At 48.5% G+C, this 230686-nt stretch carries 221 protein-coding genes, 1 tRNA gene, 2 pseudogenes and 1 riboswitch (1 of these 225 running past the window's edge); of the genes and pseudogenes, 88 read left to right on the top strand and 136 right to left on the bottom strand.

Annotation, left to right across the window (positions count from 1 at the left end; all coding sequences use genetic code 11):
• Positions 1-136 precede the first annotated feature (136 nt).
• The 3 genes from RBH92_RS06535 (at position 137) to RBH92_RS06525 (ending at position 1993) form a co-directional block, all read left to right on the top strand.
• Positions 137-212, top strand: a tRNA-Thr gene (locus RBH92_RS06535).
• A gap of 645 nt (positions 213-857) precedes the next feature.
• Entirely contained in the window at positions 858-1289 is a 432-nt protein-coding gene (gene tnpA / locus RBH92_RS06530; protein ID WP_307931618.1) for an IS200/IS605 family transposase, read from the top strand.
• 71 nt (positions 1290-1360) lie between these two features.
• Complete coding sequence (locus tag RBH92_RS06525) at positions 1361-1993, top strand: PEP-CTERM sorting domain-containing protein (protein WP_307933790.1); 633 nt, start codon at positions 1361-1363, stop codon at positions 1991-1993.
• Positions 1994-2135: 142 nt separating this feature from the next.
• Here RBH92_RS06525 and RBH92_RS06520 read toward each other — a convergent pair whose 3' ends face one another.
• The 11 genes from RBH92_RS06520 to RBH92_RS06470 form a co-directional block, all read right to left on the bottom strand.
• Positions 2136-5246, bottom strand: a complete 3111-nt coding sequence (locus RBH92_RS06520) for a type III restriction-modification system endonuclease (RefSeq protein ID WP_307933789.1) — start codon at positions 5244-5246, stop codon at positions 2136-2138.
• Positions 5247-5371: 125 nt separating this feature from the next.
• A complete protein-coding gene (locus RBH92_RS06515) occupies positions 5372-7018 on the bottom strand; it encodes an RNA-binding domain-containing protein (protein ID WP_307933788.1) in 1647 nt (548 codons plus the stop codon).
• A 10-nt stretch (positions 7019-7028) separates the two neighbouring features.
• Positions 7029-8912, bottom strand: coding sequence for a site-specific DNA-methyltransferase (locus RBH92_RS06510; RefSeq protein WP_307933787.1), 1884 nt, complete (start codon positions 8910-8912; stop codon positions 7029-7031).
• A gap of 17 nt (positions 8913-8929) precedes the next feature.
• A complete protein-coding gene (locus RBH92_RS06505) occupies positions 8930-9619 on the bottom strand; it encodes a DUF4391 domain-containing protein (protein WP_307933786.1) in 690 nt (229 codons plus the stop codon).
• Between the two features lies 1 nt (position 9620).
• Positions 9621-12890 carry a helicase-related protein gene (locus RBH92_RS06500; RefSeq protein WP_307933785.1) on the bottom strand — a complete coding sequence of 1090 codons (3270 nt, stop codon included), beginning with the start codon at positions 12888-12890 and terminating at the stop codon, positions 9621-9623.
• 400 nt (positions 12891-13290) lie between these two features.
• Positions 13291-13944 (bottom strand): hypothetical protein, encoded by a 654-nt coding sequence (locus tag RBH92_RS06495; protein WP_307933784.1) that lies wholly within the window; start codon positions 13942-13944, stop codon positions 13291-13293.
• 35 nt (positions 13945-13979) lie between these two features.
• Positions 13980-14351 carry a hypothetical protein gene (locus RBH92_RS06490; protein ID WP_307933783.1) on the bottom strand — a complete coding sequence of 124 codons (372 nt, stop codon included), beginning with the start codon at positions 14349-14351 and terminating at the stop codon, positions 13980-13982.
• Positions 14348-16774 (bottom strand): DUF3987 domain-containing protein, encoded by a 2427-nt coding sequence (locus tag RBH92_RS06485; RefSeq protein ID WP_307933782.1) that lies wholly within the window; start codon positions 16772-16774, stop codon positions 14348-14350. Before RBH92_RS06485 ends, RBH92_RS06490 begins: the two co-directional genes overlap by 4 nt.
• A gap of 4 nt (positions 16775-16778) precedes the next feature.
• The gene (locus RBH92_RS06480) at positions 16779-17009 is read right to left on the bottom strand and encodes a helix-turn-helix domain-containing protein (RefSeq protein ID WP_307933781.1); all 231 of its coding nucleotides are present in this window, start codon (positions 17007-17009) and stop codon (positions 16779-16781) included.
• Positions 17010-17139: 130 nt separating this feature from the next.
• On the bottom strand, positions 17140-17778 hold the full coding sequence (locus RBH92_RS06475) for a hypothetical protein (protein WP_307933780.1): 639 nt from the start codon (positions 17776-17778) through the stop codon (positions 17140-17142).
• Positions 17779-17800: 22 nt separating this feature from the next.
• Positions 17801-18994 (bottom strand): tyrosine-type recombinase/integrase, encoded by a 1194-nt coding sequence (locus RBH92_RS06470; RefSeq protein WP_307933779.1) that lies wholly within the window; start codon positions 18992-18994, stop codon positions 17801-17803.
• Positions 18995-19217: 223 nt separating this feature from the next.
• Here RBH92_RS06470 and RBH92_RS06465 point away from each other — a divergent pair, with 223 nt between their 5' ends.
• Positions 19218-19598 carry a rhodanese-like domain-containing protein gene (locus tag RBH92_RS06465; protein ID WP_307933778.1) on the top strand — a complete coding sequence of 127 codons (381 nt, stop codon included), beginning with the start codon at positions 19218-19220 and terminating at the stop codon, positions 19596-19598.
• 74 nt (positions 19599-19672) lie between these two features.
• Here the strand turns inward: RBH92_RS06465 and RBH92_RS06460 are convergent, their stop codons facing one another.
• The 6 genes from RBH92_RS06460 to RBH92_RS06435 form a co-directional block, all read right to left on the bottom strand.
• Positions 19673-21196, bottom strand: coding sequence for an APC family permease (locus RBH92_RS06460; protein ID WP_307933777.1), 1524 nt, complete (start codon positions 21194-21196; stop codon positions 19673-19675).
• A 241-nt stretch (positions 21197-21437) separates the two neighbouring features.
• Positions 21438-22700 carry a methane monooxygenase/ammonia monooxygenase subunit B gene (locus RBH92_RS06455; protein ID WP_307932431.1) on the bottom strand — a complete coding sequence of 421 codons (1263 nt, stop codon included), beginning with the start codon at positions 22698-22700 and terminating at the stop codon, positions 21438-21440.
• Complete coding sequence (locus tag RBH92_RS06450) at positions 22700-23524, bottom strand: methane monooxygenase/ammonia monooxygenase subunit A (protein ID WP_307932432.1); 825 nt, start codon at positions 23522-23524, stop codon at positions 22700-22702. Before RBH92_RS06450 ends, RBH92_RS06455 begins: the two co-directional genes overlap by 1 nt.
• Positions 23525-23688: 164 nt before the next feature.
• Positions 23689-24498: a methane monooxygenase/ammonia monooxygenase subunit C gene (locus RBH92_RS06445; protein ID WP_307932433.1), complete on the bottom strand. Its 810-nt coding sequence runs from the start codon at positions 24496-24498 to the stop codon at positions 23689-23691.
• 338 nt (positions 24499-24836) lie between these two features.
• The gene (locus RBH92_RS06440) at positions 24837-26063 is read right to left on the bottom strand and encodes a BaiN/RdsA family NAD(P)/FAD-dependent oxidoreductase (protein ID WP_307933776.1); all 1227 of its coding nucleotides are present in this window, start codon (positions 26061-26063) and stop codon (positions 24837-24839) included.
• 47 nt (positions 26064-26110) lie between these two features.
• Positions 26111-26299, bottom strand: a complete 189-nt coding sequence (locus RBH92_RS06435; RefSeq protein WP_292923402.1) for a twin transmembrane helix small protein — start codon at positions 26297-26299, stop codon at positions 26111-26113.
• Between the two features lie 156 nt (positions 26300-26455).
• Here RBH92_RS06435 and miaA point away from each other — a divergent pair, with 156 nt between their 5' ends.
• Together miaA and RBH92_RS06425 are read left to right on the top strand one after the other, a co-directional pair.
• Positions 26456-27430 (top strand): tRNA (adenosine(37)-N6)-dimethylallyltransferase MiaA, encoded by a 975-nt coding sequence (gene miaA, locus RBH92_RS06430; RefSeq protein WP_307933936.1) that lies wholly within the window; start codon positions 26456-26458, stop codon positions 27428-27430.
• 166 nt (positions 27431-27596) lie between these two features.
• Entirely contained in the window at positions 27597-27932 is a 336-nt protein-coding gene (locus RBH92_RS06425; protein ID WP_292923401.1) for a BON domain-containing protein, read from the top strand.
• A 53-nt stretch (positions 27933-27985) separates the two neighbouring features.
• Here the strand turns inward: RBH92_RS06425 and dapD are convergent, their stop codons facing one another.
• The 3 genes from dapD to ppx all read right to left on the bottom strand — a co-directional run bounded on the left by dapD (position 27986) and on the right by ppx (position 31642).
• Positions 27986-28807, bottom strand: coding sequence for a 2,3,4,5-tetrahydropyridine-2,6-dicarboxylate N-succinyltransferase (gene dapD, locus RBH92_RS06420; RefSeq protein WP_292923400.1), 822 nt, complete (start codon positions 28805-28807; stop codon positions 27986-27988).
• A 31-nt stretch (positions 28808-28838) separates the two neighbouring features.
• The gene (dapC, locus tag RBH92_RS06415; RefSeq protein WP_307933775.1) at positions 28839-30035 is read right to left on the bottom strand and encodes a succinyldiaminopimelate transaminase; all 1197 of its coding nucleotides are present in this window, start codon (positions 30033-30035) and stop codon (positions 28839-28841) included.
• Between the two features lie 122 nt (positions 30036-30157).
• On the bottom strand, positions 30158-31642 hold the full coding sequence (gene ppx, locus RBH92_RS06410; protein WP_307933774.1) for an exopolyphosphatase: 1485 nt from the start codon (positions 31640-31642) through the stop codon (positions 30158-30160).
• 59 nt (positions 31643-31701) lie between these two features.
• On the opposite strand from ppx, the gene sixA reads away from it, so the two are divergent.
• On the top strand, positions 31702-32229 hold the full coding sequence (gene sixA, locus RBH92_RS06405) for a phosphohistidine phosphatase SixA (RefSeq protein ID WP_307933773.1): 528 nt from the start codon (positions 31702-31704) through the stop codon (positions 32227-32229).
• 31 nt (positions 32230-32260) lie between these two features.
• Here sixA and RBH92_RS06400 read toward each other — a convergent pair whose 3' ends face one another.
• From RBH92_RS06400 to RBH92_RS06390, 3 genes are all read right to left on the bottom strand, one after another.
• Positions 32261-32698, bottom strand: coding sequence for a helix-hairpin-helix domain-containing protein (locus tag RBH92_RS06400; protein WP_307933772.1), 438 nt, complete (start codon positions 32696-32698; stop codon positions 32261-32263).
• A gap of 173 nt (positions 32699-32871) precedes the next feature.
• Complete coding sequence (locus RBH92_RS06395; RefSeq protein ID WP_307933771.1) at positions 32872-34710, bottom strand: AMP-dependent synthetase/ligase; 1839 nt, start codon at positions 34708-34710, stop codon at positions 32872-32874.
• 132 nt (positions 34711-34842) lie between these two features.
• Complete coding sequence (locus RBH92_RS06390) at positions 34843-37266, bottom strand: acyl-CoA dehydrogenase (protein ID WP_307933770.1); 2424 nt, start codon at positions 37264-37266, stop codon at positions 34843-34845.
• Between the two features lie 35 nt (positions 37267-37301).
• Here RBH92_RS06390 and RBH92_RS06385 point away from each other — a divergent pair, with 35 nt between their 5' ends.
• Complete coding sequence (locus RBH92_RS06385) at positions 37302-37610, top strand: hypothetical protein (protein WP_307933769.1); 309 nt, start codon at positions 37302-37304, stop codon at positions 37608-37610.
• Here RBH92_RS06385 and RBH92_RS06380 read toward each other — a convergent pair.
• The 3 genes from RBH92_RS06380 to tnpA (RBH92_RS06370) form a co-directional block, all read right to left on the bottom strand.
• Entirely contained in the window at positions 37598-38797 is a 1200-nt protein-coding gene (locus tag RBH92_RS06380; RefSeq protein ID WP_307933768.1) for a porin, read from the bottom strand. The genes RBH92_RS06385 and RBH92_RS06380 overlap by 13 nt on opposite strands.
• A gap of 552 nt (positions 38798-39349) precedes the next feature.
• The gene (locus tag RBH92_RS06375; protein ID WP_307933767.1) at positions 39350-40144 is read right to left on the bottom strand and encodes an FxDxF family PEP-CTERM protein; all 795 of its coding nucleotides are present in this window, start codon (positions 40142-40144) and stop codon (positions 39350-39352) included.
• 272 nt (positions 40145-40416) lie between these two features.
• Positions 40417-40848 carry an IS200/IS605 family transposase gene (tnpA, locus tag RBH92_RS06370; RefSeq protein WP_307931618.1) on the bottom strand — a complete coding sequence of 144 codons (432 nt, stop codon included), beginning with the start codon at positions 40846-40848 and terminating at the stop codon, positions 40417-40419.
• Positions 40849-41046: 198 nt separating this feature from the next.
• Positions 41047-41126: riboswitch (cyclic di-GMP riboswitch) on the top strand.
• A gap of 163 nt (positions 41127-41289) precedes the next feature.
• Between tnpA (RBH92_RS06370) and RBH92_RS06365 the strand changes: the two genes are divergently transcribed.
• Both RBH92_RS06365 and RBH92_RS06360 read left to right on the top strand, forming a co-directional pair.
• Positions 41290-42117: an FxDxF family PEP-CTERM protein gene (locus tag RBH92_RS06365; RefSeq protein WP_307933766.1), complete on the top strand. Its 828-nt coding sequence runs from the start codon at positions 41290-41292 to the stop codon at positions 42115-42117.
• Positions 42118-42449: 332 nt separating this feature from the next.
• Positions 42450-44636, top strand: coding sequence for a cytochrome-c peroxidase (locus RBH92_RS06360; RefSeq protein ID WP_307933765.1), 2187 nt, complete (start codon positions 42450-42452; stop codon positions 44634-44636).
• A 104-nt stretch (positions 44637-44740) separates the two neighbouring features.
• On the opposite strand, the gene RBH92_RS06355 is transcribed toward RBH92_RS06360, so the two are convergent.
• The 6 genes from RBH92_RS06355 to queD form a co-directional block, all read right to left on the bottom strand.
• Positions 44741-46075: a DUF3422 family protein gene (locus RBH92_RS06355; RefSeq protein ID WP_307933764.1), complete on the bottom strand. Its 1335-nt coding sequence runs from the start codon at positions 46073-46075 to the stop codon at positions 44741-44743.
• 165 nt (positions 46076-46240) lie between these two features.
• Positions 46241-47362: an alanine dehydrogenase gene (ald, locus tag RBH92_RS06350; RefSeq protein ID WP_307933763.1), complete on the bottom strand. Its 1122-nt coding sequence runs from the start codon at positions 47360-47362 to the stop codon at positions 46241-46243.
• A 20-nt stretch (positions 47363-47382) separates the two neighbouring features.
• A complete protein-coding gene (locus tag RBH92_RS06345; protein ID WP_307933762.1) occupies positions 47383-48123 on the bottom strand; it encodes an SDR family oxidoreductase in 741 nt (246 codons plus the stop codon).
• A gap of 29 nt (positions 48124-48152) precedes the next feature.
• Positions 48153-48806: an ankyrin repeat domain-containing protein gene (locus RBH92_RS06340; protein ID WP_307933761.1), complete on the bottom strand. Its 654-nt coding sequence runs from the start codon at positions 48804-48806 to the stop codon at positions 48153-48155.
• Positions 48790-49572, bottom strand: a complete 783-nt coding sequence (locus tag RBH92_RS06335) for a TatD family hydrolase (RefSeq protein ID WP_307933760.1) — start codon at positions 49570-49572, stop codon at positions 48790-48792. Before RBH92_RS06335 ends, RBH92_RS06340 begins: the two co-directional genes overlap by 17 nt.
• 29 nt (positions 49573-49601) lie before the next feature.
• Positions 49602-50051, bottom strand: coding sequence for a 6-carboxytetrahydropterin synthase QueD (gene queD / locus RBH92_RS06330; RefSeq protein WP_292923383.1), 450 nt, complete (start codon positions 50049-50051; stop codon positions 49602-49604).
• Positions 50052-50093: 42 nt separating this feature from the next.
• Between queD and RBH92_RS06325 the strand changes: the two genes are divergently transcribed.
• Positions 50094-50954, top strand: a complete 861-nt coding sequence (locus tag RBH92_RS06325; RefSeq protein ID WP_307933759.1) for a radical SAM protein — start codon at positions 50094-50096, stop codon at positions 50952-50954.
• A gap of 455 nt (positions 50955-51409) precedes the next feature.
• Positions 51410-53131 carry an alginate export family protein gene (locus RBH92_RS06320; protein WP_307933758.1) on the top strand — a complete coding sequence of 574 codons (1722 nt, stop codon included), beginning with the start codon at positions 51410-51412 and terminating at the stop codon, positions 53129-53131.
• A 103-nt stretch (positions 53132-53234) separates the two neighbouring features.
• Here the strand turns inward: RBH92_RS06320 and RBH92_RS06315 are convergent, their stop codons facing one another.
• The 5 genes from RBH92_RS06315 to RBH92_RS06295 form a co-directional block, all read right to left on the bottom strand.
• Positions 53235-54044 carry a PEP-CTERM sorting domain-containing protein gene (locus RBH92_RS06315; RefSeq protein ID WP_307933757.1) on the bottom strand — a complete coding sequence of 270 codons (810 nt, stop codon included), beginning with the start codon at positions 54042-54044 and terminating at the stop codon, positions 53235-53237.
• Between the two features lie 184 nt (positions 54045-54228).
• Positions 54229-55713, bottom strand: coding sequence for an amidohydrolase family protein (locus tag RBH92_RS06310; protein WP_307933756.1), 1485 nt, complete (start codon positions 55711-55713; stop codon positions 54229-54231).
• A gap of 306 nt (positions 55714-56019) precedes the next feature.
• On the bottom strand, positions 56020-57306 hold the full coding sequence (locus tag RBH92_RS06305; RefSeq protein WP_307933755.1) for an amidohydrolase family protein: 1287 nt from the start codon (positions 57304-57306) through the stop codon (positions 56020-56022).
• Between the two features lie 68 nt (positions 57307-57374).
• Positions 57375-58508, bottom strand: coding sequence for a glucuronyl hydrolase (locus tag RBH92_RS06300; protein ID WP_307933754.1), 1134 nt, complete (start codon positions 58506-58508; stop codon positions 57375-57377).
• A 10-nt stretch (positions 58509-58518) separates the two neighbouring features.
• On the bottom strand, positions 58519-60099 hold the full coding sequence (locus tag RBH92_RS06295) for an alginate export family protein (RefSeq protein ID WP_307933753.1): 1581 nt from the start codon (positions 60097-60099) through the stop codon (positions 58519-58521).
• Between the two features lie 164 nt (positions 60100-60263).
• Between RBH92_RS06295 and RBH92_RS06290 the strand changes: the two genes are divergently transcribed.
• Entirely contained in the window at positions 60264-61049 is a 786-nt protein-coding gene (locus RBH92_RS06290) for an alpha/beta fold hydrolase (RefSeq protein WP_307933752.1), read from the top strand.
• A 24-nt stretch (positions 61050-61073) separates the two neighbouring features.
• Here RBH92_RS06290 and RBH92_RS06285 read toward each other — a convergent pair whose 3' ends face one another.
• The 7 genes from RBH92_RS06285 to moeB all read right to left on the bottom strand — a co-directional run bounded on the left by RBH92_RS06285 (position 61074) and on the right by moeB (position 69392).
• Positions 61074-62243, bottom strand: a complete 1170-nt coding sequence (locus RBH92_RS06285; protein WP_307933751.1) for an MFS transporter — start codon at positions 62241-62243, stop codon at positions 61074-61076.
• A gap of 90 nt (positions 62244-62333) precedes the next feature.
• Entirely contained in the window at positions 62334-63536 is a 1203-nt protein-coding gene (locus RBH92_RS06280) for an acyl-CoA dehydrogenase family protein (RefSeq protein WP_307933750.1), read from the bottom strand.
• On the bottom strand, positions 63536-65221 hold the full coding sequence (locus RBH92_RS06275; RefSeq protein WP_307933749.1) for a class I adenylate-forming enzyme family protein: 1686 nt from the start codon (positions 65219-65221) through the stop codon (positions 63536-63538). The genes RBH92_RS06280 and RBH92_RS06275 overlap by 1 nt, the downstream gene beginning before the upstream one ends.
• Positions 65218-67107, bottom strand: coding sequence for a CoA transferase (locus RBH92_RS06270; protein WP_307933748.1), 1890 nt, complete (start codon positions 67105-67107; stop codon positions 65218-65220). The genes RBH92_RS06275 and RBH92_RS06270 overlap by 4 nt, the downstream gene beginning before the upstream one ends.
• A 41-nt stretch (positions 67108-67148) precedes the next feature.
• Positions 67149-67421 carry a MoaD family protein gene (locus RBH92_RS06265; protein WP_307933747.1) on the bottom strand — a complete coding sequence of 91 codons (273 nt, stop codon included), beginning with the start codon at positions 67419-67421 and terminating at the stop codon, positions 67149-67151.
• Positions 67422-67673: 252 nt separating this feature from the next.
• Positions 67674-68117: a M67 family metallopeptidase gene (locus RBH92_RS06260; protein ID WP_307933746.1), complete on the bottom strand. Its 444-nt coding sequence runs from the start codon at positions 68115-68117 to the stop codon at positions 67674-67676.
• A 102-nt stretch (positions 68118-68219) separates the two neighbouring features.
• Entirely contained in the window at positions 68220-69392 is a 1173-nt protein-coding gene (gene moeB, locus RBH92_RS06255) for a molybdopterin-synthase adenylyltransferase MoeB (protein WP_307933745.1), read from the bottom strand.
• Positions 69393-69444: 52 nt separating this feature from the next.
• Between moeB and RBH92_RS06250 the strand changes: the two genes are divergently transcribed.
• From RBH92_RS06250 to RBH92_RS06240, 3 genes are all read left to right on the top strand, one after another.
• Positions 69445-69660: a hypothetical protein gene (locus tag RBH92_RS06250; RefSeq protein WP_307933744.1), complete on the top strand. Its 216-nt coding sequence runs from the start codon at positions 69445-69447 to the stop codon at positions 69658-69660.
• Between the two features lie 139 nt (positions 69661-69799).
• On the top strand, positions 69800-70765 hold the full coding sequence (locus tag RBH92_RS06245; protein WP_307933743.1) for a DmsE family decaheme c-type cytochrome: 966 nt from the start codon (positions 69800-69802) through the stop codon (positions 70763-70765).
• A 68-nt stretch (positions 70766-70833) separates the two neighbouring features.
• Positions 70834-72873: an MtrB/PioB family decaheme-associated outer membrane protein gene (locus tag RBH92_RS06240; RefSeq protein ID WP_307933742.1), complete on the top strand. Its 2040-nt coding sequence runs from the start codon at positions 70834-70836 to the stop codon at positions 72871-72873.
• A gap of 71 nt (positions 72874-72944) precedes the next feature.
• On the opposite strand, the gene RBH92_RS06235 is transcribed toward RBH92_RS06240, so the two are convergent.
• Positions 72945-73838: an alpha/beta fold hydrolase gene (locus RBH92_RS06235; RefSeq protein ID WP_307933741.1), complete on the bottom strand. Its 894-nt coding sequence runs from the start codon at positions 73836-73838 to the stop codon at positions 72945-72947.
• Positions 73839-74065: 227 nt separating this feature from the next.
• Between RBH92_RS06235 and lpxK the strand changes: the two genes are divergently transcribed.
• Positions 74066-75085, top strand: coding sequence for a tetraacyldisaccharide 4'-kinase (lpxK, locus tag RBH92_RS06230; RefSeq protein ID WP_307933740.1), 1020 nt, complete (start codon positions 74066-74068; stop codon positions 75083-75085).
• A 65-nt stretch (positions 75086-75150) separates the two neighbouring features.
• Here lpxK and RBH92_RS06225 read toward each other — a convergent pair whose 3' ends face one another.
• The 5 genes from RBH92_RS06225 to RBH92_RS06205 all read right to left on the bottom strand — a co-directional run bounded on the left by RBH92_RS06225 (position 75151) and on the right by RBH92_RS06205 (position 81534).
• Complete coding sequence (locus tag RBH92_RS06225) at positions 75151-76389, bottom strand: EAL and HDOD domain-containing protein (protein WP_307933739.1); 1239 nt, start codon at positions 76387-76389, stop codon at positions 75151-75153.
• A gap of 151 nt (positions 76390-76540) precedes the next feature.
• Positions 76541-77341 carry a GGDEF domain-containing protein gene (locus tag RBH92_RS06220; protein WP_307933738.1) on the bottom strand — a complete coding sequence of 267 codons (801 nt, stop codon included), beginning with the start codon at positions 77339-77341 and terminating at the stop codon, positions 76541-76543.
• A gap of 215 nt (positions 77342-77556) precedes the next feature.
• Positions 77557-79260: a GGDEF domain-containing protein gene (locus RBH92_RS06215; RefSeq protein ID WP_307933737.1), complete on the bottom strand. Its 1704-nt coding sequence runs from the start codon at positions 79258-79260 to the stop codon at positions 77557-77559.
• Between the two features lie 86 nt (positions 79261-79346).
• On the bottom strand, positions 79347-79979 hold the full coding sequence (locus tag RBH92_RS06210; protein ID WP_292923352.1) for a response regulator: 633 nt from the start codon (positions 79977-79979) through the stop codon (positions 79347-79349).
• A 16-nt stretch (positions 79980-79995) separates the two neighbouring features.
• Positions 79996-81534, bottom strand: coding sequence for a hybrid sensor histidine kinase/response regulator (locus tag RBH92_RS06205; RefSeq protein WP_307933736.1), 1539 nt, complete (start codon positions 81532-81534; stop codon positions 79996-79998).
• Positions 81535-81860: 326 nt separating this feature from the next.
• On the opposite strand from RBH92_RS06205, the gene RBH92_RS06200 reads away from it, so the two are divergent.
• The 8 genes from RBH92_RS06200 to RBH92_RS06165 all read left to right on the top strand — a co-directional run bounded on the left by RBH92_RS06200 (position 81861) and on the right by RBH92_RS06165 (position 88786).
• The gene (locus RBH92_RS06200) at positions 81861-83312 is read left to right on the top strand and encodes a flagellin N-terminal helical domain-containing protein (protein WP_292923349.1); all 1452 of its coding nucleotides are present in this window, start codon (positions 81861-81863) and stop codon (positions 83310-83312) included.
• A gap of 87 nt (positions 83313-83399) precedes the next feature.
• A complete protein-coding gene (locus RBH92_RS06195; RefSeq protein WP_307933735.1) occupies positions 83400-83771 on the top strand; it encodes a flagellar protein FlaG in 372 nt (123 codons plus the stop codon).
• Positions 83772-83795: 24 nt separating this feature from the next.
• Positions 83796-85772 carry a flagellar filament capping protein FliD gene (gene fliD / locus RBH92_RS06190; RefSeq protein WP_307933734.1) on the top strand — a complete coding sequence of 659 codons (1977 nt, stop codon included), beginning with the start codon at positions 83796-83798 and terminating at the stop codon, positions 85770-85772.
• Positions 85773-85814: 42 nt separating this feature from the next.
• Positions 85815-86240, top strand: a complete 426-nt coding sequence (gene fliS, locus RBH92_RS06185; protein ID WP_307933733.1) for a flagellar export chaperone FliS — start codon at positions 85815-85817, stop codon at positions 86238-86240.
• Between the two features lie 27 nt (positions 86241-86267).
• The gene (locus tag RBH92_RS06180; protein ID WP_307933732.1) at positions 86268-86597 is read left to right on the top strand and encodes a flagellar protein FliT; all 330 of its coding nucleotides are present in this window, start codon (positions 86268-86270) and stop codon (positions 86595-86597) included.
• A gap of 62 nt (positions 86598-86659) precedes the next feature.
• Complete coding sequence (gene fliK / locus RBH92_RS06175) at positions 86660-87697, top strand: flagellar hook-length control protein FliK (protein ID WP_307933731.1); 1038 nt, start codon at positions 86660-86662, stop codon at positions 87695-87697.
• Positions 87684-88004 carry an EscU/YscU/HrcU family type III secretion system export apparatus switch protein gene (locus RBH92_RS06170; protein ID WP_307933730.1) on the top strand — a complete coding sequence of 107 codons (321 nt, stop codon included), beginning with the start codon at positions 87684-87686 and terminating at the stop codon, positions 88002-88004. The genes fliK and RBH92_RS06170 overlap by 14 nt, the downstream gene beginning before the upstream one ends.
• 5 nt (positions 88005-88009) lie before the next feature.
• On the top strand, positions 88010-88786 hold the full coding sequence (locus tag RBH92_RS06165; RefSeq protein ID WP_307933729.1) for a flagellar brake protein: 777 nt from the start codon (positions 88010-88012) through the stop codon (positions 88784-88786).
• Between the two features lie 7 nt (positions 88787-88793).
• Here the strand turns inward: RBH92_RS06165 and rsmA are convergent, their stop codons facing one another.
• The 8 genes from rsmA to RBH92_RS06125 form a co-directional block, all read right to left on the bottom strand.
• Positions 88794-89570 carry a 16S rRNA (adenine(1518)-N(6)/adenine(1519)-N(6))-dimethyltransferase RsmA gene (gene rsmA, locus RBH92_RS06160; RefSeq protein WP_307933935.1) on the bottom strand — a complete coding sequence of 259 codons (777 nt, stop codon included), beginning with the start codon at positions 89568-89570 and terminating at the stop codon, positions 88794-88796.
• On the bottom strand, positions 89557-90567 hold the full coding sequence (gene pdxA, locus RBH92_RS06155; RefSeq protein ID WP_307933728.1) for a 4-hydroxythreonine-4-phosphate dehydrogenase PdxA: 1011 nt from the start codon (positions 90565-90567) through the stop codon (positions 89557-89559). Before pdxA ends, rsmA begins: the two co-directional genes overlap by 14 nt.
• Positions 90564-91886: a peptidylprolyl isomerase gene (locus RBH92_RS06150; RefSeq protein WP_307933727.1), complete on the bottom strand. Its 1323-nt coding sequence runs from the start codon at positions 91884-91886 to the stop codon at positions 90564-90566. The genes pdxA and RBH92_RS06150 overlap by 4 nt, the downstream gene beginning before the upstream one ends.
• A 39-nt stretch (positions 91887-91925) precedes the next feature.
• Complete coding sequence (locus RBH92_RS06145) at positions 91926-94121, bottom strand: LPS-assembly protein LptD (protein ID WP_307933726.1); 2196 nt, start codon at positions 94119-94121, stop codon at positions 91926-91928.
• A gap of 196 nt (positions 94122-94317) precedes the next feature.
• Positions 94318-94662, bottom strand: coding sequence for a DMT family protein (locus tag RBH92_RS06140; RefSeq protein ID WP_292923329.1), 345 nt, complete (start codon positions 94660-94662; stop codon positions 94318-94320).
• Positions 94663-96126 (bottom strand): 4-hydroxy-3-polyprenylbenzoate decarboxylase, encoded by a 1464-nt coding sequence (gene ubiD / locus RBH92_RS06135; RefSeq protein WP_307933725.1) that lies wholly within the window; start codon positions 96124-96126, stop codon positions 94663-94665.
• Positions 96127-96135: 9 nt separating this feature from the next.
• Positions 96136-97005, bottom strand: a complete 870-nt coding sequence (gene ubiA, locus RBH92_RS06130) for a 4-hydroxybenzoate octaprenyltransferase (RefSeq protein ID WP_307933724.1) — start codon at positions 97003-97005, stop codon at positions 96136-96138.
• The gene (locus tag RBH92_RS06125) at positions 97002-97544 is read right to left on the bottom strand and encodes a chorismate--pyruvate lyase family protein (RefSeq protein ID WP_307933723.1); all 543 of its coding nucleotides are present in this window, start codon (positions 97542-97544) and stop codon (positions 97002-97004) included. The genes ubiA and RBH92_RS06125 overlap by 4 nt, the downstream gene beginning before the upstream one ends.
• Positions 97545-97887: 343 nt before the next feature.
• Between RBH92_RS06125 and RBH92_RS06120 the strand changes: the two genes are divergently transcribed.
• The gene (locus RBH92_RS06120) at positions 97888-99033 is read left to right on the top strand and encodes a GGDEF domain-containing protein (RefSeq protein ID WP_307933722.1); all 1146 of its coding nucleotides are present in this window, start codon (positions 97888-97890) and stop codon (positions 99031-99033) included.
• 28 nt (positions 99034-99061) lie between these two features.
• On the opposite strand, the gene RBH92_RS06115 is transcribed toward RBH92_RS06120, so the two are convergent.
• The 3 genes from RBH92_RS06115 to RBH92_RS06105 are packed head-to-tail and all read right to left on the bottom strand — an operon-like array spanning position 99062 to position 102489.
• On the bottom strand, positions 99062-99994 hold the full coding sequence (locus RBH92_RS06115; protein ID WP_307933721.1) for a bestrophin family protein: 933 nt from the start codon (positions 99992-99994) through the stop codon (positions 99062-99064).
• 23 nt (positions 99995-100017) lie between these two features.
• Positions 100018-102057, bottom strand: coding sequence for an ATP-dependent DNA helicase RecG (gene recG, locus RBH92_RS06110; RefSeq protein WP_307933934.1), 2040 nt, complete (start codon positions 102055-102057; stop codon positions 100018-100020).
• Between the two features lie 42 nt (positions 102058-102099).
• Positions 102100-102489 carry a RidA family protein gene (locus RBH92_RS06105; protein ID WP_292923320.1) on the bottom strand — a complete coding sequence of 130 codons (390 nt, stop codon included), beginning with the start codon at positions 102487-102489 and terminating at the stop codon, positions 102100-102102.
• Positions 102490-102646: 157 nt separating this feature from the next.
• Between RBH92_RS06105 and murA the strand changes: the two genes are divergently transcribed.
• Positions 102647-103900 carry a UDP-N-acetylglucosamine 1-carboxyvinyltransferase gene (murA, locus tag RBH92_RS06100; protein ID WP_307933720.1) on the top strand — a complete coding sequence of 418 codons (1254 nt, stop codon included), beginning with the start codon at positions 102647-102649 and terminating at the stop codon, positions 103898-103900.
• Between the two features lie 70 nt (positions 103901-103970).
• Here the strand turns inward: murA and RBH92_RS06095 are convergent, their stop codons facing one another.
• A complete protein-coding gene (locus tag RBH92_RS06095) occupies positions 103971-104585 on the bottom strand; it encodes a hypothetical protein (protein ID WP_292923316.1) in 615 nt (204 codons plus the stop codon).
• 261 nt (positions 104586-104846) lie between these two features.
• Here RBH92_RS06095 and argH point away from each other — a divergent pair, with 261 nt between their 5' ends.
• The 6 genes from argH (at position 104847) to htpX (ending at position 111647) form a co-directional block, all read left to right on the top strand.
• Positions 104847-106253, top strand: coding sequence for an argininosuccinate lyase (gene argH, locus RBH92_RS06090; RefSeq protein ID WP_307933933.1), 1407 nt, complete (start codon positions 104847-104849; stop codon positions 106251-106253).
• Positions 106246-107130, top strand: coding sequence for a fructosamine kinase family protein (locus tag RBH92_RS06085; protein ID WP_307933719.1), 885 nt, complete (start codon positions 106246-106248; stop codon positions 107128-107130). The genes argH and RBH92_RS06085 overlap by 8 nt, the downstream gene beginning before the upstream one ends.
• A gap of 85 nt (positions 107131-107215) precedes the next feature.
• Complete coding sequence (pyrG, locus tag RBH92_RS06080) at positions 107216-108892, top strand: CTP synthase (protein ID WP_307933718.1); 1677 nt, start codon at positions 107216-107218, stop codon at positions 108890-108892.
• A gap of 104 nt (positions 108893-108996) precedes the next feature.
• Positions 108997-110280, top strand: coding sequence for a phosphopyruvate hydratase (gene eno / locus RBH92_RS06075; protein ID WP_307933717.1), 1284 nt, complete (start codon positions 108997-108999; stop codon positions 110278-110280).
• Positions 110277-110609, top strand: coding sequence for a cell division protein FtsB (ftsB, locus tag RBH92_RS06070; RefSeq protein ID WP_292923308.1), 333 nt, complete (start codon positions 110277-110279; stop codon positions 110607-110609). Before eno ends, ftsB begins: the two co-directional genes overlap by 4 nt.
• 156 nt (positions 110610-110765) lie before the next feature.
• Positions 110766-111647 carry a protease HtpX gene (gene htpX, locus RBH92_RS06065; RefSeq protein WP_307933716.1) on the top strand — a complete coding sequence of 294 codons (882 nt, stop codon included), beginning with the start codon at positions 110766-110768 and terminating at the stop codon, positions 111645-111647.
• A gap of 121 nt (positions 111648-111768) precedes the next feature.
• Here htpX and RBH92_RS06060 read toward each other — a convergent pair whose 3' ends face one another.
• Together RBH92_RS06060 and RBH92_RS14965 are read right to left on the bottom strand one after the other, a co-directional pair.
• Positions 111769-112113, bottom strand: coding sequence for an exosortase system-associated protein, TIGR04073 family (locus RBH92_RS06060; RefSeq protein WP_307933715.1), 345 nt, complete (start codon positions 112111-112113; stop codon positions 111769-111771).
• A gap of 194 nt (positions 112114-112307) precedes the next feature.
• Complete coding sequence (locus RBH92_RS14965; protein WP_374049966.1) at positions 112308-112469, bottom strand: hypothetical protein; 162 nt, start codon at positions 112467-112469, stop codon at positions 112308-112310.
• Positions 112470-112623: 154 nt separating this feature from the next.
• On the opposite strand from RBH92_RS14965, the gene phoB reads away from it, so the two are divergent.
• The 4 genes from phoB to msrB all read left to right on the top strand — a co-directional run bounded on the left by phoB (position 112624) and on the right by msrB (position 116666).
• On the top strand, positions 112624-113346 hold the full coding sequence (gene phoB / locus RBH92_RS06055) for a phosphate regulon transcriptional regulator PhoB (RefSeq protein ID WP_307933714.1): 723 nt from the start codon (positions 112624-112626) through the stop codon (positions 113344-113346).
• Between the two features lie 240 nt (positions 113347-113586).
• Positions 113587-114909 (top strand): phosphate regulon sensor histidine kinase PhoR, encoded by a 1323-nt coding sequence (gene phoR / locus RBH92_RS06050; RefSeq protein WP_307933713.1) that lies wholly within the window; start codon positions 113587-113589, stop codon positions 114907-114909.
• 114 nt (positions 114910-115023) lie between these two features.
• Positions 115024-115911, top strand: coding sequence for a DUF6279 family lipoprotein (locus RBH92_RS06045; protein WP_307933712.1), 888 nt, complete (start codon positions 115024-115026; stop codon positions 115909-115911).
• A 236-nt stretch (positions 115912-116147) separates the two neighbouring features.
• A complete protein-coding gene (gene msrB / locus RBH92_RS06040; RefSeq protein WP_307933711.1) occupies positions 116148-116666 on the top strand; it encodes a peptide-methionine (R)-S-oxide reductase MsrB in 519 nt (172 codons plus the stop codon).
• A gap of 223 nt (positions 116667-116889) precedes the next feature.
• Here the strand turns inward: msrB and RBH92_RS06035 are convergent, their stop codons facing one another.
• Positions 116890-117858 (bottom strand): class I SAM-dependent methyltransferase, encoded by a 969-nt coding sequence (locus tag RBH92_RS06035; RefSeq protein ID WP_307933710.1) that lies wholly within the window; start codon positions 117856-117858, stop codon positions 116890-116892.
• A gap of 390 nt (positions 117859-118248) precedes the next feature.
• On the opposite strand from RBH92_RS06035, the gene RBH92_RS06030 reads away from it, so the two are divergent.
• On the top strand, positions 118249-118851 hold the full coding sequence (locus RBH92_RS06030; RefSeq protein WP_307933709.1) for a PEP-CTERM sorting domain-containing protein: 603 nt from the start codon (positions 118249-118251) through the stop codon (positions 118849-118851).
• An 83-nt stretch (positions 118852-118934) separates the two neighbouring features.
• Here the strand turns inward: RBH92_RS06030 and RBH92_RS06025 are convergent, their stop codons facing one another.
• From RBH92_RS06025 to RBH92_RS06010, 4 genes are all read right to left on the bottom strand, one after another.
• Positions 118935-120209: a M10 family metallopeptidase C-terminal domain-containing protein gene (locus RBH92_RS06025; protein ID WP_307933708.1), complete on the bottom strand. Its 1275-nt coding sequence runs from the start codon at positions 120207-120209 to the stop codon at positions 118935-118937.
• Between the two features lie 182 nt (positions 120210-120391).
• Entirely contained in the window at positions 120392-120826 is a 435-nt protein-coding gene (locus tag RBH92_RS06020; RefSeq protein ID WP_307933707.1) for a hemerythrin domain-containing protein, read from the bottom strand.
• An 11-nt stretch (positions 120827-120837) separates the two neighbouring features.
• Positions 120838-122544: an amidohydrolase family protein gene (locus RBH92_RS06015; protein WP_307933706.1), complete on the bottom strand. Its 1707-nt coding sequence runs from the start codon at positions 122542-122544 to the stop codon at positions 120838-120840.
• Positions 122541-123356: a uracil-DNA glycosylase family protein gene (locus tag RBH92_RS06010; RefSeq protein WP_307933705.1), complete on the bottom strand. Its 816-nt coding sequence runs from the start codon at positions 123354-123356 to the stop codon at positions 122541-122543. Before RBH92_RS06010 ends, RBH92_RS06015 begins: the two co-directional genes overlap by 4 nt.
• Before the next feature lie 381 nt (positions 123357-123737).
• Between RBH92_RS06010 and RBH92_RS06005 the strand changes: the two genes are divergently transcribed.
• Positions 123738-124406 (top strand): FxDxF family PEP-CTERM protein, encoded by a 669-nt coding sequence (locus RBH92_RS06005; RefSeq protein WP_307933704.1) that lies wholly within the window; start codon positions 123738-123740, stop codon positions 124404-124406.
• Between the two features lie 69 nt (positions 124407-124475).
• Here the strand turns inward: RBH92_RS06005 and RBH92_RS06000 are convergent, their stop codons facing one another.
• From RBH92_RS06000 to fabF, 13 genes are all read right to left on the bottom strand, one after another.
• Entirely contained in the window at positions 124476-125675 is a 1200-nt protein-coding gene (locus tag RBH92_RS06000; protein WP_307933703.1) for an alpha/beta fold hydrolase, read from the bottom strand.
• Between the two features lie 57 nt (positions 125676-125732).
• Complete coding sequence (locus RBH92_RS05995) at positions 125733-126188, bottom strand: SRPBCC family protein (RefSeq protein ID WP_307933702.1); 456 nt, start codon at positions 126186-126188, stop codon at positions 125733-125735.
• 39 nt (positions 126189-126227) lie between these two features.
• Positions 126228-126551, bottom strand: a complete 324-nt coding sequence (locus RBH92_RS05990) for a type II toxin-antitoxin system PemK/MazF family toxin (RefSeq protein ID WP_307933701.1) — start codon at positions 126549-126551, stop codon at positions 126228-126230.
• Positions 126551-126805: an AbrB/MazE/SpoVT family DNA-binding domain-containing protein gene (locus tag RBH92_RS05985; protein WP_307933700.1), complete on the bottom strand. Its 255-nt coding sequence runs from the start codon at positions 126803-126805 to the stop codon at positions 126551-126553. Before RBH92_RS05985 ends, RBH92_RS05990 begins: the two co-directional genes overlap by 1 nt.
• Positions 126806-126923: 118 nt before the next feature.
• Positions 126924-127010: a hypothetical protein gene (locus tag RBH92_RS14960; protein ID WP_374049965.1), complete on the bottom strand. Its 87-nt coding sequence runs from the start codon at positions 127008-127010 to the stop codon at positions 126924-126926.
• A gap of 186 nt (positions 127011-127196) precedes the next feature.
• Positions 127197-127523: an addiction module protein gene (locus RBH92_RS05975; RefSeq protein ID WP_307933698.1), complete on the bottom strand. Its 327-nt coding sequence runs from the start codon at positions 127521-127523 to the stop codon at positions 127197-127199.
• Positions 127520-127915 carry a hypothetical protein gene (locus tag RBH92_RS05970; protein ID WP_307933697.1) on the bottom strand — a complete coding sequence of 132 codons (396 nt, stop codon included), beginning with the start codon at positions 127913-127915 and terminating at the stop codon, positions 127520-127522. Before RBH92_RS05970 ends, RBH92_RS05975 begins: the two co-directional genes overlap by 4 nt.
• A gap of 74 nt (positions 127916-127989) precedes the next feature.
• Positions 127990-128199: a type II toxin-antitoxin system HicA family toxin gene (locus tag RBH92_RS05965; RefSeq protein ID WP_307933696.1), complete on the bottom strand. Its 210-nt coding sequence runs from the start codon at positions 128197-128199 to the stop codon at positions 127990-127992.
• Positions 128192-128413: a type II toxin-antitoxin system HicB family antitoxin gene (locus RBH92_RS05960; protein WP_307933695.1), complete on the bottom strand. Its 222-nt coding sequence runs from the start codon at positions 128411-128413 to the stop codon at positions 128192-128194. Before RBH92_RS05960 ends, RBH92_RS05965 begins: the two co-directional genes overlap by 8 nt.
• Positions 128414-128600: 187 nt before the next feature.
• The gene (locus RBH92_RS05955) at positions 128601-129260 is read right to left on the bottom strand and encodes a PEP-CTERM sorting domain-containing protein (protein WP_307933694.1); all 660 of its coding nucleotides are present in this window, start codon (positions 129258-129260) and stop codon (positions 128601-128603) included.
• Positions 129261-129432: 172 nt separating this feature from the next.
• Positions 129433-130179 carry a hypothetical protein gene (locus RBH92_RS05950; protein WP_307933693.1) on the bottom strand — a complete coding sequence of 249 codons (747 nt, stop codon included), beginning with the start codon at positions 130177-130179 and terminating at the stop codon, positions 129433-129435.
• 119 nt (positions 130180-130298) lie between these two features.
• Positions 130299-130553 carry an acyl carrier protein gene (locus RBH92_RS05945; RefSeq protein ID WP_307933692.1) on the bottom strand — a complete coding sequence of 85 codons (255 nt, stop codon included), beginning with the start codon at positions 130551-130553 and terminating at the stop codon, positions 130299-130301.
• A 22-nt stretch (positions 130554-130575) separates the two neighbouring features.
• Positions 130576-131793 carry a beta-ketoacyl-ACP synthase II gene (gene fabF, locus RBH92_RS05940; RefSeq protein WP_307933691.1) on the bottom strand — a complete coding sequence of 406 codons (1218 nt, stop codon included), beginning with the start codon at positions 131791-131793 and terminating at the stop codon, positions 130576-130578.
• A 61-nt stretch (positions 131794-131854) separates the two neighbouring features.
• On the opposite strand from fabF, the gene RBH92_RS05935 reads away from it, so the two are divergent.
• Positions 131855-132013, top strand: a complete 159-nt coding sequence (locus RBH92_RS05935; RefSeq protein WP_307933690.1) for a hypothetical protein — start codon at positions 131855-131857, stop codon at positions 132011-132013.
• Between the two features lie 130 nt (positions 132014-132143).
• Here RBH92_RS05935 and RBH92_RS05930 read toward each other — a convergent pair whose 3' ends face one another.
• From RBH92_RS05930 to RBH92_RS05915, 4 genes are all read right to left on the bottom strand, one after another.
• Complete coding sequence (locus tag RBH92_RS05930) at positions 132144-132431, bottom strand: hypothetical protein (RefSeq protein WP_307933689.1); 288 nt, start codon at positions 132429-132431, stop codon at positions 132144-132146.
• Between the two features lie 68 nt (positions 132432-132499).
• Positions 132500-133336 carry a diaminopimelate epimerase gene (gene dapF, locus RBH92_RS05925; protein ID WP_307933688.1) on the bottom strand — a complete coding sequence of 279 codons (837 nt, stop codon included), beginning with the start codon at positions 133334-133336 and terminating at the stop codon, positions 132500-132502.
• Positions 133337-133394: 58 nt separating this feature from the next.
• Positions 133395-133841 (bottom strand): GNAT family N-acetyltransferase, encoded by a 447-nt coding sequence (locus RBH92_RS05920; protein ID WP_307933687.1) that lies wholly within the window; start codon positions 133839-133841, stop codon positions 133395-133397.
• 16 nt (positions 133842-133857) lie between these two features.
• On the bottom strand, positions 133858-134943 hold the full coding sequence (locus RBH92_RS05915) for a D-alanine--D-alanine ligase family protein (RefSeq protein WP_307933686.1): 1086 nt from the start codon (positions 134941-134943) through the stop codon (positions 133858-133860).
• Between the two features lie 364 nt (positions 134944-135307).
• Here RBH92_RS05915 and RBH92_RS05910 point away from each other — a divergent pair, with 364 nt between their 5' ends.
• Positions 135308-136213, top strand: a complete 906-nt coding sequence (locus tag RBH92_RS05910; protein WP_307933685.1) for a hypothetical protein — start codon at positions 135308-135310, stop codon at positions 136211-136213.
• 24 nt (positions 136214-136237) lie between these two features.
• Here RBH92_RS05910 and RBH92_RS05905 read toward each other — a convergent pair whose 3' ends face one another.
• The 4 genes from RBH92_RS05905 to surE form a co-directional block, all read right to left on the bottom strand.
• Entirely contained in the window at positions 136238-137275 is a 1038-nt protein-coding gene (locus RBH92_RS05905; protein ID WP_307931811.1) for an IS630 family transposase, read from the bottom strand.
• Between the two features lie 415 nt (positions 137276-137690).
• Positions 137691-138767 carry a peptidoglycan DD-metalloendopeptidase family protein gene (locus RBH92_RS05900; RefSeq protein WP_307933684.1) on the bottom strand — a complete coding sequence of 359 codons (1077 nt, stop codon included), beginning with the start codon at positions 138765-138767 and terminating at the stop codon, positions 137691-137693.
• Positions 138768-138798: 31 nt separating this feature from the next.
• Positions 138799-139461, bottom strand: coding sequence for a protein-L-isoaspartate(D-aspartate) O-methyltransferase (locus RBH92_RS05895; RefSeq protein ID WP_307933683.1), 663 nt, complete (start codon positions 139459-139461; stop codon positions 138799-138801).
• Positions 139462-139504: 43 nt separating this feature from the next.
• Positions 139505-140248 (bottom strand): 5'/3'-nucleotidase SurE, encoded by a 744-nt coding sequence (gene surE, locus RBH92_RS05890; protein WP_307933682.1) that lies wholly within the window; start codon positions 140246-140248, stop codon positions 139505-139507.
• Between the two features lie 377 nt (positions 140249-140625).
• Between surE and RBH92_RS05885 the strand changes: the two genes are divergently transcribed.
• From RBH92_RS05885 to RBH92_RS05845, 9 genes are all read left to right on the top strand, one after another.
• Positions 140626-140874, top strand: coding sequence for a hypothetical protein (locus RBH92_RS05885; protein ID WP_307933681.1), 249 nt, complete (start codon positions 140626-140628; stop codon positions 140872-140874).
• A gap of 566 nt (positions 140875-141440) precedes the next feature.
• Positions 141441-141902, top strand: a complete 462-nt coding sequence (gene iscR, locus RBH92_RS05880; RefSeq protein WP_292923255.1) for a Fe-S cluster assembly transcriptional regulator IscR — start codon at positions 141441-141443, stop codon at positions 141900-141902.
• Between the two features lie 188 nt (positions 141903-142090).
• Positions 142091-142438 carry a HesB/IscA family protein gene (locus RBH92_RS05875; protein WP_307933680.1) on the top strand — a complete coding sequence of 116 codons (348 nt, stop codon included), beginning with the start codon at positions 142091-142093 and terminating at the stop codon, positions 142436-142438.
• Positions 142439-142540: 102 nt separating this feature from the next.
• The gene (gene sufB, locus RBH92_RS05870; protein WP_292916281.1) at positions 142541-143977 is read left to right on the top strand and encodes a Fe-S cluster assembly protein SufB; all 1437 of its coding nucleotides are present in this window, start codon (positions 142541-142543) and stop codon (positions 143975-143977) included.
• Positions 143974-144768 carry a Fe-S cluster assembly ATPase SufC gene (gene sufC / locus RBH92_RS05865; RefSeq protein ID WP_292916280.1) on the top strand — a complete coding sequence of 265 codons (795 nt, stop codon included), beginning with the start codon at positions 143974-143976 and terminating at the stop codon, positions 144766-144768. Before sufB ends, sufC begins: the two co-directional genes overlap by 4 nt.
• Before the next feature lie 2 nt (positions 144769-144770).
• Positions 144771-146063 carry a Fe-S cluster assembly protein SufD gene (sufD, locus tag RBH92_RS05860; RefSeq protein ID WP_307933679.1) on the top strand — a complete coding sequence of 431 codons (1293 nt, stop codon included), beginning with the start codon at positions 144771-144773 and terminating at the stop codon, positions 146061-146063.
• Between the two features lie 2 nt (positions 146064-146065).
• The gene (locus RBH92_RS05855) at positions 146066-147325 is read left to right on the top strand and encodes a cysteine desulfurase (RefSeq protein ID WP_307933932.1); all 1260 of its coding nucleotides are present in this window, start codon (positions 146066-146068) and stop codon (positions 147323-147325) included.
• On the top strand, positions 147325-147807 hold the full coding sequence (gene sufU / locus RBH92_RS05850) for a Fe-S cluster assembly sulfur transfer protein SufU (protein WP_292916277.1): 483 nt from the start codon (positions 147325-147327) through the stop codon (positions 147805-147807). Before RBH92_RS05855 ends, sufU begins: the two co-directional genes overlap by 1 nt.
• A 76-nt stretch (positions 147808-147883) precedes the next feature.
• Positions 147884-148444: a NifU family protein gene (locus tag RBH92_RS05845; RefSeq protein WP_292923248.1), complete on the top strand. Its 561-nt coding sequence runs from the start codon at positions 147884-147886 to the stop codon at positions 148442-148444.
• Positions 148445-148503: 59 nt separating this feature from the next.
• Here the strand turns inward: RBH92_RS05845 and RBH92_RS05840 are convergent, their stop codons facing one another.
• From RBH92_RS05840 to RBH92_RS05825, 4 genes are all read right to left on the bottom strand, one after another.
• Positions 148504-149067 (bottom strand): elongation factor P, encoded by a 564-nt coding sequence (locus RBH92_RS05840; RefSeq protein WP_307933678.1) that lies wholly within the window; start codon positions 149065-149067, stop codon positions 148504-148506.
• 82 nt (positions 149068-149149) lie between these two features.
• Entirely contained in the window at positions 149150-150286 is a 1137-nt protein-coding gene (gene earP, locus RBH92_RS05835; RefSeq protein WP_307933677.1) for an elongation factor P maturation arginine rhamnosyltransferase EarP, read from the bottom strand.
• 82 nt (positions 150287-150368) lie between these two features.
• Complete coding sequence (locus tag RBH92_RS05830) at positions 150369-151163, bottom strand: DUF4126 family protein (RefSeq protein ID WP_307933676.1); 795 nt, start codon at positions 151161-151163, stop codon at positions 150369-150371.
• Positions 151164-151216: 53 nt separating this feature from the next.
• Positions 151217-151660: a universal stress protein gene (locus RBH92_RS05825; RefSeq protein ID WP_307933675.1), complete on the bottom strand. Its 444-nt coding sequence runs from the start codon at positions 151658-151660 to the stop codon at positions 151217-151219.
• Positions 151661-152016: 356 nt separating this feature from the next.
• Here RBH92_RS05825 and RBH92_RS05820 point away from each other — a divergent pair, with 356 nt between their 5' ends.
• Positions 152017-152805: an SH3 domain-containing protein gene (locus tag RBH92_RS05820; RefSeq protein WP_307933674.1), complete on the top strand. Its 789-nt coding sequence runs from the start codon at positions 152017-152019 to the stop codon at positions 152803-152805.
• 12 nt (positions 152806-152817) lie between these two features.
• On the opposite strand, the gene RBH92_RS05815 is transcribed toward RBH92_RS05820, so the two are convergent.
• Together RBH92_RS05815 and RBH92_RS05810 are read right to left on the bottom strand one after the other, a co-directional pair.
• Positions 152818-154485, bottom strand: coding sequence for a diguanylate cyclase (locus tag RBH92_RS05815; protein ID WP_307933673.1), 1668 nt, complete (start codon positions 154483-154485; stop codon positions 152818-152820).
• A gap of 29 nt (positions 154486-154514) precedes the next feature.
• Complete coding sequence (locus RBH92_RS05810) at positions 154515-154943, bottom strand: group III truncated hemoglobin (RefSeq protein ID WP_292923237.1); 429 nt, start codon at positions 154941-154943, stop codon at positions 154515-154517.
• 232 nt (positions 154944-155175) lie between these two features.
• On the opposite strand from RBH92_RS05810, the gene RBH92_RS05805 reads away from it, so the two are divergent.
• Together RBH92_RS05805 and RBH92_RS05800 are read left to right on the top strand one after the other, a co-directional pair.
• Positions 155176-156786, top strand: coding sequence for an NAD-dependent malic enzyme (locus tag RBH92_RS05805; RefSeq protein ID WP_307933672.1), 1611 nt, complete (start codon positions 155176-155178; stop codon positions 156784-156786).
• A 225-nt stretch (positions 156787-157011) separates the two neighbouring features.
• The gene (locus tag RBH92_RS05800; RefSeq protein WP_307931662.1) at positions 157012-157902 is read left to right on the top strand and encodes an IS110 family RNA-guided transposase; all 891 of its coding nucleotides are present in this window, start codon (positions 157012-157014) and stop codon (positions 157900-157902) included.
• Positions 157903-158220: 318 nt separating this feature from the next.
• Here RBH92_RS05800 and RBH92_RS05795 read toward each other — a convergent pair whose 3' ends face one another.
• From RBH92_RS05795 to RBH92_RS05785, 3 genes are all read right to left on the bottom strand, one after another.
• Positions 158221-158808 (bottom strand): YiiX/YebB-like N1pC/P60 family cysteine hydrolase, encoded by a 588-nt coding sequence (locus tag RBH92_RS05795; protein ID WP_307933671.1) that lies wholly within the window; start codon positions 158806-158808, stop codon positions 158221-158223.
• A 7-nt stretch (positions 158809-158815) separates the two neighbouring features.
• Positions 158816-159811: an IS30 family transposase gene (locus RBH92_RS05790; RefSeq protein ID WP_307931472.1), complete on the bottom strand. Its 996-nt coding sequence runs from the start codon at positions 159809-159811 to the stop codon at positions 158816-158818.
• Positions 159812-160029: 218 nt separating this feature from the next.
• Positions 160030-160770, bottom strand: coding sequence for a response regulator (locus tag RBH92_RS05785; RefSeq protein WP_307933670.1), 741 nt, complete (start codon positions 160768-160770; stop codon positions 160030-160032).
• 380 nt (positions 160771-161150) lie between these two features.
• Between RBH92_RS05785 and RBH92_RS05780 the strand changes: the two genes are divergently transcribed.
• From RBH92_RS05780 to RBH92_RS05770, 3 genes are all read left to right on the top strand, one after another.
• Complete coding sequence (locus RBH92_RS05780) at positions 161151-162545, top strand: OmpP1/FadL family transporter (protein WP_307933669.1); 1395 nt, start codon at positions 161151-161153, stop codon at positions 162543-162545.
• 78 nt (positions 162546-162623) lie between these two features.
• Positions 162624-163517, top strand: coding sequence for an ROK family protein (locus RBH92_RS05775; protein ID WP_307933668.1), 894 nt, complete (start codon positions 162624-162626; stop codon positions 163515-163517).
• A gap of 292 nt (positions 163518-163809) precedes the next feature.
• Entirely contained in the window at positions 163810-164796 is a 987-nt protein-coding gene (locus RBH92_RS05770) for an IS110 family RNA-guided transposase (RefSeq protein ID WP_307933667.1), read from the top strand.
• 326 nt (positions 164797-165122) lie between these two features.
• Here RBH92_RS05770 and RBH92_RS05765 read toward each other — a convergent pair whose 3' ends face one another.
• Complete coding sequence (locus RBH92_RS05765; protein WP_307933666.1) at positions 165123-165521, bottom strand: hypothetical protein; 399 nt, start codon at positions 165519-165521, stop codon at positions 165123-165125.
• Positions 165522-165534: 13 nt separating this feature from the next.
• Between RBH92_RS05765 and RBH92_RS05760 the strand changes: the two genes are divergently transcribed.
• Entirely contained in the window at positions 165535-165696 is a 162-nt protein-coding gene (locus RBH92_RS05760) for a hypothetical protein (RefSeq protein ID WP_307933665.1), read from the top strand.
• On the opposite strand, the gene RBH92_RS05755 is transcribed toward RBH92_RS05760, so the two are convergent.
• Both RBH92_RS05755 and RBH92_RS05750 read right to left on the bottom strand, forming a co-directional pair.
• The gene (locus RBH92_RS05755) at positions 165693-166469 is read right to left on the bottom strand and encodes a hypothetical protein (RefSeq protein ID WP_307933664.1); all 777 of its coding nucleotides are present in this window, start codon (positions 166467-166469) and stop codon (positions 165693-165695) included. The two genes, RBH92_RS05760 and RBH92_RS05755, sit on opposite strands and share 4 nt — an antisense overlap.
• A 183-nt stretch (positions 166470-166652) precedes the next feature.
• Entirely contained in the window at positions 166653-167888 is a 1236-nt protein-coding gene (locus RBH92_RS05750; RefSeq protein WP_307933663.1) for a vanadium-dependent haloperoxidase, read from the bottom strand.
• A 255-nt stretch (positions 167889-168143) separates the two neighbouring features.
• On the opposite strand from RBH92_RS05750, the gene RBH92_RS05745 reads away from it, so the two are divergent.
• A complete protein-coding gene (locus RBH92_RS05745; protein WP_307933662.1) occupies positions 168144-168443 on the top strand; it encodes a SemiSWEET family sugar transporter in 300 nt (99 codons plus the stop codon).
• Here RBH92_RS05745 and RBH92_RS05740 read toward each other — a convergent pair.
• Together RBH92_RS05740 and RBH92_RS05735 are read right to left on the bottom strand one after the other, a co-directional pair.
• Positions 168419-168736 carry an RnfH family protein gene (locus RBH92_RS05740; protein ID WP_307933661.1) on the bottom strand — a complete coding sequence of 106 codons (318 nt, stop codon included), beginning with the start codon at positions 168734-168736 and terminating at the stop codon, positions 168419-168421. The genes RBH92_RS05745 and RBH92_RS05740 overlap by 25 nt on opposite strands.
• Complete coding sequence (locus RBH92_RS05735; RefSeq protein WP_307933660.1) at positions 168723-169160, bottom strand: type II toxin-antitoxin system RatA family toxin; 438 nt, start codon at positions 169158-169160, stop codon at positions 168723-168725. Before RBH92_RS05735 ends, RBH92_RS05740 begins: the two co-directional genes overlap by 14 nt.
• An 86-nt stretch (positions 169161-169246) precedes the next feature.
• Between RBH92_RS05735 and smpB the strand changes: the two genes are divergently transcribed.
• Together smpB and RBH92_RS05725 are read left to right on the top strand one after the other, a co-directional pair.
• Positions 169247-169690: an SsrA-binding protein SmpB gene (smpB, locus tag RBH92_RS05730; RefSeq protein ID WP_292923728.1), complete on the top strand. Its 444-nt coding sequence runs from the start codon at positions 169247-169249 to the stop codon at positions 169688-169690.
• Positions 169691-169742: 52 nt separating this feature from the next.
• A complete protein-coding gene (locus RBH92_RS05725; protein ID WP_307933659.1) occupies positions 169743-170762 on the top strand; it encodes a COX15/CtaA family protein in 1020 nt (339 codons plus the stop codon).
• Between the two features lie 112 nt (positions 170763-170874).
• On the opposite strand, the gene RBH92_RS05720 is transcribed toward RBH92_RS05725, so the two are convergent.
• The 4 genes from RBH92_RS05720 to ispB form a co-directional block, all read right to left on the bottom strand.
• Positions 170875-172305 carry a sigma-54-dependent transcriptional regulator gene (locus RBH92_RS05720; RefSeq protein ID WP_307933658.1) on the bottom strand — a complete coding sequence of 477 codons (1431 nt, stop codon included), beginning with the start codon at positions 172303-172305 and terminating at the stop codon, positions 170875-170877.
• Positions 172292-173947, bottom strand: coding sequence for a two-component system sensor histidine kinase NtrB (locus RBH92_RS05715; RefSeq protein ID WP_307933657.1), 1656 nt, complete (start codon positions 173945-173947; stop codon positions 172292-172294). Before RBH92_RS05715 ends, RBH92_RS05720 begins: the two co-directional genes overlap by 14 nt.
• Positions 173948-173957: 10 nt before the next feature.
• The gene (locus tag RBH92_RS05710) at positions 173958-174185 is read right to left on the bottom strand and encodes a PP0621 family protein (RefSeq protein ID WP_307933656.1); all 228 of its coding nucleotides are present in this window, start codon (positions 174183-174185) and stop codon (positions 173958-173960) included.
• A 363-nt stretch (positions 174186-174548) separates the two neighbouring features.
• Positions 174549-175517: an octaprenyl diphosphate synthase gene (gene ispB / locus RBH92_RS05705; protein ID WP_307933655.1), complete on the bottom strand. Its 969-nt coding sequence runs from the start codon at positions 175515-175517 to the stop codon at positions 174549-174551.
• A gap of 144 nt (positions 175518-175661) precedes the next feature.
• On the opposite strand from ispB, the gene rplU reads away from it, so the two are divergent.
• The 5 genes from rplU (at position 175662) to RBH92_RS05680 (ending at position 179661) form a co-directional block, all read left to right on the top strand.
• A complete protein-coding gene (gene rplU / locus RBH92_RS05700; RefSeq protein ID WP_292923721.1) occupies positions 175662-175973 on the top strand; it encodes a 50S ribosomal protein L21 in 312 nt (103 codons plus the stop codon).
• An 11-nt stretch (positions 175974-175984) separates the two neighbouring features.
• A complete protein-coding gene (gene rpmA, locus RBH92_RS05695; protein ID WP_307933654.1) occupies positions 175985-176242 on the top strand; it encodes a 50S ribosomal protein L27 in 258 nt (85 codons plus the stop codon).
• Between the two features lie 99 nt (positions 176243-176341).
• The gene (gene cgtA / locus RBH92_RS05690) at positions 176342-177427 is read left to right on the top strand and encodes an Obg family GTPase CgtA (RefSeq protein ID WP_307933653.1); all 1086 of its coding nucleotides are present in this window, start codon (positions 176342-176344) and stop codon (positions 177425-177427) included.
• Positions 177421-178530, top strand: coding sequence for a glutamate 5-kinase (proB, locus tag RBH92_RS05685; protein WP_307933652.1), 1110 nt, complete (start codon positions 177421-177423; stop codon positions 178528-178530). Before cgtA ends, proB begins: the two co-directional genes overlap by 7 nt.
• 21 nt (positions 178531-178551) lie before the next feature.
• Entirely contained in the window at positions 178552-179661 is a 1110-nt protein-coding gene (locus RBH92_RS05680) for an acetyltransferase domain-containing protein (RefSeq protein WP_307933651.1), read from the top strand.
• Between the two features lie 17 nt (positions 179662-179678).
• Here the strand turns inward: RBH92_RS05680 and mcrC are convergent, their stop codons facing one another.
• Both mcrC and RBH92_RS05670 read right to left on the bottom strand, forming a co-directional pair.
• Positions 179679-180821, bottom strand: coding sequence for a 5-methylcytosine-specific restriction endonuclease system specificity protein McrC (gene mcrC, locus RBH92_RS05675; RefSeq protein WP_307933650.1), 1143 nt, complete (start codon positions 180819-180821; stop codon positions 179679-179681).
• 2 nt (positions 180822-180823) lie between these two features.
• Positions 180824-183046 (bottom strand): McrB family protein, encoded by a 2223-nt coding sequence (locus RBH92_RS05670; RefSeq protein WP_307933649.1) that lies wholly within the window; start codon positions 183044-183046, stop codon positions 180824-180826.
• A 332-nt stretch (positions 183047-183378) separates the two neighbouring features.
• Here RBH92_RS05670 and RBH92_RS05665 point away from each other — a divergent pair, with 332 nt between their 5' ends.
• From RBH92_RS05665 to RBH92_RS05650, 4 genes are all read left to right on the top strand, one after another.
• On the top strand, positions 183379-183696 hold the full coding sequence (locus tag RBH92_RS05665; protein ID WP_307933648.1) for a hypothetical protein: 318 nt from the start codon (positions 183379-183381) through the stop codon (positions 183694-183696).
• Between the two features lie 82 nt (positions 183697-183778).
• Complete coding sequence (locus tag RBH92_RS05660) at positions 183779-184063, top strand: PepSY domain-containing protein (RefSeq protein ID WP_307933647.1); 285 nt, start codon at positions 183779-183781, stop codon at positions 184061-184063.
• Between the two features lie 71 nt (positions 184064-184134).
• Positions 184135-184818 (top strand): response regulator transcription factor, encoded by a 684-nt coding sequence (locus RBH92_RS05655; protein WP_307933646.1) that lies wholly within the window; start codon positions 184135-184137, stop codon positions 184816-184818.
• Positions 184818-186158, top strand: a complete 1341-nt coding sequence (locus RBH92_RS05650) for an ATP-binding protein (protein WP_307933931.1) — start codon at positions 184818-184820, stop codon at positions 186156-186158. The genes RBH92_RS05655 and RBH92_RS05650 overlap by 1 nt, the downstream gene beginning before the upstream one ends.
• A 108-nt stretch (positions 186159-186266) precedes the next feature.
• On the opposite strand, the gene tnpA (RBH92_RS05645) is transcribed toward RBH92_RS05650, so the two are convergent.
• Positions 186267-186698: an IS200/IS605 family transposase gene (gene tnpA / locus RBH92_RS05645; RefSeq protein ID WP_307931469.1), complete on the bottom strand. Its 432-nt coding sequence runs from the start codon at positions 186696-186698 to the stop codon at positions 186267-186269.
• An 87-nt stretch (positions 186699-186785) separates the two neighbouring features.
• Positions 186786-187058 (bottom strand): TMEM165/GDT1 family protein, encoded by a 273-nt coding sequence (locus RBH92_RS05640; RefSeq protein WP_292923706.1) that lies wholly within the window; start codon positions 187056-187058, stop codon positions 186786-186788.
• A 164-nt stretch (positions 187059-187222) separates the two neighbouring features.
• On the opposite strand from RBH92_RS05640, the gene ahr reads away from it, so the two are divergent.
• Complete coding sequence (ahr, locus tag RBH92_RS05635) at positions 187223-188227, top strand: NADPH-dependent aldehyde reductase Ahr (RefSeq protein ID WP_307933645.1); 1005 nt, start codon at positions 187223-187225, stop codon at positions 188225-188227.
• Between the two features lie 32 nt (positions 188228-188259).
• Here the strand turns inward: ahr and RBH92_RS05630 are convergent, their stop codons facing one another.
• Positions 188260-189591, bottom strand: coding sequence for a hypothetical protein (locus tag RBH92_RS05630; RefSeq protein ID WP_307933644.1), 1332 nt, complete (start codon positions 189589-189591; stop codon positions 188260-188262).
• A 187-nt stretch (positions 189592-189778) separates the two neighbouring features.
• On the opposite strand from RBH92_RS05630, the gene RBH92_RS05625 reads away from it, so the two are divergent.
• Positions 189779-190774: an IS30 family transposase gene (locus RBH92_RS05625; protein ID WP_307931565.1), complete on the top strand. Its 996-nt coding sequence runs from the start codon at positions 189779-189781 to the stop codon at positions 190772-190774.
• 433 nt (positions 190775-191207) lie between these two features.
• On the opposite strand, the gene RBH92_RS05620 is transcribed toward RBH92_RS05625, so the two are convergent.
• From RBH92_RS05620 to RBH92_RS05610, 3 genes are all read right to left on the bottom strand, one after another.
• The gene (locus RBH92_RS05620; RefSeq protein ID WP_307933643.1) at positions 191208-191534 is read right to left on the bottom strand and encodes a hypothetical protein; all 327 of its coding nucleotides are present in this window, start codon (positions 191532-191534) and stop codon (positions 191208-191210) included.
• Between the two features lie 114 nt (positions 191535-191648).
• Positions 191649-192011, bottom strand: coding sequence for a hypothetical protein (locus RBH92_RS05615; protein ID WP_307933642.1), 363 nt, complete (start codon positions 192009-192011; stop codon positions 191649-191651).
• Positions 192012-192028: 17 nt separating this feature from the next.
• Complete coding sequence (locus RBH92_RS05610) at positions 192029-192250, bottom strand: DUF6471 domain-containing protein (protein WP_307933641.1); 222 nt, start codon at positions 192248-192250, stop codon at positions 192029-192031.
• Between the two features lie 196 nt (positions 192251-192446).
• Between RBH92_RS05610 and RBH92_RS05605 the strand changes: the two genes are divergently transcribed.
• Positions 192447-193412, top strand: a complete 966-nt coding sequence (locus tag RBH92_RS05605; RefSeq protein WP_307933640.1) for an IS1595 family transposase — start codon at positions 192447-192449, stop codon at positions 193410-193412.
• Between the two features lie 37 nt (positions 193413-193449).
• On the opposite strand, the gene RBH92_RS05600 is transcribed toward RBH92_RS05605, so the two are convergent.
• The 3 genes from RBH92_RS05600 to tnpA (RBH92_RS05590) all read right to left on the bottom strand — a co-directional run bounded on the left by RBH92_RS05600 (position 193450) and on the right by tnpA (RBH92_RS05590) (position 195490).
• Positions 193450-194319, bottom strand: coding sequence for a KilA-N domain-containing protein (locus RBH92_RS05600; RefSeq protein WP_307933639.1), 870 nt, complete (start codon positions 194317-194319; stop codon positions 193450-193452).
• A gap of 242 nt (positions 194320-194561) precedes the next feature.
• Complete coding sequence (locus RBH92_RS05595; RefSeq protein WP_307933638.1) at positions 194562-194993, bottom strand: hypothetical protein; 432 nt, start codon at positions 194991-194993, stop codon at positions 194562-194564.
• A gap of 41 nt (positions 194994-195034) precedes the next feature.
• On the bottom strand, positions 195035-195490 hold the full coding sequence (gene tnpA / locus RBH92_RS05590; RefSeq protein WP_307933637.1) for an IS200/IS605 family transposase: 456 nt from the start codon (positions 195488-195490) through the stop codon (positions 195035-195037).
• 410 nt (positions 195491-195900) lie between these two features.
• Between tnpA (RBH92_RS05590) and RBH92_RS05585 the strand changes: the two are divergent.
• The 5 genes and pseudogenes from RBH92_RS05585 to RBH92_RS05565 all read left to right on the top strand — a co-directional run bounded on the left by RBH92_RS05585 (position 195901) and on the right by RBH92_RS05565 (position 202129).
• Positions 195901-196792 (top strand): annotated as a pseudogene (locus tag RBH92_RS05585) (IS110 family RNA-guided transposase).
• 480 nt (positions 196793-197272) lie between these two features.
• Entirely contained in the window at positions 197273-197692 is a 420-nt protein-coding gene (locus tag RBH92_RS05580; protein ID WP_292923753.1) for a rubrerythrin family protein, read from the top strand.
• A 95-nt stretch (positions 197693-197787) separates the two neighbouring features.
• Entirely contained in the window at positions 197788-199776 is a 1989-nt protein-coding gene (locus RBH92_RS05575) for a DUF3501 family protein (protein ID WP_307933636.1), read from the top strand.
• The gene (locus tag RBH92_RS05570; protein ID WP_307933635.1) at positions 199773-200288 is read left to right on the top strand and encodes a CNP1-like family protein; all 516 of its coding nucleotides are present in this window, start codon (positions 199773-199775) and stop codon (positions 200286-200288) included. Before RBH92_RS05575 ends, RBH92_RS05570 begins: the two co-directional genes overlap by 4 nt.
• A 461-nt stretch (positions 200289-200749) precedes the next feature.
• The gene (locus RBH92_RS05565) at positions 200750-202129 is read left to right on the top strand and encodes an ammonium transporter family protein (RefSeq protein ID WP_307933634.1); all 1380 of its coding nucleotides are present in this window, start codon (positions 200750-200752) and stop codon (positions 202127-202129) included.
• A gap of 43 nt (positions 202130-202172) precedes the next feature.
• On the opposite strand, the gene RBH92_RS05560 is transcribed toward RBH92_RS05565, so the two are convergent.
• Positions 202173-202550, bottom strand: a complete 378-nt coding sequence (locus RBH92_RS05560) for a winged helix-turn-helix transcriptional regulator (protein WP_307933633.1) — start codon at positions 202548-202550, stop codon at positions 202173-202175.
• 117 nt (positions 202551-202667) lie between these two features.
• Between RBH92_RS05560 and RBH92_RS05555 the strand changes: the two genes are divergently transcribed.
• The 3 genes from RBH92_RS05555 (at position 202668) to RBH92_RS05545 (ending at position 204209) form a co-directional block, all read left to right on the top strand.
• A complete protein-coding gene (locus RBH92_RS05555) occupies positions 202668-203405 on the top strand; it encodes a glutathione S-transferase family protein (RefSeq protein ID WP_307933632.1) in 738 nt (245 codons plus the stop codon).
• Positions 203406-203562: 157 nt separating this feature from the next.
• On the top strand, positions 203563-203814 hold the full coding sequence (locus RBH92_RS05550) for an AbrB/MazE/SpoVT family DNA-binding domain-containing protein (RefSeq protein WP_307933631.1): 252 nt from the start codon (positions 203563-203565) through the stop codon (positions 203812-203814).
• Entirely contained in the window at positions 203811-204209 is a 399-nt protein-coding gene (locus RBH92_RS05545) for a type II toxin-antitoxin system VapC family toxin (protein WP_307933630.1), read from the top strand. Before RBH92_RS05550 ends, RBH92_RS05545 begins: the two co-directional genes overlap by 4 nt.
• 73 nt (positions 204210-204282) lie before the next feature.
• Here RBH92_RS05545 and RBH92_RS05540 read toward each other — a convergent pair whose 3' ends face one another.
• The 8 genes from RBH92_RS05540 to RBH92_RS05505 form a co-directional block, all read right to left on the bottom strand.
• Entirely contained in the window at positions 204283-205080 is a 798-nt protein-coding gene (locus RBH92_RS05540) for a formylglycine-generating enzyme family protein (protein ID WP_307933629.1), read from the bottom strand.
• Positions 205071-207326, bottom strand: a complete 2256-nt coding sequence (locus RBH92_RS05535; protein ID WP_307933628.1) for a hypothetical protein — start codon at positions 207324-207326, stop codon at positions 205071-205073. The genes RBH92_RS05540 and RBH92_RS05535 overlap by 10 nt, the downstream gene beginning before the upstream one ends.
• A gap of 104 nt (positions 207327-207430) precedes the next feature.
• Positions 207431-207694, bottom strand: a complete 264-nt coding sequence (locus RBH92_RS05530) for a hypothetical protein (protein ID WP_307933627.1) — start codon at positions 207692-207694, stop codon at positions 207431-207433.
• Positions 207695-207720: 26 nt separating this feature from the next.
• On the bottom strand, positions 207721-207945 hold the full coding sequence (locus RBH92_RS05525; RefSeq protein WP_307933626.1) for a hypothetical protein: 225 nt from the start codon (positions 207943-207945) through the stop codon (positions 207721-207723).
• A complete protein-coding gene (locus RBH92_RS05520) occupies positions 207917-208312 on the bottom strand; it encodes an AAA family ATPase (RefSeq protein ID WP_307933625.1) in 396 nt (131 codons plus the stop codon). The genes RBH92_RS05525 and RBH92_RS05520 overlap by 29 nt, the downstream gene beginning before the upstream one ends.
• On the bottom strand, positions 208291-208443 hold the full coding sequence (locus tag RBH92_RS05515) for a hypothetical protein (protein ID WP_307933624.1): 153 nt from the start codon (positions 208441-208443) through the stop codon (positions 208291-208293). The genes RBH92_RS05520 and RBH92_RS05515 overlap by 22 nt, the downstream gene beginning before the upstream one ends.
• Positions 208444-208455: 12 nt before the next feature.
• Positions 208456-209718, bottom strand: a complete 1263-nt coding sequence (locus tag RBH92_RS05510; protein WP_307933623.1) for a toll/interleukin-1 receptor domain-containing protein — start codon at positions 209716-209718, stop codon at positions 208456-208458.
• Positions 209719-210054: 336 nt separating this feature from the next.
• The gene (locus RBH92_RS05505) at positions 210055-210672 is read right to left on the bottom strand and encodes a PEP-CTERM sorting domain-containing protein (protein ID WP_307933622.1); all 618 of its coding nucleotides are present in this window, start codon (positions 210670-210672) and stop codon (positions 210055-210057) included.
• A gap of 547 nt (positions 210673-211219) precedes the next feature.
• On the opposite strand from RBH92_RS05505, the gene RBH92_RS05500 reads away from it, so the two are divergent.
• Together RBH92_RS05500 and RBH92_RS05495 are read left to right on the top strand one after the other, a co-directional pair.
• On the top strand, positions 211220-212206 hold the full coding sequence (locus tag RBH92_RS05500; RefSeq protein ID WP_307933621.1) for an IS110 family RNA-guided transposase: 987 nt from the start codon (positions 211220-211222) through the stop codon (positions 212204-212206).
• 203 nt (positions 212207-212409) lie between these two features.
• Positions 212410-213639: an ATP-binding protein gene (locus tag RBH92_RS05495; RefSeq protein ID WP_307933620.1), complete on the top strand. Its 1230-nt coding sequence runs from the start codon at positions 212410-212412 to the stop codon at positions 213637-213639.
• 152 nt (positions 213640-213791) lie between these two features.
• On the opposite strand, the gene RBH92_RS05490 is transcribed toward RBH92_RS05495, so the two are convergent.
• The 4 genes from RBH92_RS05490 to glgB form a co-directional block, all read right to left on the bottom strand.
• Positions 213792-214256: a hypothetical protein gene (locus RBH92_RS05490; RefSeq protein WP_307933619.1), complete on the bottom strand. Its 465-nt coding sequence runs from the start codon at positions 214254-214256 to the stop codon at positions 213792-213794.
• Positions 214257-214365: 109 nt separating this feature from the next.
• Positions 214366-214797 carry an IS200/IS605 family transposase gene (tnpA, locus tag RBH92_RS05485; RefSeq protein ID WP_307931469.1) on the bottom strand — a complete coding sequence of 144 codons (432 nt, stop codon included), beginning with the start codon at positions 214795-214797 and terminating at the stop codon, positions 214366-214368.
• An 84-nt stretch (positions 214798-214881) separates the two neighbouring features.
• Positions 214882-215082, bottom strand: a complete 201-nt coding sequence (locus RBH92_RS05480) for a hypothetical protein (protein ID WP_307933618.1) — start codon at positions 215080-215082, stop codon at positions 214882-214884.
• Between the two features lie 73 nt (positions 215083-215155).
• On the bottom strand, positions 215156-217384 hold the full coding sequence (gene glgB, locus RBH92_RS05475; RefSeq protein ID WP_307933617.1) for a 1,4-alpha-glucan branching protein GlgB: 2229 nt from the start codon (positions 217382-217384) through the stop codon (positions 215156-215158).
• A 139-nt stretch (positions 217385-217523) separates the two neighbouring features.
• Between glgB and glgC the strand changes: the two genes are divergently transcribed.
• From glgC to RBH92_RS05445, 6 genes are all read left to right on the top strand, one after another.
• Positions 217524-218837 (top strand): glucose-1-phosphate adenylyltransferase, encoded by a 1314-nt coding sequence (gene glgC, locus RBH92_RS05470; protein ID WP_307933616.1) that lies wholly within the window; start codon positions 217524-217526, stop codon positions 218835-218837.
• Positions 218838-218971: 134 nt separating this feature from the next.
• Positions 218972-220675 carry a glycoside hydrolase family 57 protein gene (locus RBH92_RS05465; protein ID WP_307933615.1) on the top strand — a complete coding sequence of 568 codons (1704 nt, stop codon included), beginning with the start codon at positions 218972-218974 and terminating at the stop codon, positions 220673-220675.
• 133 nt (positions 220676-220808) lie between these two features.
• Positions 220809-222824, top strand: coding sequence for an alpha-amylase/4-alpha-glucanotransferase domain-containing protein (locus RBH92_RS05460; RefSeq protein ID WP_307933614.1), 2016 nt, complete (start codon positions 220809-220811; stop codon positions 222822-222824).
• A 57-nt stretch (positions 222825-222881) separates the two neighbouring features.
• A complete protein-coding gene (gene pgi, locus RBH92_RS05455; RefSeq protein WP_307933613.1) occupies positions 222882-224516 on the top strand; it encodes a glucose-6-phosphate isomerase in 1635 nt (544 codons plus the stop codon).
• Positions 224517-224524: 8 nt separating this feature from the next.
• Positions 224525-226000, top strand: a complete 1476-nt coding sequence (gene glgA, locus RBH92_RS05450; RefSeq protein WP_307933612.1) for a glycogen synthase GlgA — start codon at positions 224525-224527, stop codon at positions 225998-226000.
• Between the two features lie 4 nt (positions 226001-226004).
• Complete coding sequence (locus RBH92_RS05445; RefSeq protein WP_307933611.1) at positions 226005-227060, top strand: hypothetical protein; 1056 nt, start codon at positions 226005-226007, stop codon at positions 227058-227060.
• Positions 227061-227119: 59 nt separating this feature from the next.
• Here RBH92_RS05445 and RBH92_RS14955 read toward each other — a convergent pair whose 3' ends face one another.
• The 4 genes and pseudogenes from RBH92_RS14955 to metH all read right to left on the bottom strand — a co-directional run.
• The gene (locus RBH92_RS14955) at positions 227120-227305 is read right to left on the bottom strand and encodes an FxDxF family PEP-CTERM protein (protein WP_374049964.1); all 186 of its coding nucleotides are present in this window, start codon (positions 227303-227305) and stop codon (positions 227120-227122) included.
• A pseudogene (locus RBH92_RS05440) lies at positions 227279-227911 on the bottom strand (PEP-CTERM sorting domain-containing protein); the annotation flags it as partial. The pseudogene RBH92_RS05440 and the gene RBH92_RS14955, both read right to left, overlap by 27 nt.
• A gap of 264 nt (positions 227912-228175) precedes the next feature.
• Positions 228176-228376 (bottom strand): hypothetical protein, encoded by a 201-nt coding sequence (locus tag RBH92_RS05435; RefSeq protein ID WP_307933610.1) that lies wholly within the window; start codon positions 228374-228376, stop codon positions 228176-228178.
• On the bottom strand, positions 228377-230686 hold the 3' portion of the coding sequence (metH, locus tag RBH92_RS05430; RefSeq protein WP_307933609.1) for a methionine synthase. 1401 nt of this gene lie beyond the right edge of the window; only the last 2310 of its 3711 coding nucleotides appear in the window; its start codon lies beyond the right edge, outside the window; the stop codon is at positions 228377-228379. It abuts the gene before it with no gap.

Here is a 230686-nt window from a genome sequence, read left to right as displayed (position 1 = left end):
AAAAACAGTAAATCTGAAAAACTTCATAACGATTAAGAAATAATTTGGTTTACAGCGTTTGATTCAGAACAGCCGCTCTTAACTATTTGCCCGTAATTCCCCAACCATCTATAATAGCCAGCTTCGTTTTTCCAAAGCTGTTGTAGCTCAGTTGGTAGAGCAACTGATTCGTAATCAGTAGGTCGGAGGTTCGACTCCTCTCAACAGCACCAAATAATCAATAAGTTATACAATACAAACAATCGAAAATCTTCTACGGGGTTACACAGGGGTTACGTTACAAAAAAAAAACGACAAGCAATAAAATTACTCATAAAAGCAGATCATTAGATAAATATTTATTTTTTCTAAAGTTTTTCCTGAGTATTCCGATATAGCAAATGCGTTTACCAGAACGCCATTAAAAACAATGCTTCATAATACTCCATCAGTCAGCCAAGGTTCGCGGATGGCCTTGGTTGACTACTCCAAACAAGTCGCAGCTAATTGATTTAATGTAATACATTCTCACTGCTGCAACACAATCTGTACTTTTCCTTGATACCCTTCTCATATCCACGGCAGTAATGTTTCATGGGTGGGCCTATCATAAGCCATTGAAATACAATGCACTGAGGGCTATATACCCCGAAAAATAAATGATATTTGGCCTATATACAGCATAGATATTTAAGCCTAGCATAAGAATTTTAAGAGAATTTGAGAGCAATGAGGCTGTTTGGTTAGGCGATTTGACGTAATGAAAATCACTGCAAGGGGAATAGCATGAGAGCATTTATTGTCCATCATAAGGTTAAAACCACCGGCTTCAGCCGGTCAGCTTTAGCTGCGAGAATATGCCACACAGGAGGTGTGGCATGGATTATAGATATGGAAGTCATACGGTTTATCAGATTGAATATCATTTTGTATGGGTAACGAAGTATAGATATAAGATTCTGAAGGGAGAAGTAGCAGAACGAGTACGAGAGTTGGTTCGTCAGACGTGTGAAGCATTTGAAATGAGAATTGTACAGGGTGTAGTAAGTAAGGATCATGTGCATATTCTGGTGAGTTGTCCGCCGGAGATGGCTCCGAGTGAGATCATGAGGCGGCTAAAAGGACGAACATCGAGCTATCTGTTTGAAGAATTTCCTCACTTGAAGAAGCGGTACTGGGGAAGGCATTTTTGGGCGCGAGGGTATTTCTGCGTGACAGTAGGTCAGATGACAGAAGAGATGATCAAACAATACTTGGAGCATCATTTTGAGCCAAATCCAAACGACAATTTTAAAATGGAGCCGGAATAAGACGCGTCGTTTAGTCGACGCGTATCCGGACTTTCAGTCCGTAACTCAAACCCACCGGCTTTAGCCGGTGGTTGTTTAGTACAAAAACATTTTTTGCTGGAGCTGTAGTCATTGGAACAGTGTCCACAGCTAATGCAACACTTGAATCAAGACTTGACGGCAAAGCTTATTATGATACTGAGTTGAATATAACCTGGGCCGCTAACGCTAACATGCATGGCGCGGGGAATTGGAATTATCAGAATGCATGGGCAAGCAATTTAATTATTGATGGAGTAAGTGGCTGGAGATTGCCAAGCGTAGATGTGAATGGGGACAATATTATTGTAAATTGCTCCGGAGGAGGAGTTGCTGGATGCTCAGATAATGAGATGGGCTATCTGTATTGGGAAGAAGGCATATCAGGCTCTACACCGGGGCCATTCAGCAATATACCGCCAATTAACGCATATTGGTCTGGTACAGAGTATTCGACTATTCCGTATTTTGCTTGGTACTTTCACTTCAATGTAGGTGCTACACTTTTTGATGGAAAAATAGATTTATTGTTAGCATGGCCGGTTCATGATGGCGATGTTAATGTATCAGCTATACCCGAACCTTCCACCTACGCGATGCTGCTGGCTGGTTTAGGCGTGCTGGGTTTGATGGGGTACGTCGCAGAAAAAAGATTACATAGCTTAGATCCCGCTTGCATCCTCTAATGACTGATATCTGTTTATCAGAAAAGTAGGCAATTTATCTTGATCAAGCTTCTCTATGTCTGCTTCAATATATTTGCTCAATACAAATTCTATAAACTCTTGTTGCTTGCTATTGAGCAATAGCAAAATGGTGGCTCACACATCAGAAATTATCCAGGAGAGATTCAGCAACCACATCCATCAAGCGCCCGTAGCTATCAATCACTTCGTATTTGACCTTATCGGTTGAGATACGCTGGTTTATCTTGTCAAAAAACTTCCGGGCGCACTCAATCTTTGTTTTCTCTATCTCGCGCAACTCCATTGAGGACATGCCACCCTTGGTTTCTGCCACGAAATAAATGTATTTCATGCTACCTTCCTTAAAGGAAATAGCCCAGTCAGGGTTATAATCGCCTACAGGAGTAGGTATCAGGAAACCTCTGGGCAACTTGGCATAGACGGTAACTTCTGCGCTGGTATCCAACTCTTTCACAAAGTCGCGTTCGATTGTTGAATCTGTAATCACATAATCGTAAATATGATTTTTGAGCTTATCCGTTGCTTTAGTGAAATCCTGTTTACTCTGGCCAGTAGTAAAAATGCTCGTATCATAGCTTCCGACCACTTCATCATAGCTCAGGCGCTCAATGATAATCGTGGCCTTTTGCTCGTTAATCAGGCGTGAAGCCTCAGCGAGGAAATGCTCAGGATTTTGCCTGAACTGGCCAAAAACGGCAGACTCTATGCCTTTGAAAATTTCGGCGAGCGTTTTGCGCGTTAGCTGTACATTTTCTGCAATTTTGCCCAGCAGGTCATATTTGACCGAAGAATGAATGGAGGCGTTATGCGCTTCCGTAACCGTGTTTTGTATTTGAAATCCTTCGCCTGCTTTAAGTTGGCTATCGGTAATTTGATCCCCCTGAATACCTGTCTGGATGGTGTATTGCAGGGGAGAAACGCGCAATTCTTTGTTCAAGGTATTGATGCAATTTTCAATCAGCTCTGCTGAATCAAATTCCACGCGATAAACGGCTTTTCGGTTGATCCGACTCCAGAGCTCCTGAAACTCTTTCTTTTCGAAATTGGCATTCAGGGGATTGGTTTTCGGTTTACGATCATCCCCAATTTGCGGCAATTGACTTGTGCTAAAAACGCTATCAATCAGCAGGAAGACCTGTTCAGCGTGAGGGGCAAGCTCTTCCGGTAGTGCAGCCAACTTTCCTTCTGCTTTTGCCGCATGGTATGCGGCAACAATCTGGTCTGCCTCATCGGTATAGTCATTTTTCAGCAGATATTTGTATATCTGCCTCGCCATTGCTGGTGTTACTTGCAACGTGCCTGTTTCGGTTTTGATGATTTTGCCTGAGAAGAAAGCTTCATCCGCCTTGCGGGGGCGGGCCGATAGGGCATCGCTGATTTCAGCTTGAAGGTTTGCCACAAAGTTCTTGTAGCTTTCGCTGGCAACCACGGTCAGGACATTGATTTCATGTACGGTGGCAGGATGATCCATTCGGTCACCATTCTGGTTCACGGACAGGCGTAAGCCACGACCAACCTCCTGGCGGCGGGAAATAGTGTTGTCGCTATGCTTCAGCATGCACATGACAAAGACGTTCGGGTTATCCCAGCCTTCCCGCAAAGCCGAGTGCGAGAAGATGAAACGCACTGGTTGAGAAAACCTTAGTAGCTCTTCTTTTCTTTTCAAAATCAGGTCATAAGCATCCACATCATCGGAATCCACGGCTTTGGAGCCCATTTCCGGGTCTTTCAGGCGCCTGGTTTTCTTATCAATCGAGAAATAACCTTCATGGGTTTTCTTCGTATCAATATCCGCCAGATGCTTGCGATAGACTTCATTATCCAGTGCTAATTCACCCAGATACTCAGCTTTCAGCGCTTCATACTCTTCTTCAAAGATACGGGCGTATTCGCCTTGTTCATCAGGCTGGCTGTAATCGCGGTATTTCACCACTTCATCAATGAAGAACAGGGATAGAACCTTGATCCCTTGAGAGAAAAGCTTTTGCTCCTTCTCTAAATGCGCCTTGATAGTTTCCCTGATCTGAATACGGCGTATGGTGGCCTCGGTAACATCGCCTGTGGCTTCACCAGCCGTCAGAACATGGCCATTAGTGAATTCCACGGTGTCCTGGTTGTAATCAATCTGGGAGATAACGAAACCCTGATATTGATCTAGCTTGTTGGAAAGATCATATAGGTTCTGGCCTTTGCTCAGGTGCATAACCTTGCGTTTGATTTCCCCGCCAGTCTGCTTGATTTCCATCTCAATCCGCGCCCCGGGCGCTTGCTTGGAAATTTCGATGGATTCCAGATAAAGATAAGCACTGCTACCTGCCAGCCCCTTCATGGAAATGCCACGCACAGCGATTTTCTTCACCAGTTTCTGGTTATAGGCATCCAGCGCATCAAGGCGATGGATTTTATTATGCTGGGTCTTGTGCGTCGCGGAATAGCGAAAAATAGCCAAAGGCTTGAATTTCGGCAAGGCTTCCAGCGTGGCCTTGCCCTCCATTTTCTGTGGTTCATCTAAAATCAGGATAGGACGATTGCTGCTAATCACATCAATTGGGCGGCGGGATTGAAAATCATCCAGTTCATCATAGATACGACGGTTATCGGCACCTTTGGCGGCAAAGGCCTGAATGTTAATCACCATGACGTTAATGCCAGCATCCGATGAAAAGCTTTCCAGATGGTGAAGCTGCTTGGAATTATAGATAAAAAATCGCGCTTTCTTGCCATAGGTTTCAGTGAAGTGGTCGGCGGTAATTTCCAGCGATTTATAAACACCTTCCCGGATAGCAATGCTAGGAACCATAATAATGAATTTATTCCAGCCATAGCGCTTGTTCAGCTCAAAGATAGTTTTGATATAACAATAGGTTTTTCCCGTGCCTGTTTCCATCTCAATATCGAGATGAACGCGCGAAGCCGCCAAGGCATCGCGCTTATAAGTGACGGGAGCAAGAACGCTTTCCTTTTTGCCATTCAAAACAGTAAAATCCGTAAGTCCTGATGAAAAAGGCAGGTTTTGCCGTTTTTGGACTTCATGAATATTTGTCAGAATTTGACTATCAGTTAGCATCAAATCAGCATTCTTGAAGCCCATTTCATCCAGATTGAGCAGCAGTTTCTTGCCGGGATCAATACGGTATGTCGTACCAGTGCTATAGGGCTGACCTGCAAAGCAATCCACCACAGATTCCACGGCATTGGTCTGGTAAGGCTGGATTTTGAATTTGAGCTTCATGCGCCAGCCAATCCTTCCTGGTTACATTTATTTTGCAATTTATTTTGCAGAACAAATGGCAAGGCTTTGATCTGAATTGCATTATTTATTTTGCAATAAGATAAATAACTGGATTTATTTTGCATTTATTCTGCAAGCCTCCATTCAGGGATTTTGTTTGAGCCATGATTCTTGATTTTTCCAGACCTTCTTAGGTTACTGAGCAAGTTACTAATTTTGTAATTTTTCTGAGAATCGTCGAGCGCTTCGCTCAAAATCTTCCAAAGGAGAGTCTCTATGTCCTTACGTGAGGCTGAGCCATGTTTCTCAAGATAATCTAAAATCAGTTTTTGATAATGCGCGTCGTGCTGGGCACGTGTACGAATATATTCGGCTTTATGATCCGTTGCAGCGGCTACAATTGCAGAGACATGAAAGTTTGGTTTTCGTCCTTCAATCAATTTTGCACGGCGCAACCGATTGATGGCTTCATCTGGAATTGGGCGGTTTTTCTGGACGCGGTCTAAAGCCAGAACATCTTCAAACGGCAAATCGGCTTTCTGCATCAACATCTGACTGTAGGCTGGATCAACCTCCCCGCCATAAATCATCATGCGGACAGTATTAGCTTCTAATGGGTCGTAATCGGGAAGAGGAAAATAGCGTTTTGCTTGCCCTTTGTGCATACGGTGAATGCCATAGCCCATTGTATCAATCATGCCCAGTTCGACCATTGCCTGAACAAGGAAGGGATTGCGGTAGCGGTGTGGTGTTTTCTCTCCCAGAACATAATCGTCAGGCTTGCCTTCGTAGAAAGAGCCTTCGTTCTCAAAAATCAGCTTGTCAGACTTTTCAATGACAACAATACGCCCGCAGCGCGTATAGTCCTGATGCGCTATGCAATTATGAAGAGCTTCAAGCACAATGCTTTGGTCATATTTTGATACTTCATGCGGTACAAGCTGCCCGGCAGGAAGTAACCTGATCTGGATATTGCGGATTTTTTGGTAAAGCTGTGTGGTGGTCAGCAGGAACGGCGTACTGAAATGTTCATACGCTTGTTCTTCTCCTTCCAGCTTCCATGTCATCTGTGCTGGATGTGGGGATAAAAGATAGGCTGATTCAGCTTTTCCTAAAAGAAGAAGCGTGGTGCGAGTGATTTGTCCATTTTGCGTCAGTTTTGCACGGTCGAGAAAAGTTTGCAGTGTCCATTCAGCCATTTCTTCAGCAGCAAAACGATTTGCGTGTTTCTGCGCAAACAGCCTACGGGCTTTCTGGATAGCCGTTTCATCCAAATCGGCAAATGTGGCATTCGGCACAATTTGCGCCGACCAGTCGCTGGCTAGGGTTTGTTGACGAATTTCATCGAGTTTATCCAGACCAAGCGCATCAATGCTTTCTCCAGCGCGTCCGTAATAATGTCCGTTCCAGGCAATTGGAATGCCACGAGGGGCGGCGGGAATTTCAAGCATCAAAACGCGCTTGCCATCAACGAATATTTCATGGATGTTTCTGAATGTAACACTTGGCTCTAAAGCTTTAAGTTCACTCTTTAGCTTTTGAAGCTCTAGCGGGTCAAGGCGATAGTGCGTCCCTTCAATAGTTTTTGTTTTGTTGTTAACGCCAAAAATTAGCCATGCTTTTTCACGACTGCGAAGGTTTGCCTCATTGGCGAGTGCGGAGAAATATTTCCCGATCTCACTGATTGAGGTTAAGCCCTTAAACTCCACCACTTCGTTTTCCCAAGTGGCGATCAAAGTATTAAGCAAATTTTCCAGTGCAGCTTGATCCATACGTTACCCCTTAAATGGATTTCACATCAGTACCGGGGGAAATTTGCTTGAAGATTTGTTCTGCATTGATTTTAACGTCATCATTAGTGAAACCGTTATCGCGGAAAACCACACGCAGAGGGTGAAAGACTGCCAGTTCTTTGATCAGCTCTTCGGTAATATCGTCATCAAAACAGGCCACTAAATCATAAGGTTCTTCATTGACAAAAAAGACGGCTTTGCCCTGGATGGTTTGCTTGGTAATCGGTAGAGTCAAATCAACGCCCCAATCCAGCAGCACCTGGAACAGCAAATCTTCAGGAGTGCGATCCGGCTTGATATTATCTACAGCGAACGGAAGGTCATTTTGCTTCACACCATCCGGCGTGTAATAGACCTCGGCCATATTGGACGTGTCGATTTTCAGGACACGAAAGCCAATATCCATTGGTTTGATTGCTTCGTTTTTGCTGCGGATTTTAATCGCAGCTCTTCGTAGCCTTTCTTTTGTAAGTTCAGCTATATTGCGAGGCTTTCCTAGCTTGTCGCAGAAATCAGCCGCTGTCTTTTGTTCTCTATTTTCTGGTGCTAATACTTCAGGTATCTGTACCAAAATGAACTGTCTATTCCCGCTGTCCTCTGCGTTCTGGGACATGACCGCGTGAGCAGTAGAACCTGAGCCTGCGAAGAAATCGAGAACAATATCGTCATGTTTTGTTGTCTGCTCTACAAGTATTTTCATCAGTGAAACAGGCTTTGGGAAGCTAAATACCCGCTCACTAAAAAGATCCTCCATGTCAGATGTGCCGTCGCGGGTGAATATCCCTTCACCGATGATCGTAGAGAAACCTGTAAAATCTGACTCTAGTTCACTCAAAAATGCCTTTCTGCGTGGGCGGCCTTCGGGATTAGTTGGCCATAAAATGCGATTCTCTTCAATAAGATGAGCCATTGTACTGCGCTCATAGCGCCAACCCATACGGGGACAACCATAATTAATCCCTGTTGCTGGATTGATTAAATCGTAATGTAAGTTTGGGCGGCGGTCGGCTGTAGCAATTCCTACCATGTTTGCGCTCGCCCAATCACCGCGCGTATCATTATCAGAGTTTGAGTACTGATCTTTGTTTCTTTCTTTGCCTCTAATTATTTTGCCGTAGCACAATATGTATTCGTGATCTACAGACGCTCCTGTGACAGTTCGATTGTCGATATTCTGTCGACTCTTCCAAACAAAACATGCAATAAACTTATCGAGACCAAAAATCTCATCGCACATTTTTTTAAGGTTACTAACCTCCTCATCATCTATGCTAATAAAAATAGTGCCCTCATCAGAGAGAAGATTGCGAGCCAGGCGTAATCTTGGATAGATCATGCTCAACCAATCGGAGTGGAAACGGCCATTCGATTCTGTGTTCGCCACAAGACGGTTTCCTTGTTCATCTTTCTGATTGGAGCGCTTCAAAAACTCATCAGAATTTTCGGCAAAGTCATCCTCATAAACAAAATCATTCCCTGTGTTGTATGGCGGATCAATGTAGATCATCTTAACCTTACCCAGATAGGTTTCCTGAAGCAGCTTCAAAGCGTCAAGATTGTCGCCTTCGATAAACAGGTTTTTAGTTGTATCAAAATCCACGCTTTCTTCGCGGCAGGGACGCAGGGTTTTGGCGATCGGTGCATTGGCTGTCAGCAAGGCTTCGCGTTTGCCGGGCCAATTTAGGTGATAACGCTCCTGCGGCCCTTCCACGATGGAATCACTCAATTCCTGCTTGAGCTGATCAAAATCTACAGTCAGTTTCAGCTTGCCGCTTTCATCCCGCGCTTCGGTTACGCAATTCGGGAAAATTTCACGGATACGGGCGATATTATCTTGCGTCAAATCGAGGGTGTGCATTTTTAGTTTTTCCATCGTATTTTTCTCGTCACTTATCCCGTTGCGGTTACGGTAGTCAAGGTTGCAATCTCATGCTTGATATTACGGATTTCTGCATTGATTTCCACCTTGCGATTAAATTGCTTTTCCTTGTTTAAACGAGCTTCTGATTTTTCCAATTCACGCTGCTTGGCACGAATTTTTTCCATTCTCGCAACTCTGTCTTGCAGATGTTCTTTCCCGATTGCCGGATAAGGCATTAGAGGGGAAAGCAATCTTTCGTACAATGCTCCCAAGTCGAGTGCAACTGGCAGCGGTTCACGCATCGTATCTTCAGCTATCCATTCCGTGCTGAAATATTCGCTGACTACCCATTTGGTGCTATCCGCCTCACTCGGGCGTTTATAGCAGGCAATATTCTTGCATTTGCCGTCAAAATACAGCTCAAAGATAATCGGGAACGGGATAGCCTTATCAATGCAGCGCAGAACATCTTCCTTCAGCTCACCATTTTTTAATGTGACATGGAAAATTTGAATTTCTGGTACAGCGCGGATAGCGGTCAAGTTGATGGTTTCTGGAGCCAGTTTGTATTTCCAGACAATCTGATCGACTTGCTTAACGAATAGCTCTTTTAGTCCTGTTGTGGGACTGGCATATTCATAAATCTTGTTTTTGGGCAGAACACGCCCGAAAGCAGCTTTGGCTGGGTAATCAAACAGAGTAGTTACGCAATCATCCATTTTATCCAGCCTCTTGCACTACAAGGAAGGCTATCAGTTCAAAATCATCCAACCCTGATATGGTATTCAATAGGGCTGTGGTTCTGCCGCCAGAGAACAGGCTATCGAGATCTTTTTCTTCCTTCACGTCGATCATTGAGCGGATAGCTTTGCTCAATAGATCGGAATGTACAGCCATATTGCGCCCATCGGCTGTTTCTTCGTTGAACAAGCGGCATAGAGCGGCAATCGGCTCATGGTAGCTTTTGCAACTTGTGCGTACCAGATCGAGCAATTTTTTGGCTTCAGTGTGGTTTGCAATCACTTCACCGTCTTTGGCAAGATAAATCAGGTAATAAGGATGCAGGCGGTTTTGTTGATTGATATTCACGCCATCATTGCGATTTTTCAGCGCAAAAATGACACCCGGTTTAAGGCCAAGCTCTGATTGAGCTGGAACAATCGCGTGCATTCCCTTGGGTGCATCGGCTATATCGCCATGTTCTTTGACGTAATTCAGTAAATCCATGCGAAAATCGTTCAAGCCTAGGTCTGTGATGGACACGCCAGTTTTTACATCTTCCAGCTCAATTACTTCATCCTGAAGGCGGCGGAGCTGTTCTTTGCGGTAGGAAATATCGCTGCTTTTTGCAGTCAGAACATTATCATCCCCTGTAGCCGTGACATCCGCAATCACCATACGGTTTTCCACGCGCTCTTTCAGATTGATATATTCATCCAGTGTTATATCCGGCCAGTAGTTGACAAGTTGGATCGTGGAATTGGGGGAGCCAATACGATCCACGCGCCCGAAACGCTGGATAATCCGCACGGGGTTCCAGTGGATATCATAGTTTATCAAGTAGTCACAATCTTGAAGGTTCTGGCCTTCGGAAATGCAGTCTGTGCCAATCAAAATATCGATCTCACCCACTTCTTCCGGCATAACCATAGCCTTTTCTTTTGAACGCGGAGAAAACAGTGTAAGAATAGATTGAAAATCATATCCCTTGCCAAAAGTGGATTTAGGAGCATCCTTTCCAGTTACTTTGGCGGTATGCAGGCCACGGTGCTCAAGAATGGTTTTTGAAATATTTTCATACAGATAATTAGCGGTATCCGCGAAAGCTGTAAAAATCAGAACTTTCTTATTATTGCAGTTAATCGGGTTATCAATCTTCCCGAATACATGCTCCCGCAGATGCTGCAACTTGGCATCATCTTCAGGTGTAATTTTTATCATTGAGGCCAGAAGAGCTTCTATCAAGGCCATGTCTGCGGCTAGATCATGTCTCCATGAATCTACGTCCATATCGCTGAGGCTGATTTGGACTTTTCCTCCTACTGCTTCACTGAAATCGGAGAAATCATCTTCTTCTGCCTCAAGGTTTTCAAGGCCAGCCGTGAAATCCGTTACTTGCATAGCTTGATCATTCTCTTGGAAACGATCAATCGTCTCAAGCGTATCGGTAATGTTGGATTGCAGAGCGCCAAGGGTTAATCTGAAAGCCTCAACGGAACTTTCTAGGCGTTTAAGTAAGTTTGTAGTCATCAATGCCTGCAAGCTGCGTTCGCGGTCAGCTTGACGGAACCGATTTTTTCCGCCTTCCAGTTCTGTATCATAAAGATCTTCATATTTGCGAAGACGGCTGGGCAGGATATAGCTGATTGGCGCATAGACAGCCAGCTTCAGAAGCGAAAGCTGGCCAAAAATCTCATTAAAACCCATGACATCGGTTCGATGTGTCAGTGGGCAATGGAAGGATAACGGTTTTCTACGTTCAGGAAATTTACCAATATCCTTAGTATCGTAGAAAGTTTCGATATGCTTGCGCGAGCGGGCAATTGTTACACTATCTAGTAATTCGAAGAAATCGAAATCCAGTGCATCCAAGATAGTACGCGCTGTTCTTTCATCCGGAGGGAGTTTTGACCAGACATTGAATGCAGCTTGCGCTCGGCGGAATATCTCTTCGATACTCCGTTTTGTTTTGAGTTTTTTATTCAGGCTTTCGGAATCGCCTTCATAGGCAAGCGCCAACTGGTTTCTTAAATCGCTGAAACGGTTGTTGACAGGGGTTGCCGAGAGCATCAGAACTTTGGTTTTTACGCCATCACGTATAACCTTGTTCATCAGTTTCTGATAGCGGGTCTCTTTTTCCTTATAGGCTTCATTGTTTCGGAAGTTATGAGATTCATCGATAACAACCATATCATAATTGCCCCAATTGATTCTGTTCATCGCTATGCCATAGGACTCACCGGATGTGCGAGATAGATCAGTATGGCAAAGTACATCATAGCCAAAACGATCCTTGGCAAAGATATTGGTCTTCAGGTTTTTGTTATAATTCAGCCAATTATCCGCGAGTTTCTTTGGGCAGAGAATCAGCACTGATTTATTGCGTAATTCATAGTATTTAATCACAGCCAATGCTGTGAAAGTTTTCCCGAGGCCGACGCTATCGGCGAGAATACAGCCGTTATAAGTTTCAAGTTTGTTAATAATGCCAACAGCGGCATCCCGCTGGAAATTGAAAAGCTTTTGCCAAATCAGGCTGTCCTGATAACCGGTGCGATCATTCGGCAGAACATCTTCGTCAATTTCTTCCAGAAATTCATTGAAGATATTGTAGAGGATCAAGAAGTAAATTCTTTCAGGCGAATTTTCCTGATAAACAGATTCGATATGGTCGCAGATGGCTTCTGTAACATCTTCCAGTTTTGTCGGGTCATTCCAGATTTGCTCAAAGAGCTGTAAATATCTACCCGTATGCGCGGGATCGTCCAGGCGATTGACAAAGTTTGATATGGCATCGCCTTGTTGGTAGCCAAGGTCAACTGCTGTAAAGCCGTGCAGCGGGGCATACGCAATGTTATTTTCTAGCCCTTGGATGCAGATAAACTGTTGCATCTGGGCTTTGGATTTATTGGATTTGAATTTCGCTTTTTTCCTGACCCAGGCGGCACATTCACGGGCGATTGCTCTTTGCGTTAACTTGTTTCTCAAGTGAATCTCAAAATCAGAGCCATAAAGTGCATTTTCACGGCTGGCTTTAGGGATAAAAAATTCCCGTCTTTCCTTGCGGATTTTGTCTGTGACTTCATTGGGGATGAAGGTCGGGGCAGTGAAGATAAATTCCAAGGAATCAATCTTGGAAAATTCAGACTTTAGAGCTTCATACGCATATATGGAGAAACATGACGCCGCAATTTTTAATCTTGCATTCGAGCGAATGGAAGACTTGATATCATCGCCTAGCAACGAAGTAATGTTATCGATGATTTTCATTCTTTTGAATTCTTCTTACGTTCAAATGCACCGCCAGCTTTTATCCACTCAATCTGCTTCATTTTTTTGGAATTTCCAAAGATGAAGATTTAGCGTGAAACTTTGATAAGCTCGCTGGAAATATATATCAACCGTTCTTTACTGATATTATCCTATTATTTACTCCCTCAATAAATTTTATGGCATTAGGTGTCAGCATTTCACAAAGCAATCCACCGATCTATGGATAATGAACAGAACCTTATGTGAAACAATTAGATAATCTGATTCTAAATTAACAAAATTTGAAAAAACTTAAATAATCAAACCAATAGCATTCTTTTGTTCTCTTAACATTTGTCTGATCTCTTTTTGAAGTTTGCACATTCCATGCTTATAAGCATTCTGGCTTGATCTGGCTTTACCGGTTGGTGTCTTTGCTCCGGTCGATTGTTTCCACGGCCGCCAATTCCTGATTAGCTCCGCTTGCCTCAATCGTTCCTCTGGTGTCCAGTGTCGCATTGTTGTCCTCGCTTAATAGTTCGTTTGATGGATTTTTTGTTTTCCCCGCGTGCATAGGGAATTGGTTGCCGTTATTGATCTGCTGGTGTCCCTGCGAAATATTGGCTTGTTTGGCAAAAACTATCGGCGGGTTCTTGATCGTTGCCAGTATTTCTGCGGTGCGCGCGCATTGGGCTTGTGCTTTCAGCGCCAGCCGCATGTAGGTTTCTGCGGATTTGAGAGAATTACCCATAGCATGGGCAGATCGCAATGTAAGAGTATTAAAAACTGTATTTAGTGTTACGACTTGTGCGGTTAGCGTGGCTTCCAGTTCGCTTAAATCACCTGCAATGATCTTCTGTGATTTCTCTTTCATCACTTCAACAGCTTCAGTAATATCAATCTTATCTAAATTGGTTGCGGCCACGACTTGCAATGTAAGAGCATTGTTTATGAGCGGGGATAGCTGTATTTCTGTTAGCTGACGTATTTCACTCTTGCCTTCTTCCTTCATGATTGTGAGTTTTTGTGCATTTTGCTTTGAAGATGCCTTGGCTTTATTTCTTTCAGTCATATTTAATCCCTATGAATTGATTCTGACTTATTACCTTATTGAATCTGTGCTTTCTGAATTAATTCCAATAGCAAGAATGCATCATATTTTTCTCGCGGTATGATCATTTCAAAGGTTGCCACGTTGCGAATTGCCATGCTCAAAATCGCATTATCAGGATCACTTTCTAAATCGGTAATAAATGCCCGCTGTGAATCTGGTTGCTCTGCCAGCATCGTTAATACCTTTTGCCGTCTGTATTCAGGCTTCAAATCTGTGATTGCACAAATATTTTTTTCAATATTCCCCTTATTCGCACTGCCAAAACTGACAGAAGGGGCTTTTGGCGGTTTTGGCAGTTCATTCGATGGGGTATTATTAAAATTTTCATCTCTTTCGAGTTGTTTCAGCTTTGATAAATAATTCATTCCTTCACCTCATTCAAGGTGTAAATTTTAGTAGGTCTGCCACCTGTTATTATTTCCGATTCAAACAAGTGGCAATAATCAACTAGCAGATCAATTGCACCCTGTGCTTTGGCGGGCGTTTCTAATCCTGTCCAGCCTTTTCGGTATATTTCCCGCGCTGTAAAAGGCTTATCAGGCTTGTTTGCTGATAACCGTTTCAAAAGGTTTTTGGCTGCATCAATATTCGGTCTGGCTGCAAAGCTATACACGCGCCGTGCATGACTTTCTAAATATTCAGCATAAGCAATAGCACGAAGCAACGATTTTTCATCAACTGCTCCATAGCCTTGATCACACAAGTGATTGATTAATGCGAGTGAGGGTACTAACTTTCTATATTTGGAAAGGTGCGATACAAACGACTCATGTTCTTCACCTGAACGCAATCGACTTTCAAGATTCCTACGCCATTCATAAAATAATGCCTGTGCTTGATTGTCAAAATGCAAGAATGGCATTTTGCAGTATTCATCCGATTCTGCACCAATCTCAAACAGATTTAGATTGTCTAGCTTATCAATCAACTGGTGCATAGTGTCTTTAACACCAACATCTGGATAACGATCTACTTCTTTCCAGTTTTTGGAAATATCAGGATAAACCATTAAGCTGAAACGCTGTAATAAGCCATCTGCACCAGCGCCGCCGCCTACTGCATCACGTACATATTGATTTAACACGCCCGGCTGTATACCGCCAATGATTGATATGCAAAGTGCTGGCACATGCAACGCTTTGCCGCGCCCTATGCGGTCAAATGTATAACCCTTATCACCATCAGCAGCCGTTAGATAAAACGCTCTAGCAGCTTCCTGTCCATTGCTATCAAGCTGCTTTAGTAAGCCTATGAGCTCATCTGATTCGATTAATAAGCCATTAGGGTTTTCTATGAGCAAGTCACCCAGTGCTTCATAGGTGCTGTTGTTTGTTATGTATCGCTTTAAAAATGGCGTGCCCTCGATTTCGACGGGCTTAATTAATTCTGATACATCGGCATTAGGGTCTTGTTTTAATTTTTGTCTAGCTGCTGACTTATTAGCTGATTCTTTAATATCAGCAAGTGAAGCAGCGGCATTAAAGTCAGCTTGATCTTTCGCATATCTCTCATATGCATCAGCAGCCAATTTCTTAATAGGTGCTAATGCAGCAGCCTGTGCAGGGCTTTTAAGAGTGCCTGAATTTCCAATACTCGCAGCCCATAAATTTGGGGTAACCGTCCAGTCATCATATTTCATAGGTCGGATACCTAATTTGCGTCCAATGACAGCAGCTAACATTACATAAACTGTGACAGCTAAATAATCAGGCGGGCACTGCATTCGTTGAGCGATATCATTGGTATATCCCCGTGCCATGCCGGGCAAATATTGAAAGTCAAAAGGCATTACATTGGGCATGTCGGGTAGCGGCTCAGGTAATATTCGAGGCTTTGTGATTTTATCTAGGCAGTGCTTTACAGCGTCAATGCCATGAGATTGGTATAAATCATTAAAGTCTTTAAAACCGTTCGGCCTGTTATCTCCAAAGTCTGGAATAGCTACATAACCATTTACTGATTTAGCGGCTTCTTTGGCTTTTGTAAGTCCTGGATTTCCTTCAGTTTGATAGTCATCATCTGCACAGATAATTATTTTTATATCTGGAAATTTATTGTGAGCAAATTTCGCAGCATCAACTAACTTACCGGCATTGAATGCCACAATGACAGCATAACCAGTCGCTTCATGAATACTTGCGGCAGTGGCGAATCCTTCAGCAATGCACGCAAAGTCTCTTGGTTTCCCAATACGGAAGTAGCAATCTTTCACCTGCCCATCGGGCATGAATTTCTTATGACCATCAGCATCAATATATTGCAGCGAGCAAATTTCACCGGTTTCGTTATAAAGCGGTATTATTAAACTCCCCTTATACACCTTAATGCCATTTGCCTTTATGTCCTTATGCGTCAAATATGGGTGTTCCGTTACTGGTGTTGCTTCACCCCATATTTTGTTGGCTTTAATCTTGGCTTCTTGGTGGATTCTGGCTTTTTCAGCATCGCGTTTACGATGCATTTCTGCCATTCTTTCATGGTTTTCAATCTTTTCGGTTTGTGTTAGCTCCCGTCCAATGTTCATGCACCATGTATATGTTTCGCCTGTTCTCCAATCGCCAAAAGCACCCGCTGGAATGCCATCACCATGAAACACGTACCAGCAGGATTTGTTTTTACCAAACCTATGAATTTTATCATCCACAACCAACTGATCCGGTGGCGTTATTCCTTTGGATTGCATGTCGCTTTGGGCTTGTTCAACTATTTCAAGAGCGCTATATGCGTTACTCAAGGCAAATGTTGTATTAGCATCTGTCTGCAAGCGGGCATTTTCATTTGTATGCATGAGACTACACCTCCCCGCCGTGCGTGCGTCGATCAATAAAAGCATCAAGCGCAGATTTGCGATATTTAACAAGCCGCCCAACTTTCACAAATGGGATGTTATAGCGCCCAACACACCGCCAAACGCTGAGTGTATTTTCGGTTACGCCGATATACGCGGCTGCCTCTGGTGGGGTTAGTAGTGGATCGGTAGATTGATTTTTAAGAATTGCTGTTACAGCAGAATGCGTTTGCATAATAAAACTTCCTCATGTTTGATTAATGCTGAAAAAATCTCAGCACACATGAGAAAGTCTAGATTATGGTTTTAATGCTTTGTCCTAACTCGGATTTCAGCAATCCGATTTCGGATAATCAGATTTGATTTTATTCGGATTCTTCAACTAAAATTTTTTTAGCCTCTTTGAGTTTTTTGGCTATGGTGTCATCACTTATTTTGATACCTTGCAGTTCGGCGGCTTCCTGAATTTTCTTGGCTAATTGATATGGTTGGCTTAGATCATCCCCATAGCCATTTTTCGCCATAAGGCCGATGATAGTTAACAAAGTATTACGTTCGGTGGTAGCGAGTGGTTTTTCTAACTCTACTTTCTTTGATCTAAGATTCAATAAATCTTGTGCAGGTATATCGGCATTGTCGCAATTAGTTTCAACCCACCAACTAAAACCATATGGATACACAACTTCTGCCAATGGAGGGCCATCGTATGTTATTATTTCAATAGAATTTTTTGGTGAAAATGTAATCTCGCCACCATTTGGCGCAATCTTGTCTCTAGGTATTTGGACATATCCTTTGAACGAAAAAGTGTCCTCCCAGTCAACTGTTGGATGCTCGGGATGGTCATAGCAAATACATAAATCAACTCGCCCATCAAACCATGTACATAAGCGAATATCGCCATGCCTTGCAAGTGTCAGCACATCCTTGTGAGTTATTCTCTGTCCATGTTCTGAAGTTAGAAACTCCGCCGCTTCTTCAATACTGTAATATCTCTTAAGCATTATGCTCCTTATGAGGTATTTATTAACCTTTCTTTAGCTTCACTACCTCTGCATTATCCTTTAATCCCGCAGCTGTTAACATCGCGCTAGTTGCCTTATTGACTGAATCTCTTACCGGGTCAAGATCGAGTCGGGCATAAATAGCGGTTGTGTTCTGGCTCTTATGATTGAGTGATTTTCCGATAATCGCTAATGATGCGCCGGTTTTGGCTTGCCAGCTTCCCAGCGTTCGCCTTAGATCATGAATGCGTAGGTTGTCTATTCCTGCACGCTCTAGGATTCGTTTCCAGCCCTTTTTTGGCTCCATTAGATGCCCAGTCATGCCACTTCCAGGAAAAACAAATACAGCATCATCCGATGGTTTTCTGTTCTGTAATATCTCTATGGCTTCGGGTGACAGTGCTACTGTTTGCGGTGTTCCGTTTTTTGTCATGGGAATACGCCATTCCGCCCGCTCTAAGCTGATGTCCTGCCAGCGCATAGATAAAACATTACTACGCCTTGCACCGGTTAACAGGCTAATCAGTATGTAATCCCTAATCGTTGAATTGGGTTCTTTTGCGAGTGATTCAAAGAATCTTGGCAGTTCATCGGATTGCAGGAAACGGTCACGCTGATTTTCCTTGTTTGATTTAATCCCGATAACTGGATTCGATTCACATAATCCTACTGTGATTGCCCATCCAAAAACGCTGGAAAGCAATGCTTTTACTCGATTTGCAGTGGGCGCATATCCCGCTTTTGTGATGCTGCTATGTATCTGTGCAATACTTTTACGGTCAATGGTTGATAGCTTTTTTTTGCCTAATGGCTTTTCAAGGTACAGCCTGAATTGTGCCTGATCTTCTGCCCATGTTTTTTTCTTTGGCTTGGAGTGACGTTCCATATAATCGCCAAATAAATCAGAGAAAGTTAATTCTGCTTTATGACCGCGTTTGACCTCGGCGGGGTTTTTGCCTTCTGCAATATCGGAGGCTATTCTTACGGCTTCCCGTCTTGCCTGTTCTACGGTCATGTCAGGATAACGGCCAAGCGTTATACGCTCAGGATCACCACGTTTGATACGCCTGTATACGCTAAAGGTTTTTACGCCAGTGGAAGTGATGCGAAGCTGCAAGCCGGAAGTTTTTATATCGTGATAGGTGCTGCGCTTGCCAGATTCAGGTATAGGCAATGCGTCAATAGCTGCCTTGGTGAAATTGATTCTATTTTCCATATTAACCTCACTGGGGTTACACCGGGGTTACAGTGTAAGTGAAATACGGTTAATTTCTATGTAACCCCGTTAATGTGACATTAATCATAACATATTGTTATATATATTTACATTAATATTAATTAATCAGTAGGTATATATGGGCTTTAGTATTCGTAATCAGTAGGTCGGAGGTTCGACTCCTCTCAACAGCACCAATCATTTAATACTACCAAGATCATAAATGCATCACAATCCAGGATTCTTAAAGCTAGTAGAGCAAGTAAAGGAGCGGATTAAAGAATGCACAGCGGAAGAAGTGCAAGTCCGCATCGCTCAGGGAGAAAAATTTTATTTCATTGACGTCCGCGAAGATCATGAATATTGGATTGACCATGCGGCCGGTGCACGTCACCTCGGGAAAGGAATACTTGAACGAGACATCGAATCGGTTGTTCCCGATAGAAATGTATCGATAGTTTTGTATTGCGGTGGTGGTTATCGTTCCGTATTAGCGGCGGATGCATTACAGCAAATGGGTTATCGAAATGTTGCATCGATGAAAGGCGGCATTAAAGCATGGCGTGATGCTGCTTTTCCACTTGAAAAAGACAAAGCAATCTAACCAGCGATTAGGCTCTCTTCACTTTCACACGTTGGTTAATAGTTCAAGCGTCACAGCAGCTTCGTCATTCCTGACTACTGCTGAACTCTGTTATCCTCGGCATCTGGGACCATGTGGGCTCTTTCCAATGGCAATGTTTCCCCCCGGAAGAAACGAGGCTCAAAAAGATTCCATAAAATCATTAATGGGACGCCGCATAGCAGCGTCGCGACCCCTATCAAAAATACAGCCCCAACTCCACCAATCGATCCACTTGAACCATAGGTTGGATCCATCATATTCCATGCTTGCAACACACTGACCACAAACAATATAACAACTGCAGTTGCAGGAAGAATAATTTGCGATAAAGCAGTACTCCAATGATTAAATGCAGTACGATGAAAATACAACACACAAGATAGCGCAGCGACAATATAGTAGGTGCACACAGCAATACTAACACTCTGGATTGTGTCTTTAACAACCGATTCACTGATTGCAGTTAAAACGATATATATAACAAGTGTCATTGCGCCGATCGTCCATGTTGCAAACTTTGGTGTCCTGGTAGTCGCATTAATTGAAGAAAACCGTTGAGGAAGCGCGCGATAAGTGGCCATTGCCAGCGCCGCCCGCGCTGCCGGCATTATGGTCGATATTGTTGCAGAGAAAGCCGATAGTGCAATGATAATCGCGGCAATGAGAGCGCCATGAGAGCCGATTATCTGCATCGCAAGCATTGTCAGTATTGAATCTATATTGTCTTTGAAAGTCAGACTGGAAGCATCGCCACTATCAACCCCCGCATAAGCCAGTGCAGCAATAGAGAAAATTACATAAGTCATTACTGTAATTGCCATAGCAATGATACCGCTTCTGCCGGCTTGTTCCGCGCTGCCTTGGGTTTCTTCAGACATTGCCAATGCAGCATCGAATCCCCAAAAAATGAATAACGCGACTAGAAATCCATTCAAAAAAGTATCAAATGAAGGAATTGCAAATGGATTAAACCAATCGAGAGAAAGTGGTTCGGCAGTAACGGCAGCATTACCCTGGGATATCTGTAAAAAAAGAACAGCTGCCAATGCAATCAGTCCGCCATATTGCGTAATGGTCAATATCATGGTAGTTCGTGCAGATTCTTCGACACCCAATGCAGTCAAGTAAGTTGAGCTCACGATAAATAATATTGCGACACCGGAGCGAAGCCATAGCGATGGCTCTGTCATATCTAAAATAATCACTATGGAATTGACAATTATTTGAGTTGCAGCAACCCCAGCCAAAATACTTGCAAGTAGTAGAGACCAACCGCCAAACCAGCCAAAACGCGGCCCAATCGCCTTGGAGCCCCAAGTAAATACTGTACCTGAATCTGGTGCGGAAGAAGTGAGATGTTTATAGGATAGCGCAACAAAGAACATGGGTATTACTGACAATATGAATATGATCGGCAATTGATAGCCAATTTCAGAAGCACCGTGTCCCAGCGCTCCCGTGAGCGAATAGGCAGGAGCTGTAGCCGCCAAACCGATTGTCACGGCTGCCGAATTAGAAACGGCTCCCTTTCTCAAACCTTTGGTCTTTAAGCCGTGCATTTTTGTATCTTCGTGCATTATTGCGATTTTTTGATTGCGGATTACGGTTAGACAAGAAAATTTGACGAATCAGAAGAAAATTAGAGATATAAAACTTGCATTCACAAGCACTATAACCATGTTAATTTTGAAATAATCCAGTAAGTTATCATATGGACGACATGACGTAAACTCGGTTGATTGCATTGCGATATAAAAAAAAACCGGTACACCGGCTGTCTTGCGACAGTGGTGTACCGGTGTTCAGACTCGCTCTATCTTATAGCTTGGTAAAGACTGGAATTACTGCGCCAGCAATACTGTTAATATAACGATTGCCTTCGTCATCCCATGTCATCAACAAACCACCAAAGCGGCTTTCCGGGTCACCCAACAGCGCCATCAAACGTTGTACTTCCCACAACGCGTCTTTGGCTTCCATCTTAACTTCCCGGGTTTCTCCTGGTTCAATCCCTCTTTCATCTTCCATCGTCAAACCAGTCGCTACCAGTTCGCGTGGATAGTCAGGATCCAGATATTTGCGTCCCAAGTCGTTTACAAAACGGACACCCGCTGTCGTGAACTCGCCAATGTTAACTGCCGAGTCACCGTTGTTGGTGATTTCCATCGTTACACGCAGAGCACGTCCAGGTACGTCGTAGTTAGCATGCGTTACCTTGATCGCAACCGGATTCGGTGCAATCGGCATCGGTTCTACTTTCGATTCACCCGCTTGAATCGGTACTGTGTATGGATGGACGCTTTCGGTATAACGATAGCCGCCCCATACTAGTGCACAGGTCAGGATCGCTACTGCCATGCCTACTTTGCGATCCATTGGATCCAGCAGCAGTTCATCACCGTATGCTAATAGTACACGGCTACGCGGCAGGAACATCGGACGTGCTACATAGTAGCCAATCCAGAAGCAGCCTAAGCCTAACCATACCAAGTGCCAGAACACGCCATTACTGAAGTTAAATGTCTCCAGATCAATGGTTTTGCCTGTCAAAGTGGTTACCGGGTTGGTGAAGTCATCCCAGTTGCCTGAGATGTTCATCCACGATGCCGGTCCTGCGATCGGGCCCGCTTCTTTGACGTTTACCATCGCATGCATGTGATGGCGTCCTGGAATCCTTGCTTTCAGTCTGACTTCAAATTCATAGTCACGGCCAATTTGCAACGGTCCAGAAATAAACGTCGGTTCGCCATTCAATTTGGTGCTTAAACGTACAAACACCGGGCTCGGGCTACCTACGTTGAAGAATGCGCGTTCCGGCTTGCCTACCGCACGTGGCCAGTCTTCCGCCAAGTGAAATTTACCGGTAATCGTTGCAATGTCGTTCACTTTGGTGACTTTCGGTTGCCATTTCAGGTCGTACCATTGAATCGTACGCATACGAAGGAACGGTTCTTGCGAACGTTCACCGTGCGCCGCCGCTGTCTGAACATCTACTGTCAGTGTCAGTGCCAGTGAGGCCGCTCCTATTGCCGCTCCATACAGGCCTAATACGCCCAGCTTAAATATGCTTCTTATATTCATTATCTAATCCCCTGTGCAAAGCCTTTTTCACCAAATGCGGTTACGTCGTTCTTCATAGAGATGCGTCCTCTTTCTCCTTTAACATAGAAGAATGCGGTGCAGTAGATCTTGCCAAAGTACCACCATACGCAGTACATCAACATCGATACAAACGCTGAGAAGAATGCCGCAATAACCGTGGTGTGACCACCAAAGGTACGCAGTGAGCCTTGTTCAATCAGGCGTACATATTCCGGTGTACCGGTACGTACATATAAGAAGCCTGTGTAGTCAGCTACTGATAACAGTACGCCTTCTACTACCAGCGGTAAGTGGGTCGGTCCAAAAATCGGCCAGTTGCCAGGATAGAAGAATAATCCCCAGAATCCACCACCCAACAGTGCCGTGATCAGCCAGTTACCGGTCAGCAGCAATATGGTATCCAGCATCAATGCGCCAGGTATCATCGTTGATGGCAGTACAAAATTCAACGGGTAGTGTGACCACCAGTAGAATCCCCAGTAACGGGTCAGCCATTCTCCGACTAACAGGCATACGATACACAGTGTCGCACCGTAGGATAAACGGTAGTTTACCCACAGGTAATATTGCAGTGCCGCGCAATACATAACGCCTACGATCGGTGTTACTACCGGCCACCATTGACGGTCTTTCCAGTCAAGCCAGAAATCCCAGTCACCTGCCAACAGCATGAAGTGCATGTGGAATGTTCCTACCAACAAGATGCACAGGATCGGAAAATATACCGCGTCGATATATCTGGACATCCTGATCGCTTCTGGCGGCATCTTTGCCGCTGCTAAAATTTCGTCTGTTCTACTCACTAGACCCTCCCTTCTTCATTTCGTGTGATATTAAATATGAAAACTCGACGATTCCCTTTACTTCCTTTTACATCGCCTGCCTTAGCCCGTTTTCATCTTTTCTCTTCGTTACTTAATTTCTTCTGTCACACCTGGCTTGCAGGTGTGACATTCTTACTCAGAAATTAAGGAACAATTCTGTTGTTCAGAATTTCGCGGCTTGCACCGTTCCAGGTTACGTCAGTCAGGTTTGAGTAACGGGTGACGATTTGTGCTGCAATACCGCCCGAGAACAAGCCTGCCCAGCCCAGAATTACAAAGCCCCAGTGCAATGGCGCGCTAAACAGTTCTTCCATGAACCAGAATGCATGACCCCATTCGTTCAAACCAACGTTCGGCAGAATCATCAATGGGCCTGCAATCGCCATTACCAGCGGGAATGATGTGCCGCGGCTGTACAGTGGCAGACGGGTCATCGCGTACAGGTAGGATGCTACACCACATACGATGTACATCGGGAATGAGCCGTAGAACACTACCACGTGACTTGGCGTGAAGCTGGTGTCACGAATAATTACTTGGTGCCAGCTTGCATCTTGTTCGGTGAAGAAGCTGCCGCCCCAGTAAACACCAAACAAGTAAACACCCAGCCACATCATCCAGTAGAAATAACGTTTGATTTCCAATTTGGTGTCCAGGTTGTCCAATTGCTCTTTGGTGTCACGGGTCTTCAGTATCCAGCCCCAGGTTACCAATGCAAACAAAGGCATCAGGGTCATGTGTACCCGCCACAGTCCCATCCATACTTTGTCAAATTCCGGTTCCATCGAGTCCATTCCGTGTGAATACGCAAATGTCCTTTGGTACCAGATCCAGAATATCGCTACCAGCAGCATGGTGCCCATGCCCAGTTTGTAGTACTTCGAGTCGTACCACAGCGACATGTCATAGCTCGCGCTCGACGCGCTACTCGTTGTGCCATACGTTGTTGCCATCTTTCTACCTCCTATCTGTTAATCAAAACTACTTCTCTTTTCTTCTACTGCTTCTAATACTAATTAATTAGTACTGCTTAAAATTTCGGCAGCTAAATTAAACTCTACTTCCCCTCTAATTTAGCTACGCCTCTCAGGCTAGTCGACCTTGGGGTCCAAAGTCAAGTCATTTGTCATAAAATTACCCCCTCATCATCAAGGATTTCCCACAAATATATCCATTTTCCCCTTTCTACACAATAGAATATCTAATGCCATAAGCGATCTGATCTCAGCGTGTACTGCTACCGCTCAACCACAAAATAGCACTCACTAAACCTTAAAACCAGCAGGAAAACTCAGACAAATTGACCCGCCGCATAACCGGATGACCAAGCCCAGTGAAAATTATATCCCCCTAAGTGTCCCGTAACATCAACCACTTCACCAATAAAGTACAATCCAGGCACACGTTTGCATTCCATTGTTTTTGAAGATAACTCACAAGTATCAATACCGCCAGCCGTAACTTCTGCTTTTTTGTAACCAACTGTTCCAATTGGTATAATCGACCATTTGTGAAGCTTTTCGATGATGCACTGCAATTCTCTGTCTCGATATTCACTCAACGAACGTGAAGAAATTAACATGTCAGGAAAAAATTTTGAACACCAAATTTTGACAAAACGTTTGGGGAGATAACACGCTAAAAAATTAGGTAAAGTGGTAGAGAGTTTGCGAAATTCGGAAAATGATTGTTGCAAATCCTGATCAGGCAATAGATTCACGTGAAGTGTCCGACCTGGGCGCCAATAGGAAGATATCTGTAGAATAGCCGGACCACTTAAACCACGATGCGTGAATAAAATATTTTCACGAAAAGACGCACAATCGCAACTGACTTCAGCATCAATGCTCATGCCTGATATATTTTTAAATTCTGCAAAATCCCCATCTGCAAAAATTAATCCTACCAATGCGGGTCGTAAAGAAATAACAGGAATACCAAATTGTTCAGCAATTTTGTAACCAAAGGCACTTGCACCAATCTGCGGTATTGACAAACCACCTGTCGCAACAACAAGCGAATCGGTCTCAATGCAGCTCGTTTCCGTTGTAATACTGAACTTACGATCGACATGATCCTGCTCATTTTGGGTAGCAAGATACGCTATCTTCTGTACTTTTGACGGCATTTGCCAATCAACACCGGCAGAATCGCACTCAATTTTCAATAAATCGATAATTTGTTGCGAGCTGCCATCACAAAACAACTGCCCTAATTTTTTTTCATGATAACGGATCCCGTGTTTCTTGATCAGGGCAATGAAATCTTGCGGTGTATAGCGTGCCAGTGCTGAGCGGCAAAAATCCGGATTGCTGGAAATATAGTTTTCCGGTTTAACATAACGGTTTGTGAAGTTGCAGTGCCCGCCGCCCGATATGCGGATTTTTTCGCCAATTTTGCGGGCATGATCCATCAACAATACACGGCGCCCGCGCTTGCCAGCTTCGATCGCGCACATCATTCCGGCGGCACCCGCTCCAATGATCACGACATCTTTGAAAAGCTTCTGTAACCCCATTCAGTTGCGGAATGCGCTGGATTGAATTGAAAAAGTAAAACTGCTTTTTACTCGTCCAGCATTTCCAACCGGGTTGATATCATCATTACAATAAAAAGAAAAAGTGACAATCCGATACGGATACTTAGCGACCGGACCATGCGAGTCGAATGCCCCTGATCCTTAAACATGTAATATAGCGCTGAACCCAGATTATAAATTATGATTACAAATAAAGTAATGGCGAAGATTTTCAATGGTAATTCCCATAACAGTTAATTTAATTTGAAGTTTAGCCGAGTTTCGCTGATTGTCCAATGGCTATTTCATTATACAATTCGTATTATCTTTAGCGCTTCGGCAAATGATTGGACAACACTAACTCTAAATTTATTCCTAAGCGAATATCAACAATGCTCCCATCAGAAAATTTCCCACCGGTGATTTTTTTGCTAGGCCCTACTGCAAGCGGGAAAAGTCAAATAGCCTTGGATATTGCTGAAAATTTTCCGGTCGAAATTATCAGTGTTGATTCCGCGCAAGTATATCGATACATGGATATCGGAACGGCAAAACCTGAACCAGAAACGTTAGTCAGAACTCCCCATCATCTCATCAATCTCATCGATCCGGATCAAAGTTATTCTGCTGCGAAATTTCGACAAGATGCTTTGAAGATCATGAATGAGATCTGTCAACGCAATAAGATTCCTTTACTCGTCGGTGGAACCATGCTTTATTTCCGTGCACTGCAAGATGGTCTTTCAGTTTTGCCGCCGGCAAATAAAGAACTTCGTCAAGGCTTGGAAGAAATGGCCAAAAAAGTTGGCTGGCCTGTCATGCATCACAAACTCTCTGAAATCGACAAAGAAACTGCAATACGAATCAAACCAACGGACAGCCAGCGAATTCAACGCGCACTTGAAGTTTGTTATCTGACTAAACAGCCCATGTCGAGCATTTTACAATCCCGCCATCAAGCAGATTTCCCGTTTCAAGTGATCCGCATTGCTCTCCTTCCTAGTGATCGTAGCGAATTGCACCAAAGAATAGCCAAGCGTTTTGAAACAATGCTGAATCGCGGATTGATTGATGAAGTTCAACTGATCCGGCAACAATTTCCGGATTTGAATATCGAGTCCCCGTCAATGCGCTGCGTCGGTTATCGCCAAGCTTGTCTTTATTTGGATAATGTTATTGACAACAAAGCGTTATTGGATATGGGAATCGCTGCTACTCGCCAGTTGGCTAAGCGTCAACTGACTTGGTTAAGAAACATGAGAACCACGGACAAGCTATTTGAATTCGATTGTTTGGAAACTAATCTAACAATTAAAATCAACAATTTATTGAATTCCACCATTCCGGCTCATCTGAGCCTGACTTAAAAGTTGTGTTGGAGGAAAAATAAATATGTCTGCTTGTCGGTTAATGAGCGGAAGAGTTATGATTTGGCACAAGCTGCACAAAACTCAATCAATAAACAATAGAAATTGTAAATTTATCTTTAAACTACTAATCACAAACATTAAAATTACAAAGGGAAGAATTATCATGTATAACAAACATCAACTATTGATATTCACTCTTATACTCTTCAGTACGATGGTACTGAGCGGTTGTGAGAATTATGCGGAAAAAACCCACCCATCATGGGTTGCGCCACCGGCAGGCGCTGTTTTTGATGACTCGACCATTTATGCGCGCATCTCGCAAGCGGTGCAAACAGACCCTGATTTACGCGGAATCAATATCGATATCAAAGTTAAAGACGGTAACGTGATTTTATCTGGAACCGCTGCCAATGAGAATCAAGTCACCCGCATCAACATGCACGCGTGGATCGCGGATGGTGTGAAGAAAGTCGACAATCAAATTTCAATTCGATAACTGCTACTAAGAATCCCCTTCCGGGGATTCTTAGTCTCTCGCGCGAAATTCGATTATATCCCGCGCAATAATTCATTAATTCCTGTTTTTGAACGAGTTTTAGCATCAACCTGCTTGACGATCACCGCACAATATAAACTATACTTGCCGTTTTCTGCGGGCAAGTTGCCCGACACGACAACCGAACCCGGCGGTATGCGTCCGTATAAAACTTCTCCGGTCTCGCGGTTATAAATTTTAGTGCTTTGACCAATATACACGCCCATTGAAATCACCGAGTTTTCGCCGACAATGACACCTTCCACAATCTCAGAACGCGCACCGATAAAGCAGTTATCTTCGATAATCGTCGGATTGGCCTGAACCGGTTCGAGCACACCACCGATGCCAACACCGCCGGATAAGTGCACATTCTTGCCGATTTGCGCGCACGAACCGACCGTTGCCCAAGTATCGACCATGGTGCCTTCATCGACATATGCGCCAATATTGACGTAAGATGGCATCAGTACAACATTGCTAGCGATGAAAGCGCCTTTTCTTACCGCAGCGGGCGGCACAACGCGAAAACCGCCATCACGGAAATCTCTGGAACTATAATCTGCAAACTTGGAAGGCACTTTATCGTAATAATTCGAAAAACCGCCTTTAATAAAACTATTATCCTCAATCCGGAATGACAACAAGACCGCTTTCTTGATCCACTGATGTGTCACCCAGTTATCTGCGATTTTTTCCGCCACGCGAAGTTTTCCGTTATCCAGCATCGACAACACTTGCGCAATCGCCTCCTTTAAACTGGCATCGACATTGCGCGGCGTAATCTCAGCCCGGCGATCAAAAGCTTCTTCAATGATGGTTTGCAATTCACTCATATCATTCCTTAGTTGTTTAAATTCAGGCCATTTAAGCCAAACGTGTCAATAAATCCTTGATCCGGCCCATTGCTTCCGCGCATTCCTGCGGTGAAGCGACCAGTGCAATCCGCACATAATTTTTACCCGGGTTCGTGTCATGCGCATCGCGTGCAAGATAGCTACCGGGTAACACCGTCACATTATAATCGCGATAAAGCCGCTTGGTGAATTCGGTATCGCTGACCGGCGTTTTAAGCCACAAATAAAAACCGGCATCCGGTTTCTGCACATTCGCCGCAGCCGATAATAACGAAATTGCGGTTGAAAATTTTTCAGCATATAAACGCCGATTCTCCATCACATGCGTTTCATCACGCCAAGCCGCTGCACTAGCGGCTTGCACAGCCGGGTTCATTGCGCTGCCGTGGTAAGTTCGATACAACAAAAATTTCGCCAACAGTCCGGCATCACCCGCGGCAAAACCGGATCGCAGGCCCGGTACATTAGAACGCTTCGACAAGCTGTTAAACACGACAAGCCGCGGAAAACCCTTGCGTCCCAATCGATTGGCGGCGTCCAATGCACCCAGTGGCGGGTTCGTTTCGTCAAAATATATTTCCGAATAACATTCATCTGCGGCCACCACAAATCCATATTGATCCGACAGCGCAAAAACTTTTTGCCATTCATCCAGCGTCATCACACTTCCGGTCGGATTATTGGGAGAACACACGTACATGAGCTGAGTTCTCGACCATACATCAGCACTCAATTGTGAAAAATCGAGTTGATAGTGATTCTCCGGCAGAGTATTAAGAAAATGTGGCGTAGCGCCTGCAAGATATGCAGCGCCTTCGTAGATTTGATAAAACGGATTCGGACAGACCACGACCGGGCGAACATCATCGGTGTTGATGACTGCTTGCGCAAAGGAAAATAACGCTTCGCGGCTGCCATTGACAGGAATGATCTCAGTATCCGGATTGATTTCCGTCAAGTTGAAGCGCCGCTTTATCCATTCCGCTATGGTATTTCGAAGCGCGAATACCCCCAATGTGGATGGATAGACCGACAATCCATCCATACTATCGGCCAAAGCACGGCATATGAAATCCGGTGTTGGGTGCTTGGGTTCGCCAATTTGCAATTCAACCGGGGTGAGTTTGGTATTCCGGGTTACTCCATCCAGCAGCTGGCGCAATTTCTGGAAAGGATACGGTTGCAATAAATTTAGTTTTGGATTCATTCCGCAGGAAAGGGTAATAGTTTGGGAAAAACTGCTATCGATCGGCTTGGGTAAATGGATTCGGGAGTGAATTATAAACGGTTATCGCGTGATGACCAATCGATTGCAGTGCTGATCGATTCTTAGTCAAATACTAATTTGAAATCCGCAATCTGCAAGAAAACTTGTTCAGTTGACAAATCAACCAAGGTGAGCGGATGCTGATCAAGCCACCTGGATGGAAAACGCAATATGACGTTGTTACCATCCACGTTAATATGAATATCCGGCAAACTGACATTGGACCGGCTCCGGTGCAAGACCACCGCGAGACGCAACAAGATACAGAGCCTTACCAAAGCGACACGCATTGCAGGAGGAATCGGCTCAAATTCCTCCTGCGGAAATTTGCGCCGATGGCTGCGAACCAGCATAGCCAACTTCATTTGCTCTTGATGGGAAAAACCGGCCAGATCGGAATTGGCTGTTAGATATGCGCCATGCCGGTGGTATTGATTGTGCGCGACAGAAAGCCCGATCTCGTGAATCAACGCGCCCCACGACAACAATTTTAAATCTGCTTTTTTATCCAGTTTCCAATCATCGCTGACTTGAATAAAAAAATTCTCAGCAGTTTCTTTTATCCGCTGAGCTTGCTCCATATCGACACCGTAACGCTGAGCGACTGCTAAAACGGTTTTATCCCGGATATCTTCGTCATGCACACGGCCAATCAAATCGTATAGCAAACCTTCACGTAAGGCGCCTTCCGAGATGTCCATCTTGTCCAGTTTCAAGGCTTCAAAAATACCGGCCAATATTGCTATACCACTTGCAAATACCGGTTTTCTGCGATCCGACAAACCGGTGAAATCGATCGCCGCACTGTCGCCAATCGCAATCAAACTTTCCATCAAGTGCGTCAATCCAGCCGCTGTAATACCTGTGTTACACCAGCCTTGCGCTCGCAATACTTCACCGATGGAAATGATCGTGCCGGATGAACCCAATGCATAATCCCAGCCCATCTTCTTGTAGGCGGATTCCAGCGATTCCAGTTCCTGCATCGCAAACAATATGGCCTTGCGCATCCGTTTTGCCTTGATCTTACCGTCCGCAAAAAAGCGCTGACCCACGTTCACGCAGCCCATATACAGACTTTCGGTATAGAATGTATCGAACCCCCGGCCGATGATCAATTCCGTACTGCCGCCGCCAATATCGATTACTAATCGTTTATGTGTTTCATCATACAAGCTGTGCGCGACCCCCGAGTAAATCAGTCGCGCTTCTTCACGTCCCGCGATGATCTCAATCGGATGACCCAACGCCGCATGGGCTTTTGTCAAAAATTCGGCGCCGTTCCTTGCTTGACGCAGGGTATTGGTCCCCACGGCACGGACATTCAAATGCGGGACTTGGCGGATGCGTTGACCGAAACGTTGCAAACACTCCAGCGCCTGCTGCATGGATTCCTTCGACAATTCCTGCCGGTCGTTTAACCCCGCTGCCAATCTGACCATTTCCTTCATTCGATCAATAACCTGCAACTGACCGTCGATAAGATTAGCAACGATCATATGAAAACTGTTGGAACCTAAATCAATAGCTGCGTAGGATTCATCCATGACAAGTGTTTTCTCAATACCGATAAAAAGATTGATTAAAGCTTAACATCTGCAAACAAATGAAAAGTAGATTGATTTTGATGCGCCACGCCAAATCGGATTGGACTGGTGAACATTGTACGGATTTTGACCGTCCTTTAACCGCGCGCGGGCAAAAAGCCGCCAATAAAATGGGAATATGGTTAAAACAGCAATCCTATGACTTCGACCGGATCGTTTGCTCACCCGCGGTGCGAGCCCGGCAAACCTGTCAGCATGTTCTGAAAAAATTACACTTCTCTCATTCCCGGGTAATTTGGGAGCCTGCTATCTACGAAGCTTCTCTGAAAACCTTGATTACCTTGATTGACCGTCATAGCCAGAATGTCCGGACGCTGCTTATGATAGGACACAACCCCGGGCTTGACCAATTGCTTTGCCATCTTTCGATCGACCCGCCTGCCGTCAATCAAAGCGGTAAACTTTTAACCACGGCCGCAATCGCAGTTCTTGAATACGATCATGGCGGTATTACTACTAAACCCCATCAAGCACGGTTACGATACTTCATCAGGCCCAAAGAATTAAATTTCAGCAATATTCATTAACGGTTGAATAATTCACGCATCTCGCCGGACATCAGGATTTGCTCTTGTTTTTACCTTTCTTTTTACGATCTTTTTTGTTCTTCACTTTTTTATCTTTATCTTTTGCTTTTGTGTTTTTCTTACCGTCTTTTTTCTTTTCCTTCTTTGCTTTCTTTTCTTTTACTTTTGGTTGCTCAGGTTCATTCATCACTATGGATTTGCCAGCGGCGCTCGCCTTAGGGATTGCCGTTGCGGCGGAAGTTTTTATCTGACCGCTTTTTGCAGCCGCCAGCCTGGGTTTCTTGCCTTTCAAACAATCCGCAGCCGCTTGCTTAACCGCTCGAGCTCGCGTGCCACCGCCAAATCCCGGAATCTTTTGTAACGCTACCAATGTGATAGCCGCCAGCGCTGCGACTGTCTCAATTTGGTGATCCGACAGCAATTTTGCGGTTGCCGGACCGATACCGGCGACATCGGTTAATTTCTCCATGACAGACTCCTTGTTTGCATGAAAACATTCATCGAGCGCTCACTCCGGTGTTTCCGCGCCTCCTTGATGCGTATTCCGTATCGTCAGGCTTAGCGGGTCAAAACTTTCTAATGCTGAGAAGCAATTAATTGATTTCCGATATGTTTGGCACGGAAAAAAGGACCGGCACCCTGCTAATGCCCGGCATATAATCGATCAATCGCGGTCTTATGCTTCTCAAAAACTTTTCCACGTTTCAGTTTGAGTGTCGGTGTCAGCAATCCATTTTCCACACTCCAGGGTTCATCGATGACCGCCACCCGCCGGATCTTGGCATACCCTGGAAATTCGCTGGTTTGCAGCGCAATCCGCTCCAGCAGAATTGCTTCCAGTTGCTGTCTTTGCTGATCACCGGTCAAATTCCCATCCAAACCGTGTTGCGCGATAAAATCCTGCCATCGGGTTCTATTTAAAACAGCCAGAATGCTTAAATAAGAACGCGCCTCCCCGATCAGCATGACTTGCTCAAATACCGGATCCCGCAAAATCGCCGCTTCCATGTCGGCCGGCGGCACTTTCTCGCCAGTCGATAATACAATGATTTCTTTCAAACGCCCGGTAATGGTGACATGCCCTTGCTCATCAATCGATGCGATATCCCCTGAGTTCAGCCAGCCATCGGAAGATATGACCGCCTTTGTAGCTTCCGGATTATTCCAATATCCCAGCATCACATTCGGTCCGTGAATCAGCAATGCATTGTTTTCACCCAGCCTGACTTTCACACCGGGAATCGGCAATCCGACACTTGATGGCACATTATCATCCAGTCTGTTTGCGCAAACGACCGGACTGCTTTCGGTCATGCCGTATCCTTGCAGAATCGGCAATCCAAGTCCGATAAAAACGCGTGAAACTTGCGGAGGTAACGCAGCGCCGCCACTCATCGCAAACCGCAAGCGGCCACCGAGTTTATTCAATACCTTATCGGCCACCACTTTCTTCAGCAGCGGCCACAGACAATGCGATGCGCGCCAATGCCCCCTTCCTTGCCGGTATTCGAACCGGCTATAGCCAACATCCACAGCAAAGTTAAACAACCATCTCGCCAAGCCGGAGCCTTCCGCAAGTTTGACATGAATACCCGAAAACACGCGTTCATAGATGCGCGGCACAGAAATCAGCAAGGTCGGGCGAATCGACAATAAATCTTCCTGTAATTGGGGTATCGACCGCGCATAGGCAATGACCGCACCCGCCATCATTGGCACATAATAGCCCGATGTGCGCTCAAACGTATGCGACAGCGGCAAAAAAGAAAGCAGCAAATCATCCGGCAGTACCGGTATTACCTGCAAACAACCTAAGGCATTCGACAAGATATTGTGATGGCTGAGCATCACGCCCTTAGGCCGGCCGGATGTTCCGGAAGTGTAAATAATCGTCGCAAGTGCGTGCGGATCGGCAGGGATATGTTTAACAGCGCTGGCTTGCACCGCTAACCAATCCTTCGCGGCAATCACGCGAACCTTATCGCATGGATTGACACAATCCGGTTCAAGCGGACGGAGAATAATCACTCGCTGCAATCCCGTAATTTCGTGCTGGATGGTTAAAAATTGCTGCCATTGATGGGCATTTTCCAGCAACAAAACTTTAACATCCGCATCATTGATCACATACGCCGCATTCTCAACGCGGTCATCGGTATACAGCGGAATAACCACCAAACCAAGACCTAGTGCGGCTTGTTCGAACATCACCCATTCCGGGGAATTCTTCATCATAACAGCCACACGATCGCCGGGAACCAGCAATTCTTTCTCCAGAGCGGCTTGCCAGCGCGCTACGAATTGATTCATCTGCACCCAGGTATAGTCCGTCCACTCTTCGCTGATCGCGTTGAAATACCGGTAAGCCGGTTTATCCGGAGTGCGCTGCACGCGTTCATTAAAAAGACCATCCAGGGTTTTGGCTTTTTCTATCGGAATAATATCGATCATTCCGTCGTGCTCTTGTTGCGATGCATTCATTTCATAAAACCTCGGGCAACGGATTAGAAATATTTACAGCACTCCGGGATTACTTGTTGTCGTTGAAACAATTCAATGCTTCCCTTGTTCTTCGGCAACCGGAGATTCAGTCGCCTGCTTAATGTTTTCAGATTAATCAGTAGCTTCAGAATTTCTGTCACTTTCATGCGATGCCGCGCGTTTGCCGCCAACCGGGTCATTCTGGGTACTGCGAAGCGTGTGATCTCCACCTGAACCGGTTTTTGTTTCCACACCCAGATCGGGAGAAAAATCATCCACTTTCACAACCCGGTTGCGCAATTCGTTCAGCTTATTCAGAAGCGCCGCTTCCTCCGCAGTAATAATATGTTGCTGCAAAGCTTGCGCAATCTGCTGGCTGCCATATTCGGTCACTTTATGTGATTTAACCGCCTGACGCAATTTGGTTTCAATGGCGCCGCATTCGATCACGCACTGTAAGGCTTGCTCCAGATCAGCCAACGGTTCGTGTTCCGCTACCGGCAGATAGATGCCGGACGTTAGCCGGTCACGCACCGCACCCGGCTCCATCATGAGCTTCGCTACTTCATGCGTTAGCGCATCAGTTGGCGGTTTACAACGTTTACCCAACGGAAACATCAATCCCCGTAACACCCAACCAACAACCGTCGGCACCGGGAAATTGGTCAGAAACTCATCCAATGCTTGCTGCAAGCGATAAAGCGCATCCTGCATCGACCAATGCAGCAATGGCAGATCCGCACCCGGGCGATAATCATCTTCAAATCGCTTTAGAGTTGCCGAGCACAAATACAGCATACTCAGAATGTCCCCCAAGCGGGCGGATAACCGCTCTCTGCGTTTCAGCGACCCTCCCAGCCACATCAATCCGATATCGGCGATACAAGCAAAACTGGCGGAGAATCGCGCCAATTGACGATAATAATCAGCCGTCTCCGGCGCGCAATTGTCCGGCGCATTGGTCTTGATGTACTTGCCGGCAAGTGCGTATGCAATACTATTGCCGATATTTCTGAGGGTAAAGCGGGCATGACCGACCAATGCCTCGTCGAAGGCCAGTATGGCACGGTCGAGATTATTGTCATGCGCGGCATTCACTTCTTTTAGCAGATACGGATGGCATCGAATCGCGCCTTGACCGAAAATAATCATATTGCGCGTCAGAATGTTGGCGCCTTCAACCGTAATACTCACCGGAATTTGCTGATAGGTCCGTCCGAGATAGTTGCGCGGACCGATACAAATTCCCTTGCCGCCGTGAATATCCATCGCATCGTTAATCGCCTGACGGCCGCGCTCGGTCAAATGATACTTAACGATCGCCGATACCACCGATGGCTTTTCGCCCAAATCGACAGCGCCAGCGGTCATGACACGAGCTGCATCCATCATGTAGGTATTACCGCCAATACGCGCCAAGGCTTCTTCGATACCTTCAAAATACCCGATTGGAACTTTGAACTGCGTGCGCACCCTGCTATAAGCGCCGCTGGTGCGGGCTGCCAGTTTTGCAGCCCCTACACTGGTCGCCGGCAATGAAATCGAGCGGCCTGCAGCAAGACAGTTCATCAGCATTTTCCAACCCTGACCAACGCCCTCTGGTCCGCCGATAATCCAATCCATCGGAATGAACACCTCTTTGCCCCAGTTCGGGCCGTTCTGAAATGCGCCATTCAATGGATAGTGCCGGCGTCCGATATGAACGCCCGGTGTGCGGGTCGGAATTAATGCCAGCGTGATCCCTAAATCCTCTTCGCCGCCAAGCAGCCGGTCCGGATCATACAATTTGAAAGCCAGTCCCAAAATGGTTGCGACCGGACCTAACGTGATATAACGTTTTTCCCAGGTAACCCGCATGCCGAGCACATCGGGTCTGCCCTCGAATTCGCTGCGGCAGACGATCGCAAAATCCGGCATCGACCCGGCATCCGATCCGGCATGCGGAGAGGTCAACGCAAAGCAAGGCACTTCCAAACCCTTGGCCAGCCGCGGCAAATAATATTGTTTCTGTTCATCGGTCCCGTAATGCAATAGCAATTCAGCCGGTCCCAACGAATTCGGCACCATCACGGTAACTGCCGCTGTACCGCTGCGAGAGCCGATTTTCATCACGACTTCCGAATGCGCCAACGCGGAAAAACCATAACCGCCGTACTGCTTGGGAATGATCAACCCGAAAAAGCCTTGATCCTTGATAAACTGCCATACTTCCGGCGGCAAATCCTTCAGATCGTGAGTAATCTTCCATTCATCCAGCATCGCGCATAACTCTTCCACCGGACCATCCAGAAACGCTTGCTCTTCCGCAGTCAGTTGCGGTTTCGGATAAGCCAGCATTTTTTTCCAATCCGGTTTACCGCTGAATAAATCCCCCTCCCACCAAACCGTCCCGGCATCCAAAGCCTCCTGTTCGGTTTGCGAAATCTGCGGTAACATTTTCCGGAAAACCTTCAATAGCTGACCGGTCACGAAAAAACGGCGGATCGGAGGAATTCCCAAAATCAGACCGGCGGTTACAACGAGAAACAAGAAGACATAGAAGAGAAACAGGAGCATGATGATTTTCCCCGTAGTAAGAGAAGTCCAATCAAATGAAAAATTTGGCCTTCCAGTTGCGTAAACCCGGATCCGGATTGGATCCAGCTTCTGCTAAAAAACTTGCAGTTTCAAATTTACATGATATTCGTTTAAACCCCTACTTTAAAGCTGAAGTTTCTCCAGCCGGTTGTTGTCAAATTCAGACACCTTATTCGTTGCTATCCCAATATGCGGGATATAACTTTCTTGACCCAAGCAGTATATTCTTTAACCAGGCAAAAAAAATTCAGTTAGTAAACTTAAAAAAAGCGCCTTACGGCGCCTTTTTATTTTTACGAATCAGCCTGCTTCAAAAATTATGACGCATACCGGCGGACCAGATATTCATATCTCTGAAGAAATCGGACGCGCCACTACCGACCATCACTCGTTGGTAGCCACCGAATAAGCTCGAACGGCTGCTCAAATTGTGGATCATTCCCACCGTAAACTGGCTTGTTTCACGCTTTCCCGACAAGGCGGTTGCGTGCGCGTGCGACATACCGCCTTGCGCAATAAAGCTGGTATTGCCCCAGTCGTATTGCCCGCCCGCAAACCATAAGTTACCGTCGCCGCCCATATTCATGGCGGAATTACATTGTCCGCGCGAATCCAGCGAACCGGTTGCAGGGTCGCCCAATGCCGCCTGATTGGTACAAGTTGCGGCACCAACCGCATTGTTGATATTTTCATATTGACCGTTCAATTTGAAGTTTTGCCAGCTCCATGACGCGCCGCCGCGCCATACGTGTTCGTTATTTGTCAGTCCTTGGGAAATTCTTTGACGGGTGCTGACATTATCCCGTGAATAACCGCCAAATACCCCGAAGTAGTGGCCTTGCACGCTGGTATCGTACTTGCCGGCAACTTGGAAATCCCATTCGCCGTCTTCACCGCCGGAGTTGGTTTGGCTGCCAGGAAAACCACCGCTTGGCGCGATAAAATTTGCCGGATCCAGCCGATTGGAGTCACCCGGCATCAACAATCCGGCAAAGCTGAAGCCGTCGACTTTCGGAGAATCATAGCGGATCGCGCTGTTTACAAAACCCATCGCACCGGCCCCCAATCCATTGGCTGAAGCCGTCATGGTGCCGCCGCTACCGGCTGCTTGCAAGGTCGTATAGGCAAACGGATCAATGGTCATGCCACCGGCAAAATCTTTGAACGGCGATTGCACCCGGCCAAATTTGACTTCACCCCACTGATCGCCCGCGAGCGCTACCCAGCGTTCACGCGCGCCACCAAGATTGCCCGCGCCGGTATTGAAACCATATTCGGCGCGCGCTTTGACTTTAAAACCGCTGCCCAGATTTTCGGTCACATGCGCACCCATTTTCGAGCGGCCGGTGTCGTCGCCGATCAGCGCCTGACTGCTTTGGCCATCGCGATTCACGGTGGCATACTCCGCTTGCAAGCTGCCAAACAGAGTCAGATTTGTTCCTTGCGCTATCGCAACCACCGGCGCTGCAAAGACACCGGCCATCGCTAACGCCATCATTTTTTTCTTCATTCTGATATTCCCCAATAATTCAATGAGATTCATGCTTCGCTGTTTGAGACGAAACGGAATCACTCAGTCACAGAAACACTGAAATGCCGCAGCTCTATTGCACCGCTCACACTTCAATGGTGTGCATCTTTCGTCATTTGGATTTCCCGGTCGGAGAAATCCGGGCTGATTGTGCCTAACGGCTTAAGATTCTGCAAGAATGATCGGAAAGGTTGGCCGGAAAAATCGTCGCCGCGAGCTTTGAAAATCGCAGTATCGATATCAATAAAAAACAATGGAGGCTTTTACGAACGGGAATCTTCTTCAAAAAATGCAAAAAGCCTCGTATCGCGCCCGGGAGGTAAATCGAACACGATGCAAGGCCAATTTCTCATGCATCACAACTTGTGGAAATACTGAACCGTAGATGCAAGCACTATGTTTCTTCAAGCAGCATGCAAAACACATTTTTTCGCTGATGCGGCGTATCGCCGTAATTCTGTCCGATTTACATCGTATGCATCGGACTGTTCGGTATTTCCCGCAGCTCTTTTCAAATCAAATGCGTTGGTTTCAAGCTGGCCGGCGGCGGCTGACGCTAAAGCCGATCAAGCCTAAACCGGCCAGCAGCATCGCGTAGGTTTCAGGTTCCGGAACGACTGCAACCATACCTTCGATACCTAGCGCAGTGAACGGTGCTGAGGAATTTAAATAATCCGTGCCGCCGACAAAAATCGAATAATCACCCGCCGTCAAATGAAAGACTTTCGATACCATGTGATCGGCCAAGCCATCGGCACCGGGAATCACACCGGTGCCGTAGTCGATGCCAAGGCCGTCATAAGCATGGCCTACGTAGGTAAACACACTGGCCGGATCATTGTTGTCGTTGGTAATGCTCCAATCGGTCAACGCGCGGAATGAACCTTCGGTCAACCCGACACCGCCGACCGCATCGCGGATTGCAATCGATCCTACCGCAAAGTCATGATCGGCCGCGAACGGCGCCACATGCGCCAATCCTTTGTAGAGGCTGAAGCCGGGCATGATGCCGGCGATGACAGAGGCACCAGTCGGCGTAACATAAGCTTGTTCTTTAAAAGAGATTTTGACATCGGCATCATTTTCCAGCGTAAAGCGGAAAGCGCGTGTGCGATGAGAATCACCCCAATCGGCATCGGTGCCATCGATCCAGCCGTGCCAGCCTGAAGCCGCTTGATTGGTGATGGTACTCGACGCAGCCGCCGTGCCGGTGAAAGACCCGAAATCACGGCCGCCGTAACCAATATGCGCCATCGCAGGCACCGAAGTCAGGCCAACCGCTAATAATGTGAATTTCAATGTTTTGTTGATTAATTTATTTTTCATAACAGACCCTAAAAAACTAACTTGAATCTCTAAAAACGCGGAAAATTTCTCTTATCCCCGCACCGAACGTTGGCCAACGCGCCGGCAGTATTTATCAAAGTTTTTAGAGGGTCAATGCGGTAAATTGTCGCACTTCTTCGCACCGACACCCTCGAGCGTCTCTACCTCATCGCAAACAAATATAGTTAAAATACTAAACAACCACCGGCTAAAGCCGGTGGGTTTGAGTTACGGACTGAAAGTCCGGATACGCGTCGACTAAACGACGCGTCTTATTCCGGCTCCATTTTAAAATTGTCGTTTGGATTTGGCTCAAAATGATGCTCCAAGTATTGTTTGATCATCTCTTCTGTCATCTGACCTACTGTCACGCAGAAATACCCTCGCGCCCAAAAATGCCTTCCCCAGTACCGCTTCTTCAAGTGAGGAAATTCTTCAAACAGATAGCTCGATGTTCGTCCTTTTAGCCGCCTCATGATCTCACTCGGAGCCATCTCCGGCGGACAACTCACCAGAATATGCACATGATCCTTACTTACTACACCCTGTACAATTCTCATTTCAAATGCTTCACACGTCTGACGAACCAACTCTCGTACTCGTTCTGCTACTTCTCCCTTCAGAATCTTATATCTATACTTCGTTACCCATACAAAATGATATTCAATCTGATAAACCGTATGACTTCCATATCTATAATCCATGCCACACCTCCTGTGTGGCATATTCTCGCAGCTAAAGCTGACCGGCTGAAGCCGGTGGTTTTAACCTTATGATGGACAATAAATTAGAAAAACAGTTCTAATCAGAAAATGTGTTTTGCGATTCACAGAGGTGCGACAATTTGCCGCGCGACAATTTGTCGCATTGTTTTTTTCCGGATTTCAAAGACAATAAAGGGATTCAAGAATAGCCACCCTTGCCGCAAGGCAAGTCCGGAAAACCGCAGGGTCTTTGCAATGAAGATAGCCTGGTTGCCTCCTCTGAATGACGGGGAGTTTCTGAAAACCGGCGCATGCATGATCATGCGCCATACCCAGAACGTCATTCAAAAAAAGAGGCGCCGTCAATTGGCCGTTTCCCAAAGCAGCAAACAATTAACGGCGCCTTGAAATCAAACAAATGCATTTTTTGGAGAATTAATTATGCAAAAAACTCATTATAACAAAACCCGCCCGCTGGTCTCGTTGGCTATCATCTCCGCTATAGCGTTCGCCAGCAGCGGTGCATACGCAGCCGCAGTCAGCCCAAAACCGTGGGTCAGCGGTGATAATGTTCTGGATTTAGGATTTAATTCCATTACAGCCAATGAAAGCGCGTTGAAAAGCGCGTATTCCGACAATCCTAACTTGAATTATTCCGCATGGGCGCATGTCGGCGATTGGTTCGTTTTTCAGAACACCGGTCTGCAGGATGTCACTGTGACTGTCAACGGCAGCTCGGGATTCGTACCGGGCGTCACCGTTTGGGCAACCGGTTCGAACGTGTTTGACGGCGGTACCGAAGGTTTCGGTTCTGAAATCAGCTTAGCCGGTTTCGGCACCCCGCACTCATTCAACGCAACCGGAAAAATGGGTGATGCCGGCACGCTGTGGATGGCCAACGGTCAAGGCGGCAATGTTTTGGAAACATTAGGTTATGCGGTTGCCGGTGCTTCACACACGGTTGACACCGGGTGGGGTGAAACTATCCTGAACGGCGCCAACGATGTCAGCCTGACCAACACCTTTGAAAACGGTGTCGGCGGCAGCGTGGGCGCAAATACGGCATCGCTGACATTCAACGACTTGGCGCCCGGCTGGTATCTGGCCTATGTTGGCGGCACGGATCACGCATCTGCAGGTGGCGCGTATGAACTGGCCGTCAGCGCGGTACCGGAAGCCGAGACCTACGCGATGCTGTTGGCCGGTTTGGGTCTGGTCGGATGGCGTGTGCGTAAGCATCACCGAGCTTCGATTCAGGCCGCGGCCTAATCAGCGGAACATTTAGCCACGGGAGAAACGGGGGTAGCCGCATCGCCCCCGTTTTTACCTAAGGAAATGCTGATTAATTCAACGAATGAGATGAAGCACAAGGCGCGCGGAACGCAACAACCGGGATCTATCAATAAGATAGGCGAGGATGCGAGTACCGCGCATTGATGCGATTCGCTCGTGCAGTCAATTAATCAGCGTTTCCCTAACAAAGCACACTCGGCTCTGTTTCAGCAAGAATCCAAATCGTTTGTTCGCACAGTTGCAGCAAGCGATTTCTATTTTAGAGATAGCAGGAATGCCGGGGTATTGAACTCCGAGGAACTCAAATCATGCTAAAAACTATTAAAAAATATGGCATCCAATTATTCATGGCAGGCTGCCTGATGCTGCTGACTTGCTCAGCCTTGCACGCCGATTTCGGGCCGATGCCGATGTCGCTGAAAGGCGTGCCGGTTCCTGAAGTACCCGGCTTATTGGACGGCAACAACCCGATTATCATCGATAAAGCGAGCGCCATTGCGCTGGGTAAAGCTTTATTCTGGGATATCAATGTAGGAAGCGACGGCATTGCTTGCGCCAGTTGTCACTATCATGCCGGCGCCGACCGCCGCACCAAGAATGCGATTTCACCCACCGGCAGAAACAGCAAGCTGCCTAAAGAATTTTCACAGGCCCGTGATGGCAGTTTACTGGGGCCTCATACCGAACTGAAAAAAAGCGATTTTCCTTTTTTCCAAACCGATGATCCGATGAGTCCATTAGGCGCTCCGGTTTACATCAACGATGATGTGGTCTCGTCATCGGGCACCTTTGGCGGCGTCTATCGCGACGCTGAAACTTTTAACGAAATGAACGATATCTGTGATCGCGACGTTGATCCGGTTTTTCATATCGGCTCTGTCGGCGCTCGCAAAGTTGAACCGCGCAACACGCCCACGGTCATCAATGCCGTTTTCAATTTCCGCAATTTCTGGGATGGCCGCGCCAATAATATTTTCAATGGCAGCAGTCCATGGGGGGATCGTGACCCGGATGCCGGTGTTTGGATAAAAAACCCCAATGGCAGCTTCACTAAAAAACGGCTCCGGCTGCTTAATTCATCGCTTGCATCCGTTTCGGTCGCACCTCCGCTCGATGATTTTGAAATGAGCTGTCACGGGCGGACCTTCCCCGAACTGGGACGCAAGCTGTTTTACCGCAAACCGCTGGAGCATCAGCAAGTCCACTGGAATGACAGCGTATTGGGCGGTTTGGCTCAAAGCAGGCCGAACAATATGCAAAAGGGCTTAAAAACCCGGTATTACCTGATGATCAAAAAGGCATTCCATCCAAAATACTGGAACGACACGCCGAATGAACAATTCGGTTTCCCGCCCGCATCGTCAGCCAGCCATACAATTCCTTATAGCCAGACCGAGGCAAACTTTGCGATGTTCTTCGGATTATCGCTGCAGATGTACATGGCCACGTTGATTTCCGACGACTCTCCATTCGATCGCAGTGAAATCGACGAGCATGGCGAGCCGATTGGATTGAGCGAATCGGCGCAACGCGGCATGGATTTCTTTCGCGATGCACATTGCGCGCTTTGCCATATCGGTCCTAACTTCACGGCTTCCGCAGTCGTAACCAACAGCATTTTGCAAAAAACCAATCCACATGCTTTTGGTAACGCATTGTTCCGCATCAGCACCATGAACGTGGTAACCCATTTGCCTTTGACGGCCGGCATGATGTTTCAGGACACCGGATTTGCCGGCACCGGCGTAACACCGGTGGAAAACGATCCAGGGTTGGGTGCAACCGATCCTTTCGGCAATCCGCTGTCGTTTGCCGATCAGTACATCCAGATACTGGCCGGCAACTTTTCGGCAGTGGTCGATCCTTTCGTCGTCAACGTACGCCCGTGCGATTTGGATACCGCCGTTGCGCTGGATCGCGACAAACCGCATCCGCTGCTTTTTACGCGGTCCGACGGCATCCAAAAACAATTTCAAGACACCGAGGGTTGTTTCAATACGAGCGGCACTTTCATCCCGACAGTGGCCACTGCTCAAGCGGAATTGGCGAAACCCGATCGCAGACGCCTTTTGAGCGCTGCCAAAGGCTCCTACAAAATTCCGTCCCTCAGAAATATCGAATTGACTGGACCCTACATGCACAACGGTGGCATGGCGACTTTGGAAGAGGTATTGGAATTCTACATCCGAGGCGGTAATTTCATAACGCCGCCGAAAGAGTTCGGCAAGGTGTTTTCACAGCCTGAATTGCAATTATCCGCGGAGCGCCGCACGGACTTGCTCAACTTTCTGAAAAGCCTGACGGACGAACGCGTGCTTTACTCACGAGCTCCATTCGACCATCCGGAGTTAAGAATACCGCATGGCCATGGCGACAGTACCATCAGTAATCCAATCGGCAGTTCACTCGCAGCAGATCAGTGGATGATCATTCCCGCCGTCGGCGCCGAGGGTAATGCAAGACCCATCATGCCGTTTGAACGTTACCTGCGTTAAATTCGCTGGTTATTCGCAATAACCGCGCGGAAAAAGGCCTTTCAATGGAAATTGAAAGGCCTTTGTTTTTTTCGTAATGAGAAGCCGGCTTTTTTGAAAAAAAATCAGTGCAATTTGAAAAACTTCTCGTGAATACGCCGCGTCGTCCGCCACACCACCCATAGCACCGCCGGAATCATCAATCCGGTCGCCAGTTCCGGATGTATCGGCAGGCCCGCCGCTGCACCGGCTTTCGTGATGTATAGCAGCAAGCTGATCACGTAATAGGAAATCGCCGCGATCGATAAACCTTCCACGGTGCTTTGCAGCCGCAATTGCAGCTCTTGTCCGCGTGTCAATTTTTCCAGCAATTGCTGATTCTGCGTTTCCGCCAAGATATCGACCCGCGTGCGCAGCAGTGAGCTGGTCCGTGAAATGCGCGCGGACAAATAGCTCAGCCGTTGTGCGGTTGCTTCTACAGTACTGATTGCCGGCGATAACCGCCGCTGCATGAATTCTCCGATCGTTTGTGTGCCGTGGGTAGCCGTCTCCCGCAACTCCGCGATCCGCTGCATGACCAGTTTGTTGTACGCTTGTGTTGCGGCAAAGCGGTAAGCATGTTCAACCGTCGCCCGCTCGATACGTACCGCCAGCGAAATCAGCGTATCCAATAATGCCTGATCCGAAGCGCCTTTATTTTCCAGTTGCGCGGTAATTTCGGCGAGTTGCTGCTCGGCGCCGGTCAATTCCGGAATGAGGCGCTTGGCCACCGGCAAGCCGCGCAGCGCCATCAGCCGGTAAGTTTCAATTTCGAGCAAACGCTGCGAAACACGCCCTGCCCGCGTCTCGGATGCATCGGCTGACATGACCACCAGCATGCGTTCAAATCCGCTGGGACGCAGCATGAAATCCGTCACCGCCAGAGAATGCCTCTCCCGGCCGATTATCGAAGCGACGATCGGATTCCCGCCAAACCACTGCCGCGCTTGTTTGAGCAATTCATCGGCAGCGTTCAAATCACCCGGTACCATCGCCAGTTTTACCGCCGCAATTGTCCGGCCCGGTATGTCTGCGAGCCAATCGCGCGGCAGCGCCAGAAATGCCAGCAAATCAGGATCGGTCGCGCCTAGCTGCGCTTCATCGGGTAAATGCTGCACCAGCGAATAACGGGTGAACTCGGTATGACGTTCCCAGCGCAGCGTATAACCTTGCAGCCGCAACCGTAAAAAATTGTTCTGTAACTGTTCGAGCAACAAACTTTGCTGCCCGGGAAGACGGCGCAAATGCTCGCATTCTTGCTCGCGGGTAATACCGTCATTGATGGCGACCACATAAATCACCAACGCGGGTAAACGGATGCGCTGGCTGGGCCGAGCATGTACTTCATTGTGCAACAATACCCGCTGCGGATCGTTATCCGGCAGCAAATCGATAAAATCGGAATCAATCGGAGAATGCATGTAAACAATTCAAGCAATGAAATATGAAAATTGAATGTACCAAGGATCGGTTATGCGGTCAAAGAACCCGCTAATCAATGATACTTGTCAGCCACCCATTCCGGTCCCAGGATCGCGGTTATGAAATGGTAAGCTGTTTAACCGAAGCTGCCGCGCCGATCAAACTCATACCGGCGCGAGCGCCTCAAGAGCGGGTGTACAGCTGAGTCCCAAGGCTTGCGCGACCGCTTCATAGGTGATCCGGCCGCGGTAGACATTCAAGCCGTTGCGCAGATGCGGATCATCCAGCAAGGCATTGCGGCACCCTTTGTTAGCCAGCGCGAGTACAAACGGCAGCGTCGCATTATTGAGCGCGAATGTCGAAGTGCGCGCCACCGCGCCCGGCATATTGGATACGCAATAATGCACCACGCCGTCCTGGATGAAAATCGGATCGGCCAATGTAGTCGGCCGTGAGGTTGCAAAGCATCCGCCTTGATCGATCGCGACATCGACCAGCACCGCGCCGCGATTCATGCGGCTGACCAGTTCCCGGCTCACCAGCTTGGGCGCCGCGCCGCCCGGAACCAGCACCGCGCCGATCACCAAATCGGCGGTGGAAACATGCTCTTCCAAAGCATCCACCGTGGAAAAAACCGTGTTGATTTTCGAACCGTATTGGGAATCCAATTGCTGCAAGCGATGAATCGATTTATCCAGTACCGTGACATGCGCTTCCACGCCCATCGCAATCCGCGCGGCATTGGTGCCGACAACACCGCCGCCGATGACTACGACGCGCGCCGCTGGCACGCCGGATACGCCGCCGAGCAACATTCCCCGTCCGCCTTGATCCAATTCCAGCGCATGCGCGCCCGCTTGAATCGCCATCCGTCCCGCCACCTCGCTCATCGGCGCCAGCAACGGTAAACCGCCAAAGTGATCGGTAACCGTTTCATACGCAATCGCGATACAACCGGATTCCATCAATCCTTTGGTTTGCAGTGGATCCGGCGCCAGATGCAAGTAAGTGAAGAGCATTTGCTCTTCCCGCAGCCAGGGAATTTCGGAAGGTTGCGGCTCCTTGACCTTGACGATCAACTCGGCCTTGGCGTAGATCTCCTGCGGCGTATCGACCATCATCGCCCCGGCCATCTGGTATTTGTCATCGCTTAAATCGATTTGAGCGCCGGCCAGTTTTTGCACCATGACCCGATGACCGTTGGCGGCCAATTCGCGGACCGCCGCCGGCGTCAATCCAACCCGGGATTCATGTATTTTAATTTCCTTGGGTACACCGATAAGCATTCTCTCTCCCCTACTTTCCGTTAGATTATACCGCCATTGACGCCGATACTCTGCCCCGTCACCCAGCGTGCTTCGTCGCTCACTAAAAATAATACGGTTTGCGCAATATCGCCGCTGTCTCCAATCCGCCCTAATGCGGCCATCGCCGCCATGCGTTCAATATCGGCGGCGGTTTTTCCCGCCCGGAACAATTCGGTATCGACCGGACCCGGCAACACCGAATTGGCGGTAATACCGCGCTTGCCCATCTCGCGCGCAAAAACGCGGGTCAACTGTTCAATCGCAGCCTTGGTCGCCGCATATACGCCGTACTTCGGCAGCATCAGCCGTGTCACCGTGCTGGAAATGGTAACGACCCGCCCATGATCCGCGAGTTTCCCGGTTGCCTCCCGCAGTGCATAAAAAACGCTCTTGAGATTGATATCGATGATGCGATCCAGCTCATCGTTTTGAATTTCGGAGATTTCCTTGAACAGCAAAATACCGGCATTGTTAACCAGGATATCGATCCGCTGGAATTGTTGCAGGGTTTTATCAAAAAGATTTTTTACCGCAGCAGGGTCGCTGACATCGGCCTGGATGGCGATTCCTTGGCTACCGGCTGCTGTAATGGCCTCGCAGGTTTTCTCCGCCGCCGGCTGGTTGCGCGCATAATTGATCACCACCGTAGCGCCCGCTTTCGCCAAAGTTAGCGCAATCTCGGCGCCGATCCCCCGCGAAGAACCGGTCACAATCGCGACTTTCCCGAGTAACGGTTGCATGATCAATCCGTTACAAAAAACCCGAATGATTATTTGGATTTTGCATGACTTTTAAGAAAATCGGCAATCTCGCCATATTCGCGCTTTTCCGCCCAGCTTAGCGCGTTATCGCCTTGTTCATTGGCTATTCTCGGATCGGCCCCATGGTTGAGCAGAAAAGAAACCGCTTTCAAATGATTGCCTCTGACCGCCATCATCAAAGCCGTCGAACCATTATCCGAAGTGGAGTTGATATCCGCGCCGCCGCCCAGCAATACCCGCAAGGTATCCAGATGACCTCCGGAAGCGGCGTAAATCAACGGATTCCAGCCGCCATGATTAATTTCCGCGCCTCTGATATACAGTAGCTTAACCATTTCCGTGAATCCTTGATAGCTGGCCAGCATAATCGCCGTTTCGCCGAACCGGTTGCGCAAATCCAGTTTCGCGCCAACTTCAATCAATAACTCAGCCATTTTGAGATTCTTCTCCTGCGCCGCGATCATTAATGGCGTATAACCTTCCTTGTTCGGCAGATCCGGATTCGCGCCTTTTTCCAATAACCGGGAAACCTCGGATAAATTCCCCCGTTCCACTGCCCATATGAAATCTTCCTGAATCCCGGCGGATACCTGACTGGATAAACAAATCAGCAGCGCCGCGGCAAAACGCAAAATATTTTGTGATTTAATTGGATAGGCCATATCGGGAGGACTTGAATAAGTTAAAAAAATTACCGGTCGTCGCATTCGCGATCTCGTCGATGCTGACTGCCCGTATCCGCGCAATCTCTTCCGCCACATGCCGGACATAAGCCGGCTGATTTTGCTTGCCGCGGAAAGGCACCGGCGCCAGATAGGGTGAATCGGTTTCAATCAGCATTCTATCCAATGGAATATTCTTGGCAACTTCTTTCAACGCCACGGCATTCTTGAATGTCACGATGCCGGAAAACGAGATATAAAAATTCATTGCGATGGCTTGCTGCGCAACTTCCCAGCTTTCAGTAAAGCAGTGCATGACGCCGCCCACGCGATCCGCGCCTTCTTCCTGCATGATCCGCAACGTATCGGCTGCCGCCGATCTCGTGTGAATGATCAAGGGTTTATTGATTTTAAGCGCCGCGCGGATATGCTGGCGGAACCGTTCGCGCTGCCATTCCAAATCGCCTTGCAAGCGGAAATAATCCAATCCGGTCTCGCCGATGGCAATCACTTTCGGATGAGCCGCCAAATCAGCGAGTTCGTCGGCTTGCGGCTCGATTTGGTCCTCATAATCCGGATGCACTCCCACCGAAGCGAACAAATTGGCATGCGCTTCCGCCAGCGCGCGCACACGCGGAAAATCTGGCAAATTGACGCTAACGCATAGCGCATGGGTAACTTGATTGTGTTGCATGTTTTGCAGTAACGCATCCAGGTCTTTGGCAAGATCCGGAAAATCGAGATGACAATGTGAATCAATGAACATAATTTCCAGTAATGGTAATGTGATTAAAATCAGCGCCTGCCACGCACCGCGTCGGCCCAGCAATTCGGCGTTTCATACAAACGGACTTGTTCGAGTTGCAGATGATTGCCATACTTGTCGCGGTACGCGCCTTCTAAAATGCCGAAAGCGATCAACGCCAGATTCTCCGCCGTTGGCTGAACATCCAGTACCACCGTTTTATGATCTTCGATGGATCGCAAGAACTGTAACACCTTGGTATCGCCCGAATAAACCAGAAAAGCATGATCCCAATGATCCACTAAAACCGACTTTGCAATTTGTTTGACTTCGGAAAAATCCATGACCATACCTTGCTGCGCTACACCTTCGTCAGCGATAATATCACCGGACAGCGTGATTTCGAGGCGGTACCGATGCCCGTGCAAATGGCGGCATTGACTATTATGGGTGGAAATACGATGACCCGCATCAAATTCCAGCCTCCGTGTAATTAACATTCGTACATTTTCTTCGCAAAATAAACAGACGGAATTGTAGCATTGCAAACAACTTCTAAACTATTGAATACCGCCGATCATAGCCGCGACAGCGCCGGGTTGACCTATGTATACCCGGTCATTTCACGGCGCGCGGGCGGCGTTTCAATCGGCATTAATTTGAATCCGAATAACGCTTGCAATTGGCGTTGCGTCTATTGCCAGGTTCCCGATCTCAAACGAGGTTCCGCGCCGAAAATCGACTTGGATAAATTAGAAGCCGAGTTACGTTTCTTTTTGAATAAATTGATTCATGGCGATTTCATGGCGCGTCACGTGCCGCCGGAAACCCGGAAAATCAAAGATATCGCATTATCGGGAAATGGCGAGCCGACCAGCGCCAAAGAATTTGACCGGATCATCGAACTCATCGGCCATATCAAACAGGATTTTGTATTACCGGTTGATCTGAAAACGGTGCTGATCACCAATGGCAGCTTGATTCACCGTGTCAACGTGCAAGCCGGATTACAGCGGATGGCAGCACTGAATGGCGAGATTTGGTTCAAATTCGACCGCGCTTCAACCGGAGAGCGGCGCCGCATCAACAATACTACGATCAGTTTAAAAAGAATTCAGGACAATTTAATGATCGCCGCATCGCTATGCTCTACCTGGCTGCAAACCTGCGTTTTCCAGATCGACGGCATGCCGCCGGCGGATGAGGAAGTATCGAGCTATCTGGTGTTCATCCGGCAATTGCTCGACCGTCAAATACCCATCCAAGGCGTTTTGCTGTACGGACTTGCCAGACCATCGTTGCAACCCGAAGCATCCAGGCTCGCAGCGGTTGAACCGGTTTGGTTTAAAGATTTTGAAGCAAAAATCCGCGCACTGGGCGTGGCTGTCAAATCCAATCCATAACTTCAACCGGGCGGCTTTATTAGGGAAGCGCTGATTAATTCAACGAACGTGATGAAGGGCGAGGCGCACGGAACGCAACAACCGGGACATATCAATCTGATAGGCGAGGGAGTGAGTACCGCGCAACGAAGCAATTCGCTCGTGCAGTCAATTAATCAACGCTTCCCTAGCCGGTATCGTCCGGATTGACTTATTTGTAACCTATTTACAACAGTTGATATTTTCTTGATCTCGATCAAGGTTGATATTTTATGTAATTGATATATATGAAAAATCAATTTGTATTTCTGGGGAATTGAAAAAATAGATGGTAATTAGGGGTGATACCTAAATCCTTTCAAAAACGGTTATCACTTATAATTGCATCCGATATCACTCAGAAAAACAATACGATACCCAATAATATTGTTACATAACCGCACTACCGCTTTAATCTTCACAACAGGAGTTTTGTAATGAGTTCTTGCCGCCGCATTTTGTCTGCTTCAACAAACGCTGCCGCTGAAATGAAAATGCCTTGGATGAAAAACATACCGCGTTGGTTATTCAGCACCGGTTCGATGGTTGCTTTCGCCATGTGTTTAACCTTTCCGGTTCACGCAACCAATCCGGCGCCTGCGACCGCGAATCCCGGCACGCCTGCCACGTCAACACCTCCCGCTGCGACGCCGGATGCTGCCGCTGCAAAACCAGCTGACGGCGAATTCGATATGTCGAAAGTGCCGCCGGTCACTACGCCTTCGCGCCCCGGATTGTTTATGCTGCCGCCAACAAGCCCGGGATATTACTCCTTGTGGGATATGGTCACCGGTAACAAGCGCGAGAAACCGCCGGTCGCGCCTTATGCGCCATTCGCGCTATTAACGACCCCTTCTTATGACATCGATTTCCGTTATTTGGACACCCCGGGTCATGAAAAGGATTTTTTTGATCCAATCAAGCGGATCCGTTTTGCTGAAGACTGGTTATTGTCGTTCGGTGGCAGCTTCTGGTACCGTTATACTCACGAAACCGATAGCCGTCTGAATGCAGCGGATGTCAATAACGACTTTCATCTGCTGCGCACGAGATTCCATGCGGATTTATGGTACCGTGACAGAGTTCGTTTATTTGCCGAGCTGTTGGATGCGCGCGCATTCAGTTCCGAACTGCCGCCGCTTCCCACGGACCGGAATCATGCCGATATCTTGAACATGTTCACCGATATCAAGCTGGCGTCCGTCAATAACGGACCGGTCTATGCACGGGTTGGTCGGCAGGAATTAATGTATGGTTCACAACGATTGATCTCTACGCTGGATTGGGTAAACACTCGCCGCACTTTCCAGGGTGTCAAATTCTTCTGGCGCAATCCGCAATGGGATTTGGACGCATTCTGGGTACGCCCGATGATTACCGAAAAAGGGAATCTCGATAACTGGGATACGCAACAAAACTTCTTCGGCTTATGGGCTACCAACAAACCCAAGCCCGGACACGCAATCGATCTTTATTTCTTAAGCTTAATCAACGATCGTAACATTTCCGCAGCTAACTTACTGACTGGAAACATCTTAGGCGCTAATGCCGATACGCATACGATCGGCAGCCGGTTAGTCGGTAATTTCGATAATATACTTTACGAAATCGAAGGTATGTACCAATTCGGACGCCGCTCAGGATTGGACGTATCCGCGTTTGCCGCAGCTACCGGTATCGGTTATCGCTTCCCATTGCCGATGAATCCGCAAGGTTGGATCCGCTACGACTTCGCATCCGGCGACAGCCGCCATACCGATGGCCGCAGCAATACGTTCAACCAGTTGTTTCCATTCGGTCACTACTATATGGGTTTCCTGGATCGTGTCGGACGTCAGAATATTCATGACTTCAACGCGCAGTTCACCATGCACCCGATGCCGTGGATCACATTCATCACGCAATACCACCGCTTCTATTTGGCGAACAACCGGGATTTTCTCTATAACGCAGCCGGTCTGGCAACGCTCCGGGATGTCACCGGTCAATCCGGCAGCCATGTCGGTGACGAACTGGATTTCCGTTTGAATCTGCACGTCAGCCGGCATCAGGACGTCTTGCTGGGCTATTCAAAACTTTGGAGCGGCACTTTCCTGGAACGGCAACGGCCCGGAACCGATCCGGATTTGTTCTATATCCAGTACAACATCCGTTTCTAAATATTTTGACGTAAACGTGAAACAACAACGGCATCATTTGGATGCCGTTGTTGTTTTTAGGGTCGCGATCGAATATCGCGTTAAGCTCTTACTATGTTTTGATTTATCCTGCAACTGTTGGACTTCCCCCGCCGCTGCGATTGCTAAAGCGCCAGCCTACAAGACCCAATCCGGCCAGCAGCATCGCCCAGGTTTCTGGTTCGGGAACAGGCGCCAGCGTAATCGTATCTCCGGAAATGCTGATGTACATATCGGGCGAACTGAAAGTAACGCGATAATCGGCATGATCCAGAATCGGACTGGTAAAGCCAGCAGGAGCCGAGAAACTATCGCCGGCGTTGATACCTGCTTCAGCTTCGACAGGATCCAGCCGAAAATCGGCGACCAGAAACAAGTAATCACCCGGCATATTAACAACGACGTCGTACCAAGGATCACGGCGGAAATGAACCGAACCGTCGACGGATGTTTCGGTCAGCAGGTGGGTGGTGCGAGTCAGGGGATTGGTTCCAGGTGTGTAGCCGTTGAAATAATTGCTGGCACCGGTTGTGCCGCCGCAATTGTTCTCAACATCGTCGCAACGGAAAATGGCATTGGCGGTTTTAACAGAACCGGTATCTTGATAAAAATACGTGTCGGCATCGAGCCAGGTTAATTCCCCGTCACCATTGATATCGTTAGTAAAATAATCTGGTGTGGACACATTGCTTTGCGAGGCCTCATAAGCAGCGACATCGACGGTAAACGTGCCGGTACCCAGTATTTTAAATTTCCAAGCATCGAAAGTGGTGCCTCCCGTGAGTTTATTCAGTGTGCCATTGATGGCCAGTGAACTGGCCGCTTGAGCCGGTACGGTAACAAGGCCGAGCGCCAGCGCGATCACGCTGGCTGTCTTAATTTGTTTTAATATCATGTTGACTCCGATAATGAAAAGTACAGCGGATTTACATATTGCTTGCAAAAAATCTCCTGAACCGATCTTGTGGTTGTAGCGAACAAACCGTCAAATATCGGGCAAAAACGCGTGAATGATGCTCTGAAAGAATTATCAGGATTCTTTGAGAAACGCCGAATATTTGACTCAGCGTTTCACTGTTCTAATTACACTCCGATACCGGCAGCCAATTAACCAATAAGCCTTGATCATGTAATTGACCATCATCTTCTTTCAGGTAATACAGATGGTGATCCGCCGAAGAGACGCCTAAATAAGCTTTCGTTTCTGGATAATAGCGATAGCTGTAGACACCGGAAACTTGAGTAGCCGCGCCCGTGGGCGCCAAAGCCCCGGAATATTTACCTTCCGCCCAATTAAAGAAACAGTTGATCTTTTCCTCGGAAGAATGGTTGATGTAATTATTGACGACCGCGCGTCCGCCGGATAAAACCAAATCCGGGTATTCCAGGATCTTGAATTTTTCAAACGGATTACCGCGGACGGCGATAATGTCGGCTGGCGCATCCGGGGCTATCGTGCCTAGTGGCGCTAGTCCCAGATGTTCTCCGGCTTTTGAAGTAGCTGCCTTAAAAACATTTACCACATCGGTGAAATCAATCGATTCACCGCTGGTTAAGTGCAGCATCATGTGGAACTCTTCACCATTAATTCCCCATGGTACATTATCGTGGCCAATTTCTGATCCATAGATAAACTTGGCGCCTTTACTGGTCAGACTCATGGTGTTGGAATGAATGCCTTTCCCGGTGGCGGTATCAACGCACGACGCCAATGTATCGATGGTAGTAACAAATGTAACCCCTTGGTCCACCGCACGTTGCAGCAAATCTTCTTTGATTTCCGCGCAAGGAATATGTGCAAATTCATCCACTCCGGCATTCAACGCACGCTCAAAACCGGTGTTCTCACCGGCGTGTACCAGCACACGTTTTCCCAGCGCATGCGCTTTAGCAACGATGGCATTGGCGATATCCTGGGATAACATTGGCCAAGGGGTTTCCGGAGGCGCATGACCGTCATGCGGCTGCATCCATGGCGCGCCGGTTTCTCCGCCGGGTTCCAACGCCAACTTGATGGCTGTTGCCCCTCCGGCGACAAGATCGGTTACGACTTGCTCAGCTTCGGCAACCGAGGCAACTTGAATAGCAATCTTATCCAATCCTCCCTCGCCGCCGCCAAAAACATTCAGCGGATAACCGCCGACTGCTTGGATGATCGGCCCCACACTTAGCAAACGCAAAGTGCCTTGCCCGCCTTCAGCCGCCATCAGCGGACCGCCCGTGTCTTGCACCGTTGTAATACCATGTTTCAGTACTGAATTTTTGTTTACATTTTGGAACGTTATATGCGCATGCGATTCGATAAATCCCGGCAAGATCGTCGAATCCCCCAGATCCAGTTGATTTGCGCACAAACTGCTCAATTCCGCCAAGGCGCCGATTTGCTTAATCTTATTACCTTCGATTAGCACTGCTTTGTTTTCATGAGGAAAATCGATGCCGTCAAATAACCGCGCGGCTGCCAATATCTGACAATCCGGAAGACCGGGCACAATTGCAGCCCCGGAATGATCCTCGCTACCGTGCCCAAGGACATTGAAACTGATTCCTGATGAAAGAACCATCGGAATCAATACCCTTATGGCAGTTTTAGAAAAATTGTTTTTGATCATTTTAGAAATGTGTTTCCTTTGAATATTGATGAAGTTCTTATTGACCCAGTGCAAGCATGTTCTGTCTCAAGGGAGGGGAATCAATAAAAATTTATTCAGAATATGCTCTTATCTGAAGCGAACATGCATTATAAAGTCAGTAATTTTCATTGAAAATGCGACAAATTGTCACACCTTAATAAATAGAGCAAAATCGAATGCAAGAACTTCTCATCTATCCGATGAACTGCCAGATTCCGTTTAGTTAGAAAGTCAGTTTTACTTTGAAGGCGAAAGGTTGAATAACCGGGCAGCGTCAAACTGATTGACAATAATGTAACCGCCGGAAATCACCAGATCGGGATATTCGAGGCGTTTCAAATTGAGTAAAGGATTTCCTTTGAAGGCGATGAGATCGGCGGGCGCGCTTGGCTGCAAAGTGCCCAGCAACGGTAATCCCAAATGCCGCCCGGCCTTCGAGGTTGCTGCGCGTATCACATCCAGCTGATCCAGCTTGCCCGTTTGCATCATGGCCATGAGTTCCTGCGCGTTGATACCCCAGGGAACATCAGGATGCGCAATCTCGGAACCGTATAGCAATTCGCCGCCCAGCGCACTCCAAAGCGCTGCATTGCGCATCACACCCGGACATTTTGATAAGGTATCGATGGTGCTCACAATTTTCACTTGCTGCATGACCGCTTGCTTTAATAATACCTCCGGAACCGGTTCGCAAGGCATGTGCGCCCATTCGTCGACGCCGGTATTCAATGCGATTTGCACGCCCACGGATTCGGCAACATGCGCGGATACCTTGCGATCGTGCCGATGCGCTTCATCGACAATCGCCTTTACAACCGCTGCGGATAATACCGGCCAGGCCGCATGTTTCTGTTGCACACCGTGCGCCGCGTGATGATGAGCCCCGGCATTAACGGTATCATGCGATGGATGATGCGAATGTCCATGATGGTGGGAAGTCCACGGCGCACCCGTTTCTCCACCGGGTTCAAGCGCAATTTTAATAACTACAGCCCCCTTCTCTGCTAATTGTTTCACTGCTGCTCGCGCTTCCTGTTCGTCCGCTACCGCGATGGCTAGGTTCTCAGCTCCCATGGTTACAATCGGATATCCGCCAGGTGCGGTAATAATCGGACCGGAAGTCAGTACCCGCAAACTGCCGGCGCCACCGTAAGGCGCATGAACCGGACCACCCAAATCACGGATCGTGGTGATGCCATGACGTAAAACGATCTCGGCCGGAACATTCTGGTAAGTCAGATGCGCGTGCAATTCTATAAAGCCCGGAAAAATCGTCGCATCTCCCAGATCCATAACCAGCGCATCATCACCGGCGATCGCTTGCGCGCGCGGTTGAATCGTCACTATCACACCATCTTTCAAAGTCACCGACATATCGGTTCGGATACGCTCGCCGTCGAAAACACGCGCGGCATGCAGCAGCAGCTTTGAAGCCGGCTTGTTTTGCGCCAAGATAGCCGTGGAAAAAAGCGCTAAAACCACTAACAGTGAATAGCACACGATTGGATTTAAAATTTTGTACATGAAGAACGGCTGCATGGATTTCACCTGATTCGAAGTTGGCGGGCGTTTTTTTGAATTTAAAATACCGGTTAACAATGCCTCGGTTCGACAAAACCGGTCAACGCGCATAAAGCGGCCATCAGAAAAAAACTGCCCCAGACGGATTCAACCAATTCTTCAACACCCGGGCTGGTTTTATAGCTGCATCCCCAGAAAATAGCGGAATCTCCGTTCCTCCGGTCCGGTATGGAGTCCCTATCCGTTTGTAGAATGGTGAAAAACTGACTGCGTATTACCGCGCTGATTTGGCGGTACGAATATATCCGCAACGATTCGCCATCCGGGAGAAGATTTGCCAATGAGAGCATTGCCAATGCCGCTATCACCGATGCCGAAGGATCATAGCCGGATATCGATTCACCCAGCCGGTTGGGCGTCAGCGGATCCGGTCTGGAAGTGATCCAATACCCGCATGCATTTCTTGCCAGCGTCGTATAAGGTTCTCCCCACAACGCCGCGGCCCGGCTCAAACCCAGCATCGCCCATGCTTGACCGCGCGACCATTGCCCGGCTTGCCCGAGCGGATGGAAACCCCGGCCATCGAACTGTGCGGTCGCATGAACCGCGCCGTTATCGCGGTAGCACGCCGCCAGCATTGTTTCGGTATGCCGCTGCGCCATGAAACGATGCAGATTCTGATCACTACTGCTCAGAAGTTGGATCATCGACGCGAAGCTATCAATCGTAACCGCTTGATTACCGCGGCTGCCGCCGCCCATCGCGGTACCGAGCGGAAAACAGTTGAGCTTGGGATTAAAGCTATGCGTAATCGCATTCACCGATAGCTGCGTCAGTTGTTGCGCATGCGCATCCTGAAACCACAATGCGCCCAACGCTGCGCCATACCAGAAAATCAAGCTGCGATAACCGGAATCGATGGCGGTTTTTGCAGCCAACTGGCGGGAAATCGCCGAGGCCTTGCGCTGATCTTCAATCGAATCGGTAACCTTCGCCCGCAACCACCAGCAGGCGCTCCAAAATCCACCAGCCCATGAACCGCCTTGCGATACCGTCCAACGATTGCTTTCTCCGGGAGAAAATAATGGAAATTCGTTACCACACTGCTGATCGATAGCATCCATGCGGCAAAATAGCAATTCGATAGCTTGTAGCATTTCCCGGGGACTAACCGGCTGATCGCCAGTTGTATTCACTGCAACCATAAAACTTCTCCTAAAAAATCATATTGAAATCAACTAGAAAATTATTCGCATCGCTTTTCCCGGGATAGATGGTTTTCAGCACATCGCCTCCGAAGGCATGTCCGAAATACAAGCGCGCGGTAAATTGCTTGCTATAGGTGTAGGTCAATGCAATATCCACCAACTGACCGATATCGCTGGCGCCGCCTGCCGCGTTGCCGGAATAGCCGAATGCGCCGCTGTTCAATGCAGCTCCCAGACCGCCGTACAGCAGATCCTTGGAATTGCCCAGTGACAGTTGATGCACATTGATATTCGCCTGCAATTTCGGCGTAAGCGAAGTAATGATCTCGACAAATGCATCCTGGATATTCATCAGGTTATAAAATGGGAACTTGGCATAGAGCCGGCCGCTCGGCACCCCGGAGAAATAGGTTTGATGCTGGCCATCATGCGGATCGCTATCACCCGAACTGCGGTAATAAACAGCGCGCAACCAGGGCTTCAGCGGCAATTGCGTCCATTGATAGCCGGCCTCGGCGGCAACAGCCCAGGCGCGATGCGATTGCGAAGTCCATTCACCGAATTGATAAGCAGCCCACAGCAAGGCATCAAAACTACCGGCCCCCAAAGGTTGTAGCGACAGCACGTTGGCTCCGATGGTATGAATATCCAGTTTCTGCTGCTGGAGAAACGGTCTCGCAGCGGCGGAACGATTGTCGATCACTTGCGTATCGCGCTGATCGTCGTAATTCATATAAAACAAGCGGCCCTCGGTACCGGACAACCACACGTCTTTTTTGGCGGTCAGCGCTGCAAAAACAATATTAATATCATTTATTTGCTGCCCCCCTTGCACCGTAAGATTACCTTGCGTCGGCCGCACGCCGCTGACGGTTAAATTGACCGATGGCTGATCGTAAACCACCGAGAAACCGTCGAATGTCCGTCCGATATAAATTGCGTTGAAACCGCCCAATAACCGTTTGGCGATGCGGCGGCGCTTCAGTGCATCGAATTTTTCCATGCCGCTGGCGGTTTCCATGCCATCCGTAAGCTCGAAGCGCCCGGCTTTGACGGAAGCGCCCGGAACGCCCGCTGCATGAAGTTTGAAATTCAAATAACCCTGTTTCAAAAACACATTACTCGCATCGGTTGCCTGATTGGTTTGGAAGTAGGCCGCCCCTAACCCTAGCGATCCGCCGCCCGGCACGACGGCATCATTCGGCAAACCGTATAAGCCGATATATTGCCCTTGCGCAAAACCATCCACATAGGATGATGTGAACATGGCGCCAAGCCTGCCGCGCAGCACCCATAAGTCATAAGAATTATCGACGGCGGCTTCCGGACGGAAGAAATTCCATGCTTCATAACTGCTCATCCACTCGCCATTGATGCGCCAGTATTGATTGATATACCCCAGCGGCTTAGGATCATTGCTTGCCTTAGGGAAACGCTGATTAATTGACTGCACGAGCGAATCACTTCGTTGCGCGGTACTCGCGTCCTCGCCTATCTTGTTGATATATCTAGGTTGCTGCGTTCCGTGCGCCTCGCGCTTCATCTCGTTCGCCGAATTAATCAGCGTTTCCTTAGCAACAGCAGTCATAAAAAATACCGGTACTGTCAAGCAAAGCAATACAATCCTGATGGTGCTTGCAACAGTAGAAAATCTAAATTTTTTTCTGGGAATCACTTGATTAATTGCCATAAATTAATTTAAATGTTTATTTTTCAATTGATCTTTTATATCCGGAAACTTCGAAAACCCTAATGAAACTGATCACTTCCAAAGACGGTACCGCGATTGCCTGCTGGCAAAGCGGTTCGGGCGATCCGCTGCTGCTGATACACGGAACTACCGGCGATCACACCACGTGGACTCCGCCGCTTTCCCAACTGCAACGGCACTTCACCGTTTTCACCATGGACCGGCGCGGCCGCGGGCATAGCGGCGATAACCACAGCTATGCGTTAGCGCGCGAATGCGAAGATATCGCCGCGGTCGTCGACGCCATTGGCGATCGGGTCGATGTGCTGGGCCATTCATTCGGCGGACTGTGCGCGCTTGAAGCTGCGTTACTGACACCCAACATCGGCAAACTGATTCTCTATGAGCCTTCAATCACGCTGGCCGGCAGCAACTGGTCCGCGGCGCTGGAAAATCGCTTGCAAGCGCTGTGGCATCAAAGCGCATGGGAAGATTCGCTGCTATTATTTTTCCGCGATTTGCTCAAAACACCGCAACACGAGATGACCGCCTTGCAAGCCGGATCCGGCTGGACTTCACGGGTAGCCGCCGCTCATACCATCTTGCGCGAATTGCAGAGCATCGATCGGTATGTTTTTACACCACAGAGATTTCAAGGATTGAGTCATCCCGTTCTGCTGATGATCGGCGGCGATAGTCATGAACGGCGCTTCCAAACAGCCGGGCTGTTGCAACAATGCTTGAGCCATAGTCAACGCGTCATCTTGCCAGGACAACAACACAGCGCCATGCGCAGCGCGCCCGCCTTATTCGCGCAAACCCTCATTGAATTGCTGAATCAATCATAAAAATTCAACAGCAGTGGCAAAGCATTACTGCACAGCCGCCTGGCTTCGCTGCCGCCGCACACTGGCAAACGCTAAAGTCATCGTGCAAGCAATGCTCAGAACAGCCACCAATACCCCCCAGCTCAGTTGAGGATTGCCGGAATAACCGGCGATCGCCGCGTACAGTGTCGGACCCAGCGCAAAACCTGAAAAAAATGCGGCGGATACGTAACTTGAAGTCACCGTCACCGCGCCAAACCCGGAATCTCTGATCAACATACTCATGGCGATGGCATTAGTTGCAACCGCAGTAAATCCCATACCGGCTGCGCCGATCCACAAATACCAGTGGCTGCGTGCATCTGTTTGCAGCGTGACCAGCATGGCGCAAGCTGCAACCGCAATCAGCACAAAAAGCAGTGATGACTCGTCTTTGAGCTTCGCGCCGATTGGCGTCAGCAAGATTCTGGACAACATGCCCATGACGCCGAAAACAGCGATCAGCATATCCGCCCATAGCAACGCCATCCCTTGCTGCGTTGCAAATGCCGGTAAAAAGGTAACAAACGCGGACAGCGAAACCGCCACGGAAAACTGGATCGCCATCAGCCAGCGCAATAACACATTGGGACGGGAAATCGACCAGCTGTAATGGGTGATCGCGGATTGCCGGGGGATGATAAAACCCGTTACCAGCGCAAATAAAAGCGCGACCGGCACAATACCGGCAAACGCGGCACGCCAGCCGAACCGGAATGCAATGACTGGCAATAACAGCCCGGCAATAAGCGCCGCAAACTGCACGCCGGATTGCTTCAGTCCGATTACCCAAGCTTTCTTTTGCGGCGGGATTTGCTGCGCAACGAGTAAATTGGTAACCGGATTGGACAATGCTTGCGCGATACCGCAAAGCGCAGCGGCAAACATCAAGCCGTAAAAACCGGTGGCAACGGTAATTACCGAGAAAGCCATTGCAACTGCGGTAAAGAGTATCAGTAACGCTTGACGTGAACCGAGACGATCGACAATCCGGCCTGCGTACAGTGATAAAACCGCGGCTAAGCCGAAGGAACTCATGATCAAGTACCCGAGAGATGCGGTTTCAAATTTCAAGTCAGCGCTCAACAATAACCCCAAGGTACTGGTTGCGTACAAAATGAGCATCGGCAATGTCATCGCAAACACCAGCAGCAATTGCAATGCAATGTCCGCCATCGTAACGGTTGCTGTTCTATTCGAAGCAATCAGCATGTCCGTTTATACAAACGTTCGCGCACCAGTGAAATTCGAATCTGCGCAGTCATATCAATCAAAGGAATAAACCTTTTCACGTTCATAGAAATTGATTAACCGGCGTCCCACCGAGCTGATTAACGATTCGTCGTTGCCGTCGAGAATGCGGGACGAACGCGCTATCCGGCTAATTCCGAACAATGGCGTTAAATCGCTGAGACCTTCAGCGCCGTACAATTGGATCGCGGAATCCGAAGCAACGCACAAGGCGCGGGATGCCGCCAATTTCGCCACATTGATCGCGATATCATCGGGCGCTTGCGCATCCACGCTGCGTGCGGCGACACGAATCAACTCGCGCGCGCCAGCGATCGCATGATAGGCATTGAACATATGCTGCCGTACCAATTGCTTGTCAGCCAATCTGCTGAATTTGCCGCGAACCGAATGAATCCGGGCGCCCATCAAATCCAGACAACGCTGCGCCAGACCGATCCAGTTCATGGCGCGCAACACGCGCCCCAGACTCAATCGTTTATTCATCAGCTCGATGCCGTTTCCGCAAATTCCCAATAAATATTGTTCCGGGACTTGCACATCCGTCAATGAAACCTCGCCTTGTCCATACGAATGTCCCATCATCGTTAATTGGCGCTCCATTTTGAAACCGGCGGTATCGGCCGGCACGATAATCATGGATAGAGCGTGGTGGATCGGCATATCCTCGCTGCCGGTACGCGCCAGCACGGTCATGAAGGTCGCACGATCGGCATTGGAAATGAACCATTTTCTGCCATTGATCCGCCACCGGCCTTTCGACAAACTGGCAGCCGTCGAAATCAGACTTGGAATCGAACCGCTATGCCCTGGCTCGGTCATGCCATAGCATGGTATCGCTATTCCGCTGACCATCGGTTCGAGAAATTGCCGGGAAATCGTTTCATTCCCGAATCTCAGCAGCATATGCGCATCCAGAGCCGTATGGCTGCCGAAAATATCTTGAGAAAATTCCGTCCGCCCTTCTTGTTCCGCAACGACCAAATAATCTTCGAGTGAAGCGATTTTCCCGCCATGAGACAACGGATAGAACAAGTTACACAGGCCTGCTTGCCTGGCTGACTGCGACAATTCCATTTGCAACTGCAGCGAACGCTGATCCCGCATTGCCAGCTTTGATTCATTGGGAATAATTGCCTCGTCAACGAATGCTTTCACTTTCCCTGCCAGTGTTTTCGTCGAGCTGGCATGGTTTGTTTTCTGCCACTGTCCGGTCATCAATATGCTCCCTGCATTAATGAAGCCACCTTATCCGCCATGGCCGGACCCGGTGTAAACCGGGCATTTTCCAGTTCGGCGGTCAGGCGCTTCTTATCAATTTTTCCAGCCGGCCCGAGCGGTAATTGCCGCATGTACCGGAGATATTCCGGCAGCTTATTTTTTTCCAGCCCGTGATCCAGCAAGAAACGGGTAAATTGCGCCAGCGATGGCCGTTCAGCGCCGTCGCGCATGACCAGGCAAAGACATATCCGCTGACCAAGATCCTGATCGGCAACCGGTACACACACGGCGCTGACCACAGCCGGGTGCGACGCAGCGATATTTTCGATTTGCGCAGGGCTGATATTCACACCGCCGCGAATGATGATTTCCTTTTTCCTGCCGGTCAGTATCAGATACCCGTCTTCATCAATAAAACCGAGATCTCCGGTATATACCCAGCCATCTTCATCGCGATAGCGCGCATCCAGTTCCGGGTTATTGACATACTGCATTGGCGTTATCGGTCCTCTAGCGGTAATTTCGCCAATATGGCCTTGCGCCACTTCGCGTTTCTGATCATCGACAATCCTGATCGCACACACATCCGGATTGGGCCGTCCGGTTTTGCGCAGAATCGTATCCAGGCTATCATCCAGCATCGTGTGGCAATTCACCCCATCGGCCGAACCGTATAAACCGATAAAACCGCACCGGAATGCTTCGGTGCAGCGGCGGATCGACGCTTCATCGATCTTCGCGCCGCCGCTGATAATCGCAATCAAACTGGAAGTATCGGTATGCGCCAGTTCAGGTTCCGCCGCCATGCGTTGAAACATCGTGGGTACACCGAAAATATGCGTCGGATGCAAGCTGCCGATCGCGCGAATGGCGGCACCGGCATCGAACTGCGTCGACACCAGCACCGCGCCCCCAAGCCAGGATAAAACGCCAAATGTTGCGGTGGAACCAAAAGCTGTTCCCAGCGGCATCAAATACAAGCCACGGAAACTGCCGCCATCCGGGTGAATGCGTTGCAAAAAACGGCCACGTCCGCCGGCTAATGCATTATGTGAATAAGCAATCCATTTCGGCTCCGATTCGGTCCCAGACGAGATCAGAAATCGTACCGGCGAGCCGGGATCGACCTCTGACAGATGATTCGATGCAATCGGCTTTGTTTGATAAAGCGATTCCAAAGTATGCCAGCCATCGCGCGCTTTACCGCTCACGACAAGAATTCGTAGCGACAATAAGCTAGGACGCAATGACTCAATCATCTCGCACACGTCCATTTGCACAAATCCGGACTCAACGATAATCACCCGCGCATCGCAGCGGCTTAACAGCGAGTGCGTATCGAGCCGTCCGCGGCCGGGCGGGAAAGGCGCAACAATGGCCCCCAGCGCGGCAGCCGCCAAATCAATCGCGCAATGATGCCAACTGTTGGAAAGTTGATATGCGATCACATCCCCGGCAACAACACCTAACGAACGGAAACTGGCTGTCAGGCATGCAACCCGGTATTGCAGCTGCTCATAACTAATCGTTTGATCCGGGGAGACAACCGCAGCTTTATCGGGGTGAATCTGAACCTTTTCACAAAACAGTTGATACAAAGACTTATTGGGATAGGCGCCGTTCTCGATCCACTGATTCCGGACATCGACCGGCACCAGATCCAATATTCCGGAATGATTCATAGAAAACTCCATGGAGTGATGACTTGCGTGTAAGATCCGCGGCTCAGCGCAGATCGTATCTGCGGACAATCATGCAAACCGGCGAGATCTTCAATGACGACGGTTGCGGGAATGCCCGCTTGCCGCAACAACGCCGCCCATTCCTGCGCGCCATCGGTCAGCAGTATCTCCCGTAACCTTTCCTGCGCATCGATCTGTTGGCCATCGATCAACTTGTCAAATAGGCGGAATAACCGCTGCAACATGGCTTCGTCACAACATTCAATCGCCAGCATGCCTTGTTTGGTCGGATATACATTATTCAACCGGCTTGCGGCTGGAGCATTGATCTCGAAGAACCGGTGCTGCCGCTGAAAATCTTCGCTGCACAGCAACGTGGCCGTACTCAACAGCGACGATGTAACTTTGCCGCCGGTATGATTCCTGAAGCGGTTGAATAAACCGATGGTAATTCCTTGCGCTGCGATGACACCGCCCAATACATCCAATACAGTAAACAGCGTCCCTCCGCGTGTGCCGCACGCTTGAGAAATTTTATGCGCAACGCCGGAGTATGCCTGCACCATGAAATCGGTACCCGGCAATGTGTTGAGCCGGGAGGAAAAACCGCCGTTACTTGACCAGCCGGCTGCATGGGCATAAACCAACGCCGGATTGACGGCGGTCAAATCGGCAGCGTCCAGCCTCAACTGCGCAGCTTTATCAGGCGCCCAATTATGCAGAAAAACATCCGCATTCCTTGCCAATTCCAAGATTTCAGAGCGCCCTGCCGTGGATTTAATATCAATTTCACGAATGGTTTTATGCCGGTTCAGCGCATCAAATCTCACCGAACACCCATCCGCAAGCGGCGGCATGCCACGCAATGGATCGCCACCCGGCGGCTCTATGCGAATAACTTCGGCTCCCAGCAACGCCAATAAATGTCCGGCCAGCGGACCTTGAATGCGCCGGCAAGACTCCACCACGGTCAAGCCGCTCAACGGTAATTCGCGATGACCTCGGCTGTGTTGCGCAACCGCTGCGGCAACCGGCATTGCAAATGACCATGGACCATTCAACCATTCATATTTAAGCGGCTCATCGGAAATTCTGTCAGCCATCGTTTGAACGGGGCAAATCGAAAGCCCCGTTTGCGAACATAATTCAGCAATGTCCTGATAGGCCACCTGTGTAAGTGCATGCGTTAATTCATCGGGCAACGGTGCGATTGCCTTGGCGTAACGAAGCAAAAAGGCGGTCCAGCCTGCTCCAGCCAATGCTGCGCTGATTCCCATCCGCGTCCAGAACTTCAGCCAGGGCTCGGCATTTAGGGTTTCCAGCTCAAAAACTACGCCATCTGCGGAAACAAAGGGTGGCGCAGGAATCCGGTTTTTAGTTGCAGATGGTAAGTTTTCTCCCATTGCATCGACCGTCGCATCTGCAATATATTGAGAAGCGCTTAGCAACGCCGCCGATGCCATGGAAATACTGGTACGGGCATGTGGAAAGCCGCGCAATTGGCCCAGTGCTGTCGCAACAGCCCCCTGTAATGCCAAAGCTGCCGTGAGCGTCGATACATAATTGAGACCAAGCGGCTGAGCTTTGCCGGAAGCCCGGCCATGAACCGACATCAGACCGCATGTTGCCTGCAGAATGCTCTCGCTGGCCGGATTGTTCGATCGGCTGCCCGGATCCCATGCTGTTACTTCGCATGTAACCGGCGTCGTGACCGGCGTTTCCAACACAAATGAGAAGCCTGCTTCATCAACTCCGTTCGGTGCATGCTTGACTTTCATGCCTAATGCACAGGCTTGATAAAACAGCGAAAAAATCGATGCCGAGAAATTTGAGGCTGGACTCTCCCACGGCCCGGTAATCATGCAATTCTGGAGCGGATGATTCATGGCTGCGATGTGTGCGTATTCATTAACGGAGCAGTGCTCGCTTAACCGCCAGCCACCGCCGGCAGAATGGTCATCACATCGCCTTCTTGCAAAGGCGTAGCGAGTCCTGCTTGGAACCGGATATCATGGTCGTTGACATAGATATTGATGAAACGATGCGCACTCGCCTCCGACACCAGCTTTGCTTTAATGCCCGGGTATTGCTGGTCCATCCGATCGATCACTTCGGATACTGCGAAGCCATCGACATGGATGTGCTTTTGCTGATTCGTCAGCGGCCTTAATATGGTCGGGATGATGACTTTGATCGACATCTTTGCTCCTGTTGAAAAAATTGTGTGGGTAACGATTCAGTAATTTCGAGTCGCTGATACCGGCGATTAGCGGCCGCGTATCCGCTCGGCGGCTTGAAGGCGAATGTTCAAATTTCTTCGATTCTTCGCGCAAGCTTGGCTTTTTCATTGAAATCAAAGGAATCTGAAGAGAATGCCTTAAAAACACTTTGATCTCTCATTCCGCTGATATTTCATCTGTTTACCGGAAACTATTGACCGTTGATTGCTGCTTCATGCAACCATTTGCAATTCCAATTCCGGTTGATATTGATGAACAATGCGGATACGTTCCTCGATCACCATTTGGTCAATGATGCGGAAACTGCGTACATCTTCCTCGTTGAGAGACGTTGTTGGAATAATCACATAATGCGCTTGCGGCTCGGTTGCAAGTTCCGCGTCGGCGCGACTCGGATAAGCGTGACTGCTGGTATGGGAATGATAGATGACGATTGGTTCTTCGCCACGCGCTTCCATTTCTTTCCAGACCAGCAACTGTTGTTGCGGATCAAATCTGAAAAAGTTTTCCGATTGCGCGATATTTTCCATCGGAATCAAACGCAATGGCAGATTGTATCCTGCAGGCCCGGCTATAACACCGCAGGTTTCAATCGGGTGATCGCTCATTGCTTGCGCGATCATGGCTTCCACCAGCTTGTGATGTATCGTTAACATAGTTGCTTGTCTCCTCATATAAAAAACCAATTGATTGATGAAAAACAGACCTTCCCGGTTACTGTGCGCTGAAGCAATGGCATGTGTTAATAACCGGTATTCTCAGTAAGTCGGCAGCGATTGATCGACCTCTTGGATCCATGCCAATATCCCGCCATCCAAGCTTTTGACGTTGTTGAATCCATATTTTTGCATTTCGAGCAAAACATCCCGGGAACGCATGCCCATTTTGCAATGCAACACGATAAAATCTTCTTTATTCAAAGAGGACAGCACTTCTTCGGACATTATCCGATGCTTTGGGATATGTTTAGCGCCATCGATATGCACGATATTCCATTCCTCGATACCGCGGACATCGATGAGCTGCACGCTTCTTCCTTGATCTTTGATGGCTTTCAATTCCCTTGCGCTGATGACCGGAATTGATGTGCTACTATCCGGCACCGTGCGGCTCATGCCACAGAATTGCTGATAATCGATTAATTGCGTCACCGCAGTTCTGACAGGCGCCCGCTTGAGCGGAATAAACCGGTAACTCATCTCCAATGCATCATAAACAGCCAATCGTCCGAGCATGGTTTCACCGATACCGGTAATTAATTTAATCGCTTCGGTGGCCATCATCGAACCGATAGCCGCGCATAACACTCCCAACACACCGCCTTCTGCGCAGGAGGGCGCCATCTCCGCCGGTGGCGGTTCCGGGTACAAGTCGCGATAATTCAAGCCGACACCACCCGGCGCGTTCTCCCAGAACACCGAAACCTGTCCTTCAAAACGAAAAATGGATCCCCACACATAGGGTTTTCCCGCCAATACACAGGCATCGTTCACCAGATAGCGCGTGGCGAAATTATCGGTGCCATCAATAATCAGATCATATGCTGCGATAAGCGCCACCGCATTGACCGCTTCCAGCCGCTCGCAATGCAATTGCACCGACACATAAGGATTGATTTCCGTCATGGCATCCCGGGCGCTCTCAGCCTTCAGGCGGCTGATATCCGATTGGCCATGAATGATTTGCCGTTGTAAATTTGATTCATCAACGACATCAAAATCGATGATGCCGATCGTTCCGACACCGGCAGCGGCAAGGTACATCAGGACTGGAGAACCCAGTCCGCCAGCGCCTATTACTAACACTTTGCTGCTTTTAAGCCGCCTTTGCCCTTCCAATCCTACTTCAGGAATCAAGATATGGCGGCTATAGCGCGAAACCTCTTGTTGACTCAATGCTTCGACAGGATTTACTAGGGGTGGCAGCTGCATGAGATTCTCCATTCCAAATTTATTTTGCGTCGTTTTTCACTCGGATTAACTGGTGGAACACGCTGCAAACAAGATCAAGATGATCTTCCGCCAGGTTATTCCAGAGCGAAGCGATCCCGCCGTGTTTTTGAGAAATGTAATGGAAACAGTAATCGTTGGGAATGTGACAAATTGCCGCGCGGCAATTTGCCGCATCAACAATTTAAAGAATTCAAGGTGTAATTTAAAAAAGCAAGTCAGCGCGGAACAGGTTGAAGATATTTTCTAACTGCGCTCACTCATATTTATTTTATTAATCATTTGATTAATATGATTATTATATTTACTCGTTGCACGATGAAAGATTAAAGCCATCCTTCAAATCATCACCGAATTGAAATAATTACATCCTTATAACACCTGGCATCATGTCCCTTTCCGCAAGAAATCATCAGCTCCGAGCATCATTTCTTTTCTTTCGCATCGCCTTGATTACTCTGTCGATGAGTATTGCAACCGGTTCATTTCCTGTATTGGCATTCGATGCTGAAGATGATGAACCCTCAGAGGCGTTGTTTCTTCGCGGTGATCAAACCTGCACCGGTTGTCATGACGAAGGCGGGGAATCCGTGCTGGTTATTGGCAAAACAATGCACGGAACCAACGCCGACAATCTCGCACCAACCTGTACCAGTTGCCATGGCGGGAGCCGTGCTCACATCAACAGTCCTAACAAAGTACCGATGCCGGCGCGGACTTTTGCCAGAAACTCGCGCAACTCCGTAGAGGACAGAAACCGCGCCTGCCTCAACTGTCATCTGGGCGGCAAGCGGATGCATTGGACCAGCAGCACACATGCGAATCGCGACGTCGCCTGTACCGCCTGTCATCAAATTCATGCGGACCGGGATAAAGTCCGCGATAGAAATTTTCAGGCAGAAGTCTGTTTTTCCTGTCATAAAGAACAACGTGCACAAATCAACCGGCCTTCCCGCCATCCCATTCGCGAAGGCAAGGTGATTTGTTCGGATTGCCATAATCCGCATGGCTCCGCTGGTCCCAGCAAAATGCTTAGGGACAGCGTAAATGACACTTGTTACACCTGTCATATGGAAAAACGCGGCCCTTTTGTCCGTAATCATCCGCCAGTTCAGGAGAATTGCGCGCTTTGCCATAACGCGCATGGAACCACGGCACCCAATTTGCTGCGAGTACGCTCCCCCTTTCTTTGCCAGGAGTGTCATGAACCGAACACCCATCATGGCAGCCCCGGCACAATCGACGGCGCCTATCGAAGGAACCTTCTCGCCAGAGGGTGTTTGAATTGCCATACCCAAATCCATGGCAGCAATAATCCTGAAAACATTCGTCTCGAAGATTTATTCCAGCGATGATGCCGCAATCAAGATCAACCGGAATAAACGGAAACATCTTTTCCTTCTTGTTCGCTGTGATTTTTTGGTTGATTTGGATTGCACCCGTAGCAGCCGACCATGTTGACCTTAAACGATTGACGCAACCGCACAGCGCGGTCAATTTTGGAACCGGCATTCTCGCGAATGATAATGCTCGTTATGGTCAATATAATGGCCTTAGAGACGATGGACCTTATGCCATTTTTAATGTAGAGATAAAAAAACGCGATGAACATACCGGCACCTGGCTGAATTTAACCGGGCGCAATCTGGGACTCAGCAATCGCGACATCCGTTTCGAGCATATCAAACAGCGGCATTGGGCTTATTTTATCGATTTCAGCCAAACACCCCGATACGAACCGTTCACAATCGTAACCGCAATCACCGGAATTGGTAGCGCGCAACTACAGGTTCCGGCTTCTCCTACAACCGGGGAAGCCACACAACTGAAAACCGAGCGGCAAGCACTCTCCTTTGGAATGAGCCGGCATCTGCCCGGCAATTTTGCATTGGAATTTCATTTCCGTAATGAAGAGAAAGACGGCTCGAGAATTTTCGGACGCGGTAACCGCCTGGGGCCGCCATTACCCGGTGTTGTCGGCAGTTATGAGTTTCTACCGGAGCCGATCAACTATACCACCCGGCAATTTGGCGGCAACCTCAATTATAACGGCAAACAATTACAGCTTTCCGGTGGCTATTATGGAACTATGTTCGTCAATAGAAATACCGCCTTGTATACGACAGGGGGTAGTACTAATGGTGGAATTTACGCACCCAGCCTATTTTCACCGATTGCGCTTCCTCCTGATAATCAGTCTCATCAAGCTTTTTTATCGGGTAATTATAGTTTCACTCCTTCCACACACGGTAATTTTAAAACGGCCTATACCCGCGCAACTCAAACAGATAGCTTCTTTCCCACCCAATACTTGGCGCCAGGCATTGGAAACAATCTAGGGGGCCGGATTGATACGGTGCTGGTGCAAGGCGGCGTCACCAGCCGACCGCTGACGAAACTGTCGGTAATGGGAAATATCCGGTTCGAAGACCGGGACGACAATACACCGGTATTGCACTACAACCCGGTCGCTTATCAACCGGACTTGAACGGCAATCGCTGGAGCGGATTCAACCGGCCACGCTCATTCAGCACACTGACAGGCAAATTCGAAGCCAGTTATTCGCTGCCGATGAATTTCCGGTTTGTTGGTGGAATCGATTACGAACTTTGGCATCGCCGCTGGCAACCTGCCTTTGTCGGCCACCGTGTCAGAACGGATGAAATCTCTTACAGAGCGGAACTACGCCGCACGCTGGCGGATTCCCTGACCGGATCAATTTCATATATTCATAGCGATCGTTCCGGCTCGCCGTTCATTTCAACAAAAACTGCAACCGGAGAGCCATTCTTCAATACGATCGCCCCGCTTAACCTTTCGGATCGACAGCGCGATATGGTTCGTCTGATGTTGCATTGGGAACCCTTTGAGCTGCTATCGCTGCAAGCGATCGTTCACGAATCGTTTGATGATTATGACCACCGCAGCGATTCGAATCTGGGGTTGCGGAACGGCTCCGCCAGAAACTATTCACTCGATGCGGCCTACACCATCTCGGAGAATTTGCAAGCGATCGCATGGTTTTCACGCAACGAAACCTACATTGATCAGGCCTCGAGAAATTCAATCCCTGGCAATCCGTTACGCGAAATTTGGTCTGTCGATCTTCAAAATATCGGCACTTCATTCGGACTCGATATCAATGGAAAGCTGGGTGAGAAACTTGAAATCGGGGCGAGTGCATCCCATGCCATCATCATTGATAAATTTAAGCAGGCAACAAGCACACCGTCCATTTATTCTGTACCGGATATCTCATCCGAACTGAGCAACATGCGGTTATTTGCTCGATATGCGGTACAGAAAAACTTTTTTCTGCATTTGGATTATATTCTTAACCGCTTTAAAACCAACGAGTGGACCTGGAATCACTGGACTTATAGCGATGGTACGCAATTAACGCAAGACACCAGTCAGTTAGTAAATTTTGTTGCACTTTCGGCGCATTACTATTGGCAATGATGAGCCTGCATCTTTAAACACGACGATGAAAATATCCGAACCCTTCTGTATTTTCCGATTGTTCGGAAAAACTAGGAAGCCTTGATGAAATCCCGGACTATTCTAATTTGATGATCGTCCATCAACATCGGCGAGTGACCGATACCCGGTAGTTCCACGATTTGCGCTTTCGGCCCACGGATCTGCATTTGAGCAGCCGTCTGCACCGACAGCACGTCCGATTCAACACCCCGCAAAACCAATGTCGGTACCGTCAACTGGTCCCACTGCTGCCACAGATCGATATCGGTGATTTCATGAGCCTTGAAGCTGTAAGCAATTTTCGGGTCATAGCGAAAACCGTACGTCCCATCCGCATACTCACGGGCACTATGAATCGCCATATGCGTCCATTGCTCTTCCGTCAACGGGCCGAACGTTACCGAAATCGCTTTCATGTAGGCTTTAAATGCTGCAAAATTTTCAAAGCGTGGATCTTTACCGACATAATCAGCAATTCTCTTCAATGCCGTCGCTGGAATCAGTGGTCCGATATCGCTCATGACCAATTTGTTGAGCGTCACGGGAAGATCGGGTTGAATCGCCAGAACCATCCCAATCAGTCCCCCCATCGATGTTCCAATCCAGTTTAATGTGATTCTTTGTTGGTATTGCGATTGAATATGCGTCACCAATGCGAGCGCATCCGACAAATACAAAGGGTAAAAATCGTAATCCTGCGCATGTTCCAGCCAATCGCTTTGGCCGCGTCCCACCACATCCACGCTGATGATCCTAAAATCCGCCTGCAGGGCTTGTGCAAGAAAATCGAAATCCCGGCAATTCCGGGTCAAACCATGAACACACACGATTACGTTCGGATTATTTGGATTGCCCCAGTCAGTGTAGGCAATATGATGCGGCTTATGCTGCTCGCCGCTGGCTGAGAGAGTCGGAACTAATAACTGCTTGATTGATATATCCATGGCATTTATTCTGTCATTAATCGTGTACATTCACCGTGTTTCTTATAACGCACCTCAATAAAACACCGCATCCGGCCATACAAAAAAACACAACAGGCTATTATATTCATCCCTTTGTTAATTTTTGGTTCTTCGATGGCATGCAAAAATTTTTATACCTATAATTCCACTATCGTTTCCTTAGCTTCGGTACGATTCTTCAGTTTTATTTCATACCTTTACGAAAAATGAGATTATCAGAACTTTATTGGCACCGCATCACGCCATTACATTTGCTGTTATGGCCGCTCAGTATTATGTACAGGCTTTTTATATTGATCAAAAAAGCCTGTTATTGGCTGGATATCTTTCACGCGGTCAAACTTCCGGTTCCGGTCATTGTTATTGATAGCGCCAGCATTAACGATAGTGGCAAAACACCTTTGTTGCTGTGGTTAGTGGATTGCCTGCTGGCTCAGGGATTTTCACCGGCCATCATCACGCGGGATAACGCCGGTCATTCCGGTTTACCCGGTCCAGCCGCGTTCGACAATAGTCACCGGCATTATGACGCTAAGACCTTGTTACTCGCCCAGCACTGCGGAAAATCCTGTCCGGTCTGGAGCGGAAATGACAACGTGGCCGTTGCTAAAGCAATGCTGGAAGCGAATCCGGCTTGTAATATCATACTCTGTAGCGGCGGATTGCAGGATTTCCGGCTTGAGCGCGATATCGAGGTGATTGTAGTGGATTTTAACGAACAAAGCTTGGGTAACGGCTTGCTATTACCCGCCGGCCCGCTCAGGATAAGCCTTGACAGTTTTAATAATGACAGTCTTGTCGTTACAAACAGCAACCCCGGTTATCGGAATGATTTTGAAAACCGTAAAACCTACAATATGAAATTGTTTCATGAAATTGCGTATCAACTGGAAAAACCGGAAATACAGCGATCGATTCCGGATTTCAGAAACGTTCGGTTACATGCCGTCGCCGACGTCGATAACTTCCCCTGGTTATACGAGGTTCTGATGAAAGCCGGCATTAATGCTGAGTTTCACACGTGTGCAGAGAATCACCGGTTTGTGACGCAAGACATCGATTTTCCAGAAGCCGACGTGGTGCTGATGCCGGAAGAAAATGCGCTGCAGTGCCAGGATTTTGCACATGATAAACTATGGGCGTTGCCTCAAAAAGCCTGGATCGATGCCGAACTGCAGCATGCATTGCTAAATAAGCTCTGGATTGTTCCGGTTCAACGTAACTGAACAACTATGATTGCTATCTAAGGAATTGATTGTAGATCAAGCCGATGCAAGAAATTCATCCCGTATCAATCGACCGATTCACCGATGCGGTTGGCCCAGCCAATCGCTTGCAGCTCGATATCAGCCAGTTCGCTTAAACTGATAAAACCTAAATCATTCAAAATTGATTGAATGGCCGTAACTTCACCTTTTTCATTGGCTTCGACTAATTTCAGTTCTTGCCCTAACCGCCCATCGCGCGTCAACAAAGCCTGGCTCATGTCTTCCGGAATGCCCAATTTGTCGATGATCTGCTGCATGTCCATGCCCAACAAAGTATCCAGCAGCGATAATATCCCCACCATGAATGCTCTCTCATGATGGTTCTTATCATGCGGGCGCTCCACTATCGCAATTAACTCCATTAACTTTCCCCGAGCCGCTGCTGTTTGCATCAACGCATTGGATGCGCCGCCGTCGGCTTGATCCGCAGTATAAAGCAGCAATTGAATCCATCTTTGCAGTTGCTGACGGCCGAGAATCATGATCGCATGTTTAATCGAATTAATCTTTTGCGGCAAACCGTTGGCTACCGAATTGACCATGCGCATCAAGTTATAGCTGAGACCGGGTTGATGTTTGAATTCCTTTTCCAATTCCTCGACATCGCTGTCACCCATGGCTAATGTCAACAGCTTCAGTAACGCGAGCTTTCCTGGATCCGCTCTTTTAACCGCCATGACTTCCGGTTTGGCAAAATAATATCCCTGGAACATTTGAAACCCTAATTGCCGACATAGCGCTTCTTGTTCACGGTTTTCAACCTTGAGCGCCAATAACAATACCGGCCACCGGTTCAGCTCCGCCACCAGTTTGGTCAATTGCGGCTTTTCTATCGCCAGAACATTGACTTTCACAACGCTGACGATTGGAAGCAGCTTTTCAATCTTGTCGTTTATTTCAACAATATTATCGAGGGCGAATTGATAACCTTTCTGCTTGAGTTCGCTGCATCGTGCCAGAAATTCGGCGGTTATCGTTTCTGTTTCCCTGATTTCAAGGACAACATGCTTGGTTGGCAGCAAACTGATAATGTCGCTCATCACCAGTTCGGGGTTCGCATTGACAAACCCTCGCAACTTACCTAATACATTCTGAATACCCAGCTGACAATAGGCATTAATGATGACATTAGCGGATGCAGATAAGTCATCTGTTATTGCAGCCGATTTGTCCGTTTCTTCTCGCCTGAAAAGCAATTCAAATGCAACCAAGTTTTGGTTGCGATCTAAAATCGGCTGTCGTCCAAGAAAAAAACCTTCCATCTATTTCCTCACAATTAACCCGTTGTTGTATTGAAAACTAATCCGCTTTTTATTTCTGGATGTTTAGAAATCTCTTCACAGAGAAAAAAGATTGCCACGAACCGCTATGGATAGCGGAGACTGTTTAATGGTGCCGTATATTGCGAAATTATTATGCTAGTGCAGGAATTGCACGATTTTTTCCGGTTCGCTTTGCCTGATAAAGCGCTTTATCAGCCCGGCTGATAACCGAATTCTGATGTTCGCCAAAGGAACGTAGCGCCACGCCGGCGCTGAATGTGACCGGCATCGATTGGTTATCGATTTGAATCGACAGACTCTTGGCTAGATTGTTTTGCAGCCGCTGGATGATGGTTAACGCATCCTCTACGGCGACATCAGGCAATAGAATCACAAATTCTTCACCACCAAAACGGGCGACGATATCGGTAGGACGCAACGTTTCCTTGGCCACAGCAACAAAATTGATCAAAATGCTATCGCCATACTGATGGCCAAGACTGTCGTTAATCTGCTTGAAATTATCCAGATCAATGACTACCACGCCCAGCGATTGTGCATTCCGATCAGCACGCGCCGCCTCACGAATAAATGTTTCATCCAGTCCACGACGATTAAAAGCTCCGGTCATTTGGTCAGTCTGCACAAGTCCGCGTAATTGCTCGATCTCATCCTTTAGTGTTTCAATTTTCTGCTCTGCGCGTTTTATTTGCTCCTGCGCCGCAAATACTTCATCATTGGCTCTCAACCCTCTGGTTTCAGACAAGACCATATCAAGAATACGAATGATTTCATCGGCATTCCTTGTTTTCCGAATCTGATCAGCATAGCGTTCAACTTGCTTATAGTAATCTTCCGAATCAATCATGGGTTTTTGCTCACTTGTGACACCATCCGTTGATTTAACCAGCCGCAATATTCTTTTTTGCCCCTGTCTGGTAGCTCCTTGCATCGCTATTCTCCTCAAATGACCGCATTGAATGCCAGGCTACGCCAGTTCGGGGAATAATTCGTTGGATTGCGAAGGAGAACCCATTCCGGTATAGACTGCCATGGTCATAAAGTTAACAGACCCATACCGGGATGAATTGAATGAATAACAAGGGAAATCTGTGTCATTTGCAATCATACATCGTTTTTACCATAACAAACAATGCATTATGAAACTTACTCCGATGTTAGGATTTGATTTTTCCCGCCTTTTTTTGCCCGATAAAGTGCTTCATCGGCACGCTTGAATATACTTTCCTGCGATTCTCCCGAGCGGAATTGCGCCACCCCCGCGCTAAAAGTAATTAGCAAACGCTTGTTCTCGTGCAAAAAAAACTTTTTGGTTAGATTCCGCCGGATTCTGGAAAGAATTTGAACCCCTTCTTCAAGATTTGTATTCGGTAACAGAATGACAAATTCTTCACCACCATAACGTGATACAACGTCCTCCGGGCGCGTGGTATCTTTGACCGACTCAACCAGATAAACCAACGCATCATCACCAACCTTATGGCCGTGGGTATCGTTCAATTGCTTGAAATTATCAATATCCAGAAGCGCAAAACATAACGGCACTTGATGACGGGCAGACCGGGCGGCTTCCCGCTCAAAAGCACTATCCAGCCCCCTACGATTCAATATCCCGGTCAGATGATCTTCATGAACCTTTTCGCCCATTACTTGCAATTCGGTTTCAAGTTGATTGATTTTACTTTGCGCCAGACTGACTTCGGCACGAGCGGCCAAGAAATCGTTGCGGTAATTGGACGTGCTTTTCTGCATTTGCCTGGTTTCGTCCATAATCATCGCAAGCAACTGATTTAATTCTTTAATATCATCCGTCTTGCTGATTTTATCAACATACTGTCCGAGTTTTTCCTGATACCCATCCGTCGTATCGGTGAGTTCTTCAATATTGGTAATCAGCGAGGTCACCATTTTCTTTAAAGTCAGTTTGGCTTCATTTAAACTGCTTTTGACAATTTCCTGCCGCTGTGTGATTTCTTCCAAATAACGCTCGGCTTGCTCGATCACTTCAGAATTTAACGGTTTAGCAATTGTTTCCCGCAGCTGCCCGATCCGGATACCGATCCACTGGTCTTCCGCCAATATTTCACCCGTGCTGTCCATCAGCATAGTCAGTAATCTGAGCAAACCTTGCTGCAATCCGTCCCTATTCTGATCAGAATCTGCAAATTTGCTATTAAAGTTACGAAAAATCTCGATAAAACCCCGCATTTCCGATTCATTTCGTGTGCTTCGTAGCTGATGCGCCAGCGCTTTCGCTTCATCAGCCAAGTTTGCATCATCCATCCGTTTTGCCACAATCTGCTCGAGCATTTCCGACACCAATTCCCGCAATTGGTCTGAAAACTGATTCACCTTCTCTCGTTGCCCTGAAACCGCCTGCTCGTCTTGCGCATCCAGAGTGTCCAACCGAGAAGTTTGTGAGGAAGAATTTTCAGGGAGGCCACTTTCGATTAACTCGGTAGGCGCTACATTCGATTCTCCCCAAGAATCCACCAGTGCCTTCAGCTTATTGTGTAGTTGCTCGGAATCTTTTGAAAACTTAGCAAGCACTCTTTTAACGCCTTCCCTTTTCTTTGCAATTGTCAAAGTGCCTTGCTTATTCTCTAGCTGCTTTAACAATGCTTCCAGGGTATCTCCCCAAGCTACGCTCTCTGAAACCGGGTTACTCTCCGGTTTTAGCGAACCTGTTACTGTGCTGGCAACTGAATCTCCGCTATTTCCGGAATCGCCTGAAATTTGATGATAGAGCTTGAGATAGTTATCCGGTGTTGGAGGAATCTTAAGTGCCGCTAACTGACGTAAAGTTTCACGTGCAATGATAGTAGGATTAGAATCTTTGGACTGCTTCATAGGGTGCAAGAGAATATGTTCAAAAATAGTGTCTCGAAAAACATCGACCGCAATGTCGATTTCTTGACCTCATCGACGGTTTAAAGTCATTCAACCAATTTATTCTTGATCGCGTAGCGAATTAATTCTGAATTATTCGATAACTTGAGTTTTTCAAGTAGACGCGCGCGATACACACTGACTGTTTTCGGACTTAAAAACATTTCCGCGGAAATTTCCGAGAGTGTTTTCCCTGCAGCGATAAAGCATAAAGTTTGATACTCACGATCGGATAACGTGGTATATAGCGGTTTATCGACATCCGTATTAATAATGTTGGCTAATTCTTGCGCTACTGCCGGACTGACATATTTATCACCCGTCGATACCTGGCGGATTGCCACCACCAGCTGAGCCGGCGCGCTTTGCTTGTTAAGATAACCCGAAGCTCCAGCTTTTAAAGCACGGATCGCAAACTCATGCTCATTATGCATACTGAGCATCAGTACTGCCAAGCCTGGTTTGTCTTTCTTTATTTGTTTAAGAATCTCTATACCATTCCTGTCCGGCAAGGAAATATCGAGCAGCATGACATCAAAATCCTGCTGCCGGGCAATTTTGATTGCTTGAAAACCTGTTTCCGCCTCGCCGGTAACCTTAATATCATCAGTCTCACTCAATATCTGCTTCAAACCTTGACGAACAATTGCATGATCATCGGCTATCATCACGCTTATCATGTTGCCCCCCAGCTTCTCAATGCTTTACAGCTCTTTTTCTTGCTTTCGATGTCCCAGGCTGTATGAGTTCTGACTCATTTTTGGATTCGATCATATATTCGGAATGATACCCAAAATTTTCAGTAGGAATCAGTATCGTTACTTTGGTACCTTTCCCCGTCTCTCCCATAATGTGAAAATTCCCCTTTAATTGCTGGCAGCGTTCACGCATTCCACGAATCCCATATGATTCATGCTTTCCCATATCGAGATCGGTAATTCCTCGACCGTTATCTATTACTTCGAGCAAAACCATCTGATCTAACTCGACCAGCTTAACTTGAATATGCGTTGCACTGGCATGCTTGGAAATATTTGTCAGAGTCTCCTGGAAAATTCTGAAGATTGCAATCGAAAGATCCGAGTCTATTGAAATTTCATCGCTGCTGCAGGACACCCGGCACACAATACCCGTTCGATTACTAAACTCTTTGGCTTGCCACTGCACTGCCGCGACAATTCCACAATCAAGTATTCCGGGTCGTAAATCCAATGAAATCCTTCGTGTGCTATCGATCACACGATCAACAAGAGATTCAATGGATTTTGCCTTCTGCTGATAAAATTCAATAGGTCTGGCTGCTGAATCAAAAAATGGAAATAACTCACATTTAATAGCCGTTAGCGTCCCTCCGATATCATCATGAATTTCTCTTGCTATCCGGGCACGTTCCTGTTCTTTTACTTTTTGCAAGTAAGATGACAGTTCTGCAAGCTGTTCGCGTGAGCGGGCAATTTCACGTTCAGCCAGCTTATTGCGGGTAATATTGATCATGATCCCATCCCAAAGGGTCGCACCATCGGGCATTTTCCTTGGTGTTGCACGCAAGCTGATCCATTTAATATCGCTATCGCCTTTAACTTGAATGCATCCTTCCCAATTCCAAGTTGAAAGTTGCTTGGCAGATATCATCATCAGTTGATCATAATAAACTCTATCATCCGTCAGAATTAATTCCGGAAATAAGCCAGGATTACTGATCAGCATAGATGGCGACAACCCTAACAGGGTTTCGCTGGCATCGCTCACATATAAAAAACTTGCTTGGTGATTAGCATCCACTTGAAATTGAAAAACAACACCCGGAAGGTTAGATGTAATAGCCTGAAACAGTTCTTCACTTTTTTGCAGTGCAGTTTGCGTTGAAATAAATCGTTGATAATTTTCAGATTCACTGATACTTCGCCTTATTACCGGAACCAATCTCGCAAGATTCGTCTTGGTCAACAAATCGTAGGCCCCCAATCCCATTAGAAACTCCACTGCTTCATCGCTTATTTGATTGGAAACAACTATCACCGGAATGTCGGGTTTATTTTTTTTCGCAGTCTCAATTACTTGTATTGCAGTCAGTTGCGGCAAGTTATTTTCTGACAGAATCATGTCCCAAGTCTGTGTTTGAAGCGCATCTTCTAGTCCCTTCTTTGTATCAACACAAACATAGTCAGTTTGAAAATCACTTTCCGCAAGGATTTCCAATATCCGATTCACATCCTCATCCGAGGATTCAATCATTAATACCCTTAATGTCAAGTTACGAATCATCTGAGTTCTTCATCCATTAAAGCTGACAGGTCACGTAGCAGTACTCACAATTAACTACCTGAAAATCATTCCAATTTTACAAAACATTCGCGCTGTACAAAATACTTTATATCATGAATTACCGTTATTAATTCAAATATTAGATAAAAATCATGAAGGTAAATTCCTAAACTTTTCAAATCGCTTTCCGATAACTGCAAGCAACGGTGGTTGTATACCCTCTTGGATTGCGGGGCATGCCAGCGTATTAAAGGCAATAGTGCCTAAACTAAATAGTTGAAAAAAGGAGAACCCAAATGCCACAAATCATTAACTCTAACGTTGCCTCATTAAATGCACAACGCAACCTGAATACTTCACAAAATGCATTAAATACTTCATTGACACGATTGTCCTCAGGCTTGCGGATTAACAGCGCTAAGGATGATGCTGCAGGTCTTGCAATTTCTGAAAGAATGACCTCACAAATTCGCGGTTTAAATCAAGCTGTCCGCAATGCAAATGACGGTATTTCTCTTTCACAAACTGCTGAAGGCGCCTTAGGCGAAATCGGTGCCAACTTACAGAGGATCCGTGAATTGGCTGTTCAATCTGCCAATGCAACCAATAGCGCCGGTGACCGGGCTTCGCTCCAAGCTGAAGCTGCGCAATTGAGTGCCGAAGTTACTCGTGTAGCCAGCCAAACTCAATTTAATGGCTTAAACTTATTGGATGGTTCGTTCTTGAATCAAAGCTTCCAGGTCGGTGCCAATGCAAATCAAACTATCAACATCGCATCAATTTCTGATGCAAGAGCCACGGCATTAGGCAGCCACATACTGACAACCAATGGTACAGCAATGGGTACAGCAACCGCTGCTGCGGCTGCCTCTGCTGCCAATGGTGTTGCGGTAGAAGCCGGTTTAACACTTGCTAATAATAAAGGCGTCACCGGTAACATTAGCTATGCAGCGGGCGATGACGCTAAAGCTATTGCAGCGGCCATTAATACGGCTGCTTCGGGTATCGGCATCACTGCAACCGCATCCAACAGTGCCACACTCGGCAATCTATCAGGAACAGGCACAACTGCTTTAACAATCAATGGCAGCACAGTTTCTGCCACAATCACTGATGCCGCCGATCTAAGCGGTTTGGCTTCCGCCATTAACGGATTGCAATCTACTACCGGTGTCACCGCTTCATTCGCTTCTGCGACGGATAAATCGGCAATTACACTGTCAACATCAGATGGCCGTGACATCGTATTAGCAGATTTTACCAATGGCACCATCACCGCCGACGTCACTGCCGGCGCAACAACAAGGACGCTAACCAGTGGTGGTAATGACTCAACAACTGTCACGGGCACCATTGAACTTTCGAGCGCCTTCGGACAGATCACTGCGGCAGGAAGTAATGCCACGGAATTTGGTGCTACCACCAGCTCTTTCAATTCTGTAGCTACATTGGATATATCATCCGCAACCAATGCACAAACAGCGATCAGAACATTGGATGAAGCATTAAAATCCATTAACAGCTCACGTGGCGACTTGGGTGCGATTCAAAATCGCTTTAGTTCAACGATTGCAAACCTGCAAACCGCATCGGAAAATCTCTCAGCTTCTCGGAGCCGGATTCAAGATGCTGACTTTGCCGCAGAATCAGCAAACCTCACACGCGGACAAATTCTGCAGCAAGCTGGTGTTGCAATACTGGCACAAGCGAATTCACTGCCTAACAACGTACTCTCACTGTTACGTTAATAACAAACGTAATATTGCTTTAAAAACAGCTGAAAGAGCTCGGAAACCAATAAAATCCATGCTCTTTCAGTTATAAGGAGTCAGATCATGACTATCAGTCAATTAAATGGAACCAGCCTATCGCCAGTTCCTTCATTAACGACATCGACTACCAAGAAAATGTCCGCATCAAATACCGAGAACATTGCTATGGCGGCTTCTATCGTTGGATCAAAAATTGGTAATTCGATGGAATCCGAGGAACAAGTAAAGCAAGCCGTTCAGAAGATTCAGGGAACCGTTAATAACCTGGCACAAAATTTGCAGTTTTCGATTGATGAAGATACTGGAAAAACGATCATAAAGGTAATGGATGTGCATACCGAAGAAGTTATTCGTCAAATTCCAACAGAAGAAGCGGTTGAGATAGCTCGCACACTAGACAAAGTACAAGGCCTGTTATTCAACGGTAAGGCATAATTTAAACATAGGTAGAGTTTTGAAATGCTTTCATCACCCGGAATTGGATCAGGTTTAGATATTAATGGCATCGTAAGCAAACTAATGCAAGCGGAAAGCCGTCCACTTACTGCTTTGGATAGCAAAGAAGCACAGCAACAAACAAAATTAACTGCGTTTGGTAGCCTGAAGGGTGCATTATCCTCATTTCAAAATAGCCTTACCGCACTTTCAAGTCCGGCAAAATTTAACGCAATGACGGCAAGTATTGCAGATAACACATTAGCTAATGTCAGTGCGACATCTGCGGCGGTAAGCGGGAGTCATTCGATCGAGATTCAGACTCTCGCACAAGCGCAAAAATTAAAATCTGCTAATTTTTCTACTACAGATGCAACCATCGGAAGCGGTACTCTTACCATACAATTTGGTACCTATAGCGGTGGCTCATTTACTCTCAATCCGGAGAAATCCGCGAAATCAATAACCATTTCTTCTGGAAACTCATCACTCGCAGGTATTCGAGATGCAATAAACCAAGCTAAGGCAGGAGTTACCGCCAGTATTATCAATGATGGTTCGGGTAATCGATTGGTAATCGCTTCTAACGAAACAGGTTTAAGCAATGCGCTGAAAATAACTGCCATCGATAGCGACTCAACCAATACTGATAACGCTGGATTATCACAGCTTGTATATGACGCTTCCACCGGCGGAACAACTAATTTAACCCAAACAACTGCAGCCAGTAATGCATCATTAATCATTGATGGCATTGCAATCAGTAAAGCCAGCAATAAAATCACAGATGCCATTGAAGGTGTCACACTGGATCTATTGAAAGCAAATGCCGGGACCACTACAACTTTAAATTTAACTCGAGATACTGCCGGTATTAATAGCGCAATATCTTCATTCGTTAAAGCTTTTAACGATCTTAATAAAACAATTGTCGATGTATCAAAATATGATGCCGCGACCAAACAGGCTTCCATCTTAACCGGAGATTCAACGGTTCGCTCAGTGCAAACCCAAATTCGCAAAGCCATTTCTGATCCATTGACTACAGCTGGAGGAGGCCTTAGTTTATTATCGGAAGTGGGCATTTCTTTCCAAGCTGACGGAACACTAAAATTTGACTCTGGTAAATTAACACAAGTACTGAACGATCCAGCTAAAGATGTTTCAACATTATTCGCTTCAGTGGGAAGAACAAGTGATAGTCTTGTTTCGTTTGTAAGCGCTGATTCAAATACAGCGAATGGCAAATATGCGCTAAATATTACTCAACTTGCGACACACGGCACGGCTGTTGGCAGCACTGCCGCAGCGTTGACTATCAACACGGGAATCAATGATTCATTAAATTTCACGATTGATGGAGTCAATACCAGTATTACGCTTGCAGCGGGTGCCTATACTCCATCCTCTCTCGCTGCGGAAATTCAATCCAGAATCAATGGAACATCTGCAATATCGTCAGCGGGATTAAAAGTTACAGTCAGTGAATCGGCTGGGATCTTGACAGTTACTTCTAATAAATATGGTTCCGAATCCTCTGTAAAAATAACTGGAGGTAACGGAGAAACAGATCTTTTTGGCACTTCCGTTGAAACCGATGGGGTCGATGTTGCGGGAACAATAAATGGTGTTATTGCAACCGGTTCCGGCCAGACGCTAACCGGCGCAGCAGAGAGTAGCGGGCTGATTCTTAAAGTCACCGGAGGCAGCACTGGTAGTCGTGGGGATATTGATTTTGCACACGGATTTGCTCAAAAATTAAACAAAATAGTTGATGGCATGCTGAAGGGAAAACTAATCGACAGTCGCATCGATGGTATTAATGCATCCATTAAAGACATTGAAACCCAACGTGAAAAATTACAGTTACGGCTCGAAAATATCGAAAAACGCGTACGCGCGCAATTCACCGCACTTGATGCAACAATCGCAAGTATGACCCAAACAAGCAATTTCTTGCAGCAACAACTATCTAAACTACCAAGCCCAACAAATAATTAAACTTAAAAAATATCAGTCTTACACGATGCGAGGAGAATCATTATGTATACCGCCGGGAACTCTGCCATCTCTGCCTACCAACGTATTGGCGTTGAAACAAGTGTTGAAGCTGCCGATCCTTACAAGCTTATCTTGATGCTGTTCGAAGGTGCGCAAGAGGCTCTGAATAGAGCAAAAATGCATATGCAGCTTAACGAAATTGCCGAAAAAGGACGAATGATCTCAAAAGCCATCATGATTATTGATCATGGCTTAAAAGCAAGTCTGGATATGAATGCTGGTGGAGATTTAGCCATAAAATTACAAGCACTGTATGATTACATGACACATCAGCTATTAGTCGCCAATATTCAGAACAACGTAGAAAAAATTACTGAGGTTAATAAGCTTTTATCTGAACTCCATAGCGCATGGAAGGAGATTGGGCAATTTGCTGAAACTCAAAAAGAAACTCTGCATGTTAGATAGTTTTATAGAAAAAGGGCATTCCATACGATGAACAACTCTCAAACACTGATGACTTATAACGCAATACTCGCCACTACCGGAAAAATGCTTATTGCTGCACAAAATAGCGAATGGGATCAATTGACCAAGCTTGAGAAAGAGTGCAGACAATTGACCGACTCATTAATTAAAAATGACCCGGATCCCATCCTGGATGAAGAACTACTTCAAAAAAAAATAAAAATAATCCATCAAATCCTGGCCGATGACGCTCAAATTAAAGCGATCACAGAACCTTGGTTAAAAAAACTTGAAGGCATGCTTAATACAAGAGACCGGACATACAGCTTACAACAAGCCTATCAGTCCATCATCTAATAGCTGAATCCTTTACAACATGCTGTAAACAGACTTTCTAAACTTGAGATGGATAAGTTGTCGTGATCCCTTCTGTCCCAAAAATCGAAATACCCCATGGTACTGCACCCCCAATAAAACCTGTTACATCCATAACACCGGTTACGGCAATTACTCCTGCTTCGAGTACCGTAAACGAATTTATACAAGGCGAAAAATATCAAGCAGTAATTGAAGCGCGATTACTCAATGGAAATTCGCAAGTTTTGGTAGCCGGTCAACGTCTGCAAATGCAATTACCTGAATACCTGCAACCAGGACATAAACTTGATCTCGTATTTAGTTCAAAAGAACCGAATTTAAAATTCCTCCTCCTTAATGCCCTTCCCCCTGGAACCGACGAAAACATATCAATCAGCACTGCAGGCCGATTTCTCGGTAATCTCATACAAGATGTTTTGCAACAAACCGCAACCAAACCACCCCCCAGTTCTCCTGCCGTCAGCAGCTCTATGCCTATTTTGACTGGAAATCCAATAAATAAGACCGAATTACCCGGTTTATTGCAAAAAACAATTGTTCAAAGTGGATTATTCTATGAATCACATCAAGCACAGTGGATCAATGGAGAAACAAAGCTTGAAAATTTACAACAAGAACCACAAGGAAAATTGATGGTGTTATCGATGGATTCATCGCCAGCAAAAGTAGGGAATACCGCAGCCCTTAATTCTGACATGCCTGTGCATAGCCAGATAATTCCGTTGATTCAACAGCAGCTTAACACGCTTGAGACTGGCCACTTATTATGGCGAGGAGAAGTCTGGCAAGGGCAATTGATGGAGTGGGAAATTGATGAACATCCACAAAACGATGACAATCGTAATGAAAATGAATCCGCCGAGCAATGGCGGACGAAAATAAAACTATCGATGCCGCAACTTGGTGAAGTTATCGCCACCATTAGATTCAATTCGCAGGGTCTTAGGATTAGCTTGCATGTTTCGGAAGCAGACACCGCCAGCCTTTTGAAGATCAATCAAGCACCGTTTACTGCAGATTTAAAATCGGCTGGATTGAATATCCAATCAGTTGAGGTTCAGCACAATGGGACGAAATGAATCACATCTGACCGCAGTTGCTCTCGCATACCGGGAAGGGCAAGTTGCACCCAAAGTGGTTGCTAAAGGTCGGGGCTTGATTGCTCAAGAAATTATTAAACGTGCAAAGGAAGCAGGCATCTATGTTCATGAATCCAGTGATTTGGTTTCATTGTTGATGCAAGTAGACTTAGATGATCGCATTCCTCCACAACTTTATGTTGCCGTTGCAGAACTGCTTGCGTGGCTCTATCGCTTAGAGCGAGGAAAGACAAATCCATTATCTATGCATGATACTGATTCAATGCAAAATAATCCGGGGAAATAATAACTATGCAAATCTCGAATCAACGATCTGAAACTTCTTCAGTACTGGAACCGACCCAATTTGCTCAGGAAGAAAATAGTGAAAATTTCCGGATTCATTCGGAAATCGATATCCTTTTTATCCTTCGTGAAATCATGCAAGCAAATTCACTGATCACCGTCTATCCAAATTATGATAGCGATTTCATCTTATCATCCATCCTTGCAATTTATCCGGATAAAAAGCAGATGATCATTGATTACGGCGCTAATGAAAAATGTTGCCAAAAAGCGCTGCAGTCTGAAAAATTAGCAATAGTTACCACACAAAACCGGGTAAAAATAGAATTCGTTTGTAGTCAAGTCAGAAAACTACAGTTTGAAGGTCAGGATGCTTTTGCAGTCAACATACCTGAATCGCTCTTACGCATCCAGCGCCGGAGTCATTTCCGTATAACAACGCCGATTGCAAAACCAATGAAATGCGTTATTCCGATCCCCGGAACAAATGCTAACGCCGAAGTCGCGCTACTCGACATCAGTTGCGGCGGGATTGCTGTTATCGATCAGCACCCTGTCATCAACTTCGAACCTGGTACCGTTTATAACAACTGCCAGATTGCGCTTCCTGAAATAGGCACTATCACTGTCAACATTCAGGTAAAAAACACATATGAGATTACATTGCGAAGCGGCCAGAATTGCTTTCGTGCCGGCTGTCAATTTATTGAACTTAAAGGAAATATGCAGACAATGATACAACGTTACATCATAAAGCAAGAGCAAATAAGAAAAAATAAATGATCGCAGATCAATCCTTTTGGTTCAAATGGTTTGCAATCGCAACAAATTTTTCCACAGATAAATTTTCAGCACGAACGCCGGGGTCAATCTCCAACGCTATAAAATCTTCCGGCTTCAAATAATGATACAAAGCATTACGCAGTGTCTTACGCCGCTGAGAAAATGCCGCTATAACTATTCTTGAAAACAAATCATCATTCGCGGCTGTTATAACCGAATCCTTCTTTGGGATCATGCGAACCACGGCTGATTCAACTTTAGGCACCGGATTGAAAGACTCAGGCGAAACCTCAATAACATACGCCATATCGAAACGATACTGCAACATTACCGAGAGCCGGCCATACTGAGAAGTATCAGGCGCTCCAACCATTCGCTCAACGACTTCCTTTTGCAACATAAAGTGCATGTCGTGTATGTTTTCTGCAAATTGGCTCAAATGAAATAACAAAGGCGTCGAGATATTGTAAGGCAGATTTCCGATGATTCTTAACTTTCTGCCTAAACTTGAGAAATCGAATTTAAGCGCATCCGACGTAAAAATGGTCAATTTCTCCGATGCAAGCTCGTGATGAAGCCAAGCCGAAATATCACGATCAATTTCAATCACATCCAGATGATCGACCATCCGGAGTAACGGTCTGGTTAACGCACCTAAGCCAGGGCCAATTTCAATAATCCGATCAGCCTTCTGGGGATGAATTTCTGAGATTATTTGCGCGATAACCGATTGATCGATTAAAAAATTCTGACCAAACCGCTTGCGTGGATTATGCCGCTTGATCACTGAGCAGAGCCTGATTTCGCGCTAAATGCACAGCTGATTCTATGGCTGCCAGCAAGCTTCCCGTATGAGCACGCCCGGTGCCGGCCAATTCCAAAGCCGTGCCGTGATCAACCGATGTGCGAATGATGGGTAATCCAAGTGTAATGTTGACACCTTCGCCAAAGCTGGCGTGTTTTAAAACGGGCAAGCCTTGATCGTGGTACATCGCAAAAACACAATCAAAATGCTTCAACAGCGCCGGGCTGAACAACGTATCCGCAGGTAGCGGACCTATTAACTGCATACCTTCGGAACGAAGCTTATCCAGTACCGGGATAATCACATCGATTTCCTCTCGCCCCAAGTGACCCGATTCACCCGCATGCGGATTAAGCCCTGCGACGGCAATACGAGGTTCGTCAATGTTAAAACGTGTTATCAGGTCTTTCCGGATGATACGCAATTTACTTTCGATATCGTCCGCAATGATAGCATCCGCAACCGCTCTGAGCGGCAGATGTGTCGTTGCCAATGCTACTCGCATGTTACCACCGGCCAGCATCATCACCACCGCGCTCTGCGTCAATTCAGCTAAATATTCAGTGTGGCCTGAGAAATGGATGCCGGCATCATTAATCACGCCTTTATGAACAGGGGCCGTTACCATACCATGCACTATTCCCGTTTGACAGGCAGTTACCGCTTGTTGCAAGGTCGCCAAAACATAACGAGCGTTAGCGGAATTTAACTTTCCCGCTACCGCCGGTTCAGCTAATGGAACATGCATAAATTGCAGATCGCCGGGTTGGTGTTGAGCCGGTGCAATCGCCGCATCGTCAATAAGCTTCAAGGGTAATTTCAGTTGCCGCGCGCGTTGCAGCAACATGTCACCATCCGCGATCACCACCAATTTACACGGTAATGGTTGTTGCGCAATTTGAACGCATAAATCGGGACCGATCCCGGCAGGCTCGCCTGCCGTCAGTGCCAGCGCGGGAATAAATTTTTCGCTCATAATTCTTCGTCCAAACGGTATTCCACATAGGCCTGGTCACGTAATTGCCTCAACCATTCCTGAATCACCACATCGGCCTTCCGGGTGCGTATTGCGTGCCGCGCTGCCTGACGGCGCCGGTCAAGACTGATGTCCTGCGAACGGCGTTCCAGCACCTGGATCAGATGCCAGCCGAATTGTGTCCGCACAGGCTCACTGATCTGCCCCGGCAACAATTCATTCATCGTGCGTTCGAAATCAGGCACGGTATCACCCGGTGAGAGCCAACCGAGATCACCACCGGCGGAAGCGCTGGAATCTTCGGAATAAAGCTTGGCGACTTCCTCAAAGTTTTCGCCATTATCCAATCGTTCTTTAATCGCAAGAATTTTCTGCCTCCCTTCGTTCTCCGACGTCAGTTCGTTAATTTTTATCAGTATATGACGAGTGTGGGTTTGATCGATAATGACTGTCGGCACTTCCTGGGCACGCCTGCCCAATAATTTAAAAATGTGAAAACCATTCGGACTCTGAATCACTGGTGTAATCTCATCCAGTTGCATTGACTCCAGCAGTTGCGCAAAAGATGGTCCTAATTGAGCAACCGGCCGCCATTCGATAATTCCACCGGTCTTGGCATCCGCAGCATCCGAAAATTCCGCCGCTACTTGTGCAAAATCCGTGCCTTCTTTCAGCTTTGCCAGTGCCATTTCCGCTCGCTCAGCCCTTTGCTCGATTTGACTGCTATTCATATTCTCCGTAACCAGAACCATGATATGAGCCAACCGGAATTCTTCCTGACCGTCACTGCTCGCTTCTTGAGTTTGTAAATAATTATCGACTTCCCCTTCCGTCACGTTCACTTGATTCTTAACTTCTCTATCCTTAAGCCGTGTCATAATCATTTCATCACGGATTTCCTCACGAAATTTGCCATAACTGACACCTTCATTTTCCAGCGCGGCATAAAATTCGGGAAGCGACAGCTTATTATCCTCGGCAATGCGTTGAATAGTCTCATCCACTTCGCTTTCGGCCACCGACAAACCGACTTCTTTAGCATGTTGAAGTTGGATGTGTTTGGTGATCACTGACTCTAATACTTGATTTTCCAGAGCCTGCTGCTCGGGTATGCGCATGCCCTGCTGCTGCAACCGGGCAACCGTCATCTTAATGGCTTCGTCTAGCTCTTGGCGGGTGACAACGTCTTCGTTGACCACCGCGACAATATGATTAATTGGTCTGGCGGCTGGAACAAAAGCCAATTCTTGGGCACTGACAGAAATAGAAAAGCTGCTGATAATAAGAAGAAAAATGCAGGAACAGAATCTCTTATGCATAAGATAGTGATACTAGAAGAAAGATTACAATCAACCGAATCAATGAACGCTGGTGTAACCCGGAATACTCTGTTGCAATACTTGCAATGGATTGTTGCCGATTCCCATCAACCCCTTCAGTTCCAATTGTACAAAAAATGCCGTGGTAGTCGTCTGTGTCGCTGTGGTCAAGCGTTGCATCACCAGTCTGAGCGCCCAACAGCAGGCGTTATACTCGAGACCGGCTAACCCAGCCAGAATCTTGTCATCCTTCAGCGAATAATTGACCCGCGTCACACCATGCCAGTTCCCGTACAGCGGCCACTGAAAAGAAGTATCAACCTGTTCCAGTACTTCGCGGGAAAAACGATAGCCGAAATTGAGCACTTTCCCTGGCTTCGGCTGGTAACTAACGCCACTCCGGACTTTTTCTATCCAGCCTCTGGATTCATCCATCTGAATATTGGAATCGGTGCTGAGCGTCGGTGTCAAACGGCCCGACACGGCGGCGACAAAATCATTTCTGCCGCTGGTAACTTGCGGAAAAGGCAAACTAACTCGCGGATCGGTAAAATTGATTTGCTGACCCACGGCAATACGCAAGTGCTCGATACCCGTTTCCTTTTCAATAAATCGCGATGTCAAAGCCAGCACCGTCCGGTTCGCATCATTAATCCGGTCGCCGCCGCTAAAACGATTCTCGGTCAGAATCTGGGCGAAGCTGAAGTCATTGATCGCGGAATCGAAATTCGGCAAATAGCTTTGGTTACGATAAGGCGCATAAACATAAAACAAACGCGGTTCCAAGGTTTGCACAAAATCTCTACCACCCATTTTCATTTGACGGTCAAACGCAATGCCGCTGTCCAAACTTACAATCGGAACAGCACGATTGATGTTTTCCCCTTTGTCGTCGACCGGCGCGGCAAGATTATAATGCGTGTAATGCAAACCGAACTTTGGTGTGATATAGCCGTATTCATTCCGCAGCGGTGCGCTGACAGTGGGATACAGGATCGTCCGGTTACCATCGACCAGTGTCGGATGATAAAAGTTTGTCCAACTGCTCTGCATTTCAAAATCCAATTTCCCGACATTATATTTGGTCGCGTTTAAGGCCAGATGCGGTAATCGCTCGTAGGGAGAAACAAACAATGCAAACCGATCCTGCAGCGTCTGGAAACGCTGCGCAAAGCCGGTGAAATGCACCGCGCCATCATTTCCCAACCGCCCGTTATACGTAAAACCGCCCTGTTGCGACAGGTTAGTCAAGCTGGTTTGCGCCAGGTTCGGAGTCAGTTCGCGGAAATAGCGATCATCGGATACCTGATTATAGTTCAAAAAACCTCGCCAGCCGCTGGCGAGACTTTGCGTGTGCGTGTACAAAACACCCCAACGGGTTTGATTGGTATGAATGTCATGCGGAAGGATATCGAATAGCAAATGGCCATTCATATTATTGCTGCCGATATACCGCATTTCATTACTGAGCAAGAAACCGCGCTCGGTCATGATGCGGGGTGTAACGGTAGCATCCAGATTCGGCGCAATATTGAAATAAACCGGCAAACCCATATCAAAGCCGGTTCTGGCATTATAACCGGCAACCGGCGCGAGTAACCCCGATTTCCGCTGTCCGCTGTAGGAAAAATCCAACCAGGGTGAATACAAAATCGGCACGTCTTTGAATACCACTTGCACGTGTTTGGCGGTACCGATTTCTTTTTTGTTGTCGACTTCCAGTTCCTTGGTACGCAAATACCAGTCATGATTTCCTTCCGGGCAAGTCGTGTAACTGGTTTTTTTCACCCGGTAATGATCCTTGCCCTCGAACAATAAAATATCTCCGGAACCACGGCCCTCGCCCTCTTTCATCGAATAGCGCGGCTCGGTCAGCTGCCCCACCTCGGTTTGCATATTCAATTCCAGGTGCTTACCTTGCAACACGTCTTTAGGTCTTTCCAGGCGGATATTCCCTTCTACTTCGGTATCCTCGGATTGTTCATAGTACTTCATGCGATCGGCAGTGAGCACGTTATCACCGTGATGTAACACGGCATTACCGGTCGCTTCGATTTCTTGTTTGTAATAACCTTTAATGTAATCGGCTTCGATTGACACCGGCTTTTTTTGAGGTTTGACGATGGATTTTTTTTCATTCTCCACTGGTTGAGCGGGCCGCTTACTCCAACCGGTCAGTGGCAAAATCAGAAAAAATACCAGGATGAGTATACTGTAGGAAATTCGTATATTCATTTTGAAACTAATGCTGGGAATCCCAATTGAATAGGCTTAAATGCATGCTCCACTTGTTATCCAATGTATTCACCCGAATCTTATTAACATTTAGCGGATCTGATTAATTGATTTGCAAGCTATTGTACTATTTATTTCAGTACCCTATCCACCAAAAATCAGTCATTGCATGCGACAAATCATGCATTCGAAGGATTTATCGCGCACGAAACATAAAGTAAACCGCACCAACCATACACAATGCAGCCCATAAATAATCCAATTTCAGCGGTTCTTTTAAATACAACAGTGCAAAGGGCACGAACACTGACAGCGTAATGACTTCCTGCAGGATTTTAAGTTGTGCGACGGATAAAACCGTAAAACCGATCCGGTTGGCGGGAACCTGTAACATGTATTCAAAAAATGCGATCCCCCAGCTGATCAAAGCAGCAATCACCCAAGGCTTGTGATTGAGCTCTTTTAAATGCGCGTACCAGGCAAAGGTCATAAACACGTTGCTCATGGTCAGCAGCAGAATGGTTTGCCAAATCTCACGCATTTATAGCCCCAAATCCTGCCACATCGCATCGACTCGTTTTTTAACCTCATCATTCATCATGATCGGTGTTCCCCACTCGCGGCTGGTTTCTCCTGGAAATTTATGCGTCGCATCCAATCCCATCTTGCCGCCCAGCCCCGAAATCGGACTGGCAAAATCGAGATAATCGATCGGGGTATTTTCCACCAGCAAAGTGTCACGCACCGGATCGACCCGGGTGGTGATCGCCCAAATGACTTCCTTCCAGTCGCGGACATTGATATCGTCGTCGGTCACAATGATGAATTTTGTATACATGAATTGCCGCAAAAAACTCCAGATACCGAACATCACACGTTTACTATGTCCGGCGTATTGTTTTTTCATGCTGACCACCGCCATGCGATACGAACAGCCTTCCGGTGGCAAATAGAAATCGGTGATTTCCGGAAATTGCTTTTGCAGCAACGGCACGAACACTTCATTCAGCGCCACGCCAAGAATCGCCGGCTCATCCGGCGGTTTACCGGTGTAGGTGGAATGATAAATCGGATTGCGCCGCATGGTGATGCGGTCGATGGTCAATACCGGGAAGGTTTCCTGCTCATTGTAATAACCGGTATGATCGCCATAGGGTCCTTCCAGTGCGGTTTCGCCGGGATGGATCACACCTTCGAGTACGATCTCGGCACTCGCGGGAACTTGCAAATCGTTACCGATGCATTTCACCACTTCGGTCTTAGCGCCGCGCAGTAAGCCGGCAAACTGATATTCGCTTAATGTATCCGGCACCGGCGTCACAGCGCCTAAAATGGTTGCCGGATCGGCTCCCAAGGCGACAGCCACCGGGTAGGACATGTCTGGATTGAGCAAGCAGAATTCACGAAAATCGAGCGCACCGCCGCGGTGTGCCAGCCAGCGCATGATTACTTTATTAGGACTGATGACCTGCTGGCGGTAAATACCTAAATTCTGCCGGGTCTTATTCGGTCCCCGGGTAACGGTCAGACCCCAAGTAATCAACGGCGCAACATCACCCGGCCAGCAAGTTTGAACCGGTAGCTTGCCCAGATCGACATCACTGCCCTCCCACACAATTTCCTGACACGGCGCGTTGCTCAATTCCTTCGGCGCCATATTCAGTACCTGTTTCAACACCGGCAGTTTTTCCCAGGCATCCCTGAGTCCTTTGGGCGGGTCCGGTTCTTTTAGATACGCCAGTAATTTTCCAACATCGCGCAGCGCTTCGACCGATTCCTGCCCCATGCCCAACGCCACCCGCTTCGGTGTGCCGAACAAATTACCCAGTACCGGTATGGCATGTCCTTTGGGATGTTCAAATAATAATGCCGGTCCTTGCGACTTCAAAACACGATCGCAAATTTCCGTCATTTCCAGCGCGGGATCAACCGCCGTGACAATGCGTTTAAGCTCGCCCATCGCTTCCAATTGCGCTAAAAAATCACGCAGGTCTTTATAGTGCATTAAAAATCCTTAGCGCGGAAAAATCTGAAAATCCAGTGCGATACCGGCAAATACCACCATGCCCACCCAGTTATTGTGCAAAAAAGCCTTGAAACACAAGGCCCGGTCACGGTTGTGAATCAATGCGTATTGATAGACAATCAAAGCCACCGCAACTGCCAGGCCGGCGTAATAAGCCCAATTCATCGACTGCAATTGTCCGATTACCGCCATGATCGCGATGAAACAACTGTGGCATGCCATCACACCCGCCACGTCGAATTGTCCAAACGTAATTGCCGAAGTCTTAATGCCGATTTTCAAGTCATCGGGTTTATCAACCATCGCATACGCCGTATCGTAGGCGATCACCCAAAATAAATTCGCCAGCATCAGAATCCAGACAATCGCCGGCAGGCTCCCGGTTTGCGCAGCAAACGCCATCGGTATGCCGAAACTGAAGGCAGCGCCTAAATAAGCCTGCGGCATCGCAAAAAACCGTTTGGTGAAGGGATACGAAGCGGCCAGAAAAAGCGCTGGCACCGATAACAAAATCGTCAATTGATTCAATGGCAAAATCAGCAGAAATGCGACCAGACTCAATCCCCCCGCCAGCAACAACGCTTCCTTGGAATTCACCCGCCCCGACGCCATCGGACGATTCTTGGTTCGTTCGACATGCGGATCAAAATCACGATCAGCATAATCATTGATTACGCACCCGGCGGAACGCATCAACACCGTACCGGCAACGAAAATGATGAGGATATGCCAATCCGGTTGCCCCTCGGCAGCAAACCATAACCCCCACAGCATCGGCCATAACAACAGCAGAATACCAATCGGTTTGTCCAAGCGCATCAATTGCGCGTAAGTTTGAATTCGATCTGCCATGCTCATGACGGTAAATCCAAAATACCCGGTAAAAAAACTTCAGTTACTAAAATCGATTGCCCGTGCAACGTAAACAGCGAACGCCGCGCCCATAAAACCGGCGGCTTTGCCGGCAACCGGCGGCAGGCTCGTTCGTACAGAAAATGACCACGCCCGATTTTTTTAAACACCAAAGGAGTGCGCTTTATTTTCGGGTTTGTAAACAAAACGGTGCCAAGCGATTTATTGCCCAGACCGCTCAAACCTCGCCATGCGCCGCGCAGATTCTTGCGCGCCACCACCGAGTGCGCGAATACGACCGGTTTCTGATCACAGTAAAGATAAACCTCCCGCACCATGGCCCATTCGCAAGGGCGTAATTGCAAGATATCCAATTCGTCGCCGTACACCCTGCGTAGCGACTGAAACACCGGTTGCACGAAGAAATGTGAACAACGTTCTTGGATCCGGCGTGTCAAAGAACCGCGATCTTGCAACCAAATACGCTGAGGATATGAAACCGAGGTCAACGCCCCATGCCAGGCCAACGGATACGCTTTATTCATCGGGGTAAAGCGATTACTTCAAAAGGTTGCATGATAAAAATACGATCCGGAAGCGGAAACAAAGTCGCTAAAAAATTGAATCAGGATTATACAACAGTCTTTGCGAAGGAATTACAAAGCAAACCCAGCCATGCAGAATCGTTCCAACAATTTTCGTTATCACAAAAAGGCCCAGGCATCGTAGAAATTGTTATCGCAAAATTTAATAATTCATTCCATTTATACTTTCCCTTATGCAGAAGCGTGTTAAATTTATTTCTGATAGCTCACTAAAGGCTCTGATACCCAATAATTTGCGTTGAATTATCTTTCACTACTTTTCTCATTTTGCACAAAACATTGAATGAATAGCCCTTTGGAAAAATTGGAAGTCTTTCCCTGGAATGAAAATCTTGATACCGGAATTGCGGTTATTGATGCACAACACAGAAAGCTTGTTTCATTGCTTAATCAATTGGCTGCCACACTGACTCGCGGCAACCTGCTAGAAACCAATGATATTTTTACCAAACTGACACAATACGCCGAATTTCATTTTGAAACGGAAGAAGCGATCTGGGCCGAGCATTTAGGCGATGACTCCTGGCTTTCCTCGCATCAGCTCAGTCATTCATCGTTTCTTCCTAAAGTGCTTGAGCTTAAAGAAAGTGAAGCCACTCGATCGCATACCGAGGTGATTGAAAGTATCATTCTTTTTCTGATCCGCTGGCTGGCTTTCCATATCCTCGATAGCGACAAACGCATGGCATTTTTTATACAACATCGTCATGCAGGATTGTCTTTCGATGATGCGAAGATAGCATCCGACAAGAAAATGAGCGGCTCGATCCGGCTCGTCATTGAAACTGTCATGCACATGTACGATAGTTTATCGTCCACAACATTGGAATTGATGCGCGAAAGCCACAAACGGCTTGCGATCGAAAAGGAATTGCATAAAGCTAACAAGCAACTGCTCAAAGCCAATCTGAGACTGGAAGCGCTGGCGATTACGGATCAACTGACCGATCTGTATAACCGGCGGCATTTTAATAATGTCTTTGCCCGCGAATTGAAAAGAGCCAAGCGCGATAAAGCTCCGCTCGCTTTGATCATGCTGGATATCGACCATTTCAAGAAAATCAACGATCAACTTGGCCACAGCGCCGGCGACCGGGTGCTGATTCAAGTGGGTCAGAAGCTAAAAGAAATCTGCCATCGTCCCGGCGATTTCCCTTTTCGTCTCGGCGGTGAAGAATTCTGCATTCTCGCAGCCAATCTCGATCATCAAGGTACTGCGGAATTTGCGGAGATTATCCGAAAAAAAATCGAGGATCTGAATATTCCCAATCAATACATGAGCACCCAGCAATATTTGACCGTATCAATCGGTTGCGTCACGCAGATACCCGGCAAGGCGGATACCATCGACAGCTTCATGTCTATGGCGGATACCCGCTTGTATCAGGCCAAAGAACAAGGGCGCAACCGCGTTGTATGTGGCGCTTAGTCACCAACTTCCGGTGACCGGTACACCATCAAACTAACAAATCGTTCACCGGTTTCAAAACTTCCGGCCGATCGGGGTCGCCGATCAACTCCAGCAAATTAATTTCGATATTTCGTGAAATTGCAGTCAACGGCAGATCGTTCGGTTGCAAGCCGAAAGGATTTTCAATTTCATCACCGATCGCATCCAGTTCAAAAAACGCATAAGAAATCATCAGTACTACAACCGGTGTCAGCACACCGGTCATTTCAACCAGACCAAACGGCAAAAACAAACAATACGCCGCGACGATGCGGTGAATCAATACCGAATAGCTGAACGGAATCGGGGTGTTTTTAATGCGCTCGCAAGCACCCAGGACATTGGAAAATTCATTGAGTTGCGCTTCCATGAAGGGATGATTGAACTCCCCCAGCCACTGACGTTGCCGCGCTACGGCCAGATCATTGCTCAGTTGTTGTAGAATCGCCAACGGCCGATGTGCTGACGCAATCGCGCTGGAAAAATCATCCGCAGGTAAGAACTTTTTTATAGCTTCCGCCGGGTCCTCGTTACGCAAATGACAACGCAAAGCATGTGTGAAAGCAATGATACGTTTAACAAAAACCGTACGAAACTGCTTGACTTCGTCATGATCCCGCTGCGAATCGATCATATGACAAGCCTGGCGCGTCAAACTGCGGGTCGTATTGACCAAGGTTCCCCAAAGTTTACGGCCTTCCCAGAACTTATCGTAGGACGCGTTATTGCGAAACCCCAAGAAAACACCGACCGCTACGCCTATTAACGCAAATGGCGTGGTTGTGAGGGTGTATTTCTGGATGCCGTAATACATTTCCACATACGTCACTACCATCGCAACCATGGTCACACCCAAAATCCGCGGCCAGGTTTCCGTTAAGCTACTACCGCGGACTTGAAACAACAATCGCACCCAAGAAACTTTATCCTTTACAATCAATTACATCACCTTTTCGTAAATTTTTATACCCGCAAATATTGGCTTTTATCGCCCAACCAACGATCAATGTGTTGTTGCGCCAATTCCGGATAATGATCGAGCATTTCATTTGCGGTAGCTTGCGCGGCTTCCAGTAAATCGCCATCTTGCTCAAGATCGGCAAAGCGCAGCATTGGCACACCGCTCTGCTTGGCGCCGAGGAATTCGCCGGGGCCACGCAACTGCAAATCCTGGCGGGCAATTTCAAAACCATCGGAATGCTCAAAAATGATTCGCAATCGTTGACGCGCCACTTCCGACAAGGGTTGCTGGAATAACAAGATGCAGATACTGGCCTCGGCTCCGCGGCCTACGCGCCCGCGTAATTGATGCAACTGCGATAACCCCATGCGCTCGGCATTCTCAATCACCATTAACGATGCATTGAGCACATCGACACCCACTTCGATCACCGTTGTCGCGACCAGCAGCTGAATAGCGCCTCGCTTAAACAGATCCATCACCTCGGTTTTCTCTTGCGGAGACAAGCGCCCGTGCACCAATCCGACAGTCAAATGCGGAAATTCCGCAGTTAGATTTGCATAGGTGGCTTCCGCGGTTTGCAACTGCAAAACTTCCGATTCCTCAATCAACGGGCACACCCAATATACCTGTTTGCCTTGTGAACAGGCTTGCTGTATCCGCGCGATAACTTCATCGCGGCGGTTGTCCGCGATCAACTTAGTCACTACCGGCGACCGGCCGGGCGGCAACTCATCGATAATCGAAACGTCCAGATCGGCGAAATAGCTCATCGACAACGTACGTGGAATCGGCGTCGCGCTCATCATCAACTGATGCGGCACTTGCTCAGACTGCGCGCCCTTCATCCGTAATGCCAAGCGTTGCTGCACACCAAACCGGTGCTGTTCGTCGATAATGGCGAGTCCCAATTGCTGAAACAACACCTGGTCTTGAAACAATGCATGAGTTCCCACGGCCATTTGCGCCACCCCGGTTGAAATTTCATCCAGCGCTTCCTGCTTTTGTTTCTTTTTCTGACTTCCCGATAGCCAGGCAGTTCGTATTCCCAGGGGATCAAACCATGTAGACAACTTTCGGAAATGCTGTTCGGCAAGAATTTCGGTCGGCGCCATGATCGCCGCTTGAAACCCATTCTCAATCGCCTGTAGCGCAGCCAGCGCAGCCACGATGGTTTTACCGCTACCAACATCGCCTTGCAATAAGCGTTGCATCGGATACGGCGCGGCCAAATCACGGCTGATTTCATCAAACACCCTGATTTGCGCGGCTGTCAACCTGAAAGCCAGCCGCTCCAGTAGTTTAGCAGCCGATTGATTTTTGGGCGCCAGTACCGGCGCGCTGCATTGACGCCGCTGCCGGTAATGCAATCGCATCGATAATTGCTGCGCCAGCAATTCATCAAATTTGATGCGCCGCCAGGATGGGTGCGTCCGGTTTTGTAATGATCCGATTGATACATCCGGCGCAGGATGATGCAGATTGATCACACTCGCGCTGAAACCAGCCAGTTGATAATGTTTGATCACCGTATCCGGTACGGTTTCAGTCAACATTTTTGTTTGTCCGGCATTCTGCAGCATTTGTCCGATGAGTTTTACCAGCGTCTTCTGCGGCAATCCCGCCGTAACCGGATATACCGGTGTCATCGTATCAGCGAGCGGCTCGCTTACAGACACGATGCGGCATTTGGGATGAACCATTTCCATCCCATGATAACCGTGGCGGATCTCGCCCAGCAACCGTACACGCTTTCCTACCGCGTAAGTCTTGATTTGACTGCCATAGAAATTCAGATAGCGCATCACCAAGACACCGCTGCCATCTTCGATTTGACACACTAATTGCCTTCGCGGGCGCGTCACCACTTCGTTATGAATGATCACCCCTTCGACTTGCACGATTTGTCCGGCCGGCGCATCCGCAATCGGAAACAAATGTGTTTCGTCTTCGTACCGGATCGGCAAATGCAAAATCAAATCCCATTCCGTGCGGATGCCTAAACGTGATAATTTTTCCTGCACGCCGGGGCTTATGTGCATCGCATCATCAACCGACACTGCCAACGCAATGAAGCTAATCGCTTAGTCGGATAGTACCATCACCGCATCCATTTCCACCAATGCGCCACGCGGCAAAGCTTTGACGCCTACCGCCGCACGCGCCGGATACGGCTGCGAGAAATGACCGGCCATGATTTCGTTTACCAGCGCAAAATTATCCAGATCGGTTAAAAAAATATTCAACTTGACGACATCGCCCAAGCTGCCGCCGCTTGCTTTCGCCACCGCTTTCAGATTGGAAAATACTTGCTGGATCTGCGCTTCAATCCCTTCCGCCATTTGCATGCTGACCGGATCCAATCCGATCTGACCGGACAAATAAACCGTGTCCCCCTTACTGACCCGGACTGCTTGTGAGTATGTGCCAATCGCTTGGGGCGCATCGTTGGTATGGATAATTTGCTTCGTCATTTTTTCTCCTGTCCTGGTGAATGTATTCGGCTTTTTTTGCTATAGTTGCCGCTTGCACACATTGTAAGCTGTATAAACTACGCTATTATGATGCAGTGAACTCAGGTACATTTCAACCAAGCCGGAATTTTTCGAGCTTTTACTCAATTTCCAAGCCATGCAGAAACTGATTATCCAAGGCGGATTGCCATTACAAGGGGAAGTATCGATTTCGGGTGCAAAAAATGCAGCCTTACCGGTGTTATGTGCAGCGTTGCTGACAGCGGAAACACTGACGGTAAAGAATGTGCCGGCGCTTCAGGATATCGCCACCATGCTGTCATTGCTCAAGCAAATGGGCACAACCGTAATTACCCCGTGCGCATCCGAAGTTTCACTTTCCGCTGCAACTTTGACGAATTTGATTGCACCATATGAAATGGTTAAAACCATGCGCGCTGCAATTTTGGTGCTCGGCCCTCTGCTGGCTCGCGCCGGCGAAGCCAATATTTCATTACCGGGCGGATGCGCCATCGGCTTGCGTCCGGTCGATCAGCACATCAAAGGTTTGCAGGCCATGGGCGCGGAAATTCAGATCAAACATGGTTACATCCATGCAGTCGCGAACAAACTGCACGGCGCGCGTATCGTTTTCGATATTGTCACCGTCACCGGCACCGAAAATCTGATGATGGCGGCTACTTTAGCAGCGGGCACGACGATCCTGGAAAACGCCGCGCGGGAGCCGGAAATTGTCGATCTGGCCAATTGTCTGAAAGCAATGGGGGCAAAAATTCATGGGGCAGGCACCGACATTATTACGATCGAAGGTGTATCTTCATTGCACGGCGCCGAACATACGGTCATGCCGGACCGGATCGAGACCGGTACCTTTCTGGTCGCCGCCACCGCCACCGGCGGTGAAATTCACCTAAAAAACACCGGAGCGCATATGCTGGATGCCGTTCTGGACAAATTGACAGAAGCCGGCGCTTGCATCAATTCCGCGGAAGATTGGATTCATCTGAGCATGCAAACCAAGCCGAAATCGGTGAATGTGCGCACAGCACCCTACCCCGCGTTTCCAACCGATATGCAAGCGCAATTTATGTCATTGAACTGCATTGCCGATGGCACCGCTATCATCACCGAAACCATTTTTGAGAACCGGCTGATGCATGTGCAGGAATTAAAACGCATGAACGCCAATATCGAAGTCGAAGGCAACGCCGCCATTATTTGCGGCATCCCGCAATTGGATGGGGCGTATGTCATGGCAACCGATTTACGCGCTTCTGCAAGTCTCGTCATCGCCGGTTTGGTTGCCCAAGGCGAAACGGTCATTGACCGGATCTATCACTTGGATCGCGGTTATGAAAATATCGAGGGAAAATTATCCGCTTTAGGTGCGCACATCCGGCGCATTCAATAAAAAAGGCCTTTGTTCACACAAAGGCCCTTCATCTGACTGCAACTGGAAAATTAAACGCAACGCATGTCGCTTAAAACTTCGGTTGTTTGTAACTGACCACCACCGTGGCTATTTTTTTGTTCAGTCCCATCACCGGAACAACCAGAATCTTTTTGCCTTCGACGTCGGAACGAAGCGTAATCTTTTGAAGATTCAAAATTTCTTTAGGGTAGATCTCCACGCCTTTGGTTTCTTCCAAGCGCTTATCGGTTGATACCAACAATTGCCCGTCTTCACCGATCAAGACGACCCGTTCCGTGTCTTTCATTTTGACGATTTCGCTCAGATATTGATCGATTTGATCGACATTATTACGAATCAACTCACCACGCACCGCCCAAGACAAGACCTGGCCAAATCGCTCTTCTTCCTTGACATATTGTTGATCGGCATATTCGCGGGCTTGCTGGGTAATCAGCACACGCTCGTTTTCGAGTTTTTTCGCCATATCCGATTCCACCTTACTGACCGCAATGGTTTTCCACACCAGCAACACAACGATAATGCCAATCAGAATTGCAGCATGCTTGGCGGGTAATTGCATCGTCGGAATTTTAGCCAGCCACTCAAATTTGGCGCTTAGTAACGAAAATAATGTTTCAGCTTTCGATTGTTGATTCGGGTTTTGTTTGTTGTAATCCGTCATGGATGACTCCTTGTGTTATGGGTAGCAGATATAAAGCTCGATTATCCATGAATCCTCAGATCAGGAAAAGTAGCGCACGCCAAATAGATGCGCGGTCTGATGTTGCTTTTGTTATTTATGCATCAAAATCGCGCCAAACACGCAAATATCGCAAACCCGCTCAATTATTTCGCCAGCATTTATGATTTATAATGCAGCATCCACGATTAGGGCGCCGCCAACCGGAGATCCAGCAATACAATGAATAACGATAAGAAAGATATGGAAGATAGCAACAAAACCTGGTCAGGACGTTTCAGTGAGCCAGTGTCAGAGTTGGTAAAACGCTATACCGCCTCCGTGAATTTTGATCAGCGATTGGCTGAGTACGACATCCAAGGTTCACTGGCACATGCGCAAATGCTGTCCGAACAAGGCATTATCAGCAGCGGCGACTTCCATGCCATCCAACAAGGCTTGCAACAAATACTTGAAGAGATACGAAACCGGCAATTCCCCTGGCTGCTGGAACTGGAAGACGTTCACTTGAATATCGAGAAACGCTTGACGGCTTTGATTGGCGATGCCGGTAAGCGATTGCACACCGGCCGCTCGCGCAACGACCAGGTTGCTACCGATATCCGCCTGTTTTTACGCACCGCGATCGATCACATCATTCAACTCATAAAAGCCATGCAACAGGCTATCGTCGATCTGGCGGAACAGCATCTGCACACGGTGATGCCGGGCTTTACTCACCTGCAAGTCGCGCAACCGGTTTCTTTCGGACACCATTTGATGGCGTATTTCGAAATGCTGAAGCGCGACACCGAACGCCTGGCCGATTGCCGCAAACGCGTGAATCAGTTGCCGCTGGGCGCTGCCGCACTGGCCGGCACCAGCTATCCGATCAACCGGGAACGGGCCGCGCAATTATTGGATTTTGAAAGCGTTTGCCAAAATTCGCTGGATGCCGTCTCGGATCGTGATTTCGCCATTGAATTCAGCGCTTGTGCGGCTTTGATCATGACGCATTTATCCCGCATGTCGGAAGAATTGATCATTTGGATGAACCCATCGTTCGGTTTTATTCAACTGGCCGACCGTTTCTGCACCGGCTCATCGATCATGCCGCAGAAAAAAAATCCGGATGTTCCCGAACTGGTGCGCGGCAAAACCGGGCGTGTCAACGGCCATTTGATCGCATTATTGACACTGATGAAAGCGCAACCGTTGGCTTACAATAAAGACAACCAGGAAGATAAAGAGCCGCTCTTTGATACCGTCGACACCCTGACCGATACGCTCCGGATTTACGCCGATATGCTCGGCGGCGTTGAAGTCAATCAGGCGGCTATGCGTGCATCGGCTTTACGCGGCTACGCCACCGCAACGGATTTAGCCGATTATCTGGTGAAAAAAGGGATTCCATTCCGCGATGCGCATGAAATCGTTGCTCAAGCGGTGCAATACGCGGAACGCAAGGGATGTGATCTCGGCAAGCTCGAATTACCGGAGCTGCAAGCATTCTCCCCTCAGATTCAAGCCGATATTTTCGCCGTTCTAACGCTTGAAGGATCGATGCAAAGCCGCAATCACACTGGCGGCACAGCACCGGAGCAAGTGCAAATCGCGATTCAGCAAGCCAAAAAATGGTTAACAGCGGATCCTGACTCGTCGCGTGCATAACTGGCTCGGCATCAGCACTCAGATTTCCGCGGTCTTAGGAAAGACTTTCACCATTCAGGAATCTGACCCGATCGGTGGCGGTTGCATCAATCAGACTTATCGAGTCAGCGACGGCAGGTTTCACTTTTTCGTCAAGCTAAACTCACCCCGTAACCTTCCCATGTTTGAAGCGGAATCGGCGGGACTTCAGGAAATCCTGCAATCCGGCACGATTCGTGTACCGCAGCCTGTCTGTCACGGAAAAGACGGGCAAAATGCGTGGCTGGTATTGGAGTATCTCAATCTCAACAAGGGTGCCAACAGTCATGGATCCGATTTTGGGGAACAACTTGCCGCCCTGCACCGCATCACTTCCCCGCAGTTTGGCTGGCACCGCGACAACACCTTGGGCACTACGCCGCAAATAAACACAGTTTGCGCGGATTGGACCGAATTCTGGCGGAAGCAGCGCCTGGGCTATCAATTGGATTTGGCCAAGAGCAATGGATTTAATGGAAAATTGCAACAACTCGGGGAACAATTGCTAGTAAATCTGGAGAAATTTTTTTCCGGCGCAGCGCCATTGCCTTCATTGCTACACGGCGACCTCTGGAGCGGCAATTACGCCTATGACGGCGACGGTAATCCGGTAATATTCGATCCGGCCGTCTATTACGGTGACCGCGAAGCGGATCTTGCCATGACCGAATTATTCGGTGGCTTCCCGCCCGATTTTTATTCTGCGTACCGCTATAATTATCCTTTGGATTCCGGTTATAATATCCGCAAAAGTGTGTACAACTTATACCACATCCTCAATCATTTGAATCTTTTCGGCGGCAATTATCTTTATCAATCTGAACAAATGATGAGTCGATTACTTGCAGAAATTCGCTAATGCACATTGATCACATTGCTGATTTATACGAAATATAATGCTTTGCTTCTGTTCCTATGAACTCTTCAAGGTACGATAATCACTTATGACCAAATATGTCTTTGTGACCGGCGGTGTTGTCTCTTCACTTGGTAAAGGGATTGCTGCCGCGTCCCTCGCGGCATTGCTTGAATCACGCGGACTCAAAGTCACCATGCTCAAACTGGATCCTTATATCAATGTCGATCCCGGCACCATGAGTCCGTTCCAGCATGGCGAAGTATTCGTCACCGAAGACGGCGCTGAAACCGACCTTGATTTAGGGCACTATGAGCGTTTTATCAGCACGCGCATGACCCGGCATAATAACTTCACCACCGGGCAAATCTACGAAAGCGTAATCCGCAAAGAGCGCCGTGGCGATTACCTTGGCGGAACCGTGCAGGTGATCCCGCATATTACCGATGAAATCAAGCGCTATATTCAAATGGGCGTTGGTGATGCGCAAGTCGCAATCATCGAGATCGGCGGCACGGTGGGCGACATCGAGTCGCTTCCTTTTCTCGAAGCGATCCGGCAAATGGCCGTTCAGAATCCGCGTACCGACACCTGTTTCATCCACCTCACATTACTCCCTTACATCGGTTCGGCCGGCGAATTAAAAACCAAGCCGACGCAGCATTCCGTTAAGGAATTACGTGAAATCGGCATTCAACCGGATGTTTTGCTATGCCGTTCCGATCGCGAAGTTCCCAAAGAAGAACGCCGGAAAATCGCGTTGTTTACCAACGTGCAAGAAGAAGCCGTCATTTCCGTAATCGACGTTGACAGCATCTATAAAATCCCTGCTTTGCTGCACGAGCAAATGCTCGATGAAATCATTTGCCACAAATTGAATATCCTGGCCAAACCGGCTGACTTAAGCGTTTGGAAGAAATTGGTATACGCCCTGGAACATCCGAAACATAACGTAACGATCGCCATCGTCGGTAAATATGTCGATTTGACAGAATCGTACAAATCCCTGTCGGAAGCGCTGATTCATGCCGGCATTCATACCAATAGCCGGATCAAAATTGTCTATATCGATTCCGAAGCAATCGAAAAAGACGGTACCGATTGCCTGCAAAATATGGATGCGGTCCTGGTGCCGGGCGGCTTTGGCAAACGCGGCGTTGAAGGAAAAATCATGGCGATTCATTACGCGCGCACTCACCGGATTCCCTATTTAGGCATTTGCTTGGGAATGCAACTGGCCGTGGTGGAATATGCTCGTAACGAAACCGGCATGATCGGCGCGCATAGCACCGAATTTAACCCGGAAACCCCATTCCCGGTCATCGGCTTGATTACCGAATGGCGAACACGTGACGGTCAGATCGAAATCCGCGACGAGAATTCCGACATCGGCGGCAGTATGCGGCTTGGCGGGCAAGAATGCCTGCTGAAAAAACATTCACTCGCTTGGGAAACCTATGGCGCAGACCATATCATTGAGCGTCATCGTCATCGGTATGAAGTCAATAGCTTTTATATTCCAAAATTGGAAAAAGCGGGACTTTGTGTCAGCGGTTTATCCAAAGAAGAACATTTGTGCGAAATGATAGAATTGCCGGAAGCCGTGCACCCCTGGTTTCTTGGTTGTCAATTTCATCCTGAATTCACCTCCACGCCTCGCTTAGGCCATCCGCTCTTTAAATCTTACGTGCAAGCAGCAATTAATTATTCCCATCAACACCAACATACCGAAGATGAAAAAATTCATGTAGTCCGCAACAGCTAAATAATTCAGAAAAAAGGGTTTATTCCCAAGAACGATCAACCCGCTGATCGATTATCATAAGTGATTAACCAACTAATAACAGCAAAGAACAGGAAGAAAGTAGCATGAGTGCAATCGTAGAAGTCATCGGCCGTGAAATCTTGGATTCTCGCGGCAACCCCACCATTGAAGCAGACGTCGTGCTGGAATCCGGCGTTATCGGCCGCGCATCCGTCCCCTCCGGGGCATCGGTTGGAACGCGGGAGGCCGTTGAATTACGCGATGACGATCCGCAGCGCTACTCGGGCAAGGGCGTGCTCAAGGCGGTTAATAACGTCAATACCGAGATTTCGGAAGCTTTGATGGGGCTTGACGCTATCGATCAGCGTTTTATCGATCACGAACTCATCCGGCTCGATGGTACCGAAAACAAATCAAGACTCGGTGCAAATGCGATTCTGGCAGTATCGTTAGCAGTGGCAAAAGCCGCCGCGGAAGATTGCAATCTTCCGCTTTACCGTTATCTGGGCGGTGCCGCCTCGATGTCGATGCCGGTGCCGTTGATGAATCTGATCAACGGTGGCGCGCATGCCAACAACAACATCAATATGCAGGAATTCATGGTGGTGCCGTTGGGGATTCCTGATTTCCGCGATGCAATCCGTTGCGGCGCGGAGGTTTTCAGTACCCTGAAGAAATTAATCAACAGTAAAAACATGCCGACGACTGTCGGCGATGAAGGCGGCTTTGCGCCCAACCTGGATAACAACGAAGCCGCACTGCAATTGATCGTGCAAGCGATTGATCAAGCCGGCTATCAGCCCGGCAAGGAAGTCGCCATCGGCATCGATTGCGCCAGTTCGGAGTTTTATCATGACGGAAAATACCATTTGGCGTCGGATGGATTGCATCTGACCTCGGCGCAATTCGCCGACTATCTCGCATCATGGGTCGACAAATATCCGATCATCACCATTGAAGACGGTATGAGCGAACATGACTGGGATGGCTGGGAATTGCTAACTGAGAAATTAGGTAAAACCATCCAGCTTGTTGGTGATGATGTGTTTGTTACCAATGCAAAAATTCTACAAGAAGGCATTAAACGCGGCATTGCCAATTCCATTCTGATCAAGGTCAATCAAATCGGCACGCTGACCGAAACGTTTGCCGCCATTGAGATGGCGAAATGCGCCGGTTATACCGCGGTCATTTCCCATCGTTCCGGAGAAACCGAAGACAATACCATTGCCGATATCGCGGTAGCCACCAACGCGCTACAAATCAAAACCGGTTCACTATCCCGCTCCGACCGGCTCGCAAAATACAATCAGTTATTGCGAATCGAAGAGGAACTGGGTGATGGCGCCAGATACGCCGGCCGGAGCGCATTTTATCAACTCAAATGAAGCTGCTGAGTTTCCTGTTATTGTTATTGATCGTTGCACTGCAATATCCATTATGGTTTGGTAAAGCAAGCTGGCTCAAAGTCATGCAAGTTGAGCAGGAAGTCGCAACCGCTCATGCCAATAATCTGGCGCTGCAAGACCGTAACAACAAGCTTGAGGCGGAAGTCAATGACCTGAAACAAGGATTGGAAGCCATTGAAGAACGGGCGCGCAGCGACCTTGGCATGATCAAGGAAGGCGAGATCCTTTTTCATATCGTCAAAAACAGCGCCAACACTCCGCAGTCTGGCGCCACACAGCCGCTTTCCTCTGAACTCTTCAAAAATTAGACGACCTAAATGTGCAGGCCGGTTGAGAGCCGGTGTTTTATTGCAAGCAACTTGGTTCCGGTAATTTTAATACCATGCTGCTTGAAAAATAGCTGACTGATCACATATCGGCATCATCCGTATTTTGTGCTTTTCTAGATATTTAGGAGCAAAACAATGAAAAGAATATTTCTCTTTTTGGCAACGAACTTAGCGATTGTTGTTGTTTTAAGCATCACATTGCGCTTATTAGGTTTTGAAAGAATCCTGGATGAGCAAGGCGCCGGACTGGATATTAATTCACTGCTCGTATTCGCCGCGGTTTTCGGCTTTGGCGGCTCATTCATGTCGCTGGCGATGTCCAAGTGGACCGCCAAACGTTTTACCGGTGCGCAAGTCATCGAGATTCCAAGAAATGCGCAAGAACATTGGTTACTCAGTACGGTACAGCGTCAAGCGAAAATGGCTGGAATCGGCATGCCGGAAGTAGCCATCTACCCAGCACCGGATGTCAATGCGTTTGCCACCGGCATGTCACGAAACGATGCCTTGGTTGCGGTCAGCGCCGGGCTATTACACAACATGAGCCAGGATGAAGCGGAAGCCGTACTAGCGCATGAAGTCAGTCACATCGCAAACGGCGACATGGTGACATTGGCGCTCATCCAAGGCGTGGTCAATACCTTCGTGATCTTCCTCTCACGTGTGGTCGGCCATACCATTGACCGCGCGGTATTCAAGAATGAGGAAGGCCATGGACCGGCTTTTTGGGTAACCACGATTATTGCTGAAATCGTTCTTGGCATTCTGGCCAGTATTATTGTCATGTGGTTCAGCCGCCAACGCGAATTCCGCGCCGATGCAGGCGGTGCAAGTTTGGCGGGTAGAGAAAAAATGATCGCTGCGTTGCAGCGCCTGCAACGGGTACATGAGCAAGCGGCTTTGCCCGATCAGTTGGCTGCTTTTGGAATTTCCGGCGGCAGCAACGGCTTGATGAGGTTATTCATGTCACATCCACCGCTGGAAGAAAGAATTGCTGCACTGCAAGCTCAGCGCTAATCCAGGCAATTTCAATTAACGCCATGCTAAAAAAATGACCTTCTGTCATCGATCAGAAGGTCATTTTTGTTAATCCGTTTTTTGTAACAAACCGTCAATTATCCGTTGTCACAATTCCGCATCAATAGGAAGTCTCTCTGGAAAAATCTTCCCATACGTAAGGCGGATTCACGGATGGTTTCAAAGGAAGCCAGAATGTCGCAACATCCAATCCGCCAACCAGCGTGCGTCCGACAGTATGCATAAGACCGGTCGCCAAACCAACCGTAATGCCATAGACCGGCCCGTCTCTTTGGCCTGTTAACGCAATATTCTTGGGCAACTCCACCCACCCAGTGGCAACATTTGCAATTCCACTTACAAATCTTTCACCCGAGTTATTGAAATAACTATCTTGGGCAACTGCATGAGACGAGAAAAGGAAAAATACTGCAAGCACCAAAGATAATTTAACAATGTTTCTCATCAAAACCCCCTTTGTACAGTTTTAAAATTAAATTTCTGTCTGTAACGACTAACTCGCAGAAATCACTGAAAGTTTACCTTGTCATTTTTAAACAGACAATTTTAATTTAACCGGCACTTGTTGAATTCAACAAAAAAACTGAGGATTTAGGCTTTGATTTGATTTAACTTGGCGGATCCGAGTAATAAGCACAACTAAATTGCGACGATCAATGCACAACCGATGCACTTGTTCTGCCTTGTAATTGCGCTTGCCGCAATTTCGTTGCGACTCCCGGCTTTATTTGTCGACGCCGATCTGCCGATCAGCTTCGCAATCTCCTGTTGCGCGTGCTCTGCTTTCTTTAAACTGTAAATCTGGTATCTTTCCGTTTCGGCCAGTTGTTTGCTTCATTTGCCATTTTCCTTTTGCGAGTTAAGCGGTCAAATTCCACAACTGATCCCTTAACTTTGAATCTGGAAATTGCACTTATTACTCGAATCCATCATTAATTACAAACCGGGATTTCTCATGGCAGCAAGAATACTGATCGTGGAAGATGAAGCGGCTATTCTGGAATTAATTATTTTTAACGTGCAGCAAGCAGGTTTTGAAACAATCCGGGCAGAAAATGCCGAACAGGCTATGGTAGTGATTAATGATTCGCTGCCGGATTTAATTTTGCTCGATTGGATGCTTCCCGGCATGAGCGGAATTGAGCTAGCGCGGGTGTTGCGGCGTAATGAACGTACACGTTTAATTCCGATCATCATGTTGACGGCCCGCGTGCAAGAGGCAGATAAAGTATCGGGATTGGAAATTGGTGCGGATGATTACATTACCAAGCCTTTTTCTCCGCGCGAGTTAATCGCGCGAATTAATGCCGTACTCCGCCGGATGGTTCCTGAAGCTTCTGAAGAAGTTATCGAAATTAAAGGATTGCGGCTCGATCCGTCCCATCATCGGGTGACTGCGAATAATCGCGAGATAGAATTGGGCCCGACGGAGTATCGTCTATTGCACTTCCTGATGGCACATACCGGCCGTGTCTATTCCCGCAGTCAATTGCTGGATCGGGTATGGGGCGACCATGTGTTTATCGAAGAACGAACAGTCGATGTGCATATCCGGCGGTTACGTAAAACGCTGCAAATAACCGGGATGGATAATTGGATACAGACTGTCAGAAGCGCTGGCTATCGATTCTCGGTTGTGTCCGAGATGCCGGAGAAAGATTCTGATGAAGAAATTTAAAAGCCGCATTGTGATTTTGTAGTATTTACTTTAGGAAATGCTGATTAATTCAACGAATAAGATGAGGCACGAGGCGAACGGAACGCAGCAACCGAGACCTATCAACAAAATCGGCGAAGATGCGAGTATCGCGCATTGATGCGATTCGCTCATGCAGCCAATTAATCAGCGTTCCCTTTATAAACAATCCAATAGGTTTTTTATTGTGCCTAACAACATTTTTATTTTGGAATGATTTAAGTGTCGGATATTTGGCAACGCTCCACTAATATTATTTTAATCGTTTGTATTACCGCCATCATCTGGATGATTTTTGGAGCTGTAAAAGCTTTGGTCTTTTCCAGTTTAATTTTGCTATGGATGGTGTTTCACCATATCCGTCATCTTGTTATTCTGGAGCGATGGCTGCAGTTATCCGACCACACTCCGGGAAGCATTCCCGCCGGCTCCGGTGCTTGGGATGATGTGTTTGCGCATTTGGCGCGCTATGTCCGCCGGCATAGTCAAAGCCGGGAATTGCTCAGTCTTGCGCTGAAGCGTATGCAAAATGTAACGTCCGCGATGCCCGATGGTATTGTTATCCTGGATGAAAACGATCGGATTGAATGGTGCAATCCGATCGCCGAACAGCATTTGGGGATCGACTTATCGCTGGATGCCGGTCAACAAATCACCTATCTGGTGCGGCAGATACCATTCGTGGAGTATTTAGCGGCCCGTCAGTTTAGTAATCCATTGATTCTGAAACAAACACGCATGCAGAATTTGATCATTTCTTTGCAATTGGTGCCCTACGGATTTAATCAAAAGCTACTGATTAGCAGGGATATTACGCGATTCGAGAAAATCGAAACCATGCGCCGTGATTTTATCGCCAATGTTTCTCATGAATTACGTACACCTTTAACCGTCATTAGCGGTTTTCTTGAAACTTTATCGTCCAATGAGCATTTGAATCCGGAATTTCATCAACGGGCTTTGGCATTAATGACGGAACAAACCGAGCGGATGCAACATTTGATTGAAGATTTGTTAATTTTGTCACGATTGGAAAATGAGCAAAATAAAATTAAAGAAAAAACGGTGAATGTTGTCCGCTTGCTGCAAGGTATTTTATTGGATGCCGAGTCCATCAGTGCGGGATGTCATCATATTAAATTAAATATTGCTTCTGAAGATCAATTGCTTGGTAGTGAAGAAGAATTGCGCAGCGCGTTTAGTAATTTAATCAGTAACGCGATTCGCTACACACCGAGCAATGGTGAAATTAGCATTAATTGGGAAAAACATAATGGTCAGGGGTTATTTTTTGTGCAAGACAGTGGAATCGGCATCGAACCAGAGCACATACCCCGTTTGACAGAACGTTTTTATCGAGTGGATAACAGCCGTTCGCGGGAAACCGGCGGCACCGGATTGGGACTTGCCATTGTGAAGCATGTGTTAAGCCGCCATGACGCCCATTTGGAAATTACTAGTCAGGTCGGCAAAGGGAGCCGGTTTGCGGTCTTGTTTCCTGCCGGGCGATTGATTGCTGCTAATCGTACCGACATCGAAAGTTAATGGTGCCATTTACTGTAAGCAGGTAGCAGTGATCGGCCGTCTGCCGGTTGCAATCCCCCAAAAAACAACCATTGGTCACTCAATGGTTGTTTACTTGCTGCCTAGAACTCTAAGATGATGATTAAAAGAAAAATTATTATTTTTTGTTGTTTTGCACTGCTGAGCGGTTGCAGTCTGCTGCGCTTAAGTTATAACCATGGACCTCAGTTAACGTGGTGGTGGATCGATAGCTATGCCGGCTTCAACAATGAGCAAACATCGTTAGTGAAACACGCGATTGACCAATGGTTTGATTGGCATCGCGACTCTCAATTGTTGCATTACGCCGATTGGTTATCCGCAGTGCGGGAACAAGCCGATGGCGAGATTACTTCAACGCAAGTTTGCCAATGGTCTGATGAATTACAAAAATTAATGGCTCCGTCCATTGACCATGCCGTGCATCTCAGCACACCGGTGGTTTTGAGTCTGAACAAAACTCAGTGGCATCATATTGAGCGGCGTTTTGCAAAGAATAACGATGAGTTACGCAACGATTTTTTACAAGCTAACCTTACCGACCGGCATAAAGCATCGATAAAGCGCACGGTTAAACGCATTAAAAACCTTTATGGAGATATTACCGAAACACAGCGGCAACTCATCAATACCAGCGTCGCCACCTCACCATTCAATCCGGAGCTATGGTTAGCTGAACGCCAACGCCGGCAGCAAATAACCTTGCAGATATTTAACCAATTGGTTGAAGATTTGATTCCGGTTGAACAAGCTTCCATCGTTCTTCGTAACACGTTAGAGCATACCATTCGTTCAGACGATCCTGATTACCGCGCTTATCAATTGAGAATGACGGAATTTACTTGTGACTTTATTGCGCGAATGCACAATAGCACTAATCAAACGCAACGCCGGCACATGCATGAGAAATTAACAAACTGGGAGAAAGATCTGCGCGCATTATTTGAGGAGCGCCGCCGGATTGATGCAGCGGAAACCCGGTAATTTATGCCGGGTGGATGGATGATCTATTGGAATTTCTAGGGAAGCGCTGATTAATTCAACGAACGTGATGAAGGGCGAGGCGCACGGAACGCAACAACCGGGACATATCAATCTGATAGGCGAAGGAGTGAGTACCGCGCAACGAAGCAACTTGCTCGTGCAGTCAATTAATCAGCGCTTCCCTAGCCTGCTGTTTGATCCGCTGGCAAGTATCTTCGAAAATTTGGAGAGGTTTTATGAAACGACGCACTGTATTACAAACGCTTGCCGTAGCGGCGGCATTGCCGCTGATTCCGGCTTGTTTTCGAGGCAACGTGGTTGGCGAAGCCGCCGATCCGGTCACACCGCTCATCAAGCCGCATGAAGAATGGCGCAAATTACTCTCGCCCAGAGCTTATGAAATCCTGTTTGAGGAAGCCACGGAACGCCCGGAATCCAGTAATCTGGTATATGAGGACCGCGAAGGCACATTCATTTGCGCCGCTTGTTATCTGCCGTTATTCGACAGCACGCATAAATATGAAAGCTGGACCGGCTGGCCCAGTTTCACCCAGCCGATTCCGGGCCACATCGCCACCAAGCTGGATTTCAAATTGATCAAACCGCGCACGGAATACCATTGCGCGCGTTGCGGCGGGCACCAAGGCCATGTGTTTAAAGACGGCCCGCCGCCCCGTGGCGAACGCTGGTGCAACAACGGCTACGCGCTCAATTTCGTGCCCAAGGACGAACCATTGCCTGCGCTCAGAAGCTGAGCAATGCATTGAAGGCTGATAATCCTGACCGATTTTATCGCAGCGGAACCAGGCGCAGCAGCCCTTCGCGACTTCCCTAAGGAAATGCTGATTAATTCAACGAATGAGATGAAGCACGAGGCGCACGGAACGCAACAACCGAGACCTATCAATAAGATAGGCGAGGAAGCGAGTGCCGCGCAATGAAGTGATTCGCTCACGCAGTCAATTAATCAGCGTTTCCCTAAGGGTGTGAACGCAACCAAAATGCATCGCCATGCCGTTCAACTTCGGCAAACGCCGCGCCTTCCCAGATTGGCGCAATCTTAGCGGCCAGTTCCGGCCGTTTGCTGACAGCCCAAGACGGCAGAATAATTTCCATGCCGGCATGGCCGCCGAGAAGAAACATCGCCAGCAAATACTGCTCGTTGTAGTAACGCGTTGCCCATTCGGGCGGATAATCATCCGGCAGAAAAATGTCATGGAAACCGATCGCCACGTCCGGCGGCAATGCCGGCAGCAATTCCAGCATGGCGACTGTCACATCGCTATTTTGAAATGCGCGATGCGAGCAATCGATAAAGCAGACATCGCCGGAACAGATGCGAGCCTGCAGCAATGCGCAAATATCTTCGAGCGGCGCACGCAACACTTCGTCACAAAGCTGGTCAATCTCAGCTCGCGGGAACGGATCGATCGAAACAATGCGAGTCGGCAAATTACCGTCTACAATCGCCCGTTTCACGAAGCGGGTCGAATTGCCGGAACCCACTTCCCAATAGACTGCGGGTTTACGCGCACGCACCAGGGCATACAGAGCGGCGCCGTCCAATCCCGGCAACCAGCCATTGATCCAGCGCGGCGTGTCATGATCTTCCAGCGCACGCGCGGGGATGTTGCGTAAATCCTCGCGATACCCCGCAATCGTTTCGAGTGTCGCAATGATAGGCTTTTCGTTGCGCCAAATAATTTTTTCTAAGAAAACATGCGCCGGCAACCCCCAGGAATTTCCCCAGCGCGTCCGCGGATGAACCGGATAATCCAGCGGTATCACCGTATCCGGCAGAGGTGGCGGCGCAGGCTGCGCAATCGCGGCTGGAATTATGCCGGCTTGAAGCCGCGCGGCAATCCGATGCGCAAGCGCATCCAGCAATCGCCGGCCCAGGTTGATAACCGGCGCTGTGAACCAATCCAGTAAATTTTTGGAAGCCATAAACAACAATGTGAGATCAATTGAAAGCGGTGCATTGAAGAAGCCAATGCATTGCGTGGTGATTCATGTGTCCGCCTGGAAAACAGCGCACATCAGCAAGCGGATTGAATGTACTGAATGTGCCATTCGATGTCAAACCGGTTAATGCAATAAATCCGCGATCCGGAAACTCTTTAGAACCGGCCAGCACGATAGCCTTTTTACACCGGCAATTAATCACTCCCTAGTACAAACGTACTAAAAAAACAGTATAGTTATGCCATTACTTTCGCGCGAACTTCGATATAAAGTGCGGTGGCGCGTTTTCTTTATTAGAACAATCAACGGATTATTGCCCGGCATCCCGTTGAACACCGCAATACCCTATTTATTTAGCAAGGAGACAGAACAATGGATTTAACAACAAAATGGCTTTCGACATCGTTGCGTCGCGGCATTATTGGCGCAGCTGCAATGCTGGCTGTAAGCAATGCTCAGGCAGTGGATTTCCAACTGGTATCGCATATTGGCGATAACTATAGCTACACCCTGACCTATGGCCCGAACGACAATATGTGGTTTGTTGAAAATGGCAATGTGCACGCAACCATCCAGCTTTCAGGCTTATTTGGCGTCACCAGCGTATTCGGACCGCTCGATAACGATTTTCCTTCCGGTCCAATCCACGATGGCCAATTCAATTGGACCGGATCGGTGCTATTCGGCGGGTCGGTCGTACGCTTTACCATGCTGGATGAAGACGTCGGCACCGGCAATTTCGGAACGGATAAGCATGTGTTTGGTTTCACGCTGGTTGCACCCGGCACCAGCCCGATCGATAAAATCATCCTTGATACCAATGGCTTCTACAGCGGCCACACGTTGGCGGATCGCGATGTGCATATGCTCATTTCCGGACCGGGCATTCCGGCCGTACCGGAACCTTCCACATATCTGATGCTGTTAGCCGGATTGCTCGGTATCGGCACTTGGATACGGCGGCGCCAAAGCTGAGTTTTTATTCCTCATGCGGGCGCTTTCAAGCAGCGTTCTGGCGCCAACCGGGAGGCCCGCTTTATCTGCTCCCAAACCATTCGCTATAAAGCGGTAAAGATTACATCATTGACCGATAACGCGGTCGATTGCAGCAATACACCGGTGAACGTGATGCTGGCGATGTCGTCGACAAAATGCACGACAACATCGTTTCCAGCAGCTTCGATGCTGGTAATGAACGGCGCCAATTGATCAAAATTGTTCAGTCCCAATTGGGTATCGAAAGCCACCTTATCCGCGCCGGGTACGAAATCCTGGAAACGATAATGACCGACATTGGCCAGCCCGAAGATATCGAATCCATTGCCCCCCGATAAGACATCGTTACCCAATTGCCCGACCAGCGTATCGTTGCCATTGTTACCGGTTAAGGTGTTATCGCTGCTGTTGCCGATCAACTTATCGTCATTTAAACCGCCAATGGCGTTTTCGATCACCGAATTCAGGCCTATCGACAGATTATCCTGCGCCGGCTCACTGTCCGGTGTTACTCCAACGGAACTCAGCGTGCCGGGAGCCGCAACGTTCAGATTTAACGTAACGGGCACCGTAACGTTGGATGCATTCAGCGTATCGACACCGCCATCGTCATAAATGGTTTGAACGAAGTGGCCGCTTTGATCGGTCAACCGGTAGGTATCGTCGCCGGTGTTCACCAGTTTTGCATTGTATAAATACGACAACGCCGCATAATCGTACGGTCCGAGGTTAATGCGCTCCAACCCCTGGCTCTGCGTCGTGTACGACATGATGCTGTACAACTCCGAATCTTCCACACCCGTCAGATAAGGCCCTTCAGTCGTACCCGGATCATCGGGTGACGAGGTCGCGTTGTAATTACCGGGATGTTTTAAACCGAGGGTATGACCGATTTCGTGAATCAACGTCGAATAGGCATTGGTGCCTTTAATCACATTCGCCGTTTGTGCGGCATCCGCTCCATTATTGATGTAGAGATCGCCAGCGGTATCACCGGTGGACTGATCCGGATAATATGCGTAACCGACGGATTCCGTTTGCAGATTATTTCCAAAGCGTAGCTGGCCGTAGGTTGATGCGGTATCGGTAACTTCGGTGAAAACAAGATTAAAATGCGAAGCAAGCGTCGTTAAAATTTCGCGCACCGCAACTTTCTGATCATTGGTCATTACGCTAAAGTTATTACCATCCACTGCAGGGTCGGCATAGCTCGGCAAAGCCGACATAAAACTGTAAGTCACCGTCACCGTCGATCCGCCCGGTGTGGTAGGATTCCAGCGAATATCGCTGCCGGCAAGCACTGCGTCAACGCGATAATCATTGGTAATATTCGGCATATCGTTCTCCTTCGGTAAAAATATCAAATTGCGATCCAATTTCGAGAGAATTTAATTTTAATGGAGGCTTATTCCGGTCATTTGAATGGATATCGCTGTTTAACAGGCTTAATTCGAAGCTTGGGAAGCAGAAAGAACGATGCCAGGCGCAACAGAAAATCTGTAAACCCGGGAATACCCGGTCAGCAGCCGTTTTCCTCACGTTGTTCAAGCGGCTCAACGTTGTCAATTTTCGCATCGAGAATCGGTTGCAGTTGCGGAAATAGCACACGCTCTTCAAAACGCACATGCGAAGCCAGCAAATCACCTAACTGTTGTAACCTCGCCAGCGGCTCTCTCGTACTGGATTCAACGATCAAACCACGCAACAGGGCGTGGTCACTCAGAATGCGCGAAATGGTTTCCATCGCCAATTGATTTTTCATAGCCTGGAGCAATTGTTCTTCCTGTGCGAAATGACTCGCCATCACCGACCGCCAATGCTCTTCTATCTTAACCAGAACTTCCTCACATGCGGTTGGATCCGCACTTTCAACCGCCTTGCGCGCGGCCCGCGCCAAAACCAGCGCCGTGTGATGATCGCGTGACAGGGATAATAAAGCGCCGCTGCGAGGCATCGTCACACCGGTTAATACAAGGTTGGAAGACCGGTTTTCACGTAACCGGGGAGGTTTTTCTGGTTTGCGATGCGATCGAGAAAATCCGGATCGCCGGCAACGGTCAGCGGATCCAGCGGCAACGGCTGGACAATCTGCGAAAGCGGCGCGGCGGCACGCTCCAGTCCGCGCACTGCACCGGTCGGTTCAACCGCGCCAGCCAATGACAATCGTGGACGCAAATCCATCCCGGAATCCTCCAATTCATCAAGCGCGATTGTCCATTCCTGCGGTTGCGCTAATTGGTTGCCCAATTTTGCCAGCATCACACGCGGCGCTGCCGCGGGCTGTTCCAGTTCGCGCGCGATTTCAGGCAGACGTGAAAGTGCTTTGCGCAACAATGCCGCGGCGGATTTTAATGTAAGACTTCCCATCGACGGATCGGCGGTTTGTTGTTGCAGAAAAATCACCCGCCGCAATCCGCCGATGCGCAGCGTCTCACCCGCCACACCCAGACTTTGCATCAAACCGGGCAAACCGTAACGCGGCACACCGTTAATCATGACCAGCCGGATCGCGGTCTCTTTCGCTTGCAGCAGGTTTGCGTAAGGATCGTCCGTTTGATGCGAAACAACGATCAAATCGGCGCGTTTCCCCTGCTCCAGCGAACCCAGCACATCTTCCCATTGCAAAATCGCTGCCGCATTGCGGGTTGCCATGGCGAGGATGTCGCGATCGCTGAAAACCGCTCCGGATGCCTGGCTGACCAGCCGCGCGACTTTCAGCTCTCCCAGCAAATTCTTGCTGCCCGACGGCGACCAGTCGGAGCCGATGCCGATGCGCACCCCGGCAGCTTTGGCTGCCGCGATGTCGGCAGTTTTGCCGTACAACAACAGATTGCTGAGCGGCGACCAGATCATTGCACCACCGTTCCGGCCATAAACGCCAAAATCGGCTTGAGTCAGCCCCGCGCAATGAATGCCGGCCAATTGCCGGGTGATCGCCCAGTGTTCATCCGGTAATTGCAGCGACAAAAAATGCTTTCTTGCCGCTTGATCGATTCCTTCGCTTAAATGCAGCAAAAAGCATGAGGCTTTCTTCAACTGTGAAAAGAAACGCTGCGCATCCTTGGCGTCGACATCGGCAATCCGCGTATCCGCCTCGGGCAATGCCGCCTCATCCGTTTGCTCGACATTGCGCACAATACCGCGATAATAACGCCGGATGCCGGCGTTGCTGAACAACTGTATACCCTGGCTGGTGGTCACGCCGCCGACCAAACTTTTGCATTCGACATAGCGGATCAGCGCCGGCACCAGTTGCGGCGATTTGCCGATGATCTGCATCGGGCCGCTGATCAACTTGCGGTATTCCGGAATGCCGGACCATTGGTTACGGTTGCTGAATTGTTTCGGCACATCCCACAAACATAGCGCGTTATACGCCAGATGATTGTGCAATTCGATCAGACCGGGATAAATCGTGCCGCCGCTTTGAATCACCGGAATTCCCTCAAATCCCGCAGGCATCGGAGCAGACACCGGGGCAATTGCCGCAATGCTGCCGTGTTCGATGTAAATCACGCCATCCGCAATAACCTCGAACGACTCGTTCATCGTAACGATGCGTCCTCGCAGCGCCAGTTTTCCGCCGCTTGCCGGATCGACCGGCTGTTCGCGATTTTTACCGCGAACGTTTTGGGCCGATTTCGAGTGATTTCGTTGTAAGGTATTCATCATTTTGGCACCACGCCTTTGGGAACGGTGAGCGTGATATTCCGCCGCTTGGCAAGCAGGTCTTTACCTACCCGGCGCGCCCAATTATCCGATTCACGCATCCATGCCGGAAGCCCCGGCGGAAAGTCAAAGTCTGGAATTGCGACCTTATCGCCCGGTTGCCAAGTATCGCCATATAAAATCAAGGGCTGTTCGCGGTCGGGATGCTGGATCGCAGTATGCAGCGTTTGCAAGGCTGTGTTCCATTGACTTAGCATCTTTCGGGTCTCATCGCGCAGTTTTTGCTTATCGCCATCCGAAGCGCTTTCGGGTTTGGTCGGATGCGGAATCATTACTTGCAGTGCTGAAAAATTCCGGCCATCCGGTGTTGCCGCCCAGGTTTTCCAGGCCTCATCCGCCAATACTCCCATTGTCACCACCGCTTCAATCTTTTGCGTGGTCAGTAGCGCTTTTAACCAACGATGCCGGTAATCGGCGATCGCCGCGGATTTTCTGATTTTGGCAGGAACAGCGCCATACACGCTGTACAAAAACGTATTGATCATGACATAACTGCGGTCGATACCGAGTTTCGCCAAAAACCCCTGGATCCGCTGCCCGGCTTCGCCCACCAAAATCCGCCGCACAATCGCTTCATTCTGCGCCGGATCCTGTCCGATCAACAACACGCGCGCCGAACCGTCGAGCCGTCCGCGATGGAAAATAGGTCCCCATTCGATACGAAAATTTTCAATGGGATATACCACAGAATTGGGGTAATCCTGGCACAAACCTATAAACGGTTCTTCGAGATAACCGGAGTCGAATAAATGCATGGCTGCCTCCCTGTATCATTACGAACATTTAGTTGGGCACCGCAAAAACTGCAATCTTGATGATGAACTCACAAAAACTAGTACATTTGTCCTGTTTATTAAGGATCATCTTACTACAGAATTAAATCTTGCCAGCGGTTAGTATACATAGCCCTTGCTAAACATAGCGTTAAGTATTTCTTCAAGGAAGCGCTGATTAATTCGGCGAACGTGATGAAGTGCGAGGCGCACGGAACGCAGTAACCGAGGCATATCAATCAGATAGACGAGGGAGCGAGTACCGCGCAACGATACAACTCGTCTGTGCAGTCAATCAATCTGTGTTTCCTTAAGTTTGGCAAGCCAAGGTTTTTTTATTCACACATTCAGAAGGTGAACATTATGAAACGTTTATTACCCCTTGCATTAGGATCTTTGATCACCGCTTTTGCATCCACTTCCGCTTTTGCTGTGCCCGTATCATGGACGGATTGGACTTCTTCCACCGATTCGTTTTCTGCAAGCGGCAGCTTATCGGTCGGATCGGAGTCGGTCAGCGTTGGATATTCCGCCACCGGCGCACACGCGTTTGTCACCACCGGCCCTGGAACCAACTATTGGACAGGATCCGCTTATACCAACGGCACCGTTGATAACGCACCGCCGGCATCCGACATTATCGCGCTGAGTTCAGGCGGTACTGTCACCATTACGTTCTCGCAAACCGTGATCGATCCCTATATCGCCCTCGCGAGTTGGAACGGCAACACCGTCGATTTCGGCGTGCCAATCGAGATCGACAGCTTCGGTCCGGGATATTGGGGTAACGGCACACCGGCCTTGAATCCGGGCGGCACCGGTTTCTTCGGCTCCGGCGAGGTCCATGGCGTTATCCGCTTACCTGGTTCATTCGATTCCATCTCGTTTACCCATACCAGTGAGAACTGGCACGGCTTCACCGTTGGTGTCGCCGGTATCGCGCCGGTTCCGGAACCTGAAACCTACGCCATGTTATTGGTTGGATTGGGTTTACTCGGCTTCGCAGCGCGCCGCAGACAACAAGCCGCTTAATCCGGTTTATCCGGTATTCACAGCAAATCCCGCTCGCGTAGCGGGATTTGTTTTTAGCGTTGAAAATCGCTACGGTTGCACATGCATCTGGCGATGAATCCATTGTTCAATCGAATCCAATAACCCCGTACGCAGCGGTTCTTTTAGAAATACATGCTGATGGTAAATCAAACCCGGCAGCTTGCGGATTTCATTCGCAGAATTTCGCTTCAACGTCGCACCGGCAAATTCTTCGCTACCCCAAGCCGGAGTAATCGGATCCCGTTCCGCATAAATCAGGTAGTACGGGATCGGGAAATCTGCCATTTGGCGGCGGAAATTCACGACTTCCTGCTCGATCCCTTTGACGTAACGCAACAGGCTGCGGCGTACGATCCAGTGATCGGCGCGCAACCGCGCTTTTTCCACATCGCTGTCGGTCAGATAATCCGTCACCCAGGCCGGTGAAACCGGTGTAAAGAAGTTGCGCAATCCCGGCCAGGAAAACACCTCGAACAAACCGTCCAATACCGGCACCGTCACCAGCGAGAACGCTTGATTGAACAGCAATAAGGGCAACGGCTCATCGTGCGGATGCAAAAAATGCGTTTCAGCGTGGAACGACAGCTTGATCAATGGATTAGCAATCCAGCCGCGCCAGCCCGGCGGTTCGCTCACGGCAAACGCGGGCGCGAGAAAAACCACGCCTTGCAACCGTTGAGCCAAAGCCGATTGCGGATGTTTGAGCAGATACGATGCAGTCACCAGCCCGCCCAGGCTATGCGCCACGATGAACACCGGCCGTTGCGGGTCGCCTTGCGCATCGCACTGCGCGATGAAGGCTTGCAACGCGCGGCCAAATGTTTGCCGCAACGGCTCCAGATCGTACAAATCCGATTGCGCCAGATACGCATCGCCGACATCGACTCGCTCAACTCCCTCCGCCAGCGCCTGATCCGCACGGCGCAACTCCGGATTGGAAAGGCCATGCGCATAATGATCGAACCCGGCCACGAAAAAATGCCGCGAGAAATAGCGCGCCACCTCGCCGTAGCGCCCGATATGCTCGTTCATGCCGTGCACCAGCAGTACACAGGCGGTTGATTGATCCGGTTGCGCCGGTGACAACGTACGCAAAATCAACGGCGCTTCACCGCCCTGCCCGATCACCGTTTCTTCCCCCCAGCGTGGATAAGGCGTGGTAACCAACGGATGATGAACACAACCGGAAAGCGTGATCAACAAGAGAAAAAGAACCGGTAAGACCGTGAAGCGATGGTTGTGGTGCATTGCCGTTATACGATTAACGCCGCAAAAAACGGCGAAATGAAAGTAATGTCTGGCTTCTCACAAAGGTTGATCCGGAATCCCGGCTTCGACAAGCCGAGTCAACAGCGTCAGCGATTCCTGCCAGCCAAGGTAGCAGGCTTCAGCCGGAATCACCGCCGGTATCCCTTCTTGCACGATATCCAACTCGGTGCCGCAGGAAACCGGTTTTAACGAAATCGTCACCTGCATTTCCCCCGGCAGATTCGGGTCGTCGAACTTGTCGGTATAGCGAATACGCTCAAACGGCAGTAATTCCAGATACTCGCCGCCGAATGCATGGCTATGTCCGGTGCTGAAGTTCGTAAAAGACATCCTGAAACGGCCGCCGGTTTTCGCATCGATGTAATGAACCTTCGCGGTAAAACCATCCGGCGGCAGCCATTTAACCAGCGCATCGGCATCCAGAAAAGCCCGGTAAATTCTCTCGGCAGGCGCGCGAAGCACGCGGTGAAGACGAACGGTATTAGTCGACATGATTATTTTCCTCTCGCTAGCGGGTTATTCAACAACCTGTTAATAAGCAAACAATTCATGCAATCGCTGGCACAAATCCATTTGCGTCGCCTCATCAATGAGGCCAAGTTTTTTTACCAGCCGCGTTTTATCGACCGCCCGGATTTGATCGAGCAAAATCAAACCCTGTTTTCCTTTGAAACTACAAGTAACCCGGCAGGGGAATTCAAAACCTTGGGTTGTCATTGGTGCCATCAGCACGGTAGATAAAGCGGAAAGTTCGTCCGGGGAAATCACAACGCAAGGTCTTGTTTTGTTGATTTCCGAGCCTTGCGTCGGGTCGAGTTGCACCAGCCAAACCTGGAACCGCGAAACTTTCGGCATTACCAGTTCCAGTCGTCATCGGAAGACAACGGCGCATTCAGCCATTCCTGATCCAGCGGCTCCGCGCCGTGAGCTTTCAATGTGCCTTCAATGGATTCACCCCAACCTTCTCGCGCCGCTTTCTTGGGCGTAATCAACAAACCGCCCTCCACGACTTGCAATTGCAAATCTTTACCCTCCAAATCAGCCTGTTCGATAAGCGGCTTGGGGATGCGTATGCCTTGGGAATTGCCGATTTTGATGAGATGAGCCATGAGAAACGTGAATAGGTTGCGATATCCGTGCAACTATAGTGTAATTACTTTGAGCACACAAGCAATTCCGTATGGCGGAGTACTTCCAGCTTCCGGCTTACGCAAGTTTGACTGGAATCTAGCCGCGCTGAAGCCAGAAGTCCGGGTGGCGGCGCTGGTGACCGATCGCGAGCACAAGAGTATGCTCAGCCTCGGTGCGGTAGATGATAAGGTAGGGAAATCGCCGCGCCAGAATCTTGCGTGCACCTCGGTGCAGGATTTTCCTCCAAAAGGGTAAAGATACGCTGTATCTCCGCCAGGAAGTCTACGCCCAAGCCTGTAGCTTCTCCTTCATAAAAACGCGCCGCCCGGCGAAGGTCCCCCTGAGCAGCACGCAGCAAGACAATCGGCCTCACGGCTGAAGTTCGGAGCGGAGCCGAGCCAATGCCTCGGCGGCCGAGACGAATTCTTCTTCACCGGCCAAGTAACGCTGGTAGCGCGCCTCAGCCTCCTCTTCCCACGCTTGCTCAATTTCCGAATCCTCATCCAGGCTGGAAATCAATGCTTCGGCCAAGCGGGCCCGGATATGCCGCGGCAGCTTCAGAGCTTCAGCTTCGAGTTGTTCAATGGTCATCACAAAACTCCGGTTCAATCCATTAAAAAAGTACAGCACGGAAGTTAATCGGGCAATCCGGCCAGCCAGCGGCACGCCTCCAGCTTCCGCCTTACGCGGATTCACTGAAGACCACTTCCACCGATGTGTGCTTTGAATCCCTCACGGGCTTCGCCGATGAAAACCAAAAGCTGCCTCTCGGGAACGCGAATGACGGTGATCCCGTTTCGTTCCGCCTCGGTGCACAAAACATCGGCAATCAGATTTTCCGGAACGTAGAGCGTTTTGGGAAGCTGCTGCTTGCGCGCTTTACCGCTGTTTAGCAATCGCTTGGCTTCCATTTCCGGTAATTCGGCGGCAGCGACGGGCACAAATCCGGTACCCAGAATAAAGCAACTCGCCGCGTCCATCAGCGCAATGACATTAAAGCCGCCGTCTGCCTCGGTGGTAATCGGAATCTCGTTTAGCTTGAATACGATCCAAGCCTCATTAACCTGAAATGTTCTAGGGTGGAGCATTGATTTGAACCTGCTGTATAGAAACTTAAAATAAAGCTCAGCGGCGGGCGAAGCAAGTCCGCTGGAGCGTTGCGTTAGGCTTTGTCCTCAGCTTCATTAATGACTTCAAAAAGCTGTTTAATGATTTTTGGGTGTAATATTTCTCCGGCATGACTGGGCAAAACCATTCGATAAGTTCTCTTGATATAAATCCGATGACTTCCTTTTTGCCGATCCAAAACAAACCCACTACGGAGAAGAAGCTTTTCTGCTTCTTTTGCGGTAAGCCTTGGATATTCAGGCACGGATAGCCACTTCTATGGGAGATATGATTACCTTGCGTTTCTGAAGCGCATGTAATTCTTCTGTTTCAAGGCTTTCTAAATATAGTTCAGCAGCCTCTTGAATATTCAAAAGCGCTTCCTCGTAAGTATTGCCCTGCGTTACGCAACCTTTTAATTCAGGAATTTGGGCAAAGTAGCCAAATCCGTCCTTTTCGATAATAGCATTCAGTATCATGTAAATTATTCCTATGCTCAAAAAAAGATTATACCGTTGAAAATGTTGGGGGTTGCAAGTTTATCCCAACCCACGGCCCTATTAATGTTGGTTCACTTTCAGCTTCTGCCTTACGCGGGTTAGCCATGGTGCAATACTTGATTAAACGTCGAAGCCCGCCTCGGCACAAAGAATCACCAGCCGGAACTCAAAAGGCACGCCTCGCGCTGAGATGCCGGAGCGGTGAAGAGAGGTTACGGGCTGAAACCACCAGTATGCACAATCCGGCCAACATCAAAGCGTAACTGGAAGGCTCCGGAATCGAAGGAAGAGGGACAAAATCTGCGTCGATTTGAAGGTAGTTACCATTCCCAGATTGCCGTGGATTGAATGAAATGTGACTTCCAAACGCCACATCACGCAACGAAAAGCCCACGTAAGACCACCCTTCGTCTAGTGCTTCGGAGACAAAGGTTGTTACGTCAAAGCTGTAGGTCGCAAGGTGATTTGGAAATGGTGCAGTAAACAAGAATGTGCCTGCACTTACGTCGAAAGCAGAAATCGGCCCGTCACCCTGATAGCCGCGAAACTCAATCACCGGCTCGCCCTGGAGAGTGGGGTAAGGTGACCTTCCGGTTGCGGTAAGCACGAGAATCGCGCTGTGAAGCCCGACAATCCCAGCAATCGGAAACTCCGCGGCAGCGCGTTGCTCGACAACATACGAATCACCAGGAGGAATCGTACCCAATCCTGGACCCAGATGCGCGTCACCGCACGGAAAACTAAAAATGGGATTACTTGGAGTACCACATGAGGTTTGTTGGTCGCTAGGCAATACGATTGCTACACCAGCATGGACAGTTCCCATGTACAACAGAATAGTGACTGTGGAGATGAGCAGTAGCAACAAGCGACGCATATTGATTGTCATTGCGATGAACATATTTTTGATGATTCTCCTATGTAACAAGATTGGAAGAGTTGTTGCTTGAATGACTAACATTGGAACCAAACCTAGACCAGCAGCGCGGTGCTCTGGGCTACGGCTTGAACGAGGTGTTGGCTCCATGCGCATCCTGAATGATGCGCCTGACAACAGCGCATGATTCCTTGATTCGGGACACTTCTTCCGCTGAGAGCAAGTTGTGGTGAGCCACAAAGTTCCGCGCCTCCGATAAGTAGTCAAGCCTTTCCTGTAGGAGAATGCGTGAAGTAGCGTCTGGAACAAAGTCCTCGTTGTTCGTCAAGATCCTTTTGAGGTGTGAAAACAATGAGAAATCAAGCTCCCCACGACGCCCATCCACAACATAGTGTCTGTATTGTTCCTTCTCTCGTGCGATGTCATCACGTACCTTTGCCGGCAGGTGTGCCAGGTATCCATCGCCAAACCTAGCACAGAGTTTCTCATGAAAGAGGAAGCGGAGGCGATTCTCAACGTCGTACAGCTGGGCATAGGCATCAAGCATGACGAGTAAGTCTGCTTCGAGTCGAGCATCGATCGAGAAGCTAACCGGAACTCGGTGACTGGCCGGATCAATTGCGAAGTAGCCCAAGTCCAACACACGGAGCATCCGATCTTCGCGCTTAGCGACAGCCATTTGTTCAAAGTACCTAATCGCCTCATCGATTGGCCAGAAGTCTGCTTCCACCAAGCGACGCCCCGCAGGTTCCCGTCCGATGTCGCGAATGTCCACTACGTCGGAAGAATACGTGTCGCAGTGAGTGCGGATATTGCGCCGAATCTTGGCAAGCACAGTTTCGTTGAGCGGGAGTGTACGAAGTGGCATAGCGCTTCTGAGGGGCCTAACTACAATTCGACGTCCGAAATGACGCAAACCATTACGTCACTAATGAAATTTAATACGGAATTGTTCACGATATCCCTTTGCGTTGGTTCTGCTCGACTCTACCACCCCCCTTTCGGCGGGTGCGCACTAATATAAGCAATAATATCCCCAACACTACGCAGGGTTTTGACTTCTTCGCCGTCGAAGGTGACGCCGAAGATATCCTCGGCGTCAAACAGCAGTTGAATGGTGTCCATCGAGTCGAGCCCGAGTTCGTCGAATTTGGAGGCGGTGGTGATGGTCGAGGCATCGACATTGTCGACTTTCGACGCGATGAATTCGATCACTTTTGCTTCGAGTTCTGCTGTATCCATGGTTATGGCACCTATTGTGAGTTTAACGGGTTGTATAAATGAGGCTGGCGTTGTTGCCACCGAAGCCGAAGGCATTGCACAGCACGGTGCGCACGTATTTTTGTACGGCGGTGTTGGGCGTATAGTCGAGGTCGCATTCGGGATCGGCTTCGAGCAGGTTGATGGTCGGATGGATAGTGCCGGTTTGCAAGGTCATAATCGCGGCGATGCTGCCGATCGCGGCGGAAGCGCCGATGCTGTGGCCGATCATCGACTTGGTGGCGCTGATCGGGATTTCCGGCGCGCGCTCACCGAATAACTGCTTGATCGCCTTGGTTTCGATGACATCGCCGATCGGTGTCGAAGTGGCGTGGGCGTTAATGTAATCGACCTTGTCCGGGGTCAATCCGGCATCGTCGAGCGCGGCTTGCATTGCGGCGACTTGCCCGCCCATATCCGGCGCGACGATATGCGTCGCATCGCAGGCGCAGCCGTAACCGGCCAATTCCGCATAAATTTTGGCGCCGCGTTGCTGCGCGGCTTCTTCGCGCTCCAGGATCAAAATCCCCGCTCCTTCGCCCATGACGAAGCCGTCGCGGCCTTTGGCGAACGGCCGTGAGGCATGCGCCGGATCGTTATTGAAACCGGTGGACAATGCAAACAACGCTTCGAAACCGGACATCGTCAGCGGCAATACACAGGCTTCCGCGCCGCCGGTCACTACGGCATCGGCTTTACCGCTGCGCAGCAGATCAAGCGCCATGCCGATGGCATTCGCGCCGGATGAGCAAGCGGTGCTGCAGGTTAGATTCACTCCTTTCAGGCCGTATCGCGTGGCGATCCAAGCGCCGGCGGAATTGGTCATGATCCGCGGCACGGAAAATGGCGGGATCGACTTGCTTTGCAGCTTACGCGCCGCGGAGTATTCAAAGGTTGAAAATCCGCCCATGCCGGACCCCAAACAAACGGCCAGCCGCCGCGGTTCGTAACTTTCAAGACTGCCAGCATCGGTCATGGCTTGATTGGCGGCATGCAACGCGAGTTGCGTAAACCGGTCGGTTTGTTCGATTTGCTTGGCGGTTAAAAACGTTGCGGGATCGAAATCGCTGATTTCACCGGCAATCCGGGAGCGCTGTTTGGCAGCATCAAAACTTTGAATACTGGCAATGCCGTTGACACCGTCCACTGCATTTTCCCAGAATTTCTCAACACCGATACCGATCGGTGAAACAATCCCCATTCCAGTTACTACGATATGCATAAGAAATCAAACAGAGAATATTAAGGCAGGAGCTTTTGAAAACAAGTCATAATACTGTTGTTTGGAATATACTGAAAGCCGGAAAGGCTGTCAAACCAGCGGCCGGGCGCCGGATGCCCGGATGATTGTGAAAGACTGCCGAATCAAATCATTACACGCCGGGGAAGGTGATTTCCCCATCGCTTGCCACGATGCCGCCGGGTTTCTAAGGAAACGCTGATTAGACTGCACGAGCGAATCACTTTGTTGCGCGGTACTCGCATCCTCGCCTATCTTGTTTGATATGTCTCGGTTGCTGCGTTCCGTGCGCCTCGTGCTTCCTCTCGTTCGCCGAATTAATCAGCATTTCCCTAAGTTCTGTTTCCGGATTTTTCCCGGCTTTCGACTTTCTTCTTCCATGTGATCGTAACGTAGGTACCGGCATAAGCACCGAGGAAAGCAGCGGCGATATAGATTTTGTTCTCGACATAATTGGTGACGGTAAAAGCGGTCACCAGAATAATCATCGCCGACCAGAAAGCCGCCGCATGCGCCCTTCTTTCCTCCACGTCAATGAAGTAAAGTGTCCAGCACACGTCGGCGAGCGCCATCGCGACCATGATTAAAAAGAAAGTTACCCATGAGAATTCAAAATCCATAATAATCCTATCAAACAACAATCAGCACGCAGTCATCTCAATGCTTACCGCGTCCATGCGAGCAATGATTATAACCCTTGCCACGCATAATCGCGCTGCCAGAAATCGACCGGCATGGCCGGTTTCACGTGTGTTGCAGCGGCAAAACCAATTACTTTGCCTTGATACCGCGTTGGTCCGCAAATCGCCAATCCGCCTTTATCTTCCCGGACACGCAAGCTGCCGCCCAGCGAATGGGCGCGAAGCGGCAGTTCCGTTCCAAAAACTTTGGATGCCACATACGCGCTGGCGGCGCTGCCGGTGCCGCAACTCAAGGTGAGGTCTTCAACGCCGACTTCAAAAGTGCGCACGGCAATGCCGTCATCGGTACGCCAGATAAAGTTAACGTTAACACCTTCCGGATGTCCGACATACTCGCACAATGACTTATCTTCCCGCAGTGCTTTACCTAATGCCCTCGCCGGCTCCAAATCGATTTCGGACCCAATCACAACAACATGCGGCACACCGGTATAGGCATAAAAAAGATTCTGATCGATTTGCCGGAAGTCCCGTGCTTCGCCAAGATTCACTTCCACCATTTCTTGCTCGACGACAACTTCCTTCGCGCCGTCGCCGGTAATGATGGTAAACACATCGCTCGCAACATAGTGATCACGGAAATAGCGCGTTGCGCAGCGTAAGCCATTGCCGCACATGGTTTCTTCAGTGCCGTCGCGGTCAAAAATTTTCATTGTCAGCGCGCCCTGTGCGCGATCGACAAACAGAATACCATCGGTATCCTGCTGCATCGCCAACGCCGATGAAATCTGAGAACGATCAAAGCCCTCAAGCGGCGTTTGCATTTCATCGATCACTAAAAAAGAATTGCCGCATCCATCCATCTTTGTCGCTTTGATTCTCATATTGGTATCCTCAAGTTTGTATCGGAAGTTGAAAACATACGGGTCATAAAGTATTGGGTCAGGGATTGAATCCCATTCGTTTGGTCAAGTGCGCCTGCGCCACGCCGGAGATAAATTCGTCTTGCACGATGCCGGTCAGGACAAAACCGTTTTTAAGATAAAAGCGCAAGCTGTCGTTGGCATCGGCATCGGTAATCACGTTTAATATCCTGCCGCCTTGCTTCTGAATTTCAGTGAAAATCGCTTCCACCAGCAGTGTGCCGTAGCCTTTGTTGCGATGATTTTTGTCGATCGCGATTACCACCAGCTGATACGTATTGACTGTCCTTTTGGCAATCACATAACCGACCGGCTCGTCATTTTCTATCGCGCAAAAACCAAAATATTTACCGTTTCCGATACCATCCAGCTCTTCCCGGATATCCGGCTGATACATTGCGCCAATATCCTGCATGGCAATTTTTTCAAGCGCTGGACACATGTCTTTAGTAATCGCAGTAATCATATTTCTAATCGACTCATTAATTTCCAAGTAAGTTATAAACACAATCCTGGTGTGTAATCACACCCTTTTTTGCAGCTTTTGCAAAAGCAGCGGCTGACAATTCTTCCAAAACAGCAGTTTTTCCATCGAACCGGCCGGGGTAGCGTTTTTTGAGCCGTTGAATCGCGGCATCGACAATCAAAGCGATCATGTCATTGTGCGGAATATCGGCATGACGGCACATATTGGTTAAATCGGCTTCGGTAGGATGCAAGCCGGGAATGACATTGGCTTCGAGAAAATATAACCGGCCATCGCGTTCGCGGAAATCCATGCGGTTATAATCACGCACTTCCAGCGATTCATGCGCGGCAATGGCAAGTTTTGCAAAATGGATGGTCTTCTCCCCCCAATCCAGCGTCGTGACATAAGGATTTTCAATGCTTTTAACGTAGGGATCCCGAACCTGAGGTTGTCCGGGGATTTTTGCAAAATCGAATTCCAGGATCGGCAACACATTATTTCCAATGATGCCGATGGTATATTCAAGTCCCGGCAGAAACTCCTCGACTAAGGCCGGCTGATTGAATTGCCGGTAGATATCAGCCACCGCATCGTTGAGCTCCGCGACGCTATGGATTTTACTGTTCTGACTGATTCCGATACTGGTGCCTTCACTGTAGGGTTTCACCATTAGCGGAAACGATAAGTTCCGCAACCGGTCGCCGGGCGTCATCAACTGGAATTTCGCAGTGGGCACACCGTCATATGCGACAATCCGCTTCGCGGTTGCTTTATCCATCTTATTGATGAAGGTTTTCGGGCTGCTGCCGGAATACGGAATATGCAAATGTTCGCAAAAGAACGGCACGATGGCCTCGCGCAATTCCTGTTCGTCCAATCCTTCGGTGTTGTTGAACACCAGATCGATCGTATCTTTCCTTTTCTCCAACTGATGATAAATATCCGGCCCGACATCGATCAGCTCGACTTCGGCACCGGCTCGTTCCAATGCTGCGGTAATCGCAGCGATGGTTGACGGGCTTTCAAACTCACCATACCGCGGATCTTCCATGTCTAGCTTTCTGACATTGCAGGTATAAGCGATATTGAGTTTATTCATAGTCAAACTGCCGCAGCGTCCATCAACGTGATGTTTTTAGAAGTGATGCGCTTACTTTGCGTCCGGTCAATTGAAGCTCGTACAGTCATACATTTCTTGGAATCGGGTAAAAGGTTGCCTAATAACGATGGCCACGTGGAATGGTTTACAAAGACAAGCTAATAGCTAATAGCTTGATCGGTTGGAATCATTTCGTTATCGAACTTCCGCTGCTCGAAGTTTGCGGACAGCGTGCTGCTCTTAACGTAATTGATTCCGGACTGTGACAAAAATCACAGCAGTCTGAAGCCAGGTTGGCAGTAGAATATCGGCACAGAAAAATACCCCGGCAATACCGGCTTCCACCCATATCCGAGGAGAATTCATGATGCATTACCGGCCGCAATCTATCGTTGCGATGCTTGCAATCACGATGATTATCGGTTGCAGCACCGATAGCAGCCTTAAAACAAACACGCCCGGAACGGGAGATCATCAATCGACCAATTCCGGATCTACAAAAAATGGTGAACCTATGAAATTTTCTCCAAATCCACCTGAAGGCTGGCTCTGGTCGCACGATATCAATCCGAAACGCATCGACGATGCTGAACTTCCGGAAATGCACCAAGTCCGGCTCTCAGTTTATGGCAGCAACGACGACCGGCGTTTCGCCGCCATCATTTACCGGGTTGCAGGCATTGAGAGTATTTTTTTACCGGAACTTACCGCCGCTGAGCTTGATACGAAAATCGCCGCTAGCGGCGCGCGGCCAGTGTCAGTCACTGCGTGTGAAGTCAACGGTGAGATACGTTTCACGCTGGTGCTGCACAAAGGCCCGGGGCCCAAGTCGGATGTCCGTGTCGATCTCGATGAAACAGCCTTGAAACAATCGGCAACCGATTCAAATCGCATCGCCGACTTCGCCGTCTATACGGTTAACGATGTCCGCAAATACGCGGCGATCGTCGAAGAACGCCCCGGACCTTCGATGGTGTTCACGCATTTAACCGCCAAAGAACTGGATAAGCAATTGCGCAAGCATGATGTCACGCCGGTTCGGATTCGCGGCTATTATGCAGGCGATACGCGATACTTTTCGGCCGTCGCAGAGCGGTTGAATGCCGGTGAATGGAACTGGTACGACGAAATTAACGCGGACAAGGTTGCCAGCAAACTTGATTCCAATCATGGTTACCCCTTTGATCTGGACGCGTACCGCCAACCGGGCACCGAGTATGGCGTTCATTACACGGTCGTCATGTATCGCGATCGCGATGATTACTATTGATCCGGCCAGATGAAGTTTGAAGTTTCAAGCGGCATATTTGACCCTCGGATCTTGAAAGAAGCTTTTGACCCGTTCGGGTGATTGTTCAAGTTTAACCATGTGTTCGGTGGCAGCGAGTTTGAGTTTGGCCTTGGTGCGCACCGGCACTTTCGTCCCGATGGCATGCTTGAGGTCGGCATTGAGGCGTTCCTCCGGATTCAGTTCCGGGCTATAGCTGGGCAGGTAGAACAGCTCGATTTTGTCTTGTCGTTCAGCGACCCATGCCTTGACCTGTTTGCTGTGATGAACCCGCAGATTGTCGAGAATCAAGAATACCTTCTTCCCGGCATCCTTGATCAGCGCTTCGAGGAATTCGATCAGCCTGTCGGCGTTGAAGGCCTCGTCGATAATCATCCAGCGTGTTTTGCCCTGATTCGTCACTGCGGCAATCATCGATAGCTTCTGTCGCGTACCACCAGCCGCGTAGGTGACTGGCGTCTTGCCTGCCGGAGCATAGCAACGACCGCGCACATCGGTATTGACCAAGGCGGTTTCATCGCCCCAGTGAATCTCGCCGCCTTCCGCCTTGGCGCGCTTCTCAATTTCCGGGTATTGCTCGTTGAGCCAGGCTTGTACGGCTTCAGGCCGCTGCTCATAGGCCTTCTTGATCGGCTTCTGGGGAGTGAAACCCCAACGTGACAGATAGTTGCCTACGCCGCGCACCGACAGCTTGATGCTGTACTCCCGCTCTATCAGTTGCATGACCGCCGCCCGATTCCACAGCGCAAATTCCATCTTCAGTTGCTCCGGACGCTTGTCACAAATGATCTTGCGGATGGCTTGTTCCTGCTCCTCTGTCAGTGACCGCCCTTGACCAGTACGCTTGCCTCGCATCCCTGGCTTCAGGGCGGAAAATCCGCCTTCTTCATACCGATCTATCGCAAACCGAACTGTCGGATACGAAAGCCCACTGAGCTCAACAATTTGCATCACGCCGTAGCCCTTGCGATGCAACCGCACCACTTGCTTGCGCCGTTCATGCAGTTGCTCCAGCGTCGAATATCTTGCGTCGTCTTTTTCCATTTCAACAAGATGGGGGGCGATTCATAAATTTCAAGTATTATTGTGCCGAGTCAATAGGGAAGCGCTGATTAATTTAGCAAACGAGATGAGGCACGAGGCGCACAGAACGCAGCAATCGAGACATATCAACAAGATGAGCGAGGATGCGAGTACCGCGTAACGAAGTGATTCGTTCGTGCAGTCAATTAATCAGCGTTCCCTATATGGCAGATACTGCATCGCTGTTATCAGCGCCATGGCATCAGCCGGCTACCGGATGTGAAAGACGATAAGCCGGTGAAGAAGAAGTTTAAAAACGACAACCCTAGAAATCGCATCACATGCAGATTTGAGTTCGCCATGTCTTCCACCGGTTCATCGCTTAGACCGCCGTGATCGCTTTCTCTATCGAACCTATGACTCTTTATTACTGATATCAATCGGTTGTTGATTTTTCAGGGCTAGCTAAATATTCTAACGGATCAACGGGTTTACCGTTCTTGCGTATTTCAAAATGCAATTGAGTCGTGTCCGTATCGGTATTCCCCATTTCGGCGATCTTCTGGCCTTTCACCACCGCTTCGCCTTCTTTGACCAGGAGCTTGCTATTGTGAGCATATGCGCTCAGATAGGTATTATCATGTTTAATAATGATTAAATTTCCGTAACCTCGCAGGCCATGGCCGCTATAAACCACTTCCCCGGCAGCCGAAGCAAGAACCGGTTGCCCTGTTTGCCCTGAGATCTTTACACCTTTGGAGTTTTTTGAAAAAGACGCCAGTAGTTTTCCATTTGTCGGCCATATCCAATTAGTTGCATCAGAATCATATGCTTTGTCTGACTTTAGCGTTTCGGGAGATGGCGGCGCCATCTCTATTTTTGCATTGCTCCCTGTTGCCACGGCAGCTGCAACAGGTGGCGGTGCCATCGCCGGTGGATTATTGGCTGGATATTGCAGCCGGGCTACATTTTGTTCCGAATAAGGTAATTTAAACGCTTTAGGGCTTGTTTTTATCTTATGAGTATCCGCAACCTCCGGAGGATTTTCTGCATGAGAAATCGGCACAGGCTCGGTTGAAACTGCAGCCGGCTCTATAGTCGTCGTAACAGGTTGTTGAGGAAGCGCAAACAATACTGGCTGAGATCCCTTTTCTGGCATGGACAACCGGATTTTCTGACCCGGTTGAAGCGATCTCGGATCAACGATTTCGTTCCATTCCACCAATTTTTTGTAATCAATGCCATGCTTAAGCGCAATGCCATATAGCGTATCGCCTCTTTGAACAGTATACATCTGACCGTCCATAGCAGCAGGTTCGGTGGGTCTCAATGGTCCGGATGAATTAATTTTCTCACGGTCGACAACCGGAACCGGGGGTTGGGTGGTGCTACATCCAGCCAGAAACAAGCCAGTAACAAACAGTAAATGAAACTGCAATGAAATTCGCTTTCCTAACGAAGGAATAAATCTGAGAACACAATTACAAGTATCGAAATTGATTGGATTATTCATTACATTTTCTCATTTAGATATTCCCGCGCTACTACTTTTTGATGACTCCAGCCAGCAGAGGTACAAAATTGACTTCTTCAAGTACAGTTTCGGTAAAACCTTGCGGGGTGCGTTCTATAACGCAAAGATTTTGCTTCTGCGTTCCTTTTGGAAAAACCATGCGGCCGCCAACCTCTAATTGATCGAGTAGTGAAGCTGGAACATGCGTTGTAACCGCCGTCATGATAATACCATCGAACGGCCCTGCTTCAGCCAACCCCAGTAACCCATCCGCATGTTTTAGATAAATATTTCGAACCTGCAGTTCTTGTAAACGAATTCGTGTCCGAGTTAGAAGCGGCCCGATACGCTCGATTGAATATACTTTCTGCGCTATTTGTGCCAGTACAGCGGTTTGATAACCGCACCCAGTGCCTATTTCTAAAACTTTTCCTAAATTGGAATCCGCCCTCAGTAACTCGGTCATCCGAGCAACAATCCAAGGGCTAGAAATGGTTTGTCCATAATTGATTGGTAAGGCAACGTCTTCATAAGCCCTGCTTGCCAGAGCTTCTTCAACAAAAATATGACGAGGGATCGTACCCATTACCGATAATACCACTTCATCAGTAATTCCTTGTGCACGCAAACGCTCAATCATGCGCATGCGTGTACGCTGAGAGGTCATACCAATTCCAGAATGACGAACATTCACCTATCAGCACCTATAAAAATTATTATCCTAATATAACAGGCACTTAACTATTTAGCCATTTTGTTATCAGACTCATTTGATCATAATGAGTAAGATCAATCTGCAAAGGAGTTATCGAAACCCGGTTATGTTGTACTGCATAAAAATCCGTACCTTTTCCGGCATCCTGCGCAGGACCTGCCGCTCCCACCCAGTATAGAATTTCACCACGAGGGTTTTGTGATTTAATCACGGGTTCCGCTTTATGCCGCCGTCCTAGCCGGGTAATTTCAATTCCCTGAAGTTGTTGGTATTCGATATCAGGCACATTGATATTTAATAAGATGGGGCTTTGGATTTCATTTTCACTAAAGCGTTTTACCATATCGGCTGCGACGCGTGCAGCTGTCATATAGTTACCGTGCGAAGCACTCACCAAAGATACCGCCAGTGAGGGGATTCCGAGTAAGAAACCTTCTGTTGCAGCAGCAACCGTGCCAGAATAAATGGTGTCGTCTCCCATGTTGGCGCCATGATTTACCCCGGATACAATCATATCGGGCATCACTTCCAGCATCCCCGTCACTGCCAGATGCACACAATCAGTTGGGGTGCCATTGACATAATAAAAACCATTATGGGATTTGTGAAGACTAAGTGGGCGATCTAAAGTTAAGGAATTGCTTGAGCCGCTACGATCCCTTTCTGGTGCCACGACGATGACCTCAGCAATTCTTGAGAGTGACTCAGCAAGACAGGCTAAGCCAGGAGCAAAATAACCGTCATCGTTACTGAGCAATATGCGCATCTTAGGAGTTTATAATTGCAACCAGAAAATCAAACGGAATATCCCTACTCATCATGTTATGTACAAATCATATCGGCAAGTGTTTTACAAACGGCCGGGGCGAGAGGATTCGAATCTCCAGCCACTTGCACTCCACGCAATTCATTTCATGTTTCACATCATTCCAGAAAAATCCGCACCGCATCATAATATTATTATTTTTATTATAGAGTTATGAATTTTTTAGCTCCAAGTCGTTTCAAGAAATTTTACCTATTACCACTAATTCTGTGTACATACCCCATATATACAGAATTAACGCATAAATAATATTATACAGTTCTTTTCCAGTAAAAAACCTTTTTGCAGAATGCCGCTCAATGACAAACTTCTGAAAAATGTCAAATCATCAACCAAGCGTTATGAAATTGCAGACTCAGATGGGCTTAGTGTCCGATTTTCGCCGGATAGCAGCCTCACTTTTCAGTATCGATTTCGCATTATTGAAAAACAGTTCCGAGTGGATTCTGGCGCATACCTTGACAATTTCACTTACCGAAGCGCCCGAGCTTCACCGTTTAGCAAGAAATGAGGCAGCACTTGGTAACAATCCTATAGAAGAAAAAGGAACGCACACTTTTGGATAAACCAGTCGCCGGCCTCGTTGACGAATTCATGACGAAAGAGATTCGCGGGCGCCTTAAGCGAAAACAACTTGGATATGCTGATTTAATACTTTAGAAGCAAAATTGTTCCCGCGTTTATCCATCAAAGGTAAAAGATGCATCGCGCCGTAACATTAATAAACAACCCCGCGGCAAGATCAGGGGGGTGTTTATTCCGGCATGAAGCTTAATGGCACCTTTTGTGAATGAAAGCCTGTCCATGAAAATGCGGACAGGCAGAGGTCTAGGGTAGATGCACCCAGGAAACACAGCGGATTCTTAAAACAAAACTGGTAACCGGATGCCATCCTTTGGCAACGGCTTAGCAATTTCCCGGCCAGTGCTTCATACAAAGCTATATGGTTTATCTTCGTTAATACAAGACAAGTTTGAGCGCGCCAGTTTTGCACCATCTAGAAATCCATCTCGGTTTATACGAAAGATAGTTGACTAAATTAATCGGGTATTGTATAGTTGAGTAAATCAATCGGGTATTTGTAAAAAAGCAACATTATCTTTAACCCGTTCGTTTTTTATAGGAGCCAATCATGAGATTAACAACAAAAGGTAGATTTGCAGTTACAGCACTGCTAGACCTAGCTTTGCAGCAAAGCAATCATCCGGTGACCTTGGCAGACATCAGTCAACGTCAAAAAATTTCACTGTCCTATCTTGAGCAGTTATTTGCAAAATTGCGGCAATCCGAGTTGGTCGACAGTGTTCGCGGACCTGGTGGCGGTTATTGCCTCGCAAAGGATTTAGATAAAGTTTCTGTCGCGGATATTATTCTCGCTGTTGATGAACCTATCGACGCAACACAGTGCGGCGGCAAAGAGAATTGCCATAATGATGGAAAGTGCATGACGCATGACCTATGGGCAAAATTGAACGATCTGATTTTTGAATATCTTGGTGCCGTAACGCTAAAAGAATTGGTTGACAATCAAATCAATCAACAAAACGGATCGATTGTGCCGCTCCTTGATATGCGCGAATCTACTGCGGCGTAAACAATAAAGTGTTTTAAGTTATTGATTTATTAATACTCACAAAAATTCTCTAATAAATAACTACCGAACGAATTAATTCTATTAATGTCGAATTTGGATTGTCCTTTCAGTGCTGACTGGATGATCTAAGAGATAATATGAAAATTCAGTGATATTGTTTAGAGAGTTAAATTTATTGGATAAATCATATGGCAATTACATTAACTGATGATGCCGCAAAGCATATTCAGCAACAACTTGCGAAGCGTGGTAAGGGGTTGGCTTTTCGCATCGGAGTAAAAAAATCAGGGTGTTCCGGTTTTTCTTACACTTTCGATTATGCTGATCAAATTAACCCGGATGATCAATTGTTCGAATCCAACAACATCAGGGTTGTTGTCGATCGTATAAGTCTTCCATACATTGATGGCTCTCATATTGACTTTACGAAAGACGGTCTCAACAGTGTTTTTAAGTTTATCAATCCAAACATTGATAATACCTGCGGGTGTGGAGATAGTTTCAGCATTAAAGAATCAAACGCAATTACCTTATAATTAAAAATAAGATTTTTCTTTTTATTGGAAAATCACAAAAACTATCTGGCAATTCACACTTTCTTTTGAAAGTATGAATTAGAAAATAAAGGAAGAAACCAAATGAGTGCAGTACTGCAAAGTCTGGTTAATCAACCATATAAGCATGGCTTCGTTACCGAAATTGAATCCGATGTTGCCCCCAAAGGGTTAAACGAAGATATTATCCGGTTAATTTCGGCCAAAAAAAATGAACCGGAATGGCTTCTAACATTCCGACTGGAAGCTTATAAAACATGGCTGACAATGACCGAGCCTAAATGGCAGAATGTCCATTATCCATCGATCGATTTTCAGGATATCAGCTATTATTCGGCTCCCAAGCCTAAAAAAAAGCTATCCAGCATGGATGAAGTGGATCCTGAGTTACTGAGAACGTTCGAGAAACTCGGCGTACCGATGCATGAACGTGCCGCATTGGCGGGCGTCGCAGTCGATGTAATCTTCGACAGCGTATCGGTCGCAACCACCTACAAACAGAAGCTTGCTGATGTTGGCATTATTTTTTGTTCCATATCGGAAGCCGTACATAATCATCCCGAATTAATCCAGAAATACCTTGGATCGGTTGTTCCCGTCGGAGATAACTACTTTGCCGCATTAAATTCTGCGGTATTTACGGATGGCTCATTTTGTTTTATCCCGAAAGGTGTGAAATGCCCGATGGATCTATCAACCTATTTCCGTATAAATACCGAAGGATCCGGGCAATTTGAACGCACCTTAATCATTGCAGAAGAAGGTGCATCCGTTTCATATCTTGAAGGTTGCACCGCACCCAGATTCGATACCAACCAATTGCATGCCGCAGTGGTTGAACTCATTGCTTTGGATGATGCAGATATCAAATATTCAACGGTGCAAAACTGGTATGCAGGCGACGAAAACGGAGTTGGTGGCATATACAATTTCGTCACTAAACGTGGGCTGGCTAAAGGCAGGAATTCCCGGATATCTTGGACTCAAGTTGAAACAGGTTCCGCGATCACATGGAAATATCCTTCCTGCATCCTGCGTGGAGACAACTCTGTAGGCGAATTCTATTCAGTAGCTGTTACAAACAATTATCAGCAGGCTGATACGGGGACAAAAATGATACATCTCGGTAAAAATACTCGTAGCACGATAGTTAGCAAAGGTATTTCAGCCGGTCACTCAAATAGCAGCTATCGCGGCCTGGTAAGAATCTCTCCGACTGCGGAAGGTGCGCGGAACTACTCGCAGTGCGATTCTATGCTGATAGGCGACCAATGCGGCGCTCATACATTTCCGTATATTCAAGTACACAACAATACTGCCAAAGTAGAACATGAAGCCTCAACATCAAAAATAGGTGAAGATCAGCTTTTTTACTTTTCCCAACGTGGTATTGACGCGGAAGAAGCCGTCTCGATGATTATTAATGGCTTCTGCAAAGACGTGTTTCAACAATTGCCAATGGAATTTGCTGTTGAAGCGACGAAACTTCTCAGCTTTAAACTGGAAGGAAGTGTAGGATGATTGTTAGTAATAGTAAAACCATTCTTGCTGTACAGGGGTTGCACGCCAGCATCAATGGCAAGGAAATTCTGAAAGGAATTGATCTGACAGTTAAACGCGGTGAAATCCATGCCATTATGGGATTAAATGGCTCTGGCAAAAGCACCTTCGCGAAAGTACTGGCCGGTCATTCAGCTTATGAGATAACAGCGGGCTCCATCCAATTTGAAAACAAAAACTTACTTGATTTACCTCCCGAGGAGCGAGCGCATGCCGGATTGTTTTTAGCATTCCAGTATCCCGTTGAAATCCCTGGCGTTGCGAATATACAATTTCTGCGCCTTGCGTATAACACCATTCAATCCCAACGTGGAAAAGAAGAACTCGATCCGCTCGAGTTTGATGATTTCGTTCGAGAAAAAATGAAATTATTAAATATGAAGCCGGATTTTCTGGATCGCAGTGTAAATGAAGGTTTCTCAGGTGGTGAAAAAAAACGGAATGAAATCTTGCAAATGGCTTTGCTAGAGCCTCGGCTAAGCATTCTGGATGAAATGGATTCCGGACTAGATATTGATGCGCTCAAAACGGTGGCTAACGGCGTAAATCAAATTATGAATAAAGATAATGCCACCATTTTAGTCACGCATTATCAACGCCTATTAGATTATATTGTGCCGGACTTTGTCCATGTAATGCATGCTGGCCGTATCGTTTTGACGGGAGGAAAAGAGCTGGCGCTGGAATTAGAAACACGAGGTTACGATTGGGTAATCAATCATAGCGAATCCACAAACAAGGTAACTGCCTGATCATGGTTATTAATACTGACTATCTTGAACGCTCTCTGGAATCATGGCCCTTCACAAATACAAAACCATCGTCGTGGCTTAATCAATTGCGTGCCAATGCAATCGATCAAGCCAGTATGCTGAGATTACCCACCAAACGCGACGAAGAGTGGCGATTCACTGATATCTCCGCGTTAACTCATCTCCCTTTCCGGCCTTCGCAACCTGAGAATATTATCCATATAGGGGATGTTGAGCATTTGTTCCTAAAGGAAGCAAAAATCCGTTTGGTATTTATTGACGGGTATTTTTCTTCCAGTCTGTCAATTTTTGATCCGACTTCATTGACGGTTGGCAATTTACCGATGTTTTTATCTTCAAACTCTGCATATTTGGAATCTCATCTCGGCAGGCTTGCCAAATATGAAGATAATGTATTTACAGCGTTAAACACAGCTTTTCTCAGTGACGCAGCAGTCGTTTCAATTCCAAAAAATGCCACCGTTCGAGACCCTATTCATTTATTGTTTATCGCCACTCAAAATGAAGTGACAAGTTACCCGCGCTGCCTCCTGGTTTGCGAAGAAGGTAGCAATATTACTCTCGTAGAAGAATACATTGCTCATAACAACGCGAAATATATTACCAATTCTGTGAGTGAATTTTTTCTTGCACCGCATGCAAATGTGAAGCATATCAGGATTCAGCGCGAGAATCTGGAAGCTTTCCATTTAGCTAACTGCGCGGTTTCACTGGATCGCGCAAGTCAGTATCAATCAATCAGTATTTCAACAGGCGCCCGGATTTCCCGCTATAACCAGAATGTTTTTTTAAATGATGAGGCAGCGGAATGTACAATTGATGGACTCACCATGATTTCTAATCAGCAACTCGCCGATACACATTCATGCATCGATCACATCAAGCCTCATGGAACGAGCTATCAACAACATAAATGCATTGTTAATGAAAAAGCGCACGCCGTCTTTAATGGAAGAATCGTTGTCCGCCCTCATGCTCAGCAAACCAACTCTTCGCAATCCAGCCGCAATCTCTTGCTTAGTAAGACCGCGCAAGTCAATACCAAACCGCAGCTGGAAATTTTCGCAAACGATGTGAAATGCGCCCATGGCGCAACGGTCGGTCAATTGGATGAAGAAGAATTGTTTTACTTGGAAAGCCGCGGCTTATCGCCCGCCACGGCACGTAGTTTATTGACATATGCTTTTGGTGCAGAGATTATCAATCGCATTCCGGTAACGTCACTCCGGCAGCGACTGGAGCACGCCATCCTCACTCAAGAATCAAAGTCATGAAAATGAATGCCGCTCAAGCATCACTGAAATCCGACATACTCAGCAAACCGGATTGGGACAAAATCCGTACAGATTTTCCAATACTTAAGCTGAAAGTCGATGGCAAACAATTGGTTTATCTGGATAATGCAGCATCCAGTCAAATGCCGCAATCGGTCATCGATCGCTTAGTACGCTATCAAACTACGCAACACGCTAATATAAACCGCGCCGTCCATTATCTATCAGAAGTCGCGACAATGGAGTTTCATGATGCAAGGTGTAGGCTGCAGCGGTTTATCAATGCTCGCGAAGACCGCGAAGTTATCTTTACCAGCGGCACTACCGATTCGATTAACCTGGTCATGCACGGCTATGGACGTAAGTTTATCAAAGCTGGAGACGAAATTATTCTAACCACCATGGAGCACCACTCGAATATCGTTCCATGGCAAATGCTGGCTAATGAAAAAGGTGCAAAAATCCGGGTCGTACCCATCACTGATACCGGTGAACTGGAAATTGACGAATTTGAGAAATTATTTAACGAACGAACTAAATTCGTCGGCTTGATTCATGTTTCCAACGCGCTTGGCACCATTAATCCAATTAAAAGAATGATCGACTTTGCTCATCGGCATGACGTTCCAGTCCTGATAGATGGCGCGCAGGCGGCACCGCATCTTGCGATCGATGTACAAGCGCTCGATTGCGATTTCTATGCTTTTTCAGCGCACAAATTGTGTGGACCAACCGGCATCGGAATTCTTTATGGAAAGGCAGCATTGCTTGAATCCATGCAACCTTTTAAAGGCGGCGGTGACATGATTGCCTCGGTCACCTTTGAAGAAACACTCTACAATACGATTCCGCACAAATTTGAAGCCGGCACGCCACCCATCGCTGCTGCCATTGGATTTGGCGCTGCGATTGATTATTTAACCGCGATCGGCATTGAAAATATCGCGGCGTATGAATCCACATTACTGGATTATGCAACCGAAAGCCTTGCCGAAATCCCAGGTGTCAGAATTATTGGCACGGCCCCCCAAAAAGCCGCGGTCATTTCATTCACCATTGATGGCATCCATCCACACGATATCGGTACCATTCTGAACCAAGATGGTATTGCCGTGCGAACTGGTCATCATTGCGCTCAACCGGTTATGCAGCGATTTAATATTCCAGCCACTTCACGCGCTTCTTTTGCTTTTTACAATAAAAAATCTGAAATTGATGCTTTAGCTGCTGGCATCAGAACTGTTCAAAAGGTTTTTTTATAATGCATTCCAATTCCCTATATCAAGAAGTCATTCTGGATCACAACCGGAAGCCGCGAAATTACGGCAAGTTAAATCCAGCCAGTCACCACGCCATCGGTCATAACCCATTATGCGGTGATCGTCTCGATATCACTTTGCAAGTTGAAGATGAGCGGATCAGTGCCGTTGCATTTGAGGGAGAGTCCTGCGCTATCTGCAAAGCCTCCGCTTCGATGATGACAACGGCAATCAAAGGAAAAACACGTTCAGATGCGGAAATGTTGATTGCTGAATTCCGCGAATTGGCTACCGGAAAATTAGATATCAATCAACCCCATCACTTGGGGCGATTAACGGTTTTCTCGGGAATCCGGGATTTACCCACACGCGTTAAATGCGCAATTCTGCCGTGGCATACCCTGCAAGCAGCACTCAATTCAGTCAGTAATGTGTCAACTGAAGATACTTCAAACGATCTTCAGGCGGTATCAAGCCAATCCTAATCATAAAAATTTTTATAAATGTTTGAGTTTGAAATGCAAAAACTCCGATTTAATATTCATTTTTCCTGATAATAAAATGCCCAAAATAGCTGATATTGAAGGAACCCCTAACAAGAATGCATTAAAATTTATTCTTAAAGAACCGCTCACCTGGGGAATTGCCCGTTCCTACGATAATGCCGAGTCTGCAAAAGATGATCCACTGGCGTCGGCATTGTTTGATATTGATCACGTCACCAATGTTTTTTATATTGATCATTGGATCACTGTGACTCAGGATGGTGATGCCAACTGGCAGGATTTGGCTAGGGAAATTGCTGATCCTATCCGTGCAGCACCCGCCGCCTCGGCGCAATCCGCTGAAGCCGTTGCTAACGCCAATCAGGCATTTGCCAATTTGTCACCGGAAGACCAACTGCGATTGGAAAAAATCAATGTGTTGCTGGATGAGGAAGTCAGACCTTATTTGCAACATGATGGCGGAGACTTACACATACTGGGTCTCGAGGGAAATATTCTTCGCATCCATTATCAAGGTGCTTGCGGTACATGTCCCAGCTCGATTTCCGGCACGCTTAGAGGGATTGAGAATATGCTGAAAACCATCGAACCCGACATTCAAGTGATCGCGAGTTGACAAACAAAAAAATAGGTGGCTAAGCCACCTATTTTTTTTGGGTTCAGCGAGAAATGTTATCAAGCGCGCTTCTTAAATTCATGATTGTGCGGATCGATCTCAATCTTGTCGCCAATTTCAACAAAAGCCGCCACTTGAATTTCAAACCCGGTTCCCGCCAATCGTGCCGGTTTCATAATTTTCCCTGTGGTATCACCACGAATTGCGGGTTCGGTATATTCGACTTCGCGCACAATTGTGGATGGTAATTCGACCGAAATGGCTTTACCGTCATAGAAAGTCACCTGACAAACATCTTCCATACCGTCGATCAGATAGTGTAATACATCGGACATATTTTCCGCTTCCACCTCGATCTGGTTATAATCCGCGTCCATAAAAACATAGAGCGGATCGGCAAAATAGCTGTACGTGCAGTCTTTCCTATCCAATACCACCAGATCAAATTTCTCATCCGCTTTATAAACTGTTTCAGTAGTTGTAGCGGAAAACAAATTTTTTAGTTTCATCTTAACCACAGATGCGTTACGGCCAGATTTGGTAAATTCCGCCCGCTGTACGACCATGGGATCATTACCAATCAAAATGACATTACCTGAGCGTAGTTCCATTGCGGTCTTCATATTTCCAGTTCCAAATTAATAGATTTATAAACAAACAAAAATGATGCGATACACAATCAATTTAAGTAACAAAGGTTGCGGATTATAGCCGATTTTCAACAAATTGCACCAGGTTAGTTGCCAGATCCTCTTGTTTCATCAGTTGATTAACCCAGCTTTCATTGTGCAGCATCAGTGACTCCCGAAACGCTAAGAAGTTCATCCATGTTCCTGCATTAAATGCACAACGGCTATTCCAGCAATTCCACATTTCTCTTATTGCAGCAGCCATGGGAATTGTCATACGATCCGTATATAACTCAAGAAACGCATCCAGTTTCCTGAAATGTGCTTGCTCCTGTTGCGGGTAAATATTCCAGATAAACAACTTCGCCGCCCATTGTGCGCGCACAAAGGAATCTTCACCTCTAACAAAATTGATATCACAACACCACAATAAACGGTCGTACTCGGTTTGTTCCAGAAATGGAATAATCTGGACGGACAAGTGCTTAGACGCTATCAATCGAGTACCAAAGATTGGCGCATCTTTAAGAATTTCCAAAATACGGTCAGCCACTTTTCCTGCCGGCACGATTAACAAAATTGGTTGAGCGGATTCAAACAAGACTTGCAACAATTGCGCTACAGGCGCATCCGCATAACAAAAAAGTGAAATCCATAAACTGCCTGGCTCTTTTTCATACAAACCAAGTTGCTTCATGAATGTTTGCCGCACGACTTCATCAAATTCGTTCTTTTGTTCCATCAATGCGTTTTCACGCAACAATCCCCCCGTGCCTTTTGTAAAACCCGGGAAAAAAAAGAACTTGGTGAGAGGCAACCGCGGATGAGGTGAAGGCAATAAATGATAGTCTGCAACCCATGGTTCAGCGCTCAGATATTCCAGATTGATCCACAGAGGATGTTTATCACTCTCAAGCATCGCCGCTATATATATATCCGGCAAATCACAGGCAAACGCTTCGATCACGATATCAGCGCAAGTAAATTCCATTTGCAATTGTTGCCAACTGCATATTTTCACATCTTGAACAGTTTGAACCAGATCTTTGCAATTCAATTCCGGTGTGAAGCAGCTTAAAGTCGCCAGATCATCAATCCACAGCCGTACTTCTTGATGAAAATCCGTCGCTAATTGCCTGGCAAGCCGCCAACATACTCCGGCATCGCCAAAGTTATCGATAACTTTGCAAAAAATATCCCAGCGATGTCGCATACATTCTCATTAGAATGGGAGGACGTTAATCCTTAAATCTGAAGCTATTTTTTAACTCTTCGCCACGTTATGACGTCCGGAGTCACAGAACATTCCGATGAAATTTTCTTTCTAAAATGATATTTTTCTGACGCTCAAACTCTTGTTCCGTAAGCACACCTTTCTCTTTTAATCGATGCAGCCGCTCCAAGGCAGTCAGAGAATCTTGTGTTTGAAGTCCTTCCAGAGAATTGGCTTTATCAGTTCCAACAGCATTTTGCCCAAGATTCTTCTTCAATCCGAAAAAATTAAGTGCCTTGGTAAACAATTGTTTGATCAGGTACCACAGTTTCGGTAACAACCAGATTGCTGAAGCAAGAAAAACGACCATTAGCCCAAGAAATAAGAGCGGGTAATTTAAAGCGGTCCATAATCCTGAGAGCACCAGCAGGTCCCCGGTAATGGAAGCCGACCAATTAGTGACAGGTTCGGGTGAAGTATTAATCAGCAATCGAGTTCCAGTCTTGGTTACATGGGTGGTCGCTGCCAGGCTGCCTCCAAGAATACCCGCTGCAATTTCAAGCGCGGGCGTGACATCGCCGACCGCGCTCGCCGCCAACATCGCACCGGCTGGAATTCGAATAAACGTTTGGATGGAATCCCAAACAGAATCCACGCCAGGGATCTTGTCCATGAAAAATTCAATGAAATACATAATCCCGGCTGCAAAAATTACTAATGGATCTTCCAAAACCGATAATTCAGCGGGTAAATCAATATGACCGGACGATCCCCCTAATCCCAACACTAACAAAACGGCATACAAATTGATGCCGCTGGCCCACGCGGCACCCATCATCAGAGCAATTGTTGCCAGAAGCGCTTCATAATTTTCCATGCTTCAATCCACCTGAACAACAAATTCAAATTATTATAGAAACCGATTCCGTTTCACTTATCACCACGGATCAAAAGAATTGGAATATGCGATGTCCGCGCCACGCCTTCCGCTACACTACCCAGCAAGATACGGCTAAAACCTGATCGGCCATGCGTTCCGATAATAATTAAATCTGCCGCATAACTCTTCGCTTCATTGATAATGACATCGACAATTCTTTCGCCCTGCGCTACCAGCAATTTGGTTTCACATTCAATTCCGGATTGATTCATTTTATTTTGTGCTTGCGCCAGGATTTTTTCTCCGTTAGCACGAAGCGAGCGCACGAGCTCTGCATAATTAATGTAATCATCGTTTTCTGAAAACAATACATCTTCAATAACATGCAAGGCTTCGATATGAGCTTTTTGCTGTTGCGCAAATTTTATCGCCTCATTCAATGCGTATTCGGAAGTCGCACTACCGTCTATCGGTACTAGAATTCGCTGATACATTGTGCCCTCTCATAATAAATGTCTTCAACAATAACTCTGCGGCTGCTATAAAATCACCCTATGATTTCATAATAGTAGAATATAAAAATAAATCTGTTTGTTGACCCCAATTCATCACCGGTTTTAATCATTGGCATGATCAAGCGAAAAAATATGAAGAAATTATCAATTCACCAGCCTGTGTATCACTTGATTTATCACAGTATAAAAGATTAAATGACGATTCATTGTAATTTTTCAGTTCGCCCGATTCATACTAAACAGAGATTTGTTTGATTTTTATTCAAATTATCATAAGTCGCTGACAAGTTTCAAAATTCATGACGCAGTTTTTTTTGAAAATATAAAGGAATACTATGACGAGAATTTTGTTACAAGCAGAATCACCCGGCCCATCAAGCACCAATCCGGCACGAATCCGAATGCTGCTAATCGCAATCCTCATAATATTCATACTGAGCAGTTGTGAAACTCCAGAATCTATTCCCGCACCTATCGTTGAACCGGTACCCGTCATCACCTCTCAAGACGAAAAACTGCGTCAGGAAATCGCACATCTCAAAAAACTGTTAGCTGAAAAAGATGAGTTGATTAAGAATCAAAAAATCCGCCAACAGGATCAGGCAAAAGCGCTTCAGGAGGTGAATAAGGAAGCTACGCGTGCGCAAGTCAAGTTACACCGGTTAGCCACAAAGCCGAGCACGGCTTCCGCAATTGCCGAAACCGAAGTGGCGCTGGCACATTTGAAACAAATTAAAATCCCCGCCGCGGATCAAATTTTGTTGATCCAGGCGCAGCAATTGACTGAAACAGCTTCAACGCTTTTCTCAAATGATCAATATGCATCGGCAATGAACTATGTTGCACAAGCAAAACATTTGATCGAATTGATTACGAATCCGAATCGCAAAAAAGAATCAAATGGTCACAGCATGTTACTGGAGTTTCATACCCCCATAAAATTGCACACTAAAGCCAATGTCAATTTGCGCAATGCGCCCAATACGCAATCACGAATCATCAGCACGCTCAAAAAAGCCACCGAGGTCACTGCCAATGCAAGCCAGGGCGCATGGTTACGTGTGCAAACTAATCAAAACCAAGGGTGGATTCTTAATACAGGACTTGAAACGGAAAAAAATTAGTGGCAATGCCTTTTAAGGTGCAATTTCCGGTGTGCTTGGAGATAGACAATAAACTTGGTCCCTGCCCGCGCGTTTTGCTTCATACAACGCGCTGTCAACCCGAGATAGCAATATCGTTAGCGAAGAATCATCCGGCTCACTTTGAATAACGCCGATACTTAACGTGACATGCAAATCCTGATTTATCGAATCACAATGAATATCCGCCACTTGCGTTCTAATTCGCTCTGCAGTTTTCTCTGCTTCACCGACAGTCGTTTCAGCCAGAATAATAATAAACTCGTCCCCGCCGAACCGTGCGGCAAAATCCACATTCCGGATCGATTGCGAGATTCTTTTCGCGACCGCCGCCAAAATTTCATCGCCCACTACGTGGCCGAGACTATCGTTCAAAGTTTTAAAATAATCGACATCGATCATCAGCACAGCAAAGGGACGTTTGTTTCTTTCGAAGCGGGCCAGTTGATCACTGATAATGGCGTTGAGTTTGTTGCGGTTGTACAGCCCGGTAAGATTGTCTGTTACAGAAAGCGTCTCAAGGAGCTGATTCTTTTGTTGCATTGCGATCGCTGCGGCATTGATTTCAGCTTGATTTTGACGCAATTTGTCGGTCATTTGGTTAAATCGATGCGTCAATTGACCAATTTCATCCCGTTGACCATTGGCTAATTTAACATCCAAATCACCTTTGACGATCTTCTCAGTTGCATCGATTAACCTTTGCAGCGGCTTCACAATGGCATGGCTTAAACGGAAAGCGATCGCAGTTACAATCAGTATGATGATACCAACCAAGCCAGCGAAAATATTCCGTTGCTGCTCCCACGCGGAATAAATCAATTGATAGTCTCTGGTTGCAATAATGGTAATGGGCGTTTTTTCCGACAAATAGGCTAAACCGGCAACCTTTTCTTGTTTCGGCCCAAGAAAGATATCATATTCGCCAGGATTGCCGCGCAAGCGCGACAACACGTTTAATTCGGACGAAAGCGGCTTATCTAAAAGCAAAGTATCACTCGCAAGCATTATGTGCCCGGCTTGATCCAGCAATAGTATGTCACCTTGAGGAGGCCTGATCTTAGCTTTTAAATTAGGTTGCAAACTTTGCATATCAAACGTCACGATCAGCGCACCCAAAATATAATCGTCAATAGACAATATCGGCACTGCAATACTGACGATCGCTGTTCCATAATGTTCATTCCATTGCGGTGAAATGACTACATCGCCTTGAATAGATGCATTCTCGGGCCAGTTCTGTGCGAACAATACCGGCAATGGTTCGTCTACGTTACTGGCGATAACTTCACCTTGGACATCCACAATCGTCAATTCCACCACCGTTTCCAATCGCTTATGCACCGATTTCAGATACAGTTCCGTTGCCTTCGGTTGATTGACAGATTTACTCTTGGAAATCTGATTGTCCAACGATAGACCTTCGATGAGAATCTTTGAGGTCGAAATGGATGCTGCCAGGTCTCTAACCGCGAGCATCTGTTCTTTAATCCACAAATCCAGCTCGCGCCCGGCATAATTGGCCATCGTGCGCAGCTCGCGCGCCAAATTTTCTGTGATCATCTCTTCATTCCGCTGAAATGAAGAGATGCCCAATCCCAATGACGGAATCAGAGTCGCCAGAATAGAAAAAACAATGATTTTGCTTTTAATGCTTTTCAAAATGTTTTCCGGCTAAAACACGGATATAGCTAGACAATTCGAAGCGCAACCGGGCGCCGATCCGGATAATTACTCATTTGATAGCCTTGCCACAACCGGCCCGCAATAAAGTTTGCGACCGCATTTGCATGTTGTTCCAGTCGCGGATTTCCAAGCTCCCTAGTTGTCTGATGAAATAATTGCACCCATCGTTCAAATAGCTCAGCAGAAAGCTCCGGTAAGGCGATATGCTTGGGCATGGGTGCGCCACGAAACCGGCTGGTGCCACGAAGCTGCGCTGACCAGAAATTAATCATTTGCACAAAATGTGCGTCCCAGTCAATTACATGCGCCTCAAAAATAGGCCCTAGACCAGGATCTTTCCTGGCTTTCGCGTAAAACGTATGTACCAACTCGGCAATTTCTTCCTCACTGTAGAGGTCCGGATCGGGTATGGGAAAGGGTGATGATTGATTCATAATTTTCTAGATTTTTCTCAAAAAAACAATACAGGTTATCGAAGAGTTTATTAATATAGCTTAAAAGCCTACGCACATGCACTTAGGCTACATATTCAATATTGAAACTATATATTGAATGATTAAGTTTATCGCCGGTTGCTGAGATTGTCCAACCGTTTAAACAGTTCGCGCAACACAGTTTTATGTGTTGAGTATATGCTCTTTTTTCCAGCAGAAGTAAAAGGTCAATATGAAAAATTTATATGGCAAATCACTACTTTCCGATCCGGCATTGACAAAATCAACTGCATTCTCACGCGAAGAGCGTGAACACTATGGTTTAAGAGGTTTGTTACCTTATGAAGTTGCCAGCATTGAAAAACAAATCGATCGGGTATTAGACAGCCTGCGCAGCAAAACCAGTGCCATTGAAAAATATATTTTTTTGAATGGATTACTTGAAAGCAATCAAAGACTTTTTTACCGGACGCTGATTGATCACATCGAAGAAATTTTGCCCCTGGTTTACACCCCGACCGTGGGCGAGGCATGTAAGGAATTTGCGCATATTTTCAGAAAACCTCAAGGATTCTATATTACCCCGGATGATCGCGGAGCCATTGCAACCATTTTAAAAAACTGGCCTGAAGAAGATATCCGAGTGATCGTAGTAACGGATGGAGAACGAATTTTGGGTTTGGGGGATTTGGGTGCTAATGGCATGGGAATCCCGATCGGCAAAGTTGCATTATATGTGGCTTGCGCCGGAATACATCCGGCTCAGTGCATGCCGGTCATGCTCGATGTCGGCACCAACAACATCGCTTTGCGCGAAGATCCGCTATATCTTGGTTTTCCTTTTCCCCGCATCAGCGGTGATCGCTACCGTTCCTTGGTTGAAGAATTTATCAATGCAGTTCAAGTACGTTATCCGAACGCACTGATACAATTTGAGGACTTCCTGACACCGCATGCATTTGAATTCCTGGAACGCTATCACCATCGAGTCCGTTGTTTCAATGATGATATCCAAGGGACTGCGGCTGTAACTTTGGCGGGAATTTATTCGTCATGCCGCATTACCGGAAAAAAATTTACCGATCTCAACATCATGTTTTTGGGGACCGGCTCTGCTGCCGGCGGAACTGCCGAATTAGTCGTTGATGCGTTTTGCGCCGACGGATTGAGCCGATCCCAAGCCCAACAGCGGCTATGGTTCATTGACAGAGCAGGTCTCGTCACCGCAACCAATGGAAATATTAAGCCGCGTATTCAACCTTACGCCCATCAATACGATGCACTAAGTTTTGCCGATGCCATCAGCGCAATCAAACCCGATGTTTTGATTGGCGCCACCGGAGTAGCCGGGACATTTACTGAGACCATCGTACGGCGGATGGCAATGGTCAATGAACGGCCGGTGATTATTGCATTGTCAAACCCGACATCGCATACCGAGTGCACCGCTGAGCAGGCTTATCAGTGGAGCGATGGGCGCGCAATTTTTGCCAGCGGCAGCCCTTTCGACGCCGTACAGTACGGCAATCAACGCTATAAACCGGCCCAAGGCAATAATGCTTATATTTTCCCCGGTGTCGGATTAGGTGTCTATGCCAGCTCCGCAAAACTGGTGACGCAAAGCATGTTTCTAGCCGCTGCCCGGGAATTGGCGCGTATTGTGACCGATCAGGAACTCCGCGATGGCGCAGTATACCCGGCTCTCACGCGCGTCCGGGAAGTATCTCATGCCATTGCCGTCGCCGTATGCCGCGTAGCAATCGATGAAGGTTTAACCGGTAGCTGCCTGCCTCAGGATTTAAGCAATCATGTAAAATTGCTGATGTATGAACCGAATTACTAGGGTAACGCTGATTAATCCGGCGAGCGAGATAAAGCACGAGGCGCACGGAACGCAGCAACCGAGACATATCGAAAAGATAGGCGAGGAAGCGAGTACCACGCAACGATTTGATTCGCTCGTATAGTCAATTAATCAGATGGAATGGACACCGCCCTCCTGACAACGGCATCGCAATGTGCCACAGTTGGCTTTCAATCATCAACTCAAAATTGGAGGGCAGCATCCATGGATAAGATTAGCGTAGTTGGTTTGGATTTGGCAAAGAATGTTTTTCAGGTACATGCTGTTAATGCACAAGGACGGGTGGTGGAGCGCAAGCAATTGAGACGAAGCGAGGTACTGTCGTGGTTTGCAAAGATCGAACCTTGCCGGATTGGGCTGGAAGCCTGTGGCGGCATGCATTACTGGGCACGCAAGCTGAGCGAGTTGGGACATACGGTGCGGCCGATGGCGGCAAGGTTCATCAAACCCTATTTGAAGTCGAACAAGTCGGATATGCTCGATGCGGAAGCCATTTGTGAAGCAGTGCAACGCCCGGGAATGCGCTTTGTTTCGGTTAAGTCCGCGCAGGAAGATACCGGCGATGAGTTGCCGCCGATGTGCCGGGATTTGGCCGCTGTGTTGCGGGATCAATTATCGGCACTCGATGAGCGGATTGCGCTACTGGAGCACAGGATTCAGCAATGGCACGTCAGCAATGAAGCGAGTCAACGCTTGGCCGGGATTCCTGGTGTGGGCGTCATAAGCGCTACCGCGATTGCTGCAGCGATAGGTGATGCAAGGGCATTTACCAATGGACGGCAATTTGCCGCTTGGCTAGGACTGGTGCCACGCCAGGCATCGAGCGGCGGGCGGCAACGTCTGCTGGGAATCAGTAAACGAGGTGATCGTTATCTGCGCACTTTGATGATCCACGGTGCGCGTGCTGTAATCCGGCATTTACGTGCGCGGCAACAAGCCGGTAAGCCGCCTGGCAATGCCTGGATTGCGCAACTGCTGGCGCGGTGTCATCCCAATGTCGCAACAGTGGCGCTGGCCAATCACAATGCCCGGGCAGCTTGGGCATTGCTGGCTAAAAATGAAACCTATCGTGCTAGATACGCTGCTGAAGCATGATGATATGAGCGATTCATAAAAAACAGAAGCATCGTTAACAGGAGGATATTCATTCACGATTGCTTGCATTTATGTGATGGGAAGACAGGTCGGACCGCGGCGGCCAAACCCGGGGAAGCTCTCGAAGCAACCAGACTTCGCTATTCAGATTGGGACCCGCCGGCGAATACACCATAGGGGCTCTGAGCTAAACGCTCTTATCAAAAGCCGAATGTAAGTGTGCAATCGAACCTTGTGTTTCTATACATCAGTGCTTGCAAAACGGGCGGTGTCCATGTAAGCGCTTCCCTAAGCAGCTGGGCATACGCACTCAGCGGTCTATCTTAGCGCGCCGCCGTTGGATTCATAAACGCTTGTAAAATGCCGGTTGACATAAAAAGAATCCGACAAAAAAGCCACCGGCGACGGGATATTCAAACCGATACATTGAAAAACGGGAACCGGCCGGCTTAACGGACGGATATCCAAATAAGGGAAACAAGACGCCATTAGTTCATGACAATAATATTTGCCATTACCGGGCTCGAAATCGAAATCGTACTCAATATTCTGATCGGCGCACTTTCTAGCATGCTCGACCGCCCACTGTTGACCGTAACAAGGGCGAAGTATCAGAATCCGGTCACAGCGGCAAAAATCAATGATGTCGTCCATCAATGTTCCTTCCGCAATTGCGTGCACGATTTTACCATCACCCACATAAAGCCCACCATGACTGCAATCACTATCCCCTTTGGGAATAAAGTAACCATCTAGGTAATTGATATAAGACCGCATGACTAAGTCACCCGGTTGCACGATATTTAATATCTCACGGGTATGTAGTCCTTTTATTCGAAAGGAAGTGGGATGATAGAGCACGTACATCGGCCATTTGAAAATCTTTATGTCGCCGAACTTTGTCAATGCGGATTCAACTTCGAAGTGCAACACCTAGCGGTGGCTTGGTATAGCGCACCGTCTTTCCGAAGAACACCTCAAACGGGGTTCTGAATCCAAGCACCTTGCGCGGTCGATGGTTGAGTCTATCCACCGCCCATTGTACTTGTTCCTGGGTCACCTTAATCAATTCCATTCCCTTGGGGAAATACTGCCGCAGCAGACCATTGCTGTTCTCGTTCAAGCCGCGCTCCCATGAATGATAAGGATGAGCGAAGTAGATATCCACATTGAGTTTCGCAGCAATGGTTTCATGCTCCGCAAATTCTTTCCCGTTGTCGAATGTCATGGTGTGGCACTTGCGTTTATGGGGGCGCAGCAATCGCGTTACCGCCGCCGTTACGCCCGATGCATGTTTGCCGGGCACTTGGGCTGCCAGAATGTAGCGCGACTTCCTCTCGGCCAGCGTAACCAATGTGCCTTGATGGTTCTTGCCGATTACGGTGTCGCCCTCCCAGTCGCCTATGCGGTTCTTCTGATCCACGATCCCCGGACGCTCATCAATGCCGATCCGGTTCTTGATCGTGCCCCGGCGCTCTTGACCGCTCGCATAACGCTTCCTGCGGGGCTTCTGGCAACGCAAATGCCGCCACAGGTCGCCACCTCGACGCTTGTCTGCATATATGTGCAAGTAGATCGTCTCGTGACTGATCTGCAACACACTTTCCAAAGCAAGTCGACGGGCCGCTTGCTCCGGACTCATGTCCAGCCGAACCAATCGCTCAACTTCCGTCCAGTCCGACATTGATAAACGCTGGGCGTTGGCGCATTGTTTTCGGCGCTCGTTCCGTAATTCCTGCGCCTGCTTGGGATACCAGTCACGCCGACCCTTGTTCCGCCTGAATTCCCGCGAAATCGTCGACTTGCTCACGCCCACTGCATCCGCTATTCGCGATTGGTTCAAACCCGCCTTCTTCAAGCCGGAAATCTGGTATCGTTGCTCGCTGGTGAGCTGCTTGTAGTGCTTCATCTGTGCTCCTTCTACTTGGTCGTTTAAGAAGCTCCGATACTACCGCAGCTTGCTTCCTAAACTTCCTTACAAAAGTTGCACTTCAATTTTGAATCCACCCAATAAATAACGTTTTATTTGATAAAACATGACTGGATCCTTTTGTTTCCGGTTGATACACTAATAGACGTCGGCTATTAGCATCTACGGTTAACTCGCAAATTGCATCAATTTAGAATTTAGCACTCGCCGGGAGCATTATCATTCTGTTCACGAGGTAATGAAGAGATAATTCCCAGTAACTGACCGGTTTTCGCGAAATGACACTGCAAGCCGTACAAATCGATCACGCCGAAACGGCTGTATAACTTGGATAAATAGCGCCGGGTATTGGCGGGATTGATATCGAGAATCCGTGCCACTTTCCAAGGTGCATTCCCTTGCATCGCCAACCTTAATACATCGAATTCCCGTTCGGTAATTCCCAGATCGGATGCAGTAATCGGCTGCGGCGATTCCTGTAATAACGAATCGATATTCGCCGAGGTTATGTCGATTGCCTCAACCGGTCCTTCGGGCGGCAGCCATACGCCGCCGTTGAGCGCCCGCTGAATGGCTTCCAGCATCATTTCCGAAGAAGAGGTTTTAGGAACGAACGAAACAGCACCTGCGCGCATGATCCGTTCCACCGCTCCCCTGCTCAAGAATTCGCCGGTCATGACAATAACCGGTGCTGATTTTTCCATATCACACAGGGATTTAAGCAAATTCAATCCGACTTCGCCATTGCTGGCCGAACCTGTTTCTAGTGGTAACTTCAAATCCAGAAAAATCAAATCCAGACCCTGCTGCAGGGCAATTTGCAGACCTTGTTTCGCATTCTCCGCTTCGAAAATTTCCGTTTTCTTTTGCATCTTCATGATCAGATGCTTAATACCGGCGCGAATCATGCTGTGGTCATCGATAAGTAATATTCGCATTATTTCTCCTTCAGGAAATAACATCCTGTTTCCCGAAAATGAGTGATGACTGTCGTAACCTTTTTCCAGCCGATCAATCGCGATTTCCAGAGTAGACATTTATAAAAAAACCGTGTGCCAATGTTTTATTAACTTATTAAAGAGTTGCCAGGCAATCATAAACAGAGCATCCTCTCATGGATAGGCAACATACGTAGTACTACAACTGTAGTAGTTGGAAAAAACAACATTCCGGCTTACTATGCCACACAGCGCCTCAAGTGGTACCAAATTATATTAAAATTAACAACATATATAAAATCATGCCAGATACCCGATATTAAAACCATTTTTGTAATGCGCATGCTTACTCAGGGAGAACAAAAATATTTTCCATATTTTTGATTTTTAACTGCAAAAAAAAACTTGAGCGTTCCCGCACCGAAGGAATTGCTATCGCATGCTATCGCCAGGCCGTTCTTCTACTAGGCTATGGCCTGCTGCAATATGCAACGGCAGCCACCGGTGCCGGCATTGCGATCATGGAACAAAGCGTTAAGGAATTAGGACAAGCATTTTCCGGCGCGCCCACCAACATCAGTGACGGCAGCATGGTGTTTTTCAATCCAGCGGCGATGAGCCATGTGCAAAGCAGATTGGCCACTTCGTCCGGTTATATCTTCGTCCCGTTTGCAGAGTTTCACAATCAATCATCCGCAACCGTATCCGGAGCGCCGTTGCGGGGCGGTGACGGCGGTAATTTCGTAACTCCCTCGTTTATCCCGAATTTTTATTATGTGCATCCGCTCACAAATCGGATTGTCTTTGGCATGGGCATTAATGTCCCATTCGCGGCGCTCAATAGTTTTCATTCCGACTGGAAAGGCCGTTACCAAGCCATCGATTCCGAGGTCACCGCATTCAACTTCAATCCGTCGGTTTCTTTCAAGGCTACCGAAAAACTTTCATTGGGTGCTGGATTCAACATTCAATATCTCAGATCCAAATTCACCAATGCCATCGATTTCGGCACGGTTTGCATGGGTGCGAAAGAACTAGGCCCTCCGGCCTGCCCCTCGCTAGGCCTGCTGCCGCAACAAGCGGATGGTCATGTTTCACTCAAAAGCGACAGCGTCGGTTTCGGTTATAATGTTGGTGCTTTTTACACCTTGAATCCCAAGATTCAGCTTGGCGCGAGCTACCGTTCCAGAGTCGCGCATGACCTGGACGGCCATGCAAATTACACCGTCCCCGGTAATGCCAGCATTCTTACCCGGTCGGGCTCGTTCATTGATAGCGATGCCCGGTCGCCGGTTACCTTGCCCGATAACGTGTTGTTCGGTTTTTCATATCATCTGAATCCTCGCTGGACGTTTTCGGCGGATGCCTTGTGGACCAACTGGAGCTTGATCCGTGAGCTCAGAACCAATTTTGAATCGGGTCAAGACCCCGATGTGCAACCGATGCATTGGCGGGATACCTGGCGTTACGCCGGTGGGTTAAATTATGCGACTGAGAACGGCAAATGGATTTTCCGCACCGGTTTCGCCTACGACGAAACACCGATCCCGAATCCGCAAAACCGCTCGGCGCGCCTGCCGGATAGCGACCGCTACTGGCTGACTGCCGGCGCGACATACGCATTCCGGAAAAATATTCATATCCATGCGGCCTATGCTCATTTGTTTTTCGTCGACCCTTCGATTAACCGCCGCGGAATCACCAAGGAAACACTTAACGGCACCTATACCGAGCAAGCCGATATCATCGGTTTACAATTGGACTGGCGATTCTGATCCCAATACCCGGCCGCTTTGCAAAAGCATTCGCGTTCCCGCAAAATATTCCTTCTTCACTCTGATTAAAGTTTTGCAATGCGTATCGGTATTGATTTAGGCGGCACAAAAATTGAAGGCATCGTGATGGATTCTGACGGTATCGAATTGCTGCAAAAGCGCGTCGATACGCCACAATCCGAAGGCTATCGAGCGATTCTGAACACCGTCGCCCGGCTGGTGGAGTCGCTCGAAGCCGCAGCCGGGACGCGATGCCCGGCCGGCATCGGTACGCCGGGCGCGATTTCGGCAGTCACCGGCAGGATGAAGAATTCCAATACCATGTGTCTGAATGGACAACCGTTGTTCGAAGACTTGCAAGGGCTGCTGAACCCGCCGCTGCGCATCGCCAACAACGCCAATTGCTTTGCATTGAGCGAAGCGCTCGATGGCGCGGGAAAAGGCTATGGCATGGTATTCGGCGTCATCATGGGCACTGGCGTCGGCGGCGGCATCGTGTTCAACGGACAATTACACCCAGGCCGCCAGCACATCGGCGGCGAGTGGGGTCACAACATTCTGGAATCGAACGGGCCGGATTGCTACTGCGGCCAAAAAGGCTGCGTCGAAACGCTGATCTCCGGCCCCGGCTTGGCCGCCGATTATCACCGCCACGGCGGCAACCGCGCATTCCAGGCCAACGACATCGTGGCACTGGCAGCGCAAGGCGATGTCCTGGCCGAAGCCGCGATGCAGCGCTTCCTCGACCGCTTCGGCCGCGCCCTGGCGACCGTCATCAACATCCTAGACCCCGACGCCATCGTGCTCGGTGGCGGATTATCGAATATCGGCCGGCTCTACAACGAAGGCCGCGACAACATAGCGCGTTACGTGTTTAACGATCAACTCACCACCCCCATTTTAAAAAACATCCACGGCGACAGCTCCGGCGTGCGCGGCGCGGCGCAGTTGTGGCGGTGTGATGAGATTTAGAATGGAGGGTGGATAAGTGCAACGTCATCCACTAAATCCATCAAAACTGGAGAATACGGTGGATGGCGCTCTTCTTATCCACCCTTGTATCTTTCTTTCCGTAGTGGTTAGCTACCACTACCCGAGTTGGAAGCAGCTTGTGTCCACCCTTAAGGCAAGACCTTGTTCTGTAGATCAAGCCTTCCTTCTCATCTTCCACGCCAGCACAGACACTGAACGGTAGCCAAGGGATAAACCCTGCATGCACAAGGCAAGTGGGCGAGGTTGGTAAATATTGTAACAGGAGAACATCATGTTTTATCTCGGTATGGATATTGCCAAGGCAAAATTGGATTGTTGCCTTTTACTTAACGAAGCAGGTGATAAACGTAAATCCAAGGTCATTCCCAATACTAAAGCAGGCGTGAGCGCATTGTTGGAGTGGACGGCCAAACAAGGTGTGTCGGCTGCGCAACTGCACGTGGTAATGGATGCCACTGGCGTATATCACGAGCAAGCTGCTTTGGCTTTAGTAGATGCTGGGGTAATGGTTTCGATCATCAATCCGGCACAAGTTAAAGATTTTGGTCGAGGCTTGGGGATACGCACTAAGACGGATGGTGTGGATAGTGTTGTACTGGCGAAATATGGAGCGCTGCTCAAGCCTGCGGCATGGCAGCCGCCATCGGTGGAAGTCCGTGCATTACAAGCACTACTAGCCCGGCGTAATGCGGTGGCGGATGATTTGCGCCGAGAATTGAACCGGCAAGAAAAGAGCGAAGCTATCGAGACGCCTGAACTGATTGTCCAGTCTATCGCTCAATCTATCGCCTTTCTTGAAGCAGAATTGAAACGGCTGCAACAAGCGATAGACGATCACATCGACAGGCATCCCGGTCTGAAGCGGGATATGGTTCTGCTGACCAGTATTCCGGCAGTAGGTGAGCGAGTGGGAAATAACCTCCTGGCGATCATGCACGGCAATCGTTTCGAATCTGCCGAACAAGTGGCAGCTTATTTGGGTTTAGTGCCCGTAAAACGGCAGTCTGGAAGCACGGTGCTGGGCCGGGCCCGATTGTCGAAGGCGGGTCCGGCGCGAGTGCGAGCCGTGCTATACATGGCAGCAGTGGTCGCCACACAATACAATCCCCATGTCAAGGCGCTTTATGAACGGTTACTCGCCAGAGGCAAATCCAAAATATCCGCTATCAGAGCTGCTATGCGTAAGCTGGTGCACTTGTGCTTCGGCGTTATAAAAACACAACTCCCTTATCACCCAAACTATCCAAAAATTGCTTGACTTGAAAGACGGTATCTACACAATCGAATCATTCATTCAAACCGGAACCTTCTGCAGGGTTGCATACCCTAATAATTTGAGTGCTCCAAGTTGAAACTGTTGATTCATTTACTTTTATTCTTTATTAATCAATGAAAATCGTTCTGGAATTAATCATCTTCATCGTTGTTTTGAATATCTTTTTCAAATTATTCATTTGGATTCTAAACGATATCATCAAAGGCGGCGTCTAGGCAGACGCTGATCGAGCAGCCGGAAAACCGGCGCCGATCGATCGGGTTACCGCCCGCCGGCTCAGCGGTGTTGCAACGCTTGCTCAAGACAACTCATCGTTTCTTGCGCCGCTGCGGTTTCCCGGTCATTGCCGCAATCAGGCTGCCCGCAAGCACGCCGGTAACGGCACAGGCAAACCCGACCGGTAACACGACCGCAATTTCAAAAGGCCACAGATTGTGCGAGCTGGGGTCCTTGAAACCATCCCAGACCACGCGCGCAAACACGGCTGCCGGCACCGATGCTGTCATCACTTTGATGATTTGCCAGAAGGTTGCTGTTGTCTGCAATCGCAACATCATCGCGGCACCGCCCGCTACTATCAAGCCGAAGACCGGCAAGGCTTCCGGCAAATTGACGGTATTATGGGGGATTCGCCAGTAAGGAATGCCGACGGCGAAAAAACTCAAAAAGAATGCGATCATCAGATGTTGCCTGGTTGCGCTATCCATCGCCGGACTCCGTATGAAATTATTGATCCGGATTCTACGGATGGTTTCCGGAGCGGCTTTATTGCATTCCGCACCGCAGTCAGCGACAACCGCTGCTGCATTCGTGGCAAGCCTGCCGGACCACGAGCGCAGCTTATCATCCGGAAATGGGCGTTATCGCATCAATAACTCCTAATCCGGCAACTCTACTTTGCGGCAATCCAACGCAACACCCGTGATGATTCTGCGACCGCCATTCCCTTCGCGGTGATTCAGTCGCATGCCGGTTGCAACCATCCGATCGGGACAGTTAACGGCTTCTTCCCAGTCATTGTCTGGACCGTTGCTGTTACCTTGGCAATTTGTACGCTCATAGTGAACCGACAAAGCCGAGGAACTATTGTTGCAAGATAGTGTTTGATAATTCGGTTGATCGGTATCGCACAACCGGTATTCAATTCCCGATGTTTTGAATACTCTTGAGCAGGGCGCAGGAGACACGTAAACATTTTCTTCACCGAGCAGACAAGCGCCATAGCGCCCAATGAGCTGAATACCTTTCATTTTGTCTTGCTGGCTGTTCATGCAAATCCGAACACCGGTGACAAATCCGCCCGATGGCATCATCAAAGTGCGGCGGCTATCGCCGGTGCCTTCATTATTGTTATTGTCATCACACTCCGCAAAACGCGCATTGGCTCCCTCATTGCCGGTCGCAATATTACGGAACCTCGCCCGCAAAAAGCACGGATCATCGGAACGCTCCGCGATTTCCACACCGGTTAAAGCTTCATTGGACGTTGCGGATGGCGCGAGTGTCCTTTTTGCAGCGGCTTCCTTGCCGGAGTAGCCGGTGGTTGAAGTGGATCCGCTGATTTGCGTCGAAGTCGTAGCGGCAAAAGATAAAACGCTGACTCCGCCGGTCGATCCTAAAATCAGCATCAAAAAGAATTGCAGTACCGTTTTCATGATATGACTCCTCTTAACGATGTTAATAATCAACAAGATTCCATGAAATTTCATTTGGAATCAATGCTGTTTATCAGAGTAAACCACTGCGTAAAACGCGTCAGTGAGAAAAATCACAAGAAAACGATTTTGATTATCCTGAAAATTGATCGCGGCTTCCGGCTTGCGAACTTCTCAGCGGAATTATTCTCTACCCAGCCGGTATTTCTCGACGGCAAGCTTGGCGACCTGCTTGCCCATGCGCGCACCGGTTTCACCGGAATTGCGGTAATGCACACCGTCGTAAATACGCGCATTGATGACTTCTTGCATAAACGCATCGATGCTGGTCCAGCTCCGGGATACATCGCCCGCCGCTTTGCTCACGGTCGTCAGCACCGGGGTTGGATCGTTGCCGATTTCCGCTTGCAATACCGTACCGACGGCTGCCGACACAATGCAATGCGCGCACGGATATTCCGGATGCATCGGCGTATCGATGAACGGCTTCCACGACGGATCGCGCCCGGTAGCCTCGTTGCCGTCGATATCGCCGTTGCGGATCGCGGTCAACGGACGCCAGAAACCATAATGATATTTCGCGTCGAAAACGGCAATCAACGCATCATCGGACGCTTGCGTGACCGCGGCGAGCAGCCGCGCGTTTTGCGTTATCTCCCGGTCAGGCTGCGTGGCCACCGAGCGCACGATACCGTGATAAACCGGCGGCATCACCTCTTCCCAGAACCGGGCGATTTCGGTTTGCTCTGCAGTCCGTACCCGGCTATCGAACCGGCCCAGTGCCTTGACTTCGTTAAAGTCTCGGGCCCAGCGCTCGCTGCTGAGTTCCGGCGGCGGCCCGGGTCTGAATTGCGCCGCGTGAGACATCAACCACGGCTTGCGCGCAACCCATTGCGGCGCTTCCGGAATGACCGTGGGGATATACACGCCCGCACCGGTAACCGGGCGGTAGGTTTCCTGGCCGGATGCGCCGTCATCGGCGCGCATCGCCAAAATCCCTTGCGCGGCTTGCTCGCCAACCGCAATACCGGCTTTCTTGGCAGCTTCATCGCTGACGGCAGCAATAGCCGCGTGATAGGCTTTGCCGATAGCGGCCGTTTGGCTGGAAACCAGTTGCGTCAAGGCAACCCGGTTAGCCGCCGCGACCGCTGCTTCAACCGATGCATCCGGCACCGGTTGCAGTTTTAGATCACTCACCGGATACCGTTGCGTAATCGCATTAACCGCTTCGTACACTGCGGCATGCACGATCGCAAGCGCTCGCTCGGCGGGCAGCGGGCCGATACCTGAAGCCACGATGATATCTCCCGCCCGCTTGTTCCAATCCGTAACGGCATCGGCTTTGACCGGCGCGGCATGAGCCGCCAGAAAAACAAACAACGGTAACAATAACTTACTGATTGCTAGTATATTTCTCATCACGATACATTTCCTCTCACAACGATTTATAACTCATAAAAACGGATCGTCACAGCCATATCCTTTTCGCGGATAGCATGTCAACATACGTTTGATTGGCCATTGATTCAAATCAACACAACATCATAATGATCACAATTTTCAGCCGGTCGACACATGTTTCTTGGGCGGTATCCTCAGCCGGTTATTTTATACTTTACAGCGGCCACGATTAATTGCACACGATAAGAGCCATCAACACGAGGAAAGATATCAATGGAAAGCCATGAAATCATTGGGTTTATAGCAGGTTTCGGCACCACTTTTGCCGCCGCACCGGATTTATATGCGATGTTGAAACGCAAAAGCGCCGCAGGCATGAACCCGACCATGGCTGGGATGATGGGTACATTTCAAATCGTCTGGGTGTATTACGGTATTTTGATTGATTCGATGCCGGTGATCGTTTGGAACATCATCGCCGTGGCAATCAATTTCCTGACGGTAACCGCGTTTTGCTATTTTGCCCGCATGGAAAAGTTGCTGAAAAACTATCCAACCATTGACGATCGTTGATTGTTTCTTGATCCAACACGCCGCCTTCTGGCTTCTTTGGGATCAATCACGAGCGGCCGGTAAATCTCAATCCGATCATAAGGTTGCAACAGCATGTCCAATTGCACAAATTTACCGAAAATCCCGATCCGGTTTTTCGTCAAATCTATTTCCGGGTGGTCATCCAGCAATTCCGAACTTAATAGCGCCTGTTCGACCGTGCATCCATCCGTTACGGTTAATTGTTTTAACACCTGAATTCGAGGCAACGCATAAACAACTTCCACTGGGAAAGTATGCTCAGCGTTTGCCATAGATCGTTTCGGCCCTTTCGATAAAAGACTCGACGAAACTGTTTGCGATCATATGAAACACCGGCCCCACCAGCTTTTCAAGGATTTTGTGCGAGAACGTGTAGTGCAGCCGGAATTTAATTTTACAAGCATGCTCCGACAGGGAAATAAACTGCCAATAACCATCCAAGTGCTCAAACGGCCCATCCAGCAGACTCATTTCGATTAAATCCGGCGGAAAACGCTTATTGATGGTTGTGAAGCTGTGCTGAATATGATGATAGTTGATTTTAACCGTCGCATGCGTGGTGACTTCATCTTGCGGATCAACCGCAGTGCCTCCACACCAAGGAAGAAAATTTGGGTATTCCTCAACGTTATCGACCAATGCAAACATCTGACTCGCCGAATACTCGACCAAAACCGATTTTTCTATTTCTGCCATAAAGGTAATTCACCCCACAATGGAGTAATGCTGAAAAACTGATAAAATACACGAAAATTAGTGATTCCCACCTATTCTATTCCTACATGAGTATAGTACAAAATAAAAAAGCCTTTCACGATTATTTTATCGAAGAGAAGTATGAAACGGGCATTGTGCTGGAAGGTTGGGAAGTCAAAGCTATTCGCGATGGGCGCATTCAGTTAAAAGAAGCCTATGTTATTATCCGCAACGGCGAAATATTCCTCATCGGTTGTCATATCAGTCCGCTCAAAACCGCCTCGACGCACATCAATCCCGATCCCGCGAGAACGCGCAAATTGTTATTGCACGCCGAGGAAATCGAGCGGCTGATCGGCAAAGTGGAGCGCGCCGGTTATACGCTGGTTCCGATCGACATGCATTACAAGTCCGGCAGAATTAAAGTCGAAATAGGCTTGGCAAAAGGAAAAAAACAATATGACAAACGCGAATCCGAGAAACAAAAGGAATGGGAACGCACCAAGCAACGGCTGATGCGCGCGAAATAGTGCGATAAAATAATCCTTGGTATTTAATTATTATTAAAATTTTCAAACAACTATGCAAAAACCTATTGCAATCTGGCTATTAATTTGTTGCGCCCTGGTATTCGCCATGATCGTGGTCGGGGGTGTTACCCGCTTAACCGATTCCGGGCTTTCAATCGTCGAATGGCAACCGATCGTCGGCACCATGCCGCCCATCACCCAACAAGATTGGGACGTTTTATTGGAAAAATACCGCGCAACACCTCAATATCAGCAAGTCAATAAAGGTATGAGCGTCGACGAATTCAAGAGTATTTTCTGGTGGGAATATTTTCATCGCGTACTCGGACGATTGATCGGACTGGTATTTTTCATCCCATTCGTCTATTTCCTGGTAAAAAAACAAATCGACCGGCCATTAGGCATCAAACTGGCGGGAATATTCGTATTAGGTGGGTTACAAGGATTCATGGGCTGGTACATGGTCATGAGCGGCCTGGTCAACGATCCGCATGTCAGTCAATACCGGCTTACCGCCCATTTGGGATTGGCATTCATCATTTTTGCCGCGATGTTCTGGGTGGCCTTGGGATTATTGTCGCCCCACCCTACCTCACAACAAAACAATGAAAATATTCAGGGATTAAGAAAATTTTCTTTCGGCCTCAGCTTACTGATTTTTATCATGATCTTATCCGGCGGTTTCGTCGCCGGCATTCGCGCCGGCTTGGCTTACAATACTTTTCCGCTGATGAATGGACACCTGATCCCGCCCGATCTGTTCATTCTCGAACCATGGTACCGGAATTTTTTCGATAACATTACCACGGTGCAATTCGATCATCGCTTGATTGCGTGGACATTGGCATTTTTAGTCCCGCTGTTTTGGTTTAAGTCACGCAAAGTGGAGTTACCGGGCACAACCCGGCTTGCCTGTAATCTGTTTCTACTGATGCTGATCATACAGATTAGTCTGGGAATCGCCACTTTACTGCATGTCGTGCCCATTCCGCTGGCTGCTTCGCATCAGGGCGGCGCGGTATTGCTATTCGCGACATCGTTATGGGTCAGCCATCGCTTGCGATCGCATTAAGGAAACGCTGATTAATTGCCTGCACCAGCGATTTACTGGGTTTCCTTAGCACATCTTGGCCGGGGTCCGGAAATCATCCGATCGATATTCCGGGTCCGTGTTGGTGCTTGGGTTATGCAGTTTCGTTAAGCCCCAGCCGCTCCATCCGGTAGCGTAGCGACCTGACCGTAATCCCCAGGGTTTTGGCTGCTTTTGTGCGATTATAGCGGCTAAGATTCAATGCCTTGACAATGGAGTCTTTTTCAAGCTGATCGAGATAATCCTGCAACGGCAATCTTGAATCGGAATCCGGCAACGGAAAATTCATCGCACCCGGAGATAAAGATTTCGTTTCTCTTGTGGAATTGGGGAGCTGCAGTTCCGTTTCGCCGATTTCCACTTCCGCGCACAGCGCAAGTGTGCGCTCCAGGATATTTTCAAGCTCACGGACATTCCCGGGATAGTCATAATCCGTCAGCATCGCCAATGCACCTTTGGTAAAACTGCTGATTGGCCGCGCGGCATCGCGGCATAATTTTTCCAGTATCGCCGTGGCTATCAATGGAATATCCTCGCGCATTTCACGCAAAGCCGGCATATTCAACTCAATGACGTTCAAACGATAATACAGATCTTGCCGGAATTGCCCGTTCTCGACGCACTGATTGAGCTTCTTATGGGTTGCGCTGATGATGCGCACATCCACATTCTTTTCTTGCGATTCGCCGATTCGTCTGACTTGTTTTTCCTGAATCACTCTGAGCAATTTGACTTGCATCGCCAATGGCAAATCCGCCACCTCGTCAAGAAACAAAGTTCCGCCATGAGCCGCCAGAAAAAAGCCGTCGTGATCTTTTTCAGCACCGGTGAAAGCGCCTTTTTTATAACCGAAAAATTCGCTTTCCATCAGATTCTCAGGAATTGCGCCACAATTCACCGCAACAAACGGTTGTTGATGACGCGCGCTTCTCTCATGGATCATGCGCGCCGCCAATTCCTTGCCGCTGCCGGATTCGCCGCTGATATAGACCGCGGCTTGGCTGCGGGAAAGCTTATCGATGGTGGCGCGAAGCTGGCGCATCGGTTGCGATTCACCCAGTAACACACGCCGGTTCGATTGCGCTGAAACTGGCGGCGCGGACTGAGCCGCCATCGGCGGCAAATTGAGCGCGGATTTAACCAGATCGCGCAATTGCTTCAACGAAACCGGCTTCACCAAATAATCAAAGGCCCCCGCTTTGAGCGCCGCAACGGCGTTTTCTGCCGTGCCGTGAGCGGTAATGACAGCAACCGGCAGGTCGGCGCAGAATTGCGCGATGTATTTAACCAGATCCAGTCCTTCCCCATCGCTTAGCCGCATGTCGGTCAGGCACAATTGAAATCGCCGGGATTGCAACAACTGCCTGGCTTCAGACAGCGATCTTGCGCTCACCACATCCATCCCCATGCGCGCCAGCGTCAATTCCAGCAATTCAATAATATCGGGTTCATCATCGACGATCAGAATATTGGGAGGAGCGTTTTTCCGCGATGCAGCCGCATCACGTCCACTAGCTATTGACATAATTTTTAATTCTACAAATGATTCTAAAATGCCCCGAGGTTGATTCTTCGACATGATCCAGCGATGCTTGGTTGTTTTCACACAATTCGCGCGCAATGAATAAGCCCAGGCCAGTACCGTCGGAAGCCGTGGTGAAAAAAGGTTCGAAAAGTTGTTTGGATTGTTGCGGATCAACACCAGGTCCGTCATCAATGATATCGATACAAAGATCGCCGCCATCGATCGTCTTCTCCAAACGAATACGGACACTGCCAGCTTGCTGGCGGCAGTGCCTCCAAGCGTTCCGGCATAAATTCCACAATACCCGGTTGAAGTGATCGCGATCAAAACAAATAAGCGGTTCATCTGAGTTACTCAAAATAAATACGCCAAGATCGATCTTTTCAGCTTCGCAAAATTCCTCGAGAAATTTCCGGATATAATCTTGCACGTCAAATATGTCCGGTTTCGCCACATTACTCCGGCTCAATTGCAGCACATCATTCACGATCTTGTTCAATCGTTGGGTATTTTCACAAATAATGCGCACCAGCCGGGAATCCAGATTCGCTTCAAGCTGCTCTTCTCCCAATAACTCAGCCGCATGATTGATTGCCGATAGCGGATTGCGGATCTCATGAGCAATATTGACCGTCAGACGGCCTAACGCAGCCAGCTTGAGTTGCTGCAACTGCACCTGCACACGCCCCATATCCTCGAGAAAAATCACAACACCGTTGCGAAAATCCGCCTGGATCGAATGAAAGCGCGTACGCACCAGCGCGTTGCGATGGGCTAACCGCAATAAATCGAACTGAATATTGCTGTTGTTCTGCCAGCTCGCCAGCCGATCGGCGATTTCCGGAACGGAATCCGATAATTTAAGCCGTTCCGCGCTGCCAGACACCGGTTTCAGATCGAGCAATTTTTCAGCATAACCATTACGCTGCCGGATAAACCCATGCCTATCGACGACCAGAACCCCTTCTTGCAAATCTTGGATCACCAACTGATTGACTTGCGCCATATTGGCCAGATCGATACCGCGTTCTTGCGCCAATTGTTCGCTAGCGATCGTGCGTTTCGACAACCGGAAGGCCAGCCAGGCGACAGCGAAATAAGCCATGCTCATGAGTCCGGCTTGAGAGAATTGCGCCTGATGCGACTGAATCGTCAGCCAGGAATAAGTTTCGAGCAAAAGCAAGCTGATGGTTGCGACAGCGGCAAAAAATAGCGCCAAACGGCCCCGGCTGATTAATCCCGCTCCTGCCAGCGTCACCAGGAGCACGACCCCCAAGCCGCTTTGCAAACCACCGCTGGCATAGAGCATCAAAGAAAAAAAGGCAATATCGCTGAATACTTGAATGATTAATTGCCAATCAAAAGCGGGTATTCGCCACTTGATCAACACCATGGAGATACCGCTGCTAATGAAATGACCATAACAAGCATATAAGAACAGCGTGTACTGATGTGTCCCGAAGTCGATGAAACCTGCTTTCAATGTAACTATGAGCAGACTAACCCCGATTAACAAACGGTAAATATTGAAATAGGTCAGCGAACGCCAATAATGACTCGCAATTCCGGCATCATTCCTGGCTGGTGCCGGATGACTCGATAACGGTTGCTTAATCGGGGATGAATTGGCGAGAGTTGACACAATGATGAAATTAAGATGATGAATTTATGTACGAATCACGATGTTCCTGACAGCAAAATGACTGATTCAGATCGTTAATTGCCTCTTTTTTCGGCAAATAAACGCCGCAATAAGCGCAAGTCACTGTATCTTCTGCGATATCCGCGGGCGATTCGCTATGCTTTTGTTTAGGCCGTTGATAATTAATGAACCAATAAATTAGTAATGCGATGAGTATGTAAAAAATTATTTTTCCCATTGGTATTTTTGCAACTTATATGAATGACACCGATACTATGGTTTCGCTTATTGCCCGAATTTTCAAGCTTTAATTGAAACTTTTGACGAGATGGTTTTGCCATTGCCGTTGCTATAAAAACTTAGCTTAGCAATTTTTTGCACCGGCAAACGCTGGATTAGCCGTATTTTTTTCGCTTATCATTAAAGTTCAAAATAATAAGCGAGCTAAAATTACGTAACTTCAGGAAGATATCTGAAAAAAATCAGACAATAGATAATGATAGTATTATAACTATAAGATAAAAATCATATTTTTAAAAATTCCTCATGCTGGAATCTTTAACATTCTGGTACAACTACCGGTTGCGAACCATCGTTGACTTCAATAATGACGCGTGACGGCAAAATGCGCCAATTGCAGCAAACATTCTTTATTTTTCGATTCCGGTAAAGCGGCAATCGCTGCGGTTGCCGTCGCAACTTCGGCTTGCGCGCATTGTTTGGCGTAATCCAGAGCCGCCGTTTCACGAATGACATTCAAAACCGGTTGAAACCCGTCCTTACCGCCGTCCTCAATCGCCTTGCGGATGACGGCGGCCTGTTCGGGAGTTCCGACACGCATCGCATAAATAAGCGGCAGCGTCGGCTTTCCTTCGGCCAGATCATCACCCAAATTTTTACCGATGTCGTGATTATTTCCCGTATAGTCGAGCATGTCATCGATCAACTGGAATGCGGTACCCAAGTGCATGCCATAAATCGACATTGCATTTTCATCCTCCGGCGATGCCTTACCCAGAATCGCGCCTAACCGGCTGGCTGCCTCAAACAGTTTGGCGGTTTTATAACGAATGACTTGCAGGTAATTATCTTCTGTCACTTGCGGGTCCCGGCAATTCAACAGTTGCAATACTTCGCCTTCGGCTATGGTATTCGTCGCATCGGCCAGCACTTGCATCACGCGCATATTGTCGACTTCCACCATCATCTGAAACGCCCGGGAGTAAAGAAAATCACCGACCAGCACGCTGGTGGCGTTGCCGAACAACGCATTCGCGGTTTCTCTATTTCGACGCAACTCGGATTCATCGACTACATCGTCGTGCAGTAACGTCGCGGTATGAATGAACTCCACGATGGCTGCGAGATTATAATGAAATTTACCAGGATAGCCGAAAGCGCCGGCTGCTAGAATTACCAATGCCGGACGTAACCGTTTACCCCCGCTATTGATAATATATTCACTGACTTGGCGAATCAATGCAACATGAGAATGCAACTTTTCCCGGATGACATCATCGACGATCTCCATATCCCGGGCGATATAACTTCTTATATTTTCGATTGACACAATTTTACCTTCAAGAAAACGCTATGTTAGGAATGACGATACCCGCGTGTCAAGCACAAACAACGTTATACAAAATTTTCCTCCACAATCAAAGGCTATTTATGTATAATTCGCCGTTCTCGAAAGGAAGCATGGAGTCAAAATATGTATGCGGTCATAAAAACCGGCGGTAAGCAATATCGAATACAAGTAGGTGAGAAACTGAAAGTAGAGCAACTGGATGTAGAAAACGGCAGTGAACTGATGATTGATCAGGTATTGATGGTTGCGGATGGCGACAAGGTAACTGTAGGAACGCCTCTCGTCAGCGGCGCGAAAGTTAGCGCAACGGTACTTGGCCAAGGGCGTCATGACAAAATCCGCATTTTCAAGATGCGCCGCCGGAAACACTATCAAAGGCATCAAGGTCACCGGCAGAATTACACTGAAATACAAATAACCGGTATTTCGGCTTAAGGAGTTGATAGATGGCACATAAGAAAGCAGGTGGAAGTTCCAGGAACGGTCGTGATTCACACTCAAAACGTCTTGGAGTTAAAAGCTATGGCGGCGAACTGATCCCGGCAGGCTCGATTATTATTCGCCAACGGGGCACAACAGTTCACCCCGGAGAGAATGTCGGCATGGGAAAAGACCATACGCTATTCGCCAAGATAACAGGGAAAGTCAATTTTAGTATTAAAGGTCCGTTTAATCGTAAAATTGTCAGTGTTATTCCAGTGTAACAACCTAATTACCCTTTTCCTGAAAAAAGCCCCTTCCACCAACGATGGGGCTTTTTTGTTTACGCTGTGCCCAAATAGCCAAAGTTGTTGTATTGATTTATGAAGTTTATTGATGAAGCGATCATCCAGGTGTTTGCCGGCAAAGGCGGCGATGGTGTCGCAAGTTTCCGTCGGGAAAAATACATCCCCAGAGGCGGGCCTAACGGCGGTGATGGCGGGCGCGGTGGCAGCATATATGCCATTGCGGACCGCAACATCAATACGTTGATCGACTATCGCTATGCTCGGATGCACCGCGCTAAAAACGGCCAAAATGGCCAAGGCTCCGACCGTTACGGCAAAAGCGCGGACGATATCGTGTTGCGCATGCCGGTCGGCACTTTGATCAAAGATGGCATTACCGGAGAGATCGTCGCCGACTTGGTACATGACCAGCAGAAAGTACTGCTGGCCAAAGGCGGTAACGGCGGTCTTGGCAACTTGCACTTCAAATCCAGCACCAACCGCGCGCCCCGCCAGTTCACTTATGGTGAACCGGGACAGGAACTCGAGTTAAAACTAGAACTGAAGGTGCTTGCCGATGTGGGATTATTGGGCATGCCGAATGCCGGCAAATCCACCTTGATCCGCGCCGTATCCGCCGCTCGCCCCAAAGTCGCGGATTATCCGTTCACCACGCTGCAACCGAATCTTGGCGTGGTGCGCGTCGATTATAACCGCAGCTTTGTCATGGCCGATATTCCAGGATTGATCGAAGGCGCCGCCGAAGGTGTCGGACTCGGACATCGCTTCCTCAAGCATTTAACCCGTACCCGGCTATTACTGCATGTTGTCGATATGTCGCCGCTTAACGAAGAAACGGATTTGGTGCATGAAGCCCGTGCACTAGTTGAAGAATTGAGAAAATACGATCAGTCCCTGTATCAGAAACCGCGTTGGCTGGTGCTCAACAAGACCGACATGATTCCGGCTGAACGGCGCGACCAGCTCTGCCAGGAATTTCTCCAGAAACTGGACTGGCAGGATAAATACTTCATCATTTCGGCGCTAACCGGAGAAGGCTGTCAATTGCTCACGTACACCATCATGGACTATCTCGAGCATCATCTGTTGCCGGAACCGGAACCCGAGCCGAAAAACCCCGGAAATTCTGATTCTGACAATGAATTATTGAACTCATGCTGAAACAAGCACGCCGCGTCATCATCAAAGTAGGCAGCAGCCTGGTCACCAACCAAGGCAAGGGACTCGACCATCACGCCCTGGCAGGCTGGGCCGCGCAAATCGCCGCGCTCAAACAAGCTGGCAAGGATATCATCCTGGTTTCTTCCGGTGCGATTGCCGAAGGCATGCAACGATTGAACTGGGACACCCGGCCAACTGCATTATACGAGCTTCAAGCAGCGGCAGCGGTCGGTCAAATGGGACTGGCGCAGGCTTATGCATCCAGCTTCTCGCGACACGGTCTGCAAACCGCGCAAGTGCTTTTGACGCACGAAGATCTGTCGAACCGCAAGCGCTACTTAAACGCACGTTCGACACTGACGACGCTGCTCAAACTGAACATCATCCCGATCATCAACGAGAACGACACCGTCGCCACCGACGAAATCCGTTTCGGCGACAATGACACGCTGGCGGCGCTGGTCACCAACCTGGTCGAAGCCGATGCATTGGTAATCCTGACCGATCAGGCCGGTTTGTATACCAGCGATCCGCGCAAGGACCCCACAGCGAAACTATTGAGCGAAGTACACGCCGGCGATCCGGCGCTGGAAAAAATGGCCGGCGGCGTCGGCAGCGGCATTAGCCGCGGCGGCATGCAAACCAAAGTGATCGCCGCCAAACGCGCGGCGCGCAGCGGCGCGGATACCATCGTCGCTTCCGGACATGAAGCCGACGTGCTGGTGCGCTTGAGCCGGGACGAAGCGATCGGCACCCGTTTCGTCGCCAAATTGCCGGTGCTGGCGGCACGCAAGCAATGGCTCGCCGATTATCTGCAAGTGCGCGGCTATGTCACACTCGATCACGGCGCGGTCAAAGCCTTGACCGCTGACGGCAAAAGCCTGTTGCCGATTGGCGTAACCGGTGTCAACGGCGAATTTGAGCGCGGCGAAACGGTTGCCTGTCTTGATCCGGACGGGCGAGAAATCGCACGTGGACTGATCAACTACAGCGCAGTCGAAACGCAAAAAATCCTAAAACAACCCAGCAGTGAAATCGAAACAATTCTGGGCTATGTGGATGAACCGGAACTCATTCACAGGAATAATCTGGTTTTACTGTAGCGCTTATCGCATCGGATCGCCATGTCATTCGATAACAACACACACCGCATCACCGCCATCGATTGGTTGCGCGGCATCGTGATGATGCTGATGGCGCTTGACCACGCTTCGTGGTTTTTCAACGAACAACGCATTTTCGCCGATTCCGTGTTGCTGTATGAACCGGGCGTTCACTTCGCCGCGGATCAATTTTTCACGCGTTGGATCACCCATATCTGCGCACCCACGTTTATTTTTCTTGCCGGCGCATCGATCGCCGTTAGCAATTTCCAGCGCCGCCGGCAAGGCATGAGCGGTGCCGTCATCGACCGTGAGTTATTGATGCGCGGCGCGTTTATCGCATTGCTCGACATCGTGCTGTTCTCGCTGGTCGGCGGCAAACCGGTGCTGCAAGTGCTGTACGCCATCGGCATCAGCATGATGTTGATGGTCTATCTGCAACGCCTCGGCACCGAGGCCGTTTTCTGGCTGGCAATCCTGATTATCGCAGGCGGCGAATCCCTGCTGATGCTGCTGTGGCAACCGGGCGGCGACGTGCCGCTTTGGCTCGCGCTCACATTCGCGCCGGATTTCGGCGCAACCTACACCGTACTCTATCCCGCCTTACCGTGGCTCGGTATGATGATGCTCGGCTGGGTCTTCGGCCAATGGCTTTTAACCAGACCTTCCGGCGCTACAGCCCCTCACCGGTTATTGTTAACGTGCGGTTGGCTGGCGCTGACGCTGTTCGTCATCGTCCGCGGTCTCGATGGTTATGGCAACCTGTTCATGCACCTGGAAGGCAACACTCTGGTGCACTGGCTGCACGTCAGCAAATACCCGCCCAGTCTGGCTTACACGCTGCTCGAATTGGGCTTGATGGCGATCGTGCTGTCGCTGCTGATGCGGCTGGAGTCGTTCAATAAAACCATCAACCGCAACAATCCGGTGCTGATATTTGGCCAGACCGCATTATTTTTCTACCTCGCACATTTTGTGATATTGAGAATAATGGAAATTTTCTTTGAACGCGGCAGCTTGGAGCAAACCTACGTAATCACGTTGCTCACGCTCGTCATCCTCTACCCCGTCTGCCGCGCGTACCGCACGCTGAAATGGCGGTATCCGCAAAGCCTTTTGCGCTTTTTGTAAACTCAGTCACGAAATTCCTAGGATAATTCATTAAACCAAGGACCCAGACATCGATGTAACAGCTGTGAACGGATCTCTACCGATGTTGCTGCAAGATCGACCGTCGCAAATCGAATACTATGACCCTGAATGACGGCGGTTTCATCAACCGTAACGCCAACCGATGGATGCAATAGCAACCCGCTGGCCGAGTCCGCAAGCGGATCCCCTCGTTGCGCCTGAGACTGAAGATAAGCGTAAATCTGGTAGAGATAACCGCTCCGTATCGTCTCTTCACGATACCAGCCACTCGTTACAATGGTTGTAAATTTCGTATCAATGACAATTCTTCGCCCTGTGGGGGCATGTTCAAGTATCACGTCCGTTCGCATGTCAGGCAGAATCTTATCGATTCCTGCGGTCTTCCGTTCGATGCCCCATTCCAGTTTCCTTCCGCACTGCACGCGCCATCCCTGCTGACTGAGCGCTATGGTGTAAAAACCGCCAATAGCGCTCTCAAAGAGTTGACGTACCCATCTCTCTTCGCGCGAAGGCAATAGCAGCATACTTGCCCCTGCCGTTTCTAGCGGTAGCGCCATATCGAAAGCAAGCTTTGCCGCGGCTACCATGAATCGATCATCGCCATCGTGCCTGCCAAACCGGTCAGCACTCATTTCCGCACGCGTTGGCACGAAGCTGCACACCCCCATATTCTTCATCCTATCCGCCAATACCCGGCAGCGGTGCGCGAGATCCTTTTGCACAATCTTTGATACCGACTCCAAAGCTGCTCTGACGAAGCGATTACGGGGCGTATTGATTGACAGTTCATCAAAACGGCATGCCACCAAGCCTCTCGCCAATAATTGGTTCCGCTCGGTTGTCAGCGAATCAATTCGCCCGCGTACCCGGTTAAGCACGGCATAACGAGGGCGATAGCCGCTGCTAAGATGGCCGCGCAATCGTTTTTCCACCGCATGTGCGAGAATTTCCGCAATAAGATCGGGTAATTCATCGGGATTATCCTCCAATCCCACTTTCCCAATCGCGGAAGTACGAAACAGATCCGAGGCATAGAGCATCAATAGCCAGAGATTACGGACTGGAATACGCCCGATGCGGCCCTCAGCGGCTGAATTATCTCCTGCAACCGGATTTCCCTTAAGCATTACCGGTTGCATCGTCACCAATTCTGCACCAGACGAATACGCGCTTCCCGCGCTTTTTCTGGCGCATCAAACCAATATTCCTCAAGCAGCGGACCGATTTCGGTTTCGACAATCTGCACAAACCAATTTCTAGTGCCCTCCGCCTTGAGCCGCTGAACCGGTGTCACATAGCTGTGACCAATCTTGAATTGCTTACCTAACTGCGGATCAGTTTCGATCCGATTGTTCAATTCGGTCATCCTGCGTTCGATGTCTAACGCCAGCGCAGGATCAATCGCGCATTCTTTGATCACCCAGTCACGCCACACACTGCCTAAGCGAGGCTCCAGATTCACAAAAGCAAAACGGCGCCGCAGCGCCAGATCAACCAAAGCCAGCGATCGATCCGCGATGTTCATGGTGCCAATTACATACAAATTTTCCGGAATATGGATCGGGCGGCGCTTACCGTCCGCATCGGGATAGCATAATTCTAATGCTTCATTGGGCGTACGCTTACCTGCTTCCAGCAACGTCAATAGCTCGCCAAAGATCTGCGCTGGATTCCCGCGGTTGATTTCTTCAATGACAACGACCCACTCTGATAATGGGTTTTTAGCAACAGCCTTGATTGCTTCCATAAAAATACCATCCGCCAGTGATAATTTTCCATCGCCACTTGGCCGCCAGCCTCGCACAAAATCTTCGTAGGATAGATTCGGATGGAACTGGACTGCACGGACTTTGCTATCGTCCTTTTGCCCCATCAAAGCAAACGCCAGCCGTTTTGCTAACCACGTCTTGCCAGTGCCGGGCGGTCCTTGGAGGATCAAATTCTTCTTCATGCGCAGTCTATCAAGCAAATGAACGATCTCTTCCCGCTCCAGAAAACAGCCATCCCGCAAAATATCTTCGATAGTGTACGGTGCGATGGGTATTGCGGATTGGGGAGCCTCTTGAGTCACATCCTCGGAGCCGTCATCCGCTGCCTCGTCATTATCATGAGTATCGCTTGCCGTAGCTTCACTCGCTGGTTCTTGGTAATGCCATGCTTCCAGCGAAAGCTCGGGGTAGGAATGAACCGGGTAAGAAGCTTCTTGAAATCTTGATACCAGCACATCCATAGCAGCAAGATAATCTGAAGCATTGCAGCGCTTTTTAGGTCCGCGCAGACCGAGTGACACACCGAGTTTCTTGGTAACGTATGCTCTCGAATCACTGTCAAGACCCAGGAATGTCCAGGGTCTTATCCAGTACAAACCGAAAGTCAAATTCCATGCAACATTCGGCCGGCCATTGGCATGATCGAATGCTTTCACGAATTCATCCCGTGCTTCGTCAGTATCGGAATCCGCCAACTTAATTGCTGCCGCAAAAACATTCCATAGCGCATCGATTTGATCCGGTTTACGATCCTTCTCGAAAGGAAAGAACCATGAGTTCTGAGGATTCAACAATGGAATACCATCAAAGGTATCCGGCGCAGGCTCTTCAACACCGAGAAACCGGCCCAGCTCCCTTGCAATGGCGATGCGCTTAGTTTCCGTCAAACCGCGATTAAATAATCCTATTGTGGTAAATGGACAGATATCCTTTAGGAAACCTGTCGTTCCATCTGCATATTGGTCCAATAAATAACCAATTCCTTCAACACGCCCGGAAATTTCTTCAAGACCTGCGACAAGCGCTGACCTGTTGCTGCGGTAAATTAACAGCTTGCCGGCAACCGCTTCATAAAACTTTATCCAGCCGAAACGATGTTTACCGGAAATGGAAGAACCAAATCTTTCCCGCCAAAATGGATCATTCCGGAATCGTTCGATATCTTGCGCTTTGCCGTTAAAGGCAAAATCGATCAACCCATCCGCCATCCAATCACCCGGCAGTACACGCCAAACGGTTTTTCTATTAGTGTAGAAGTACCATTCCCGGATCGGCTCCAACTTTGTCCATTCAACCCGAACATGCCGGCCATCATCATAATTTTCCGTAATCGTTCCAATCGCTTTAATCGCCATAACCGAAACTATCTGTCCACGATTATCGAATGGCAGACCATGTTTTCTTAAGTAAGATGATTTGATGGCAATGCGATCGCCAACACGCATAGACTTCACAATATCGAGGTATTTATCTTCATAGCCATTTTCCCAAACTCCCTCGGCAAGGAAGCGCGGCGTCTGATCTTCAGTTCCATCGAAGCTGGCACCGACAAACCAAGTAATGCTCGTATTTAACCGCTCGATTTTTGTACTCATACAATTTTCCTTGGCTTTGTTAACCGATACGTATCTCTCAAATAATTCAATGAATAAAGCGTTATCTTATTATCTATACCCTGACGGAGCCACAACATGACATACCCATTTATTTCACCGGATCGCCTCTGATGAGGCTCCAGCAGCATTCCAAGATTAGCAGATATGATTCGATAATCCATCATCAATCAATACCTATTCACCCGAGGACAAAATACGTGCCGTAATAGCACGTACGATCCCGATTCCATTCAGTTTTCGTTCATTCAGGCCAGCTTAAATTGATCCCATCAGAGATTCCTCTGCAACGAATAACTAAAAGGAGAAACATCATGGACACCCGGACAAACAAACTGACCACACTGGCAGCCGTCGTATTATTGGCATTCGCATTAACAACACCATCGCTGGCAGAAGCCGGCAAAGGCCGCCATGGGCATGGGCATCATCACCGGCACCATCATCATGGCCATCACCACCATCACCACGATGGCTACGGCTATGTTTACAGCCAGCCGCGTTATTACCAGCCGTACTATCCGCAGCCCCAGTACCAATATAATTACTACCCGGCGCCGGCTTACGCCCCTCCTCCGCAAATGATGATGGGCATCGGCTCCGGACATATGGATTTTATGATACGCTTCTGACATCGCAGGCCGGCAACAAGTGATGCTCTGCCAGTTGCCGGCTTCATTTCTACCATTAACCTTGGAGTGGCTGGTTATGAACATGCGGTGGAAAATAGCAGTCTTCATGATCATCATCGCAAGCGCGGCCGTGCAAGCAACGGCGGGTGCACACGATACTGCGAGCGGACACCCGGCATACAGGGACTCGACCGCCGGTATTACCGAGCAAAACGCAATCACCATCGCACAACGGCACTTCGAGGGCCGCGTATTGGCAATTAATCAAACCGATCATGCTTACCGCGTTAAAATTCTCAGCAGCCAAGGTAGGATTCACGTGGTGCTAATTGATGTGCAACACGGTACGGTAATATCTTCGCATTAACGTTCAAATCTAATCTCATGCCATCCAAGCAAAGTAAACCGTTTGCATAAGGCATATCACAGGAGACAAACATGCGCATCCTGGTCATTGAGGATGAATTACGTTTACAGAATCAGATCCGCCAGCAACTGGAAACAGCGGGTTACATGGTCGATACTTGCAGCGATGGCGATGAAGGCCTGTTTCTCGCCACTGAATATCCGATCGATGCCGCCATCGTGGATATCGGCCTGCCCGGCAAATCCGGTCTGGAAATTATCAAGGCATTGCGGGAACGCGGCAGTTTGCTGCCGATCCTGATCCTGACGGCGCGCAGCAGTTGGCAGGACAAAGTGCAAGGTCTGGAAATGGGCGCGGACGACTACCTCACCAAACCGTTTCAAATGGAAGAACTGCAAGCCCGGGTTAAAGCCTTGCTCAGACGTGCCACCGGCATTCCGCAAACACAGCTGAAATGCGGCCCTATCACGGTCGACGTCACTTCGCAAATCGTGACAGTTAACGGTAATGTCATCGAATTGACATCGTTCGAATACCGCTTGCTGGAAGAATTAGCGCGCCATCATGGCGAAGTGCTTTCCAAGCATACTTTATCCGATTACCTCTACCCGCACGACGAAGATCGCGACAGTAACGTACTCGAAGTCATGGTCGGGCGGTTGCGCCGCAAATTGGATCCGGCCGGCACCTTGAATCCGATTGAAACCATGCGAGGCCGGGGTTACCGGTTTAATCTGGAATGCAATAAATCGTGATGATGTCGCTCAATCAGCGGATTCTATTCAGCGCCACATTGGTGTTACTGATTTTTATTGTGGGGATTGCATGGATGCTGGATCGGGCTTTCTATGACAGCGCGCGCTTAGGCGTCAAAGACCGGTTGTTTGCGAAAGTGCTGATGTTGATGGGCGATGCCGAAGTGGAAGAATCGGGAGAATTGGATGTTCCTACCAACTTGCTCGATGCCGAGCTCGGTCACGTCAATTCGGATACTTATGCCTTTATCATCGGCCCCGGCAACCATATCATCTGGCGCTCCACTTCTTCATTGAACAAACCGGCTCCGGACCTGCCGTTAGCGGAAAAAGGCAAAAAAGAATTCACGCAGATCCTGATCAACGATGCGCCTTATTTCGTTTACCGGTACGGCGTTGCCTGGGAGACACCCAGCGGCGACTATCCGCTAACTTTTTATGTGATCACCGATGCGGCGTTATTCGAAGCCCAGATTGAGCAGTATCGCGAGGATTTGTGGGGTCTGCTCGGCGTCATGGCGGTATTGTTGCTCGCCACGCAAATGTTAGTGTTACGCTGGGGGCTGCAACCGCTCCGCAAAGTTTCCACCGAACTCTCCGCGATCGAATCCGGGCAACAGGAAAGCGTCAAAGGCGCCTACCCGAGCGAATTACAGCTGTTAACCGACAGCATCAACTCGTTAATTGCTCACGAACACAAACAGCAAAAGCGTTACCGCAACGGCCTGGCCGATTTGGCACATAGCCTCAAAACACCATTAGCCGTACTCCAGGGTGCGATTCACAGCGATGATGACGAAACCAGCCGACGCAAGGCGATCCAGGAACAGATCGATCGCATCGACAACATTATCCAGTATCAACTCCGCCGCGCCGCCACGGCCGGCAGCTCTCCCGGCATGGGCACGATCGCGCTTCGTCCGCTGGCCGACAGAATCGTCAATACCGTAGCCAAAGCCTATCGCAATAAACAACCTGAAATATCGGTTCAGATTGACGACAGCATCGGACTGCGCATTGACGAAGGCGATTTGATGGAATTACTCGGCAATCTGGTCGACAATGCATTCAAATGGTGCCGGCAACGCATTCAGCTTTCCGCCGCCTATCACGATCATCAAGTCGTCATTCAGGTAATCGACGACGGCCCCGGTATCCAGCCGGATCAAATCGCCAGAATACTGGAGCGCGGCGTGCGCGCCGATCAATCCACCCCCGGGCATGGCATCGGTCTCGCCATCGTGCGCGACATTGTCCAGGTCTACGGCGGGGAACTAGCCATTGAAAATCATCCGGCTGGCGGAGCCTGCATCACACTGCGCCTGAAAAAAGCCAAATAACGGGTGGTGACCGGTAGCGCTCCTCAAAAACTAAACAACCACCGGCTAAAGCCGGTGGGTTTGAGTACGGACTGAAAGTCCGGATACGCGTCGACTAAACGACGCGTCTTATTCCGGCTCCATTTTAAAATTGTCGTTTGGATTTGGCTCAAAATGATGCTCCAAGTATTGTTTGATCATCTCTTCTGTCATCTGACCTACTGTCACGCAGAAATACCCTCGCGCCCAAAAATGCCTTCCCCAGTACCGCTTCTTCAAGTGAGGAAATTCTTCAAACAGATAGCTCGATGTTCGTCCTTTTAGCCGCCTCATGATCTCACTCGGAGCCATCTCCGGCGGACAACTCACCAGAATATGCACATGATCCTTACTTACTACACCCTGTACAATCCCGATTTCAAATGCTTCACACGTCTGACGAACCAACTCTCGTACTCGTTCTGCTACTTCTCCCTTCAGAATCTTATATCTATACTTCGTTACCCATACAAAATGATATTCAATCTGATAAACCGTATGACTTCCATATCTATAATCCATGCCACACCTCCTGTGTGGCATATTCTCGCAGCTAAAGCTAACCGGCTGAAGCCGGTGGTTTTAACCTTATGATGGACAATAAATCCATCAAGCTTTCAGCAACGTCCAGATGCCGATAACGATAAACCCGGCACCGGCGAGATAATGCAGGTATTTCGTACTGATATGCTCGGAAATGAAACCGCCCGCCAGCACACCGATCGCCGACGTGGCGATGAGCGCCAGTGATGCGCCGGCAAATACCGTCAGCTTACTGACTTCCTTATCGGCGGCAAACAACAGTGTAGCCAACTGTGTTTTATCGCCAAGTTCCGCGATGAAGACCGTGACGAAAACCGTTAATAAAATTTTGTATTCCATGAAAATACCTAAAGATTGATTGCATTGATTGAAGTGAGTCTACATAAAATCATGTCATGCCTTGTGGTCGTCTTGAAGATATCATGCACCCGATCACAAAAACAGTGATAATGAGCAAGTAAGGTGTTCTTCAAGGCTAATCAGTAAGCACGACAGGAGTAATCATGATTAAAGCGTATGCAGCGTTTGAACCAGGTGGAAAACTACAGCCGTTCGAATACGATCCAGGATCGCTCGATGATCACGAAGTCGAAATCGCCGTGGAGCATTGCGGTATCTGCCACAGCGATCTCAGCATGCTGCATAACGATTGGGGAATCACGCAATACCCCTTTGTGCCAGGACACGAAATCATCGGCACCATTGCGGCCAAAGGCGCTCATGTGCATAACCTGTCAATCGGTCAGCGCGTGGGTTTGGGTTGGCATGCCGGTTATTGCATGACCTGCCATAGTTGCCTATCCGGCGATCACAATTTGTGCGCGCAATCGGAATCCACCATCGTCGGACGTCATGGCGGATTCTCCGAAGCCGTTCGCGCTAAAGCAGCCAGCGTGGTGGCGCTACCGGACAATCTTGACGCACAATCGGCGGGACCCTTGTTTTGCGGCGGTATCACGGTATTTAATCCGCTGGTGCAATATAACATTCCACCGACCGCAAAAGTAGCCGTCATCGGCATCGGTGGTTTGGGCCACCTCGCTTTGCAGTTCGCCAAGGCATGGGGTTGCCATGTCACCGCTTTCACTTCCAGCGAAGATAAACAGCAAGAAGCCTTATCGCTCGGCGCGCATGCGGTGCTAAATACGAAAAATCCGGAAGAACTGGCTGCTGCTGCCAATCGTTTTGACTTGATCCTGGCAACCGTGAATGTAAAACTCGACTGGAACGCTTATCTCGCCACATTGCGCCCCAAAGGCCGCTTGCATTTTCTCGGTGTGCCGCTGGAACCGCTCGATATCAATGTTTTCCCGATGATCGCTAACCAATGCGACGTTTCCGGCTCCCCCGTCGGCAGCCCTGCCACCATCGCCACCATGCTGCAATTCGCAGAACAACACAAAATAGCCCCCATCGTTGAAAGTTTCCGTATGGATCAGGTCAACGAGGCACTCGCCAGGCTGGCAAGCGGCAAAGCAAAATACCGCATTGTGCTGCATAACCGGTAATTTCTTGGAATGCGAGCTTTCGACAGCTGATTTTACAAGCACGAACTGGAAGCCGTTCCAGTGTTGATAAGCTCCCGGTCTGAACAAAGAACCGAATCCGAGGTTACCAACGTATCAATGACTTTTCCGATCGGCAAAAAAGTCTGATCGAAATAATGTGTATGCGCGCCTGCACCGGCACAAAATTCGGATTGCTGCCGCACACCTTCCACACGGAGTTTCTCAACAAAATCTCCCAGATTTGGCGCATACCGTTGAGGATCGCTTTCGGATTTCCACAGGTAGCGCCCGACATAATCACCGCTACAGTAACCGTTAATCCACGCGCTGACTCCAATGTCATGCGCAGACACGTTCTGCACCCAATCGTATAGATCCGGAAAGCGCAGACTATAAAGCTGCCGCAATGGCGAGCCAACTGTTAGCAGATAGCGGGGAACTTGTTGTAATTCTTCAAGCCCTTGTTCCTCCCATCGCTTCTTACATGGCGCATCCAGATAGCGGAGCAAATCGGCGGTAATTACAGTCCCTTGGCTGTGTGCAACAAAAACAATACGCAGATAATTTTGCTGCTGCAATTCTCGCAGTAAAGCCAAATAACGCAACAGGATCAATCCACGTGGATTGCTTTTTAGAGGACGTTCTTTCAGCCAGTTATCAATATCGAGTGCGATATCAAGCGCTTTCTGCACGCCAATGAAAATATTCTTCCGGAATAATGTAAAAATGGTGATAGAACCGACGAGAATAGCTCCAATCGAATCCGCAAGACCGTCGCCAAGTAAAAAACCTGGAAGATAGTTTTTTAGTAGATTCACGTATTCTGTGGGCAACAGTATTCCAATCGGAAGGAGAAACAAACTGATCAGCATCAGCCACATAGCAAGTTTTGATGCAGAAAATCCTCCATCCAGCCATAACCCTAGCCGAGTACTCTTTTGTTGTTCACTTTTATTACGCTTTGGAAAAAGCTCATACAGAATGCTTGACAATAAACTTATAACTATCAAGCTGATAGCAACCACAAGAACAATAAAGAAAATGTTGAACATAATGCCGCTATTGGCAGCCGAAAGCGCTATAATTTTTTCACGTGCAAAATCCGCGACATCGCTATCAACCCTAAACCAATCGACAAGAAACTGAGAACGATATTCAATATAATAAAGTATTGGTGAAGCAAGCAGCATCCCAGTGATCATTTTCCAAACTATGATAGTTACAATGAAAAATAAGCTTGCCGACACAATGTAACCGATCAAAGCAGTATGTACGGCCCGGAGCATCGTATCATCCCGATTGAATTTGCAAAGAATATAAATTGTCGAGCATAACGCCACACAAGTAAGTAACAACCAAATCAAGCCAAATAGAAAAACATATCTTTCCGATAACCCGATGATCGTGGGGATCAATAAATCAATTTCGTTCGTTTTTTCGGTTGAATTGGTTGGTGGATTCAAAATTGAAGTGCAACTTTTGTAAGGAAGTTTAGGAAGCAAGCTGCGGTAGTATCGGAGCTTCTTAAACGACCAAGTAGAAGGAGCACAGATGAAGCACTACAAGCAGCTCACCAGCGAGCAACGATACCAGATTTCCGGCTTGAAGAAGGCGGGTTTGAACCAATCGCGAATAGCGGATGCAGTGGGCGTGAGCAAGTCGACGATTTCGCGGGAATTCAGGCGGAACAAGGGTCGGCGTGACTGGTATCCCAAGCAGGCGCAGGAATTACGGAACGAGCGCCGAAAACAATGCGCCAACGCCCAGCGTTTATCAATGTCGGACTGGACGGAAGTTGAGCGATTGGTTCGGCTGGACATGAGTCCGGAGCAAGCGGCCCGTCGACTTGCTTTGGAAAGTGTGTTGCAGATCAGTCACGAGACGATCTACTTGCACATATATGCAGACAAGCGTCGAGGTGGCGACCTGTGGCGGCATTTGCGTTGCCAGAAGCCCCGCAGGAAGCGTTATGCGAGCGGTCAAGAGCGCCGGGGCACGATCAAGAACCGGATCGGCATTGATGAGCGTCCGGGGATCGTGGATCAGAAGAACCGCATAGGCGACTGGGAGGGCGACACCGTAATCGGCAAGAACCATCAAGGCGCATTGGTTACGCTGGCCGAGAGGAAGTCGCGCTACATTCTGGCAGCCCAAGTGCCCGGCAAACATGCATCGGGCGTAACGGCGGCGGTAACGCGATTGCTGCGCCCCCATAAACGCAAGTGCCACACCATGACATTCGACAACGGGAAAGAATTTGCGGAGCATGAAACCATTGCTGCGAAACTCAATGTGGATATCTACTTCGCTCATCCTTATCATTCATGGGAGCGCGGCTTGAACGAGAACAGCAATGGTCTGCTGCGGCAGTATTTCCCCAAGGGAATGGAATTGATTAAGGTGACCCAGGAACAAGTACAATGGGCGGTGGATAGACTCAACCATCGACCGCGCAAGGTGCTTGGATTCAGAACCCCGTTTGAGGTGTTCTTCGGAAAGACGGTGCGCTATACCAAGCCACCGCTAGGTGTTGCACTTCGAAGTTGAATCCGCGGTTAAATAGAATACACTCGCAACCACCGTGCTACAGCAAAAAATAACGATAGCTGTAATAACCGGAGATGTCTTAAGCATATGCTTCTCGGTACGTTCACGATGCTGTGCAAGCCGTTTTGCAAGCAGGGACGTCACTGCAATCAACAATAACAAGGTTATCGACTAAACAACCACCGGCTAAAGCCGGTGGGTTTGAGTTACGGACTGAAAGTCCGGATACGCGTCGACTAAACGACGCGTCTTATTCCGGCTCCATTTTAAAATTGCGGCATTATGTAGCAGCCGCACAAAGCGGAAAATGTCGCATTAGAAATATATATTTATAGTTAAGATAACGTCTATTAGGAGTAATAGATGGAGTCTTATAAAGAATATGAAAATGCTACAGCTAATTACCTGGAAGAATATAATGTTCTTATTTATCTTACTGTTTGTTATTGATTTTTTCTTTTACCAATTCTATGGTTTTGGGGTTATTAATGGAAAACTCCTTACCATCAATTTTAATGTTGATGTAAGAGTTGCGAATGCGAGATGACGCTTTTTTTGCCACCCAAGCAATAACAATATAAGGTGCAATTTTTGCGACATCTATTATTACTTCGATACTGAATGATATGTCAACAGTAGCATTGATGTCGTCTAAATATAATCTTCTCTCCCCGCCGTCAATTATAGTCACGCCTTCTGGAGAATCTTCCGTTAGCTCTGTTAAAAATGTTTGTTCTTTTGTATGTAGCAAAAATTTCATATAGTACACCTGCATAAAGTGCGACAAAAATTGCGTACAAACAAAGCGGAAAAGCAGCAAAAACGATAGCTACCAATCAATTACTATAAAGCTTCCAGCATTAGTTGTTTTTAATTATGGATAGCTATTTATTCTTGTGCATTCATCCGTCATTGAAATAGATCGCTCGAACACCAAATCTTTTTCTAGTGATTTTATTCTTTCATCCTGATCCCGGCAGTGCTTAACTACGGAAATGAGGGCAACTAAAAATGCCACAAGACATGTTAACAATATTAACAATAATGCTCCTATTAACAATACCTCTTTGCTGTTGGAAAATATTGGATATGACGTTATATTTGCTAGGACGGCCAAAAGACTTGGAACGCCAACTACGCTTGTCAATGCAATTTTCACTGCCACTCTGGATGTTTTTGTTGGCAGACTACTTAGCCAACCTTTAATGTCATCATCAGAAGAATTTATTTTTTCCATTCACTAACCTATGCTTTTTAATTAATCCTGATTTCATTCACACCAATAGCTTTCATGCACTGCAAAAAAAACTGAAAAGTGAATGATCCTCGGTTGATCTTGGTGTTTATGCTGTTGTAGTTCTCTTCGATACCAAGCTCCTTAAGCTTTGTGGCTAGGGTCTCGTAATCAACGCCTTTGCGCGCCAACTCGGACTTCAGTATATTTTTTGCATTAGCTTTCCAATCTTGAGTTTCCATATCTCAATCCTCGTGTTTATTTTAAGATTATAGAATAACACAGAAGTAACATATGTTTCGTATTTGAAATATATGTGTTGCATATTATTCTGTATATGATATATTGGTGTCATATATGACACATACAGAGTAATTAATTATGTCTCAACACTTTCTACTATCAGCCAAAGCCCGCACTTTATCGGTGCGCACAGTAATGGAATTGACTGATGACCAAGCATTTCAATTATTTAAGGAAGTGCGCTGGGGTTCTGGCGACAATGTGGCGTGTCCGGTATGCGGAACAGTAGGAAAGCATTACTTCATTAATACACGCCAGCAATGGCGCTGCAAGGACTGTGGCCACACGTTCTCGGTGACTTCAGGTACAATATTTGCATTCCACAAGTTACCGCTGCGCGTTTATCTGGCCGCTATTGCTATCTATACCAACGCTGTAAAAGGATTGTCTGCGCTGCAACTATCCCGTGACCTAGGGGTGCAATATAAAACTGCCTTTGTTTTGGCGCATAAAATACGTGAATCGTTGATTAAATGCCGGGATGATTCTCAGCTTGCAGGTGAAATACATATGGATGGCGCTTATGTGAATGGATCAATCCGCCAGAAAAACAAGAAGAAAGACCGTATTGATCGCCGCCTCATTGAGAATCAAAAACCCAATAAGCGTTGCGTATTAGTGATGCGGCAAAAAGTAGAAATAGATGGAAATTTGATTAAAGGTTCAAACAAAACTTTGACTTTCGTCATCAGAGCCGAAAATCAAGCGGACGTAAGTAAACTAGCCAATCAATTCGTGAAGAAAGGATCAATAATCTGTGCCGATGAATCTCATGCTTACGATATGTTACATGCTAGATTCGATGCGCGGCGCGTGAACCATACCAAAGAGTATCGGAGCGACAAAGGAATAACAAACAATCTGGCTGAGTCTTACTTCTCACGTTTTCGCCGTATGCAGTATGGTCAAACACATAAATTCGGTAATCAATATCTGGCAAATTACGCCAATGAAGCGGCTTATCGTGAAGATACGCGCCGTCAGCCGAACGGTGAAATTTTCATGGATATTACAAAGAAATGTGCCAGAACTCGCACACATAATGATTGGTGCGGATACTGGCAGGGGAACAAGAGATTGTCAGAAAGATTGGGGTTCTAGGTTTTCTTTTTTATACTGATTGGTCTTTTGGAAAATTTTATGTTTTTAGGATGTTTTTTAGAGTTTGTATATTTTGGTTAATTTTCTCTCTATCACGTTCAGCGATTACTTTTCTATCAGATAATTCGTCTTTGTTTCTTGAATCGTTCAAAGCCAAACGAACAGAAGTCGCCTTTTCAAGTGATACTTTAGAACACTCTACTACGCCAGTGGCATTGGTGTATTCAATGCGTTCACTAGATAGTGCCTCCGAGAGGCTAATAGCCGCAAGAGATGATAGTTTTGCGTAATCTCTAATATTGATTTTCTTTGGCAGATAAGGATTTTTTTCTCTTAACGATTTTTCGATATTAATTTTATCTTTCTGAAATAATCCCTTATAAATCTGATTCGTGCATTGCCCAATCTCTTTGCCAAGTTTTACGTCATGTTTAACCAGTGTATTTACATAAACGTCATGAATGTGCTTTCCTTGCTCTCGCTCGGCTATCCATTTGTCAGATTTCCCTTGTGACTTCCATACCTTTCTTGCTCTTTCTTGGCTACGGGTTATTCCAAGTTCAGGGCTAATGGATTCTTCTAGTCGTTCTTTAAATACGTCATTTACAACCGCGTGTAATTCTGGTGATAAATATTGAGCGTAAGAAAGTGCCAGTTGCCAATGCGCCACTGTCCCACCACCTTTGCCGCGTTTGGATTTTATAATATGGGATTTTCCCATATTATTACTCATTGATTCTATAACATTTATCGTAGAGGGCAGCCGAAGCCATTGAGAAGGATTTTTATTAACAGGACAGCCTACTATTTCGTGAACAAGATTCAAGCTGATCATATTTCCATCAGCAATGTCGACAAAAAAATCATTCCCATTGAATGGGATCTTCAACATCTTTGTAGTAGACATTCAGATATCTCCGCAAGAGATGCAAGCTAATTAATCTGCGGCGATTACAGCTTGCGGTTTGTAATGTTTCGGGAGCTACCCTAGCCGCATGAGCCATGATTATACTATTTTTTTATTTTAACTATGCCAGATCAGTTTCACCAGAAAAGTATGTTGGCTTGAGAATCGTGTTTTTATTACTATTCCGCGATTCGATTAGCGCGTCAATAAAAGAAATTCCATTCAATAAAAAGAAGTTTATTTTAAATTACCTTCCAAGTGCGTGCTATTCCATCCTGAGATCCTTGAATAACCAATTCCTTTTTTTCTAAAATCTTCAATACACCCAAGGCATTTCTCTGCATCTGATCGATCATTTCTGGGGTAGTCTCAAGACCTTTTGCTTGCAGCATGGCTTCAGCTATTCTCCTGCTGGTAATTGAGCATCCGGCTTTTCTGAGAATATCCAAAACCAATCTAGGGCATTCCCCAGGCTTAAAATATTTGTTTTGCACTCTGCGTTTCTTGGCGCGAATTGAGCGGAGATCCAATTCCGGCGCAAATAACTTGATGGTGGCATCCAAGTGACTTATTTCACCTAGGATTCGATCTATTTCAGACTGATATTGTTGGATAAGGCCAGACATTTCTGCGCGTTTCGCGACAAGACTTGAAACAACATTTGATTCGGACATTCCGCACCTGAAAGTAAAAATACAGGTGCTATATTAATAGCTCAAGCTAATAGCAGCTTTGTGTTGTTGCTACATAATAACGTAAAATTGTCGTTTGGATTTGGCTCAAAATGATGCTCCAAGTATTGTTTGATCATCTCTTCTGTCATCTGACCTACTGTCACGCAAAAATACCCTCGCGCCCAAAAATGCCTTCCCCAGTACCGCTTCTTCAAGTGAGGAAATTCTTCAAACAGATAGCTCGATGTTCGTCCTTTTAGCCGCCTCATGATCTCACTCGGAGCCATCTCCGGCGGACAACTCACCAGAATATGCACATGATCCTTACTTACTACACCCTGTACAATTCTCATTTCAAATGCTTCACACGTCTGACGAACCAACTCTCGTACTCGTTCTGCTACTTCTCCCTTCAGAATCTTATATCTATACTTCGTTACCCATACAAAATGATATTCAATCTGATAAACCGTATGACTTCCATGTCTATAATCCATGCCACACCTCCTGTGTGGCATATTCTCGCAGCTAAAGCTGACCGGCTGAAGCCGGTGGTTTTAACCTTATGATGGACAATAAACCGCATCGCTACATCGAAAGAAAAGGCACTTCGCTGGAATCGTTGATCACCCGGGTTCATGAAGCGATTCATGCCGCTCATGATATTGAGATTATCGATTAAGGAAACGCTGATTAATCCGGCGAACGAGATAAAGCACGAGGCGCACGGCACAAAGCGACCGAGACATATCAACAAGATAGGCGGGAAAGCGAGTACCGTGCAACGAAGTGATTCGCTCGTATAGTCAATTAATCAGATGGAATGGACACCGCCCTCCTGACAACGGCATCGCAATGTGCCACAGTTGGCTTTCAATCATCAACTCAAAATTGGAGGGCAGCATCCATGGATAAGATTAGCGTAGTTGGTTTGGATTTAGCAAAGAATGTTTTTCAGGTACACGCTGTTAATGCACAAGGACGGGTGGTGGAGCGCAAGCAATTGAGACGAAGCGAGGTACTTGTCGTGGTTTGCAAAGATCGAACCTTGCCGGATTGGGCTGGAAGCCTGTGGCGGCATGCATTATTGGGCACGCAAGCTGAGCGAGCTGGGGCATACGGTGCGGCCGATGGCGGCAAGATTCATCAAACCCTATTTGAAGTCGAACAAATCGGATATGCTCGATGCGGAAGCCATTTGTGAAGCAGTGCAACGCCCGGGAATGCGCTTTGTTTCGGTTAAGTCCGCGCAGGAAGATACCGGCGATGAGTTGCCGCCGATGTGCCGGGATTTGGCCGCTGTGTTGCGGGATCAATTATCGGCACTCGATGAGCGGATTGCGCTACTGGAGCACAGGATTCAGCAATGGCACGTCAGCAATGAAGCGAGTCAACGCTTGGCCGGGATTCCTGGTGTGGGCGTCATAAGCGCTACCGCGATTGCTGCAGCGATAGGTGATGCAAGGGCATTTACCAATGGACGGCAATTTGCCGCTTAGCTAGGACTGGTGCCACGCCAGGCATCGAGCGGCGGGCGGCAACGTCTGCTGGGAATCAGCAAACGAGGTGATCGTTATCTGCGCACTTTGATGATCCACGGTGCGCGTGCTGTAATCCGGCATTTACGTGCGCGGCAACAAGCCGGTAAGCCGCCTGGCAATGCCTGGATTGCGCAACTGCTGGCGCGGTGTCATCCCAATGTCGCAACAGTGGCGCTGGCCAATCACAATGCCCGGGTAGCTTGGGCATTGCTGGCTAAAAATGAAACCTATCGTGCTAGATACGCTGCTGAAGCATGATGATATGAGCGATTCATAAAAAACAGAAGCATCGTTAACAGGAGGATATTCATTCACGATTGCTTGCATTTATGTGATGGGAAGACAGGTCGGACCGCGGCGGCCAAACCCGGGGAAGCTCTCGAAGCAACCAGACTTCGCTATTCAGATTGGGACCCGCCGGCGAATACACCATAGGGGCTCTGAGCTAAACGCTCTTATCAAAAGCCGAATGTAAGTGTGCAATCGAACCTTGTGTTTCTATACATCAGTGCTTGCAAAACGGGCGGTGTCCATGTAAGCGCTTCCTTAGAGATATGCCATGATCATGCAACCCTACCGTTGCATCGGCGACAGAATGAATGTTCAACCTGAAAAGATTCATTCCACGTTCCTGAACCCCGCTCCCCGCCGTTAATAGTTGACAATCCCTAAACCCTTCGATAGTCTCGTTGATCTAAATCAACGATAATAACTCGTCAATATATTAAGGAGAGCACGATGGAACTTAAAGGATCAAAAACCGAAGGAAATCTGAAAGCCGCGTTTGCAGGAGAATCTCAAGCCAATCGCCGGTATCTGTATTTCGCTGCAAAAGCCGATGTGGAAGGCCAAAATGACGTAGCAGCGGTATTCCGTTCTACCGCGGAAGGCGAAACCGGTCACGCCCACGGTCATCTGGAATATTTGGAAAAATGCGGCGATCCGGCAACCGGCATGCCTTTTGGCGGCTCCCGCGACAATTTGAAAACCGCGATCGCCGGTGAAACGCACGAATACACCGACATGTATCCCGGCATGGCAAAAACCGCGCGCGATGAAGGTTTCGATGAAATCGCCGATTGGTTTGAGACGCTTGCCAAAGCGGAACGCTCGCACGCCAACCGCTTCCAGCGCGCATTGGACGGCTTAGCCGATTAATCGCGTTCAATCGCACCCTGAAATACCGGGGTTTATTCAACCGCTGGATAAACCCCATCACAATCACCCATCGTCTCAACAAAACACATTGATCTATGGCCACTCGCGAAGGTAGTCTCGAAGCACCTACTCGTCATCCCATCGATTGGAAGAATCCTGATTTTTATGATGAAACCGGTTTAAATCAAGAACTGGAACGCGTGTTCGACGTCTGTCACGGCTGCCGGCGCTGTGTCAATTTATGCACGGCTTTTCCGCGTTTATTCGATTTGATCGATGAAAGCACTACCGGCGAACTGGATGGCGTCGATAAAAAACAATTCTGGGAAGTGATCGATCGCTGCTATTTATGCGATATGTGTTTCATGACGAAATGTCCTTACGTGCCGCCACACCAATGGAACATTGATTTTCCGCACTTAATGTTGCGCGCCAAAGCGGTCAAATATAAAAACCAAGGCGCCCGCTTTCGCGATGAGCTGCTCTCTAATACCGATTTAATGGGTAAAATTGCCACCATTCCGGTGGTCGTGCAAACCGTCAACACGCTGACTAACGCGCCAGTAGCGCGGAAATTGCTGGATAGCACGCTGGGAATTCATGCCGAGCGGAAATTGCCCGAATACGCGACCACAAAATTCCGCTCGAACGCCAAGCCCAACGATACGTTTCCGGTCAAAAACGGTACCCGCACCCCCGGCAAAGTCGCCATTTACGCCACCTGCTATGTTAATTACAACGAACCGGGCATCGGCCACGACTTGTTGCACATTCTGGAACACAATGAAATTCCGGTTCGTCTAGTCGAGAAAGAAGCTTGCTGCGGCATGCCGAAGCTGGAACTGGGTGATCTGGAAACCGTTGAGAAACTTAAGGATAAAAATATCCCGTATTTATTCCAACTGGCGCAGGAGGGTTACGCCATCCTCTCGGCGGTGCCATCCTGCACGCTGATGTACAAACAGGAATTACCGTTGTTATTCCCGCATGACGAAACAGTCCAGGCCGTCGCCGCCGCCATGTTCGATCCGTTTGAATATCTGGCGCTGCGGAATCAGGACAATTTGCTCAAAACCGACTTCAAGCAAGCACTCGGTAAAATTTCCTACCATATCCCATGCCATCAACGCGTGCAGAATTTCGGCAAAAAAACCAAAGACATCCTGGAACTGGTGCCGGACACCACCGTCAATGCCGTGGAGCGCTGTTCCGGCCATGACGGCACCTGGGGCGTTAAAAGCGAACATTATGCCGATTCGATGAAAATCGGCCGCCCGGTCTTCAAACAAATGGCGGCCGCCGAACCGGATTACATCAGCTCGGATTGCGCCATCGCCGCCCGTCATATCGAACAAGGAATCGGCGAAAGCAAAGCGCAGAAACTGCATCCCCTGACGTTGCTGAGAATGGCTTACGGCACCGATTCCGGTTTGACGCCGGCACCGGATGCCGATCCGGCGGCGGCTCACTCACCCACTACGGAGAATCGAACAATGCCGGCCATTACCCGCGACAGCTTAATGACGCTCGAGGCTTATTCCAAAGTACGCAACGATTTCCGCGCCAAAGTCATGGCGCATAAAAAAACACGCAAAATCCATCTTGGCGATCACGTCACGCTGGTATTCGAAGATGAACTGACGATTCGCTATCAAATTCAGGAGATGCTGCGCGTCGAGCGGATTTTTCAGGAAGAGGAAATCGTACACGAATTGGAAACCTACACGCCGCTGATTCCGGACGGACAGAATTGGAAAGCCACGATGATGATCGAGTACGCGGATCCCGGCGAGCGCGCTACGCAATTGGCGGCAATGATCGGCATCGAAGACAAAGTCTGGGTCAAGGTGGCGGATCATCCACCGGTTTGTGCCATTGCCGACGAAGACCTGGAACGGGAAAACAGTGAAAAAACCTCGTCCGTTCATTTTCTGCGATTCGAATTGACCGCTGACATGATTCGAGCGTTGCGGCAAGGCGCGATGTTGAGCATGGGAGTCGATCATCCGGCGTATCAAGCAACCGTTGACATCGTCGCCGCGGATATTCGCGCATCGCTGTTGAATGATTTAACCGCTGTATGAAACCGCTCATTCTCAGCGCAATCGTTGGCATTCTCGCGCTGTCGGCTTGCGCCAAACCGCCTTTCAAGGACGAATTCGAAAGCGACAAACCGTGGGTTGAACAAGCAGCGCAGTTCCCCTCCTACCCAGCGCCGGAAAATCTGCTGGAATTTAACGCCGGAGAAGCCAGCAGCAACCGCTATTTCGTCGATACCACGTCGATCGGAATCGGCGAAGACGGCGTGGTGCGGTTCGCGCTTGTCATCAAATCATCGGCTGGTGCCAACAATGTCAGTTATGAAGGAATCCGCTGCGCCACCAACGAACGGAAATTATATGCGCTGGGCAGGGACGATAAAACCTGGGCGCAGCCCCGGGTCGCGGAATGGCAGCAAATTGATCTGGTGCGGCAATTCTATGCGCAGCGTGAACTCTCCAGAAACATCTTCTGTCCGTACCGGCAAGCGCCCGGCAGCATCGAAGAAGCGATCCAGGCGCTCAAACGCGGCATCCATCGCGAACTTCACCGCTGACCAACCGGCCCGGTCTTTGTAACCGGCGCCCGTTAGGAAAATGTTGATTAATTCGGCGAACGAGATGAAGCACGAGGCGAACGGAACGCAGCAACCGAAACATATCAACAAGATAGGCGAGGGAGCGAGTACCGTGCAACGAAGTAATTTGCTCGTATAGTCAATTAATCAGCATTTCCTTAGCGCGCTTCATCAGTTACTCATTCACCAAATTCCACATCACGCCGCAGCAGCGTGTTGAAAATTTCACCGCACGCCCGTGCACGCAGCCAATCGTTTAAGCATACGGTTATTCATGTTTTCTGGAAAACTCTCCATCACTGCCAATTAACATTTCCCTATTGCGCTCAGGGAGATTAAAGCTCACACTCCCGGTAGGGGTAAATGCCTTGCCGGATTGCCTCTGTCAACAAAACTCGTCATAAATTAACCCGAATCATTAATAACTTAAGGAAAAAAACATGAATAAACGTTTTTGCTTGACACTGCAATGCGCAGTGAGTCTGCTGCTCCTGGGTTTTAGCAGTTGGGTAAGCGCCGAAGCCCCCGCGGCTTTGAGCGAAGCTCGCGTCGTTGCGCAATATAATTTCATCATTCATATTCTCGCCATGCTGCTGATCGGTTTTGGCTTTTTAATGGTATTCGTGCGCCGCTACGGATTCGGCGCCGTCACCGGTACTTACCTGGTGGTCGCTACCGGTCTGCCGCTTTACATCTTACTTCGCGCCAATGGCATTTTCGGGCACCAATTGTCCCCGCATACCCTCGACGCCTTGCTTTATGCGGAACTATCCGTTGCCACCGCATTGATTGCGATGGGCGCGGTGCTCGGGCGTTTACGCGTTTTTCAATATGCCCTGCTGGCGCTGCTGGTGGTGCCGCTCTATTTATTGAATGAATGGCTGGTGCTCGATGACGCCATCGGATACACCACGGGATTCCAGGATACTGCCGGGTCGATTGTCATCCATGCGTTTGGCGCGTATTTCGGACTTAGCATGTCGATAGTATTAACCACCGCGTACCAACGCAGCAAGCCGATTGAATCGGATCATACTTCCGACCGCTTCGCGATGCTCGGTTCCATGGTGCTGTGGTTATTCTGGCCGAGTTTTGCCACCGCCTTGGTGCCCCTGGAAAATATGCCGCAAACCGTTGCCAATACGTTACTGGCACTTTGCGGCGCAACAATCGCCACCTACTTCTTGAGCTCCAAGCTGCATGGCGGCAAAACCTCCATGGTCGATATGGCAAATGCAGCGTTGGCGGGCGGTGTCGCCATCGGCTCCGTTTGCGACGTGGTCTCTCCCGGCGGCGCCTTCGGCATTGGTTTACTAGCGGGAGTTGTTTCCGTTTTGGGTTATGTTTTCCTGCAGCCGATGCTGGAATCCCGGTTCAAGCTCGTCGACACCTGCGGCGTGCATAATTTGCACGGTATGCCGGGGCTGTTGGGCGGCATGAGCGCTTTTTTGGTTGTGCCGGATATTGCTATCGCGCAATTCAACGGTATCGTAATCACCTTGTTCATTGCCATTACCGGCGGCCTGCTGGCTGGTTTCATCGTTAAAGCCACGGGCACCACGCGCGAGCCTTATGAAGACAGCGTCGAATTCACGCATCTTGCCGGCCCGGAAGCGGAAGACCTGCCGCAGCAGTTGCAAACTCGTGTGGAAAACCTGGAAACACGTGCATCCCCACCGAAACCGCAAACCCCGGTTGAATCGCCGGACACAAAAGCATTGATTGCACGGCTGGAATCCCGCATCATGACTTTGGAGAATAACGCAGCTTCGGCGCAGCGCCATCGCGTTGAAGACGGAACTTCCGGATCACCGCTTTAATATCGTGCAAGCCAGCATCCCGGGAAACCGGGATGCTGATTGCTTATTCATTCGCCGGTTCCGGTTTGGCCGCTTCAAAAACCTTGCTGCCCGGATAATAGGCTTTACCCCAAGCCGCTAATGCCTGCAGAACCGGCCCCAGATCCTCTCCCTTCTTGGATAGCGCATATTCATAGCGCACCGGATTTTGCTGATAAGCGCGTTGCACCACAAATCCCTTCGCTTCCAGTTTCTTCAATCGGTCAGCCAGAATATTGGTCGCGATCCGCTCGGGTGATGCCAGAAATTCCTGGTAACGTTTCTTTCCCAACAATAAATCGCGGATAATCAACAATGTCCATTTATCGCCGAGCTGGTCCAGCGCGCAAGCAACCGGGCAACACGATCGTTCAAAATCTGATTTATCCAATTCGCCGGTCATCGGTCTTCGTATCGTAAAAAGAGATACATGCACTGTAAACCATACACTTGCAATTCGCAAGCAAAAAAGGTAAAGTCGCTTGCACTCAACAAGTAATAATCAAAAAGGATCGTAAGCATGCTCAAACTCTATCAATTCAGACGCACCTGGGACATCCCGAATTTAAGTCCGTTTTGCTGCAAAGTCGAAACCTACTTGCGCATGGCCGGAATCCCCTACGAACTCAAGCCGTCGCTGCCGCTCGGCGCACCCAAAGGCAAATTGCCGTATATCGAGGACAATGGCGCCGCAATCGGGGATTCGCGCTTTATCGTCGATTATCTGAAAACGCATTACATCGATTTGGATCGGGAATTATCCGCTGTCGAGCTCGCATCATCGACCGCATTGCAGCGCTTATTGGAAGAACATTTGTTTTGGGCGGCATTGTATTCGCGCTGGCAGTACACCGAAGAAAATTGGCAAATCAACAAACAAGCGATATTCGGATCGTTACCGCCGATCATTCGCGATATTGCCGCCAGCCGCACGCGCAAAAAAATCCAGCGGCAAATTTACGGACACGGTACCGGCCGCCACCAGCCGCAAGAAATTTTTGCCCTCGGCAAACAAGATATCGATGCATTGGCGGTATCGCTGGGCGATCAGCCCTATTTCTTCGGCGGCAAACCCACCACCCTCGATGCCTCGGCGTTCGGATTGCTGATCAACATCATCGGCTGCCCGATTGAATCACCGCTGAAAGAACACGGCCTTGCCAAGCAAAATCTCGTGCAATATGTCGAGCGGATCAAACAACGCTATTTTGACAGTGACCGGCAACAAGAAACCTCTGAAATCAGTAGCGAGCACTGATTGAGATTAGATTCACATCCCGGTTCAACTGTGAACTGAGTAGGGTCGATAAGCGCAGCGCCATCCACCGGTTTTCTAAGATCCATTAAATCCGTCATTGTATTTGCCGGATTGGTAAGGCATAATTTCCTTACTTTATACGAAGGGGAAGTGTCTAATGCCAACATTAACTGTAACCGCAAAAGGGCAAATCACATTGCGGCAGGATTTGCTCAAGCACCTTGGGGTGGCGCCCGGTCAGCAAGTGGAAGTACATAAATTGCCCGATGGCACGTTAACCATCGGCAGCCATATCCAAGATGGCAATGTGAGCGATTTTATTGCCTGTTTGCATAAACCCGATACGCCCGTGGTCAGCATCGATGACATGAACGAGATCATCGCGCAGAGCTGGGCTGCCCGCCGGTGAATATCACAGCGGACACCAACGTGCTGGTGCGTGCCTGCGTCCAGGATGACGCGCAACAAGCGCAGCTTGCCGCTGACGTGCTACGCAAAGCGCACCGGATTGCGGTTTCATCGACCACACTGTGTGAATTTGTCTGGGTACTCCAACGTGCTTATCAATTCACCGATGCCGATATCGTAAAGGCTATCCGCTTGTTGATCCGGAGCAAAAATGTAGTGTGCGATATGCCGGCCATTGAACTGGGGCTGACAGTATTTGAACAAGGCGGGGATTTTGCCGATGGCATCATCGCTTTTTCAGGCGCGAGCCTTGGAGGCACGGAATTTGTGTCATTCGATAAAAAAGCAGTCACTGTTCTCAAGGCGCAACGAAAAAAAGCCCGCCTGCTGGGTTAACCCTACACCCCCAAAAAACCGCAGGGGCTACGCCCCTGCACCCCGCAAAGAACAAAAGCACAAAGAACAAAGATCAAAAATCCCTGGCGATCCGAAAACCCTGGTAGCTGTAGGCCTCACCGGCGCCGTTCCTGACCCGGTTAGCCGACCGCACGAGCTGAGGCCTGAAGATGATCCACGAACCGCCGCGAACCACCCGGCGGCCACAATCGCCGCTGTCTTTTTCCAGCCATGCCGAACCGTCACCCGGTCCGTTGTTGTAATTGCCATGCCAACAGTCCTGCTTCCATTCCCAGACGTTACCCAGCATGTCGAATAACCCGAAATGATTTTCGGCGTAACTTGCCACCGGCGCGGTGTAAACATGGTCATCGGAACACTCCGCCAATACCCAGACAGAATCGGCAATAGACTTTCCTTCCTGACCTAAACCATTGGCGTAATCGCACTGCAGGTCATCTTGATAATAGCGTGCTGTTGCGGTGGCGTATTCCCATTCGGCCTCCGTTGGCAAGCGATACGCTGCGCCGGTGCGATGCGACAGCCATTTCACATACGCTTGCGCATCGTCCCATGACACGCACACCACCGGATGATCATCGCTTTGCTTGAAACCAGGATTTTTCCAATTTCGATCCGGCAATTGTTCTGCTTCTTTTCTCTCAACATTCCAAATATTACAGCCTTTGCCGCTTTTTTCAGCCGTGGTTTGGTAGTGTGCATCCTCAACAAACTGCCGGAATTGCCCGACGGTAATCTCGCAACGGCTGATGGCAAATGGTTTCGGGATTGTCACCGCATGCACCGGCTGCTCATCGGCATCACCGTCTGCTGATCCCATCTGAAATTGGCCCGGCTTAATCACCACCATCGTTGGCGCTTGCCCAGCTTCGGTACGGCAGGTTTGCGCCAATGCCTGACTCTGTTTTTTTTCTCGGCGGTCAGCTTGCCGCGCGATTTGATCTCGATTGCTGTTGTGGCAGGTTCTTCCGCCGGTTTGCTTTGCGCAAAAATCGTTGGACAAACGGCCATCGCCAGCAATAGCACTAAACAACCACCGGCTAAAGCCGGTGGTTGTTTAGTTTGCAATGCCGTCATCAACGCTTGCGTATCCGAGTGATGGCTGAGCGTTACCGGCCACTGCATATTGTGCTGCATCTGTTGGTTGCGCTGATAGTCGATGAATGCGTGCTGACCGGCGTAATGCCATGCCGCAGTGAGCGTTCCGCTCGCGAGCAATGCCCACAGCAAGGCGATCACTCCCGGACGTAATAACAGCGATTGATTGTTTTGCGGCAGCAGCTTGGCCAGGGCTTGCGGGATGCGGAAATCGAGCAACCCCAGCTTGCCGCCGCGCAGGATATTGGCGAAAATCGGATCATTGATCGCAGTATCCTTGGAAATGGCGCGCCAGTCGTCGAACTTGACTTGCAGTTGCAGCTTGGACGGGCTTCTCACTTCGAGACTGAGCGATTGCGGACTGTCCCGGCCGGTGTGCTGATGGAACAAGCGCTGCCACACTTCCGTCACTTGCACACGCTCATGGCGATCCATACCGAGCAACAGCAATTCGCGCAACCAATCCGGCAAGTAGGCATGCGTCAACCACGGCAATCGGCTCAAACGCGCCAGCCGCTGCTCGCGCCGTTGCGGTGGATCGGCGGTCAGTGTTGGCGTATTCAAACCACCAAACAGCAAATAATCGAGCGCCTGCGTCAATGACCAATGCGGTTTTGGATAGATTGCTACGGCGCACAGCAGCCGTAAACCGTTGGTACCGAGGAATTGTTCCAGTTGCCGCAGCAGCAGCGGCAAAGTCTGCGGCAATCGCGGCAACAATTTCTGCGGCTGCGGTTTGGTCAGGTGTTCGACCAGTTGCGGCAGATTGTCTTGCATCAGCGGCAACATCAGAAATCGGTGCTGCGCCAGCAATGCGGCGTGCGCATTACTGGCATCGCGCGGTTGCAGCCACACCTTGTCGCGCCACGGGGTAAAATCATCGAGCCAGGAGCGGATCTCGCCACTATACGGATGAAACAGAATTGCCGTTTCGCTGACGATCAGCAAGCGCGCGCCTTCATGTCGCGCAGCCAGTTGATGCAATTGGTAGTATTTCGCCTGGCCGTTGTCATCGCCCCATTGCACCAGCCAGCGCGGATCGTCACGAAAACGGTAGGTTTTGATCGACAAGCCCAATGCCTTGAAGCGTTTTTCCAATTCCTCCGCCAGCGCCGCTTGTTGATCGCCGCGACCCTGGCTGCGCACCAGCAACACATGTTCCGGCGCAATGCGGCGATTACGGTAAACCGGCTGAAAATAACCGCCGTTGCGCGCGGTGGCATCGACCGTGGCGGAAACATGCAGCCGCTGCGTCGGTTCCAACCGCGCGGCGTGCAATTCGCGTAATGCCCGTTCGGACTGAGCGCCGCCGAAAAATGGTTGCAGCACGCGATCGAAATGAAAATGACGCAGCAAATCGTCGGCAGATTCGCCTTGCCGCTGCAATACGACATTGCGCCGGTAGCGCCAAGCCAGAAATCCGAGCACCGGCAACCACGGCAAAGCAAATAACACCCAGCCGACATTGCGCACAACGTGCTGCCAATCTTGCTGGACGTAATCCGGTTGCGGTTGCGGACGCGGTTCAACACGATCAACAATGACAACGGTGGCCGTGCCCGGTTGCGGCTTACGGCGCACGATTGGCGGTGTCGTTTGTACTGGCTTCGGTGGTTCTACTTTGGCAGGAACTTCAACCGGTTTTGGCCGGAACCAATCCGACCAATTGACAATCAGCACAGCCAGCAGGCAGACGAACACTACAATACCGCCCATGACCCAATGTTTCTGCGTTTTTTGCACGGCAGCTTGCGCTGCCAGCAAAGCATCGCGGCCCGGCGCGGCGGTGCGGTTCACCGTTTCCAACACCGATTGCGTTTCAGGGTTCAACCATTGTTCGAACAATACCGGGAATCGCGCTTGCTCTTCCGGGTTGCGGCAAAACAACGGCCCGAGCAGCGGAGCTAAATCTTTTTCATCTTTGGGCAGCTTGCCCCGCTCTTCCAATTGCTTAAGTAAGCGAGCGACCGACAGCCACACGTCAACGCCATGCGCCATGCGCCATGCCTGCGGCGCGCAGTAACGCGCCCAGCTCGTCGATGCGGGAATAGAGTCTGGCAGTATTCACGGCGTTGGCCGGTTCAAGATGCCGGTTGATCTTTTCAGCGTCCGATCAATGCGTGAATGCGATCCTGATCTTCCTTGTGTTTCAGCAGGGTAACGGCAGCACTGGCGGTAAATACCTCCAGCCATGCGGCGTTGGTCAGGTGCGGCGTTTCGTTCAGCCGTTGGCTGCGTTTTTGCAGCAATTGCATCCAGTTCAGCAATTCGGCAATCGACGGTTGCTTATCCAATTGCCCTTCGTTGCGCAAAAAATGGAAAAACGAAATGCTGGCAGCCCATGCGCTTTTCTGCGGATTCGGCACGGCTTCTTCGTTAGGAATCTTGATATTTAAGCGTTGCTCGATAATGCTTTCGATGGTGACATCGCCGCCGCTTTGCTGCGGAATGCCGGTAGCTCAAGATGATAGTAAACGCAACGGCGCAGAAACGCATCCGGCAATTCGCGCTCGCGGTTGCTGGTGATAATGACGATCGGACGCATCTTGGAATCTTGCAGCGACACCGTGGTTTTCTTGCGGCCGGTTTCAAACAGCTCGGGAATATCGAAGGTCATGCGTTCGATTTCGTTCGGCACCTCGCGCGGCGCTTTGTCGATTTCGTCGATCAGAACGACCGAGCGCTTGCAAAATCGCCACACCTAGCGCTTCAAAACGCAAGAAACGGCGCGGGTCGTCATTATCGCCATCACGGCGGCTGGCGCGGAACCGCCCCAAGGTATCGAAATGATAAAACAAATCGCGGCTTTGCGTATCCGATTTGACCGTAAACGTATGCGGCTTTTGCCAAGAACCGCCCGGATTTTGCGGATGATCCAGTTCCCACGCCAGGCTATATGCCAACTGCGATTTGCCGCAACCCGGTTCACCGGTCAGCAGCAGCGGCATGCCCAATTCCAGCGCTACATTGACGGCGGAAGCCAATCCGGCGGGGCCAGGTAATCTTTAGGATGCGTTAAATCATCCGGATTGAATCCAGGTAAATCCTGCCATTTCGCCGGCTTCAAATCCTTGCCCCGGCCCGAGTAATAATGCGGTTCTAAAATAATCGACATGATGGTTTGCTCTTATTGTGAGTAGTGTTTTTTGAGGAGAGGCAACGCAGCTTTTTTAAATTTCCCGAGAGGAATGGAATCGTTCTTTAGAAATTGTTCCGTCAATAATTCTTCGATGTCATCGCGCAATGTGCTTTCTTCAATGTGTAACCCCATCCAATCGCGTATTTCCTTTTTACTGGGTGAATGAAATTCGGGCAACAACGCGTCAGTAACTACATGTTGTTTAAGCAACGATTCAATTTGATCACGCCAGGAAGGCTTACGCTTAGCAAGGAATGACCACCTGAACAGGGAATTGCCGCTGTTCTCGGCGGCATGAATCAACAATAAAAAATGACTGTGAGACGTGGCAGCCAATGTTAAATCCGACCATGCCGAGAGTAGCTCAACCAGAAAATGCTGATTGCCGGACTCATCACTGGGTAATTCCCTGAAAAAGAGGTGATGTCTATCCAGTTGGCTCAAGCGCAGCTCGATTGCAGCTTTCTCGGGCTCGCACAGGAGATGCTTCGCTAATAATTCCCATAGAAATTGCTTTGCCGATTTTCCAAACAAGGCGCTTTTCTCGGTTCGCAATCGCTGGATCTCAGGCGGTTTCGAATGATGATTGATCAAATCTTCTTGTAATAAGTACGACAATTTAAAACGAATGTCTTCCGGGCATTCTTGCTGCTCTCCCGAAATCAAAAAACCGTGCGTTTTACGGTTTTCATCTTGTAAAATCTGTATCGCCAAGTGATCTCGGTGCTTTTTCCGGTTAATTTGTCCGAGTTGCTGCTCTGCCTGATTGGATGCGTATTGTGGTGCTATTTTAGATACAGCGGGCGATTCTGATTTTTTGAAAACAGGACGTGGCCTACCTGCTATATTCTGAATTTTGGACAGTAAGCGGGCTTCCGCTTCTTCCTCATCGATATCCACTAGGTCGATATAGACAATAGCCTTTAACAAACCCGTTAACTCAACAGGCCGCACTTTTACCGGAATCAATATTCGTTGCTCGCCCATCGGATCTTGCGCGAACGCCGCAGCCCATTCAGGGGCGGTAAATTGTGACTGTAAATAGTCGGGAGACAATACCGCGATCGTGCGTATTGCTTCAGTCGCTGCCTTTTGCATGGCCAGTACAAAGTTATTTCCCGGACCAAAATCTTCCGCTTGGATGACAGTGGTATAACCGCTACTTTTCAGTTTCCAATTGATCCAGATTGCTTTTTCTTCATCAGCTCTGTTGTAGCTAATAAAAAAATCTTTCTTTTTCTGTTGTTCCATCGCTTTTGTTCAATCACTCAATCGAATTGAAATTGAAAAGGCATGCTGCAAACCGGGGCAATGTTAACATAAGACGATTTTTCTATAAAAACCGTTATGTTTTGATGCATTGGTATTTTTCGGCATTGCGATTCACGGACTTCGGTGTCGGCACGCGGCACGATGAGTGACCGATAACGTACGTGTTTTGTGGACAAGTTTAATCGGAGAGACAGCGGACTGTGGAAATCTCGGGAATATTATCGATTGGAATAAGCTGGAAGCGGTGCGATGTTTCGGATTTGAAGCGCCTCCCCGCCGGGTGACGGGGATATCGAGACAGGGAGGTTAAACCGGTCAGACGCGTTGCTTTTGATAACACGTCATGGAAACCAGCAGGATTAAACCGGCCAGCAGCATTGCGTAGGTTTGCGGTTCCGGAATGGCGGCAATCGGCGTGTTAAACGCAGCACCGCCAAAAATCGCAACATCGCCTTTGGTTGAATTAGGGTTGTGTTCGCCGAGTTGCACGATAGTCAATGTGTGCGCCATGAAATCCAATCCGGTGACTGCCAGAATCCGGTTTCCGGTGCGATACATATCGAAGGTGCCGACATCGATGCCGTCGACCAGGAATTGCGCAAAGCCGTCATTGTGATCGCCTGCCATGACAAAGCCGACCGCATTGCTGACGACGGAAAATGTGGTGGTCGCCTGGCTGGTTCCCGGAATACCGGCTGCTGAATCGTCAAACAGCCATAATTCGCGTATGCCCCGTCCACCGGTGGGGCCGTCGCCGGTTACTGTCCAGTCGATTCCGCCTTTTCCAGCGTTCCGGTATTCCAGAATCGGGTTACCGCCGATATTTAAAGGATTACCGCTTTTCTCGGTGGTTACCAGGGGCAGCCATTCGATTGAAAACGCCGATACATTCGGGCTGATCAATAGTAATACGATAACCAGTATTCGTGCCATTTTATGCTCCCGTCACAAATCATTCCGCCAAACCGTTTACATCATTAACGATTAAGCTATTGAAAGAAATTATATTAATTAAAGATACGTTCATTCTAGGCTCGCTAGCCGGCTAATGCCATAGTCAATCATTCCTGCTTTAGGACTAGGACATTTGTGATCGTTTATCAAAACGATAGATGGGATTATTCACGGGATGGTTTAGTTCAATCGCCAGAATACAGGGGGTTTTCTGCCTTATTTCCGGTGATCGCTCCAACATCAGGCCGGAGCGGAAGGTTGCAATATACTCACGGTTCTGGATAAATTGACACTGGCGTGGTAAAAATCATCAAACCCTTGTATCTTTCTTTTCGTAGTGGTTAGCTACCACTACCCGAGTTGAAGGCAGCTTGTGTCCACCCTTAAGGCAAGACCTTGTTCTGTAGATCAAGCCTTCCTTCTCATCTTCCACGCCAGCACAGACACTGAACGGTAGCCAAGGGATAAACCCTGCATGCACAAGGCAAGTGGGCGAGGTTGGTAAATATTGTAACAGGAGAACATCATGTTTTATCTCGGTATGGATATTGCCAAGGCCAAATTGGATTGTTGCCTTTTACTTAACGAAGCAGGTGATAAACGTAAATCCAAGGTCATTCCCAACACTAAAGCAGGCGTGAGCGCACTGTTGGAGTGGGCGGCCAAACAAGGTGTGTCGGCTGCGCAACTGCACGTGGTAATGGATGCCACTGGCGTATATCACGAGCAAGCTGCTTTGGCTTTAGTAGATGCTGGGGTAATGGTTTCGATCATCAATCCGGCACAAGTTAAAGATTTTGGTCGAGGCTTGGGGATACGCACTAAGACGGATGGTGTGGATAGTGTTGTACTGGCGAAATATGGAGCGCTGCTCAAGCCTGCGGCATGGCAGCCGCCATCGGTGGAAGTCCGTGCATTACAAGCACTACTAGCCCGGCGTAATGCGGTGGCGGATGATTTGCACCGAGAATTGAACCGGCAAGAAAAGAGCGAAGCTATCGAGACGCCTGAACTGATTGTCCAGTCTATCGCTCAATCTATCGCCTTTCTTGAAGCAGAATTGAAACGGCTGCAACAAGCGATAGACGATCACATCGACAGGCATCCCGGTCTGAAGCGGGATATGGTTCTGCTGACCAGTATTCCGGCAGTAGGTGAGCGAGTGGGAAATAACCTCCTGGCGATCATGCACGGCAACCGTTTCGAATCTGCCGAACAAGTGGCAGCTTATTTGGGTTTAGTGCCCGTAAAACGGCAGTCTGGAAGCACTGTGCTGGGCCGGGCCCGATTGTCGAAGGCGGGTCCGGCGCGAGTGCGAGCCGTGCTATACATGGCAGCAGTGGTCGCCACACAATACAATCCTCATGTCAAGGCGCTTTATGAACGGTTACTCGCCAGAGGCAAATCCAAAATGTCCGCTATCGGAGCTGCTATGCGTAAGCTGGTGCACTTGTGCTTCGGCGTTATAAAAACACAACTCCCTTATCACCCAAACTATCCAAAAATTGCTTGACTTGAAAGACGGTATCTACAAAACCGGCACATGACCACACACCCTAATCACTTCACAATCCTTCCGAGATTCGATAGCAAAATCCATAGGTTTGATGCGCCGCACTATTAATTCAGCCCATCGTAATAGCTCCAACCGCTACTCAGATTGACACAGGATCATTTCCTGACTATTCTGAAGTCTGACTTTGGATTAGCCGGAATATGGATAAAAATATCACACGCACCCTTGGGAAATCGATTCTGGAAGCGAGCGCCCGCTTTAAGGTCATTTTACTGACCGGTCCTCGCCAGGTTGGCAAAACCACGCTTTTGCAAGATATCCGGGCACCATCGCGCACTTATATCACGCTAGATGACCTTTCCCTACGCATGGCCGCGCAGCAAGACCCGGCAAGCTTCCTGGACAGACTCAGTCTCCCGGTTCTGATTGATGAAGTGCAGTATGCGCCGAATCTATTCCCTTACATCAAAATGACGGTCGATAAAACTAAACAAAATGGGCTGTTTTGGCTCACTGGATCGCAGCAATTCGACATGATGAAGAATGTCACGGAATCTCTGGCGGGACGCGTTGCGCTGCTGCAACTGCAAGGTATTTCATTAGCGGAAGAACAGGGCCGTAGCGATGACTCGCCATTTCTGCCCGATCTGGCGCAACTCAAATCCCGCCAGAAAACCGCAAAACCGCTCACCGTGCCGGAGGCTTATCACAAGATATGGCGCGGCTCGTACCCGGACATGGTGGCGCATCATAGTGATCAGCACTGGGAACAATTCTACAGCTCCTACGTTTCCACCTACATCCAGCGCGATGTGCGGGAGTATCTGAATATCAACGATACCGCCGCTTTTCACAAATTCATGCAAATTGCCGCCGCTCGCACCGGCCAACTCATCAATTATGCGGATATGGCGCGGGATACCGGCGTCAGCGAGGTAACGATTAAAACGTGGCTGAATGTGCTGCACGCCTCCGGCATTGTCTATTTACTCCAGCCCTATTTTAACAACCGCACCAAACGGCTGGTCAAAACACCCAAGCTGTATTTCATGGATACCGGTCTGTGCGCCTACTTGACCGGTTGGTTGAATGCCGATGTTCTGGAGCGCGGCGCAATGTCCGGCGCGATATTGGAAACCTGGGTTATCGCGGAAATCATCAAATCCTACCTGCATCATAGCCGCACTCCTCGAATCTATTTTTACCGCGACAAGGAAAAGCGGGAAGTCGATCTGCTCATTGAAGAGAACGGAACGCTCTACCCCATCGAAATCAAAAAATCGGCAGCACTTCACAATATGAAATTCAGAGGATTTAGCATGCTCGAGAACCTCGACACCCCGGTAGGACATGGCGGCGTAATCTGTTTTGCGAATACTCTGATACCGATATCCGATCACGTGGATGCAATACCGGTGGGGTATTTGTGATCACACTGAGAAACCGCTACCCCTCATAAACAACTCAAATCAGCGTAACTACGCTGCGATTTTTAGAAGATGACCCATTTTAATAATGCTGGGATTGGAAATTGCACGATAATGTCAAGACTTGACTCTTATTCTGATTTTCGAACTCGCCCTTAACGAGCAATCAAAATTGGTTTAGAAATATTGTTTGCAATTTCGATAATTTTGTCGAACAAACTGGAGGCTCGAATCGACCCACTGATCGGCATCGTACCCGCGTCTAGTACCTCGAAATAAAAGCCGCTAACAGTCTTTCCGTTTTGGTCAATTCCTTTTGCAAGAATCATCCTCGCCGTAAAATCCTGAGAATCCAACAGAAATCGCCGAGTGACAAAATATCCCTTATACGGTAACTCTACTCGTAGAATGGGGGCATCGGGAAATTGATAATTCATTGCTTCAGTGATAACTTTGTCTGCCTGCTCCGCAGTCATTGGATACATATATTGGGTCGAAACATCTGCTGAAGCATGCTGTGCTGTGCTTCTAGATGCAGCACATCCAACCATTGAAATTGCAATTGCGACAAGGATTGTTGCTAGAACAATCGTATGAATCACCTCAACTTTTTCATCCATGAGTATTGGTCTGTTCGGTGTAGTGCACTACTAAACAACCACCGGCTAAAGCCGGTGGGTTTGAGTTACGGACTGAAAGTCCGGATACGCGTCGACTAAACGACGCGTCTTATTCCGGCTCCATTTTAAAATTGTCGTTTGGATTTGGCTCAAAATGATGCTCCAAATATTGTTTGATCATCTCTTCTGTCATCTGACCTACTGTCACGCAGAAATACCCTCGCGCCCAAAAATGCCTTCCCCAGTACCGCTTCTTCAAGTGAGGAAATTCTTCAAACAGATAGCTCGATGTTCGTCCTTTTAGCCGCCTCATGATCTCACTCGGAGCCATCTCCGGCGGACAACTCACCAGAATATGCACATGATCCTTACTTACTACACCCTGTACAATTCCGATTTCAAATGCTTCACACGTCTGACGAACCAACTCTCGTACTCGTTCTGCTACTTCTCCCTTCAGAATCTTATATCTATACTTCGTTACCCATACAAAATGATATTCAATCTGATAAACCGTATGACTTCCATATCTATAATCCATGCCACACCTCCTGTGTGGCATATTCTCGCAGCTAAAGCTGACCGGCTGAAGCCGGTGGTTTTAACCTTATGATGGACAATAAAGTTATGGCTTCACAATTTCTGAAACACGTTTTGCAATTTCTTTTCCAACAACCTGTCCTTTTTCTCTACTTTCATTATGCCCTTCCGGTGTATGAGACAATCCCGATCTCGCAGACTCAATAAGAGCATCTGCGATTCCTTTCTTGAAAGATGCACCGTGTCCGTGAGGTAGTTCGTCTGGTATCGTTAATTTGATTTTCATTGTCTTCTCCTGAGCTTAACTAAAATTAGCCATATAGCTTAAAAAGTGAACCATTTCCATAAAGCTGCTTATTTTAATGACTTGCTAAACCACCGATACCGTCAGGCGCACTACTATCATTCAACGAAAAAATAACCCCCGCCAGCGGCGGTAACGTAATCGCGATCGAGTCGGTAAATCCCATCCACGGCATGGGAACGCTGGCGATCTTGCCGAGGTTGCCGAGGTTGCTGCCGCCGTAATACGCCGAATCACTGTTGAAGATTTCCTGGTATGCGCCGCTGGCGGGTACGCCGATGCGATAACCGGTCCGCGGTACCGGGGTGAAGTTGAGCACGACCACGGCAAATGAACCGTCTTTGGCGCGCCGCAGGTAGCTGATGACTGATTGTTCGACATCCTGGCAATCGATCCATTGAAAACCATCGGCGGTAAACTCCAACTGATGCAACGCCGGAATCGTTTTGTAACAGTGGTTTAAATCGCGCACCGCCTTTTGCACCCCAGCGTGCAACGGTTGCTGCAATAATCCCCAGTCGAGCTCGCCGTTGACACGCCATTCCTGCCGCTGCGCGAATTCATTTCCCATAAAATTGAGTTTCTTCCCCGGCCAGGTCATTTGAAACGTCAGCAACAATCGCACGTTGGCGAATTTCTGCCAGTCGTCGCCGGGCATTTTGTTGAGCAGCGAGCCTTTGCCATGCACCACTTCGTCGTGCGAAAACGGCAGCACGAAGTTTTCGCTGTACGCGTACAGTTGGCTGAACGTCAGTTGATCGTGATGATAGCGGCGGAAGATCGGGTCTTGGTGCAGGTACGATAAGGTGTCATGCATCCAGCCCATGTTCCATTTCATCGAGAATCCCAAGCCGCCGGTATACGTTGGCCGCGACACGCCCGGCCAAGCGGTTGATTCTTCCGCGAGCGTCAATGCGCCTGGAAATTCCGCATGTACCATCACATTGAGTTCGCGCAGGAAGTCGATCGCCGCCAGATTCTCCCGCCCGCCGTATTGATTCGGCAACCATTCGCCCTCTTTGCGCGAATAATCGAGGTACAGCATCGACGCCACCGCATCGACGCGCAAGCCGTCGAGATGAAATTCCGACAACCAAAAATGCGCACTCGACAGCAAAAACGATTTCACTTCGTTACGGCCGAAATTGAAAATATACGTGCCCCAATCGTGATGAAAACCCAGGCGCGGGTCTTCATGTTCGTATAAAGCCGTGCCGTCGAACCGCGCCAATGCGAAACGATCTTGCGGAAAATGCGCCGGCACCCAATCGAGAATCACACCAATCCCTGCTTGATGGCACGCATCGACGAAAAAACGGAAATCATCCGGCGTGCCGTAGCGGCTGGTCACGGCAAAGTACCCGGTAGTCTGATAGCCCCACGATTCATCGAGCGGATGCTCGGACACCGGCAGCAATTCGATGTGGGTGTAACCCATGTCGAGAACGTAGGACAGTAAATGCTCGGCCAGTTCACGGTAAGAATAAAAACGCCCGCCGGGATGGCGCTTCCACGAACCAGCATGCAGTTCAAGTATGTTCAGCGGCGCATGCAGCCAATCCCAGTGATTGCGCTGACTGATCCAGCCAGCATCTTGCCAATTGTAAGCGTTATCGGCGGCTGTCAGCGCCGCTGTGTGCGGACGTATCTCGCAACGCCGTGCGTACGGATCGGTTTTGATCATAATCGCGCCACTGTCACGGTTGCGGATTTCAAATTTGTACAGCGAATCGGGCGGCAATTCCGGAATGAACAATTCCCAAACGCCGCTGGCATGATGCACCTTCATCGGATGCACCCGGCCATCCCAGCGGTTAAAATCGCCAATCACGCTCACCCGTTCGGCATTCGGCGCCCACACCGCGAAGCGCGTGCCGGTAATACCGGCATTGCTGACCTGATGCGCGCCGAGCGTGCGATACGCCTGCCACAGCTTGCCTTCGTTGAACAGGTACAAATCGTGATCGGAAATTTGCGGCGCAAACGCATACGGATCGTAGGTTTCATAGACAATGGCGGTATTTCCCTTTTGTTCCGCACGCAATCGATACGGCATCGCCGGCATCGACTCGCCCGACCATTCGAAAATTCCTTCGGAATGTATGCATTGCATCGGCTCGAATCCGATCGCGGTCTTGATCCAGACATGGGCATCATGCGGACGAAAAACCCGCACCACCGTTTGCCCATGCTGGCGATGCCATCCTAAATAACTGAAAGGATCATGAAGCCGTGCATGCAGCAAAGCGGTTTGTAACGGATGAGTTTTGGGTTGAGCTTTCACGACGTCATGAGCCTGTAAAAAATGTGATGAATTATAGCCTGTCTGTTCCGGGACAATAGATAATTAAAATGAAACAAATAGCTGAGGAAGCACTAAATGCGATACCATATTACTGTCAATCCGAACGGAAATTATTGCTATGGATAGTCAGCAAAGATCACCCGCCGATGAGTCTCAAGCCGAGTACAAAATCAGCTCCTCCTATAATCATGTCAGACATGATACCTTGGCATTGATATTGGCCGGCGGCCGCGGCAGCCGCTTGCATCAGCTGACCGGCTGGCGCGCCAAGCCGGCAGTGCCGTTTGGCGGCAAATTCCGCATCATCGATTTTCCGCTGTCGAATTGCGTCAATTCCGGTGTGCGGCGCATCGGCGTCGTGACGCAGTATAAGGCCCAGAGTCTGATTCGTCATATCCAGCACGGCTGGAGCTTCCTCGATGGACGTTTCAAGGAGTTCGTCGAGCTGCTGCCCGCGCAACAGCGCACCGCTGATGAAACCTGGTACCAAGGCACCGCCGATGCGGTTTTCCAGAACGTCGACATCATGCAGCGTCACGATGCGAAGTACGTGCTGATTCTCGGCGGCGATCACATTTACAAAATGGATTACAGCAAACTGCTGGCGGAGCATATTGAAAAACAGGCGGATATGACCGTTGCCTGTCTCGAAGTTCCGCTGGAAGATGCGAAGGCTTTCGGCGTCATGGGTGTCAACGATGCCTGGCAAGTCACCACCTTCGCCGAGAAACCGGCCAACCCCGCAGCCATTCCCGGTCAACCGGACAAAGCACTGGCCAGCATGGGCATTTATGTGTTTAACGCCAGATTTCTTTATGAACAATTAATCCGCGATCATCAAACCCAGGATTCTTCACATGATTTCGGCAAGGATATCATCCCTTACCTGGTACCCCGCTATCGCGTGTTTGCGCACCGGTTTCAGAGCAGTTGCGTCAATATGGCTTCGGGGATTCCCTATTGGCGCGATGTCGGTACCATTGATGCTTACTGGGAAGCCAACATCGATCTGGTCGGCGTCACCCCGCAACTCAATCTATACGATGCCGATTGGCCGATCTGGACGCATCAAGAACAATTACCGCCGGCCAAATTCGTGTTCGACGACGATAACCGCCGCGGCCAAGCACTGGACTCATCGGTATCGGGCGGCTGCATCATCAGCGGCGCGACCGTGCGCCGCTCGCTATTGTTCTCCAATGTCAAGGTCAACAGTTTCAGCAGCATCGAAGACTCGGTGATTCTTCCCGATGTCGTCATTGGCAGGCATGCGCAATTACGGCGGGTAGTGGTTGAGAAAAAATGTAAAATCCCGGAAGGTCTGACCGTCGGCTTTGATCCGGAAGCGGATCGCAAGCAATTCCACGTGACTGCGAGAGGCATTACATTAATCACGCCGGAGATGTTGGGGCAGCAAATCCATAAAGTCTAAGCATCTATGAATAAATACGTCGATTCAGCAAGCGGGATTATTGGCAATTGTCAGCAGCAAAGTCCGCCTCAGCAGTCACGCGATACATTCCGATAATAATAATAATAATTTCCAAGGGACAGCGCCACTTCGTCATGAAAAAACTGAATCTCATCTTGTTATGGCATATGCATCAGCCGGATTACCGGGATTATGTCACCAATGAATTTGTATTGCCGTGGGTATACCTGCACGCCATTAAAGATTATACCGACATGGCCTATCATCTGGAGATGCACCCTCAAACCAAAGCCGTGGTTAATTTTGTACCCGTACTGCTGGATCAGCTCGAAGACTTCGAAGAGCAATTCCGCACCGGTGAAATACGCTGTCCGTTGTTACGTCTGCTGGCCATGCCCGATCTCAATCACATCACCCTGCAAGATCGGCTCTACGTGTTTGATAGCTGTTTTCTCAGCAATCACGAGACCATGCTGAATCCCTATCCGGCGTATAAGCGATTGCACGAACTTTACGATACTTTCAGCAAGCGCGGTGACCGCGAATTGACATACTTTTCCGGGCAGTATCTTGGGGATTTGCTGGTCTGGTACCACCTTGCGTGGATGGGTGAAAGCGTGCGGCGCAATAACGAATTCATGATGCGTTTGATGGCGCAAAGCCAGGAATTCAGCTATGAAGACCGGTTGCAATTGTTCAAGCTGATCGGCGATTTAATCAGTGGCTTGATCCCGCGTTACCGCAAGCTCATGGAAACCGGGCAAATCGAATTATCCACCACACCGCATTACCACCCGCTGGCACCGCTGCTGATCGACTTTTCTTCGGCGCGCGACAGCCAGCCGGATACCGGGCTGCCGGAACATCAATACTATCCCGGCGGCCGCAGCCGCGTGGCATTTCACATGTCGTCGGCAATCACCAGCCACGTCCGGCGCTTCAACGAAAAACCGACCGGTATCTGGCCGGCGGAAGGCGCGATTTCGACGGCATTATTGAAAATTCTGGCTGAACATCAGTGCCAATGGAGCGCCAGCGGCGAAGGCGTGCTTGCCAATAGTTTGCGCGCATCCCACCCGGGTGAATCTTTACCGGATCGCAATCACTATTTATACCGTCCCTACCGGATCGCTGGAGAAACCGAGTCCGTGACCTGCTTTTTCCGCGATGACCAGTTATCGGATCTGATCGGTTTCGAGTATGCCAAATGGTTCGGACGCGATGCCGCGGAAAACTTCATTCAATCTCTGGAACGGATTTACCATCACACGCCGGCCGATGAAAATCCGGTGGTCAGTGTCATACTGGATGGTGAGAATGCTTGGGAATCCTACCCGTACAACGGCTTCTACTTTCTTGAAGACCTCTACGGCATGCTCGACAATCATTCCTATATCCGCACCACTACTTACCGCGATTATCTTGCCGATCCCGGCAATACCGCCAACATCCAAACTTTACCGGCATTATCAGCCGGTAGCTGGGTGTATGGAACATTTTCCACCTGGATCGGCGACCAGGAAAAAAATAATGCTTGGGACATGCTCTGCGCGGCTAAACATAGTTATGATCTGGTCATGCAAAGCGACCGGCTGACCGAAGACAAAAAAATGCAAGCCAGCCGGCAATTGGCATCGTGCGAAAGCTCCGATTGGTTCTGGTGGTTCGGCGATTACAACCCGGCGCATTCGGTCGCCAGCTTCGATCAATTATTCAGGAAAAATTTGATGAATCTCTATCACTTGCTAAAATTGCCAATACCCCCGGCGATACTTGCGCCGATCAGTAAAGGCAATGGGCAAACCGACACCAGCGGAGCAATGCGGCGTTCTTCCTGACCGATACGGCTTGAGCTGCGGTTTGCAGCAAGTGTCCGAGTTTCTGGTTGCAAAAACCCTTGGGAAAGCCCTGAAAAGGGTAACGAGCGCAGCAGTTTCTCAGAACTTTCTTAACGATTACCGGAGTTACTGAATGTCACAACCCGTTTCACTGCTCTTTGGCGTGCATGCGCATCAGCCGGTCGGCAATTTTCCCGAAGTCCTGAAGGACGCGCATCTGCGTTGCTATAAACCATTCCTGCAAGTACTTTACCGCTACCCGGAATTCCGCTTTTCCGTGCATTTCTCCGGGTGGCTGCTGGATTATCTGCTGCAAAATTTTCCGGATGACATGGCATTGCTGCATGAAATGGTGTCGCGGCGGCAAGTCGAGCTCTTCGGCGCCGGCGATACCGAGCCGGTGCTGGCAGTGATACCGAACCGCGACCGCATCGGGCAGGTTGAAACATTTTCCGCGAAACTTGCGGAAAAAATGGGGCAACGCCCGCAAGGCGCCTGGTTAACCGAACGTGTATGGGAATCGACGGTTGTTCCGGCGCTGGCGGATTGCGGCATTCGATATGTCATTGTCGACGACTACCACTTTCTGTGCGCCGGAAAAACCGCTGATGAATTGCATGGTTATTTCACCACCGAGGAAGAAGGCCGCAAGCTCGATCTGTTTCCGATTTCAGAAACCTTGCGCTATAAAATTCCGTTCGCTCCGGTTGAAGACACCATCGCCTATCTGGAATCGCTGACGAATCCGCCGGCATCGGACACTGCCGTTGCCGCGGTCTATTTTGATGATATTGAGAAATTCGGGATTTGGCCGGAAACTTATCAATGGGTCTACGAAAAAGGCTGGCTTGAACGTTTCATTCAAGGCGTGCTGGCGTCACCCAAAATTTCACCGCAGCATTACAGCGAATATCACGCCGCGCAAAAAACGCGCGGTGTGATCTATTTACCGACGGTATCGTATATCGAAATGAACGAATGGACACTGCCCGCTGATGCCGCCGGTACTTATGCCGAATTGGTTCAGCATGCCAAAACGAGCCACTGGTATGATTCCAAGAAAGCTTTTATACGCGGCGGTATCTGGAAAAATTTCTTTTCCCGCTACCCGGAGTCGAACTGGATGCATAAACGCATGCTGGCGCTTTCCGCCCGATTGGCGGCACTGCCGGAAAAACGCCGCACCGGTCAAATGCAGCAGAAACTCTACGAAGCACAGGCTAACGACGCTTACTGGCACGGTTTATTCGGCGGCCTGTACCTGCCGCATTTGCGCCGCGCGGTCTACAATGCCATAGTAGAACTCGAAGCGCTGCTTGATGCGGTTGCGCCACGTCCTTCATGTTACACCGAGGATACCGATTTTGACGGCATTGATGAGACCTATTTGCGCAACGGCGTATTGCAAGCGGTACTGAAACTCGATCATTTTGCCAGTATTTGCGAATTCGATGCTTACCCGCTATATCATAATTTTGGCGATACACTTCGCAGCCAGGACGAACACTATTACCGGAAAATTCAAGCGACCAATCGCAAAACATCCAGCCTCAACAGCAATGGTATTGCTTCAGCGCATGACCGGATCAGTTACAAGCATGAGATTACCGCCGCGGATATCACTGCCGATGACCATCCGCGCAGCTTGTTTATCGATCGTTTGGACGGTATGTTTATCGCCTATCGTTCAATGGCGTCGGCACTGGAAAATATTCACTTTCAATCGGAAAATACCGCGTATCCGGTTCATAAGCTGATCCTGCTCGACGATAACCGGTTGCAGGTAACTTACCGGTTCACCGCCAAGTTTGCGCACGCATTCAGCACCGAAATCAACCTGGCGATGCCGAGCTGCGACGGCATGGGCGGCCGCTATATCTTTCAAGGCAAAATTCCCGGCGGCTTTGGCCAATTACTGGAACTCTCCGCGGTGACCGAATTGACGCTCGACGACGATACCTTGGGCGGCAGCGTCACGCTGACGGCGTCGCATCCGGTTACTTTGCGCGCGCGCCCGCATTTCTCGGTATCGCAATCGGAGAGCGGTTTTGAAAAAATCATGCAAGCGGTCACGTTACTGCTTGAATGGCCGGTCGCAGCGCCGGAATTGATCGTTACTTTGGAAATCAAACCGCGCGCAAACCATTAGAATTCCTCGATCATATTTTTAACACGCTACGATTCACCAATACGCCAATACTACTTTATGTCCGCACTCACGCATTCACCCGCCTGGCTTGCACTCAAAGCACACCATTCCGTCATGACGACGCAGCATTTGCACCAATTATTCCATGACGATCCATCCCGCTTCGAGAAATTCTCCTTGTGCTTCAAAGACATTCTGATGGATTTTTCGAAGCAGCCGGTTACGGCGGAAACCGTTGATTTGCTGCTTGCCTTGGCGCAGCAGCAACAATTGCAAAGCTGGATCGCCCGCATGTTTTCCGGCGACAAAATCAATGCCACCGAACAACGCGCTGCCTTGCATACCGCATTGCGCAGCGAACAGCCGGTTTATTGCGATGGTGTGGATGTGCTGCCCGATGTGAAACGTGTGCTCAAACAAATGGAGCGCTTTGCCATTTCGATTCAAAGCGGCGCGCGCCGGGGTTATAGCGGAAAAATCTTTACCGATGTCGTCAACATCGGCATCGGCGGCTCGGATCTCGGTCCGGTGATGGTCACCGAGGCGCTGAAGCCTTATTGGGTGAACGGCATCAAGCCGCACTTCATTTCCAATATCGACGGCGCGCAATTAACCGATACGCTGCGGCATCTCAACCCGGAAACGACGTTGATCATCATCGCGTCGAAAACCTTCACCACGCAGGAAACATTGACCAACGCGCACTCCGCGCGTCAATGGTTTCTGGCAAACGGCGGCAGCGAAGCAGCCATCGCGCAACATTTCGTTGCAGTCTCGACCAACCGTACCGCAGTGACGCAATTCGGTATCGACCCGGATAACATGTTCGAATTCTGGGATTGGGTCGGCGGCCGCTATTCGCTATGGTCGGCAATCGGCCTGCCGATCGCGTTGACTACCGGCATGGATCATTTTTATGCGCTGCTCGCCGGCGCGCGCGGCATGGACCGGCACTTCGCCACCGCGCCGCTGCAGCAAAACCTGCCGGTGATGCTGGGGCTGCTGGGTATCTGGCAAATTAATTTTTATGGCACCGCCAGCCATGCGGTATTGCCGTACGATCAATCGTTGCACCGTTTCCCCGCGTATTTGCAGCAACTGGAAATGGAAAGCAACGGCAAACGCATCACCCGTGACGGTGAGACCGCCGACTATGCGACCGGCGCAGTGGTCTGGGGCGAGCCGGGAACCAACGGCCAGCACGCCTTTTATCAATTACTGCATCAAGGCACGCAAACCGTCTCCGCCGATTTTCTGGCGCCGTGTCAGAGCCAATACCCGGTTGACGATCACCACCGTATGCTGCTGGCTAATTTTTTCGCGCAAACCGAAGCGCTCATGACCGGTAAAACCGGGGAGGAAGTCCGCGCCGAACTGCAAAAACAGGGATTGAGCGGCCCAGCCCTCGAACAATTGCTGCCGCACAAGATTTTCCCCGGTAACCGCCCGACTACGTCGATTCTTTTCAAAAAACTCGATCCTGAAACACTCGGCGCGCTGATCGCGTTGTACGAACATAAAGTGTTCGTGCAAAGCGTGATTTGGAATATCAATCCGTTCGATCAATGGGGGGTGGAACTGGGTAAGCAACTCGCCGGAAAAATCCTGTCCGAACTCGACCAGACAGAGACGATTACGTCCCATGATGCATCCACCAACGGCTTGATCCAGTATTTCAAAGCACACCGGTAACATCCTTCATGCCGTCGCTACAATCGCTTCGCGTGCTCTTTATCACCTCGGAAGTCTATCCGTTGTGCAAAACCGGCGGTCTGGGCGACGTCAGCGCCGCGCTGCCTGCTGCATTGCGGACACTGCAAACCGATGTCAGGCTGTTGTTGCCGGGTTATCCGCAAGTCCTCGCCGGCGTCAAATACAAATCCAAGATCGCTGATTTCTCATCATTAGCGCATTTTCCTCCCGCATCCTTGCTGTCGGCGCGGTTATCGCTGAACAAAGCGGAACATATTCCGGTATTTGTGATTGATTGCCCCGGCCTCTATTGCCGCGACGGCGGGCCTTATATGGATGAATACGGCCGCGATTGGCCGGATAATGCGCTGCGCTTCGGCTTGCTGTCGAAAATCGGCGCGATCTTGAGCAGCGATATCAGTCCGATTGCCTGGCGCCCGCACATCGCGCATTGCAACGATTGGCAAAGCGGACTTACCCCCGCTTACTTGCATTTTCACAACGGTAAAACAGCGGCCACTATCATCACCATTCATAACCTCGCGTTTCAAGGCTGTTTCCCGCCCGGAACCGTGGTGCAATTGGGATTGCCGCCCGAGAGTTTCGATATTCACGGTGCCGAATATTACGGCAATCTGTCGTTTCTCAAAGCCGGACTTTATTACGCGGACCGTCTCACCACCGTCAGCCCCAATTACGCCCAAGAGATACAGACGGAACCGCTGGGGTTCGGTCTGCAAGGCCTGCTCGCCGCGCGCAGCGATCAACTGAGCGGTATCATCAACGGTATCGATACCCGGGAATGGGATTCCGCCACCGATCCGCACCTGGCGCAAAACTACAACAGCAAAAAACTGTCCGACAAAGCCGCTAACAAAAGCGCTTTGCAGCAGCGCATGGGATTGACCGCCGATGCGGATATTCCGCTGTTCGGCATGGTAAGCCGTTTGAGTTTCCAGAAAGGCAGCGATTTGCTGATTCAGATAGCGCCGCAACTGATAAAAATACCCGCGCAACTGGTCGTGCTCGGCAGCGACCAGGCGCAACTGGAGCATCTGCTGGTGATGCTCGCGCACAGTCATCCGGATCGTATCGCCGTACGCATCGGCTATGAGGAATCTTTATCGCATCTGATCGAAGCAGGCGCCGATTGCTTTTTGATGCCGTCGCGTTTTGAGCCATGTGGACTGAATCAAATGTACAGCCAGCGCTACGGCACTCCGCCGGTCGTGCATGCCACCGGCGGCCTGGCCGACACCGTGGTCGATTGCACACCGGAAACGCTTGCCAACAATAGCGCCAGCGGCTTCATGTTCGGCACCATGTCCGCCGATAGCTTGCTTCACGCCATTCAACGCGCCGCCGCTACCTATCACGACAAACAAACCTGGCAGCGATTGCAGAAAAACGGCATGGCGAAAGATTTTAGCTGGCAAGCGAGTGCGATGGCTTATCAAACGCTTTATAAATCATTACTGAAATAAATGCATGGAAATACTTAAAGATTTCCTAACATTATTTCTTCAATTGACTGCCATTCAAGTTTTATTGGTATCTTCCTGGTTCATAAGAAAACCCAAACTACGCCTCGCAACTTCAATTTTTGTGCTTAATCTTGATTTAGCATTACGCAGAAAAACATACGATGATTGCGCATGCTTGATCGATATTTTTAATCAAATTGCTGAATGTCCTGGAAGTAATCATGAACGAATTCTCATCGGATACCGCAATCCGATTAGAGAAATTAATGTGATTAATGAACTGGCTGAATGGAATTTAAAGCCTAAATATTTTGGCCCTCTTCAATATGCGAATGGCAATACTCAAGAACGCTGGAAATCGGAGTTTGAAAAGCTAAAATGGAATTTCGGACTTTCTAAAGATGAAAACACAAATAGGATTGAGCGTGAAACAATATGGACGGGAAATCCTCTCGGTCGTCTCAATCACATATTGTACAAAAAATACGACTATGAGCTGAGTAATATCGATTCAGATGAGAAATCATCAAAACAAATTACTTATTTGAATAGCGAATTTGATGTATTTGTTAATTTGTTTCAGGAAATTGAGGAACATTGCTCCAATGACAAAGAAAAAGTAGAAGCGATTCATAGACTCCGCGATGCTTCAAAAATTGTGAATATCATTCAGATCAAGAATCCTTATCATTCGAGTATTAACAATATTCATTTTTATATTTCTATTGAAAACCAAGGTGTAATGAAACTGGTTACTGCTTTTTCTGAAAAGCAAGGGTTTACTATTATGAATAATAAACCTCAAGACATACATTTGGTTCTTGGGGAATTGCCGCCTAATTCTGCACGTTACTGCATAATAGAAACTCGTGAACTCTCATTGAGCGAGAAAAATATTACAATCCAATCGAATTTATTGCTCGATAAATTGAGTCCTCAAACAATGAAACCAATCATTCTCGGCGCTGCAATAGTTTCTGGATTAGTAATCTTAATTGAAAAATACACCAGTGTTGAAGCTGTTAGGGATTTATATTATTACCTCAATAACTTATTTTGAAGCTGTATTAAAAAAAACAGGAGCCTAAGCTCCTGTTTTTAGAAAAAGAACCAGAAATATTAAGCAACAACCGCTTTTCTACGTCGCGCCATAAATCCCACAAGTCCTAAACCGGCCAGCAACATCGCGTATGTTTCAGGTTCCGGAACCGGTGTGACTTCAAATCCGGCATAACGCACATTGGATTGCGAATTGTTATAGAAGCCGAATTGTCCCGAGGCAAACGTGGTGTCGTTAACGGTCACGTTCCATAGCTCGGTAGCGCCTTGACTGATCACAATATGAATGTCGCCGGGCGTCAGGTTGTATTCCAGATGGAAGGTGTATTCGATATTATCAACCCAGCCTTTGGTGCTGGAATGATTGGTGGCAAGCACGCTCATGTCGCCGAAATCAACCTGATTTTCCCAAAATTCTTCCAATGATAAATCCACCAGACCATCGCCGGTCGCACCTTCAAATTTCTTGAGGGTCATCCCTTCCGTTGCGGTACGGCCTACATAGCCTTGCGACGCTTGTTTCCAGTCGAACAGATAAAAGTTACTGGAATTTTGATAACCGAAGACAAAACCCATGTAATCGTCGTCGCCGGATGTTTTGACTTTCCAGGTACCATCGACGGTATAGCTGCTCAGGTTCTGGTTGTTCAAAAAGAACGACGGATCGGCATTGATTACCTGTTCGACAGCGGTATTACCGGGTTCCAGCACCCAGTTGCCAGGACCTTGACCGCCTGGATAATTGAGCGTCAGTTCCGTCCAGCTTGATAAATCAACCGGTGCCGCATGAACGGCAAGTGGTGTGAGCGAAAACAATCCGGCGATTGCCAGATTGCGTATATTTTTTTTCATCATAATTAATCCCTTTAATAAAATTTTTATTTCGACAAGGCATGCCTCCATTAGCACAAACTTATTATTATCAATAAATTACCTTGTGTTTCTACGGTGAATATTTAACTGTTGACAATTTCACCAGCCTCGATATTAATCTTTTCAGTTAAGAAACTGAATAAGTATTTTGCCGATTCATGAAAATCTTGAGAAGAAAACGATGAGGAAATGCTGATTAATTCACCGAGCAAGATGAGATGCGAGGCGGATGGAGCACAAGAACTAAGACATATCGTGAAGATAGGCAAGTTTCTGAGCACCGCTCAACGCAGCAAATCGCTTGCGCAGACAATTAATCAGCGTTGCCATAACAAAGGAAGCAAAGGAAGGCAATTTTGCCCGGCGGTTGTCTTTCCGGGCGCAACCATCAATGCACACAACCTGCCAAATAATTTCCTGACCGCGCCCGATAATTACGCGCAATCACCGTTCATACGCCAGCACCGGCGCCAGCCAGCGCTCGGCTTCTTCGACTGTCCAGCCTTTGCGTTGCGCATAGTCTTCGACCTGATCCTTGCCGATCTTGCCGACCGCAAAAAACGACGATTCCGGGTGCGAGAAGTAAAAACCGGAGACCGCGGCGGTTGGTACCATCGCAAATGATTCGGTAATGATGATGCCGGTATTCTCAGTGGCGTTCAGGGTGGCGAACAACGGTCCCTTTTCGGTGTGATCCGGACAAGCGGGATAACCCGGCGCCGGACGGATACCGAGATATTCCTCGTTGATCAATTGTTCGTTGGTCAGTTTTTCATCCTTGACGTACCCCCAGAATTCACGGCGCACGCGCATGTGCATATGTTCCGCGAATGCTTCCGCCAGCCGGTCGGCCAGCGCTTTCAATACAATTGCGCTGTAGTCGTCGTTGACCGCTTCGAATGCCTTGATGCGATCGTCGATGCCGAATCCGGCGCCGACTGCGAACAAACCGATGGTATCCGGGATGCCGGTTGCTTTCGGCGCAATGTAATCCGCGAGACAACGGTTGGGCTTGCCGGAAGGTTTCTGATCCTGCTGCCGCAGGCAGTGGTATACCATTGCGATTTTGCTGCGCGAAGCGTCGGTATAGATTTCGATATCGTCGCCGACCGCATTCGCCGGAAATAAACCGATCACCGCATTGGCGCCGAGCCACTTTTGCTCGACGATTTTCTTCAGCATGGCCTGCGCGTCCCGGAACAATTGGCTGGCGGTTTCGCCGACCACTTCATCGGTCAGAATATCGGGATAACGTCCGGCCAGCTCCCAAGCCTGGAAGAATGGCGTCCAGTCGATGAACGGCACGATTTTTTCCAGCGGATAATTGTTCAGCGTGCGCACGCCGATCAATTCCGGCTGATGCGGTTGATAATTCGCCCAGTCGGTCTTGAACGCATTGGCGCGCGCTTCCGCCAGCGTCAACAACTTCGACGGTCCTTTCTTGTTTTTATGCTGCGTGCGGACTTTCTCGTATTCTTCCTTGATTTCGCGCACATAATTTGCGCGCAGGTCTTCGGACAGCAAATTGCTGCAGACGCCGACCGCGCGGCTCGCATCCGGCACCCATACCGTCGGCCCTTCGTAATGCGGCGCGATTTTGACAGCGGTATGCACGCGCGAAGTAGTCGCGCCGCCGATCAGCAATGGAATGGTGAAACCCTCGCGCTGCATTTCCTTGGCGACATGCGCCATTTCTTCCAGCGATGGCGTGATCAAGCCGGACAAGCCGATGATATCGGCGTTCTCGCGCCGCGCCGTTTCCAGAATTTGCGCGCTCGGCACCATCACACCCATGTTGATCACTTCGTAATTGTTGCATTGCAGCACCACGGCGACGATGTTCTTGCCGATATCGTGCACATCGCCCTTGACGGTGGCGACGACGATCTTGCCTTTGGGCTTGTCATCGCCGAGCAATTTCTTCTCCGCCTCAATGTACGGCAGCAGATGCGCCACTGCTTGTTTCATCACCCGGGCGGATTTAACCACTTGCGGCAAAAACATTTTACCCGCGCCGAACAAATCGCCGACCACGCTCATGCCGTCCATCAGTGGCCCTTCGATAACCTGGATCGGCCGCCCGCCTTTGCGTTCGATCTCAACACGCGCTTCCTCGGTATCCACTTCGATATAGGTCGAAATGCCCCTGACCAGCGCATGCGTCAACCGCTGCTGCAGCGGCTCCTCGCGCCACGCCAAATCTTCGACCTGCTCTTTCTTCTGTCCTTTGAACTGCTCAGCGAATTCGACCAACCGCTCAGTGGCATCCGGCCGGCGGTTCAGCAGCACGTCTTCGACCCTTTCCAGTAATTCCGGCGGAATATCGGAATAAACACCCAACTGCCCGGCGTTCACGATCCCCATCGTCATCCCCGCCTTGATCGCGTGGTACAAAAACGCCGTATGAATCGCTTCGCGGATCGGTTCGTTACCCCGGAAAGAAAACGACACATTCGATACCCCGCCGCTCACTTTGGCGTACGGCAAGGTTTGCTTGATGGCGCGGGTCGCTTCGATGAAATCGACACCGTAGTTGTTATGTTCTTCGATACCGGTGGCGATCGCAAAGATGTTCGGATCGAAAATGATGTCTTCCGGCGGGAAACCGACTTTATCGACCAGAATCCGGTAGCTGCGCGTGCAAATCTCGACCTTGCGTTGCAGCGTATCGGCCTGACCCTGCTCGTCGAATGCCATGACGATCACGGCGGCGCCGTAGCGGCGCGCCAGTTTGGCGTGATGAATGAACTCTTC

It is taken from the genome of Nitrosomonas sp. sh817 (assembly GCF_030908545.1).
GTDB lineage: Bacteria > Pseudomonadota > Gammaproteobacteria > Burkholderiales > Nitrosomonadaceae > Nitrosomonas.
The sequence above is the reverse complement of the archived record's forward strand: the minus strand, read 5'-3'. Positions and strand labels throughout refer to the sequence as shown.

Coding starts and splice junctions, on each gene's coding strand:
- RBH92_RS06310 (WP_307933756.1), bottom strand. CDS start 55,713: ATGGTTCTTTCATCAGGAATCAGTTTCAATGTCCTTGGGCACGGTAGC.
- RBH92_RS06460 (WP_307933777.1), bottom strand. CDS start 21,196: ATGCACGAAGATACAAAAATGCACGGCTTAAAGACCAAAGGTTTGAGA.
- RBH92_RS05845 (WP_292923248.1), top strand. CDS start 147,884: ATGCCCAAAATAGCTGATATTGAAGGAACCCCTAACAAGAATGCATTA.
- RBH92_RS05970 (WP_307933697.1), bottom strand. CDS start 127,915: ATGCTCCACCCTAGAACATTTCAGGTTAATGAGGCTTGGATCGTATTC.
- RBH92_RS06105 (WP_292923320.1), bottom strand. CDS start 102,489: ATGACGAAGCAAATTATCCATACCAACGATGCGCCCCAAGCGATTGGC.
- RBH92_RS06235 (WP_307933741.1), bottom strand. CDS start 73,838: ATGGATATATCAATCAAGCAGTTATTAGTTCCGACTCTCTCAGCCAGC.
- RBH92_RS05930 (WP_307933689.1), bottom strand. CDS start 132,431: ATGGATTTTGAATTCTCATGGGTAACTTTCTTTTTAATCATGGTCGCG.
- RBH92_RS05735 (WP_307933660.1), bottom strand. CDS start 169,160: ATGGCAGAAATAGAAAAATCGGTTTTGGTCGAGTATTCGGCGAGTCAG.
- RBH92_RS06120 (WP_307933722.1), top strand. CDS start 97,888: ATGAATAGCCCTTTGGAAAAATTGGAAGTCTTTCCCTGGAATGAAAAT.
- RBH92_RS06195 (WP_307933735.1), top strand. CDS start 83,400: ATGACTATCAGTCAATTAAATGGAACCAGCCTATCGCCAGTTCCTTCA.
- RBH92_RS06475 (WP_307933780.1), bottom strand. CDS start 17,778: ATGCTTAAGAGATATTACAGTATTGAAGAAGCGGCGGAGTTTCTAACT.
- RBH92_RS05610 (WP_307933641.1), bottom strand. CDS start 192,250: ATGGAAACTCAAGATTGGAAAGCTAATGCAAAAAATATACTGAAGTCC.
- RBH92_RS06340 (WP_307933761.1), bottom strand. CDS start 48,806: ATGGCCTATCCAATTAAATCACAAAATATTTTGCGTTTTGCCGCGGCG.
- murA (WP_307933720.1), top strand. CDS start 102,647: ATGCAGAAACTGATTATCCAAGGCGGATTGCCATTACAAGGGGAAGTA.
- RBH92_RS06140 (WP_292923329.1), bottom strand. CDS start 94,662: ATGCGTGAGATTTGGCAAACCATTCTGCTGCTGACCATGAGCAACGTG.
- RBH92_RS06095 (WP_292923316.1), bottom strand. CDS start 104,585: ATGACGGATTACAACAAACAAAACCCGAATCAACAATCGAAAGCTGAA.
- RBH92_RS06275 (WP_307933749.1), bottom strand. CDS start 65,221: ATGAATCATTCCGGAATATTGGATCTGGTGCCGGTCGATGTCCGGAAT.
- RBH92_RS06180 (WP_307933732.1), top strand. CDS start 86,268: ATGAACAACTCTCAAACACTGATGACTTATAACGCAATACTCGCCACT.
- pyrG (WP_307933718.1), top strand. CDS start 107,216: ATGACCAAATATGTCTTTGTGACCGGCGGTGTTGTCTCTTCACTTGGT.
- RBH92_RS06265 (WP_307933747.1), bottom strand. CDS start 67,421: ATGTCGATCAAAGTCATCATCCCGACCATATTAAGGCCGCTGACGAAT.
- RBH92_RS06510 (WP_307933787.1), bottom strand. CDS start 8,912: ATGGAAAAACTAAAAATGCACACCCTCGATTTGACGCAAGATAATATC.
- RBH92_RS06480 (WP_307933781.1), bottom strand. CDS start 17,009: ATGCAAACGCATTCTGCTGTAACAGCAATTCTTAAAAATCAATCTACC.
- RBH92_RS06470 (WP_307933779.1), bottom strand. CDS start 18,994: ATGGAAAATAGAATCAATTTCACCAAGGCAGCTATTGACGCATTGCCT.
- RBH92_RS05885 (WP_307933681.1), top strand. CDS start 140,626: ATGTCAAATCATCAACCAAGCGTTATGAAATTGCAGACTCAGATGGGC.
- RBH92_RS05540 (WP_307933629.1), bottom strand. CDS start 205,080: ATGGTGGTGATTAAGCCGGGCCAATTTCAGATGGGATCAGCAGACGGT.
- sufB (WP_292916281.1), top strand. CDS start 142,541: ATGAGTGCAGTACTGCAAAGTCTGGTTAATCAACCATATAAGCATGGC.
- RBH92_RS05825 (WP_307933675.1), bottom strand. CDS start 151,660: ATGTATCAGCGAATTCTAGTACCGATAGACGGTAGTGCGACTTCCGAA.
- RBH92_RS06425 (WP_292923401.1), top strand. CDS start 27,597: ATGTATAACAAACATCAACTATTGATATTCACTCTTATACTCTTCAGT.
- tnpA (WP_307931469.1), bottom strand. CDS start 186,698: ATGGATTATAGATATGGAAGTCATACGGTTTATCAGATTGAATATCAT.
- RBH92_RS05505 (WP_307933622.1), bottom strand. CDS start 210,672: ATGGCACGAATACTGGTTATCGTATTACTATTGATCAGCCCGAATGTA.
- RBH92_RS05945 (WP_307933692.1), bottom strand. CDS start 130,553: ATGGATACAGCAGAACTCGAAGCAAAAGTGATCGAATTCATCGCGTCG.
- RBH92_RS05580 (WP_292923753.1), top strand. CDS start 197,273: ATGGAACTTAAAGGATCAAAAACCGAAGGAAATCTGAAAGCCGCGTTT.
- RBH92_RS05960 (WP_307933695.1), bottom strand. CDS start 128,413: ATGATACTGAATGCTATTATCGAAAAGGACGGATTTGGCTACTTTGCC.
- RBH92_RS05555 (WP_307933632.1), top strand. CDS start 202,668: ATGCTCAAACTCTATCAATTCAGACGCACCTGGGACATCCCGAATTTA.
- RBH92_RS05575 (WP_307933636.1), top strand. CDS start 197,788: ATGGCCACTCGCGAAGGTAGTCTCGAAGCACCTACTCGTCATCCCATC.
- pdxA (WP_307933728.1), bottom strand. CDS start 90,567: ATGAGCGAAAAATTTATTCCCGCGCTGGCACTGACGGCAGGCGAGCCT.
- RBH92_RS05840 (WP_307933678.1), bottom strand. CDS start 149,067: ATGAAGACCGCAATGGAACTACGCTCAGGTAATGTCATTTTGATTGGT.
- RBH92_RS05920 (WP_307933687.1), bottom strand. CDS start 133,841: ATGATTACTGCGATTACTAAAGACATGTGTCCAGCGCTTGAAAAAATT.
- RBH92_RS05900 (WP_307933684.1), bottom strand. CDS start 138,767: ATGAATAATCCAATCAATTTCGATACTTGTAATTGTGTTCTCAGATTT.
- RBH92_RS06125 (WP_307933723.1), bottom strand. CDS start 97,544: ATGAATAAAGCGTATCCGTTGGCCTGGCATGGGGCGTTGACCTCGGTT.
- RBH92_RS05560 (WP_307933633.1), bottom strand. CDS start 202,550: ATGACCGGCGAATTGGATAAATCAGATTTTGAACGATCGTGTTGCCCG.
- RBH92_RS05680 (WP_307933651.1), top strand. CDS start 178,552: ATGTCATTCGATAACAACACACACCGCATCACCGCCATCGATTGGTTG.
- RBH92_RS05740 (WP_307933661.1), bottom strand. CDS start 168,736: ATGGCAAACGCTGAGCATACTTTCCCAGTGGAAGTTGTTTATGCGTTG.
- RBH92_RS05615 (WP_307933642.1), bottom strand. CDS start 192,011: ATGGAAAAAATAAATTCTTCTGATGATGACATTAAAGGTTGGCTAAGT.
- RBH92_RS06290 (WP_307933752.1), top strand. CDS start 60,264: ATGAAACTGATCACTTCCAAAGACGGTACCGCGATTGCCTGCTGGCAA.
- RBH92_RS06445 (WP_307932433.1), bottom strand. CDS start 24,498: ATGGCAACAACGTATGGCACAACGAGTAGCGCGTCGAGCGCGAGCTAT.
- RBH92_RS05855 (WP_307933932.1), top strand. CDS start 146,066: ATGAATGCCGCTCAAGCATCACTGAAATCCGACATACTCAGCAAACCG.
- RBH92_RS05535 (WP_307933628.1), bottom strand. CDS start 207,326: ATGGCGCATGGCGTTGACGTGTGGCTGTCGGTCGCTCGCTTACTTAAG.
- RBH92_RS06205 (WP_307933736.1), bottom strand. CDS start 81,534: ATGATTGAATCCTCGGATGAGGATGTGAATCGGATATTGGAAATCCTT.
- RBH92_RS06165 (WP_307933729.1), top strand. CDS start 88,010: ATGCAAATCTCGAATCAACGATCTGAAACTTCTTCAGTACTGGAACCG.
- dapD (WP_292923400.1), bottom strand. CDS start 28,807: ATGAGTGAATTGCAAACCATCATTGAAGAAGCTTTTGATCGCCGGGCT.
- RBH92_RS05800 (WP_307931662.1), top strand. CDS start 157,012: ATGGATAAGATTAGCGTAGTTGGTTTGGATTTGGCAAAGAATGTTTTT.
- RBH92_RS06225 (WP_307933739.1), bottom strand. CDS start 76,389: ATGGAAGGTTTTTTTCTTGGACGACAGCCGATTTTAGATCGCAACCAA.
- RBH92_RS06380 (WP_307933768.1), bottom strand. CDS start 38,797: ATGAAGAAAAAAATGATGGCGTTAGCGATGGCCGGTGTCTTTGCAGCG.
- msrB (WP_307933711.1), top strand. CDS start 116,148: ATGAAACGACGCACTGTATTACAAACGCTTGCCGTAGCGGCGGCATTG.
- RBH92_RS05725 (WP_307933659.1), top strand. CDS start 169,743: ATGCAAAAACCTATTGCAATCTGGCTATTAATTTGTTGCGCCCTGGTA.
- RBH92_RS05765 (WP_307933666.1), bottom strand. CDS start 165,521: ATGGATAGCGCAACCAGGCAACATCTGATGATCGCATTCTTTTTGAGT.
- RBH92_RS05550 (WP_307933631.1), top strand. CDS start 203,563: ATGCCAACATTAACTGTAACCGCAAAAGGGCAAATCACATTGCGGCAG.
- RBH92_RS05790 (WP_307931472.1), bottom strand. CDS start 159,811: ATGAAGCACTACAAGCAGCTCACCAGCGAGCAACGATACCAGATTTCC.
- RBH92_RS06465 (WP_307933778.1), top strand. CDS start 19,218: ATGCATCACAATCCAGGATTCTTAAAGCTAGTAGAGCAAGTAAAGGAG.
- RBH92_RS05660 (WP_307933647.1), top strand. CDS start 183,779: ATGCGGTGGAAAATAGCAGTCTTCATGATCATCATCGCAAGCGCGGCC.
- sixA (WP_307933773.1), top strand. CDS start 31,702: ATGAAAAGTAGATTGATTTTGATGCGCCACGCCAAATCGGATTGGACT.
- RBH92_RS06360 (WP_307933765.1), top strand. CDS start 42,450: ATGCTAAAAACTATTAAAAAATATGGCATCCAATTATTCATGGCAGGC.
- RBH92_RS06150 (WP_307933727.1), bottom strand. CDS start 91,886: ATGCATAAGAGATTCTGTTCCTGCATTTTTCTTCTTATTATCAGCAGC.
- RBH92_RS06355 (WP_307933764.1), bottom strand. CDS start 46,075: ATGCATTCTCCGATTGATTCCGATTTTATCGATTTGCTGCCGGATAAC.
- RBH92_RS06285 (WP_307933751.1), bottom strand. CDS start 62,243: ATGGCGGACATTGCATTGCAATTGCTGCTGGTGTTTGCGATGACATTG.
- iscR (WP_292923255.1), top strand. CDS start 141,441: ATGAGATTAACAACAAAAGGTAGATTTGCAGTTACAGCACTGCTAGAC.
- fabF (WP_307933691.1), bottom strand. CDS start 131,793: ATGCATATCGTAGTAACTGGAATGGGGATTGTTTCACCGATCGGTATC.
- dapC (WP_307933775.1), bottom strand. CDS start 30,035: ATGAATCCAAAACTAAATTTATTGCAACCGTATCCTTTCCAGAAATTG.
- RBH92_RS05640 (WP_292923706.1), bottom strand. CDS start 187,058: ATGGAATACAAAATTTTATTAACGGTTTTCGTCACGGTCTTCATCGCG.
- RBH92_RS06020 (WP_307933707.1), bottom strand. CDS start 120,826: ATGCCTCGCAGCGGCGCTTTATTATCCCTGTCACGCGATCATCACACG.
- RBH92_RS06485 (WP_307933782.1), bottom strand. CDS start 16,774: ATGCATACAAATGAAAATGCCCGCTTGCAGACAGATGCTAATACAACA.
- RBH92_RS06295 (WP_307933753.1), bottom strand. CDS start 60,099: ATGACTGCTGTTGCTAAGGAAACGCTGATTAATTCGGCGAACGAGATG.
- RBH92_RS05510 (WP_307933623.1), bottom strand. CDS start 209,718: ATGGAACAACAGAAAAAGAAAGATTTTTTTATTAGCTACAACAGAGCT.
- RBH92_RS06320 (WP_307933758.1), top strand. CDS start 51,410: ATGAGTTCTTGCCGCCGCATTTTGTCTGCTTCAACAAACGCTGCCGCT.
- RBH92_RS06035 (WP_307933710.1), bottom strand. CDS start 117,858: ATGGCTTCCAAAAATTTACTGGATTGGTTCACAGCGCCGGTTATCAAC.
- RBH92_RS05500 (WP_307933621.1), top strand. CDS start 211,220: ATGTTTTATCTCGGTATGGATATTGCCAAGGCCAAATTGGATTGTTGC.
- RBH92_RS05745 (WP_307933662.1), top strand. CDS start 168,144: ATGGAAAGCCATGAAATCATTGGGTTTATAGCAGGTTTCGGCACCACT.
- RBH92_RS06345 (WP_307933762.1), bottom strand. CDS start 48,123: ATGCAACCGTTACTCGGGAAAGTCGCGATTGTGACCGGTTCTTCGCGG.
- eno (WP_307933717.1), top strand. CDS start 108,997: ATGAGTGCAATCGTAGAAGTCATCGGCCGTGAAATCTTGGATTCTCGC.
- cgtA (WP_307933653.1), top strand. CDS start 176,342: ATGAAGTTTATTGATGAAGCGATCATCCAGGTGTTTGCCGGCAAAGGC.
- RBH92_RS05905 (WP_307931811.1), bottom strand. CDS start 137,275: ATGGAAAAAGACGACGCAAGATATTCGACGCTGGAGCAACTGCATGAA.
- RBH92_RS06385 (WP_307933769.1), top strand. CDS start 37,302: ATGAAAAATTTGGCCTTCCAGTTGCGTAAACCCGGATCCGGATTGGAT.
- RBH92_RS05755 (WP_307933664.1), bottom strand. CDS start 166,469: ATGAAAACGGTACTGCAATTCTTTTTGATGCTGATTTTAGGATCGACC.
- smpB (WP_292923728.1), top strand. CDS start 169,247: ATGAGTATAGTACAAAATAAAAAAGCCTTTCACGATTATTTTATCGAA.
- RBH92_RS05490 (WP_307933619.1), bottom strand. CDS start 214,256: ATGGATGAAAAAGTTGAGGTGATTCATACGATTGTTCTAGCAACAATC.
- rplU (WP_292923721.1), top strand. CDS start 175,662: ATGTATGCGGTCATAAAAACCGGCGGTAAGCAATATCGAATACAAGTA.
- ubiD (WP_307933725.1), bottom strand. CDS start 96,126: ATGCACTATAAAGACCTGCGTGATTTTTTAGCGCAATTGGAAGCGATG.
- argH (WP_307933933.1), top strand. CDS start 104,847: ATGGAAGATAGCAACAAAACCTGGTCAGGACGTTTCAGTGAGCCAGTG.
- RBH92_RS06335 (WP_307933760.1), bottom strand. CDS start 49,572: ATGTTCATTGATTCACATTGTCATCTCGATTTTCCGGATCTTGCCAAA.
- ppx (WP_307933774.1), bottom strand. CDS start 31,642: ATGGATGAATCCTACGCAGCTATTGATTTAGGTTCCAACAGTTTTCAT.
- RBH92_RS06030 (WP_307933709.1), top strand. CDS start 118,249: ATGGATTTAACAACAAAATGGCTTTCGACATCGTTGCGTCGCGGCATT.
- moeB (WP_307933745.1), bottom strand. CDS start 69,392: ATGCAGCTGCCACCCCTAGTAAATCCTGTCGAAGCATTGAGTCAACAA.
- RBH92_RS05955 (WP_307933694.1), bottom strand. CDS start 129,260: ATGGGAACTGTCCATGCTGGTGTAGCAATCGTATTGCCTAGCGACCAA.
- RBH92_RS06455 (WP_307932431.1), bottom strand. CDS start 22,700: ATGAATATAAGAAGCATATTTAAGCTGGGCGTATTAGGCCTGTATGGA.
- RBH92_RS06280 (WP_307933750.1), bottom strand. CDS start 63,536: ATGACCGGACAGTGGCAGAAAACAAACCATGCCAGCTCGACGAAAACA.
- phoB (WP_307933714.1), top strand. CDS start 112,624: ATGGCAGCAAGAATACTGATCGTGGAAGATGAAGCGGCTATTCTGGAA.
- RBH92_RS06145 (WP_307933726.1), bottom strand. CDS start 94,121: ATGAATATACGAATTTCCTACAGTATACTCATCCTGGTATTTTTTCTG.
- RBH92_RS06520 (WP_307933789.1), bottom strand. CDS start 5,246: ATGAAGCTCAAATTCAAAATCCAGCCTTACCAGACCAATGCCGTGGAA.
- RBH92_RS06000 (WP_307933703.1), bottom strand. CDS start 125,675: ATGCACCACAACCATCGCTTCACGGTCTTACCGGTTCTTTTTCTCTTG.
- RBH92_RS05445 (WP_307933611.1), top strand. CDS start 226,005: ATGGAAATACTTAAAGATTTCCTAACATTATTTCTTCAATTGACTGCC.
- RBH92_RS05570 (WP_307933635.1), top strand. CDS start 199,773: ATGAAACCGCTCATTCTCAGCGCAATCGTTGGCATTCTCGCGCTGTCG.
- ahr (WP_307933645.1), top strand. CDS start 187,223: ATGATTAAAGCGTATGCAGCGTTTGAACCAGGTGGAAAACTACAGCCG.
- RBH92_RS06210 (WP_292923352.1), bottom strand. CDS start 79,979: ATGATAAGCGTGATGATAGCCGATGATCATGCAATTGTTCGTCAAGGT.
- RBH92_RS06515 (WP_307933788.1), bottom strand. CDS start 7,018: ATGGATCAAGCTGCACTGGAAAATTTGCTTAATACTTTGATCGCCACT.
- RBH92_RS06305 (WP_307933755.1), bottom strand. CDS start 57,306: ATGTACAAAATTTTAAATCCAATCGTGTGCTATTCACTGTTAGTGGTT.
- RBH92_RS06060 (WP_307933715.1), bottom strand. CDS start 112,113: ATGAGAAACATTGTTAAATTATCTTTGGTGCTTGCAGTATTTTTCCTT.
- RBH92_RS05595 (WP_307933638.1), bottom strand. CDS start 194,993: ATGTCCGAATCAAATGTTGTTTCAAGTCTTGTCGCGAAACGCGCAGAA.
- recG (WP_307933934.1), bottom strand. CDS start 102,057: ATGCACATAAGCCCCGGCGTGCAGGAAAAATTATCACGTTTAGGCATC.
- RBH92_RS05465 (WP_307933615.1), top strand. CDS start 218,972: ATGAAAAAACTGAATCTCATCTTGTTATGGCATATGCATCAGCCGGAT.
- RBH92_RS05605 (WP_307933640.1), top strand. CDS start 192,447: ATGGAATTGACTGATGACCAAGCATTTCAATTATTTAAGGAAGTGCGC.
- tnpA (WP_307931618.1), top strand. CDS start 858: ATGGATTATAGATATGGAAGTCATACGGTTTATCAGATTGAATATCAT.
- RBH92_RS06245 (WP_307933743.1), top strand. CDS start 69,800: ATGTCCCTTTCCGCAAGAAATCATCAGCTCCGAGCATCATTTCTTTTC.
- RBH92_RS05625 (WP_307931565.1), top strand. CDS start 189,779: ATGAAGCACTACAAGCAGCTCACCAGCGAGCAACGATACCAGATTTCC.
- RBH92_RS05985 (WP_307933700.1), bottom strand. CDS start 126,805: ATGGCTCATCTCATCAAAATCGGCAATTCCCAAGGCATACGCATCCCC.
- RBH92_RS06375 (WP_307933767.1), bottom strand. CDS start 40,144: ATGAAAAATAAATTAATCAACAAAACATTGAAATTCACATTATTAGCG.
- RBH92_RS06300 (WP_307933754.1), bottom strand. CDS start 58,508: ATGGTTGCAGTGAATACAACTGGCGATCAGCCGGTTAGTCCCCGGGAA.
- RBH92_RS06505 (WP_307933786.1), bottom strand. CDS start 9,619: ATGGATGATTGCGTAACTACTCTGTTTGATTACCCAGCCAAAGCTGCT.
- RBH92_RS06495 (WP_307933784.1), bottom strand. CDS start 13,944: ATGACTGAAAGAAATAAAGCCAAGGCATCTTCAAAGCAAAATGCACAA.
- lpxK (WP_307933740.1), top strand. CDS start 74,066: ATGAGATTATCAGAACTTTATTGGCACCGCATCACGCCATTACATTTG.
- RBH92_RS05915 (WP_307933686.1), bottom strand. CDS start 134,943: ATGAATAAACTCAATATCGCTTATACCTGCAATGTCAGAAAGCTAGAC.
- RBH92_RS05820 (WP_307933674.1), top strand. CDS start 152,017: ATGACGAGAATTTTGTTACAAGCAGAATCACCCGGCCCATCAAGCACC.
- ald (WP_307933763.1), bottom strand. CDS start 47,362: ATGCTTATCGGTGTACCCAAGGAAATTAAAATACATGAATCCCGGGTT.
- RBH92_RS06315 (WP_307933757.1), bottom strand. CDS start 54,044: ATGATATTAAAACAAATTAAGACAGCCAGCGTGATCGCGCTGGCGCTC.
- RBH92_RS06025 (WP_307933708.1), bottom strand. CDS start 120,209: ATGCCGAATATTACCAATGATTATCGCGTTGACGCAGTGCTTGCCGGC.
- RBH92_RS05515 (WP_307933624.1), bottom strand. CDS start 208,443: ATGTCGATTATTTTAGAACCGCATTATTACTCGGGCCGGGGCAAGGAT.
- RBH92_RS05770 (WP_307933667.1), top strand. CDS start 163,810: ATGTTTTATCTCGGTATGGATATTGCCAAGGCAAAATTGGATTGTTGC.
- htpX (WP_307933716.1), top strand. CDS start 110,766: ATGAAAAGAATATTTCTCTTTTTGGCAACGAACTTAGCGATTGTTGTT.
- ubiA (WP_307933724.1), bottom strand. CDS start 97,005: ATGAGCATGGCAGATCGAATTCAAACTTACGCGCAATTGATGCGCTTG.
- tnpA (WP_307933637.1), bottom strand. CDS start 195,490: ATGGATTATAGACATGGAAGTCATACGGTTTATCAGATTGAATATCAT.
- RBH92_RS06215 (WP_307933737.1), bottom strand. CDS start 79,260: ATGAAGCAGTCCAAAGATTCTAATCCTACTATCATTGCACGTGAAACT.
- sufD (WP_307933679.1), top strand. CDS start 144,771: ATGGTTATTAATACTGACTATCTTGAACGCTCTCTGGAATCATGGCCC.
- dapF (WP_307933688.1), bottom strand. CDS start 133,336: ATGAGAATCAAAGCGACAAAGATGGATGGATGCGGCAATTCTTTTTTA.
- miaA (WP_307933936.1), top strand. CDS start 26,456: ATGCTCCCATCAGAAAATTTCCCACCGGTGATTTTTTTGCTAGGCCCT.
- RBH92_RS06395 (WP_307933771.1), bottom strand. CDS start 34,710: ATGAATGCATCGCAACAAGAGCACGACGGAATGATCGATATTATTCCG.
- RBH92_RS05650 (WP_307933931.1), top strand. CDS start 184,818: ATGATGTCGCTCAATCAGCGGATTCTATTCAGCGCCACATTGGTGTTA.
- RBH92_RS05990 (WP_307933701.1), bottom strand. CDS start 126,551: ATGCCGAAAGTTTCGCGGTTCCAGGTTTGGCTGGTGCAACTCGACCCG.
- sufU (WP_292916277.1), top strand. CDS start 147,325: ATGCATTCCAATTCCCTATATCAAGAAGTCATTCTGGATCACAACCGG.
- ftsB (WP_292923308.1), top strand. CDS start 110,277: ATGAAGCTGCTGAGTTTCCTGTTATTGTTATTGATCGTTGCACTGCAA.
- RBH92_RS05910 (WP_307933685.1), top strand. CDS start 135,308: ATGATGCATTACCGGCCGCAATCTATCGTTGCGATGCTTGCAATCACG.
- glgA (WP_307933612.1), top strand. CDS start 224,525: ATGCCGTCGCTACAATCGCTTCGCGTGCTCTTTATCACCTCGGAAGTC.
- queD (WP_292923383.1), bottom strand. CDS start 50,051: ATGTTAATTACACGGAGGCTGGAATTTGATGCGGGTCATCGTATTTCC.
- RBH92_RS06365 (WP_307933766.1), top strand. CDS start 41,290: ATGCAAAAAACTCATTATAACAAAACCCGCCCGCTGGTCTCGTTGGCT.
- mcrC (WP_307933650.1), bottom strand. CDS start 180,821: ATGCAACCGGTAATGCTTAAGGGAAATCCGGTTGCAGGAGATAATTCA.
- fliD (WP_307933734.1), top strand. CDS start 83,796: ATGCTTTCATCACCCGGAATTGGATCAGGTTTAGATATTAATGGCATC.
- RBH92_RS06015 (WP_307933706.1), bottom strand. CDS start 122,544: ATGATGAATACCTTACAACGAAATCACTCGAAATCGGCCCAAAACGTT.
- tnpA (WP_307931618.1), bottom strand. CDS start 40,848: ATGGATTATAGATATGGAAGTCATACGGTTTATCAGATTGAATATCAT.
- RBH92_RS05875 (WP_307933680.1), top strand. CDS start 142,091: ATGGCAATTACATTAACTGATGATGCCGCAAAGCATATTCAGCAACAA.
- pgi (WP_307933613.1), top strand. CDS start 222,882: ATGTCCGCACTCACGCATTCACCCGCCTGGCTTGCACTCAAAGCACAC.
- RBH92_RS05480 (WP_307933618.1), bottom strand. CDS start 215,082: ATGAAAATCAAATTAACGATACCAGACGAACTACCTCACGGACACGGT.
- RBH92_RS05720 (WP_307933658.1), bottom strand. CDS start 172,305: ATGTCAATAGCTAGTGGACGTGATGCGGCTGCATCGCGGAAAAACGCT.
- RBH92_RS06170 (WP_307933730.1), top strand. CDS start 87,684: ATGGGACGAAATGAATCACATCTGACCGCAGTTGCTCTCGCATACCGG.
- RBH92_RS06490 (WP_307933783.1), bottom strand. CDS start 14,351: ATGAATTATTTATCAAAGCTGAAACAACTCGAAAGAGATGAAAATTTT.
- RBH92_RS05565 (WP_307933634.1), top strand. CDS start 200,750: ATGAATAAACGTTTTTGCTTGACACTGCAATGCGCAGTGAGTCTGCTG.
- RBH92_RS06260 (WP_307933746.1), bottom strand. CDS start 68,117: ATGTTAACGATACATCACAAGCTGGTGGAAGCCATGATCGCGCAAGCA.
- RBH92_RS05830 (WP_307933676.1), bottom strand. CDS start 151,163: ATGGAAAATTATGAAGCGCTTCTGGCAACAATTGCTCTGATGATGGGT.
- RBH92_RS05950 (WP_307933693.1), bottom strand. CDS start 130,179: ATGCCACTTCGTACACTCCCGCTCAACGAAACTGTGCTTGCCAAGATT.
- RBH92_RS06500 (WP_307933785.1), bottom strand. CDS start 12,890: ATGAAAATCATCGATAACATTACTTCGTTGCTAGGCGATGATATCAAG.
- RBH92_RS06005 (WP_307933704.1), top strand. CDS start 123,738: ATGAAACGTTTATTACCCCTTGCATTAGGATCTTTGATCACCGCTTTT.
- proB (WP_307933652.1), top strand. CDS start 177,421: ATGCTGAAACAAGCACGCCGCGTCATCATCAAAGTAGGCAGCAGCCTG.
- RBH92_RS06220 (WP_307933738.1), bottom strand. CDS start 77,341: ATGCAAGGAGCTACCAGACAGGGGCAAAAAAGAATATTGCGGCTGGTT.
- RBH92_RS06390 (WP_307933770.1), bottom strand. CDS start 37,266: ATGCTCCTGTTTCTCTTCTATGTCTTCTTGTTTCTCGTTGTAACCGCC.
- surE (WP_307933682.1), bottom strand. CDS start 140,248: ATGCGCATATTGCTCAGTAACGATGACGGTTATTTTGCTCCTGGCTTA.
- RBH92_RS05620 (WP_307933643.1), bottom strand. CDS start 191,534: ATGAAATTTTTGCTACATACAAAAGAACAAACATTTTTAACAGAGCTA.
- RBH92_RS05600 (WP_307933639.1), bottom strand. CDS start 194,319: ATGTCTACTACAAAGATGTTGAAGATCCCATTCAATGGGAATGATTTT.
- RBH92_RS05810 (WP_292923237.1), bottom strand. CDS start 154,943: ATGAATCAATCATCACCCTTTCCCATACCCGATCCGGACCTCTACAGT.
- RBH92_RS05750 (WP_307933663.1), bottom strand. CDS start 167,888: ATGAGAAATATACTAGCAATCAGTAAGTTATTGTTACCGTTGTTTGTT.
- RBH92_RS06440 (WP_307933776.1), bottom strand. CDS start 26,063: ATGGGGTTACAGAAGCTTTTCAAAGATGTCGTGATCATTGGAGCGGGT.
- RBH92_RS06200 (WP_292923349.1), top strand. CDS start 81,861: ATGCCACAAATCATTAACTCTAACGTTGCCTCATTAAATGCACAACGC.
- RBH92_RS05775 (WP_307933668.1), top strand. CDS start 162,624: ATGCGTATCGGTATTGATTTAGGCGGCACAAAAATTGAAGGCATCGTG.
- sufC (WP_292916280.1), top strand. CDS start 143,974: ATGATTGTTAGTAATAGTAAAACCATTCTTGCTGTACAGGGGTTGCAC.
- RBH92_RS05665 (WP_307933648.1), top strand. CDS start 183,379: ATGGACACCCGGACAAACAAACTGACCACACTGGCAGCCGTCGTATTA.
- RBH92_RS05670 (WP_307933649.1), bottom strand. CDS start 183,046: ATGAGTACAAAAATCGAGCGGTTAAATACGAGCATTACTTGGTTTGTC.
- RBH92_RS05495 (WP_307933620.1), top strand. CDS start 212,410: ATGGATAAAAATATCACACGCACCCTTGGGAAATCGATTCTGGAAGCG.
- RBH92_RS05805 (WP_307933672.1), top strand. CDS start 155,176: ATGAAAAATTTATATGGCAAATCACTACTTTCCGATCCGGCATTGACA.
- RBH92_RS05710 (WP_307933656.1), bottom strand. CDS start 174,185: ATGGGAAAAATAATTTTTTACATACTCATCGCATTACTAATTTATTGG.
- RBH92_RS05460 (WP_307933614.1), top strand. CDS start 220,809: ATGTCACAACCCGTTTCACTGCTCTTTGGCGTGCATGCGCATCAGCCG.
- RBH92_RS06010 (WP_307933705.1), bottom strand. CDS start 123,356: ATGCATTTATTCGACTCCGGTTATCTCGAAGAACCGTTTATAGGTTTG.
- tnpA (WP_307931469.1), bottom strand. CDS start 214,797: ATGGATTATAGATATGGAAGTCATACGGTTTATCAGATTGAATATCAT.
- glgC (WP_307933616.1), top strand. CDS start 217,524: ATGGATAGTCAGCAAAGATCACCCGCCGATGAGTCTCAAGCCGAGTAC.
- RBH92_RS06400 (WP_307933772.1), bottom strand. CDS start 32,698: ATGGAGAAATTAACCGATGTCGCCGGTATCGGTCCGGCAACCGCAAAA.
- earP (WP_307933677.1), bottom strand. CDS start 150,286: ATGCGACATCGCTGGGATATTTTTTGCAAAGTTATCGATAACTTTGGC.
- RBH92_RS06045 (WP_307933712.1), top strand. CDS start 115,024: ATGATGATTAAAAGAAAAATTATTATTTTTTGTTGTTTTGCACTGCTG.
- RBH92_RS05995 (WP_307933702.1), bottom strand. CDS start 126,188: ATGTCGACTAATACCGTTCGTCTTCACCGCGTGCTTCGCGCGCCTGCC.
- rpmA (WP_307933654.1), top strand. CDS start 175,985: ATGGCACATAAGAAAGCAGGTGGAAGTTCCAGGAACGGTCGTGATTCA.
- fliS (WP_307933733.1), top strand. CDS start 85,815: ATGTATACCGCCGGGAACTCTGCCATCTCTGCCTACCAACGTATTGGC.
- RBH92_RS05760 (WP_307933665.1), top strand. CDS start 165,535: ATGAAATTATTGATCCGGATTCTACGGATGGTTTCCGGAGCGGCTTTA.
- RBH92_RS05785 (WP_307933670.1), bottom strand. CDS start 160,770: ATGCGAATATTACTTATCGATGACCACAGCATGATTCGCGCCGGTATT.
- RBH92_RS05525 (WP_307933626.1), bottom strand. CDS start 207,945: ATGACCTTCGATATTCCCGAGCTGTTTGAAACCGGCCGCAAGAAAACC.
- RBH92_RS06270 (WP_307933748.1), bottom strand. CDS start 67,107: ATGAATCATCCGCTCCAGAATTGCATGATTACCGGGCCGTGGGAGAGT.
- RBH92_RS05655 (WP_307933646.1), top strand. CDS start 184,135: ATGCGCATCCTGGTCATTGAGGATGAATTACGTTTACAGAATCAGATC.